Genomic DNA, 225,584 nt, shown 5'->3' with positions numbered 1-225,584 from the left:
GCCGCGTTGGGTGTTGCGCCAAGCGAGTCGGCGTGCCATATGAGCCACCCGCTCAAAACCCCCAGCGTCTTTAGGAGTGTAGCTCAACTGGTCAGAGCACCGGTCTCCAAAACCGGGGGTTGGGGGTTCGAGTCCCTCCACTCCTGCCACGCCCGGGCGGACGGCGTGGCGGGGCGGAATTTAGTTCGGGGTTTGAGTGCGACCGCAAGGTCGTTGAATTCTTTTGGTTTTCGGGGTGCGGGCCCGTTTCGGGAGCGCGCCCTTTTGGACGTTTTGGACATCTGATGGCGAAGACTTCCCCGCTCGAATTCCTCCAGCAGGTTGGAGCCGAGACCGCGAAAGTGGTGTGGCCGACCCGCAAGGAGACGGGCATCACGACGCTGATGGTGGTGATCTTCGCCTTCGTCGCGGCGGTGTTCTTCTTCTTCGTCGACATGATCATCCGCTACGGCGTCACCCTGCTGTTGGGAATTGGCCGATGAGCGCCGTCGAAGCCCGCGCGGGCGGCCGGCCGAAGCGCTGGTACATCGTCCACGCTTATTCGAACTTCGAGAAGAAGGTCGCGGAATCGATCCGCGAGAAGGCCGAGCAGACCGGCCTCGGCGATCTCTTCGAGGAAATTCTCGTGCCGACCGAAAGGTCGTCGAGGTGCGCCGCGGCCGCAAGGTCGATGCGGAGCGCAAGTTTTTTCCCGGCTACGTGCTGGTGAAGATGGACCCTGACGGACCAGGCCTATCACCTGATCCGCAACACCCCGAAGGTCACGGGGTTCCTGGGCGCGGACAACAAGCCGTCGCCGATCTCGGAGCGCGAGGCTCTGCGGATCATGCAGCAGGTGCAGGAAGGCATCGAGCGTCCGAAGCCTTCCGTTTCGTTCGAGGTGGGCGAGCAGGTGCGCGTCTCCGACGGGCCGTTCGCGTCCTTCTCGGGCGTGGTGCAGGACGTCGACGAGGCCCGCGCGCGCCTCAAGATCGACGTCTCGATCTTCGGTCGCGCGACGACCGTCGATCTCGAATACGGGCAGGTCGAAAAGGTCTGACCCGAAACCCGGCTGTGGGAGAGGGGGCGCCGGCGTTTTCGCCGCCGGCCGTCCGGCTTCGCACCACGGCTCAACGACGCGAGGGGCGTGATCCCCGTGGCGTCAGAGGAGAACTGAGGACATGGCGAAGAAAGTCGTAGGTTACATCAAGCTGCAGGTGCCCGCGGGCTCCGCGAACCCGTCGCCGCCGATCGGTCCGGCGCTCGGTCAGCGCGGCCTGAACATCATGGAGTTCTGCAAGGCGTTCAACGCCGCCACCGGTCAGATGGAGAAGGGGATGCCGATCCCCGTCGTCATCACCGCCTATGCGGACCGCTCCTTCACGTTCCTGATGAAGTCGCCGCCTGTGAGCTACTTCCTCAAGCAGGCCGCCGGCATCAAGTCGGGCTCCAAGACGACCGGCAAGGCGGCTCCCGTCGGCAAGGTCACCCAGGCCCAGCTCCGCGACATCGCGGAGAAGAAGATGGCCGACATGAACTGCCACACGGTCGAGGCCGCCGTGGCGATGCTTGCGGGCTCCGCCCGTTCGATGGGCTTGGCGGTGGAGGGCTGACCATGGCGAAGATCGGTAAGCGCTACTCCGCCGCTCGTGAAGGCGTCGACCGCGAGAAGCTCTATGCTCTCGACGAGGCCCTGGCTCTCGTGAAGGACCGCGCCAAGGCGAAGTTCGACGAGACCATCGAGGTCGCGATCAATCTCGGCGTCGACCCGCGCCACGCCGACCAGATGGTCCGCGGCGTCTGCAATCTGCCGAACGGTTCGGGCCGCACGGTTCGCGTCGGCGTGTTCGCCCGCGGCCCGAAGGCCGACGAGGCCAAGGCCGCCGGGGCCGACGTCGTCGGCGCCGAGGACCTGCTCGAGATCGTCCAGGGCGGCAAGATCGAGTTCGATCGCTGCATCGCGACCCCGGACCTGATGCCGCTCGTCGGCCGTCTCGGCAAAGTGCTCGGCCCGCGCGGCCTGATGCCGAACCCGAAGGTCGGCACCGTGACGATGGACGTCGCTGGCGCGGTCAAGGCCGCCAAGGGCGGCGCAGTGGAGTTCCGCGTCGAGAAGGCCGGCATCATCCATGGCGGCGTCGGCAAGGCGTCGTTCGACGCGCAGAAGCTCGCCGAGAACATCAAGGCGTTCACCGACGCCGTGGTGAAGGCCAAGCCGACCGGCGCGAAGGGCCAGTATGTCCAGCGCATCGCGGTCTCGTCGACCATGGGCCCGGGCGTGCACGTCGATCCGTCGACGGTGTTGGGCGCCTGATTTGAAGAATTTCGCGCCGGGTCTCTGATCCGGCGCGAATGAAGGGCAGGGCGGTTCGCCGCTCTGTCCGACCTGTCCGAGAAAGCAGGCGCGCCTCCACGGGGAGACCGCTTAAGCCCGGAGCACCGGGACCTGCCGAGACGGGACGACCGGATTTCATGGCCCGCGAGAGCGGCCCTTACGTCCGGTTCGAACCAACGCGGCCGAACCTTTCGAGGCGAGGCGCGCGGACAGGCTTGAAGCCGCCGTTGGCCACGAGGGCGTCCGCCCGACGAGCAACGGCCGTAGCAACCCGGCGGTTCCGTCCATGAGGACTGGACCGTCTACCGGAGAGAGCACGTGGACCGCGCGGAAAAGCGTGACATGGTCGCGACGCTGAACTCGGTGTTTTCGAACTCCGGGGCCATCGTCGTCGCTCACTACTCGGGCCTGACCGTCGCCCAGCTGCAGACGCTTCGTCGGCAGATGCGCGAGGCTGGCGCGAGCGTGAAGGTCGCGAAGAACCGGCTCGCCAAGATCGCTCTCGATGGCACGGACGTCGCCCATATCGGGTCCCTCCTGCAGGGCCCGACGATCCTCGCTTACAGCGATGATCCGGTGGTGGCGCCCAAGGTCGCAGTGGAGTTCGCCAAGGGGCACGACAAGTTCGTGATCCTGGGCGGCGCCATGGGCGCGACCTCCCTGAACCCGGACGGCGTGAAGGCTCTTGCCACGCTGCCGTCCCTGGACGAACTGCGCGCCAAGCTCGTCGGCCTTATCCAGGCCCCGGCGACCAAGCTCGCGCAGCTCTCGACCGCGCCGGCCGCCAAGCTTGCGCGCGTTTTCGGGGCATACGCCAAGCGAGACGAGGCGGCGTGAGCCGCTCTTCCAAAGTTCAAAACTGGTTCGAACCCTCTAAGGACGTGAAACAATGACTGATCTGACGAAGATCGTCGACGAGCTGTCGAATCTGACGGTTCTCGAAGCTGCGGAGCTCGCCAAGCTCCTCGAAGAGAAGTGGGGCGTCTCGGCCGCTGCGGCGGTTGCGGTCGCTGGTCCGGCCGGCGGCGGCGCCGCGGCCCCGGCCGCCGAAGAGCAGACGGAGTTCACCGTCGTGCTCGCGGCCGCCGGCGAGAAGAAGATCGAGGTCATCAAGGAGGTCCGCGCGATCACCGGCCTCGGCCTCAAGGAAGCCAAGGACCTGGTCGAAGGCGCGCCGAAGCCCGTCAAGGAAGGCGTCTCCAAGGACGAGGCCGAGAAGCTCAAGGCCCAGCTCGAGAAGGCTGGCGCCAAGGTCGAGCTCAAGTGAGTTCGGCGCGGATCGCGTTTCGCGGTCCGCGACGGAAATACCCCGCGGGGGTCGCCGGTTCGCCGGTCCCCGCGGGACTTTGATTGAAGCCGCGTGGGGCGACGTCGCAGACGTCGAGTCCTGCGCGGCTTTCAGCGCCTTCCGGTTCCCGGAGACCTTCGTGGTTCTGGAGACCCGGCGGGGCGTTTCTGAAAGCGGGTCCGTCGCGAGATGGAGTCCGCCGCGCCTGATCCAAGGGCCCTGGGCCGAATTTTCGGCCGGACGGTTTTTGGATCAGGCGTGCACGGCGCGAGATGAGGAAGACGATGGCTCAGCAGATCACCGGCCGCAAGCGTGTCCGCAAGTTCTTCGGCAAGATCCGTGAAGTGACGGAAATGCCGAACCTCATCGAGGTTCAGAAGGCGTCCTACGACCAGTTCCTTCTGTTCGACGAGGGCGCGGCGACGCGGCCGGACGAAGGCCTGCAGACGGTGTTCAAGTCGGTGTTCCCGATTTCCGACTTCTCCAACACCTCGATGCTCGAGTTCGTGAACTACGAGTTCGAGCAGCCGAAATACGACGTCGACGAGTGTCGCCAGCGCGGCATGACCTTCGCGGCCCCGCTCAAGGTGACGCTGCGCCTCATCGTGTTCGACGTCGACGAGGAGACCGGCGCCAAGTCCGTCAAGGACATCAAGGAGCAGGACGTCTACATGGGCGACATGCCGCTCATGACGTCGAACGGCACCTTCATCGTCAACGGCACCGAGCGCGTCATCGTCAGCCAGATGCACCGTTCGCCGGGCGTGTTCTTCGACCACGACAAGGGCAAGACCCACTCGTCGGGCAAGCTGCTGTTCGCCGCGCGCATCATCCCGTATCGCGGCTCCTGGCTCGACATCGAGTTCGACGCCAAGGACATCGTGCACGCCCGCATCGACCGTCGCCGCAAGATCCCGGTGACGTCGCTGCTGTTCGCGCTCGGCATGGACGGCGAGGAGATCCTCGACACCTTCTACAACAAGGTCCCGCACCAGCGTGACGGCGACGGCTGGCGCATGCCGTTCGACGGCAATCGCATGAAGGGCTTCAACGCCACCCAGGACCTGATCGACGCCGAAAGCGGCGAGGTCGTCCTCGAGGCCGGCAAGAAGCTGACCCCCGCCAGGCCCGCCTCATCGGCGAGAAGGGCGTGAAGTTCCTCAAGGTCTCCAACGAGGAGATGATCGGCCAGTACGTCGCCGAGGATCTCGTCAATCCCGAGACGGGCGAGATCTGGGCCGAGGCCGGCGAGGAGATCACGGCCAAGATGCTCGAGCTCCTTCAGGAGGTCGGGCTGGACGAGATCGACCTGCTCGACATCGACCACGTCAACACCGGCGGCTACATCCGCAACACGCTGAACGTCGACAAGAACGCGACCCGCGAGGAAGCGCTGTTCGACATCTATCGCGTGATGCGTCCGGGCGAGCCGCCGACCCTCGACACCGCCGAGGCGATGTTCCAGTCGCTGTTCTTCGACAGCGAGCGCTACGACCTCTCGGCCGTCGGCCGCGTGAAGATGAACATGCGCCTCGACCTCGACGCGCCCGACACCCATCGCACGCTCCGCAAGGACGACATCCTGGCGGTCGTGAAGACGCTCGTGGACCTGCGCGACGGCAAGGGCGAGATCGACGACATCGACCATCTCGGCAACCGCCGCGTCCGGTCGGTCGGCGAGCTCATGGAGAACCAGTACCGCGTCGGCCTGCTCCGCATGGAGCGCGCCATCAAGGAGCGCATGTCGTCGGTCGAGATCGACACCGTCATGCCGCAGGACCTGATCAACGCGAAGCCTGCGGCCGCGGCCGTGCGCGAGTTCTTCGGCTCCTCGCAGCTCTCGCAGTTCATGGACCAGACCAACCCGCTCTCCGAGATCACGCACAAGCGTCGTCTCTCGGCGCTTGGACCGGGCGGTCTCACTCGCGAGCGCGCGGGCTTCGAAGTCCGCGACGTGCATCCGACCCATTACGGCCGCATCTGCCCGATCGAGACGCCGGAAGGCCCGAACATCGGCCTGATCAACTCGCTCGCGACGTTCGCGCGCGTGAACAAGTACGGCTTCATCGAGAGCCCGTACCGCAAGGTGCGCGACGGCGCGGTGACCGACGAGGTGCACTACCTCTCGGCCGTCGAGGAATCGAAGCACCACGTCGCGCAGGCGAACGCCGTGATCACGGCCGAGGGCAAGTTCACCGAGGACCTGATCGTCTGCCGCCACATGGGCGAGGTCGTCTTCGCGCCGATCGAGCGCGTCGACTACATGGACGTGTCGCCGAAGCAGCTCGTCTCGGTCGCGGCCGCGCTCATCCCGTTCCTCGAGAACGACGACGCCAACCGCGCGCTCATGGGCTCGAACATGCAGCGCCAGGCGGTGCCGCTCGTTCGCGCCGACGCGCCCTTCGTGGGCACCGGCATGGAGGCGGTGGTCGCTCGTGACTCGGGCGCCGCGATCGCGGCCCGCCGCGCCGGCGTGATCGACCAAGTCGACGCGACCCGCATCGTCATCCGCGCGACGGAAGAGCCCGACGCCTCCAAGCCCGGCGTCGACATCTACCGTCTCATGAAGTTCCAGCGCTCCAACCAGTCGACCTGCATCACGCAGAAGCCGCTGGTCCGCGTCGGCGACATCGTGAAGAAGGGCGAGATCATCGCCGACGGCCCATCGACCGAGCTCGGCGAGCTCGCGCTCGGCCGCAACGTGCTTGTCGCCTTCATGCCGTGGAACGGCTACAACTTCGAGGACTCCATCCTCCTCAGCGAGAAGATCGTCTCCGACGACGTCTTCACCTCGATCCACATCGAGGAGTTCGAGGTGATGGCCCGCGACACCAAGCTCGGGCCGGAGGAGATCACGCGCGACATTCCGAACGTTTCGGAAGAGGCGCTGAAGAATCTCGACGAAGCCGGCATCGTCTACATCGGCGCTGAAGTGGCAGCGGGCGACATCCTCGTCGGCAAGATCACGCCGAAGGGCGAGAGCCCGATGACGCCGGAGGAGAAGCTCCTCCGCGCGATCTTCGGCGAGAAGGCGTCCGACGTGCGCGACACCTCGCTGCGCGTGCCGCCCGGCGTCACCGGCACCATCGTCGAAGTGCGCGTGTTCAACCGGCACGGCATCGACAAGGACGAGCGCGCCCAGGCGATCGAGCGCGAGGAGATCGAGCGGCTCGCCAAGGACCGCGACGACGAGCTCGCGATCCTCGACCGCAACACCTATGCGCGTCTCGGCGAGATGCTGGTCGGCAAGACCGCGGTCGGCGGCCCGAAGGCGATCAGGAAGGACGAGGCCATCACCCGCGAGATGCTGGGCGAGGCGCCGCGTTCGCAGTGGTGGCAGATCGCGGTGTCGGACGACAAGATGATGTCCGACCTCGAGGGCATGCGCGCCCAGTACGACGAGCAGAAGAAGCGTCTCGAGCAGCGGTTCCTCGACAAGGTCGAGAAGCTGCAGCGCGGCGACGAGCTTCCGCCCGGCGTGATGAAGATGGTCAAGGTCTTCATCGCCGTGAAGCGCAAGATCCAGCCGGGCGACAAGATGGCCGGCCGGCACGGCAACAAGGGCGTGGTTTCGCGCATCGTTCCGGTCGAGGACATGCCGTTCCTCGAGGACGGCACCCATGTCGACATCGTGCTGAACCCGCTCGGCGTGCCGAGCCGCATGAACGTCGGGCAGATCCTCGAGACCCATCTCGGTTGGGCCTGCGCGGGTCTGGGCGCTCAGATCGGTAAGGCGATCGACGCCTACCGCGCCGGCGCCGGCATCTCGGACCTCAAGTCCAGGCTCGACACCGTCTACGGCGACAACGCCGAGGTGAAGGGCATGAAGGACGACGAGCTCGTCGAGATGTCCGAAACGCTTCGGCGCGGCGTTCCGATCGCGACGCCGGTGTTCGACGGCGCCAAGGAGGCGGACATCGAGCGCATGCTCGAGCTCGCCGGCGTCAACACGTCCGGCCAGGTCACCCTGTCGGACGGGCGCACCGGCGATCCGTTCGACCGTCAGGTGACGGTGGGCTACATCTACATGCTGAAGCTCCACCACCTCGTGGACGACAAGATCCACGCGCGTTCGATCGGCCCGTACTCGCTCGTCACCCAGCAGCCGCTGGGCGGCAAGGCGCAGTTCGGCGGACAGCGCTTCGGCGAGATGGAAGTGTGGGCCCTTGAAGCCTACGGCGCGGCCTACACCTTGCAGGAGATGCTGACGGTGAAGTCCGACGACGTCGCGGGCCGCACCAAGGTCTACGAGTCGATCGTGCGCGGCGACGACGCCTTCGAGGCGGGCATTCCGGAGAGCTCAACGTGCTCGTGAAGGAAATGCGGTCGCTCGGCCTCAACGTCGACCTGCACACGTCCAAGAAGCAGAATCTCCCGCCGGCGGACGCGGCGGAGTGACGGCGGCTCTCTGAGAGAGTTGTCATCCGACGGACGGGCCGAGCGGCCCGCCCGTCGCCGATTTTGGATTTTTGGCGGATAGGCCCGGCGTTGGCGGCGACGCAAGGCGGGATCCGCGGAAGGAGACGGCGATGAACCAAGAAGTGATGAATCTCTTCAACACGCAGGTTCCGGCCCAGACGTTCGACCAGATCCGGATCTCGATCGCGAGCCCGGAAAAGATCCTCTCGTGGTCTTTCGGCGAGATCAAGAAGCCCGAGACGATCAACTACCGGACCTTCAAGCCGGAGCGCGACGGCCTGTTCTGCGCTCGCATCTTCGGTCCGATCAAGGACTACGAGTGCTTGTGCGGCAAGTACAAGCGCATGAAGTACAAGGGCGTCATCTGCGAGAAGTGCGGCGTCGAGGTCACCCTCAGCCGCGTGCGCCGCGAGCGCATGGGCCACATCGAGCTCGCCGCGCCCGTCGCCCATATCTGGTTCTTGAAGTCGCTGCCGTCCCGCATCGGCCTTCTGCTCGACATGACGCTGAAGGACCTCGAGGCGATCCTCTACTTCGAGAAGTACGTCGTCCTCGAGACCGGCCTGACGCCGCTCAAGGACCGCCAGCTTCTGACCGAGGAGGAGTATCTTCTCGCGCAGGACGAATACGGCGAGGACGCCTTCACGGCCCAGATCGGCGCCGAGGCGATCCAGTCGCTGCTGCGCGGCCTCGACCTCGAGAAGATGGCCGCCGACATCCGCGTCGAGATCGCGGAGGCGACCACCGAGCTCAAGCCCAAGAAGCTCGCCAAGCGCCTGAAGATCGTCGAGGCCTTCATCGACTCGGGCAACAAGCCCGACTGGATGATCATGACCGTCGTGCCGGTGATCCCGCCGGATCTGCGTCCGCTCGTGCCGCTCGACGGCGGCCGTTTCGCGACGTCCGACCTCAACGACCTCTACCGCCGCGTCATCAACCGCAACAACCGCCTCAAGCGGCTGATCGAGCTGCGCGCGCCGGACATCATCATCCGCAACGAGAAGCGCATGCTTCAGGAGGCGGTCGACGCGCTGTTCGACAACGGCCGCCGCGGCCGCGTCATCACGGGCGTCAACAAGCGCCCGCTGAAGTCGCTCTCCGACATGCTGAAGGGCAAGCAGGGGCGGTTCCGCCAGAACCTGCTGGGCAAGCGCGTCGACTATTCGGGCCGTTCGGTCATCGTGGTCGGCCCTGAGCTGAAGCTGCACCAGTGCGGCCTGCCGAAGAAGATGGCGCTCGAGCTGTTCAAGCCGTTCATCTACTCGCGGCTCGACGCCAAGGGCCTCTCGGCGACCGTCAAGCAGGCCAAGAAGCTCGTCGAGAAGGAAAAGCCGGAAGTCTGGGACATCCTGGACGAGGTCATCCGCGAGCATCCGGTGATGCTGAACCGCGCGCCGACGCTCCACCGCCTCGGCATCCAGGCGTTCGAGCCGGTGCTGATCGAGGGCAAGGCGATCCAGCTTCACCCGCTGGTCTGCGCCGCGTTCAACGCCGACTTCGACGGCGACCAGATGGCCGTGCACGTTCGCTGAGCCTCGAGGCGCAGCTGGAAGCGCGCGTGCTCATGATGTCGACCAACAACATCCTGCATCCCGCCAACGCGCCGATCATCGTGCCGTCGCAGGACATCGTGCTCGGTCTCTACTACCTCACCCTGATGCGCGACAACGAGCCGGGCGAAGGCTCGCTGTTCGCCGACATGGGCGAGATGGAGCACGCGCTGTTCTCGAAGTCCGTGACCTTGCACACCAAGATCAAGGGCCGTTTCGTCTCGATCGACGAGAACGGCGACAAGGTGTCCAAGATCTTTGAGACCACGCCCGGCCGCATGATGCTCGGCCAGCTGCTGCCCAAGACCCCGAAGCTGACCTTCGACGTCGTCAACAAGCTGATGACGAAGAAGGAAATCTCGAACATGATCGACACCGTCTACCGCAACTGCGGTCAGAAGGACACGGTCATCTTCTGCGATCGGATCATGTCGCTCGGCTTCCACAACGCGTTCAAGGCCGGCATCTCGTTCGGCAAGGACGACATGGTCGTGCCGGAGACCAAGACGAAGATCGTCGAGGACACCCGCACGCTCGCCAAGGAATACGAGCAGCAGTACCAGGACGGCCTGATCACCCAGGGCGAGAAGTACAACAAGGTCGTCGACGCCTGGGCGAAGTGCACGGACAAGATCGCCGAGGAGATGATGGCGCGGATTTCCGCGGTCCAGATCGACAAGGAGACCAACCGCGCCAAGCAGATCAACTCGATCTACATGATGAGCCATTCGGCGCCCGCGGCTCGCCGGCGCAGATGAAGCAGCTCGCCGGCATGCGCGGCCTGATGGCCAAGCCCTCCGGCGAGATCATCGAGAGCCCGATCATCTCGAACTTCAAGGAAGGCCTCTCGGTTCTCGAGTACTTCAACTCGACGCACGGCGCCCGTAAGGGTCTCGCCGACACGGCGCTCAAGACGGCGAACTCGGGCTACCTGACCCGTCGTCTCGTCGACGTGGCGCAGGACTGCATCATCACCGAGGACGATTGCGGCTCTGAGTCCGGCATCCGCGTCCGCCCGGTGGTCGACGCCGGCCAGATCGTGGCCACGCTCGGCATGCGCACGCTCGGCCGCACGACGGCCGAGGACGTTCAGCATCCGGCGACGGGTGACCTCGTTCTCCCGCGCAACACGCTGATCTCCGAGAAGGACGTCGAGGCCATGTCCGCCGCCGGCGTGCAGGAGGTTCGCATCCGCTCCGTGCTGACCTGCGAGACCAAGGTCGGCGTCTGCAAGGCCTGCTACGGCCGCGATCTTGCTCGCGGCACGCCGGTCAACATGGGTGAGGCGGTCGGCGTCATCGCGGCGCAGTCGATCGGCGAGCCGGGCACGCAGCTCACCATGCGCACGTTCCACATCGGCGGCACGGCGCAGCTTGCTGACTCGTCCTTCGTCGAAAGCTCCTTTGAGGGCACGGTCAAGAATCCGCAACCGCAACGCGGCCCGGACTCGGACGGCGATCTGATCGTCATGGGCCGCAACGTCGCGGTGGTGATCCTCGACGCCAACGGCGTCACGGAGCGCGCGTCCCATCGCCTGCTGTACGCGCCAAGCTGCGCGTCGACGACGGCGACAAGATCAAGCGCGGCCAGCGCATCGCCGAGTGGGATCCGTACACCCGTCCGATCCTCACCGAGGTCGACGGCAAGACGCAGTTCGAGGATCTCGTCGAAGGCGCCTCCGTCAGGGAGACGTCGGACGAGGCGACCGGCATCACCAAGCGCGTCGTTTATGGACTGGCGGACGTCGACCCCGTTCGGCGGACCTCAAGCCCTCGATCGTCGGCAGGGCCCGGACGGCAAGATCCTGAAGCCCGCCAAGGGCGGCGAGGCGCGCTACCAGCTCGCCCCGGACGCGATCCTGTCGGTCTCGCCCGGCTCCGAGGTGAAGGCCGGCGACGTGCTGGCCCGTATCCCGACCGAAAGCGCCAAGACGCGCGACATCACGGGCGGTCTGCCGCGTGTCGCCGAGCTCTTTGAAGCTCGGCGCCCGAAGGACGCGGCGATCATCGCCGAGGTCTCGGGCACGGTGCACTTCGGAAAGGACTACAAGACAAGCGCCGCATCAGCCTCATCCCGGCCGACGGCGGCGATCCGGTCGAGTACTTGATCCCGAAGGGCAAGCACATCCAGCTGCAGGACGGCGACGTCGTGGAGCTTGGCGACTACATCGTCGACGGCAACCCGGCCGCACGACATTCTGGCGATCAAGGGCGTGGAGGAGCTTGCGGCCTACCTCGTCACGAGATCCAGGAGGTCTACCGACTGCAGGGCGTGCAGATCAACGACAAGCACATCGAGGTGATCGTTCGTCAGATGCTGCAGAAGGTCGAGATCTCGGACGCCGGCGAGACCGAGCTCATCACCAACGAGCAGGTCGACCGCCTCGAGTTCGACGCGGTCAACGCCAAGGCGGTGGAAGAGGGCAAGAAGCCGGCGGTCGGTCATCCAGTCTTGCTCGGCATCACCAAGGCCTCGCTCCCGAGACGCGCTCCTTCATCTCGGCCGCCTCCTTCCAGGAGACGACGAGGGTGCTCACCGAGGCCGCCGTCAACGGCAAGGCCGACGACCTAGAGGGCCTCAAGGAGAACGTACATCGTGGGCCGCCTCATCCCGGCCGGCACCGGTTCGGTGATGAACAAGGTCCGCGAGATCGCGAGCCATCGCGACGAGTTGATCCTCGCGCAGCGCGCGCAGGAGCAGACCTCGGCCGCGCCCGCGCCGGACGCACAGCTGCTGCCGACGCCCGACGCGGCGGAGTGAGGCGGGGCGGTTCGCCCCGCCGTCTGAGAACGACGACAGGTCATGAGGGCCGCCGGGAAACCGGCGGCCCTCATTTACCTTTGAGGCCCTGCCGGATACCGTATGATCGCGGGATCTACGCGATCCGGGTGGGGCCGAACCGCGCATGAGCGACATCGTCGAAAGAATTTACGAGGCCGCAGCTTTGCCTGAGCTGTGGCCCGACCTGTTTCAGGACTTGTCCAACCGCTACGAGTTCGTCGGCGCGGCATGTTCTGCGTCAATGCGCAGTTTTCAGCGCGGGATCTCCTCGCCAGGAATCGCCGACGTGCTCGAGCGCTTCCTGACCGGAGGTTGGCAGGATCGCAATTGTCGCGCGCCGCGCACCGCCAAGCTCAATTACGAAGGCTTCGTCCGCGATCAGGACATCCTGACCGACGAGGAGATCGAGAACGAGCCGATGTACGCCGAGCTGCTGCGGCCTGCGGGCCTTGGCTACGCGCGGGCTCCGTGATCAAGTGTCCGAGCGACGATCTCGTGGCGTTCTCGTTCGAACGCGCCGGCAAGCTCGGGGCCCGCCTGTCGAGATCTTGGCGAGCTCGACAAGCTTCGTCCCGCACCTTGCCCGCGCATCGATCTTCTCGGCCGGATCGACCTCGAACGCTCGCGGGCGCAGGTCGAGGCGCTGTCGGCGCTTGGCCTTCCTGCGGCGGTCACGCGCGCGAACGGCTCGACGCTCGCCGCCAACGCCGCCTTCGAGGCGCTGGCGGCCCGATCAAGATCGGCGCGCGCGACGGCTTGCGCCTCTCTGATCCCGCCGCCGACGCCCTTCTGCGCGGGCCTTCGCCCGACGGCCTGGCAGGCGGCCGGTCGATCGCGCTGCCGCAGGCGGGGGAGGCGAGGCCGGCGTGCTCCATGTGCTGCCGATCCGCCGCAGGCGCGGGACGTCTTCGCGCAGGCCGCCTGGCTCGTCGTGGTCACCCCAGCTTGGGCGACGGCCGCCCCAAGCGCTTCGATTCTCTCGGGCCTCTTCGACCTCACCCCGGCGGAGGCGCGCGTGACCCGCCAGCTCATCGAGGGCGCGGCGGTCAACGAGATCGCCGAATCCTCTGGGCTCAGCGAATCCACCATCCGCAACCAGCCCGCTCGATCTTCGCCAAGACGGGAGCGAGTCGGCAAAGCGAGCTCGTGCTGATGTGCGGCGGGCTGGGGATGCCGCGGACCTAGGCGGAAGAGCTGAAGAGCCAGCGCTGCTGAGCAGGCGAGGGGCGCGGCGCCTGGTTCTTGTGGGTCGCAAGGGCCTTAAATCACAGCGCTCGGGTACCTCATCTGGGCGCGCATGGCCGATCTTCGCCGAATAGCTCCACGGCGGGTTGACGTTCCCCGACTCGCGGGTTAGAAGCCGCCCACTCTTCGGCAGGCGGTGATCCCACGCTGCTCGGAAGCGGTCCAACGCTCCGACCTTTCGGGTTCAAACGCTGTCGCGACCACACTGGGTCAGTTGCGGGTTCATGACCTGCGGCGCTTGTCGCCGTCGGTCCTCTGCAAGGAGCGGGCGCTTCCTTCGGTTCTCCGAAGGCGGGCGTCGTTTCGTTTTGCGTGTCGAGGGTCTCCTCTTCGCGCCGAACGCTGTTGAGATTTAAGAAGGCGGTTAGGCGAACAATGCCCACCATCAGCCAGTTGATCCGCAAGCCGCGGCAGGCGCCGACGGCGCGCAATACGGTTCCGGCGCTCCAGGCGTGCCCGCAGAAGCGTGGCGTCTGCACGCGCGTTTACACCACGACCCCGAAGAAGCCGAACTCGGCGCTTCGTAAGGTCGCCAAGGTGCGTCTCACCAACGGCTTCGAGGTCATCGGCTACATCCCGGGCGAGGGCCATAACCTCCAGGAGCATTCGGTGGTCATGATCCGCGGCGGCCGCGTGAAGGACCTTCCGGGCGTCCGCTATCACATCCTGCGCGGCGTGCTCGACACGCAGGGCGTCAAGAACCGCAAGCAGCGCCGGTCGAAGTACGGCGCGAAGCGGCCGAAGTGAGGTTCTGACAGATGTCCCGTCGTCATTCCGCCGAGCGTCGTGAAGTTCATCCCGATCCCAAATTCGGGGATCTCATCGTGTCGAAGTTCATGAACACCGTCATGAAGCACGGCAAGAAGTCGGCCGCCGAGGCGATCGTCTACGGCGCGTTCGACCAGGTCGAAGGCAAGCTCAAGCAGAGCCCGATCGCCGTGTTCCATCAGGCGCTCGAGAACATTTCGCCGGCTCTCGAGGTTCGTTCCCGCCGCGTCGGCGGCGCGACCTACCAGGTTCCCGTCGAAGTGCGCCCCGAGCGTCGCCAGGCGCTCGCTCTGCGCTGGCTGCTGGCCTCGGCCCGCGCCCGCAACGAGAAGACCATGGTGGATCGCCTGTCCGCCGAACTGATCGACGCATCGAACAACCGCGGCTCCGCCGTGAAGAAGCGCGAAGACACGCACCGCATGGCGGAAGCGAACCGCGCCTTCTCGCACTACCGCTGGTAATCGAGCAGAGACTGAAGGACCGATAAGATGGCCCGCTCCCACGCGATCGAAGACTATCGTAACTTCGGCATCATGGCCCACATTGATGCCGGCAAGACGACGACGACCGAGCGCGTCCTGTTCTACTCCGGCAAGTCCCACAAGATCGGCGAAGTCCACGACGGCGCCGCGACCATGGACTGGATGGAGCAGGAGCAGGAGCGCGGCATCACGATCACGTCCGCCGCGACGACGACCTTCTGGAAGGACAAGCGCCTCAACATCATCGACACGCCGGGCCATGTCGACTTCACGATCGAAGTCGAGCGTTCGCTGCGCGTGCTCGACGGCGCGGTGTGCGTTCTCGACGGCAACCAGGGCGTCGAGCCGCAGACCGAGACGGTGTGGCGCCAGGCCGACAAGTACGAAGTGCCGCGGATCGCGTTCGTCAACAAGATGGACAAGATTGGCGCTGACTTCTTCCGCTGCGTGAAAGAGCTCGACACCCGCGTCGCCGGCAATCCGGTCTGTATCCAGCTGCCGATCGGCTCCGAGAACAATTTCCTCGGCATCATCGACCTCGTCCGCATGAAGGCGGTCGTGTGGGATAACGAGAACCTCGGCGCGACCTTCCGTGACGAGAGATTTCGTCGATTTCGGCTGAGCTCGCCGACCAGGCCGCCGAATATCGCGGCAAGCTGGTCGAGGCTGCCGTCGAGCTCGACGACGCCGCGCTCGAGAAGTTCCTCGAAGGCGAGGAGCCCGACGAGGCGTCGCTGAAGGCGCTTATCCGCAAGGCCACCATCACCCGCGCGTTCACGCCGGTGCTGTGCGGCTCGGCGTTCAAGAACAAGGGCGTGCAGCCGCTGCTCGACGCGGTTGTCGACTACCTGCCGACCCCGCTCGATCGCGGCGCGGTCGACGGCGTGGACTTCAAGACCGAAGAGCCGATCGTCCGCAATCCGTCCGACGACGAGGGCCTGTCGGTCCTCGCGTTCAAGATCATGGACGATCCGTTCGTCGGCACGATTACCTTCTGTCGCGTCTACTCGGGCAAGCTCGAGGCGGGCTCGACCCTGCTGAACTCGACCCGCGACAAGAAAGAGCGCGTCGGCCGGATGCTGCTGATGCACGCGAACAATCGCGAGGACATCAAGGAGGCTTACGCCGGCGACATCGTCGCTCTGGCCGGCCTCAAGGACGTCCGCACCGGCGACACGCTGTGCGACCCGCTGAAGGCCGTCATTCTCGAGCAGATGGTGTTCCCGGAACCGGTCATCACCATCAAGATCGAGCCGAAGACCAAGGCCGACCAGGAGAAGCTGGGCATCGCCCTGTCGAAGCTCGCGGCTGAGGACCCGTCCTTCCGCGTGTCGACCGACCAGGAGTCCGGTGAGACCATCCTTAAGGGGATGGGCGAGCTTCATCTCGACATCAAGGTCGACATCCTCCGGCGCACCTACAAGGTCGACGCCGCGATCGGCGCGCCGCAGGTGGCCTATCGCGAGACGCTGACCAAGCCGGTCGATATCGACTACACCCACAAGAAGCAGACCGGCGGCACCGGTCAGTTCGCCCGGGTGAAGCTGCACATCGAGCCGAACGAGCCGGGCGCCGGCTTCCTGTTCGAGTCGAAGATCGTCGGCGGCGCGGTGCCGAAGGAGTACATCCCGGGCGTCGAAAAGGGCATCGCCTCCGTCATGGGCGCGGGCGTGATCGCCGGCTTCCCGGTGGTCGACGTCAAGGTCCAGCTCCTCGACGGCGCGTTCCACGAAGTCGACTCCTCGGTCCTCGCCTTCGAAATCGCGTCCCGCGCGGCGTTCCGCGAGGCCCTGCAGAAGGGCGGCGCTGCGTTGCTCGAGCCGATCATGAAGGTCGAGGTCGTGACGCCTGAGGACTACACCGGTTCGGTCATCGGCGACCTCAACTCCCGCCGCGGCCAGATCCAAGGGCAGGACATGCGCGGCAACGCGAACGTGGTGAACGCCATGGTCCCGCTCGCCAACATGTTCGGCTACATCAACACGCTGCGTTCGTTCAGCCAGGGCCGCGCGAACTACAGCATGGAATTCGATCACTACGAGCAGGTGCCGTCCAACGTCGCGCAGGAGGTTCAGGCGAAATACGCCTGATCCCACGCCGCGTTAGAGACGAACCTGAACCCTGAAGATTAGAGAAGAGAACGGAGCCGACGCCGATGGCCAAGGAAAAGTTTTCGCGGACGAAGCCGCACTGCAACATCGGAACGATTGGTCACGTTGACCATGGCAAGACGTCTTTGACGGCTGCGATCACGAAGGTGCTTGCGGAGACTGGCGGGGCGACGTTCACGGCGTATGACCAGATCGACAAGGCGCCGGAGGAGAAGGCGCGCGGCATCACGATCTCGACCGCGCATGTGGAGTACGAGACGAGCGGGCGCCACTACGCCCACGTCGACTGCCCCGGCCACGCCGACTATGTGAAGAACATGATCACGGGCGCGGCGCAGATGGACGGCGCGATCCTGGTGGTTTCGGCCGCCGACGGCCCGATGCCGCAGACCCGCGAGCACATCCTGCTCGCCCGTCAGGTCGGCGTTCCGGCGCTGGTGGTGTTCCTGAACAAGTGCGACATGGTCGACGACGAGGAGCTTCTCGAGCTCGTCGAGCTCGAGGTTCGCGAGCTTCTGTCGAAGTACGACTTCCCGGGCGACGACATTCCGATCGTGAAGGGTTCTGCGCTTGTGGCGCTCGAGAACGGCGACGCCAAGCTCGGCCATGACGCCATTCTTGAGCTGATGACCCAGGTCGACGCCTACATCCCGCAGCCGGAGCGTCCGATCGACCAGCCGTTCCTGATGCCGGTCGAAGACGTGTTCTCGATCTCGGGCCGCGGCACGGTGGTGACCGGCCGCGTCGAGCGCGGCATCGTGAAGGTCGGCGAGGAAGTCGAGATCGTCGGCATTCGCCCGACGGTGAAGACCACCGTCACGGGCGTCGAGATGTTCCGCAAGCTGCTCGACCAGGGGCAGGCCGGCGACAACATCGGCGCTCTTCTGCGCGGCACCAAGCGCGAGGACGTCGAGCGCGGCCAGGTTCTGTGCAAGCCGGGTTCGGTGAAGCCGCACACGAAATTCAAGGCTGAGGCGTACATCCTCACCAAGGAGGAGGGCGGCCGTCACACGCCGTTCTTCACGAACTACCGCCCGCAGTTCTACTTCCGCACGACGGACGTGACGGGCGTGGTGCACCTTCCCGAGGGCACCGAGATGGTGATGCCGGGCGACAACATCGCGATGACGGTCGAGCTGATCGTTCCGATCGCGATGGAGGAGAAGCTGCGCTTCGCCATCCGCGAAGGCGGCCGAACCGTCGGCGCCGGCGTCGTCGCCACCATCATCGAGTGATTGAACTTTCCTGACGCGGAAGGGGGCCGGCTTAACCGGCCTGCCTCCGACCCGTGGAGACGGTAGACCCATGAACGGCCAGAACATCCGGATCCGCCTCAAGGCGTTCGATCACCGCATCCTCGACACCTCCACCCGGGAGATCGTGTCGACGGCTAAGCGGACCGGCGCCCAGGTGCGCGGCCCCATCCCGCTGCCGACGCGGATCGAGAAGTTCACGGTGAACCGCTCGCCCCACGTCGACAAGAAGAGCCGCGAGCAGTTCGAGATTCGGACGCACAAGCGTCTTCTCGACATCGTCGACCCGACGCCGCAGACCGTGGACGCGCTGATGAAGCTCGACCTCGCCGCCGGCGTCGACGTCGAGATCAAGCTCTGATCCAGGCTCACTGAGTAGAAGGACGAGGCGGATGCGCTCCGGACTCATCGCACAGAAGCTGGGCATGACCCGCGTCTTCACCGACGCTGGCGAGCATGTGCCGGTCACCGTGCTTAAGGTCGACATGTGCCAGGTGGTCGCCCACCGCACGGTCGAGACGAATGGTTATGTGGCTCTTCAGCTCGGCGCGGGTTCGCGCAAGCCGAAGAACGTCACCAAGGCCGAGCGTGGCGGTTTCGCCAAGGCCGAGGTCGAGCCGAAGCGGAAGGTCGTGGAGTTCCGCGTCTCCGACGACGCCGTGATCCCCGTGGGCGCCGAGCTCACCGCGGACCACTTCGTCGCCGGCCAGCGCGTCGACGTCACCGGCACCTCGACCGGCAAGGGCTTCGCCGGCGCGATGAAGCGCTGGAACTTCGGCGGCCTTCGCGCCACTCACGGCGTCTCCGTTTCGCACCGTTCGCACGGTTCGACCGGCGGCCGTCAGGATCCGGGCAAGGTCTTCAAGAACAAGAAGATGGCCGGTCATCTCGGCGACGAGCGCGTCACCACGCAGAACCTGAAGGTGGTCTCCACCGATCCGGAGCGCGGTCTGATCCTCGTCGAGGGCGCGGTTCCGGGCGTCAAGGGCGGCTGGATCCTGGTGCGCGACGCCGTGAAGACCAAGCTTCCCGAGGGCATTCCGATGCCGGGCAAGTTCCGTGAGCGTGGGCAGCAGTCCGACGCCCCGGCTTCGACCCCGGTCGAGGAGGCCCCGGCCACTGAAACGACCGCCGGGGAGACCGCGTGATGGTTGAGATCGCGATCACCAAGGCCGACGGCAAGTCGGGCGACAAGGTCACGCTTTCGGACGAGATCTTCGGCCTTGAGCCGCGGACCGACATCCTGCACCGCGTCGTTCGCTGGCAGCTCGCCCGCCGTCAGGCCGGCACGCATGTCACCAAGGGCCGCTCGGACATCGCCCGCACGGGCAAGAAGATGTACAAGCAGAAGGGCACGGGCCGCGCCCGTCACGCCCAGGCGTCGGCTCCGCAGTTCCGTGGCGGCGGCCGCGCTTTCGGTCCGGTCGTGCGCTCTCATGAGCACGACCTGCCGAAGAAGGTCCGCGCGCTCGGCCTGAAGCACGCTCTCTCGGCCAAGGCCAAGGGCGAGCAGATCGTCGTGCTCGACGACTTCGCGCTGACCGAGGGTAAGACCAAGGCGTTCCTGGCGCAGATCGAGAAGCTTGGCTTCTCGAACGCGCTGGTCATCGACGGCGCCGACGTCGACGCCAACGTGAAGCTCGCCTCGCGCGCCGTCCACACCGTGGACGTGCTGCCGGTGCAGGGCATCAACGTCTACGACATCCTTCGCCGCGACACGCTCGTGCTGACCAAGGCCGCCATCGATGCGCTGGAGGCGCGCTTCAAATGACCGACCTTCGCCACTACGACGTCATCCGCGCGCCGATCATCACCGAGAAGGCCACCTACGCTTCCGAGCAGAACAAGGTGGTGTTCAAGGTCGCTGACACCGCCACCAAGCCGCAGATCAAGGCGGCGGTGGAGAAGCTCTTCGACGTGAAGGTCGTGAGCGTGAACACCCTCGTCCGCAAGGGCAAGGAAAAGCGTTTCCGCGGCCGCCTCGGCCGGCAGGGCGACACCAAGCGCGCGATCGTGACGCTGGCCGAAGGCCACGCCATCGACGTGACGACGGGCCTCTGAGGCTGAGGACCGGAGAACAGCTATGGCTTTGAAGACCTACAACCCGATCACTCCGAGCCTTCGCCAGCTCGTGATCGTCGACCGGTCGGCGCTCTACAAGGGCAAGCCGGTCAAGCAGCTGACGGAGGGACTCACGTCCTCCGGCGGCCGCAACAACCTCGGCCGCATCACGGTGCGGTTCCGCGGCGGCGGCCACAAGCGGACCTACCGCCTGATCGACTTCAAGCGTCGCAAGCTGGACGTGCCGGCGACCGTCGATCGGATCGAGTACGATCCCAACCGTTCGGCGTTCATCGCGCTGATCCGCTACGAGGACGGCGAGCTCGCCTACATCCTCGCGCCGCAGCGCCTCAATGTCGGCGACCAGGTCGTCGCGGGCGCCCAGGTCGACGTGAAGCCGGGCAACGCGATGCCGCTCGGCGTCGCGCCGGTCGGCACGATCGTGCACAACGTCGAGATCAAGATCGGTCGCGGCGGCCAGATCGCGCGGTCGGCGGGCTCCTACGCCCAGATCGTCGCTCGTGACCAGGGCTACGTGACGCTCCGCCTGTCTTCCGGCGAGCAGCGCCTCGTGCACGGCCAGTGCTTCGGCACCATCGGCGCGGTGTCGAACCCCGACCACGCCAACATCAATCTCGGCAAGGCCGGCCGTTCGCGCTGGCTCGGCCGCAAGCCGCACAACCGCGGCGTGACCATGAACCCGGTCGACCATCCGCATGGCGGCGGCGAAGGCCGCACCTCGGGCCGCCGCCACCCCCCGTGGGCAAGCCCACCAAGGGCAAGCGCACGCGTTCGAACAAGGCGACCGACAAGTTCATCGCCACGAGCCGGCACGCCCGGAAGAAGAAGTAAGGGAGCCCGAGAATGTCTCGTTCAATCTGGAAGGGTCCCTTCGTCGACGGGTACCTGCTTAAGAAGGCGGACGTGGCCCGCGGTTCGACCCGCAACGAGGTCATCAAGACCTGGAGCCGCCGTTCGACCATCCTGCCGCAGTTCGTCGGCCTCACCTTCGGGGTCTACAACGGCCAGAAGCATGTGCCCGTGTCGGTCAACGAAGAGATGATCGGCCACAAGCTCGGCGAATTCGCTCCGACGCGGACCTTCTACGGTCATGCGGCGGACAAGAAGGCGAAGAGGAAGTAATCCGATGGGCAAGCCAGCCGCCAAGCGCGCGCTTCCCGAGAACGAGGCCAAGGCCGTGCTGCGCATGGTCCGGATCTCGCCGCAGAAGCTCAACCTCGTCGCTCAGCTGATCCGCGGCAAGAAGGTCGAGACGGCGCTCGCCGACCTCACCTTCTCGCGCAAGCGCATCGCCGGCCAGGTGAAGAAGACGCTCGAGAGCGCCATCGCCAACGCCGAGAACAACCATGATCTCGACGTGGACGACCTGATCGTCTCCGAGGCGTTCGTCGGCAAGTCCATCGTGATGCGCCGGTTCTCGCCGCGAGCCCGTGGCCGCGTGGGCACGATCCAGAAGCCGTTCTCGCACCTGACGATCGTCGTTCGTCAGGTCGAGCAGGCGTCGGCCAAGGCTTGAGGAGAAGACGATGGGTCACAAGGTCAACCCGATCGGGCTTCGGCTCGGCATCAACCGCACGTGGGACTCGCGCTGGTTCGCCAGCAAGGGCGAGTACGGCAAGCTCCTGCAGGAAGACATCGCGATCCGCGACGCGCTCCTGAAGGATCTGAAGCAGGCGGCGGTCTCCAAGATCGTCATCGAGCGCCCGCACAAGAAGTGCCGCGTGTCGATCTACTCGGCGCGTCCGGGCATCGTGATCGGCAAGAAGGGCGCGGACATCGAGAAGCTTCGCAAGAAGGTCGGCTCGATGACCTCGTCGGAAGTGCACATCAACATCGTTGAGGTGCGCAAGCCCGAGATCGACTCGACGCTCGTCGCGGAGTCGATCGCCCAGCAGCTCGAGCGCCGCGTGGCGTTCCGCCGGGCGATGAAGCGCGCGGTCCAGTCGGCCATGCGTCTCGGCGCCGAGGGCATCCGCATCAACTGCGCCGGCCGTCTCGGCGGCGCGGAGATCGCCCGCACCGAGTGGTACCGCGAGGGCCGCGTTCCGCTGCACACGCTGCGCGCCGACGTCGACTACGGCGTCGCCACCGCGAAGACCGCGATGGGCACCTGCGGCGTGAAGGTGTGGATCTTCAAGGGCGAGGTCATGGAGCATGACCCCATGGCCCAGGACAAGCGTCTGAACGACGGCGACGGCGGCCGTCCCCAGCGTCGCGATCACGCGGCCTGAGGCGGTTCGACCGGGAGTTTGAACAATGCTGCAACCGAAGAAGACCAAGTTCCGCAAGCAGTTCAAGGGCCGCATCTCTGGCGCGGCCAAGGGCGGCTTTGAGCTGGACTTCGGCGCCTATGGCCTCAAGGCCATGGAGCCCGAGCGCATCACCGCGCGTCAGATCGAGGCGGCTCGCCGCGCTCTGACCCGTCACATGAAGCGCGCCGGCCGCGTGTGGATCCGCGTCTTCCCGGACGTGCCGGTCTCCAAGAAGCCGACCGAAGTGCGCATGGGTAAGGGCAAGGGCGCGAACGAGTACTGGGCCGCTAAGGTCAAGCCGGGCCGCATCATGTTCGAGATCGACGGCGTGCCGCTCGACATCGCCCGTGAGGCCCTGCAGCTCGCCGCGGCGAAGCTTCCGATCCGCACCCGTTTCGTCCAGCGCGTCGCCGAGTGAGGGCTGAGATCATGACCAAGGCTCAGGATTTCCGCGCGATGACCGCGGACCAGCTCGACGACGAGGTCGTCAAGCTGAAGAAGGAGCAGTTCAACCTTCGCTTCCAGAAGGCGACGGGACAGCTCGAGAACACCTCGCGGGTGAAGACGGTTCGCCGTGACATTGCCCGCGTTATGACGGTCGCGGCCGCCAAGCGCGCCGAAGCCAAGTAAGAGGAGGACACAATGCCGAAGAGAGTCCTGCTCGGGACCGTCATTTCCGACAAGAACGCCAAGACCGTCGTGGTCAAGGTGGAGCGCCGCTTCACGCACCCGCTGCTGAAGAAGACGGTGCGCCGGACGAAGCACTACCACGCCCATGACGAGAACCAGGCCTTCAAGGTCGGGGACCTCGTCTGGATCGAGGAGAGCCGTCCGATCTCCCGGCTGAAGCGCTGGGTCGTTCGACCCGACGCCTCAGTCGACGCCGACGCCTCGGCCCCTGCGCCGACCGAGTGATCATCTGAAACGGCCCGCCGGGCGAGGTCCGCAGAGTTCGTGGATACCGGTCCGGGCGAAATTGAAAGGCTAAGGCCATGATTCAGATGCAGAGCAACTTGGATGTCGCTGACAACAGCGGCGCCAAGCGCGTGATGTGCATCAAGGTTCTGGGCGGCGCCGGCCGCCGCTACGCCGCCGTGGGCGACATCATCGTGGTGTCGGTCAAGGAGGCGATCCCGCGCGGTCGCGTGAAGAAGGGCGACGTCATGAAGGCGGTCGTCGTTCGCACGGCCAAGGACATCCGCCGCGTCGACGGCTCGGTGATCCGCTTCGACCGCAACGCCGCCGTTCTGATCAACAATCAGAAGGAGCCGGTCGGCACGCGCATCTTCGGCCCGGTTCCGCGCGAGCTTCGCGCCAAGAACCACATGAAGATCATCTCGCTCGCGCCGGAGGTGTTGTGATGGCCGCAAAGATCAAGAAGGGCGACAAGGTCGTCGTTCTCGCCGGCAAGGACAAGGGCAAGACCGGCGAAGTGCTGAAGGTGCTCCCGAAGGAGACGCGCGCCGTCGTGCAGGGCGTCAACGTCGTGATGAAGCATCAGCGGCAGACCCAGAACCAGGAAGGCGGCATCATCCGCAAGGAGGCCTCCATCCATCTCTCGAACATCGCGCTCGCCGATCCGAAGGACGGCAAGCCGACGCGCGTCTCCTTCAAGATCGAGGGCGAAGGCGCGAACCAGACGAAGGTCCGCGTGGCTGCGCGGTCCGGGGAGCGCATCGATGGCTGAGGCCGCTTACACGCCGCGCCTGAAGCGGCATTACGACGACGTGGTCCGGGCCCAGCTCATCGAAGAGTTCGGCTATAAGAACCCCATGGCCGTTCCCTCGATCGAGAAGATCGTGCTGAACATGGGCGTGGGCGAGGCCGTCGCCGACTCGAAGAAGGCCACGACCGCCGCGTCGGAGCTCGCCAAGATCGCCGGGCAGAAGCCGGTCATCACCAAGGCGCGCACCTCGATCGCGACGTTCAAGCTGCGCGAAGGCCAGTCGGTCGGCTGCAAGGTCACCCTGCGCCGCGCCCGCATGTACGACTTCATTGACCGCCTGGTCACGATCGCGCTGCCGCGCGTTCGCGACTTCCGCGGCCTGAACCCGAAGAGCTTCGACGGCCGTGGCAACTACGCCATGGGCATCAAGGAGCACATCGTGTTCCCCGAGATCGAGTACGACAAGATCGACCAGGTCTGGGGCATGGACGTCATCGTCTGCACGACGGCGAAGTCTGACGACGAGGCGCGCGCCCTGCTGCGCGCCTTCAACTTCCCCTTCAGGCAGTGACGGGAGGATCGCATGGCTAAGAAAAGCGCGATCGAGAAGAACACCCGCCGTCGCAAGATGGTCGCCCGCGACGCCGCGAAGCGCGCGGAGCTCAAGGCGATCGCCAAGAACCCGAACCTCGACCTCGAGGACCGGTTCGCGGCGCGGCTCAAGCTCGCCGAACTGCCGCGGAACGGGTCGAAGACCCGCATCCGCAATCGCTGCGAAGTCACGGGACGCCCGCGGGCCTATTACCGCAAGCTCGGCATCTCGCGTATCGCGATCCGTGATCTAGGCTCCAAGGGCTTGGTCCCGGGCCTTCTGAAGTCCAGCTGGTGAGGAGGGACCGATGGTGAACGACCCCCTCGGCGATATGCTGACGCGCATCCGCAACGCGCATATGCGGAACAAGACCTCGTGCTCGACGCCGGGCTCCAAGCTCCGCGCGCATGTGCTCGACGTCCTTCAGTCGGAAGGCTACATCCGCGGTTACACGCAGACGGAGCTGACCAATGGCCGCACCGAGTTCGAGATCGAGCTCAAGTACTATGACGGCGCGCCGGTCATCCGCGAGCTTCAGCGCGTCTCGAAGCCCGGCCGCCGCGTCTACGCGTCGGTCGACAATCTTCCGCGCGTGGCGAACGGCCTCGGCATCTCGATCCTCTCCACGCCCAAGGGCGTGATGGCGGATCACGACGCCCGCGACAACAACGTGGGCGGGGAGATCCTTTGCCGCGTCTTCTGACGCTGGGCGAAGGGTCTTCCACGAAGGATTAGGAGAGCGATCATGTCGCGCATCGGCAAAAAGCCGATCGACGTGCCGTCGGGCGTCACCGCGGCGGTCGACGGTCAGAACGTCAAGGTTAAGGGACCGAAGGGCGAGCTCGCCTTCACGGTCCACGACGACGTCGTCGTCGAGTTCAAGGACGGCAAGGTTTCGGTCCAGCCGAAGGACGAGACCAAGCGCGCCCGCTCGATGTGGGGCATGTCGCGCACCATGGTGTCGAACCTCGTCGAGGGCGTCACCAAGGGTTTCGAGAAGAAGCTCGAGATCACCGGTGTCGGTTACCGCGCGTCGGTCCAGGGCAAGAACCTGGTTCTCGCGCTTGGTTACAGCCACGACGTGATCTACCCGATCCCGGACGGGATCCAGATCGTGACGGGCAAGCCGACCGAAGTGACCATCACCGGGATCAACCGTCAGCAGGTTGGTCAGGTCGCGGCCGAAATCCGCGACTTCCGCCGCCCCGAGCCTTACAAGGGCAAGGGTGTTAAGTACGCGGGCGAGTTCATCTTCCGCAAGGAAGGCAAGAAGAAGTAAGGGCCGGGACCGATGGCGAAGAAACTTGCGACTGAGGCGCGCCGCAAGGCGCGCGTGCGCCGCGCGCTTCGCGCGGCGGCCAACGGGCGTCCGCGCTGTCGATCCACCGTTCGTCGAAGCAGATCTACGCGCAGGTCATCGATGACGAGCGCGGCGTGACGCTGGCTTCGGCCTCGACGCTCGACAAGGATTTCCGCGCCGCGAAGAAGACCGGCGCGGACATGGCCGCGGCGAGCGAGATCGGCAAGCTTGTGGCCGAGCGCGCCAAGGCGGCCGGCGTCACCGAGGTCGTGTTCGATCGCGGCGCCTACATCTATCACGGCCGGGTCAAGGCCCTGGCCGAGGCCGCCCGTGAGGGCGGGCTCAACTTCTGAAGCCCGCTCGAAGGGAAGAGGACACTTAAATGGCTCGTGAGCCCAGAGAGAACCGCCGCGAACGTGAACGCGAGGACAGCGAGTTCGTCGACAAGCTGGTCCACATCAACCGCGTCGCCAAGGTGGTGAAGGGCGGCCGTCGCTTCGGCTTCGCCGCTCTCGTCGTCGTCGGCGACCAGAAGGGCCGCGTCGGCTTCGGCCACGGCAAGGCCCGCGAGGTGCCGGAGGCCATCCGCAAGGCGACGGAAGCCGCCAAGCGCGGCCTGATCCGCGTGCCGCTGCGCGAAGGCCGGACGCTCCATCACGACGTCGACGGCCGCCACGGCGCCGGCAAGGTCGTGCTGCGCGCCGCCCCGGCCGGCACCGGCATCATCGCCGGCGGTCCGATGCGCGCCGTCTTCGAAACGCTCGGCGTCCATGACGTCGTCGCGAAGTCGCTCGGCTCGTCGAACCCGTACAACATGGTCCGCGCGACGTTCGACGCCCTCAAGGCGGAAGACAGCCCGCGTTCGGTCGCCGCTCGCCGCGGCCTCAAGGTTTCGACCCTGCAGGCCCGCCGCAAGGACGTCGACGCCGACGCGGTCGCCGAAGGCTGACCGTCGGACATCGCTTGAAGGAGCCTGATCATGGCCGCAACTGAGAAGAAGAAGGTCGAAGGCGCGACCGTGACCGTCGTCCAGACGGGTTCGTCGACCCGCCGCCCGTTCGACCAGCAGCAGACCCTCGTCGGTCTCGGCCTCGGCCGGATCGGCAAGCGCCGCGAGCTGATCGACACCCCCGCGGTGCGCGGCATGATCGCCAAGGTCGCGCACCTCGTGCGCGTCGAAGCCTGAGCGTCGGAGAGAAGACGATGAAGCTCAACGAACTCAGAGACAACCCCGGCGCCACCAAGAAGCGGATGCGCGTCGGACGCGGCATCGGCTCCGGCAAGGGCAAGACCGGCGGCCGCGGCGTGAAGGGTCAGAAGTCGCGCACCGGCGTCGCCATCAAGGCGTTCGAGGGCGGCCAGATGCCGCTCTACAGGCGTCTGCCGAAGCGCGGCTTCACCAACATCTTCGCCAAGGATCTGAACGAGGTGAACCTCGCGCGGCTCCAGCAGGCGGTGGACGCCGGCAAGCTCGACGCCAAGAAGCCCGTTACCGAGGAGGCGCTGGTCGAGGCCGGCGTTCTCTCGAAGAAGCGTGACGGCGTGAAGGTTCTCGGCCGCGGCGAGCTCAAGACGAAGCTCGACCTCGAGGTCTACGCGGTCTCCAAGACTGTCGCGGACGTGATCGAGAAGCTTGGCGGCAAGGTGACGCTTCTCGCGCCGGCCGTCGAAAAGGCCGATGCGGAACCCGCGTAAATCGCCTATCTAACGGCGCGCGCCGTCCCTGCCGGGTCCGTCGGGCCCCGGCTGGGGCGGCGTTTCATTTTGTGGTCCAGACGGACGAGGGCGTAGATGGCTTCCGCCGCAGAGCAGCTTGCCGCCAACTTGAATTTCTCGGCCTTTTCAAAGGCCGACGAGCTGAAGAAGCGTATCTGGTTCACACTTGGCGCGCTGATCATTTACCGCCTCGGCACGTACATCCCGATGCCCGGCATCAACCCGGCGGCTCTCGCCGAGGTGTTCCGTCAGCAGTCGACGGGCATCATCGGCCTGTTCAACATGTTCTCGGGCGGCGCCGTCGGCCGCATGGCGATCTTCGCGCTCGCCATCATGCCCTACATCTCCGCCTCGATCATCGTGCAGCTGATGACGACCGTCTCGCCGCACCTCGAGGCTCTGAAGAAGGAGGGCGAGCAGGGCCGCAAGATCATCAACCAGTACACCCGCTACGGGACGGTGGCGCTGGCGACGGTCCAGGCCTACGGCATCGCGGTCGGCCTCGAGGGTCAGGCCAACGTGGTCGTGGATCCGGGCTGGTTCTTCAAGATCTCCACGGTCATCACCCTGACCGGCGGCACCATGTTCCTGATGTGGCTCGGCGAGCAGATCACCGCGCGCGGCATCGGCAACGGCATCTCGCTGATCATCTTCGCCGGCATCGTGGCCGAGCTCCCGGCGGCCATCGCCGGCGCGTTCGAGCTCAACCGCCAGGGCGCGCTGTCGAACGCGCTCATCATCGGCATCATCGTGATGGCGATCGGCGTCATCGCGCTCGTGGTCTATATGGAGCGCGCCCAGCGCCGGCTGCTGATTCAGTATCCGAAGCGACAGGTCAGCCAGAACCGCATGACGGGCGGCGAGAGCTCGCACCTGCCGCTGAAGCTCAACACCGCCGGCGTCATTCCGCCGATCTTCGCCTCCTCGCTGCTGCTGCTGCCGACGACCGTGGCGAACTTCTCGGCGCAGGGGACCGCCTCGGGCTGGCTCACGACCATCACGTCGTACCTCGCCCACGGCCGGCCGCTCTACATGGCGCTCTACGTCGCGCTGATCGTGTTCTTCTGCTTCTTCTACACCGCGATCGTCTTCAACCCGAAGGAGACGGCGGACAACCTGAAGAAGTACGGCGGCTTCATTCCCGGCATCCGTCCGGGCGAGCGCACCGCCGAGTACATCGACTACGTGCTGACCCGCATCACCGTCGTCGGCGCCGCCTACATCGCGCTCGTCTGCGTGATTCCCGAGATCCTCATCTCCTGGGCCGCAGTGCCATTCTACTTTGGCGGGACTTCGCTCCTGATCGTGGTGTCTGTTACGATGGACACGGTGGCGCAGGTGCAGGGGCATCTCTACGCGGCGCAGTACGAGGGCCTCATCAAGAAGGCCCGGCTCAGAGGAAAACGTAGATGAGGCTGATTCTTCTCGGACCGCCCGGCGCCGGTAAAGGCACCCAGGCTGAGCGCCTCGTCGAGAAGCACGGCATCGTCCAGCTCTCCACCGGCGACATGCTGCGCGCGGCCGTCGCCGCGGGTTCGCCTGTCGGCCTCGAAGCCAAGGACGTGATGGCGCGCGGCGAGCTCTGCTCGGACGGCCTCGTGGTCAAGATCGTCGCCGACCGCATCGACGAGCCGGACGCCAAGAAGGGCTTCATCCTCGACGGCTTCCCGCGCACCGTCGCCCAGGCCGAGGCGCTCGAGCGCATGCTCGAGGAGAAGGATCTCCGCCTCGACGCCGTGATCGAGCTCGTGGTCGACGACAACGCGCTGCTCGCCCGCGTCGAGGGCCGCGCGCGCGACGCCGCCGCGGCCGGCAAGCCCCTGCGCCCTGACGACGCTCCGGAGACGGTCAGGAAGCGCATCGCCGACTTCAACCGCGTCACCAGCCAGCTCCGGCCGTTCTACGAATCGAAGGGGCTTCACGCCACGGTCGACGGCATGGCGTCGATCGACGAGGTGACGGAGCAGATCGAGGCGATTCTCTCCGAGACCGTCAGCGGGCTGACGGACCCGCCGCGGGGCGCAGGGTCGGAGTTTCGGTCGTTGTCCCCCGGCTTGTCCCGGGGGAACTGCTGCACGTCCGAGAACTGCGCGCCGCTGACGGGCTGACGCTTCTGACGAGCGGGGGCGCGGCGACAGCGGGACAGCGACTGCTGGGCTCCGAATCTCCTAGCAAGGGGTTGACGCCTGGCGTGTAAGGCGCTAACCGCACGCATCCTGAAAGCAGTCTGGTCGCGCTGTGCTTTCCAAGCGCTGCGTCCGCGCTGCCTTTCGGCGCTTCGAATTCATGAGCGCGCATGGGCCGGCCTCCACCGGACGCACGCTTCTTCCGCCGGCCTCGCGCCGGCCCACATGGAGGGGACAAAGATGGCCCGTATCGCCGGCGTCAACATTCCGACGAACAAGCGCGTCGTGATCGCGCTTCAGTACATCCACGGCATCGGCGCCTCGAAGGCGACCGAGATCTGCGCCAAGGTCTCGATCCCGGCCGAGCGCCGCGTGAACGAGCTGACCGACGCCGAAGTCATCCAGATCCGCGAGACGATCGACCGCGACTACATCGTCGAGGGCGACCTGCGCCGCGACGTCGCGATGAACATCAAGCGCCTGATGGACCTCGGCTGCTATCGCGGTCTGCGCCATCGCCGCGGCCTGCCGGTGCGCGGCCAGCGCACCCACACCAATGCGCGCACCCGCAAGGGCAAGCCGAAGCCGATCGCCGGCAAGAAGAAGTGATTTCCGCCGCGGCCTGATCGGCTGCGGCGCGTCGTTCCGGATCGGCTCCGCCGTCCGGGACGACGCCGAACCGAAGATCCCGGGCGCGCGCCCGGGAGACGCATATTTCCCGAGCGCCTGGCATCACGGGCGCGCCTGAAGGACACGAGAGACCTATGGCCAAGGAAGCCCAGCGCATTCGCCGCCGCGAGCGCAAGAACATCGCCTCCGGCGTGGCGCATGTGAACGCCACCTTCAACAACACGATGATCACCATCACGGACGCCCAGGGCAACACCGTGTCGTGGTCGTCGGCCGGCGCGCAGGGCTTCAAGGGCTCGCGCAAGTCGACCCCGTACGCGGCCCAGGTCGCTGCCGAGGACGCGGCCAAGAAGGCCGCCGAGCACGGCATGCGCACCCTCGAGGTCGAGGTCCGCGGCCCGGGTTCGGGTCGTGAGTCCGCTCTCCGCGCCCTTCAGGCTTCGGGCTTCATGGTGACGTCGATCCGCGACGTGACCCCGATCCCGCACAATGGCTGCCGTCCGCGCAAGCGCCGTCGCGTCTGACGTCGTCCTTTTCGACGCCGCGCTCCGAGACGTCGGAGCGCGGGACTGTTCCAGCCGGCTGCGGTTTTCGCGAGGTCGGCTTCTCCGCGGAGGGCGACGGCGGCCCGCGGCGACTGACGAAGGATGCTGAGAAGTGATCCAGAAGAATTGGCAAGACCTTATTAAGCCGAACAAGCTCGAGGTCTCGGCGTCCGGCGACGGCGCGCGGATCGCGACCATGGTGGCGGCCCCGCTCGAGCGCGGCTTCGGCCTGACGCTCGGCAACGCGCTGCGGCGCATCCTGCTGTCCTCGCTCCAGGGCGCGGCCGTGACCTCGGTGCACATCGATGGCGTGCTGCACGAGTTCTCGTCCATCCCGGGCGTGCGCGAGGACGTGACCGACATCGTCCTCAATATCAAGGACATCGCCATCAAGATGCAGGGCGAAGGCCCGAAGCGGATGGTGCTGCGCAAGCAGGGCCCGGGCCAGGTGCTCGCGGGCGACATCCAGGTGGTGGGCGACGTCCAGATCCTGAACCCGAACCTCGTGCTCTGCACTCTCGACGAGGCGGCCGAGATTCGCATGGAGTTCACGGTCGACACCGGCAAGGGCTACGTCCAGGCCGACCGCAACCGTCCCGAGGACGCTCCGATCGGCCTCATCCCGGTCGACAGCCTCTACTCGCCGGTCAAGAAGGTCTCGTACCGCGTCGAGAGCACCCGCGAGGGCCAGAACCTCGACTTCGACAAGCTGACGCTCAACGTCGAGACCAACGGTTCGATCACGCCTGAGGACGCGGTGGCCTACGCCGCCCGCATCCTGCAGGACCAGCTCGAAGTGTTCGTCAACTTCGAGGAGCCGAAGAAGGAAGCCGCGCCGTCCTCCATCCCGGAGCTCGCCTTCAACCCGGCGCTGCTCAAGAAGGTGGACGAGCTCGAGCTTTCGGTGCGTTCGGCCAACTGCCTGAAGAACGACAACATCGTCTATATCGGCGACCTCATCCAGAAAACCGAAGCCGAGATGCTCCGCACTCCGAACTTCGGTCGCAAGTCGCTGAACGAGATCAAGGAAGTGCTGGCCCAGATGGGTCTGCACCTCGGGATGGAAGTCGGCGGCTGGCCGCCGGACAACATCGACGAACTCGCCAAGCGTTTCGAAGAACACTACTGAGGTCGCAAGACCGGCGGGCCGCTGAGTCCCGGTCTTAAGGAGAACGAAAATGTCGATGCACGGCCGGCGGGGACGCCGCTTCAACCGGCTCCAGAGCCACCGCAAGGCGATGTTCCAGAACCTCGCCCAGTCGCTGATCGAGCACGAGCAGATCATCACCACGCTGCCGAAGGCCAAGGACCTGCGTCCGGTCGTCGAGAAGCTGGTGACGCTCGCGCGCCGCGGCGATCTTCACTCGCGCCGCCTCGCGATCTCCGAGCTTCGTCACGTTCCGACCGTGCAGAAGCTCTTCGACGTGCTCGCGCCGCGCTACGAGGAGCGCCCGGGCGGGTATCTCCGCATCATCAAGGCGGGCTTCCGCCAGGGCGACAACGCTCCGATCGCGGTGATCGAGTTCGTCGACCGCGACGTCGACGCCAAGGGCAAGGTCGACCGCGAGCGCGCCGAGGCTGCCGAAGCCGCCTGAGGCTTGGCGTTTCGGCTTTTAAACTGACGGAGAGCGGCCGGCGACGGCCGCTTTTCGCGTTTTTGGATCCGGGGAACCGAGCTCCTTGTCCCGGACTTGATCCGGGACCCAGAACCGAGACGGCTACAAGATCAATTGCTGAAAGACGAGCTTTTAGCGGAACCGACGTCGGCTCTGGGTCCCGGATCAAGTCCGGGACAAGGGCGGCGTCACCTCCGCGACCACACCACGAGCGCGAGGCCAACGAGCGATGTCGCGCCGCCGTACCAGGCCCATTGCGTCTGGGCGATCATGAAGCTCTCCTGCGGCCAGGTCACGATCCCGAGCCCCTGCAGGAACCAGAGCCCGCCCGAGGCGACGAGCAGCAAGCCGACGATCAGCAGAATGGTTTTCACGGTCTTTTCTCCGTTCCGCCCGTCGCTGCAAGCGGCTCGCTTCGCCATATAGAGCGCGCAGTCTTCGGCTTGATCGAGGCGTACGGCCTTTGGCTGTCGCCGCCACGGTCGCCCGGCCGTCCGAAAGGAGCCCGCCCAAAAATGCGTTTCGTCCAGACTCTGGCCGCCGCCGTCGCGGTTTTCTTGGCGGGGGCTCCCGCGCATGCGCAGGACCAGCGGCGCCTCCCCGACAGTCGGCAGGAAGTGAAGCTGTCGTTCGCGCCCGTGGTGGCGCAGGCGACGCCTGCTGTCGTGAACATCTATGCGAGCCGCGTCGAGCAGCGCCGGCGCAACCCGCTGCTGGACGACCCGTTCTTCCGCCAGTTCTTCGGCGACCGCGGCCCTCTGGGACAGGACCGGACCCAGCGTTCGCTCGGCTCCGGGGCGATCGTGTCGGACGATGGGCTCGTGGTCACCAACAACCACGTCATCGAGGGCATGACGGAGCTCCGCGTCGCGCTCTCCGACAAGCGCGAATTCGAGGCGAAGCTGATTCTGAAGGACAAGCGCACCGACCTCGCGGTGCTGCGCATCGGCGACGGCAAGCAGAAGTTCCCGTGGCTGCCCTTCGCCGACTCCGACGAGCTTCAGATCGGCGACCTGGTGCTTGCAATCGGCAATCCGTTCGGCGTCGGCCAGACGGTGACGTCCGGCTCGTTTCCGCGCTCGCCCGCACGCAGGTCGGCGTCGGCGACCATCTCGTCCTTCGTGCAGACCGACGCCGCCATCAATCCTGGCAATTCGGGCGGCGCGCTCGTTGACCTCGACGGCAGGCTCGCCGGCATCAACACCGCGATCTTCTCGCAATCGGGCGGCTCGGTCGGCATCGGCTTCGCGATTCCCGCCAACATGGTGCAGGCGGTCGTGGCCTCGGCGCGCGCCGGCTCGAAGTCCGTGACCCGCCCTGGTTCGGCGCGGACCTGCAGAACGTCACCAAGGACATCGCCGACGGGCTCGGGCTGAACCACCCCGGAGGCGCGCTGATCGCGAACGTCGCCAAGGGCTCGCCCGCCGCCAAGGCGGGAGCGGAGTCAGGCGACCTGATCACCGCGGTGGACGGCCGCCCCGTGGACGACGTCGAGAATTTTTCGTTCCGTTTCGCGACGCGCCCCGTCGGCGGCCACGCCACGGTGACGATCCAGCGGCAAGGCAAGGCGCGCGACCTGAAGGTGGAGCTTGCGGCCGCGCCCGAAAATCCGCCGCGCGAGCAGCGCACGATCGGCGGCGAGACGCCGTTCACAGGCGCGACGGTCGTGAACCTTTCGCCGGCGCTCGCCGAGGAGATGTCGCTCGGATCGGGGCTCACCGGCGTCGCGGTGGCGGAGGTCGCGAGCGGCTCGATCGCCGAGCGCCTCGGCTTCCAGAAGGGCGACGTCGTCCGGCAGGTGAAACAACGCCAAGATCGCCAGCACCCGCGATCTCGAGCGCGTCGCGGCCTCGGGGCAGAGCGGCTACTGGAAGGTCACGATCGAGCGCGACGGGCAGCTGGTGACGAGCGTGTTCTGACGAGGCTTTGCGCTCGTCATCCCCGGCGAAGCCGGGTATCCACGACTTCGGCTCGCGCGGCGATCTACGATCAAGTCGTGGATGCCCGAGGCAAGCTCGGGCATGACGGCCGGGGCGGTCGCCCCGCGTGAGAGACGGCAATGAGCAACCTCTTCGAAGCCGCAGGCATGGACCGCGACGCGCCACGGCCGCTCGCCGACCGCCTGCGGCCAAGATCGCTTGAGGAAGTCATCGGTCAGGAGCATCTTCTCGGCCGCGACGGCGCGCTGGGACGGCTCGTCGAGGCGGGGTCTCTCGGGAGCCTCGTGTTCTGGGGGCCGCCCGGCACCGGCAAGACGACGGTCGGCCGGCTGCTGGCCGACGCCACCAACCTCGCCTTCGAGCCGATCTCCGCGATCTTCACCGGCGTCGCGGATCTCAAGAAGGTGTTCGACGCCGCCCGCGCGCGGCGGATGACGGGGAGGGGCACGCTGCTCTTCGTCGACGAGATCCACCGCTTCAACAAGGCGCAGCAGGACTCGTTCCTGCCCGTCATGGAGGACGGCACCGTCACGCTTGTCGGCGCGACGACTGAAAATCCATCCTTCGCGCTCAACGCCGCGCTGCTGTCGCGCGCCCGCGTGCTGGTGTTCCGTTCGCTCGACGCGGCGTCGCTCGAAAAGCTGCTGGCGCGTGCGGAAGAGATCGAGGGCAGGGCGCTTCCGCTCGACGCCGAAGCGCGGTCGGCTCTGATCCGCATGGCCGACGGCGACGGCCGCGCGGCGTTGACGCTGTCGGAAGAGATCTGGCGGGCGGCGCGCAAGGGCGAAACATTCGACGCGGAGCGCGTGCAGGACGTCGTCCAGCGTCGCGCGCCGATCTACGACAAGTCCGCGGACGGCCACTACAACCTCATCTCCGCGCTCCACAAGTCGGTCCGCGGCTCCGACCCCGACGCCGCGCTCTATTGGCTCGCCCGCATGCTCGACGCGGGCGAGGACCCGCTCTACCTCGCGCGACGCCTCATCCGGATGGCTTCGGAAGACATCGGCCTCGCCGACCCGCAGGCGCTCGTGGTCGCGATCGCGGCGCGCGACGCCTATGAGCAGCTCGGCACGCCCGAAGGGGAGCTCGCGCTCGCCGAATGCGTCATCCATCTCGCCACCGCGCCGAAGTCGAACGCGGTTTATGTCGCCTACAAGCGCGCGCGAGCCGCCGCCAAGGAGCACGGCTCGCTGCTGCCGCCGAAGCACATCCTCAACGCGCCGACGAAACTCATGAAATCGGAAGGCTATGGCGACGGCTACGCCTATGATCACGACGCGCCGGACGGGTTTTCGGGGCAGGACTACTTCCCCGAGGCCATGGGGAGGCGGGCCTTCTACGACCCGCCGGACCGCGGCTTCGAGCGGGAGCTGAGAAAGCGCATCGACTACTGGGCGCGGCTGCGGGCCGAGCGCGGGTGAGGGCTGCGGCGCGTGCCCCGGGTGGGGTGTAGCCTTCCGTGACGCGAGATCGAGGAACGCTCGATGACCGAACTTCTGATGAAGGCCTTCGAAGAGCTTTCAAAGCTACCGGACGATAGGCAAAACGAATTGGCGCAGATGCTGATCGACGCAGCGGAGAGCGAGCTCTCCGGCGAACTGCGATTATCGGATGAGCAGCTGGCCGAGGTCGATTCTGCGCTTTCGGAAGACGGCCCTTATGTCCCCGCCGCGGAGATGGAGGCGTTCTTCGCGCAATATCGGCGGTGATCGTCCGGTACGCTGAACGATCTCGCACGCACTTGCGTGGCATAGCTGAGCATATCCGACGCGATAACCCCGCAGCTGCCGCTCGTGTGCTCGATCGGGTCGACGAGGCGGTCAAAAGGCTTGCCGATTTCCCATTCATCAGCCGTCGGGGCGTGCGCAGAGGAAGCGTACGAACTTATTCTCTCGAACCTACCCTACATCGTCGTCTATGGGGTCGGTCGCGAGCACATTGATATCCTCGGCGTCTTTCACGCCGCCCGTCACCCTTCCGTCCGAACCCGCCCATGATCCCAATCCTTCTCGTCGCCCTGGGGGGCGCTCTCGGCTCCGTCGCGCGCTACGGCGTCAACGTCTGGACGATGCGCGCCTTTGGCCCGGGATTTCCCTGGGGCACGCTCACCGTCAACGTCGTGGGCGGTCTGGTGATGGGTCTCATCGCGGCGCTGCTTGCGCTGAAAGGCGGGACCAACGAGCTCCGCGTCTTCCTGATGACCGGGATCATGGGCGGCTTCACCACCTTCTCGGCCTTCTCGCTCGACGCCGTCGCGCTCTGGGAGCGAGGGGAGGCGACGACCGCCACGGTCTATGTGGCGGCCTCCGTCGTCCTCTCGATCGGCGCGCTTGTCGCGGGTCTCGCGCTCGGGCGCGCTCTGGGCTAAGAGAAGCGCTTCTCCAGCCTCGAGTTCGAACTGATGTCCGCCCGCCCGCCCCGCGGCAGAAAGCCCGCATCCGGCCAAAACCGCGCTACGCCCGCCGGCGCACGGCGGCCGACCCGCGCCGCCACCAAGGCCAAGGCCAACGAGGCGTTTCGTGCGCCAGCCAAATCGGCCGCCAAACCTGCCGACAAGCCCGCGCTGCGGCAGCGCCCTGCGCCCGAACCTGCGCCCGCGCCGAAGGTCTTGCCGGCGCTCCCCGGAAAATCCGCCGGCGTCCAGTCGATCCCGGTGCGTCCGGCCGAAGAAGGCCTGAGGCTCGACCGCTGGTTCAAGGAGCGCTTTCCTGCGCTCGCTTTCGGGCATCTGCAGAAGCTCTGCCGCACGGGCCAAATTCGCGTCGACGGCGCGCGGGCCAAGACCGCGACGCGGCTGTCCGCAGGCATGACGGTGCGCGTTCCGCCGCTGAAAGACGAGAGCGACGGGGAGGGGGACGACGAACGCCCCGCCGCGCCTGCGGTGCGCCGTCCGGTGAAGGACGACCGCGATGCGAAAGACCTGCGTGACATGACCATCCACGAGGACCGCGACGTCCTCGTGCTCAACAAGCCCATGGGGCTCGCCGTGCAGGGCGGTTCCGGCATCACCCGCCATGTCGACGGGATGCTGACCGCGCTCACCGACAGCCAGGGACAGAAGCCGCGCCTCGTCCATCGCATCGACAAGGACACGGCCGGCGTGCTGGTGGTGGCCAAGACCCGGCTCGCGGCGTCCGAGCTCGCGCGCGCCTTCCGATCGCGCTATGCGCGGAAGGTGTACTGGGCGCTCGTTCCCGGCGTCCCGCGCGTGAAGCAGGGGCGGATATCGACCTATCTCGCCAAGGGCGAGGGCGACGGCCCGCTGGGCGAGCGCATGGTGGTGGCCGAGCATGGCGACGACGGCGCGGCGCACGCGCTGACCTATTACGCCGTGGTGGAGCACGCCGGGCAGAAGCTCTCATGGTTGTCGCTGAAGCCGGTCACCGGACGCACACACCAGCTTCGGGCGCATTGCGCCCATATCGGCCACCCGATCGTGGGCGACCCGAAGTATTTCGACATCGAGAACTGGCAGCTGCCGGCGGCGTGCAGAACCGGCTTCATCTGCTCGCCCGCCGCCTCGTTCTGCCGTTGCCGTCCGGCGACGTTCTCGACGTCTCCGCGCCGCTGCCGCCGCATATGGAGCAGAGCTGGAACCTTCTGGGCTTCGACACGAGCAAATACGACCCGATCGTCGAAGCGCCCGAAGAGTGACGAAATGAACGGCATGCTTCGAGACGCGGCCTGACGGCCGCTCCTCGGCATGAGGAGAGGCTCAGTTCTTCTCCACCCGGACGGTCCTGACGCTGAGGAGCGCCGACGGCGCGTCTCGAAGCGCCAAGTCCGCTTCAAACCCCATCAGAACCGCTCCGGCGCTTCGAAGACGTCCGCCAGAACGCCACCGCTTCGCACCAGCCGCGCGTGCGCCGGCGTGTCGTAGGCCACCACTAGTCGAATCGGATCGCCGGGCGAGAGAGGCATGAGCGTCGCGCCTTCGGCGTGGTCGTCGCCCTCGCCGAAAGGCAGGTCGAGGATGCGCTCGACGTCCGCGCGTGGGGCGACGGTCGAGTCCTGCGCGTTGAGGCCCCCGCGCCAGCGATAGAGCCGCACTGGACCGTCGAGATCCATCGTCGGGCCGGCCAGCACCACGAGATCCTCGCCGTCGATCAGCAGCGAGCGGACGCCGAGGCCGTCGAGATCGAGAAAATGGCGACGGATGAGATCGCCGTCGTCCTGACGCCGGAGCTTGAGACGGCCCGTCTTTTTCTTCGCCCTGAACCGAAGCTCTAGAATGGTGGCCCAGCCGCGCAGCACGGGGCCGCGCAGACCGAGGAACACCCGGTCGCCTGAAACCGCCATGCCTTCGACGTCGAGCCCGTTGTCCTTGGACGGGATCGACATGAACGGGCCGAGGTGAGGATCGCGGGCGAGCCGTCGGGAGAGGACACTGCCGTCCTTGTCCATCCGAAGCGCCCCCGCGCGACGCGTTCGGCCGCTCCCGTCGACCGCGGGCCCGGACGCAGCGAGCTTCGGCGCGCCGGGATGGTCGCCGGCCACGAGCGGGATGCGGCAGAGCAGGAAACGGTTGGCCTCCCGCACCACGCGGGTCAGCGTTTCGAGCGCTTTCTCGGGATCGTCGCCGGCCTTCGGCTTCTTGCGCTTCAGGCTGTGCGATCCGACGACCCACAGAAATCCGTCCGCGATCGCCAGACCCTCCACGTCCGCCTCCTCGTCACGGCCGTTGGGAAAGTCGAAAAAGTCGTGCAGATCGAAGCGCTTGTGTCCGCCATAGCCCACCACGCGGCCCGCCGCGTCGCGTCGCGCCGTGAGCCGCTCCAGCGCCGCGCCCTCGTCGGCGCCGATGAACAGGCTTTCGCCCTCGGCGATCGCGGCGATCGCCGAGACGTCTTCGCGGATGGCTTTCTCCGCGTCCGGGTCTGGCTCGTGAAAAACGAGCGGCAGCTGCGTCACCAGCTTCGCCTTGCGGCGCTCGGCGTGAGCGGCGGCGAGCCGCTGGTACTCGCTCTTCACGAGGCCGAGCGACCGGGCGGCGTCCGTGACCGAGAGCCCGCCCTCGACCTCGCGCATCGCCGCAGCGATCTCGCGAGGAGAGCGCGCGTCGCCCTCTGCGTCTTCGTGCTTCGCCTTCGTCATCGGAATCTCCACCCCGCCTGTCGCCGTCGTGACGTCTGGATGACATAGGGGCGGGCGCCTGCGCGGCGACGGGGCGCTTGTGCGAAGCGAGGCGGGCGCGCTACCTGCTGCGGCATGAGCGCTCCCCGACTGCTCGTCTTCTTCGACGTCGACGGCACCTTGATCGACAGCCAGCACGCCATCGTCTCGGCGATGCGCGAAGCCTATCTCGGCCACGATCTCGAACCTCCGGATCGCGAAGCCATTCTCAGCGTCGTCGGCCTTTCCGTCGCGGAGGCGGTGGCGGAGCTGTCGCGCGAGGCGCCGGGTCATCCGCGCAAGGCGATCGGCGAAGCGTTCAAGACGATCTTTCGAAACAGCCTGACCCATGGCGCGGATCATTCGCCGCTCTATCCCGGAGCCGCGGAGGTCATCGACAGGCTTGGCGCGCGCGACGACGTCCTGCTTGCGCTTGCGACCGGAAATTCTCGCCGGGGCGTGGAGCGGTTTCTCGACCGCTTCAGTTACGAGGGCCGGTTCGTCTCGACGCAATCGGCGGACGACGCGCCGTCGAAACCCCATCCCGCCATGATCTTCCAGGCCTGCCTGGAAGCGGGGCTGAAACCCGAGGAGGCGGTGATGGTCGGCGACACGAGCTTCGACATGGCGATGGCGCGGGCGGCCGGCGCGCGGGCCATCGGCGTCTCCTGGGGCTATCACCCGGCCGACCGGCTGCTCGCTGCGGGCGCCGAGCTCGTGCTCGGCTCGTTCGAAGAGCTCGACGCGGCCCTCGGCCTCTCCGACACGGCGGACGCCATATGACCGATTCTCAGCGTCCTGGCGCGCAGCGTCCCGAGGGATTGGCCCAACGGCCAGTCTTGCCGAAGCGCTTCTACAAACACGCAGAAGCCGTTGCGGTGAAAGGCGGCTTTGTCATCGCGCTCGACGGGCGTCCCGCCCGAACGCCCGCCCGGGCGCCGCTCGCGCTTCCGACCCTGGCGCTCGGCGCGGCGGTTGCGGCCGAGTGGGAGCGGCAGAGCGAGACCATCGATCCGAGCACGATGCCGCTGACGCGGATCGCGAATGTCGCGATCGACGGGGTGGCGCGCGAGCGCGAGGCGGTGGCGGCGGAGATCGTGAAATACGCCGGCAGCGACCTCGTCTGCTATCGCGCGGAGCGTCCCGAGCGGCTCGTCGCCAAGCAGAGCGCGCACTGGGATCCGGTGCTCGCCTTCGCGCGCGACGGGCTCGGCGCCCGGTTTGTGTTGGCCGAGGGAGTGATGTTCGTCGGCCAGCCCGGCGCGGCGCTCGAGGCGGTGGACCGCGCGCTGCCCCGCCACGACGTATTCGCGCTTACGGCCTTGAGCGTGCTTACGACTTTGACCGGATCCGCGCTGATCGCGCTGGCGCTCCAGCGCGGCGCGCTCGACCTCGCCGCCGCCTGGGCCGCCGCCAATGTCGACGAGGACTGGAACGAGGAGCTCTGGGGCTACGATTCGGAGGCCGCGGCCCGAAAGGCCAACCGCGAGACCGAGATGCGGGCCGCAGTCGAGACGATGGCGCTGGCGCGAGCCTGAGGGTGTCGCGCCGCCTCAGTCGGCGAGGCCGATGTTGCGAAACACCTCCTGAAGCTGCGGACTGATCGGCAGGGCGATCTGCTCGCCGGTCGGCGTCGGCCGTTCGAACCAGCGGTGATAGGCCTCGATCAGGTCCCGGTCCTCGGCCATTTTCGCGAAGGCCCGCGCGACCGCCCGCGCCATCTGCGGGTCGTCCTTGCGGAACATCAGCCCATAAGGCTCGTAGGTGAGGAAGTCGCCGACCACGATGAGGTCGGCGTCGGCCTTGTGGCGGGCGATCAGACCATAGAGCAGCACGTCGTCGGTCGCGAAGGCGTCGGCCTGGCCGCTGGCTACCATGGCGTAGCTCTGTTCGTGGTCGGGCGCGGTGACGATCCTGAGGTCGATCTTCTGCCTCTCGGCGATCGCCCGCAGCGCCTTCTCGTTCGTCGTGCCCGCCGTCGCCACGACGGTCTTGCCCGCAAGGTCGCGATAGGACCGGAGCCCGGAGGCGCTCTTCACCATGAGCTTGGTGCCGGCCACATAGGTGATCGGCGAGAAGGCGACCTCTTTCTCGCGGTCCTTGTTGGCGGTGGTGGAGCCGCATTCGAGGTCGATCCTGCCGGCGACCGTCTCGGGGATGCGCGTCTCGGACGTGACCTTCTCATAGGCGACGTCGAGCGCCTGACCGTCGAGCTCCCGCTTCATCTCCTCGACGACGCCGAGGCAGAGGTCGATCGCGTAGCCGATCGGCTTCGGGCCGTTGTTCGCCACATAGGAGAACGGGAACGAGGCCTCGCGATAGCCGATCGTCACCGTCCCGCTGTCGTGTGCCTTCTTGAGCGTGCCGCCGAGCGCGGTCGGTTCGCCGCCGGTGGTGACGGCCTCCTCGGCCCAGGCCGCCGGCGCGAGCGCGAAGAGCGCGAGGAGCGCGGCGGAGATCGTCGCGCGGGGCAGGGCGGCCATGGCGGCGCGTCCCTCAGGCGGCCGCGGGCGCATGCGCGCCGACAGGCTCTCCGGCGGCGCTTTCCTGCTCGTCCTCGTGCAGTTCGCCCTCCCACTTCGCCACCACGGCCGCGGCGATCGAGTTGCCGATGACGTTGGTGGCCGAACGGCCCATGTCGAGGAACTGGTCGATGCCCATGATGAGCAGCAGGCCGGCCTCCGGGATGTTGAAGGTCGAGAGCGTGGCGGCGATCACCACGAGCGAGGCGCGCGGCACGCCCGCCATGCCCTTCGAGGTCACCATCAGCAGGAGCAGCATGGTGATCTGCTCGCCGGCCGACAGGTTGACGCCGTAGGCCTGCGCGATGAAGAGCGTCGCGAAGGTGCAATAGGCCATCGTGCCGTCGAGATTGAACGAATAGCCCATCGGAAGCACGAAGCTCGCGATGCGCCGCGCCACGCCGAACTTGGCGAGCTGGTCGAGGATCTTCGGGTAGGCGGCCTCGGAGCTCGCGGTCGAGAACGCCAGCAGGAACGGCTCGCGCACCCGCGCGATCAGGTTCTTCACCCGCGCGCCCAGCACCAGGAAGCCGGCGAGCGCCAGCAGCGCCCAGAGGATCGCCAGCGTCGCGTAGAACTCGAGGATGAATGCGCCGTAGGTCCAGAGGACGGAGAGCCCCTGCGTGGTGATGGTGGCGGCGATGGCGGCGAACACCGCGACGGGCGCGGCCTTCATGACGTAGCCGGTGATCACCAGCATCATGTGGGCGACCTGGTCGGCGAACTCGGCGAGCATCTTGCCCTTCTCGCCCAGCGACGCGATCGCGATGCCGGCGAAAATGGAAAAGACCACGATCTGCAGGATTTCGTTGGTGGCCATGGCCTCGACGATCGAGGCCGGCACCAGATGCGGCACGAACTCCTTCAGCGTCAGCGACGACACCTTGAGGTTCGTGGCGGTGCCGGCGTCGGGCAGCGGCAGGTTCAGGTTCGCGCCCGGCTGCAGCAGGTTGACCATGATCAGGCCGAGCACCAGCGACACCAGCGAGGCGGAGATGAACCAGCCCATGGTCTTGGCGCCGATCCGCCCGACGGAGGCCGTGTCGCCCATATGGGCGATGCCGACGACTAGCGTCGAAAACACGAGCGGGGCGATCAGCATCTTGATCAGCCGGAGAAACACGGTGGTGATGAGCGAGATGTATCCCGCCACCGCTCCCGCGACCTTGGCGTCCGGAAACGCCACGTGGCAGGCCTGGCCCACCACGATGCCGAGAACCATCGCGATCAGGATGTAGAGGGTGAACTTGTTGCGCATCGCCGTCCCCTCGGTAACGAAAACGTTAACGAAAGATGACGACTCCGTGAACAAGCTGTCAATCGCTGACTTCGCCCGAAGATTGTGCGTGCTCGCCCCGTGGGCGCCGCGTCGCGGTCATCGGCCCTTTGTCGACATTGCGGCGCCGCATGACGCGCGTTACGCCTCTGCCCTCTTGATCGACCCGGAAAGCCGAGGGCGCGCCACGTGAAGGACATTCTGCAGGAGCTCGAGGAGCGTCGCGCGACGGCGCGCCTCGGCGGCGGCGAAAAGCGCATCGCGGCGCAGCACGCGCGCGGCAAGCTCACGGCCCGCGAGCGCCTCGAGATCTTCCTCGATCCGGAGTCGTTCGAGGAATACGACATGTTCGTCCAGCACCGGAGCCATGACTTCGGGATGGAGAAGCAGACCATTCCGGGCGACGGCGTCGTCACCGGCTGGGGCACGGTGAACGGCCGCAAGGTCTTCGTCTTCGCCAAGGACTTCACGGTGTTCGGCGGCTCGCTCAGCGAAACCCACGCCCAGAAGATCATCAAGATCCAGGACATGGCGATCCGCAACCGCGCGCCGGTCATCGGCCTGTTCGACGCCGGCGGGGCGCGCATCCAGGAAGGCGTCGCGGCGCTCGGGGGCTATGGCGAGGTGTTCCAGCGGAACGTCTTGGCGTCCGGCGTGATCCCGCAGATCTCGGTCATCATGGGCCCGTGCGCGGGCGGCGACGTCTATTCGCCGGCCATGACCGACTTCATCTTCATGGTGCGCGACCGCTCCTACCTCTTCGTCACCGGCCCCGACGTCGTGAAGACGGTGACCAACGAGACGGTGACGTCCGAGGAGCTCGGCGGCGCGAAGGTGCACACCACGAAGTCTTCGGTGGCCGACGGCGCCTATGACAACGACGTCGACGCGCTCGTGGACATGCGCCGCCTGATGGATTTCCTGCCCGGCAACAACATCGAGGGCGTGCCGGAGTGGCCGACCTTCGACAGCGCCGACCGCGACGACCTCTCGCTCGACACGCTGATCCCCGACAACCCGAACAAGCCCTACGACATCAAGGAGCTGATCCTGAAGACGGTCGACGAGGGCGACTTCTTCGAGATCCAGGAAAGCTTCGCGAAGAACATCGTGGTCGGCTTCGGCCGCATGGAGGGCCGCACGGTCGGGATCGTGGCCAACCAGCCGATGGTGCTGGCGGGCGTGCTGGACAGCGACGCCTCCCGCAAGGCCGCGCGCTTCGTGCGCTTCTGCGACTGCTTCGAAATCCCGATCGTCACCTTCGTGGACGTGCCCGGATTCCTGCCCGGCACCGCCCAGGAATATGGCGGCTTGATCAAGCATGGGGCGAAGCTGCTGTTCGCCTACGCCGAGGCGACGGTGCCGAAGGTGACGATCATCACCCGCAAGGCGTTCGGCGGCGCCTATGACGTCATGGCGTCCAAGCACCTGCGCGGCGACGTCAACTACGCCTGGCCGACCGCGCAGATCGCGGTGATGGGCGCCAAGGGCGCGGTCGAGATCATCTTCCGCGGCGCGGACGCGGACGGCATCGCGGCCAAGACCAAGGAGTATGAGGACCGCTTCATGTCGCCCTTCGTGGCGGCGGAGCGCGGCTACATCGACGAGGTCATCCACCCGCGCTCGACCCGCAAGCGCGTCGCCCGCGCGCTCGCCATGCTGCGCGGCAAGCGGCTCGAGAATCCCTGGAAGAAGCACGACAACATCCCGCTCTGAGACGCGCGCGGATGAGCCGGTTGTCGATCGCCGCGCTGGTCCTGTCCTTCGCGGCGCTTCTGCTCGGCGTCGCGGGGCCGGCGCTCGACCCTGCGGTGCTGAGGGAGCAGATCTCCTTCGCGGACGCCGCCGCGCAGCGGGCCGAACCCGTTCAGCCGGAAGGCGAGCGGTCGCTTCACGAGGAAGCCGGGCGCTGGCTCGCGCGCAAGATCCGCGAGCGCAACGACCGCGCGGCGCAGGAGGAGCGGACGGCCGCGCCGGCGCCGGTCGAGGAGCCGGGCCTCTTCGGGAGCTCGGCCCGCTTCGTCGTGCCGATCGTGGTCCTGATCGCGCTTTCGGGCGCGGCGCTCGCCGTCGTCGACTGGCTGAGGACGCGGGCGGTGAGGGGCAATCTCACGGCCGCGGTCGTGGCCGGCGCAGCCATCGCGCTGCCGTTCGTCTGGACCGCGCTCGCCACCGCGATGGCGTTCGCCGGCGTCCTGATCGCGCTCGTCATCGTCGGGGCGATCGTCGGCTGAGACAGACCCGACGCCGTGTCGCCCAAGTCGCGACGCACAACGAAATCAATCGTGCGCGCTTGCCTTCTTCCCCTCGGCGACGAAATGCTGCACGACGATCAAGAGACGGCGAGCGCCGACTGGCGCGCGACTTGCTGATGGAGAGCCGAACAGCGCGTCGCGCTTTGCGGCGTCGCGTAGGGTTGGACTGGGTCACATGCGCGTTCTTATCGTCGCGATCGGGACATATGGCGACGTGCTGCCCTTCATCGGGCTCGCGGCCGAGCTCGACCGGCGCGGCCATGAGGTCACGCTCTCCTGCGCCGAGACTTTCGCGCCCGCCGCCCGCCGCGCCGGCGTCGACGTCGAACCGCTGACCACCGCCGCCGAATATTCGGCGCTGTTCGAGCATCCGCAGTTCTGGCGGCCGTTCCTGGGCGCCCGGCGACTGTTCAAGAACCTGCATTCCTTCCTAAAGCCCACCCACGACTTCGTCGTCCGACATCATCGTGAAGGCGACACGCTGGTCATCGCCTCGGCGCTCGCGATCGGCGCCAAGGTGGCGCATGAGACGCTCGGCGTGCCGGTGGTCTCGGTGCATCTGACGCCCATCATGTTCGTCTCGCGCGACGCGCCGCCGCGCACGCCGTTCCTGCCGATGCCGCGCTGGATGCCGGCCGCGATGAAGCTGAAGCTGCAGACCGGGCTCTACACCGCCTTCATCGCGCCGCTGATCAAGCCGGGCCTCAACGCCTTCCGCGCGTCGCTGGGCTTGCGGCCGAAGCGCAAGATCCGCAGCTGGTGGCATTCCTCGCAGCGCATGCTGCTCCTGTTTCCGCACTGGTTCGCGCCGCGGCAGGCTGACTGGCCGGCCCAGTCGGTGCAGCTCGACTTTCCGCGCGCCGACATGTTCGGCGCCGCGACCGCGCGGCTCGATCCGGCGCTCGACGCGTTCCTGTCGGCCGGGGAGCCGCCGGTCGCCATCACCTTCGGCTCCGCCCGGCTGCGCACCGCCTCGCTCTATCGGGCCGCGGTCGAGGCCTGCGCGAAGACCGGGCGCCGATGCCTCGTGCTGTCGCACCAGACGATCGATCCGCCCAAGGGCCTCGAGGGCCGGGCCTTCTTCTCGACCTACGCCCCGCTCGGCCAGGTGTTGCCGCGCTGCTCGGCGCTGATCCACCACGGCGGCGTCGGCACGGTGTCGCAGGCCTTCGCGGCGGGCGCGCCGCAGATCGTCGTGCCGATGGCGTTCGACCAGTTCGATCATGCGAGCCGCATCCGCCGGCTCGGCTGCGGAACCTCGGTGCCGCGCGCGCTCTTCACCGCGCGTCGCGCCGCGCAGGCGCTCGACGCGCTGCTCGCCTCCGATGCGGTCGCCTCGGCCTGCCGGTCGGTGGCGGAGCGCACCAGCCGCTCCGACGTGATCGCCGAGGCCTGCGATCGCATCGAGGCGGAGTTCGGCCGCGCCCGGTCGGTCGTCTATCCTCCCTGCGAGGCCGCCGAGTGAGTTGAGCGCAGTCGGAGCCCTGTCCTTCGGGCGCCGGCCGTGACATAGATCGCCGCCCATGAGCACGGGTGAGCGTATGGCAGCCGAAGCCGCCGCGGATGATGTGACGAAGCCGGCGGATGAGTTCGGGACAGGCGGCCCCGCCGGCGGGCAGGAAGTCCGCCGACGCCACCTCGTTTATGTCCCCGGCTACGACCCGCGCGATCCCGATCTCTATCGTCGTCTCTCCGTGTTCGAGCTCCGGCGCTTCGCCAAGCTCTGGGGCGTCGTCGTCGACGTCGACCGGGACGACGTCACACGCACGCCGACGCCGAGCCTCAGCTGGCGGGCGCGGCTGACCGCCGGCGACGCCAGGGTCGAAACGACCTACGAGACGTTGCGGTGGGACGATCTCGTCCGCCGCGACTTCGCCGCGCCGCTGCTCGCCACGCTCGTTCGAAGCCTCAGGACCGGCGTCGAGGTGATCGTGACGGGCCTCCTCTGGCGGATCTGGCGCGCCGCGCCGTGGTGCGCGGTGGCCTGGTTCTATCCGATGCTCACCGTCATCGCGCTGTTCGCCCTCTCGGTGTGGGGCGGGGTCGCGATCGCGGATCTCGTCGCCGGCCACGGAGCGCCGGTGTTGGGCGTGCTCGTCGGAGTCGCGCTCGGCCTTGCGCTTCTGCTCGGCGTCGTCGCCGCGCTCCGCCGGTCCGGCTCGTTCCTCGTCCATCTGATCGACGACGGCCGGTCCCAGCGCCGATACGCGACGCGCGCCGACAGGGAGCTCGACGCCCGCGTCGACGCCTTCGCGGCCCGGATCCGCGAGATCGTCGAGGCGCGCGCGGCCGACGAAGTTCTCGTCGTCGGCCATTCGAGCGGAAGCTTCGTCGCGATCGACGCCATCGCGCGCGCCTATGAGGCGAGCCCCGACTTCGCCCGCGGATCGAACTTCGCGCTGCTCACCGTCGGGGCGAGCGAGCTTCTGGTCGCGTTCCACCCGCGCGCCGGCTGGTTCCGCGAGCGCATCCGGCGGCTGGCGATCGAGCCGTCGCTGTTCTGGGCCGAGGTCGTCGGCCCCTGGGACACGCTCAATTTTCCGCACCGCGACCCGGTCACCGAGCTCGGCCTCGACGTGCCGGCCGACCGGCCGAACCCGACGTTCCGCCGCGCTTTTCTGACCAAGATGCTCGGTCAGCACTCCATCAAGTCCCTGCAGAAGGGATGGCGGGTGTTCCGGGCGCACTTCCAGTTCGTCATGGCGAACGAGGTCCGCGGGCCCTACGACTACTTCTCGCTGGTCCTTGGACCGTGGACCGCGCGCAGCCAGTTCGCCCGAACCGCGGACGGAAGGCTGATGTCGCCGAAGGTCGAGCCCGCCCCGCCGCCGCTGCCGCGGCCGGACTGGATGCCGCCGCTGCCCAAGGACCACAAGGACTAGGGCTTTCGGCGCCGCGCCGCGGCGAAGCTTCTTCGGCGGCGCCGTTCGCCCTTTGAACAGGTGGACGGCGGGCGACCCGCTCCCCTAAGTACGAACGGCGTCGGCGCGCGATCCGCGGGACTTGTCCGGCGCGGCTCCGGAGTTCTCAAGCCTCGATGTTCAAGAAGATCCTGATCGCCACCGCGGCGAGATCGCCTGCCGCGTCATCAAGACCGCGCGCAAGATGGGCATCAGACCGTCGCGGTCTATTCCGACGCGGACAAGGACGCGTTGCATGTCGAGATGGCCGACGAGGCGGTGCGCATCGGCCCGCCGCCGGCCGCGCAGTCCTATCTGCTGATCGACGAAATCCTGCGCGCCTGCAAGGAGACCGGCGCCGAAGCCGTTCATCCCGGCTACGGCTTTTTGTCCGAGCGCGCGGCCTCGCCGAGGCGCTCAAGGCCAACGGCGTCGTGTTCATCGGCCCGATCCCGGGGCGATCGAGGCCATGGGCGACAAGATCGAGTCGAAGAAGGCGGCGGCCAAGGCCAACGTCTCGACCCGTGCCCGGCAATCTCGGCGTGATCGAGAGCGTCCGAGGACGCCGTGAAGGTCGCCGACGAGATCGGCTATCCGGTGATGATCAAGGCCTCGGCCGGCGGCGGCGCAAGGGCATGCGCATCGCGCACTCGGCCGATGACGTGGCGGAAGGCTTCCGCGCCTCGCGCTCGGAGGCCAAGAACTCCTTCGGCGACGACCGCGTCTTCATCGAGAAGTTCATCGTCAATCCGCGCCACGTCGAGATCCAGGTGCTCGGCGACAAGCACGGCACGTCATCTATCTCGGCGAGCGCGAAATGCTCGATCCAGCGCCGCAACCAAAGGTCGTCGAGGAGGCCCCGTCGCCGCTGCTCGACGAGGCGACCCGCAAGGCCATGGGCGAGCAGTCGGTCGCTCTGGCCAAGGCCGTCGGCTACGATTCCGGCCCACCGTCGAGTTCGTCGCGGGGCAGGACAAGTCGTTCTATTTCCTCGAGATGAACACGCGTCTTCATGTGGAGCATCCGGTGACGGAGCTCGTCACCGGCATCGACCTCGTGGAGCAGATGATCCGCGTCGCCTATGGCGAAGCTCGCGATCAGCAGGAAGATGTGAAGCTCACCGGCTGGGCGGTGGAGAGCCGCGTCTACGCCGAAGATCCCTATCGCAACTTCCTGCCCTCGATCGGGCGCCTGTCGGCCTACCGCCGCCGGCCGAATCGAGCGCCGACGGAATCACGGTGCGCAACGACACCGGCGTGACCGAAGGCGGCGAGATCTCGCTCTATTACGACCCGATGATCGCCAAGCTCGTGACCCACGGGCCGGATCGCCTGTCGGCCATCGAGGCGCAGGGCAGGGCGCTCGACGCCTTCGGCATCGACGGCATCCAGCACAACATCCCGTTCCTCACGGCGCTGATGGAGCATCCGCGCTGGCGTTCGGGCGAACTGTCGACCGGCTTCATCGCCGAGGAGTTCCCGGACGGTTTCGCGCCTCGCAAGCCCGCAGGCGAAGTCGCAGCGGCCCTGGTCGCGATCGCGGCGCAGATCGACTGGATGGTGATGGAGCGTCGCCGCCTCATCTCCAATCAGCTCCGCAAGGGCGCGGCCACCAAGGAGCGGCTGCGCACCGTGCTGCTCGACGGCGAGCCGACCCGCGTCGAGACCTCGGCGATCGGCGAGGCCGTGATCGTGCGGACGCTTGGGCAGGACGGCTCGGAGATCCGTCTCCAGCGCGTCGAGACCGACTGGAAGCCCGGCGAGCCGGTGTGGCGCGGGACGATCGACGGTCAGGAGATTGCGGCGCAGGTCCGCAAGGCCAAGAACTACGGCTACGACATCCAGCATCGCGGTGTCGCGGTTTACGCCCGCGTCCACGGCGCGCGCATCGCCGAGCTCTATGCGCTGATGCCCGAGAAGGTCATCGCCGACACCTCCAAGCAGCTGCTCTGCCCGATGCCCGGCCTCGTGGTCTCGATCGCGGTCGAGGAGGGTCAGGAGGTCAAGACCGGCGAGACGCTCGCGGTGGTCGAGGCGATGAAGATGGAGAACGTGCTGCGCGCCGAGCGCGACGGCAAGGTCGCCAAGATCAACGCTAAGGCCGGGCGACAGCCTCGCGGTCGACGCGGTGATCCTCGAGTTCGAGTGATCTTCGCGAGACAGCGCCGACGAAACGTCTGAGACGAACGGAAAAAGGGTGGGCCGATGTGGCGCGCGGATCTCGCGCGCCGTAGGGTTGCATATCTCTCGCCGCCGCCCCTCGGACGACGTCATGGCGTCACGACCCGGAACTCATCGCCCGACGCATCCGCGAGGCTGCGGGCGCGCCTGAGATCTGGGCTCAGGCGCTCGGAGACGTCAGCGCAGAGCGTCAACGGCGCCGGCGCGCTGCTGTTCTGCGTCGACGACCGGCTGGTCCGGCCGCCCGCCTCCGCCGAACAGGCGCACGTCCTGGACGAGTATCTGACGAAGGGCTGGAACGCGCTCGACGTCCGCTACCGCGGCATCCCCAAGATGGAGCGCCGGGCTTCATCACCGACGAAGACTGCATGGACCGCGACGAAATCGCCTCCTCGCAGTTCTACCAGGACTTTCTCGCCGGGCACGGCATCGGAGCCTTCGCGGGCGTCGGGTTCCGGGCGGGCGGGGATCTCTGGTGCCTCTCAGTCAGCGCCGGCTGCGCGACGGCCCGTTCGAGCCGCGCGAGCTGGACGCGCTCCTGAGGCTCTGGGGGCCGCTGAGCGACGCCGCGACGCTCTCGCGCCAGTTCGATTTCGCCAGGCTGAAGGGGATGACGGACGCGCTGGAGCTGACCCGCGACGCGGCGATCGTCTGCGACCGGGGAGGCGGATCGCCTCGATCAACGCCCGGGCAGAGGCGCTGGTCGGCCGCATGATCGATCCGCGCAGCCGGACGCTGTCGCGCGCAGCGCGGCCGATCGCGACGCCTTGCGCCTGCCTCGCCTCGAGCCAGCGGCGGCGCGGGCCGGAGCCGGCGGCCTGCGTCGTCAGGGATCCGAAGGGCGGCGAGATCCTCGTCCGGGCGATCGAGGTCGATGGCATGAGCGTGTTCGCGCCCGCCGACGGCCGCGCGGTGCTTCTTCTGCTCAAGCGCCGCGTCCTCGATCCCGTCGCGGCGCTCGCCGCCCGGTCCAGCCTCACGGCCGCCGAGTCCGCGATCGTCGCGAGCCTCAGGGCAGGCGGCTCGGTGGCCGAGATCGCGCAGGCGCGCGGCGTGAGGCCGGACACGATCCGCACGCAGCTGAAGTCGATCTATCTGAAGACCGGCGCGTCCGGGCAGCGAGGCTGCTGTCGCGCGTCGCCGCGCTCGGCGACGAGCGGCCGGCGGACTGACGACCGCGGCCTCTCCCCAGGCTTCGACGACCGGACCGGCGCGTGTTCCCCATTCGGGTAAGGGGCGGCGACGGGGCGCGGCGTAGCCTCTTGCGAGGCTCGCCCATCGTCGGCGCGGGCCGCCTGTCGGCCATCGCCTGGAGCTCGAGGATGCGGCGTTTCCTGTCAGTTTTGTTCGCGGCCGCGGTGTTTGCGGGCGCCCAGTCGTCAAGCGTTTCGGCCCAGCAGGCGAAGGTCACGGCCGACGGGTTCTTCAGGATTGGTCCCGTCATCGACTATGCGTTCAATCCCATCCAGAGCGCGGCGCTGAGCGACGGCGTGACGGTCGCGACCGCGAGTTACGCTCCGAGCCTGGACTACAACAAGATCCGGGTTTCTTCACGAAGGACGGGAAAACGCTGGCGTCGCATGACGTCAGCGTCTCGAGCCTCGAGCAGATCTTCTCGTTCAAGATCGTCGCGCTTGAAGAACGATCTCGGAATTGTCTATGAGTCGCACAGTTTCAGCGCTGAAGATTCAGTCGGCGGATTTTATTTCGTTCGCGTCTCTCAGACCGGCGGCGTCAGCGTGCAGAAACGCGTCGCGAGCGTCGAGAAGACCGACGACGGCGACAACTCGCTCCAGATCCATGCGAGCCGGCTAAAGAATGGCGAACTCGCGCTGGCCTATGAGCGTCGCGAAACGGTCAAGATAGGCCGGCTGATGGGCCGGAACTACAATATCTTCACGATGATCATCGATGGCGCTGGAGGCGTCGTTTCGCCTTCGAGACTCGTCACGCCGATCGAAGACAAGAAAGTATTAAAGTTCTCAGACGGCGCTAGATACTCCGACACATACATGTTCGGAGGAATGTACTATTCGCCGGAATCCGCGATCGTGACGCTTTCCGATGGCAACTACGCCATCGTTTACACCGACGAGCTTCGCAAGAGCGGCGCGTTTCGCGTGTTCTCTCAGGCCGGGCGCCAGTGACCAATCCGGTCTATGTCGGCGAAACCTATCGGTTTCCGGCGGACGCTCGCGCTGAAGAACGGCAGCTTCATGCTCCTCTACAACAACAATCATTTCCTCTCCGGAGTGAAAATCAGCGGGTCGTATAAAGACACAGGCGAGGGGCTCGCGATCTCGCCGGACTACTATACGGGCGACAAGGACCCCGCCTGCGTGCTCCGGCGTCCGAACGGCGACCTCGTGTCCATCTACAATCAGCCCGACGACCTCAAGCAGAGGGATATTCGCTACAAGCTGCTGTCGCCCGAAGGCGCCACGCGGTCTGACGGTTTCGCCTCGAAGAAGGCGTTCGACAAGCAGCGCACGCCGTCTTGCGCGGCTCTCAAGGACGGTCGGGTTTTCTTCACCTATTACCTCCTCGACGCGAATCCGAAGCGCAACATGCTGATGGGCGCCTATCTCACGATCGAAGCGGCCAGGACGGCGGCGGCGGAGTAGGGCGGCCCGCCGACGTCTTCCTGTGCTGAGCGGGAGCTCGGCGCGACGCGTCGGCTTCCGCCATGTTCGAGGCTCGGCCATTGGCCGGTCATCGTCGAGGCGTTCCGCGCGGAGGCGTTCGACCTCTCGCCCGCTCCAGCCCTTGTCGCGCTCCCGTCCCGCCTCACTTCTCGCGGACGGAAAAAACGGCGATGAGGGGCGCGATGGCGGCTCAGGCGGCGAAATTCGAGATCACCGGCCGCGTCCAGGCGTCTTCTACCGCAAATGGGCGCAGGCGACCGCGAACGGACTCGGGCTGAGGGGCGTCGTCCGCAACATGTCGGACGGCTCCGTCGAAGCGGTTCTCGAAGGCCCCGAGGAGCGCATCGCGGCGTTTGCGGAAGCCGCGCTCGCGGGGCCGCCCGACGCCGAGGTGAAGACGGTCAGGCGGTCGGCCGCGCGCGGCGGCGATCTTCCCGCCGGCGCCGGCGTCGTGATCGGCGAGGACGGCTGAGCGCCGTCCGTCGGCCCGGCGGTCATTCCCGGGCGGCCGGCCCGAAGATCTCCTCGAACGTCTCCCGCATCGCCATGTCGACCTCGGCCATCGAGACCACCCGGCCGAGATCGGCAAGGCTCGTGACGCCATGGTCGCGCACGCCGCAGGGGACGATGCCGGCGTAATGCGACAGATCGGGCTCGACGTTGAGGCTGACGCCGTGGAGCGTCACCCAGCGCTTCACCCGCACGCCGATGGCCGCGATCTGTCCTCCGCGTCGCGGCCGCGCTCCGGCCGGCGCACCCAGACGCCGACGCGGTCCTCGCGCCGCTCGCCCGTCACGCCGAATCGGTCGAGAGTCGCGATCAGCCAGGCCTCGAGCGCGGCCACATAGGCGCGCAGGTCCGGCGCGCGGCGGCGCAGGTCGAGCATGGCGTAGGCGATGCGCTGCCCGGGGCCGTGATAGGTGTATTGCCCGCCGCGGCCCGTCTGGAACACCGGCAGCCGCTCCGGCTCGACGAGGTCGGCGGCCTTGGCGCTCGTGCCGGCGGTGTAGAGCGGCGGATGCTCCAGCAGCCAGACAAGCTCGCCCGCCTTTCCGTCGGCGATCGCGGCGGCGCGCGCCTCCATCTTGGCGAGCGCCTCCGCGTAAGTCACGAGACGGTCGCTGACGCGCCATTCGACCGGGGCTGAGCCGGGGGCTGGCGGAAACGTCGCGGGCAAAGCGGATCGGTCGGTTTTCAGCACGTGGTGAACCATGGATTAACCACGCGCGTGGTCATCTCGTCGTCAAGCGGCGCCTGCGTTCATGCGCGCCCCGGGAGACGTTTCGTGCCGCAGATCGACAAGGTCAACCTCGAGCTCTCGGTGGTGCTCGGATCGACCAGCATGCCGATCCACCAGCTCTTGAGAATGGGCCGCGGCGCGGTGATCGAGCTCGGCGCGAGCGAGGGCGACGCCGTGACGGTGCTCGCCAACGACCATCCGATCGCGCGCGGTTCGGTGTTCGTGAACGGCGACCGCATCGGCGTCGAGATCACCTCGATGATCGAACGCGACGCCAAGGGACGCACCGAGCGGACGCCGGCCGACCAGGCCGCCTGAGCGCTATCCCGCTCCATCCGGCGAACTTGCGCTTGTGGTCCCGGAACCGACCTGTTATCAGCACCGCCGTCGCGGTCGTGGCGGAACTGGTAGACGCGCAGCGTTGAGGTCGCTGTGGGGCAACCCGTGGAAGTTCGAGTCTTCTCGACCGCACCAAGCAAGCTGATCGCATCCGTAACCTCATGCGATCCCAAAACCCCCGGAGCCGAAACGCTCCGGGGGTTTTGCTTTTTCAGGGCCCTGGCGGGCGGCGGAGACTCCCGGCGTCAGCCGGCGGCGGCGAGCGGCGCGTCTTCGGCCAGCTCCGCCATGTCGAAGGACCGAATCCGCTCGAACTCAGCCTCCGCGATCGCCTCGTCGTCCCGGTCGGAGAGCGAGGAGACATCCCGGGCGAAGCGCCCATTCGGCCATGCGAAGATAGAGCACCGTGCCCTTGCGCGCGCCCTCGGCGAGATCCGCAAGGTGCCGCTCCTCCAGATTCGCCGAGCTGAGCGCTTCGAGGATCTGGTCGCCATGCGGCAGGGTCTCGTGCTGGTGCAGCACGAGGAACTTGGTGTTGTCGCGCGTCAGGAAGGCGCCGGTCAGGGCCTTGCGGACCCAAGGGCGCGCCGCACCGTTCGAGATGTTTTCGAGAATCGTCGCCGCGCCGAGGCGCACGAACGGCCGGTCGACAACCACGCGCTCGAAATAGGCGTGCCAGAGCTCCACGTCGAACGGCGCCGGCATCGGCTTCAGCCCGAGCTGATGCAGGTCGTTGGCGGCGACGAGGTAGTGCAGCTCCTCCTCGTTTGCGAAGTTCACGAGGAAGGCGCGGAGCCTGCGCCGCCGCGCGAGGTCGGCGTGCGCCGCCGCGCTCATGAAGTAGCGCTGCACGCCGCGCGTCAGGTGGTACTGGAACGAGAGGTAGCGGATGTATTGGTCGACCGTCGTCGCGCCGCCGTTCTTCAGGTAGCTCTCGAGCAGTTCGGCGAACAGCGCCTGGGCGTCCGCGATGCAGGTTTCGATTCGGGTCATCACGCTGCGCCCTGGATGTGGATGTCGCCGGTCCGCGCCGCTTTCGGGCGGACGGGAAGGTCATGCGTGTCGAGCAGCATGGTCTGGAGCCGGCCGGCGCTCTCGTCCTGGCTCCAGCGGCCGGTGCTCGTGAAGCCCTGGCGCTCGAAGAAGCGCACCAGCGCTTCCGAGGTTTGCATCAGGCAATAGCGCCATCCGGCCTCGACGGTTCGGACGCGGACGAAGGACACCAGGTCGACCGCATGCCGGCCGGAATGTCTGGGATCGCGGACGAGCCTGGTGCAGATGAGCGTCCGTCGGGCGCTGACGTTCAGGTCTTCGGCGATGGACTGAAAGTGCCGGGCTTTCGGATGGTTCGAGCCCACCAGCGGGCCGACGCGCATCGCCGCCGTCAGGCCGTCGCGGTCGACGGCGTAGAGGTTTACCGAGGAGAAGTCGGCGAGCTCCAGCAACGTCCCGGCGTCCCGCACGGCGGAGGCGTAGGGCTTGCCTTGTCCGGCGACGTATTGGCGGTGGCGGAGCGCGCCGATCGCTCTCAGGCGCGCATAGGTGTCGGCGATCCGCACATGCGGGAAGGCGGAATGCGCGACGAGCGCCTCCCGCAGCGGGCGCGGCTCGATCGGTTCCGACCGAGCGATTGAAGCCGGTCCGCCAAGCGACAGCGAGAACGCCGCTGCGGCGTACGATCCGGCCTCCCGCTCCGCATCTGCCGCCGCCGTGTTCGCGAGCTCCATTCAGCATCCTCCGGCGCAACTTGTGGTGTTTATCAAGGATGCGTGAGGCCGATCTTTGCGGGCGTCCCCCAAATGGGGGAGGTGGCCGTCGCGGAGGATGCTAAAAACTACGTACGTACTCCCCCGTTCTGCCAATCGGACGGAGATCCGGCGATGATGCGGCGGAGTTTCAGGGCGACGTTGCAGGCGGATAAGGGACGGCTCTCACGCGATGCTCGATCTCGTCGAGAGAATTTACGAAGCGGCCGCCATCCCGGAACTGTGGCCCGACGCCCTCGACGCCGTGACGACTCGGATCGGCGCCGCCGGCTGCACCATCATCACGATCGACCGCGCGGCGCCCGTCTGGGTGTCGTCGCCCGGCCTTCGAGCCGACGTGCGCGACTACTTCGAAAGCGGCTGGGCGCAGAAGAACGACCGGATGGAGAGGCTGTTGCGGGACGGCTATTCGGGCTTCGTGCGCGACGTCGACCTCTACACCCGTGACGAAGTGCAGAACCTGCCGATGGTGCAAGAGTTCCTGCGGCCGCGCGGCTACGGCTGGAGCGCCGCGCTCGCGACGCCCGTGCCGAGCGGCGAAATCCTGCTGTTCTCGATCGAGCAGATGTGGCGCGACGGGCCGATCTCCGACGACTCCATGCGGGTGCTCGAGGCGTTGCGCCCGCACATTTCGCGCTCGTCCTTGCTCACCGCGAAGCTGCGTTTCGAGCGCGCGCGCAGCGCCGTCGAGGCGTTCGCGGTCGCCGACATGCCGGCGGCGCTTGCGCGCGCCGACGGGCACGTGCTCGCCGCCAACGATCTGTTCGCGGCGCTTGGTCCGCAACTCGCCATCGGCGCCCGCAACCGGCTGCGGGTGGCGTTCGAGGGGGCGGCGGGCCTGATCGATGCCGCGCTCGCCCGCGCGCCGGGGCCTGGCGGACGCAAGCCGCCCTTGTCCGTCGCGATTCCGGCCGAAAGCGAGTCGCCGCCGCTGGTGGTCCACATCCTGCCGACCGAGGGCGCGGCCCGAGACCTCTTCGGCGCCCGGACCGCGCTGCTGCTCGTGACCCGCGTCGAGGCCGGATCTGCGCCGGACGCCGGGCTCCTGCGCGCCTTGTTCGACCTGACGCCGACCGAGGCGCGGGTTGCACAGGAATTGCTTGGCGGCGGTTCAGGCGACGAGGTCGCGCGCCGGCTCGGCATGGGTGGGGAAACGTTGCGCACGCACGTGAAATCCGTGCTGCGCAAGACCGGTTTCGGGCGGCGCGTCGAACTCGTGCGGTTTTTGGCCGGTCTGCCGTCTTTCGGATCTTGAGGGTTTTTGTGATGCGCGTGGGGGTTTGGGCGGCGGGGGTCGCCGCGGCGGTGTGGTGCGGCCCGTCGGCCGCTGTGGAAGGGCCCGCGGCCGCAGGGCCCATCGGCGGCACCGACATGCGCTCGGCGCTGCCGCTGCCGCCGGGGTTTTATGGCGGGACCGTCCAGGCCTATGCCGAAACCCGGGGCTTCGTGGACGGGAAGGGGAACCGCGTCTTCGGCCTCGAGGACGCCAAGCTGACGAAGGCGATCGGCGGGCCGTTCCTGATGTACGTGCCCGACGCGACCGTCTATGGCGGCTTGCTGACCTTCGGCGGGCTGCTGCCCTTCGTGCGCCAATGCGGCAAGCTGTTCGCGGGCCAGGATCGCGCCTGCGAAAACGGCATGGGCGATCCTTACGTCGAGGCCCATTGGAGCCGCTTCTTCGGGACATGGCGGCCGTCGAAGCACCCGGACGCCTATCCGATCCCCGAGGGCCTGTCGGTGCTCTTCGGTCTCGGAGCGGTGATTCCTGTCGGGGAGTACGACCACCGCGATCCGCGGGCGCAGGCGATCAGCGCCGGCACCGGGATCTGGGACGTGTCGCCGACCGTCGCGCTCACCTACACGACGCCGGCTTGGCTCGGGGAAGGCACCGAGTTCAGCGCCAAGCTCTTCTGGAACAATTATTTCGAGAACCGGAAGACCGACTACCGGACCGGCGACCTTGTCAATCTCGACTTCGCGGTGACGGAGCGGTTCGGTCCGCTGCAGGCGGGGCTTGCGGGCATCTACGCGTTCCAGCCCCAGGACGACCGCATCTCGGGCCGCCGCATTCCGCCGGACGGGCGCCGCGGCGAGCTTCTGCAGCTCGGCGGCGTCGCGGCCTACGACCTGCCGTCGCTCGGGACGTCGCTGAAGGTCAAGGCGACGACGACCGCGCACGCCGAGAACACGGTGCGCTACTGGTCCGTGGTGACCTCCTGGATCACCAAGTTCTGACGCGCTGAACGAGGCTGCGGCCGAGGCGCTCGTCGCCTCGGCGCGCGCCCGCGCCCCGCCTGGAGCGCGGCGAGGCGCCGGTCCGCGGCCGGTTGCCGAAGGCGCCCAAACCCCCTACACCCGGCGCGCGCCTCTCGCGTTTTCTCCAGATTTTCCAAAAGGCCCGCGATGAACGCTGACGCCGAAACGCGCGCCGTGTCCGACGCGGACGACGAGATCCGGGACGAGGACGGCCGCCTGATCCAGGCCTTCGTCGATCAGGTCGCCGCCGCGATCGGCGCGAATGACGCCGAGCGCGTGCGCGAGATCGCGGGCGACCTGCACGAATCCGACGTCGGCGACCTGATCGAGACGCTCGAGCCCGACGACCGCCCAAAGCTCGTCGAGCTGCTGGGCAAGGACTTCGACTTCACGGCGCTGACCGAGATCGACGAGACGGTCCGCGTCCAGCTGCTCGAGGAGTTGGCGCCGGAGACGGTCGCCGAGGGCGTGCGCGAGCTCGACTCCGACGACGCGGTCTACATTCTCGAGGACCTCGACGAGGAGGATCGCGCCAAGATCCTCGAGCAGATCCCCGCGCCCGAGCGCGTGGCGCTGACCCGCAGCCTCGATTATCCGGAAGACAGCGCCGGCCGGCGCATGCAGACCGAGTTCGTGGCCGCGCCCGAGTTCTGGACCGTCGGCCACACCATCGACTACGTCGCCGACGCCGAGAACCTGCCCGACACCTTCTACGAGATCTTCGTCGTCGACCCGACGTTCAAGCTCGTGGGCTCGGTTCCGCTCGACCGCCTGCTGCGCGCCAAACGCTCCAAGCTGCTTTCCGAGATCCTCGATGACGATCCGCGCACCATCAGCGCGACCGAGGACCAGGAAGACGCCGCCCGCACCTTCGAACGCTACAACCTCGTCTCGGCCGCCGTCGTCGACGACGCCGACCGGCTGGTGGGCGTGCTGACCGTCGACGACATCGTCGACGTCATCGAGGAGGAGGCCGACGAGGACCTTCGCGCGCTCGGCGGCGTCACCGGCGACGAGGAGATCTCCGACCCGGTGTTCTACACAGCGCGAAGCCGCATCCCCTGGCTGCTGATCAATCTCGTGACCGCGATCCTGTCGGCGAGCGTCATCGGGCTGTTCGAAGGGACCATCGAGCAGATGGTCGCGCTCGCCGTGCTGATGCCGATCGTCGCCTCGATGGGCGGCAACGCCGGGACGCAATCGATGACGGTCGCGGTGCGCGCGCTCGCGACCCGCGACATCGGCGGCCACAACGCCCGCCGCCTCGTGCGCCGCGAGACGCTTGTCGGGCTCGCCAACGGCGTGGTGCTGGCGATCCTGATCGCGCTCGCGGCGGGCTTCTGGTTCCAGAACCCGCGCAGCTCGGCGTGATCATCGGTTGCGCCATGGTGACCAACCTCGTCTTCGCCGGGCTGTTCGGCATCCTCATTCCGCTCACCCTCGACAAGCTGAAGGCCGATCCGGCCGTCGCCTCGGGCGTGTTCCTGACGACCGTCACCGACACGGTGGGCTTCTTCTCCTTCCTCGGTCTCGCCACCTGGTGGTTCGGCCTCGGCAAGTGATCGGGGCGCGGCGCGCGCCGGCATGGTGAGCGGCGCGTTAACGGTTTGGCAGCCATTGCGCCTTTAACCTTCCCTCAATCATGAAGGGAAGGAGCGAAATCCGTGCTCGATCCGATGATCGCCCGTCTCGGCGGCTGCCTGGTGTTCGCCGGCCTGTTCGGCGCTCTGATCGCAGTCGTGGCGCAGCCTCAGGCGCCCAAGCGCGACGTTTCGGCCGCCGCCGAGATCCATCACCGCGTGGCGTCGTCTTTGTTCGCGCGTCCGTGACGAGATTTGCTATCATGGCGCGGCTAGACTGACGCCTGAACGATTTTTCGGACCTTCGGGGGACAGCATGCGGAACCAGCGCGCGATCCGCGCCGCCATGGCGGCGGGAGCCTTCGCGGCGGCCTTCGGCCTCGGCGCCTGTTCGACCGTCGCGGGCGACGCCCAGACGGCGCGCAATGAGGCCGCGGCCTCGGGGGTCGAGCGCACGGCGCTCACCACCGAGACGCCGCTCGGCGTCGGCGCGGTTTCGCTGTCCACCGGCGTCGTGACGACCCCGGACGACCATCCGATCAAGGGGATCGACGTCTCCAAGTTCCAGGGGACGGTGAACTGGAGCGCGGTGCGCGGCTCGAACGTCTCCTTCGCCTTCATCAAGGCGACCGAGGGCGGCGACCGGGTCGACGACCGCTTCGCCGAGAACTGGGCCAACGCCCGCGCGGCCGGCGTGCCCCACGGGGCCTATCACTTCTATTATTTCTGCCGCACCGGCGCCGAGCAGGCCGCCTGGTTCATCCGCAACGTGCCGGCGGACCCGAACGCGCTTCCGCCCGTGCTCGACATGGAGTGGAACCATCTCTCGCCGAGCTGCAAGCGCCGGCCGGACCGCGTCGAGGTGCTGCGCGAGATGGGCGTGTTCCTGCGCATCGTCGAGAAGCACTACGGAAAGCGGCCGATCATCTATTCGAGCGTCGACTTCCACCGCGACCGGCTCGTGGGCGCGTTCCCCGGCCATCATCTGTGGCTGCGCAGCGTCGCCGGCCATCCGAGCCTGAAGTACCATGTCTCGACCAGCTTCTCGCTCTGGCAGCACACCGCGACCGGCCGCAATCCGGGCGTCGTCGGCAATGTCGACCAGAACGTCTACATGGGCACGGCCGAAAGCTGGCGCCGCCTCGCCGCGACCGGCTACTGATGCGGCGCGAAGCGTCTCGAACGTCACCGGTCACGTTCTTCCTCGCCGGTGCGGCAGCACGACGCCGCTTGCGGTTTCGCCAAACATCTTGCCGAAGCAGGCGCGGCGTGATCGGTTCCCCCGGACGACCGTTCCGGTCCGAAGGAGAGTGACGTCCGTGTCCGAACTCATCGAAAGCAGGCTCGACGAAATGGCGTCGAAGATCGCCATCCTCGAGGAGGAGATCGTCGGCCTCAAGAAGCGCGTGAAGATCGCCCGCCGTCAGGCCCGCAAGGCGACCGGCGCCGGCGCCGGCGGCAAGAAGAAAAAGAAGGCTGACGCCGAGTAAGGCGCCGCGAGGGCGGGCGCCTGCGGCGCGCCCGCCGGTCCCAAGCCATTCGCTAGTCCGGCCGGACCGTCGGCGACGCTTCGCGGCCGATGGTCCGGACCTTCGAAAGCGCTCGCCGGATCGCGGAGGCGATCGCGCTCGTCTGCGCGATCGAGGGCCGCTCCACGAAGACCCAGGACGCCCAACCGGCCGCGAGAGCGATCGGGAAGGAGAGGGCGAACACCGCCCAGGCCGACACGCCCGGCAGCGCGTAGACCACGGTCTGTTCGATCAGATAGCCCCAGACATAGAAGCCGTAGGACCAGACCCCGAGGCGCGCGAACGTCGCGGCGAGCGGCGGCGCGCAGAAGCCGATCCAGATGATGGCGTAGGCGAGCAGCGCCATTCCCGCGATCGCGGCGAGATTGGTGAAGCCGAGCGGGACGGCGACGAGCGTCACGATCAGCATCATGCGGCTCGAGACCGGAATGCGGTCGGCGAACACGCCCATGGCGATGCCGATGCCGAAGGTCGAGCAGAAGCGCACGAGATGATGCGGCCCGCCGAGCGCGAGGTGCTCCTCGCCGTTCCAGAACCACACGACGTTGACCGCGAGCGTCGCGACGAGGCCGAACAGCACCAGGCGCCTGAAGCGCAGCAGGCCGAGCGCGCCGATGACAGCGAGCACCACCGCGAAGACGAGCTCGTAATGGATCGTCCACAGCGGGATGAAGAGGATGCCGGGCTCGGGGTTCCGGTCAAAGACGCCCGGAAGCGCGGCGTTGACGTCGGCGAGCGTCGTGATCTTCATCACGAAGCCCGCGAGCGCCGGCGTGAAATAGGCGCCGGCGTCCTTCGACGTCACGAGCGGGCCGATCACCAGCGCGGCGAAGAGCGCCGAAACCAGGATCGCGGGGACGTAGCGGGTCAGGCGCGCCACGGTGAAGCGCAGCGCGTCGGGGCGGTCGATCAGGCTGCGGGTGAGCAGCAGGCCCGATAGGATGAAGAAGGCGTGGACGCCTTGGAAATCGAGCGTGAAGGCGAAGACGTGGAGGAAGTCCTCTGTCTTCAGGCCGGGGACCGCAGTGTACCAGGCGTGCGCGTGAAGCACCGCGGTCGCCGCGAAAATCCGCACGGCCGCAAGGTCGTTGCACGGCCGGAGAGGCATTCGGCGAGCGTGGGCGTCACGTCTTCTGGTCCTCGCAGGCGGCCGGATTGGGGGCGGCCGACGTCAGCCTAGGCGCAAGCGCGTGAATAAAACGTCGCGCCCGCCCGCCGTATCTCGCCGGCCGCCGGCGCATTAGACTCGCTCTACGCTCGGAGGCCCGATGTTCTTCGTCCTGTCCAAGGTTTTCGGCTTCGTGACCGCGCCGTCGAACGCGCTCGCGCTCGTCGGGCTTCTGGGCGTCGTCCTTGCGGCCTTCGGCGCGCGGGGCGCGGGTCTCGCTCTGATGGCGACGTCGATCCTGGGCCTTGTGGTCTTCGGCCTGTCGCCCGCCGCGAACCTTCTCCTGCTTCCGCTGGAGGAGCGGTTTCCGCGGACGCGGATCGACGCGGCGCCGGACGGGATCATCGTGCTCGGCGGCTCCTTCGACACGGTGGTGGCCGGGGCGCGGCGCGAGATCGCGCTCACCGAGGCCGCCGAGCGCCTGACCGAGATCGCCACGCTCGCGCGGCGGTGGCCGGAGGCGCGGATCGTGTTTTCGGGCGGCTCGGGCCAGATCATCTACGACGGCGCGACCGAGGCCGATCTCGCCGCGCGCGTGTTCGAAAGCTTCGGCGTCCCGGCCGAGCGCATGATCTTCGAGGGGCGCTCGCGCAACACCGTCGAGAACGCCCGCTTCACGCGCGAGCTGGTGACGCCTGCGCCGAACGAGCGCTGGCTCCTCGTCACCTCCGCCTATCACATGCCGCGGGCGGTGGGCTGCTTCCGCAAGGTCGGCTTCGACGTCGAGGCCTGGCCGGTCGACTTCCGCACGCGCGGCCCGGAGGACGCCGCGCGGCCGTTCTCCTCGGTCTCGGCCGGTCTTCGCCGGACCGACGTCGCGGTGCGCGAATGGGTCGGCCTTGTGACCTACTGGCTGCTCGGTTATGTGGTCGAGCCGTTGCCGCGGCCCGCAAAGGGCGACAGATGACACATCGCGCCGACGTTTCCTCCCGGGCGCTCTTTGGTTTCAGCGGCGCCGTCCAAGGCTCTTCATGACGACAGGTTCCGACCAGTCGGGCGCTCCGGCGCCCGAACCTTCCGCCGCCGCGCGAAGCCCGGGCCCTCGCGGCGCGACCGGCACGCACGGCGTCACGGCGTCGAAAGCCGCCGAAGAAAAGGAAGGCCATCAGGGATTCTGGACCCTGACGGTCGGCAGCGTCGGCGTCGTCTATGGCGACATCGGCACGAGCCCGCTCTATGCGATGCGCGAGTCGCTGCTCCATCTCGGCCACGCGCCGAGCGTGGAGGAGGTGATCGGCATCACCTCGCTGCTGATCTGGGCGCTGATCCTCATCGTGACCTTCAAATACGTGCTGATCCTGCTGAAGGCCGACAACCACGGCGAGGGCGGCACGCTCTCGCTCATGGCGCTCGCCCAGGAGGCGCTGGGCCGCCGCAGCCTGCCGCTGGTCGCGCTCGGCGTGGTGGGGGCGGCGCTCTTCTACGGCGACTCGATCATCACGCCGGCGGTGTCGGTGCTCTCGGCGACCGAAGGCCTCAAGGTCGCGAGCCCCGCCTTCGAGCATTACGTGCTGCCCCTGACGATCGCGATCATCGTCGGCCTCTACGCGATGCAGTCCTTCGGCACGGCCAAGGTCGCAACCTTCTTCGGTCCGGTCACGGTCATCTGGTTCCTGACGCTCGGCGCGCTCGGTCTGGTTCACATCTTCGACGCTCCGGTCGCGCTGTCGGCGCTCAATCCCTGGCATGCGCTCTGGTTCCTGATCGAGCACAAGTTCCTCGGCTTCGTGGTGCTCGGCGCGACCTTCCTCGCCGTCACCGGCGCCGAGGCGCTCTACGCCGACATGGGCCATTTCGGCCGCGGCCCGATCCGCACCGCGGGCTCGGCCTCGTGCTGCCGGCGCTCGTGCTCACTATCTCGGCCAGGCGGGCCTTGCGATCTCGAACCCTGCGGCGATCAAGGACCTGTTCTTCCTGATGGCTCCCGAATGGGGCCGGCTGGCGCTCGTGCTGTTCGCCTGCCTCGCCACCGGCATCGCCAGCCAGGCGGTGATTTCGGGGCCTATTCGCTGACACGGCAGGCGATGCAGCTCGGCCTGCTGCCCCATCTCGAGGTGCAGCACACCTCCGAGACCCAGCACGGCCAGATCTACATGCCCAGGTCAACTGGCTGATGCTCGCCGGCGTGCTGCTGCTGGTCATGACGTTCAAGACCTCGAGCAACCTCGCGGCCGCCTACGGCATCGCGGTCATGGGCACCATGATCGTCTCGACGCTCATGGCGACGCTCGTCATCGCCAAGCACTGGAAGTTCGGCTGGCCGCTCGCGATCGCGATGATGTCGCCGGTGCTGGTGGTGGACTTCACCTTCCTCGGCGCCAACCTGCTGAAGCTGCCGGACGGCGGCTACATCCCGCTGCTGTTCGGCGCCTGCATCGTCGTGCTGATGTGGACCTGGATCCGCGGCGTGAACTTCGTCGAGAGCCGCATCCAGCGCGAGGCGATCCCGCTCAAGGAGTTCGCCAAGTCGATGTCGACGAGCTCGGCGACCCGCGTGAAGGGCACGGCGATGTATCTCACCTCCTCGCCCGAGATCACGCCGCCGGCGCTGCTGCACAATCTCAAGCACAACAGGTGCTGCACGAGCGCAAACGGTCATCCTGAGCGTCCACACCACCAAACCAGCCGACGATCGACGACCGCGAGCGCATCCAGCTCAACCGCGTCTCGGAGGATTTCGCGACGCTCGAGGTGCGCTACGGCTTCATGGAGGATCCGAACCTTCCCCGCGCGCTCGCGCAGGCGAAGGAGCGGGGCTGCCCTCGACATGATGAAGACGTCGTTCTTCGTCGGGCGGCTCCTACCGGGCGTCGGCGAGCGTCGGCATGCCGCTCTGGCAGGACCACCTGTTCATCGGCCTCGTGCGCCAGTCCTTCGACGTGACCGAGTATTTCCGCATCCCCGCGGGCCGCGTGGTCGAGCTCGGGCAACCGATGGTGGTGTGAGGACAATGCCGGACAGTCCGCACGCCGGGCCCCTCATCACCGAGGCCTACCGCCAGGCCAACGCCGAGCTGCATGAGCGGACGCCGAACTACGGCGCCTACAGCGCGCGCTGGGCCGACGAGGTCCAGCGGCTGGTGGAGGAGTTCTCCGCGGCCGACGTGCTCGACTACGGCTGCGGCAAGGGCAAGCTCGCGGCGTCGCTGCCCGAAATCGCCTTCGTCGAATACGATCCCGCGGTGCCCGGCAAGGACGCGCCGCCGCCGGCCTGCGACCTCGTCGTCTGCACCGACGTTCTCGAGCACATCGAGCCGGAGCTTCTCGACAACGTCCTGGCGGACATCGCGCGGCTCGCCCGCAAGGCCGCGTCTCAACATCTCGACGCGCGCCGCCGGAAAGACGCTGCCGGACGGACGCAACGCCCATCTCATCGTCGAGCCGCCGGACTGGTGGCGGGCGCGGCTCGGGCGCATTTCGAGATCAAGGCGTGGCGCGTCGAGCCGGAGCGGTCCTGGGTGAACTGCGTCGTCGTGGCGGCGCGCTGAAGGGCGCCTGGCTCACGCCTCGGGCTCAGGCTTAGGCTCGTCCGTGCGGCAGGCCGATCCGGTAGATGCCCTTGAAGTCCTCCGGGTCGACCGGCTTGCCCTTGCGGTAGATCGAGACGCTTCCGCGCCGCGCGAGCCGCACGGCCGCGGCTTTCACGCCGGGAAGCCGGGCCTGCCAGTCGTCTTCGCCGCGCTGCCCTGCGGCCGCCTTTGCGGCCTCGGTCGGGCAGATGGTCTTGCCTTCGCCCCGCTCCTTGGCGAGCCGCAGCACGAGGTCCTCGATGGTCTCGCTCATGCGGCGGCTTCCGCGGGGGCGGGGGTCTGCCGAGCCATGCGGCGAGGTCGGCGCGGGCGCGGTCGGTCAGCATCCGCTTCTGGCCTGCGCCTTCATCGCGCCGCGCACGCGCGCGCCGTCGGGCGCGCGGATCGGCCCGTCGACCGGCGGAAACAGGCCGAAATTGACGTTCATCGGCTGGTAGCTCTTCGGGCCTTCGCCCTCGACGGTCAGATGGCCGCCCGTGATGTGGTTCAGCACCGCGCCGAGCGCCGTGGTGGCGGGCGGCGGGGCCATGCGCGCGCCGAGCCGCTCGGCGGCCGCGAACCGCCCCGCCAGCAGCCCGACGGCCGCGCTCTCCACATAGCCCTCGCAGCCGGTGATCTGGCCGGCGAAACGCAGCCGCGGCTGCGCCTTCAGCCGAAGCGCGCCGTCGAGCAGCTTGGGGCCGTTCAGATAGGTGTTGCGATGGAGGCCTCCGAGGCGGGCGAACTCGGCCGTCGCCAGTCCCGGGATGGTGCGGAACAGGCGGACCTGCTCGGCGTGGCGAAGCTTGGTCTGGAAGCCCACCATGTTGAACAGCGTGCCGAGCGCGTTGTCCTGCCGGAGCTGGACGACCGCATAGGGCTTCACGTCCGGCTGGTGCGCGTTGGTGAGGCCCATGGGCTTCATCGGCCCGTAGCGCAGCGTCTCGGGCCCGCGCTCGGCCATCACCTCGACGGGCAGGCAGCCGTCGAAATAGGGGGTGTTGGCCTCCCACTGCTTGAACGAGACCTTATCGCCCGCCACGAGGCCCGCCACGAAGGCCTCGTACTGCTCGCGCGTCATCGGGCAGTTGACGTAATCCGCGCCCGTGCCGCCCGGCCCGACCTTGTCGTAGCGCGACTGCCTCCAGGCAATTCCAAAATCGATCGAGTCGGCATGGACGATCGGCGCGATCGCGTCGAAGAAAGCGAGCTCGCCTTCGCCCGTAAGCTCCTGCACGGCGGTCGCGAGAGCCGGCGAGGTGAGGGGGCCGGTGGCGACGATCACGCTGTCCCAATCCGCGGGCGGCAGCCCCGCGACCTCGCCGCGCTCGATCGCGACGAGCGGGTGGGCTTCGAGCGCCGCGGTGACCGCCTGCGAAAAGGCCTCGCGGTCGACCGCGAGCGCGCCGCCGGCCGGCACCTGATTCCGGTCGGCCGAACCCATGATCAGCGAGCCCAGGCTCCGCATCTCCTGATGCAGCAGGCCGACCGCGTTCTGCTCAGCGTCGTCGGAGCGGAAGGAGTTCGAGCACACGAGCTCGGCGAGGCCGTCGCTCTGGTGCGCGTCGGTGCCGCGGTCGGGGCGCATCTCGTGGAGGACGACGGGAACGCCGGCTTCGGCGATCTGCCATGCGGCTTCCGAGCCGGCGAGGCCGCCGCCGACGATATGGATGGGATCAGGGCGCGCTGTCATGGGCGCATAGGTAACGGCGCGCGCCGTCGCCGCAACAAAAAAGCCCCGGCGTGGCCGGGGCTTTTCGTTTGGTCCGAGGCGTGCGCCTCTCAGAAGTACCGCGAGCGCGACGCGAAGGCGGCGCGGTCAGGGTTCCAGGCGCGGACGCGCCGGACGAGGTAGATCACCAGTTTGACGACGGGCAGCATGACGGAAGGTCCAATGACTTCAGGAGGATCAGGGCGCGGCCGTCCCGAGGCCGCGCAACTGAAGTCAGGCTACGCCTAAAGTTGTAGATCGACCATCGGGTCGGCCGCCATGCTGCATTGCACACATCGCATGCCGGGGCGCCAAGCCGCTGCCGCCAGAAACAAAAAAGCCCGGCGGGCCGGGGCTTTTCAGATCAGCCGGAGGCCGCGCGTCACGCGGCGGCCTGGATCGCCGCGCGGCGGGCGACGGCGTCGATTTCGAGCCAGGTCACGCCGATGTCGGCGCGCGAGCGAACGTCGAGGTCAGCGAGAGCGTTGTAGGTTTCGCGGTAAACCTTCCACGCGCGGTAGCGCTTGAGGAGGAAAGCCCAGAACAACATTTTCTTGCGTCCAGTTCAGCCGGCGGCTTTTTGGCCGGCGCCCCATGCGCCGGAGGTTTCGGAGCCGCCGTGTTTCGATAGAGGCAATATAGGCGCGCCGACCGGATTCCGGTCGGGCTGTTTCGGGAGTGCTGCTTTGCGCGGCAGGCATGGCGGAGGTAACCGCCACTTCATATTTAGACCGCCGTCTGCGTTCTCTGAAAAAAGAACGGAAATGGCCGCCCGGCGGCCTGATTTATCTGCCTATCAAATAGGCGTGCCGCGCTTTCAGGCTGCGCAGACCTATTCCGCGGCGTCTTTCATCGGGGCCTTGAGCGGGCGGCGCTCCAGCACTTCCTGAAGGAAATGGCCGGTGTGGCTGCCCTTCGCGGCGGCCACCTGCTCGGGCGTTCCGGCGGCGACGATCCGGCCGCCGCCGTCGCCGCCCTCGGGGCCGAGATCCACGATCCAGTCCGCGGTCTTGATCACCTCGAGGTTGTGCTCGATCACCGCGACCGTGTTGCCCTGGTCGACGAGCTCGTGCAGCACCTCGAGCAGTTTCGCCACGTCATGGAAGTGCAGGCCCGTGGTGGGCTCGTCGAGAATGTGTAGAGCGTGCGTCCGGTGGCGCGCTTCGACAGCTCCTTCGACAGCTTCACGCGCTGCGCCTCGCCGCCCGACAGCGTGGTGGCCTGCTGGCCGACCTTGACGTATCCGAGCCCGACGCGCGCCAGCGTCTCCATCTTCTCGCGGATCGACGGCACCGCCTTGAAGAACGTCACCGCCTCCTCGACCGTCATGTCGAGCACGTCGGCGATCGACTTGCCGCGATAGAGCACCTCGAGCGTCTCGCGGTCGTAGCGCTTGCCCTTGCAGACGTCGCAGGTGACGTAGACGTCGGGCAGGAAGTGCATCTCGATCTTGATGACGCCGTCGCCCTGGCAGGCCTCGCAGCGGCCGCCCTTCACGTTGAACGAGAAGCGCCCCGGCATGTAGCCGCGCGCCTTGGCCTCGGGCAGGCCGGCGAACCACTCCCGAATCGGCGTGAAGGCGCCGATATAGGTCGCCGGGTTCGAGCGGGGCGTCCGTCCGATCGGCGACTGGTCGATGTCGATGACCTTGTCGAGATGCTCGAAGCCCTCGATGCGCTCGTGGACGCCGGGGTTTTCGTTGGCGCCGTTGAGCTTTCGGGCCGCGGCCTTGAACAGCGTGTCGATCAGCAGCGTGGACTTGCCGCCGCCCGAGACGCCGGTGACGCAGGTGAACACGCCGAGCGGGATCTCGGCGGTCACGTCCTTGAGGTTGTTGGACTTCGCGCCGATGACCTTGAGGGTCTTCTTGGCGTTCGGCTTCCGACGGGTGGCGCGCGGCTGCACCATCATCTCGCCGGTGAGATACTTGCCCGTCAGGCTGTCAGGGTTCGCCATGACCTCCGCGGGCGTGCCGTGCGCCACGATCTCGCCGCCATGGACGCCGGCCGCGGGGCCGACGTCGACCACATAGTCGGCGAGTCGGATCGCGTCCTCGTCATGCTCGACGACGATGACGTGTTGCCGAGGTCGCGCAGGCGCTCGAGCGTCGTCAGCAGGCGGGCGTTGTCGCGCTGGTGCAGGCCGATCGACGGCTCGTCGAGCACATAGAGCACGCCCGTGAGGCCCGATCCGATCTGGGACGCGAGCCGGATGCGCTGGCTCTCGCCGCCCGAAAGCGAGCCGGAGCCGCGCGAGAGCGTGAGATAGTCGAGCCCGACGTCGACGAGGAACTTCAGGCGATCGCGGATCTCCTTGAGGATCCGGAACGCGATTTCGTTCTGCTTGGCCGTGAGGCGGTTGGGCAGGTCCTCGAACCAGCCATGCGCGGCCTTCACCGAGAGCGCCGAGGCGCGGCCGATGTGGCTGTCCGCCACCCGCACCGCCAACGCCTCGGGCTTCAGGCGAAAGCCCTCGCAGGCCAGGCACGCGACGTCCGACATGTAGCGGCCGATCTCCTCGCGCGCCCACTCGCTGTCGGTCTCCTTCCAGCGGCGCTCGAGGTTCACCACCACGCCCTCGAAGGTCTTGACCGTCTCGTAGGAGCGCAGGCCGTCGTCATAGACGAAGCGGACCTTGTCGTCGCCCGAGCCATAGAGAATGACGTTCTTCGCCTTCTCCGGAAGGTCCGCCCAGGGCTTCGTCAGCGAGAAGCCGTAGTGCTTGGCGAGCGCTTCGAGGGTCTGGAGATAATAGGGCGAGGTCGAGCGCGCCCAGGGCGCGATGGCGCCCTTGCGCAGCGTCAGCCCGCCGTCGGGAACCACGAGATTGGCGTCGACGCTCATCTCGGTGCCGAGGCCGTCGCAGGCCGGGCAGGCGCCGAAGGGATTGTTGAACGAGAACAGGCGCGGCTCGATCTCGGGAATCGTGAAGCCGGACACCGGGCAGGCGAATTTCTGGCTGAACGTCATCCGCCGCGGCTGGCCGTGCTCGTCCACGCCATCGGCGAACTCCGCGATCGCGATGCCGTCGGCGAGACCGAGCGCCTGCTCGAGGCTGTCGGCGAGGCGGCTGTTGATGTCGCCGCGGATGACCACGCGGTCCACCACCACGTCGATGTCGTGCTTCAGCTTCTTGTCGAGCGCGGGCGCGTCGGCGATCTCGTAGAAGGTCCCGTCGACCTTCAGGCGCTGAAAGCCTTTCTTCTGGAACTCGGCGATCTCCTTGCGGTACTCGCCCTTGCGGCCGCGCACCACGGGCGCGAGCAGATAGAGCCGCGAGCCCTCGGGCAGCGCCTTGAGGCGATCGACCATCTGGCTGACGGTCTGGCTTTCGATCGGCAGGCCGGTTGCCGGCGAATACGGGATGCCGACGCGCGCCCAGAGCAGGCGCATGTAGTCGTGGATCTCGGTGACGGTGCCGACCGTCGAGCGCGGGTTCTTGGACGTCGTCTTCTGCTCGATCGAGATGGCGGGCGACAGGCCGTCGATCTGGTCGACGTCCGGCTTCTGCATCATCTCGAGGAACTGGCGGGCGTAGGCCGAGAGGCTCTCGACATAGCGGCGCTGGCCTTCGGCGTAGATCGTGTCGAAGGCGAGCGAGGATTTTCCCGAGCCCGACAGGCCGGTGAACACGACGAGCCGGTCACGCGGGATGTCGAGGTCGACGTTCTTGAGATTGTGCTCGCGCGCGCCGCGGATCGAGATCATGCGCTGGTCGCGCGGGGCCGCAGGCGCGCGCCCGGCGGCCTTGTCGAAGGCGGCTTCGAGCGCGGCGGCCGACGACTTGCCGGCGCTTGCGCGCTTGGGCGGCGTCTTCGTCTCGCTTGGCGCAGCCTTGCTCTTGTTGGGAGGCGAGGGCGCGTCGGTCTTCGGCGCCGTTTTCTTTGCGCTCGAAGGCGAAGGCGCGCCGCTCTTCGGCGCGCGTGGCCCTGGGGTCCGCGATGCGGTCTTGCTCATGGTTCAGTCTTTCCCACCGGCGGTCGGGTGGCCGTTCGGCGTCAGGTCGTGCGGCGCCGCGCTCCGGTCAAGGCGCGCCCGTCGAAACGCCGAGGTCAAGCCGCGTATCGCCGCACGCGTGTCGAGTCGGAACGTAACAGGAACGATCGGCTGGGTCGAGCTGTTCAGAAGAACTGATGGCATCTGGCATACAAATGCGGCTGCCTTAATACAAAGTCGAATGCGACCAAGCTACGCCTTCCGCCGCACTGTGCGGTCGAGTCATTTCCGCCTATCGTGCGGCTTCAAGTTCAAGGCGCTTAAGCCGCATTCGTCGGCGAGGGACGCCGGCGCGGGTTGAGAGGCCCGCGTTCAGCCGGCGGCGACCGGCGGGACAACCATCAGGGAGATCGTCCATGTCCATGAGCGACGTTCAGGCGCAGGCCGCCGAAAGCCGCTTCTTCCAGGCCGGGGTCGCCGAGAGCGATCCGGAGCTCTACGACGCCATCAAGTCCGAGCTCGGCCGCCAGCGCGACGAGATCGAGCTGATCGCTTCGGAGAACATCGTCTCGCGCGCCGTGCTCGAGGCGCAGGGCTCGGTGCTGACCAACAAGTACGCGGAAGGCTATCCGGGCCGCCGCTACTATGGCGGCTGCCAGTTCGTCGACGTCGCCGAACAGCTCGCGATCGACCGCGCCAAGAAGCTCTTCAACTGCGAGTTCGCCAACGTGCAGCCCCATTCAGGCGCGCAGGCCAACACCGCGGTGTTCCTCGCGCTCATGCAGCCGGGCGACACCTTCCTCGGCCTCGACCTTGCGGCCGGCGGCCACCTCACCCACGGCGCCAAGGCGGCGCTCTCGGGCAAGTGGTTCAACGCGGTCAACTACAACGTCCGCAAGGAAGACCAGCGGATCGACATGGAGGAGGTCGAGCGCCTCGCCAAGGAGCACAAGCCGAAGGTGATCATCACCGGCGGCTCGGCCTATCCGCGCCAGATCGACTTCGCGGCGTTCCGCAAGATCGCCGACGAGGTGGGCGCGTTCTTCATGGTCGACATGGCGCATTTCGCGGGCCTCGTCGCCGGCGGCGCGCATCCGAACCCGCTCGACCACGCGCATGTCGCCACCACGACGACGCACAAGACGCTGCGCGGCCCGCGCGGCGGCATGATCCTCACCAATGACGAGGCGCTCGCCAAGAAGTTCAACTCGGCGGTGTTCCCCGGCATCCAGGGCGGCCCGCTGATGCACGTCATCGCGGCGAAGGCGGTCGCCTTCGGCGAGGCGCTGCGCCCGGACTACAAGGTCTACATCAAGAACGTGATCGCCAACGCCAAGGCGCTCGCCGAGAACCTCAAGGGCCACGGCTTCGACATCGTCTCGGGCGGCACCGACACGCATTTGATGCTTGTCGACCTGCGCCCGAAGAAGCTGACCGGCAAGGTCTCGGAGATCGCGCTCGGCCGCGCCCACATCACCTGCAACAAGAACGGCATCCCGTTCGACCCCGAGAAGCCGATGGTGACCTCGGGCATCCGCCTCGGGACGCCGGCCGGCACCACCCGCGGCTTCGGCGTGAGCGAGTTCCAGCAGGTCGGCGACATGATCGCCCAGGTGCTGGACGTGCTCTCGCAGAAGGGCGCGGACGAGGATTCGGAAGTCGAGGCGAAGGTCCGCAAGGAAGTCTCCGAGCTCGTCTCGCGCTTCCCGCTCTACGCGGACTGATCTCTCCCAAGGCTTCGGCCTATCGACGGCGGCGGCCCGTCTTCTCCGGAAGGCGGGCCGCTTCCTGTTCGGGCGGCGAGCGTCGGGCTCGTCATGCCCGGCGAAGCCGGGTATCCACGACTTGGGTCGTCGCAGGTCGTCCCGAAAAAGTCGTGGATGCCCGAGACAAGCTCGGGCAGGACGGCGGCGAACGTCGCCTTGGAGCTCCCCCTCGCATGAAGTGTCCGCACTGCGGCGCGCCTGACAGCCAGGTCAAGGACTCCCGGCCCGCCGAGGATGGGGCCGTGATCCGCCGCCGCCGCGTCTGCGGGGCCTGCGGCCAGCGCTTCACGACCTTCGAGCGCATCCAGCTGCGCGAGCTGAACGTGGTGAAACGCTCCGGCCGCCGCGTTCCGTTCGACCGCGACAAGCTGCACCGTTCGATCGCGGTCGCGCTGCGCAAGCGCCCCGTGGAGCCCGAGCGGATCGAGACGCTGGGTCTCGGACATCGTCCGGCAGCTCGAGAGCACAGGCGAGCCCGACGTGCCGGCCGAGACCCTCGGGCTGCTGGTGATGGAGGGGCTGAAAAGCCTCGACGACGTCGCCTATGTGCGCTTCGCTTCGGTCTACCGCAATTTCCGGGAAGCCAAGGACTTTGAGCAGCTTCTCGGCGAAATCTCATCCAGTGGATCAGGCGGCCGTTGACGTTCTGCGAAAGCTTCTCGTTAGAAGGGTGGCTTGGGACAGCGGCCACGATTGCTGGGCTGTTTCGTACCAGCTGTTTCTCCTGTATCTGGCAAACCGTCAGCTTTGGCCTCGGGCCAGCAAAACAGTGATCTCTGACAGGCGATCAACCCGTCAGTGAGAGTAAGTGTCTAGTTCGATCAATGGTTTAACGGCTCAAGACGCGAGCTTCATGAAGCTGGCGCTCGGCCTCGCGCGCCGCGGCCTTGGCCGCACCGCCCCCAACCCCGCCGTGGGCGCGGTGCTCGTCGCGCCAGACGGAACGATCATCGGCCGCGGCTGGACCCAGCCCGGCGGCCGTCCGCACGCCGAGACGGTCGCGTTGGCGCAGGCGGGCGACGCGGCCCGGGGCTCAACGCTCTACGTCACGCTCGAGCCCTGCAGCGCCATTTCGGCAAGACGCCCCCCTGCGCCGACGCGGTGATCGCCGCCGGCGTCACGCGGGTGATCGCGGCGACCGGCGATCCGGATGAGCGCGTGGCCGGAAGGGGCTTCGCGCGGCTGCGCGACGCCGGGATCTCCGTCGAGACCGGCGTGATGGAGGCGGAGGCGCGGCGGCTGAACGCCGGCCATGTCGCGCGCGTCACGCTCGGACGCCCGCTCGTGACGCTCAAACTCGCGCAGTCCGAGGACGGCAAGGTGGCGCTGCCCGGCGGAAAACCGGTCGCGATCACCGGCGAAGCCTCCCGCGCCCGCGTCCACCTGATGCGGGCGGAGAGCGACGCCATCCTCGTCGGGATCGGCACGGTTCTGGCGGACGATCCGGAGCTGACCTGCCGGCTGCCGGGCATGGAAGATCGTTCGCCGATCCGGATCGTGCTGGACGCAGGGCTGCGGACGCCGCTCGGCGCGAAACTCGTCCGGGGCGCGCGTGAGGTCTCGACATGGGTCTTCGCCGCCGTGGACGCGCCTGCGGACCAAGAGCGCGCGCTCCGCGACGCCGGCGTCGAGGTGTTGCGCGTCGAGCGCGGGGAGGGCGGCCTGCGGCTCGATCAGGCGCTTCAGCTTCTCGGGGCGCGCGGGATCACGCGGCTGATGGTCGAGGGCGGGCCGATGGCGGCCAAGGCGCTGCTTGCAGCCGGCCTCGTCGACGAGGCCGTGATGCTGATCGCGCCCAGGATGCTGGGGGCGGACGCCGTGGATGGCCTCCCGCTGGCGGCGCTCGTTCGCGCGGGTCTGCCCGAAGTCTCGCAGGAGCGGGTTGGCGACGACGTCTGGAGAACGTATCTGCGGGGCTGACAGGAACTGCGTGCTTCGAGACGCGCCTTCGGCGCTCCTCAGCATGAGGACCGTTGCGGGCGTGAGGAGCTATCCGGCGAAAGACATATCGCCTTCTCCGCCACCCTTCACGCACCTCATGCTGAGGAGCCGGCCGGCGGCTGGCGTCTCGAAGCACGCACTTCGCTTCCGCAAGGCTCAGCCATGTTCACCGGCATCGTCAGCGACATCGGAAAAATTCTCGAGCGGCGGGAGGAGGGCGAACTCGTCCGCTTCCGCGTCGCGAGCCGCTACGACCCGGCCGGGATCGCGCTCGGGGCCTCGATCGCTCATGACGGCGTCTGCCTCACGGTGACGGCCGTGGAGTCGCATGGGGACGGCGCGGCCTTCTCGGTCGACGCCGGCCCGGAGACGCTCAAGCTCACCACCGCCGGAACATGGCGCGAGGGAACGCGGCTCAACCTCGAGCGCGCCCTAAAGATGGGCGACGAGCTCGGCGGTCATCTCGTGCTCGGCCATGTGGACGGGCTGGGCGAGATCGTCGCGCGAGACGAGGGGCCGGATACGGTGCGCTTCGAGCTCGACGCGCCGCCGGCGCTCGCCAAGTTTATCGCCGCCAAGGGTTCCGTCGCGCTCGACGGAACCTCGCTCACCGTCAACACGGTCGAGGGCCTGCGCTTCTCCGTCCACCTCATTCCGCACACGCTGAAGGAGACCGCCTGGGGCGACCGGAGGGTCGGCGACCGCGTCAATCTCGAAGTCGACATGATGGCCCGCTACGCCGCGCGCCTTGCCGAGGCGGGCGCGCTCGGCTAGCAAGCGCCTCGTCCAATTTCGAAGGTCTCTAAATCCTATGGCCGAACCGCAACGGCGCAAAGGCGCCGTCGAGCCCATGCGCGCCCACATCCTCGTCGTCGAGGCGCGCTTCTATGACGAGATCGCCGACGAGCTGCTCAAGGGCGCCGTCGGCCATCTCGAAGCCGCCGGGACGACGTTCGACGTCGTGACCGTGCCGGGCGCTCTCGAGCTGCCGACCGGGATCGCGATCCTGCTCGAGACTGCGGCCGCGCGGGGAACGCCGTATGACGCGGCCGTCGCGCTCGGCTGCGTCATCCGCGGCGAGACCACACATTACGAGATCGTCTCCGAGCAGAGCGCCCGCGGCCTGATGGATCTGTCCGTCGCGCTGCGGCTGCCGCTCGGCAACGGCGTTCTCACCGTCGAGAACGAGGCCCAGGCGCTCGCCCGGGCCCGCGTCGCCGAGATGGACAAGGGCGGCGGGGCCGCCGAGGCCGCGCTGTCGCTGCTGCGGCTCAAGCGCCGCGTGGAGGCCTGAGATGGCGAAGGGCGAAACCCGTTCGGCGGCCCGGCTCGCGGCCGTCCAGGCGCTCTACCAGATGGACGTCGCAGGAGCCGGCCTTCCCGACACGCTCGCGCAGTTCGAGTCGCACTGGCTCGGAAAGGTGGTGGACGGCGACGAGTACAAGCCGGCCGACGCCGCGTTCTTCCGCGATCTCGTCGGCGGCGTGTTGAAGGAACAGCGCGCGCTCGATCCGCTGGTCGACCGCACGCTCGAGGGCGGCTGGCCGCTGAAGCGCGTCGAAGCGGTGATGCGAGCGATCTTCCGCGCCGGCGCCTATGAGCTCGGCAAGCGCCGCGACGTGCCCGCCAAGGTCGTGATCGTCGAATATGTCGACATCGCCCACGCCTTCTTCGAGCGGGAAGAGGCCGGCATGGTCAACGCCGTGCTCGATGCGATCGCACGCGACGTGCGGAAGGACGATTTCGCCAAAGGCGTGTAGTTTCGCTCTTTTTGCGTGCATTCGCTTGGATAACGCTTCCTTAGCGTGTCGCTGGCATCCTTGGCGCCACGCCCGATAGAGTCGGGCGGGCACGAAGGCTCCATCGCGGGCCGCTAGGATTCCCCATGTTCAAACTCAGCTCCTCCGACGCCCGAGCGAAACTCGCGGCGATCGAGCGCTCGCAAGCCGTGATCGAATTCTCGCCGGACGGCGTCATCCTCGGGGCGAATCCGAACTTTCTGGCCGTCGTCGGCTATCAACTCGACGAGGTGGTGGGTCGCCGCCACGCGCTCTTCGTCGATCCCGCCGAGCAGGCGAGCCCGGCCTATCGCGAGTTCTGGGAGAACCTGCGCGCCGGGTCGCTCCACGCCGGCGAGTTCCGGCGCGTGGCCAAGGGCGGGCGCGAGATCTGGCTGCAGGCGTCCTACAACCCGATCGTCGACCGCAGGGCGTGGTGACGAAGGTCATGAAGGTCGCGGCCGACGTCACGGCGCAGAAGCGCCACACCGTCGATTGCGAGAACCAGATCGCGGCCTTCCACCGGTCGCAGGCCGTGGTCGAGTTCGACGTCGACGGCGTCATCCGCTCGGCGAACGAAAACTTCCTGCGCGCCATGGGCTACCGGCTCGAGGAGATCGTCGGACGGCACCACAGCATGTTCGTCGACGAGGCTTATCGCGCGAGCGGCGACTACGCCCAGTTCTGGGACAAGCTCCGTCGCGGCGAGTATGAGGCCGGCGAGTTCCGCCGCTTCGCGCGCGGCGGGCGCGAGATCTTCATCCAGGCGTCCTACAATCCCGTGCTCGGCGCCGACGGCAAGCCGCTCAAGATCGTCAAGCTCGTGAGCGACGACGTCACGGCCCCAGGCGAAGGCCCGCGACCGGCGGGAGCAGGGCCAGGTCACGATCAGCGGCCAGCTCGACTCGATCCTGAGCGCCGTGACCCACGACCGAGCAGGCCCGGCAGCGCAGCCCAGGAGGTCGGCGGCGTGACCGACAGCGTGCAGTCTGTCGCGGCGGCTTCCGAAGAGCTCGCGGTGTCGGTGTCGGAGATCAGCTCCAAGGTCGAACGCCTCCGTGATCTCCACAGAAGCCGTCAGCCAGGCGCGCGAGACCAACGCGATCGTCGCGGGCCTCTCGACCGCGGCGGACCGCATCGGCGAGGTCGTCCTCCTCATCCGCGGCATCGCCGAGCAGACGAACCTCCTGGCGCTGAACGCCACCATCGAGGCCGCGCGGGCGGGCGACGCCGGCCGAGGCTTCGCGATCGTCGCCTCCGAGGTGAAGAACCTCGCCGAGCAGACCGCCAAGGCCACCGAGCAGATCAGCTCCCAGATTTCGGAAAGCCAGAGCATGGCGGCGCAGGCGGTCTCGGCCATCGAAACATCGCCGAGACGATCAAGCGCATCAACGAGATCTCGATCGCGATCGCGTCTGCGGTCGAGCAGCAGTCCGGCGTCACCCGGGAGATCTCGGTGAGCATGCAGTTCGCGTCGCAGGGCGTGTTCGCGATCAGCGGCCGCATGAAGGAGATCGCGGCCGCGACCCAGCAGGTCGACTCCGCCACCCGCGAAGTCCGTGAGGCGTCGCGCGCGCTGCTGTAGGCTGCGCCGGGCTCAGGCGGTCTCAGTGCGGCCGGCCGCCTCCGCGAGCAGCTCCAGCGCGACGAGCACCGACAAGCGGCGGATCTCGGCCCGCCCGAGGTCGCCGAACCGGCGCTCGCGCGTGATCGTCGGCTGGCCGCGCCGGACGGCGGCGAAATGCACGAGGCCGACGGGTTTGGCCGGGGTGCCGCCGCCCGGGCCCGCGACGCCGGTGATCGCGACAGCCACGCCGGCCTTGGCGGCGGCGAGCGCGCCTTCCGCCATAGCGCGCGCCACGTCCTCGCTCACCGCGCCGCAGCGCTCGATCAGATCCGCGGGCACGCCGAGCAACTCGGTCTTCGCCGCGTTGGAGTAGGTCACGAAGCCGCGGTCCATCGCGTCCGAGGAGCCCGGCACCTCGGTGAGCGCGCCCGACACCAGCCCGCCGGTGCAGGACTCGGCGGTCGCGATCGTGAGCCCGGCGCCGCGCGCCAGCCGAAGCGCCTCCTCGGCGAGGTCGTAGGCGGATCTCGTCATCGCAGAAGATCCCGGAACGGCAGGCGGATGGTGGCGGAGGCCAGCGCCGCCAGTCCCTCGCGGCGGCCGGCGAAGCCGAGCCTTTCGGTCGTCGTCGCCTTCACGCCGACCCTGCCGACGGCCACGCCCGCGATCTCGGCGAGCCTGACGCGCATGGCCTCGCGATGCGGGCCGACCTTCGGCGCTTCGCCGATGATGGTGACGTCGAGATGCGCGACCACGCCGCCCGCCGCCCGCACGCGCGCGACCGCGTCTTCGAGGAAGAGGGCGGAGTCTTGCCCCTTCCAGCGCTGGTCGGAGGGCGGGAAATGCGCGCCGATGTCGCCGTCGCCGAGCGCGCCGAGGATCGCGTCGGTGACGGCGTGGAGCGCGACGTCGGCGTCGGAATGGCCCGACAGGCCGAAGTCGTGCGGCACCTTCACGCCGCAGAGCGTGACATGGTCGCCGTCGGCGAAGGCGTGGACGTCGAAGCCCGAGCCGGTTCGCACGTCGCCGAGCGCGAGATGGTCGAGCCCGGCGCGCCGCAGCGCCTCCTCGTCGAACTGGTCCCGGTGTGGTGAGCTTCACGTTGCGGGCCTCGCCCTCGAACAGCGCGACGCGCCCACCCGCCCAGGAAATCAGCGCCCCGTCGTCGGTGAAGTCGTCGCGGTTCTCGCGCGCCGCCCTCTCATGCGCGGAGACGAGATCGGCGTAGCGGAACGATTGCGGGGTCTGAAGCGCCGCGAGCTTCGAACGATCGAGCGTCGCGCCGCGGGCGCCGTCGGCCTCGACGGCGCAGATCGTGTCGGTGACCGGGCGGCCGGGGACCGCCGCGCCATGCTCGGCCGCAGCCGCGATCGCGCGGGTGATTAGGTCAGGCCCTGCGAAGGGGCGGGCGGCGTCGTGGACCAGGACGATATCGGGCGCCTCGCCGCCAAGCGCGGCGAGCCCCGCCCGCACCGAGGCCTGCCTGCTCGCTCCGCCAATGGCGGGTTCGGCGAGCTTCGGATGGCCGGCGAAAGCCGCCATGGCGTGGCCATAGGCGTCGCGTTGATCCGCGCCGATGACGATCTTCAGTCGCGAGACGCCCGGATGATCGATGAAAGCCGAGGCGGCGGTCGCGAGAATCGGGCGTCCGCCAAGCGCGAAGAACTGTTTGGGCGCCCGAAACCGGCGCGCGTTCCAGAGCCCGCCGCGCAGATGAGGGCGGCCGTCCGCAGCGGCGCGTCGTGACGGGGCGTGCTCATGCGACGCAGGGCGGGAGAGGGGACATGGGCGGCTTCTCGGGTTCCGTCGGCAGGCCTGCGGTTTTATCGGAGCCGGTCCGCGCTGTCCCGGCGAGATTGAATCTTGTGCAGCGGTCCGGATTGGCTAAGATGTGTGCACAAGGTCAGACGACTAAATTATGAGCAGCCCCTCTGGTCCCATTCCCGTTCGTCCGTCCCTGCGCGTCGGGGATGTCGAATTGCGCAATCCGGTCGCGCTCGCGCCGATGTCCGGCGTGACCGACGTTGTGTTCCGCCGCATTGCGGCGCGGCTCGGCGCGGGCGTCGTCGTGTCCGAGATGGTCGCGTCTGGCGAACTCGCGCGCGCCGATTCGGAAGCGCGGCTGCGCGCCGAGGGCGGCGGGCTCGACCTTCATGTGGTGCAGCTCGCGGGCCGAAATCCCGCGTGGATGGCCGAAGCCGCGAAGGTCGCGGTCGGCTCGGGCGCCGCGATCGTCGACATCAACATGGGCTGCCCGGCCAAGAAGGTGGTGGGCGGCCATGGCGGCTCGGCGCTCCTGAAGGAGCTCGACCTCGCGGTCCGGCTGATCGACGCCACGGTCGCGGCGGTGGAGGTTCCGGTGACGGTCAAGATGCGGCTCGGCTGGGACGAGACCTCGATCGTCGCGCCGGAGCTCGCGGTCCGGGCCGAGGCCGCGGGCGCGAAGATGCTCACGGTGCACGGCCGCACCCGCGCCCAGTTCTATGAGGGGCGCGCCGACTGGAGCGCGATCGCCGCGGTGACATCCGCGGTCCAGATCCCCGTGATCGCGAACGGCGACCTCACGACCTTCGAGGACGCGCCGGCCATGCTGACGGCCTCCGGCGCGGCCGGCGTCATGATCGGCCGCGGCGCGCAGGGGCGGCCGTGGTTCCCGGGCCAGGTCGCGGAGTTTCTCGCGACCGGACTCGCGCCCGATGCGCCGTCGGTCGACGACCAGCGCGCGCTCGCGCTCGAACATTACGACGGCCTTCTCGGCCTCTACGGCCGCGACGTCGGCGTGCGGCACGCGCGAAAGCATCTCGGCTGGACGCTCGACGCCGTCGCGGCGAGCGTCGGAACGCCGATCCCGCCCGCCGCGAAAGCCGCGGCCATGACCGCGCCCACCCCCGGCCGCCCTTGCGGCCTTCGACCGCGCGCTCGACGAACTTCAGTGGAGGGCCGCCGCGTGAGCGCCGCCGCGACGGAACACAAGCCCCGCACCGGCGCGGGCGCCCCCGAGGCCGTGCTGAACGCGCTGCCGCACCCTGTTCTGTGCGTTGGGGCCGATGGTCGGATCGTGGACGTGAACGTGTCGGCCGAAGCCTTTTTCGAGGTCTCAGCCAACGTCCTGCGGCGTCACGACATCCGTGAATTCGTTCCCTTCGGATCGCCGCTCGTGGCGCTGATCGAGCAGGCGCGCGAGCGCAACGCGCCGGTCAACGAATATCGCGTCGACCTCGGCACGCCGAGGAACGGCGGCGAGCGCATCGTCGACATTCATGTCGCGCCCTTGTCCGAAAAGCCCGGCGTCCATGTGGTGGTGCTGCAGGAGCGCACCATCGCGGACAAGATGGACCGCCAGCTCACCCACCGCGGCGCCGCCCGATCGGTGACGGCGCTCGCCGCGATGCTGGCGCACGAGATCAAGAACCCGCTTTCCGGCATCCGCGGCGCCGCGCAGCTTCTAGAGCAGTCGGCGAGCGACGAGGACCGCGCGCTCACCCGCCTCATCTGCGACGAGGCCGACCGCATCGTGAAGTTGGTCGACCGGATGGAGGTGTTCTCCGACGAGCGCCCGATCGAGCGCGAGGCGGTCAACATCCATTCGGTGCTCGAGCACGTGAAGCGGCTCGCCATGACGGGTTTCGGCCGCAACGTCCGGATCGTCGAGGAGTACGACCCCTCGCTGCCGCCGGTGCTCGCCAACCGCGACCAGCTCATCCAGGTGTTCCTGAACCTCGTGAAGAACGCCGCCGAGTCGATCGGCGACGCCGAGGACGGGGAGATCCATCTCTCGACCGCCTTCAAGCCGGGCGTGCGCCTCTCCGTGCCGGGCTCCTCGGCCAAGGTCAGCCTGCCGCTGCAGTTCATCGTGCGCGACAACGGCCCCGGCGTGCCGGAAGACCTCGTGCCCCACCTGTTCGATCCGTTCGTGACCACCAAGCCCACGGGCTCGGGCCTTGGTCTCGCGCTCGTCGCGAAGATCATCGGCAATCACGGCGGCATCGTCGAATGCGAATCCCAGCCGCGGCGGACGCTCTTCCGCGTGCTCATGCCGATGTACGTGGCCGGCGACGGCCGCGCCCAAAGGAGCTGACGTCGATGCCGCAAGGCTCCATCCTGGTCGCGGACGACGACGCCGCGATCCGCACCGTGCTCAACCAGGCGCTCTCCCGCGCGGGCTACGAGGTCCGCTCGACCGGCAACGCCGCGACGCTGTGGCGCTGGGTCTCCCAGGGCGACGGCGACCTCGTGATCACCGACGTGGTGATGCCGGACGAGAACGCCTTCGACATGCTGCCCCGGATCAAGAAGGCGCGGCCGGAGCTGCCGGTCGTCGTCATGAGCGCGCAGAACACCTTCATGACGGCGATCCGCGCCTCGGAGAAAGGCGCCTACGAATATCTGCCGAAGCCCTTCGACCTGAAGGAGCTGATCGCGATCGTGGGGCGCGCGCTCACCGAGCCCAAGGGCAAGGCGCGCCGCAACGACGAGGTGGAGACCGACGAGATCCCGCTCGTCGGACGCTCGCCTGCGATGCAGGACATCTACCGCGTGCTCGCCCGTCTCATGCAGACGGACCTCACGGTGATGATCTCGGGCGAGAGCGGCACCGGCAAGGAGCTGGTCGCGCGCGCGCTCCACGACTACGGCAAGCGCCGGTCCGGGCCCTTCGTCGCGATCAACATGGCGGCGATCCCGCGCGACCTCATTGAGGCCGAGCTGTTCGGCCACGAGAAGGGCGCGTTCACGGGCGCGCAGGCGCGGTCGTCGGGCCGGTTCGAGCAGGCCGAGGGCGGCACGCTGTTCCTCGACGAGATCGGCGACATGCCGATGGAGGCGCAGACGCGGCTTCTGCGCGTGCTCCAGCAGGGCGAATACACCACCGTCGGCGGCCGCACCGCCATCAAGACGGACGTGCGCATCGTCGCGGCGACCAACAAGGATCTGCGTCTCGCGATCCAGCAGGGCCTGTTCCGCGAAGACCTGTTCTTCCGCCTGAACGTCGTGCCGATCCGCTTGCCCCCGCTGCGCGAGCGCTCCGAGGACGTGCCCGATCTCGTGCGCCACTTCTTCACGCTCGCCGAGCGCGAGGGCCTGCCGCCCAAGCAGATCGACGTCGCGGCGCTCGACCGTCTGAAGCGCTACCGCTGGCCGGGCAACATCCGCGAGCTCGAGAACCTCATCCGGCGCCTGGCCGCGCTCTATCCGCAGGAGATGATCGGAGCCTCGATCATCGACGCGGAGCTGTCGCAGCCCGAGACCACCAGCCTCGGCGAGGACGCCGCTGTCTCGGAGACGCTCGGCGGTTCGATGGAGCGGCACCTCACCGCTTATTTCTCGGAGTTCGGCGACGGCCTCCCGCCGCCCGGCCTCTACCACCGCATCCTGCGGGAGGTGGAGTATCCGCTGATCTCGGCGGCGCTCGCGGCGACGCGCGGCAACCAGATCAAGGCCGCGGAGCTGCTCGGCGTGAACCGCAACACGCTGCGCAAGAAGATCCGCGACCTCGACGTCCAGGTGCTGCGCCTGACGCGGTGAGGGCGCGGCGCGCCTTCGCCGAACAGCGCGGTCAGGATCGCCGCGCCGGCGTCGTCACCGCGACGCCGTGCCTCGACAGCCATTCTCCGATATCGGCGGCGGAGGCGGCGTCGGTTACGACCGTCTTCACCTCCGAAGCGTCGCATACGGCGACCGGAGCCCGACGGCCGAACTTCGAGCTGTCGCCGGCGACGATCGTCTGCTCGCAGCTTTCGATCATCGACCGGGCGATCCGCGCCTCGTCGAGGTCGAAGTCGGTGAAGCCGGCGCGGGCGTCGACGCCGCCGATCGACAGGATCGCGACGTCGGCGCGGAACCTGCGGATGAAGCTTTCGGCGTCGGCTCCGACCGCGGCGCCGAGCTCGGCGCGCATCTCTCCGCCCGCGAGATAGACGCGGGCCTCGCCGCGCTCGAGCAGATGGCGGCCGATCTCCAGCGAATTGGTGATGACGGTGAGCCCCCGCCGGAGCTCGAGCGCCTGCGCCACATAGGCCGTGGTCGAGCCGGCGTCGATCATCACGGTCTGGCCGTCCTCGACCAGCCCGGCGACCACGGCCGCGAGCGCCTTCTTGGCGGCGGCGTTCACCCGCATGCGGCTTCGGAACGGCGGTTCGACCGCGGCGCCGGCGAGTTCGACCGCGCCATGGCTTCGCGTCAGCAGCCCATGCTCGACCAGCGCCTTGATGTTGCGCCGGATGGTTTCGTCCGAGACGCCGAGCCGGTCCGCGAGATCCACGACGCGCGTGACGTCCTCGTCGCGGACGAGGTCGAAGATCGCGCGCTGTCTCGGGCTTTGTCTCATTCGCAGGCTCGGCGGGATTATTCCGTGGGCATTTTGTGGGAAGGCTGGGGTCAACTCAACGTCATTCCCACATCAAACGTGGACATCAGCAAAACTGGCGCCCAAACTGCATTGGAGCCGTGCGGCGGGAGCGACCTGCGAACCTCTGAGGAGAGACGGGCATGCTGCATCAGTTGACGCGCGCAATGACGGCGGGGCTCGTCGCGCTCGCCATGGCCGGGACGACAGGCGCCGCCACGGCCGCGCCGGAGTCCAAGGACCCGATCAAGGTCACCCTGCACGACTGGACCGGCCAGCTGATCACCGCCCGCATCATGGGCGAGACGCTGAAGAAGGCCGGTTACAACGTCGACTACGTCCAGGCCGACTATCTCGCGCAGTTCGCCGGCATGCGGACCGGCGACCTTCACGTCGCCATGGAGGTCTGGGCCACCACCGCCAAGGAGGCGATGGACGAGGCGATCGCGGCCGGCGGCGTCGAGAATGTCGGCGAGACCGGCATGCAGGCGATCGAGGACTGGTGGTTCCCGGAATACATGAAGGAGAAGTGCCCGGGCCTGCCGGACTGGAAGGCGCTGAAGGAATGCGCCGAGGTGTTTTCCACCCCGGAGACCGCGCCGAAGGGCCGGTATCTCGGCGGCCCAGTGACCTGGGGCGGCTATGACGAAGAGCGCGTCGCGGCGCTCGACCTGCCGTTCGAGGTGGTGCACGCGGGCACGGACGCGGCGATGTTCGCCGAGCTGCAGTCGGCCTACGATCGTAAGGCCCCGATCCTGCTCTGGATCTATGCGCCGCACTGGGCGCCGATCAAGTTCAAGGGCGAGTGGATCAAGTTCCCGCCCTACGAGAAGGCTTGCTACGAGGATCCGGCCTGGGGCGTGAACAAGGACGCCAAGTACGACTGCGCCAAGCCCCGCGGGCCGATCTACAAGGCCGTCTGGCAGGGCATGAAGGACAAGTGGCCGGGGGCCTACAAGGCCGTGAAGGCCTACACGTTCGACAACAAGGAGATCGGCGAGCTCGCCGCCAAGGTCGATCTTGAGGGCCAGAAGGTCGAGGCGGTGGTCGACGACTGGATGGCCAAGAACGAGGACCGCTGGAAGAAGTGGATCCAGTGACCGATCGGCGTTGATGCTTTTCTCGCGCCGCCCGTTCCGCTGTCATGCCCGCGCCTTTGCGCGGGCATCCACGACTTCGTCGCAGCGCTCTGCGATCTTAGAAATTCGTGGACGCCCGGCCGCCGCCGGGCATGACGGCGGTAGGTTTCGATCTCGCGGCATGTGAGCCGATCCGATGCCTGACTCCATCCTCGCCGCGCGCGGCGTCGCAAAACTCTTCGGCGCGCGGCCCGAGCGCTTCGTGACCGACGGCAGGCTTTCCGCCGACGCCGCGGCTCTCTCGGCGGCCGGGATCGTCCCGGCCGTCATCGACGTCGACCTCGACATCGCCCGCGGCGAGACCTTCGTGATCATGGGCCTGTCGGGCTCCGGCAAGTCGACGCTGGTGCGGTGCCTGTCGGGCCTCACGCCCACGACCGCGGGCGAGATCCTGTTCGAGGGGCGGGATCTCGCGAAGATGCCCGAGCACGAGCTCATCCGCATCCGCCGCCACCAGATGGGCATGGTGTTCCAGAACTTCGCGCTGCTGCCGCACCTCACCGTGCTCGGCAACGTGGCGTTCCCGCTCGACGTGCAGGGGCGGCCGCGCGCCGAACGCGAGGCGCGTGCGCTCGAGATGATCAAGCTGGTGGGTCTCGGGGGCCGCGAGGACCGGTTCCCGCGCGAGCTTTCGGGCGGCCAGCAGCAGCGCGTCGGCATCGCGCGCTCGCTCGCGGTCGGGCCGGACCTCTGGTTCCTGGACGAGCCGTTTTCCGCGCTCGACCCGCTGATCCGCCGCGAGATGCAGGACGAGGTGCTGCGGCTTCAGGGTCTTCTGAAGAAGACCATCGTGTTCATCACCCACGACTTCGACGAGGCGGTCCGGATCGCCGACCGCATCGCGATCATGAAGGACGGCCGCGTGGCGCAGATCGGCTCGGCCGAGGAGCTCGTGCTGAACCCCGCCACCGACTACGTCCGCGCCTTCACCCGCGACGCCCCGCGCGCCAAGATCCTGACCGCCCGCTCGGTGATGGCCCCGGTCGCGGGCGCGAGCGACTTCGCCGGCCGGATCGACGCCGGAAGCCGCATCGCGAGCTTCGCCCATGACGTCGAGAGCTCCGAAAAGCCGTTCGCCGTGGTCGAGCGCGGCGAGGTCATCGGGGTGGTGGACCGGCTCGCGATGATCGACGTGCTGGTCGGCCGAGAGCGGAAGGTCGCGGCGTGAGGGCGAGGGCAGGGCAGGGCGCGCTCTTCCCCCCTCCCCCTTGCGGGGAGGGGTCGGGGGTGGGGGTGGTTCCGAATAGAAAGAAACCCTCGACGCCGCTCGACGCCGAACGATCGCGCCCTGTCCTGAGCCACCCCCACCCTTACCCTCCCCGCAAGGGGGAGGGGGGACGGCGACGTTGCGGGCGTTCCGCAAGAGCTCTGTCTAAAACCTCGGCGCTGACGTCCCTCACCCTTACCCTCTCCCGCAAACGGGAGAGGGTATCTGGAGGCGTCGCGCCATGACCGACGCGGCCCTGTCCGCCCCGGCCGTCCGACGCTCCTTTCCGCTTGGCCGGCTGCTCTGGCCGGCGCTCCTCGTCGTCACCATCGTGCTGGTCAACCTGCCGAACGGCGCGCTGCCGGCGTGGATGACCAAATATCCGGCCGCCTGGCAGATCCCGACGGCGGCGTGGATCTCGACCTTCATGCGCTGGCTGATGGAGGTGGCGAGCTTCGGGCTGTTCACCGTGCGCGACCTGTTCCGCGCGGTCGCCTGGGTTTTGGACCTGCCGCTCGCCGCCGCCAAGGCCGTCTTGGCCGAGGGGATCGGCTGGGGCCGGGGCGCCGACGCGGTGACGATCGCGCCCGCGATCCCGTGGTTCTCGGCGCTGATCGCGGGCGTCGCCGCCGCCTACAAGGTCGGCGGCGCGCGGCTCGCGGCGCTGATCGGCGCCGGGCTGCTTTACCTCGCGGTGTTCGGCCAGTGGGCCGGGGCCATGGTGACGCTGTCCTCGGTGCTGGTGTCGAGCGCGCTCGGCGCCGTCGGCGGGCTTCTGATCGGTCTCGCCTGCGTGCGCTGGAGATGGGCGGAGAGGGCGGTCTCGCCGATGCTCGACCTCGCCCAGACCATGCCGGTCTTCGCCTATCTGCTGCCGATGCTGATCCTGTTCGGCTTCGGGCCGGTGTCGGCGATGATCGCCACGATCGTCTACGCCATGCCGCCGATGGTGCGCGTCACGATCATTGCGATCCGGGCCGTGCCGGACGAGATCCGCGAGCTCGGCGCGATGACCGGCTGCACGCGCCGGCAGCTCACCTGGAAGATGCTGGTTCCCTCCGCGCTGCCGGCCCTCATGGTCGGGGTCAACCAGGTCATCATGCTCTCGCTCAACGTCGTGATCATCGCCTCGATGATCGGCGCGGGCGGGCTCGGCTTCGACGTGCTGTCGGCGCTGCGCGCGCTCAAGATCGGCGAAGGCCTCGAGGCCGGGCTCGCCATCACGGTGCTCGCCATCCTGCTCGACCGCTTCGCCCAGGCGCTCGCAGTCAAGACCGGCCGTCCGCCGGAGCGCGACGAGCAGACGGCGCGCCGCAAGCGCTCAGCCCTGCAGGCCGCCTTCATGCTCGCGGGCGCGCTCTGGATCCTGGCCGCGATCGTCCCCGACATCGCGCGCTATCCGGACGCTCTCAAGCTGTCCACCGCGCCGTACTGGAGCGATCTCGTCCGCTGGATCAACGTCACGTTCAACGCGACGCTCGACGCCATCCGGACCTTCGCGTTCCTCAACCTGCTGGCGCCGGCGAAACGCTTCGCGCTCGCGCTGCCCTGGGCCTGGGTCGTCGCGCTGGTCGTCATCGCGGGGCTTCGGCTCGGCGGCTGGCGGCTCGGCCTGGGGCTCGGCGCGCTCGCGCTCGCGATCGCCACGACCGGCCTCTGGCAGGTGGCGATGCTGACCGTCTATCTCTGCGGCGTCGCCGTGGTGGTCGCGTGCCTCATCGGCGTGCCGGTCGGCGTCGCGGCGGCGACGAGGCCGAGGCTGTGGCGCGCGGTCGAGACCGTGATCGACCTGCTGCAGACGCTGCCGTCCTTCGTCTATCTCATCCCGATCGTCATGCTGTTCCGCGTCGGCGACTTCACGGCGCTGATCGCGATCGTGCTCTACGCGGTGGCTCCTGCGATCCGCTACGCGGCCCATGGCGTCGCGCGCGTGCCGCCGACGCTGATCGAGGCCGCGACCATGACCGGATGCACGCGCCGCCAGATCCTGACGCGCGTGCGCGTGCCGCTCGCGCTCCCCGAGATCCTGCTCGGGATCAACCAGACCATCATGCTGGCGCTCTCGATGCTCGTGATCACCGCGCTCGTCGGCACCCGCGACCTCGGCCAGGAGACTTACTCCGCGCTTGCGAAAGCCGACGTCGGCAAGGGGCTGGTGGCGGGACTGTGCGTCGCCTTCATCGCGATCATCGCGGACCGTCTGGTCTCGGCCGCCGCCGCCAAGATGAAGCGCCGCCGGGGGCTAGGCGCATGACCGACGCCGCTCTCGAACGCGTGCGGTCGCTCGCCTTCTGGACGGGGAAGGTGGACCCGCGGCCGCTCACGGGCGGCATCACCAACCGCAACTACCTCGTCACGGACGACGGGCGGAAGTTCGTGGTGCGGCTCGGCGACGACATCCCGCTGCACAATTGCCTGCGGTTTCAACGAGCGCGCCGCGGCGCTCGCCGCGGAAGCCGCCGGCGTCTCGCCCGCCGTCCGGCATATCGAGCACGGGCTGATGGTCATCGACCACGTCGAGGGCCGCACCTTTTCGGAGGCCGACGTCCGCGCCGAACTGCCGCGCGTGGCGGAGCTGATCCGGACGTCCCATCGCGAGGTGACGGCGCGCCTGCGCGGGCCGGCGCTCGCCTTCTGGACCTTCCACATCCTGCGCAGCTACCTCGCGGAGCTCGCCGAGGCCGGCCACCGCCTCTCGGCCGACTTGCCCCGCCTCGCGGCCGTCGCCGAACGCATCGAGGCGACTGTCGGTCCGACCGAGATCGTGTTCGGCCACAACGACCTGCTGCCCGGCAACTTCATCGACGACGGCCAGAAGATCTGGCTGATCGACTGGGACTACGGCGGCTTCAACAGCCCGCTGTTCGACCTCGCCAACCTCGCGTCGAACAACGGGTTTTCGGACGCCGAGCGCGAACGGCTGCTCGCGATCTATTACGGCCGCGCGCCCGACGACGCGCTCCGTCTGAAACTCGCCGCCATGGAGGTGGCCTCGCTCTTGCGCGAGAGCCTCTGGAGCATGGTCTCCGAGATCCACTCGACGCTCGATTTCGACTACCGCGCCTACACGGCGGAAAACCTCGCGCGTTTCGAGCGCGCGCTCGCCCGCTTCGAAGACATGGGTTCCGCATGACCGAACTGCCCTCATCCGCCAAGGTCGTCGTCGTGGGCGGCGGCATCGTCGGCTGCTCGACCGCCTATCACCTCGGCAAGCTTGGCGTTGAGACGCTGCTGATCGAGCGCGACCGGCTGACCTCAGGCTCGACATGGCACGCCGCCGGGCTCGTCGGGCAGCTGCGGACAAGCGCCAACATCACCCAGCTGCTCGGCGAATCCGTCCGGATCTACAAGGAGCTGGAGGCCGAGACGGGTCTTGCGACCGGCTGGAAGATGAACGGCGGCCTGCGCCTCGCCTGCAACAAGGACCGCTGGACCGAGGTGAAAGCGGCAGGCCACTACCGCGCGCTCGTTCGGGCTCGAGATGCAGCTCCTCACGCCAAAGGAAGCGCAGGACCTCTGGCCGTTGATGAGCGTCGACGACGTCGTCGGCGCGGCGTTCCTGCCGACCGACGGGCAGGCGAACCCCTCCGACATCACCCAGGCGCTCGCCAAGGGCGCGCGGATGGCGGGCGTCACGATCCGCGAGCAGGTCTCGGTCGAGGGCGTCGAGATCGAGAGCGGGCGCGTGGTCGCGGTCGTCACCAATCACGGTCGGGTGGCTTGCGAGAAGCTGGTGATCTGCGCCGGCCTCTGGTCGCGCGAGCTTGGCCGGATGGCGGGCGTCAACATCCCGCTGACCGCCGTGAAGCACCAGTACATCGTGACGGAGCAGATCGAGGGCGTCACCCGCGGGTTGCCGACGCTGCGCGATCCCGACCGGCTCACTTATTACAAGGAAGAGGTCGGCGGCCTCGTGATGGGCGGCTACGAGCCGAATCCGCTGCCCTGGGAGACGCCCGGCGGGCCGCCCAAGGACTTTTCGTTCTCGCTGCTCGACGAGGACTGGGACCACTTCTCGCCCATCATGGAGCTCGCGCTCGGACGCGTGCCGGCGCTCGAGACCGCGGGCGTCAAGCAGCTGATCAACGGCCCGGAGAGCTTTACGCCCGACGGCAACTTCATCCTCGGGGCGGCGCCCGAGACCAAGGGCGTCTATGTCGGCTGCGGCTTCAACGCCTTCGGCATCGCGTCCGGCGGCGGCGCCGGCATGGCGCTCGCCGAATGGGTCGCCAAGGGCGAAGCGCCCTACGACCTCTGGCCCGTCGACATCCGTCGCTTCGGCTTGAACCATCGCGACGAGACCTGGGTGAAGACCCGCACGCTCGAGGCCTACGCCAAGCACTACACGATGGCCTGGCCCTCCGAAGAGCACGACAGCGGCCGCCCATTGCGCCGCTCGCCGCTCTACGACCGGCTGAAGGCGGCGGGCGCCGTGTTCGGCGAGAAGCTCGGCTGGGAACGGCCGAACTGGTTCGCGGGCGAGGGCGAGGACGCCCACGACCGATACTCCTACGGCCGCCCGAACTGGTGGGGGCGGTCAAGCGCGAGCACGAGGCGTGCCGCGAGCGCGCGCGGCCCTCTTCGACCAGTCGTCCTTCGCGAAATTCCTGATGGTCGGGCGCGACGCCGAGAAGGCGCTCAGCTGGATCGCGGCCGCCGACGTCGCCAAGCCCGTCGGCGCGCTCACCTACACCCAGATGCTGAACGCCCGTGGCGGCGTCGAATGCGACCTCACGGTCGGACGCCTCGCCGAGGACCGGTTCTACATCGTCACCGGCACGGGCTTCGCGACCCGCGACTTCGACTGGATATCAAAGAACATCCCGGAGGATTGCGACGCCCATCTCGTCGACGTCACCGCCTCGCGCGCCGTGCTCAGCCTGTTCGGCCCGCGCGCCCGCGACGTGCTGTCGGCCATCTCGCCCGACGACCTGTCGAACGCCGCTTTTCCGTTCGGGACGGTGCGCGAAATCTCGGTCGCGGGCGCGCCGACGCTCGCGCTGCGCGTCACCTATGTGGGCGAGCTCGGCTGGGAGCTTCACGTCCCGACCGAGTTCGCGGCGACCGTCTACGAGGCGCTGACGGAGGCCGGCCGGCCCCATGGGCTCGCGCTCGCCGGCTACCGGGCGATCGAGACGCTGCGGCTCGAAAAGGGCTACCGCGCCTGGGGCGCCGAGATCGGCCCCGACCACACGCCGCGGATGGCGGGGCTCGGCTGGGCGGTGAAGCTGAAGTCCGAAACTCCGTTCCTCGGCCGCGCCGCGCTGGTCGAGCAGGCCGGCGAGCCGCTGCCGCGCCTGCTCGCCGGCTTCACAGTCGACGACCCGGACGTGATCCTTCTGGGCCGCGAGACCATCCTGCGCGACGGCAAGCGCGTCGGCTGGCTGGCGAGCGGCGGCTTCGGGCACACGATCGGACGGCCGATCGGCTATGGCTACGTCCGCGACCCGGGCGGCGTCGACGCGCAGTTCGTGATGAGCGGAGACTATCAGCTCGACGTCGCCGGCGCGCTCGTCCCGGCGAGCGTCTCCCTGAAGCCGTTCGTCGATCCGCAGGCGACCCGTCCGAAGCTTTGATCCTGACTGATCGGCGGGATGAGGCCTATTCCATAAGATCGACGTTTCATTGGAAAAAAGGTAATTGAATCAATGAGCCTTAGCCAATTGCGTCCGCGCGGTTTCGCCTAAAAGAACGTTGAAGCGGCCCAGTTTAGCCCAATTGACCGTCGCTAAGCTTACGACGGCCAATTGGGCTAAACTCTATGCTGCAGGCATGTGGCTGAAGTGGGCAAAAGCTATCGGTAGCCGCTGGGTGAAAATTTTGCCTCGATCGCCCACTGGCAAATACAATTCGACGCAACCTCCATCTCTGCTAGCCTTCTTCGTCGAACGGTAGTGAGGGCGAGAGGTGGTTGCACCCATCGTCGACAGGCGCGCGATCCTGATGGGGACGCTGACGCTGTTGCCATGCGTGGCCGCAGGCTCGCCGAGCGCCGCGGCGCCGATACGCGTCGGCCTCACCCCGGTTTTCCTGTCGTCCGATCTCGAGCTCACTGGACGTCTGGCGGCCTACCTCGAAAAGGCCACCACCCGTCCGGTCGAGCTCGTCACGCGGCGCACCTACCAAGAGGTGACCGCGATGCTGGTGGCGGGCCAGCTCGACGCAGCCTGGATCTGCGGCTTCCCGTTCGTCGCCCACCGATCCGAGCTCCAGCTCGTCGCGACGCCCGTCTGGAGGGGGCAACCCCTATACCGCGCCTACGTGATCGTCGACCGGGACCGGAAGGCCGGCGGCATCGCCGCGCTGCGTGGGGACATCCACGCCTACTCCGACCCGGACTCGAACTCCGGCTTCCTCTGCACGCGCGCGGCCCTCGCCGAACTCGGCGAGCGGTCGGAGACCTTCTTCTCACGCTCGTTCTTCACCTACGGGCATCGCAACGTGATCGAGGCGGTGTCCTCGGGCCTCGCCGCCTCCGGGTCGGTCGACGGCTATGTCTACGACGTCGTCTCGGAGCTGGAGCCGAAGTTCGTCGCCCGCACCAGGGTCCTGCGCACGTCGGAATGGCTCGGCTTCCCGCCTATCGCCGCGCCGGCGTCACCGCCGGACGCAGGCCGCCTCAACGCCCTGAAGGCAGCCTTACTCGGCATGGACGGCGACGCCGACGGCCGAGCAGTGCTTGCACTGCTGAAGCTCGATCGCTTCGCGAGCGAGCCACTGGGTCTCTATGACGCGATCGCCGCCAAGGCGGCGATGGTCGCGGCTGCGGGATAGCGACATGAGGGTCGACCCGAGACGCTGGCCGATCACGTTCAAGGTACCGGTCGCGGTCGCCATCCTCATGCTAGTAGCGGGGGCAGTGCTGTCGGAGCGGGTGCTCGACCGCCTTGGCGACATCCAGCAACGCCATCTTCGTGAACTCGCCCAAGGCTATCTCGACGGCCTGTCCTCGGCGGTCGGGCCGTCCGTACTAAGGGACGACGTCTGGGAGGTCTACGACGCGATCGCGCGCGCCCGGGACCAGTACAAAGGCCTCCGGCCCTCCGAGGCAGTCGTCACCGATCCGCGTGGCGCGGTGATCGCCGCCTCCGACCCGCGGTCCCACGCGGTCGGGTCCGCCTTCGTGCCAAGCGAGTCTCGTCCATTCGCATATGAGAGCGGATCGGCCACCGCCCGGGCCCACCGCGAGCTGTCCTATCCCGGCCGCACCATCGGGCACCTCTACGCGACATTCGACACGAGCCACCTCGCCGCCGAGAGACGCGATGTGATAGCGACCCTGCTGGTCACTAACGGCATCCTGGTGGCATTCTTCGCCGCCGCCGGCTGGCTGGTGGTCGCGCGGATGATGCGACCCGTCCGCGTTCTCACCGAGCACCTCGGGGCGTCGTCGGACGGCGTCGCCGTCCCGATCGCGGACTGGGAAGTCGAGCGAAGCCGGGTGAGTTCCGGCGGATGTTCCGGGCCTACAACGGCCTGTCCACCTCGATCACGGAGCGCGACGAGCTGCGCAAGCGCCTCGCCGAGGAGGAGAGGCTCGGCAGCCTCGGACGGCTGGCTACCTCGATCGCGCACGAGATCAACAACCCGCTCGGCGGCCTGTTCAACGCGCTCTCGACGCTCCGATCGCACGGTCACGTTCCCGCGGCCCGCGACGGCGCGATCGGCCTGCTCGAACGCGGGCTTGCAGGGATACGCGACGTCGTCCGAACAACACTTGCGGTCCACCGTCCCCGGGAGGGGGCGCGGAACCTAAGGCCAGACGACGTCGACGACCTGCTCGTGCTCGTGGCGGCGGAGGCGCGACGGGAGTCCGTTCGGGTTACGGTCACCGCCAGACTGGCCGCTGAGGTCCCGATCCCGAGCGGTCCCGTCCGGCAAGCATTGCTCAACATCTTGCTGAACGCGATCGCGGCCGCGCCGCACGTGTCCGTCGTGGAGCTCGCCGTTGTCGGCACGCGGGAGTCGGTCACGTTCGAGGTGCGGGACCGCGGCGAGGGTCTGCCCGTCGAGGCCGCCGCGATGCTGACAGAACCGGACCGGCTCCCCACCGCGGGCGCTGGGCTCGGGCTTTGGACAACCCGGGGTCTGGTGGCCGAGATCGGGGGCGTGCTCGAGACCGAGACGTTGCCCGGAGGCGGGACGCTCGTCCGCATGGTCGTGCCACTTGCCCGAGACGAGGTGCTCGCCGATGTCGCTTGAACGCCGATCCATCGGGATCGTCGAGGACGATCCAATCATGGGCGAGAGCCTCGTCCAGCGGCTGACGCTCGAGGGCGCTAAGGTGACTTGGTGGAAGGACGGCGCCTCGGCGGTGGCGGGCATGGGCCAGGAGCGCCGCCACGCCGTCATCTGCGACATCCGGTTGCCGGACCTGAACGGCGAGGACGTGTTCAAGGCAACTTCAGGATCCTCGGCGCCGCCGTTCCTGTTCATCACGGGCCACGCGGACATCGACCAAGCGGTGAGGCTGATGAGGTCGGGCGCGGGCGATTACGTCACCAAGCCGTTCGAGATGGAGGACTTCCTCGACCGCCTGTCCGGCATCGTGAGCGAGGCGCCCACGGCCGAAGGCTCATCGGGGTGTCGACCGCCATGCGAGAGGTCGAGGCCCTGCTCCGCCGTGTGGCGAAGGTGGGAAGCACGGTGCTGATCGGCGGCGAGACCGGGACGGGCAAGGACGTGGCCGCCCGGTTCCTGCACTCGGCCGCTTCGCTCAAACCTGCCTCGTTCATGGCGGTCAACTGCGCGGCGATCCCGGCGGACCTCCTAGAGAGCGAGCTGTTCGGCCACGAACGGGGCGCCTTCAGCGGCGCCACGCGCAGGCACATGGGGTACGCGGAACGCGCATCAGGAGGCACGCTGTTCCTCGACGAGATCGCCGACCTAAGGCTCGACCTCCAAGCCAAGCTGCTTCGGCTGATCGAAGACCGCTTCTTCTCGCGCGTCGGCGGCGAGAAGCCGTTGAAGTTCGACGGAAGGCTTGTCGCTGCGACGAACGCCGACCTCGGCGCGCGGGTGAAGGAGGGGCGCTTCCGCGAGGATCTCTTCTACCGCATCAACGTCGTGTCGGTACGAATGCCATCGCTTCGAGATCGAGCCGACGACATCCCTTGGCTGCTGGACCGGGCGTTCACGGAGTTCTCCGCTTCGCTTCCCGAAGCGCCCAGGGGGCTCAGCGCGCTGGCCGAGGAAGCGGCGCTGGCGCACGACTGGCCGGGCAACGTTCGCGAGCTCCGCAACCGCGTGGAGCGCGCTGCCGCTCTCGCACTCGGGCCGTGGATCATGCCCGCAGACCTGTTCCCGGAGAAGGGTGAGACTTCCGAGGCCGGTCGGGATATCCCCTCCCTCGAGCAGGCTCGCCAGGACACTGAGCGACGTCACATCCTGCGAGCCCTCGCGGCATCGAACGGAGAGACCGGAGCGGCCGCTCGCCTTCTCGACGTCGGCCGGACGACCCTTTGGGAGAAGATGAAGAAGCTCGGGATACCGACTCCCTGAGAAGTTAGGCGTTGAGCTCTTCTCCGCAGGTGTGGCAGTGCCCCACCCAGTCGTCCCCGTTGTCCGCGATCACGTCACCCGGGCAGCTTGTGCACTTTCGCCGCTCGACCTTCGACGTCTGCCCGCACATGACGCAGGTGAGCACCGTGCCCGACTCATCGAGGTAGGCGGTCCCGCATCCTGGCTTCTCAAGCCCGGCATACCGGGTGTCGCCTTCGTAGACGCAGTCGTGGCAGAGATAGCGTCGACGCGATTTTTCCTGTCCGAACAGAGCCTTGAACTCGCCTTTCTTCAGCAAGCTGACGACGGCCGGCCACTCGTGGAGCACGACCATGTGGGTCGAAGTGTACTTCCCGTCGTGCAGCCATGCCGCCCTCGGGTCGGCGAAATCCAGTCGGTCGGCGAGCCACTGCCTGCCGGGCCACACGGCGACGTAGAGCGACACCGCAAGGCGCATGAGTTCGTCAGGCGTCATCGTCACGCCCGCCTCACCCAGATGCGTGATCTTGTTCCGTCGCGACCGGAGCTGCGTGTAAGCGGTTATGAATTCGTCCGAGACGGGCTGGTCCGTCAGCGTGTTGACCGCCCCCGGCAGGTCGACGGCGTCGAGCGTCCTCAACTCCGAGAAGTCGATCGACTTGGGCGAGGCGGAGAGGTTCATGGCGCTGTCGAGCAACAGCAGGTAGGGGCTGACCGCGCAGACCCTCGCCTTCAGCGCCAGCTCCACGGACTGCTGCAGCAATGAAGAGATCGACTGAAGGTCGGTCTGGGCTGCGACTAGGTAGTCCTCCCATTCGGTCGGCCAGTCCTTGACGGCCGTCCCGACGTCGAACGTCTGTTCGAACATGAGCGCGAAGTCCGTCCAGACGTCGAGGAGGTCGCTCCACGCGCGGAAGTAGATCCGCAGTGCGACGTTGTTCAGGCTCTCCCGGGTGGGAAGGTTCGTGATCATGGCTGCGTCAGCGGGCTCGGGGGGCGTGCAGCCTACCGACGAATCCTTCTGTCGGAAACCCGGATCGGGCAGCCCAAAGACGTTCGGGTTGCCGGACGGCAGCTTTCAGATTTTCAGCTCCATACCGTTCGATTTCGAACAGTTCTAAGCGTTGGCCCGCGGCCTGCAATTCCTCGTCGCCCGCTCGATGGAACGGGCTCAGAGACGGGGAGAAGCTCATGGCGAGCTGCGAACGACTGATTGACGTTGGGAGGCGCCGTTTCCTTGCAGGCGCGGACTCGCGGCCGCGGGGGGAGCCGCCGCGACCGTCATGCCGGCCGGGCCGGCCCGGGCGGCGCCGACCGCCGCGCTGGTGAAGTACCCGTCCAACCGGCTGGGCAACGTCAGCGAGCTCAAGGTCAACGAGGCTCTCGACGTCGCCTATCCCGACCAGGACGCGCCCGGCGTGCTGCTCAAACTTGGCAAGCCCGTCGAGGGCGGCGTCGGTCCCGACAGCGACATCGTCGGCTTCGCCGCCCTCTGCCCGCACAAGGGCTTCTACATGAACTACCGCCCGGACGACCGGACGCTGAACTGCCCCGGGCACTTCTCGCGCTTCGACTGCGAGAAGGGCGGACAGCAGGTCTGGGGCCACGCGACCCAGAACCTTCCCCAGTACGCGCTGCGGGTCGACGAGAAGGGCGACATCTACGCCGAGGGCGTGGACGAGCTTCTCTACGGCCGCCTGTCGAACACGCTCTGAGGAGGATCCGATGGTCTACAAGCGCCAGATCGGGCGGCTGCCCATCGTCCCGCGGACGCCAAACAGCACAACGTCACCCTGCCACTACTGCATCGTCGGCTGCGGCTACAAGGCCTACACCTGGGACGCCCGCTACGAGGGCTGGACCGACCCGAAGGCGAACGCCTTCGGCGTCGACCTCGGCAAGCAGCAGGTCCAGGACACGGAAGCCTGGTACGCCCCCTCGATGTACAACGTCGTCCGCCAGGACGGCCGCGACGTCCACATCGTCATCAAGCCCGACAAGGGCTGCGTGGTGAACTCGGGCCTCGGCTCCGTGCGCGGCGCACGCATGGCGGAGATGAGCCACTCGAAGACGCGCGGGACCCAGCTTCAGCGCCTGACCGACCCGCTCGTCTGGCGCTACGGCCAGATCCAGCCGACAAGCTGGGACGACGCGCTCGACCTCGTCGCCCGCGTGACCGCGGCGGTGATCGCCGAGCAGGGCGAGGACGGCCTCTTCGTCTCGGCCTTCGATCACGGCGGGGCCGGCGGCGGCTACGAGAACACGTGGGGCACGGGAAAGCTCTACTTCGAGGCCATGAAGGTGCGGAACATCCGCATCCACAACAGGCCCGCCTACAACTCCGAAGTCCACGGCTCCCGCGACATGGGCGTCGGCGAGCTAAACAACTGCTACGAGGACGCCGAACTCGCCGACACGATCGTCTGCGTCGGCAACAACCCGCTCGAAGCCCAGACCAACTACTTCCTAAACCACTGGATGCCGAACCTGAACGGCATGTCGGCGGCCAAGAAGAAGGCGACGTTCGGGGACGAGCCGAACGAGCGCGGCCGCATCGTGTTCGTCGACCCACGCCGGACGGTATCGGTCAACGCCTGCGAGACCGCGGGCAAGGACAAACGTCCTCCACCTCGCGATCGAGTCCGGAACTGACCTCATCCTGTTCAACGCCTGGCTGACCTACGCGGCTGAGAAGGGCTGGATCGACAGGCCGTTCATCGAGGCCTCCACCAAGGACTTCTACAAGGCGCTCGCGGCCAACAAGGTCTCGGTCGTGGAAGCCGCGAAGGCGACGGGCCTTTCCGAGGCGGACATCGTCAAGGCGATCACCTGGATCGCGGAGCCAAAGGCCGGAAGCCACAGGCGACGGACCATGTTCGCCTACGAGAAGGGCCTGATCTGGGGCAACGACAACTACCGAACCAACCAGGCGCTGGTGAACCTCGCGCTCGCCACCGGGAACGTCGGCCGACCGGGCGGCGGCTGCGTCCGCATGGGCGGCCACCAGGAGGGCTACTCGCGCCCCTCCGACGCCCATGTCGGCCGTCCGGGTCCCTACGTCGACAAGCTGCTGATCGAGGGCAAGGGCGGCGTCCACCACGTGTGGGGCTGCGACCACTACAAGACCACGCTGAACGCCATGGAGTTCAAGCGGGTCTACAAGCAGCGGACCGACCTCGTGAAGGACGCAATGAATTCGGTCCCCTACGGCGACCGAGATGCAATGGTCGAGGCGATAATGGGCGCGATCCGCAAGGGCGGTCTCTTCTCGGTCGACGTCGACATCGTGACGACCAAGATCGGCGCCGCCGCGCACGTGATCCTGCCCGCTGCGACCTCCGGCGAGATGAACCTCACCTCCATGAACGGCGAGCGGCGCATGCGGCTCACCGAGCGCTACATGGACCCGCCCGGACAGGCGATGCCGGACTGCCTGATCGCCGCGCGGCTCGCCAACAACCTCGAGCGCGTGTTTCGGGCGGCGGGAAAGAACGACGTCGCCGACAAGTTCAAGGGCTTCGACTGGAAGACCGAGGAGGACGCCTTCATGGACGGCTACCACGCCCACGAGGGCGGCGGAGAACACGTCAACTACGAGCGCCTGCGCGCGATGGGCAACAACGGCTTCCAGGAACCCGCGACCGGGTTCCAGGACGGCAAGATCGTCGGCACCAAGCGCCTCTTCGCCGACGGCAAGTTCAAGTCGAAGGACGGCAAGGCGACGTTCGCCGAGACCCCTTGGCGCGGGCTGCAGGCCGCGGGCAAGCAGGCCGAGAAGGACAAGTTCCCGTTCCTGATCAACAACGGGCGCGCGAACCTCGTCTGGCAGAGCGCCTACCTCGACCAGGCGGACGAGTTCGTGCAGGACCGCTGGCCGTACCCGTTCGTCGAGATGAACCCTGACGACATGGCGGAGCTGAAGCTCGGCGAGGGCGACCTCGTCGAGATCCACAACGACAACGGCGCGACGCAGGCCATGGCCTACCCGACGCCGTCGGCCAGGCGTGGCCAAGTCTTCATGCTGTTCGGCTACCCGACGGGCGTGCAGGGCAACGTGGTGTCGGCGGGCGTGAACGAGTTCGTCATCCCGAACTACAAGCAGACCTGGGGCGCGATCCGGAAGATTTCCGACGCGCCCGAGAGCGTCAGGAACGCGAGCTACAAGTCCAAGGAGTACCGGGCCTGAGGCGTCGGGCGCCGGGACGGCGAACGTCCCGGCGCCCGATCGTCGCTCACGCGGCGCTCCTCGCGAGCAGCACGTAGCCGACGAGGACGACTGCGGCGCCGAAACTCGCGATCCGGTAGGCGTTGCGGGAGGGCCCGCCGACGCACGCCACGGCGTATGCGACGAGGGTCGCGGCCGCCAGCATCGCGACGGGCACTGCAGCCAACAGGTCGTGGCCGGCGGCGTTGTGTTCGGCGCCCCAGCGGCCGAGGTCCATCGCCGTCGCGGCCAGCGCGAACGCCGCCATTACGCCCCACAGGGCCTGTCCGGGGATTCTCGACATCTCGCTCCTGCGGCTCGGTGGCCGATCCGGCGACCATCGCCATTGACCCCGCTTCCTCGCTCATATAGCGATACATCGAGTTTTCTCGATATCTAGTCAAACGTCGAAGGCTGCGTATGAACGCCATGACCAAGCCGGGGGCCGGCCCCGCCGACTCCGGACCGATGACCGAGGAGGACGTCTCCGCGGTCGAGGCCCTGTCGGCGCTCGGTCAGGTCACCAGGCTGCGCATCTTCCGCATGCTGGTCTCGCGCGCCCCGGAGGGCTTGCCCGCGGGCGTGATCGCCGACGCCGTCGGTTGCCTGCAGAACACGCTCTCGACGCACCTCGCGATCCTGTCCCGTGCGGGCCTGGTCCAAGGCGTCAGGGATGGCCGCTCGATCCTCTACAGCGCTGACCTCGAGGGGATGCGCGGCCTTGTCGGCTACCTGCTGACCGACTGCTGCAACGGTCGCCCCGAGGTCTGCGCGCCGATCTTCGAAACCCTCCAGGGGAGCTGCGGATGCGGCCCCCGTCCATCCGACCGGGAGAAGAACGATGGATGCGACTGAAGCCCAGCGCCCCTACAACGTCCTGTTCCTATGCACGGGCAACTCCGCGCGCTCGATCATCGCCGAGTGCGTGATGAACCGTGAGGGCCAGGGACGCTTCAAGGCGTTCTCGGCCGGGAGCCACCCGCGCGGCGAGGTAAACCCCTTCGCGCTCGACCTGCTGAAGCGGACGAACTTCGACGTCTCGGGCCTCCGCTCGAAGTCCTGGCACGAGTTCGCCGAACCCGGCGCGCCCGAGCTCGATTTCGTGTTCACGGTCTGCGACGACGCCGCCGGGGAGGAATGCCCCTACTGGACGGGACAGCCCATGTCGGCGCACTGGGGCATGCCGGATCCGGCTGCCTTCGAAGGCTCGGACACCGAAAAGGCGCTCGCCTTCGCGGACACGATGCGCGGCCTGACGAACCGGATCTCGATCTTCGTCAGCCTGCCGCTCAAGACCATCGACAAGCTCTCGCTGCAGCGCCGCCTCGACGAGATCGGCAAGACCCACCCGTCCGCGGCCTGATCCACCGAGAAGAACGAGCCGATGTCCCTGTTCGAACGCTACCTGACCGTCTGGGTCTTCCTCTGCATCGTCGTCGGCGTCGCCCTCGGCTACGTCGCGCCCGGCCTGTTCCAGGCGATCGGCGCGCTCGAGGTCGCCAGCGTGAACCTGCCTGTCGCCGTGCTGATCTGGCTGATGATCATCCCGATGCTGGTCAAGGTCGACTTCGCGGCGCTCCGCGAGGTCAGCTCGCACTGGCGGGGCATCTCGGTGACGCTGTTCATCAACTGGGCGGTCAAGCCGTTCTCGATGGCGCTGCTCGGTTGGCTGTTCATCGGCTGGCTGTTCCGGCACTACCTGCCCGCCGACCAGATCGACAGCTACATCGCCGGGCTGATCCTGCTGGCTGCCGCCCCGTGCACCGCGATGGTCTTCGTCTGGTCGAACCTGACGAAAGGCGACCCGCTCTTCACGCTGAGCCAGGTCGCCGTCAACGACGCGATCATGATCGTGGCCTTCGCGCCGATCGTCGCGCTGCTGCTCGGCCTGTCGTCGATCACCGTGCCGTGGAACACGCTGATCCTCTCGGTCGGCCTCTACATCGTCGTGCCCGTCATCGCGGCCCAGGTCCTGCGTTCCCGGATCCTCGCTTCCGGCGGCGAAGCGGCGCTCGGCAAGCTGCTGTCGGCGCTCCAGCCGCTGTCCCTCGTCGCCCTTCTCGCGACGCTGGTCCTGCTGTTCGCCTTCCAGGGAGAGCAGATCATCGCGCAGCCGGCCGTAATCGCGCTGCTCGCCGTGCCGATCCTGATCCAGGTCTACTTCAACTCCGGCCTCGCCTACCTGCTTAACCGGGCTTCCGGCGAGGCGCACTGCGTCGCCGGGCCATCCGCGCTGATCGGGGCGTCGAACTTCTTCGAGCTCGCGGTCGCCGCGGCCATCAGCCTGTTTGGGTTCAAGTCCGGGGCGGCGCTGGCGACCGTCGTCGGCGTGCTGATCGAGGTGCCCGTGATGCTCTCGGTCGTCTGGATCGTGAACCGCTCGAAGCCCTGGTACGAGGCCCGCGGCGTCCGCGCGGTCGCCTCGCAGCAGAAGACCTGAGGAGGTCGTCATGACCGAGTCCGTCACCATCTGGCACAACCCCGACTGCGGCACGTCCCGCAACACGCTCGCGATGATCCGCGCCGCGGGGATCGAGCCTACCGTCGTCGAGTACTTGAAGGCGCCGCGAACGCGCGAAGAGCTGGCTAAGGCCATCGCAGCCGCGGGGCTGAGCCCACGCGAGGCCGCGCGGGAGAAGGGCACGCCCTTTGCGGAGCTCGGCCTGGGCGAGGCGTCCGTCACCGACGACGCGATCCTCGACGCGATGCTGGCCCATCCGATCCTGATCAACCGCCCATTCGTGTTCACCTCGCGCGGCGTGCGGCTCTGCCGTCCGTCCGAGGTCGTGATCCAGATCCTGCCCGCGCCTCTGGCCGAGGACTTCACCAAGGAGGACGGTGAGGTTGTCCGGGCGGGCTGAGTCCGATTTGAACTTTGAGCAGCCACAAGCCTCGGACGCCGCTCAATACTACGACCTGACGATCAGGCAGGTGCCACCCGCCGATCGCGATGCAGCCTTGGCACCAGCCGGATGTAGACCAGCTCGCTCACCAGCTCGACGATCGTCTGCGTGACGATCACGGCGGGCAGCAGCGGCGCGCCGCCCGGCACCGCGAAGGCGAGTGGCAGGACCACGAGGGAGTTCCGCGTCGCCGCGCTGAACGACACCGCGCGCCCTGCAGCGGCCTCGAGGCCGAAGAGGCGAGCAGCCCCGAGACCGAGCAGCGGGGCGAGCACGGCGAAGGCGACGTAGACCGGGGCCGCGGCCATGGCGGCGGGAAGCGCTTCGCCGATCCTGGGAGCGACGGCCGCCAGCACGAGGACCAGCACCAGCGCGGTCGCGGGCACGGGCAGCAGTCCAAGCGCTTTCGACGCCGAGGCTCCGGCGCGGGACCGGCCCGCCCAGAACTGCACCGCCGCGGCGAGCAGCAAGGGGAGCGCGATCAGCCAGACGAAGGCGTGAACGAACGGGCCGGGCTGTACGAGGCCGGACGCCGCGTCGCCCAGCATCACACCGAGCTGGACGGGCAAAAGGAGCATCTGAGCGATCAGCAGGATCGGGGTCGAGGCGAGCAGCAGGCGCGCGTCGCTGCGGCCGAGATGCGCGAACGTCACCACGTAATCGATGCAGGGCGTCAGCAGCACCATGAGCACGCCGAGCCGCAGCATCGGGTCTTCGGGTAGGAACTGGACAAGGCCGAACGACAGGAGCGGCACCGCGACGAAGTTCACGGCGAGGAGCGCGGCGAGGAAGCGCCCGTTCTTCAGCGCGGCGCCCAGCTCGACGAGCGGCACCTGCAAGAAGGTGACGAACAGCATCAGGGCGAGTGCGGGGTTGATCGCGGCCTCGAGCGCCTCGGCGCCGCCGATCGCCATCCCGGCGAGGCCGCCCACGACGATAGCCGCGAAGTAGATAGCGACCTGTCGCGCCTCGAGCGTCTCCCGAACCTGCTCCATCCCAAAGCTCCCCATGTCAATGTCCGCAGCCGCAGTCGGGCCGTGCAAGGTCTTCGAGGATCACGCAGTCGGATCCCGGCCCTCCGGCGCATGACTCGTCGCAGCGCGTGACGAAGTCGGCGATGCTCCGCTCGAGCGCCCGCAGCTCCTTCAGCTTCTTCCGCACCTCGGCGAGCTGGGCCGCGGCGAGGTCGCGCGCCTCGACGCAGGGGCGCTCCGGGCTCTCCAGCAGGCCGACGAGGTCGCGCACGCGCTCGATCGGGAAGCCGAACTCGCGGCACCGCCGGATGAAGGTCAGGCGGCTCACGTCGCCGTCCCCGTAGGACCGCTGGCCGCCGTCGCGCCGGGCCGGCTTCGGGAGCAGACCGATCTCCTCGTAATAGCGGACCGTCGGGGCGTTGGTGCCCGTCAGGCTCGCCAGCTCGCCGATCTTGAGCTCCATCCCGAGCCCTCCGTTTTCCCTCTTGAACCTCAAGTTACTTGAAGTGGCACATCAGGGCGAGCCGACGCCGCGGGACGGTCCTGCGGCATGACGGCCCAGAGGTTTTCGCCCGTGTCCGCTGCTGCCACCGCCGTCGCCTGCTCTCTCGCTCCCGCGCCATCAAGGAGCGCATCGACCTCATCGGGGACCTGAACCGCGAGACCTTGAGGACTTGGCGCCGGACCGGGCCGCGGCTCGAGCTGGGCTATGCCTCCGACGCGGAGGCCCGCACCCGCCTGCTGGTCGAGAGCGAGCGCCAGTGCTGCGGCTTCCTCCGGTTCGACGTCCGCCGCGAGGGCGAGGTGGTGGTCCTCGCGATCACGGCGCCCGACGACGAAATGGCCGACGCGGTGCTGTCGCCGTTTGAAAGCGGAATCCCGGAAACGGTGGTGAAGGAGGGATTCGTGACCGCAAGGACAGAAATGGCCGTCGTGACGGCCGCGGCGACCAGCGCGACGGCCGCCGTCGCCTGTGGTGCGTGCGGCGTGCTTCCGCTGGCGCTCCCGGCCGTGGCGCTCGGGACGTTCGGGGGCGTCCTGTCGTGGTTCGCGGGCGCACGGATCTGGATGGTCGCCATCGCCGCCGTCGCCGTGCTCGGCGCCTGGATCTGGGTCTGGCTTGAAAGCCGACGGACGGCGCGCCGACCCGCTCGATCGACCATGGCGATCATGATCGCGGCTTCGATTATGCTGGCGCTCGCGGTCTTGTGGCCCATGATCGAGGGGCTGATCGTAAACGCAGTCAAAGTGCAAGCATGAGGCGACCTCCGGCAGGCCACGCAGAGGTGGGTTGACGTGCGTCCATATGTCGATATTTATCGACATATGGACAAGTTAGAAGTCATCGACGCCTTCGGGGCGCTTGCCCAGCCGACGCGCCTCGACGCGTTCCGCCTGCTCGTGATGCACGAGTCCGACGGGCTTCCCGTCGGCGAGATCGCGCGCGGCCTCGACGTCCCCCACAACACCCTCTCGACCCATCTGGCGATCCTGGCGAGGGCCGGCCTCGTGAAGTCGGAGCGCCGAAGCCGCCTTGTCGTCTACCGCGCGGACCTGGACGCGGTGCAAGGCCTCGCCTCCTTCCTGCTGAAGGACTGCTGCGCCGGGCATCCGGAGGTCGCCGCGGCCTTCGCCGCCACGGCCTCGTCCTACGGCGCAGCGCCGAAGAAAGGCGACCGCTCGTGACCGACCTCCCGAACCTCGACGAGGCCTCGTTCCGGGCGACGGACCTCTCCCGGCTTCATGGACCGCGGTCGACCCATCCGCCGCGCGTGCTGCTGCTCTACGGTTCGCTCCGGCCCGTCTCCTACAGCCGCCTGCTGACGCTCGAGGCCGAACGCCTGCTGAAGCGGCTCGGCTGCGAGACGCGCGTCTACGACCCTGCAGGCTTGCCGCTGCCCGACGACGGCCCGGCCGACCACCCAAAGGTCGCCGAGCTGCGCGAGCTCTCGCTCTGGTCCGAGGCGCAGGTCTGGACCAGTCCCGAGCGCCACGGCGCCATGACGGGCGTGATGAAGTCGCTGATCGACTGGATCCCGCTCTCCGTCGGCTCTGTCCGCCCGACGCAGGGGCGCACGCTCGCGGTGATGCAGGTCTCTGGCGGCTCGCAGTCGTTCAACGCCGTGAACCAGATGCGCGTGCTCGGCCGCTGGATGCGGATGGTCACCATCCCGAACCAGTCGTCGGTGGCCAAGGCCTTCCAGGAGTTCGGCGAGGACGGGCGGATGAAGCCGTCCGCCTACTACGACCGCGTGGTCGACGTGATGGAGGAGCTGGTGAAATTCACGCTGCTCACCCGCGACGTGTCCGACCACCTGACCGACCGCTACAGCGAGCGGAAGGAGACCGCCGCGGCGCTCGAGGCGCGGGTCGACTTGAAACGGGCCGTCTGAGGCGTGGAGACGACGGCGCCGTCGCCGCCCGGCGTCAGGATCGCAGTCCCGCTGCTCGGCATTGCCCAGATCGTATCGTGGGGCTCGAGCTTCTACCTGCTCGCAGTCCTCGCGACGCCGATCTCGGCCGACACCGGATGGCCGTTCGCCTGGGTGGTCGGCGGCGGTTCGGTCGGGCTGCTCTGCTCCGGGATCGCCGCGCCCTTCGTCGGCCGCATGATCGACGGCTTCGGCGGGCGGCAGACCATGGCGGCCGGCTCACTGCTGATGGGAGCGGGTCTCGCCGCGGTCGGGTCGTCGACCGGGCTCGCGACCTACCTGCTAGGCTGGGCCGTGCTCGGCTTTGGCATGGGCGCCGGGCTCTACGACGCGGCGTTCTCGACGCTCGGCCGGATCTTCGGGGCGTCGGCGCGGCGCGCCATCACCAACCTCACCCTGTTCGGGGGCTTCGCAAGCACGGTCTGCTGGCCGCTGTCGGCGCTCGCGGTCGAGCATGTCGGCTGGCGCGGCGCCTGCTTCGCCTACGCCGTCGTCCAGGTGCTCGTCATGGCGCCGACGCTGTTCCTCCTGCTGCCGCGCGAGGCCCGAAAGGTCCCGACCGCCCCTGACCGTTCTGGCGCCGGCGCGATGACCTCGCGTGAGCGCCGGACCTTCTGGCTGCTGGCCGGGATCCTGATGGCGAACGGGGCGGTCCAGACGACGGTGTCGGTGCACCTGCTGACGATCCTGCAGGCCCAGGGCATGGCGCTCGCAGCCGCGGTCGCGGTCGGCGCGCTGATCGGTCCGTCGCAGGTCGGAGCGCGCGTGGTCGAGATGCTGGTCGGCGAGCGGCTTCACCCGACCTCGACCCTCGCTTGGGCCGGGGCGCTGGTCGCGGTGGGCGTGGTGTTGCTCGCGCTCGGCGCCGGGCCCGCCGCGGCCGCTGTCGTGCTCTACGCCGCCGGGAACGGTGTCTGGTCGATCGCGCGCGGTACGGTCCCGCTCTCGCTTTTCGGGCCGGAGCGCTACGCGGTCGTCATGGGACGGCTCGCGGCTCCGAACCTCGTCGTTCAGGCGCTCGCCCCTTTCGTGGCCGGCCTGGCGATCTCACGTGCCGGGAGCGTTGCAATGTTAAGTACGCTGGCTGTTCTGGCGACATTGAACCTAGGCGCGACAGCTGTGCTACTGGGCGCTCGAAGAGAGCTCTCTAGAGACTGAATGCTGCAGCAAATTCCAGGCATCAGAGAGGAGATACGATGTTGTTTCTCAAGATTGGCCTATGCTAAATAGTTAACGCTGGCGTCTCTACTACATCTAAGAAATCGGACAAGCGGACAAGCAAAGCACTTAAGCCTGTCTGTCCGCGCCTTAATGCTACTACCGGGAGGACGCCCTGACGAATCGCCAAGATTAGGCTTCCGAGTGATGATCCGTGTTCGCAAGCAAGCGAGACCACCGAGTCAACGTTCGACTGTGGCTGCGGAGATATACGAGCTTCAGATTTCAGATCTTTTAGAAGCTGCTCGACTTCTGCCCTCACATATGGGCGTTTCTGAACCTGAGGCCCGCCCTCCCTAGGCGTGAGAAGATCTGTTTCTAGCACTTCATCGAGCTGAGCCAAGTTAACCCCGAGAAGGTCAGCTAGCTCCTGTATAGAAATAAACGGTCTAATACGATGCATTGAGCGTATGCCGTCGACATCGAGACCAACCGTCCACGAAGCAGCCTGATGAGAAGCCCGATCAACAGCGTCCCGATCACTCTGCGGCTGAGCGCTTGCCGGATCGATATGAGCAAGGTCGCTTATCCGTCGCGTGATGTGTGACGCTCCATAGTGTTGACCGGTAGACAGGTTGAATATCTTCGACGAATGCTCTTGCACGATGACGGCAAGTGGACTGCAAAACCTCTCGCCTCCCTTTCGAGTGAGCCATCCCCAAAACGGTCCATAGGCTGTAGAGATGTCCGGATGCGGGTGGTCAGGCTGCTTGGACAGCCGGTAGGCTTCTTCAAGAGCGTCCGCTACTTGCCCAGCGGCTACGCATTGAAACCCTCTCACCCAGACCGCCCGACGAGACAGGCCGAGACTGCCAAAACTTGTTCCATGACGGCCTAGTGGGAGAGCGGCGATCCGTTCAATCGTCTCTAGAGCGCTTGTTATCGGCAAATCCATCAGCACTTCGGGCTCGGATTGGCTCTTCGTGAGCTCGAAGCGTCCCAGGATCCATCGGTCGAGTTCAACTTCGTTGGGGTTTGCCGCCTTCGGCACGGTTTTACGCACGTCGCCGTCGACGCAATGCGAGCATTTTGTCAGCGATCCGTCCCCCCACCCCAGAGCGTGACCGCAACTGCAAGCAACTGTCAGAACGGTCTGGTGCTTGGGGCATGTCGCGACCATCGAGAGGTCCCACCAAAAGCGATGGTAACAAGCCTCGTCCAGACAGGCCGTGCAAAGGCGTCTTCCGCTGATGAGGATATCCGATGGGTATCGCAGCACTTCACCGCGAATCTCGACTGTTCGCCCAGGCAACTTCTTGAGATGAAGAGACGATAGGTCGTCCGCGTCACATCCGGCCATACCAGCCAGGGCGTCTAGCTGCTGACCCGTCCTCACGCGCCGCAACTCAAGCCCAGTCAGCGCCTGCATCATCGACATGCGCTGGATGCCATTTCGATGACTAAGCCTTAGTAAGACGCCGTGGGCCGGCTCGTCGGGCCTGACGTCGGGTGTCCGGAGTGGGGGGAGCCACTTATCGAGAGGGCTCATCTCAAGATGCCTGAGAAAGCTTCGCCCCTTCGAGAAGCTTTGCCTAGACGAGCCGCAACCGCCGCAACCTCTGCGTTCTTTGCGTCCTTCAGTCGATTTGGCAGATCCGTAAGATCTTCCGCCGAAAGCAAGAATGGGTTCAATGCGTCGGGCACGCCGCGCATCTCTCTAAGAAAATCTATCAGACAATGTTTGTCTAGGCAGTGACGGTTGCTTCTTATCGCATGACGAGCGGCCAATCGGACGATCGTTGCGATCCGACCTTCATAACCCCCACAATGGATGGCCAGCGGGACGAAAACTTCTGGCTCGGAGAGATGGGAGGCCACTTCAAACGGAAGTTCTTTGTTCAAAGTGGCACAGAGGATTGCCAAATCCGAGGCAGGATTGGCGTCAATCGCGAGCGGCTCGATCGTCCTTTCGACTCCTCCGATCCATTTGACCTGCGGGTTAGCCGTCTTTACGTCTAAAGTGTGCGGTAAGCCAACGCATAATATCTGTACACCCGATACTTTAGCGATCAGTTTGAACACATCGGCAGCCGCATAAACTTCATGATTTTTTCCGCTTTCGCAGACGTGCTGGGCATCATCAAAGATCAGCAACTTGGTCCGCTGGCCAACCAATTGCGCACAAAGCAAAGACTGCTGTTCTCCGAAGGTGATTTTTCCCTTTATGGCAACTCCAAGTGCGGCCAGTACGTCTGCGAGCAAACCCTTAAAGGTCGGCGCTTTCGGTACTTCGATTGCAAACACTGGTCTTTCGATACCGTCGCGCGTCATTTTGTCGACCGACATCAGAGCCGCAGCGTGACGATCAGAACGAAAGCGCTGAGAGATGAACTCACCCTGTACTTTGTCCGCAAGATCGCGCATAGCCGTTTCAACAGCAGTGGTCTTTCCTGCACGGGTCTCACCAAGCAGAAATGAAATCTCACCTTCCGGCGAGCAGCCGTGGCTTTCGATACATTCCTGAATAAAGGAGACAGAATCGAGAAGCGTGGGCGTGTCCGCGATAAAGTTTCCGATGTTCGATAGGCGCGCCGATAAAGACATCGATGACCACGCGGACGCGTCTGCTTTGATTGGGGTGCTCGAAATGGTCATACGCGCCTCCTGCCAGTAAAAGTTCTCTCCTCTCGGGGTTGCTCTGTCGCCGCTGCTTCCACGAGAGGAGGGATGGTCGCCGGTGGCCGCCACGAGCCGACCGGCTCACCGTCTGATCTTTTGGTCGGGTACGGATCCACCGGCATCAGGACCTTCTCCCTGTAGGGTCCGGCCGGGTCCGGAGCGGGAGAAAGAACAGGACCGTCAAAATCGTGACTTCCCATCCGGCTCTCGCTTTCCGTGGGATCGGTTCGATTTCTATGGATGTGTTCCGACGGACGCGTGCCCTGTGTCACGAGCGCTACGATTTGTTTTGGTGGCACTCCGCTACGGCGGTGAGCGCCATTGATAGCGTCGCGGACCTTTTGCTCGCCTCGAGCTAGTTTTAGCTCGTAGTCTTCATCGACTATCTTCTGTTCAGCGCTCGCCTTTCGTACGAAGTTGTACTGCGCCAGTGTCAGTTTAGATGCTGAGTCTTCGGATACGCAGTGCCCGACCACCCAATCAAGCGTATCGGGATCAAGAATATATGCTTGAGTAAGATCAAGCGGGTCGATTCTCACTTCGACTCGGCTATTTTTCGGAAGTCGTGCGCGAAGCGCCTGGAACTCAATAGAGTTAAACCGCAGTCGGTTGTAGGAAACCCCGCTCTGAAGCAGTCTGCGCTGGACGACCAACCCCACTAGCGGTGAGAGCAGCTCCATTGGAGGCGGCGGCTTCGGGCCAACTTTTCGCATCCCTTCCTGCCATGCCTTGATAGGGCATTGGCCCGTCGAGGAATGCTCTTGAGCGTTATGAACGTCGACGACCCAACGCAAGACGACTGTCTTGAATTCATCAAACCCTATAATTGCAAATGTTTTTGGATCAGCATTCTTTCTCTTCTGGGGGTTAGAAAATGTCGTTCCCGGTATTCTGTGCGTAATTTGTTGGTTCTTGCTGTGAAACCAGCTTTCAATCTTACCCTTCAAATCTCCTCTTGCTTTTGAAAGCTGAACAAGCTTCATGTTCAACGCAGCCTCTGCGGCCGCCATTGAGATGCTTAAAAACTCCGCCCCTTGATCTACAAAAAGCTGGTCTGGCGCACCCCAGCATGGCCAGTCGAATTCAAACGAAACCCCCGTCGCCTCGTAGACATCGTTAAGGAGTGCATCCTTGGGCATGACAGCCTGACGGAGCGCCTCCATAACGGAGACCCAAGAAGGCGGCACGAAGCTAATCGTGAACCCAAGGATCATTCGCGAATATCTATCAATGAGTGCCGTAATGTACGGCCGTCCAAGCACTATGTCGTTGTGCCGGACCATCAAATCAATGACCGTATGATCGATCTCAACTTCTGCGAGAGGATACTTGCCGTCGGGGCCTGCTCCTATCATCCGCAGCTGACGCCGAGCCTCCTTTTCATCCCATTGTCTGGCCACGAGCTCATAATGGCCCATTTGGCGATACGGTCTTCGACAACGCCGCGGCCGAGGATATGTTTGCTTTTACCTGGAAGCTTACGTCCTTCTTTATCTACCTTTAGGCGAACAAGCTGTCTGGCGCGCTTGAGCGTCTGGCTAATACTTCCTCTGGTGCAATTGGCGTGCACCTCAAGTATTGCTTTGTCGATCTCGGCGTAGACCCAGTCGTCATACCGGGCTTCTTTGTTGCCGCGTTTTGAAGTGCTGGGAATGAGTGCTCGAATATCAAACGCGCATCCGACCCAGCGATTGTACCACTCGCGCGCTAGCCGAAATGACGGCTGGGCTATCGTCTTTCCGATTTCGGTCTCTGCGACACGAGCAAGGGCTGGCCCGACGTGAGCGGACTTATCTCGATGGGCCCAAGGCAGTTCGTGGATTGCCCGACAGTAGGCGAAGCGAGCGGTCGCCTCCATTCGTGCGACGTCACCGAACACGCTCAGATCGCGTGTGAGGTTGATCCTCACGCTGTCGGGTATCGTCTGGTAGGAGATGTCCGACGTGAGTTTTAGCTGTCGGATAAGCTCGATCTGGCGATCGAACGTGATTTCGACCGGCTCAGCCTCAGAATCGTCAGCTGGCAGAAAGGATCGTCCGGTTCGCGTGAAACCCTGGACGGTATGCCGGCGTCCGTAAATCAACACGGTCGAGCCGGGAGCCATTCTGGGGGGAGCGAGACGGACCGTCATTGCGGTTCGCGCTCTGCCTGGGAATTCGTGAAGGTGCTCGCCGAGGAGAAAACCGTCGATCGGTCAAGCCGAATATAACCCTGACGATCAAGCCTTATCGCGCATTCAATGGCGCGGAGAGGATTGTCGATCGCGCTGCCAAGATCGGCGACAGTCGCCTGCGCCATCAACGAAGGCAGCGCCATCACGGCCTTCATCAGCAGGCCCTCATCGACGAAAGGCCCGAGGTGGCGATGCGTGAGATAGGCGTTGGAGAGACGCGGCTCGACTCGGATTTCCTGTTCAGTGAGCAATCTGAAAGCAAAGCCTTGGGAGCGGGCCGCTACCGCGCATGCGTCGACCCATGCGCGCCGGTAGGCGGCAAGGGATGGGTCTGAAGGGCGAAGCCATGAGAGGTTTTTCACCTCGACGAGTTCAGCGGTAAAACCGACTCGACGGATGAGATAATCGGGCGTCCATTTCAGCTCGTGGCCTTCGACATAAATCGCGAGCGGCGCTGGCTGGGACTGGACATCGATCAGGTCGTCTTCGGTCGCGTCTGTGACGATGACGAAGTCGCACTCGAGAAGACTATCACCCGCCACAAGCTTGTAGCGGAGCCGCGTCATAGGAACGTCTCCGCAGTAGGTTTCACGACCGCGATAGCGTACCTTCTTCGTCTCAGATCCCCGGAGACGCGGGCTTTTCTTCTCCTGGATTTCCGTCCGCGATCGACGCGGCTGTCGCGCCGCGCGTTTCTCGGGCATGAGCGGTGTGCAGATGTTCGGAACGAGGTCGTCCGTTTCGTCGACTGACGACGTCTCGATCCGCCGAACATGATAGGTCGTAACGCTACCGGAGGCGTGTGCTGACAATCCGTTTGCGACAACGGAGACGTCGATCACAGGGGCGGACTTACCTTTAGGCACGCAGCTTTCCTTTCACCCGCGATTTTTTCAATCGGGGCGTTGAAGCTTGCGAAGCAGCGTGCGAATCTGGCGATAGCGGTGCACAGGGGCTTGTGACGCTTCGCACGTCACGACGCTTCGCACGCCGTTTCTGCAACTGAGACTGATTTCCTGAGGCTGGCCGGTAAGCGTGACCTCGGGACCGAAAACAGAAGGCGCGCAGCTACATGCTGCGCGCCTTTTTTATGCTTGATACGTTAGCCATGATTTTCTCCGACGCTGCTCCGCGCTGCCCGGTCGGACCTCGCATTTTTAGGAAAACCGATTTTCTGGAAAGTATCTTCTCCCGCTGAGATTTTTTTTTGAGTCTCCGCCCCGCTGATTGCGGGCGGCTCTGTTTTATCAGAGTCTAGCGAGGTCGTTGTCTATAGTAATGTTCGAGATTAAGCCGATATTATTCACGGTCCAGCGCAATCCGGAGGGTGTGGGGACTCGGTAGCGACTCTGCTGAATGAAAAAGCTGGATCAGTACACATCTCGTGCACTATGGTGTAGTTTGCTTCCCACTTCGTATCGATGGCCCGGTCAAGTTGGCAAAATCCAGATCCAAGCCCCAGTTACTGCCAGGCTCCGCGAGAAAAGCCTACGCAACCTCAGTCGAGGATCGAGGGGTGCGGGTCCTGCAGAACGTAAAAGCGACTTAAAGTTCTCGCCCAACCGGGTCCTTCAGCGACAATGGCCGACGTTCTGATCGGACCCGGACCGACGAGCGGGTGGCGCCGAACGCAGCCAATCAGGGCATGGTTCGCCACGACCGCCCTGCGCCAATCGGACAGAACCGGAGCCATCGCCAGCTGGTCGATCGTAGGGCGATCCGAATTTGCGGAAATCAGCCTGAGATCGAGCGACAATCGGTCGAGACGTTCCGCCTCCATTAGCCAGTTCATGGTGTCGCCTCGAGTTTGCCGGACATGAAGGCCGCGATATCGTCGGCATGCATGAACCTCCGATGCAGGAGTTCGTCCGCGAGGGCCGCTAGCGCCACTTTATGGCGAGCAAGCAGGCTCAAAGCGGCGGCATAGGCGTCCTGAAGGTCTTTTTCGACCTTGGTTCGAAGGTCCTGATCTGCTCGGACCAGCCTTAAAACCTCGTCAGCAGGACCGACGAAGGCCAGCGTTTCACCAAGGCCAAAGCTTCCGTGCCGAGCCGCCGACAAGGCTGTAGCCTGTCCTAGATCGGAGTGCGGCGCGCCGCCGGCGCCTCCGTTGGCTTTGCCGCTCAGAAGCACATCAGCCGCTCGGCCCGCCAGGAGCGCTACAAGCACATCATCGATCGTAAATTTGTCCAGCACCCGAGGCGGCGGCATGAGATGCGTGACGCCGCGCTCGACATCGACACTGAGGAGACGGTCCCCCAGCAAGAGATTGGCGAGTGCGTGACCGGCTTCGTGACGGGCCGCCGTGACGAGCACGTCACCTGAAAGGGCATCGCTCGGCTTCATCGCTTGAAGCAGGTCATCGACCGTCAGACGGCGATCCAGATCACGGGCTGCCTGCTTCGCTTCGCGGACGACGCGCTGGAGGTCGGCGCCGCTCATTCCGGCCGCTCTGGCCGCGCAGGGTCGAAGTGCGTCCGTAGATAAGGCGCTCTTTACATAAAACTCGAGTATTAATAGTCTGTCAGCCTCATTTGGCAGTCCAATGCTTACGATTGTCTCCAGACGTCCTGAACGTTTGAGAGCCTTGTCGACGCGATTAAGGTTATTGCAGGCTCCGACAACGATTAGTCCAGGAGATTTAACGGCGCCATCAATTGCTGTGAGCACTGCATTTACGAAATTGAGCCACCATGAAGCACTGTCTCCATTTTCAAAATCTCGATCGACGATGGAGTCGACTTCATCGATAAAGAGAAACCCGGGCTGGTACGATGTCGCCTTATCAATTGCGCTTCTTGCGGCCTTTAAACAGTGCCGAGATGCGTGTCTCCCGACCCCATCCAATCGGAAACCGAAGTAATTACCGAAGGAATTTTCAAGCTTTTCGCGAATGATCGTGCGAATATTGATTTTCCGACGCCCGGAGGCCCGACGAGCAATGCGCCTCGGGGAAGATCCGCCAGAGTGACGTCGGGATCACCTGAACGTAAGCGCTCAAGGGTTCGCAGCGCCGCAAGTGCCCAAACTTTAGCGGCTCCGTAACCCGCCAGCTGCTCAAGGTGAGGGACCGCTTCATCGTCCTGATTTTGGCCAGCCGACAGCGACTGGAGCCTGACGAGCGTCCGCTCGATCGGAGCGCGAGGTCGGATCGCAATACAGAGCGCATCGAGATCGAGGGTGTTGAGGATCGGTACGCTTTCCGGAACGACCACAGCGCCGGTCGCCTCCGAAAGGGCCTCCGCGATAGCGCGACGATCGGGACGAGTGATCTCCAACCGCAGGTCAGGATTATCCTGGAGCGCAGGCAGAGGAGCGCTGCCAGGACTGAACACTCCAATCGCAGACGTGCCCGACAGAAGCTTGACGATCAGCGTGTCGTGGTCGGGATCGTCTTTCGGCGAGCCCGCTTTTCGCGGCGGCGATCTTTTAAAAATGAAGGGCTTCGTTGATCCTCGTCGGTTCTCGAACAGCCCGGCGATCGGCCCATCACTGCGTTCGCCCAGACTTCCGTCGGCGTGTTGAACAGGATTATGATCTGATCGTCGAGGCATGAAGCGACCACCGCGGGGGTCAGCGCTTTTTTCACGGCGTTCTGGACCAAGATCTGCCGAAATGAGCCCGCAGTTTCCCGTTCGCCAACATCGCTGTCGGCGTCGTCAAAGATCGTCATCTAGAGAAAATTCCTTTCGCGGGTCTCGACTGCTGTCGGCCAATGGCGAGGTCAGGAGACGGAGACAGAAACGCAGATATCCGGGCTCATGGGGGTTCTAAGGTCCATCCGTAGAAGACCTTCCCCGACCATTTTGAGGACAGCCCCGACGGGGTCGTCGTGGCTTGCGATTTCAAGCGCGCAGTCTTCGAGCGAAACGCCCGGCGTTTCCCGGACGCGAGCGATAATGGCCATTCGATCTGTCGCCGTGATCCGAAGGCTTCTGCTCGTTCCGATCAGAGCACAGTTGTCGAGAAAGGCCGGCCGCCTAACCCAGCCGGCCGGCGTCAGGAGGACATGCCTCCGCGCTCGGCGGGCGTCGTGTTTTGTCGAAAGCAGGGCAGGACGCTTCTGCTCCCATGCGCGCGTTGTGGCCGCGATCAGGGTGAAGCTTCTTGTGTTCGAGCGAAGCTTCACCACGAAAGCTTCGGACGGCTGCAGCCCATGAAAGCCAGCAAGCTCCTGGACGTATTCATCGGCGCCGTCGACTTCGACTGGCAAGGCCGAAACGGCAGTGAACACCTGACGAACCAATCGCAGTAGGTCGCTGGCGTCGCGCTGCTCGCACGCGAACATGTCGCAGTCGGTCAGCTTTGGAGATACGCCTTCCATAAATCTTCGTCCCCCGGTATGGCTTGACGAGAGGAAGCGCAGCCGAGCTCAATCCCTCAAAACGACGGATCGTTTGAGGAATTCGGTTTCTTCCCGACCGCGCAGCACGGCGCCCTGCGCCACGATCACTGTGCGAGGCAGAATGGGTTCAAATCTGAGTGGATCGCCCGTAGGGAGAGAGACGACACGCATACGCCGGGCAGACAGATTGGTGCATGTTCGGTACCAGTCCTGCAATCCTAACATTCTGCATTATGCGGAAAGTATTGGGCGTGGTTAAGGCTTGCCAAATTCGTGCCGGCAGAGCGATGCTGTCTTGGTCGCAACAACAGCTTGCCGACAAAGCTGACTTGAGTAGGGATACGATCAAAGCGTTGGAAACGCCGGGTGTTCGCACTTACACGGCTACGGTGGAAGCAGTCGTAAGAGTTCTTGAAAACGAAGGCCTGCGTTTTCTTCAGGATGATCATTCCCTTGGCGTAGCGTTGGACGCCAACAATAGCCACGCCGGTTAAACGTTTTGATTGAGATGCTTAAGACATCTTGAAGCGCAGCAGGCGGAGCGCGTTCGCTGTCACCAGCACGGTCGCTCCGGTGTCGGCGAGGATCGCCATCCAGAGCGGCGTGAAGCCAAAGAGGGTCGCGACCAGGAACGCGCCCTTCAGGCCGAGCGCGAGCGTGACGTTGCTCCAGATGTTCGACAGGGTCGCCCGGGACAGGACCACGAGCTCGGCCACCCCGCCGACGCGGTCCTTGAGCAGCGCCGCGTCCGCGGTCTCGAGCGCGACGTCCGTCCCACCGCCCATCGCGACGCCGACCGAGGCCGCGGCAAGGGCGGGAGCGTCGTTCACGCCGTCGCCGACCATCGCGATCGGACCATCCTGGCGATGGTCGGCGATCGCCTCGAGCTTGGCCGCGGGCAGCAGCTCCGCGCGATGCTCGACGCCGAGCTCGGCCGCGATCGCGGCGGCGGCCCTCGCGTTGTCGCCCGTCAGCATTACGGTGCGCAGGCCGAGTTTGCGCAGCCGCTCCAGCCCCGCGGCCGCGTCCGGACGGAGCGTGTCCCTGAGCGCGACGAGGCCGAGCAGCCGAGCGCCCTCGCTGACCGCCACGACGGTGTTTCCGGCGCCCTCGAGCTCTGCCACCCGCCCAGTGGCTTCCGGCGACAGCAGGCCCTTCTCGACGGCCTGACGCGGCGATCCAACGGTGACGAAGCCAGACATCAGGCGCGCGGTCACGCCCTTGCCGGGCGTAGCCGTACCGCCGAAGGCGTTCGGGACAGTCAACATCCTCGACTGGGCCTCCTCGACGATGGCGAGACCGAGCGGATGGCTGGAGCCGCGCTCGACGGCGGCAGCCTTCGAGAGCGTCTCGTCGACGGTCCCGTCAAGCGCAACGACATCGACGACGCGCGGCCGTCCCTCCGTCAGCGTGCCCGTCTTGTCGAACGCGACCGTCTTCACGCGGCCGAGCGTTTCCAGCGCCGCGCCGCCCTTGATGAGGAGGCCACGTCGCGCTCCGCCCGCGAGCGCCGATGCGACGGCCGCCGGGGTCGAGATCACGAGCGCGCAGGGGCAGGCGATCAGCAGAACGGCGAGCCCGCGATAGATCCATGTCTGCCAGTCGCCGCCCACTAACAGTGGGGGCGCGACGATCACCAGCAGCGCGAACGCCATGGCGGCGGGCGTGTACCAGCGGCTGAAGCGCTCGATGAAGCGCGCGGTCGGCGCCTTGGTCGCCTGCGCCTCCTCGACCATGTGGACGATGGGCGATGGTGTTGTCCGCGGCCGCCTTCGTGATCGACACGCGGAGCTCGCCGTTGGCGTTGACGCTGCCCGCATGGACGCTCGAGCCGACCTCCTTGAAGACGGCCCGGGACTCGCCAGTGATCGGGGCCTCGTTCAGTTCGGACGCGCCCTCGACCACGGTCCCGTCGGACGGGACGCGGTCGCCTGGACGCACCAGCACGACGTCGCCGACCGCGAGTTCGGACGCCGGGACGGTCTCCACCTCGTCGCCACGGATCCGGTGGGCCGAGCGCGGCATCAGGTCGACGAGCGCCTTCACCCCCGCCCGGGCGCGGCTCGCCGCCACGCCTTCGAGCAGTTCGCCGACCGCGAACAGGAACACCACGACCGCGGCCTCCGGCGCCTCGCCGATCGCGATCGCGCCGATGGCGGCGACGGCCATCAGGGTCTCAATACTGAAGGGCGTCCCGTTGAGCGCGCCGGCGACGGCGCGCCGGGCCACGGGAACGAGCGCGACGACAGCCGCGACCACGTAGGGCCACGCCGCCCACTGCGGTTCAAGCCAAGAAACGCCCCAGGCCCCGGCGAGCAGCGCGCCCGAGGCGGGAACGAGCCTGCCCTTCGCGGTCGACCACCACGGGCCTTCGGTCGCCGGATGATCGTGACCCGCGGGGCCGGCCGCGGCCGGATCGATCGCCTTGAAGCCGAGACTGTCGACCTTGGCCCGGATCGCCTCGCGGCTGGTGCGGTCTTCGTCCACCGTGATCGACATTGAGGACGCGGCGACGCTCACCTCGACCTCGGCGACGCCCGGCAGTCGCCGCATGGCGGTCTCGATCTTCGCGGCGCAGGACCCGCAGTCCATGCCCTCGATGCGGAGCTTCAGGGCGCTCGCGGCGGCCATTTCGTCACCTCGACAATTCCGACGTGACGCACAATATGGACCCTGTAGCAACTACAGGGTCAAGCGATGTCTGACACGTTCGCGATCGGCGAGCTCGGGCGGGCGACCGACACCAAGGTCGAGACCGTCCGCTACTACGAGCGCATCGGCCTGCTGTCCCAGCCGCGGCGCACCTCGGGCAACTACCGCGCCTATGACCGCGGCCACCTCAATCGCCTGAGCTTCATCCGCCGCTCCCGCGACCTCGGTTTCTCGCTCGACCAGGTCCGTGCGCTGCTCGACCTTGCGGACCAGCGCGACCGCCCCTGCGAGGCCGTGGACGAGATCGCGCGGGGCCACCTCGCCGAGGTCGAGCGCAAGATCGCCGACCTCGAAGCGTTGCGCGATGAACTTCGCGGGATGGTGCGGCAATGCGGCCACGGGTCGGTCCGCGACTGCCGGATCATCGAGGCGCTTTCGCCCGGCGACGCACGGGCCACGGCGCCCGGTTAAGGACTCGTTGACGGCTTGCCGCCACCATCGGATCGCGGAGTCGTGGCGGCCACGGGACTTGACACCGCCCCCCGTTTCCCCGGATGCGTTGCAGCATGGACGTTCTGTCGAAGGCGAGATCAATGCGTGCCTGGCGCTTCTGCGTCCGGGTTGCGTTCGCCCTTTGCCTGGTCGTCTTCGGCGTCGGTGACGCCGTCGAGCGCAGCTTCGCGGGCCACGTGGGCCTCGACTCGGCGCTCACCTACGCGGTCTCGGCCGACACCATGGCCAGCGTCACGACCGATCATTCCGGCATCCATGTCGACGGCCAGTCCGGCGACGTGGACCTGAGCGGCCAGTTCGTCGGTCACGGCTGCCATGGCTGCGCCGCCATTCCTGAGCGGATAGCGCAGGTCGTTGCCGCGCCGAGCGCGCTCGGCTTGTCCCCGGCATGGGCCTCCGTGCCCTCGACCGCCGGGCGGGAACCCCTCGTCGACCTTCCTCCGCCTCGAGCCTGACCTGACGGAATCCGTGTCGATGCGCGCCTAGAACCGCGCTCGGTTCCGCTCGTCAGTTCATCAGGTCAGGTCATGTTTTTCAGAACCCGCGCGCTTGCGCTGGGGGTGGCGATCGCGCTGCTTCCCGCGCCGGCGACGCACGCCGCGCCGTCGTCGCGGTCCCTCACGCTGTCACAGGCGCTGTCGCGCGCCGTCGCCTCCTCCCCTGGTCTCGCCGCGGCGGATCGGGAGATTGGGGCGGCGGACGGCCGGAGCCTCCAATCCGGCGTCTTCCCCAACCCCGAGCTCTCCGCAGAGCTCGACAACGCCTTCGGCTCTAGATCCAAGCGCAACCTCGAGGCCGCCGAGACCACGCTCCAGATCAGCCAGCTCTTCGAGCTCGGCGGCAAGCGGGAGGCCCGGATGGCGATCGCCGCCGCCGACATCGACCCGCGCGCTGGGACCGCGCCGCGACCCGGCTCCAGGTTCTCGCGAGACGGCCGAGGCGTTCGCAAGGACGCTCGGCGCCCAGCGTCGCGTGGCGGAGCTCGAGGAACAGGTCGACGACCTCGACCGCCTGACGCCGCTGCTCCAGCGACGGGTCGAGGCGGGCGCGTCCTCAAGCGCCGAGATCTCGCGCGGCCGTCTCGCCACCGAGACGACCCGCGTCGAGCTCGCCAAGGCGAAGGCCTCGTTCCAGGCGGCGCGGCGCGAGCTGTCGGTGCTGATTGGAGAGAAGGCGCCGTCGTTCACGTCGGTCGGGCGGCGACCTCTCGCGCATCGGCGCGCCGCCCTCGTTCGGCAGCCTGATGGCGCGCGCTGCAGACCCCGCAGCTCACGCGCTCACGGCGGTGAGGGCCCAGCGCCGGGCGCTGCTCGCGGCCGCGCAGGCGAAGGCCGTGCCTGACATCACGGCGGGCGTGGGTGGCGGCACTACCGCGAGGACCGCTCGAACGCCGTCATGGCCTCGCTCAGCGTGCCGCTTCCGGTGTTCGACCGGAACCACGGTGGCGTCATCGAGGCAAACGAGACACTCGCCAAGACCGAAGCCGAGAAGGCCGCGGCCCAGCGGGCCTGACGGTGCTCGTCGGCAACGCCTACGAGACGCTTCGGGGCTCCTACGACGAGGCCCGGCTCACCCGCGCCAACGTTCTGCCCGTCGCCCGCGAAGCCTGGGACAGCATCCGCTCCGGCTACGGCGAGGGCCGCTACTCGCTGCTCGAGCTGCTCGACGCGCGCGCCGCGCTGTCGGAAGCCTCGCTCAAGGAGATCGACGCTCTCGTCTCCTTCCACTCATCGCTCGCCAGTCTCGAAGGCCTGACGGGATCCGCCCTCGTTCTGTCCCGGAGAGACAAATGACCTTCCTCAAGACCGCCTCCATGGGCGGCGCGCTCCTACTCGCCTCCGCTCCCGTTTCGCTGGCGGCGCCCGCATCGACGTCCCGCGTCGTCCCGCTGCCCGGCTACGACGGCGCGTGGGTCTATGACGGCCGCACGCCGCCGACCTGCAACGCCCGCGACGTCCGCGTCCGCCATTTCGCGGGTGATGGCCACTCCAGCGACGCCGCCGAACACGCGCACCTCGGCCACGGCCACAAGTGGTCGAAGCGCAACTTCAAGGGCTACCCGACGAAGCCGCCCTGCTACGTGCGCCGCGCCTCCGCCCAACCGGAAACCCCTGCCGACCTGGCGACCGCCGCGACCCGCAACGCCCTGTCCGGAGACCTGTCATGAGCCGATCGTTCGCACGCGACGCCGCCGTCCTCGTGGTCGGAGGTCTCATCGGGGCCGGCGGCCTCTACGCCGCTCAGCAGGGACCGTCCGCGGTCGCAACCCAGGCGCTCTCGCTCTACTCCGGTCTGATGGGAGGGGACGGCCATGCCCACGCCGAAGCCCCGAAGGCGCTTGCCGCCGCGGACGGTCACAAGGAAGGCGACGGCCATGCCCACGGCAAGGACGGCACCCATTCGAAGGACGACGGCCACGGTCACTCCAAGGACGACGACCACTCCAAGGACGATGGCCACGGCCATGGTTCCGGCAAGGACGATGGGCATGGCCATGGCAAGAACGACGGTCACGGCCACGACAAACCGAAGCCGAAGGCCGACGCAGGCGCCCCGATCCAGGTCGCGGCCGCGGACGACCACAAGGAGGGCGACGGCCACGGTCACGGCAAGGAGGACGCGCACTCCAAGGATCACGGGCACGGCCACGGGAAGGACGATGCCCATTCCAAGGACGACGGCCATGGACACGGGTCGGGCAAGGACGACGGTCACGAGCACGGCGCGGACGACGGCCATGGCCACGACAAGCCGAAGCCGAAGGCCGACGCCGGGGGCGAACCGCCCCTGAAGGTCGCGGCAGTCGACGCCAAGGACGACGGGCACGGCCACGGCGCCGAGAAGGAGGACGACGGCCACGGTCATGGGGCTCAGCTCCCCGAGGGCGTCGTCGAGCTGGGTGAGGCCAAGGTGAAGGCCGCGGGCATCGCGCTCGGCAAGGCGGGCGCCTCGACGCTCCGCGAGGAACTCCAGCTCAACGGCATCGTGCAGGCGAACCAGGAAGCGGTCGTGCAGGTCACGCCGCGCTTCCCCGGCGTGGTCCGCACGCTGTCGAAGCGCCTCGGCGACCAGGTGAAGAAGGCGAGCTGCTCGCGGTCGTCGAGAGCAACCAGAGCCTGACGACTTACGAACTGAAGGCCCCGATGGCGGGCGTGATCACCGAGCGGCAGGCCTCGCTCGGCGAATACGTCTCCGAGCAGAAGCCCGCCTTCGTCATCACCGACCTCTCAACGCTCTGGGTCGACTTCTCGGTCTACCGCCGCGACCTCGCGAAGGTCGCGGTCGGCGAGACCGTGCGGATCGACCCCGAGGACGGCGGAGAGCCGATCGAGGCGAAGATCTCCTACCTGTCGCCGATCGGGGCCGCCGACACCCAGAGCGCGGTCGCGCGCGCTGTTATCGCGAATGACGGCCGCTTCCGGCCAGGCCTGTTCGCGACGGGCGCAATCGCGACCGCCGAGCAGTCCGTGCCGCTCGCCGTGTCGATCGACGCCGTGCAGTCGCTCGAGGGCCGCGACGTGGTGTTCGTCCGCGAGGGCGACCGCTTCGCCGCCCGCGACGTGACGCTCGGCCGCCGGGACGGACGCTCCGTCGAGGTCGTCACGGGTCTCAAGAGAGGCGAAGCCTACGCGTCGAAAACAGCTTCGTCGTGAAGGCAGAGCTCGCAAAGGGAAGCGCGAGCCATGAGCACTGACCCGCACCAGGCCGACGCGAGCGAGTTCAAGCCGAACGGCCTGATCGAGCGCATCCTCGCCTTCTCGATCGCGCAGCGCTGGCTCGTGGTCTTTGCCTGTCTTGGCGTGGCGGCCTTCGGGGCCTGGAACTTCCTGCGCCTGCCGATCGACGCGGTGCCGGACATCACCAACGTCCAGGTCCAGATCAACACCACCGCGCCGGGCTTCTCGCCGCTCGAGGTCGAGCAGCGCATCACCTTCCCGCTCGAGACGAGCATGGGCGGGCTGCCGGACCTCGACTACACCCGCTCGCTCTCGCGCTACGGGCTCTCCCAGGTCACTGTCGTGTTCAAGGACGGGACCGACATCTACTTCGCCCGCCAGCTCGTGAACGAGCGGCTGCAGCAGGCCAAGGACCAGTTGCCCGTCGGCGTCGAGACCGCGATGGGGCCGATTTCGACGGGCCTCGGCGAGATCTACAACTACGTGGTCGACGCCAAGGAAGGCGCGAAGAAGCCCGACGGCTCCGCCTACAGCCCAGCCGACCTCCGCACGATCCAGGACTGGATCATCACGCCCCAGCTCCGCACCGTGCCGGGCGTGGTCGAGGTCAACACGATCGGCGGCTACGAGCGCCAGCTCCACGTGCTGCCGAACCCCGCGCGGCTGATGGCCTATGGCCTAACCTTCCGCGACGTGATGACGGCGCTCGCGACCAACAACGCGAACGTCGGCGCCGGCTACATCGAGCGCAACGGCGAGCAATACCTCGTCCGGACGCCCGGCCAGGCGCTCACCGCGGAGGACGTCGGGAGCATCGTTATCAACTCGCACGCGGGTACGCCCATCAGGGTGTCGGACCTCGCGGAGGTGAAGGACGGACGCGAACTCCGCAACGGCGCAGCCACGCTGAACGGCCACGAGGTCGTTCTCGGCACGACCATGCTGCTGATCGGCGAGAACAGCCGGACGGTAGCGGAGCGCGTCGCCAACAAGCTCGGCGAAATCCAGAAGTCGCTGCCCGAAGGCGTCGAGGCGCGCGCCGTCTACGACCGATCCACTCTCGTCGAGGCGACGATCGCCACCGTTGAGAAGAACCTCGTCGAGGGCGCGCTGTTCGTGATCGCGGTGCTGTTCCTGCTGCTCGGCAACATCCGCGCCGCGATCGTCACCGCGCTGGTGATCCCGCTCGCAATGCTCTTCACGATCACGGGCATGGTCGAGAACAAGGTCTCGGCGAACCTCATGAGCCTCGGGGCGATCGACTTCGGCATCATCATCGACGGCGCCGTGATCATCGTCGAGAACTGCCTGCGGCTGCTCGCCCACGAGCAGGAACGCCGCGGCCGTCTGCTCAACATGCAGGAGCGGTTCCAGACGATCCTCGCCGGAGCGAGCGAGGTCATCCGGCCGAGCCTTTTCGGCACCATGATCATCGCGGTCGTCTACCTGCCCGTGCTGACCCTCACCGGGGTCGAGGGCAAGATGTTCACGCCGATGGCGGTCACCGTCCTGATGGCCCTTCTCGGCGCGTCGATCTTCTCCATGACCTTCGTGCCGGCCGCGATCGCGATCTTCGTGTCCGGCAAGGTCAAGGAGAAGGAGAACTGGTTCATGCGGGGCGCCCGCGTGACCTACCAGCCGTTGCTCGGCCTGATGATCAAGCTCCGCTGGGTCGTGGCCCCTGCGGCGGTCGCCCTGGTCGTCGTGACCGGGATCGCGGCGTCGCGGATGGGCGGCGAGTTCATCCCGAGCCTCGACGAGGGCGACGCCGCCGTCCAGGCGCTCCGCGTGCCCGGCACGAGCCTCACCCAGTCGCTGGAGATGCAGTCGGCTCTCGAGAAGCGCCTGCTGCAGTTGCCGGAGGTCAAGGAGGTGTTCGCCCGCACGGGCGTCGCCGAGGTCGCCACCGACGCGATGCCGCCCTCGATCTCGGACGGCTACCTGATGCTCAAGCCCCGGTCGGAGTGGCCGAACCCGAAGAAGACCAAGGCCGAGCTGATGGAGGATGTGGAGAAGGCCGCGGAGGAGATTCCCGGCTCGAACTACGAGCTCTCGCAGCCGATCCAGCTCCGCTTCAACGAGCTGATCTCCGGCGTGCGGTCGGACGTCGGCGTAAAAATCTTCGGCGACGACTCGACACGCTGCTCAAGGTCGCGGGCGAGGTTCAGACGGTGCTCCAGAAGGTGCCCGGAGCCGCGGACGTGAAGACCGAGCAGGTCACGGGCCTGCCGATCCTGACCGTGAAGTTGAACCGCTCCGCGCTGTCCCGCTACGGGGTCAGCGTCGGCGACGTGCAGGAGATCGTCGAGATCGCGGTTGGCGGCAAGGAAGCCGGGCAGATCTTCGAGGGCGACCGCCGCTTCGACATCGTGGTGCGGCTGCCCGAACGGCTGCGCACCGACATCGAGGCGCTGAAGAACCTGCCCGTGCCGCTTCCGACCCCGGACGGCAACGAGGCGCAGGCAAGCCCGGCGGTGCTTGGAGGCGTTCCCGCCTCTCGCACCCGCTACGTCCCGCTCTCCACGCTTGCGTCCCTGGAGGTGGCCCCCGGGCCGAACCAGATCAGCCGCGAGAACGGCAAGCGCCGCATCGTGGTCTCGGCGAACGTCCGCGATCGCGACCTCGGCTCCTTCGTCGGCGACGCCCAGCGGGTCATCGGGGAGCAGGTCAAGCTCCCGAGCGGCTACTGGATCGGCTGGGGCGGGCAGTTCGAGCAGCTCGTCTCGGCGACCCAGCGCCTGACGATCGTCACCCCGATCGCGCTCGGGCTGATCTTCGTCCTGCTGTTCATGAGCCTCGGCTCGTTCAAGGAGGCGGCGCTCGTGTTCTCCGGCGTGCCGCTCGCGCTCACGGGCGGGGTCGCGGCGCTCCTGATCCGCGACATCCCGCTCTCGATCTCGGCGGGCATCGGGTTCATCGCGCTGTCGGGCGTCGCGGTCCTCAACGGGCTCGTCATCATCGCGTTCATCCAGAAGCTGCGTGAACAGGGCAAGGAGCTGGTCGAGGCGGTCAAGGAAGGCGCGCTGACCCGACTCCGCCCGGTGCTGATGACCGCGATGGTGGCCTCGCTCGGCTTCGTGCCGATGGCGATCGCGACCGGGCCGGGCGCGGAGGTGCAGCGTCCGCTCGCGACCGTGGTGATCGGCGGGATCGTGTCGTCCACCATCCTGACGCTGCTCGTCCTCCCGGCTCTCTACGTCCTCTTCACGAGGCGACGGAAGTCGGACCTGGTTCCGGAACCCGGACCGGACGCAGCCGGCGGCCGCGTCGTGAGGGCCGCGGCCCTCGGCGCGGCTGCGCTCGCTCTCGCTCTGGGGACGTCGTCCCCGGCGCGGGCGCTCAACGAGGACGTGATGCGCAACGTCCTGTCCTCCGTGTTCCTCGCCCAGAACTTCACGGCCGTCTGCGTGAAGGTCGATCCCGACTTCGCCCGGGAGACGGGAGGGAAGGACGGAGACGCCTCCAAGGTCATCGCCCACATGAAGGACGAGATCCTCGCGACGATGACGCGAGAGGAGGCCGCGCAGATCGTCGTCAGCGCCGCGGGAGCCGCCCGCGCGGTCGGCCTCGGCATGATCCGCTCGCTTTCGGGCGGAACGGTCGAGGAGCAGACCGACCGTGTCAGGGCGCTCTGCGAGGGCACGGCCAAGCCGCTGGTGAAGGGCGTCGTCGAGAACCATGACGAGCGGCACGAGTTTTTCGAGCAGATGCTCAAGGACGCCCGCCAGGGCCGCGGCTGAGGACGGGACGACGATGACGGCACATGACGACCACGCCGGAAACGACCATGGCAATGGCGGCGGGGACCACTCCGGCCATGCCCACGGGCCGGGCGGGCACGCGCATGCGCCCGCCAGTTTCGGCAAGGCGTTCGCGGTCGGCATCGGGCTGAACACCGTCTTCGTCGTCATCGAGGCAAGCTACGGCTACGCCAGCAACTCGCTCGCCCTCGTGGCGGACGCAGGCCACAATCTGTCCGACGTGCTCGGCCTCTTGGTCGCCTGGATCGCCGCGACGCTCGCCAGCCGTCCGCCGTCTCCGCGCTTCTCCTACGGCCTGCGCTCGTCCTCGATCATGGCGGCGCTGTTCAACGCGATCTTCCTGCTGATTGCGGTCGGGATGATCACCTGGGAGGCGATCCAGCGCTTCTTCGACCCCCAGCCCGTCGCCGGCGTGACCGTCATGGTGGTCGCCGCCATCGGGGTTCTGATCAACGGCTTCACCGCGTTCCTGTTCATGTCGGGCCGCAAGGGCGACATCAACATCAAGGGCGCATACCTCCACATGGTCGCCGACGCCGGGGTCTCGGTCGCCGTGATCGTCGCCGGGCTTCTGGTGATCGTGACCGGATGGGAATGGCTTGACCCCGTCGTCAGCCTGATGATCGCAGCGGTGATCACGATGGGCACCTGGGGGCTGCTGCGCGACAGCGTGACCATGTCGCTTGATGCGACCCCGCCGGGCATCGACCCCGCGGCCGTCGTCGCATTCCTTCAGCAGCGCCCCGGGGTCGTCGAGGTCCACGACCTCCACGTCTGGCCGATGAGCACGACCGAGACGGCGCTCACCGCGCACCTCGTCATGCCCTCGGGCCATCCGGGCGACGCAGCCATGCGCTCGATCGCCGAGGAGCTCGAAAAGCGCTTCGGCATCGCCCACCCAACGATCCAGATCGAGCTCGCGACGGGCTCCTGTCCTCTGGCCCCCGCCCATGCGGTCTGAGGCTGGGACACGCGCCGCGGCTTTCCTACGCGCGCTTTCGCGCAAGGCGGCGGCGCTTGCGACGCTTCTTGCCGTGCTGCTGCTCGCCGTGTCCCACGTCGAGATCGATCACGGCTCCCGCTTCGCGCCACTATCCGGCCAGCAGGCCGTGCTTGTGACCTCCGCTCCCTGCTCGTCCGCCGCGCTTGGGCATGCTGGCTCGGGCGCCGCCGAATGCTCAGCACCGTGCGTCGCGCCGCTTCCGGCCGCCCTCGGTTCCTGGGAGGCTCTCGCCCAGCGGTCCGCTGCCGTCCGATCCTCATGCCCCGGCCTCCACGGCGTCCATGTCGGTCTCGCCACCCCACCGCCCCGGATCGCCTGATCGCGCCGTCCGGCGGAAGCGGCGACGCCGTTCCGCCGACCTTGCTTTCAGCGACGCGTCCCTGACGCGACGGCCGACGCCGTCAGCGGGACGCAGAACCGACTCCGGGAAACGAAGACATGATCACCCACTCATCCTGCGCGCACCCCGCGCACCACGCGGACGACGCCGACCTGCTCGCGACCATCGAGGCTCACGAGATCGCCCTGTTTGCCCGCCGCGTCCGGCTTCCCCGCGGGGCGAAGCTCGACCTGCCGGGTCGGCACGGCTCTACGTTGGTGCTCGCCTCGGGAAGGCTCTCGGCCGAGACGATCACGTCCGACGGGCACGAGGCCTTCGCGGCCGACGTCGAGCCGGGTGACGTGATCGGCGAGGCTTTCGCGTTCGAGCGCTGCGACACGCCGTTCGAGGTGGTTGCCGACGAAGCGTCCGAGGCCTGGTGCTTCGAGGCGCGCGACTTCGCGGCCGCGTTCGAGCGCCACCCAGCCTTCGCAAAGGCGGTGGTGCGCGCGATGTGCCGTCGGCAGTGCCGGACGCTTCAAAGGATGTCGGAGGTCATGACCCTGCCGATGTCGGGCAGGCTGGAGGCCGAGCTGCTGAGGCTCGCGGCCTGCGACCCGTCCGGCCGCGCGATCGGGCGGCTGCCGACGCATCGGCAGATCGCCTCGCGCATCGCGACGCCAGCGGAGGCGGTGACCAAGGAGCTGAGCCGCCTCGAACGACAGGGCGCGATCCGCAAGGAGCGATATGGCCTGAGACTCGTCGGGCCAAGCTGGAACACCTGAACTTGGGGCGGGCCAGCCCGGGGGGGGCTGGCCCTGCGGCGCCGTCAGGGTTGGAGACCAAATGACGGCGCCGGTTCGGATCAGCGCGCGATCCCGCGCTGGGGTCATGGCGGTTGCTCGCCTCACGGTCAACGCTGCCGGTCCTCTCGCTGGACAGGAGGCTGAAGTCCGGCACGCTGTCGTAGAAGTCGGCGCTGTCGCGCAGGTGCTGGTTCGTCGAGTTGGCGGGCCCGGTCCCGGCCGTCGCGGCCGCGACCGAGGACATTAGAACGAGGGCGGCGGCGATCATGGTCTTCATCGTGGGTCACTCCCTTGTGGAAGCTCGTCTTGAGCTTGGGGCCACGATGCCGGGAGGCCCGGATTCGCCGGGTGGAAAGTCCCACATTAGCGGACAACTGGACGTGAGCCGCGCGTGTGCGAAGGTGGCCGGGAAAGAAGGAGGGCGACGCCCATGACTATGGATCGCAGGACGTTCACGCTGCTGGCGGCCGGCGCCGCGCTGCTTTTCCCGGGCGGGGTCCGCGCCGCTCCGGCGATGACCGTCCACAAGGATCCGACCTGCGGCTGCTGCGAGGCCTGGGTCGATCACGTCCGCGCGGCCGGCTACGAGGCGCGGGTCGTCGAGGTCGCGGCCATCACGCCGTAAAGGCGAAGCTCGGCGTGCCGCCGGGTCTGAGGTCCTGCCACACGGCCGAGATCGACGGCTACGTGCTCGAGGGCCACGTGCCCGCGGCTGCGATCGCGAGGCTGCTCGCCGAGCGCCCGAAGGTGCGGGGCCTCGCTGTGCCCGGGATGCCGATCGGATCGCCTGGCATGGAGGTCGAAGGCCGCGACTCCGAGACCTACGACGTGATGGCATTCGGCGACGAGCAGGAAAAATTCATGACGTTCAGAGGTGGCGATCCTGCGTGAACGTCAGAGCGACGCCGCGACCATCAAGCGCTTCACAAGACGCCGCCACCATCAAGCGCTTCACAAGACGCCGCCACGGGTGCATGCTTATAACGTGAGCCTGATCGCAGTGCTGAAACGTCTGACCTTTTTGCTGCTCGTCTTCGGCGTTGCTCTAGAGCCGCTGGGCGCGCAAGCGGGCTTTCGCGTCGGCACGACGTCTCAAGATGTGGCCACGGCGGAGACGATGGCGGAGGGCATGCCGTGTTGCCCAGACGAAGCCCCTCTTCGTCCAGCCTGTCCAAAGGTCTGCCCGCTGATGGCGGTCTGCATGACCGCAAGCATTCCAGCGACGCCCGAGTCCTCGACGCTCGGCGGCCGCTCGATTTTGGCGCTGGCGCAGCTCGTTCCGCTCGATGACCAGTCGCGTTCCGGACCTGTCGCGGACCCCCGCTAGACCGCCCCGTACCTGACGCGAACTGCGGCGCGTAAGCGCTGCGCTGCGCGGAACTGACCCGCGCGGTTCATTGCCGTGGGCGCTCCTGCCCGCGGTGAACGCCCGCGACCTGCGGGCGCATGGCGCGTATGGAAATTGAACAATGAATATCCGGTATCGGTGGCGTGCACCCGCCGCGACGCTTGCTGCTTTGCTGGCGATCAGCCCCATCGCCGCTCGGGCGGATTCCGACACTTACGAATTCCAGTTTGATCGACTCCAGTACGAAGGCTGGTGAGGGCGTGATCCTCGCGGCGCGTCTCATCAACAAGCGAAGCGGCAAGCCGGTGTCGGACGCCGTGATTTTCGCCTGGCGGATCGACATGGCGCCGGACGGGATGCCCACGATGACAGGCTCGCTCGAACCCCATACTTCGGACGAGCCCGGCGTCTACCGGTTCAAGGCGAATCTGACGATGGAGGGGGCTTGGCGGCTTTCCCTGGCGGCTAAGGTTCAGGGAGAAAGCCAGACGATCGTTGGCCGCCCCTTGCTCCAGGTGCAGCCATGAGGCGCGCCGTCGTCGTCTGCCTGCTTGTAGCCGGCGTGGCCGGGCTGGCTACGCTGGGTTCAACCGCGGCTGGATTCCTGTTTCAGAAAAATCTTTCAGAGGGCGGCGGCGCAGCCGGCTTCAGACGGCCGGATCCTCTACTACCGCCATCCGGATGGCGGCGCGGTGTACTCCGCGGGTCCGCGCGAAGCTGACGACGGACGACCTTTTGCGCCGGTGCGCGAGGGCGAGGACGTCGGTTTCGATGCCAAGAACGGCGAGCCGACAGAGCCCGGAAGACGCGCTGTCGCCGTTGATCCGAAGCCGCAGAAGCCGGGCCGGATCCTCTTCTATCGCAACCCGATGGGGCTTCCGGATACGTCGCCCACGCCCAAGAAGGACTCGATGGGGATGGACTACATCCCCGTCTACGAGGGCGACGGTGAAGGATCGACGGTCAGCGTCGATCCAGGCAAGCGGCAGCGAAGCGGCGTCAGGACAGAAACGGTCTCAAGGCGTTCGCTGTCGGTTCCGGTTCGCGCCGCCGGCGTCATCCAGCTCGACGAGCGTCGCATTTCGGTCGTCGCGGTGCGCGCCCAGTCCTTCGTGAACAAGGTCGAACCGGTCACGACCGGCGACCGCGTTAAGCGTGGCCAAGTCCTGATGCGCCTGTACTCGCCGGAAGTGGCCGCGGCCGCTGCCCAATACCTATCGATCGTTGGTCAGCCGACCGCGGCCGGGAAAGCAGTCGTCGATGGCGCGCGGCGGCGACTGGAGAACCTCGACGTGCCAGACGCCGTCATCGACGAGGTCGAGCGGAGCCGGCGCGCGCCGCTCGATTTCGCGTGGACGTCGCCTCGCGACGGCGTGGTGCTCTCCGGAAAGCCGTTGACGGCATGCAGGCCATGCCGGGCGAAGAGATGTTCCGCATCGCCGATCTCTCATTGGTTTGGGCGGTCCTCGACATCCCTGAAGCCCAGCTGCCGCTGGTCGAAGCCGGACAGACGGTCACGGTGCGGCCCCGCGGCGCGACGACGGCGTACAAGGGGCGTATCACGCTCATCTATCCCGAGATCAACGTCGCGACGCGGACCGCGCGACTGAGGGTCGAACTCGCCAATCCGGACGGCGCCCTCAAGCCGGAGATGTATGTCGACGCCGACATCGAGACCGGCGCCGCGGCGGCGGTCTTGGCGGCGCCGCTGAGCGCGGTGATCGACAGCGGCGACCGGCGGGTGGCGCTCATCGAAAAGGGCGAGGGCAAGTTCGAACCGCGCGACGTTACGATCGGTCGGTCCGGCGAAGGGTATGTCGAAGTGCGATCGGGACTCGCAGAGGCGACAAGGTGGTGGTCGCGGCGAATTTTCTGATCGACGCCGAGAGCAATCTCAAGGCCGCGTTGAGCGGCCTTTCGGCGGGAGCGTCGCAATGATCGCCCGCCTCATTAGCTGGTCAGCGCGCAACGTGACGCTGGTCCTCATCGCCACCGCCTTCGCCGTGGCCGCCGGCCTCTATGCGTTGAAGACACTACCGCTCGACGCGATCCCGGATCTCTCGGACGTCCAGGTGATCGTCTACACCGAATATTCCGGGCAAGGCCCGCAGGTCGTCGAGGATCAGGTCACCTATCCGCTGACGACCGCGATGCTCACGGTTCCCAAGTCGAAGGTGGTCCGGGGTTTTTCGTTCTTCGGGGTTTCGTTCGTCTATGTGATCTTCGAGGACGGCACCGACCCGTACTGGGCCCGCTCGCGCGTGCTCGAATTCCTGAGCGCCGCCGCGTCGCGCTTGCCCTCTTCAGTGACGCCGACGCTCGGTCCTGACGCGACCGGCGTCGGCTGGGTGTACCAGTACGCGGTTCTGGCGAAGAACCTCACGCTCGCCGAAACCCGCTCCCTGCAGGACTGGCGGGTTCGCTTCGGCGTGTCCGGCGCCGGTGGCGTCGCAGAAGTCGCGAGCGTCGGGGGCTTCGAGAAGCAGTACAACGTCGTCGTCGATCCGCAGCGGCTGCGGACGCTTGGCGTTCCGCTATCTAAGGTTCGGGACGTCGTTCGCGGCGCGAACATGGACACAGGCGCCGCACCGTCGAGCTTAGCGAGTTCGAGTTCATGGTTCGCGGCCGCGGTTACGTGAAGTCGCTCGCTGATCTCGAGAAAGCCGTGGTGAAGGCCGACGGCGGGGTGCCTGTCCTTCTCAAGGACGTAGCGCGCGTCGAACTCGGCCCGGACGAACGCCGCGGCGTCGCGGAGCTCAACGGCGAGGGCGAAGTTGCTAGCGGGATCGTGCTGCAGCGGTTCGGCGCCAATGCGCTCGAAGTAATCGCGAACGCCAAATCGCGCATTTCGGAACTGATGCCGAGCCTGCCGTCAGGGTCCGAGATCGTGCCCGTCTACGATCGCTCGACGTTGATCGAGGCCGCGATCGAGACGCTCAAGGGCACGCTGGTGGAGGAGAGCATCGTCGTCGCGCTGGTGACGATCGTCTTCCTGCTTCACGTCCGAAGCGCGCTGGTCGCGATCCTCATGCTCCCCGTCGGCATTCTGATCGCCTTCGTCGCGATGCGGGCGCTCGGCATCGGCGCGAACATCATGAGCCTTGGCGGCATCGCGATCGCGGTCGGCGCCATGATCGACGCGGCGATCGTCATGATCGAGAACGCGCACAAGCATCTCGAGCGTGCCCCCGAGGGCAAGCCTCGGATCGAATCCGTGATTGAAGCGGCGTCGGAGGTCGGGCCATCGCTGTTCTTCAGCCTGGCCATCATCACGGTATCCTTCCTGCCGATCTTCACGCTCGAGAGCCAGGAAGGGCGGCTCTTTGGACCTCTCGCCTTCACAAAGACATTTGCGATGGCCGCCGCAGCACTTCTGTCGGTGACGCTTGTGCCTGCCCTGATGGTTCTCTTCGTCCGGGGCCGGATCATTCCCGAGGCGAAGAATCCGGTGAACAGGATCCTGATCGCGATCTACCGACCGATCATCCGTGGAGTCCTGAAGGCCAAACCCTCACGCTCGCGCTCGCGCTCGCGGCGCTCGCGATCTCCGTATGGCCGGCGACGAGGCTTGGCAGCGAATTTATGCCTCCGCTCGACGAAGGCACGCTGATGTACATGCCGACGACCCTACCGGGTCTGTCGATCACCAAGGCGGCCGAATTGCTCCAGATGCAGGACCGGATCATCAAATCGTTTCCGGAGGTCAAGACGGTCTTCGGCAAGGCCGGGCGCGCCGCGACGGCGACGGATCCCGCTCCGACCGAGATGTTCGAGACCATCATCAACCTCAAACCAAAGGCTGAATGGCGGCCCGGCGTCACGACGGAGAGCCTGAAGGCCGAAATGGATCGGGCGCTGCAGTTCCCGGGCGTGTCGAACGCCTGGACCATGCCGATCCGCGCCCGCATCGATATGTTGGCTACCGGCATTCGGACACCGGTCGGCGTCAAGATCTTCGGTTCCGACCTCGGCGAGATGGAGAAGATCGCAAAGCGCGTCGAGGCGGTCCTGAAAGGCGTGCCCGGGACCTCAAGCGCCTACGCGGAACGCGTGATCGGGGGCTACTACCTCGACATCACGCCCGATCGCGCGGCGCTCGCTCGCTATGGTCTGATGGTGAGCGACGCGCAGGACGCCGTCTCCTCCGCTTTGGGCGGCGAGGCTGTGACCACCACGGTCGAGGGCCGTGAGCGCTACTCGGTCAATGTTCGCTATCCCCGCGACCTGCGCGATGATCCGGACGCGATCGGCCGCAACCTTCTCATCGCGCTGCCGAACGGCGGAACCGTGCCGCTCGGCGAGGTCGCCAGCATCGAGCGAACGCGGGGACCGACATCGATCCGGACCGAGAACGGCCAACTCGCGGTCTATGTGTTCGTCGACATCACGGGCCGGGACCTCGGGGGCTATGTCGCCGAGGCCCGGCGCACTGTCGCGGATCAGGTCGCGCTGCCGACCGGCTACCAGATCGCCTGGAGCGGTCAGTTCGAATATCTCGAAAGGGCCGAGGCCCGTCTGATGATCGTCGTCCCCGTGACGTTGATGATCATCTTCCTGCTGCTCTACCTGAATTTCCGCAGATTGGCCGAGACGCTGATCGTCATGCTGTCCTTGCCGTTCGCGCTCGTCGGCGGCCTCTGGCTGATGTGGTGGCTCGGCTTCAACCTGTCTGTCGCGGTCGCGGTCGGCTTCATCGCGCTCGCCGGCGTCGCCGCCGAGACCGGCGTGATCATGCTGATCTATCTCGATCACGCGCTCGAAGAGCTGAAGGCGCGCCGCGCCTCACAGGGGCGGGTCTTCACGCGCGCCGACCTGCACGAAGCCATCATGGTCGGCGCGGTTGAGCGCGTGCGGCCGAAGATGATGACCGTCGTCGCGATCATGGCTGGCCTGCTCCCCATCCTCTGGAGCACAGGGGCGGGATCCGAGGTCATGCAGAGGATCGCCGTTCCGATGATCGGCGGAATGGCGTCGTCGACCATCCTGACCCTTCTGGTCATCCCGGCCGTGTATGCGCTGGTGAAAGGCGTCGGCCTGGCGCGGTTCGATCCTGCGCGCGACGAAATCGGCGTCGGGGCGGCTCCAGCGAGCGGAGGGTAGAGATCGTGCTGTTCATGGCGTCGAAGTCGGTCGAATTCCTCCTGTCGCCGTCGAATGTGATCGGTCTGCTCGCCGTGCTGGGGCAGAGGACGCAAAAGCCAAAGCCGACCTGCGGCTAAACCGCAGCAGCAAGACGACTGCGGTTGAATGAATATCATGATATGATATTATCTTTCGTGGGATAGGAGAGAGCATGCCGATTGAAGCTTCGACGGTGGATGATCTCTTCGCCAAGATCGGTTCGGCGCTTCAAACGCCCGCAACGCTCTGCGTGATTGGGAGCACGCCCGGCATTGCCACGGGGCAGAAGGAGCGTCAGACCCCAGATATCGACGTATGGTTTGCTGGCTCTAGCTTTGACGTCGCAGAGCTATCTACAGTCTGTCGAAACATCGGTGTTCTCTACGATCCGAAAGGCGAAATCGATCCAGATACGATATATATACAAATAATCAGGCCTGGTGTCGTTCAGCTTCCCAAGGATTTCGAAACAGAAACCATCGGAAGATATGGTCAGCTTACGGTCATTATGCCAACCCCAGATTTGTTGGCTGCCGCAAAACTTGTTCGATCAAGCCCTGCTGATGTTCAGGACGTTGTCTGGTGGGTTAAACAGAGAGGAATAGATCTCTCTGACATCGAGTTGGCCATTAAAAGCTTCCTCGAGCATCTGACCGGGAGGCTGCTTCCGAGAATCTCGTTTTCGTTGAGCTAACGACTGGTCGAGGCCATAAATGAGCAGATCTCCAAGAGAGCTGTATGTTGCTGCGCTTGACGCGCTGCTACGCGGGAATACGGCTTCAGTCGCCCAGAGTCGTGATTGGGAACTGCTCCGTGAAATATCTCGGCTGGCGACGTCGGATGCTCCAGTCGAACTGGCCGCGACAGATCCCGCGCTATTTCAAAGCTGGCGATCTGCAGTGACGCGTTTTCATCTGGCTGGATGGAGCGCCATGACGCCTGACCGGGTCGATCAGGTTGTTCGCCGAGTGCACGAAAAACAGCATGCCCCCGCTCTCTAAGTCGGAGCTCATCCTAAAGGCCCTCACAAATCGAAATATCGAACTCATTCGTATTATCAATCGAGAGGAGCCTGAAAGCGTCGCGGAACTAGCTAGACTAGCGAACCGGTCTCAATCAAACGTCTCAAGATCTCTGTCTTCATTAGTAGATCTTAATATAATAAGATTGGAAGGAAGGCGACCAAAGCGCCCTGTATTAAATGTGCCATCCGTAAGCATCAGATTTTTTGAAATAATTTGAACTAGACAATATTGGGCGATATTTCAATCATCGCCGATGTGGAGACCAGAGCAGATTGTCATTCTCATCCGGAGCCGATCGGACGCACCCTTCATCGCGCTGCTTACGCAGCGCCTTCGATCCTCGACGCTTTACTTCAGATAGCAGCTTCCGATCGCGAGCGTCGTCGCGGCTAGCGAGATGACTCTCTGGGCAAGCACTCGAGACGTCATAGGCCGAGCCGCGTCAGCGATCTCCCGCGATAGAGCACGCGTGAGTTCGCCGGTCCCGAAAATGCCTCGGCAGGGCGTCTTTGGAAACTGATCACAGGATGCGTTTGATGCATAAAACCGAAAAATGTGAGCTATATCAATTTCGCGAAATTAGTATAATCGGCTTGTCCAGTGGACTCAAAATCGTTATATTAATCTCGCGAAAATAGTATAGCGAAAGCCATGAAATCAATCGGCCACATCTATCAGACCCTGTATTCCGAGCTCGCCCAGCGCAGCCTCGACGCCCGGTTCGCAAGCGATTTCCCGGCCGACGGACGGTTCGTGCCCGTAACGGTCAAGGACCGCAAATACTGGTACTTCGATCGTCCCGCCGGCGACGGCACCAGTAAGCAGGACCGGAGCTACGTCGGACCGGCCGACGACGAGGAGATCACCAAGCGCGTCGAGGCGTTTAAGGACTTGAAGGCCGACGTCAGGGAGCGGCGGAAAATCGTCTCGACCCTGATCCGGGAAGCCTATCTGCCGCGCCCCGACAAGACCGCGGGGGACATCGTGCAGGCGCTTTCCGAGGCCGGTCTGTTCCGTCTGCGGGGCGTGCTCGTCGGAACCGTCGCTTATCAGGCCTATTCCGCCATGCTGGGCGTCCGGCTCGAGATACGGCGATGCTCACCGGCGACGCTGATTTCGCCCAGTTTCATTCCATCTCGGCGGCCGTCGGCGATCAGCTTCCGCCGGTCCTTGACGTCCTGCGTTCCGTCGACGGGACCTTCCGAGAAGTTCCACACATGAATGACGGGCGACTGTCGACGCAGTTTGTCTCGCGTTCGGGCTACAAAGTTGAATTCCTGACCCCGAACCGAGGGTCCGACGACAACGCGGGCGGACCTGCGCCGATGCCGGCCCTTGGGGCGCGGCGGCCCAGCCGCTGCGCTTCTTGGACTTTCTGATCTATCAGCCCGAGCGCGCGGTGCTGCTGCATGGCGCGGGCGTGCCGATCCTCGTTCCCGCCCCGGAACGCTTTGCGATTCACAAGCTCATCGTCGGATCTCGCCGCCGGACGGACGGCGACGGAATGGCGAAGAGCGCAAAGGATCGCCTCCAGGCTCTGACGCTCATGAACGCCATGATCGAGCTGCGCCACAAAGAGGACCTCGCGGACGCGTATATGGAGGCCTGGAACCGCGGGCCGGCGTGGCGGGACGCCATCGGCTCGAGCCTGCGAAGCTATGACGACGACGACCGCTTCGGCCTGCGGCGGAGCCTTTCCGAAGGCGTTCAGGCGCTTGGAGCCAAACCCGCCGACTACGGACTTTACGATGACGACGACCGCCGCGAAGCGGCCGCCGACGCAGGCGAGGCGCACTGAACGAGGCCGCAGAGGCGTGGGATCTCGGGCTCCCCGGCACGCGCGTCGCTTTCAGATCTTTGTCGCCCTCAGCCTCAACGCGTTGCCGATCACGCTCACCGACGACAGCGCCATCGCGGCGGCCGCCACGATCGGCGACAGCAGCAGCCCGAAGACCGGATAGAGCGCGCCGGCGGCGATCGGCACGCCTGCGGCGTTGTAGACGAAGGCAAGCGCCAGATTCTGCCGGATGTTGGACATCGTCGCCTTCGACAGCGCGCGCGCCTTGACGATCCCCATCAGATCGCCGCGCACGAGCGTCACGCCGGCGCTCTCGATCGCCACGTCGGTTCCGGTGCCCATCGCGATGCCGACATCGGCGGCCGCGAGCGCCGGTGCGTCGTTGACGCCGTCGCCGGCCATGGCGACCACACGTCCTTCGCGCTTCAGCCGCTCGACGACCGCGTGCTTTTCTTCCGGCAGCACGTCGGCCACGACCTCGTCGATGGCGAGGGATCGCGCCACGGCCTCGGCCGTCGTCCGGTTGTCGCCGGTCAGCATCACGATCCGCATGCCTTCGGCCTTGAGCGCCTTCACGGCGTAAAGGGTGCTCGGCTTGATCGGGTCGGCGATCGCGAAGACGCCCGCGGCGCGGCCATCGACGGCGGCGAAGATCGCGGTCGCGCCCGAACGGCGAAGCGCGTCGGCCTTGTCCGCAAGCGCGCCGAGCTCGACGCCGGCGTCTTCGAGATAGCGAGCCTTTCCGAGCAGGATTTTGCGGCCGCCGACCGTTCCGCTTACGCCCTTGCCGCTCGGCGCATCGAAATCCTCGACGACGGGGATGGTCAGCTGCCGGTCCTCGGCGGCCGTCACCACGGCGCGGCCCAGCGGATGCTCGGAGGCGTGCTCGACTGCGGCCGCCAGGCTGAGAAGATCGTTCTCCGACACCCCGTCGGCGACTGCGATGTCCGTCACGGAGGGGCGGCCCTCGGTGAGCGTGCCGGTCTTGTCGACGACCAGGGCGTCGACCTTCTCGAGACGCTCGAGCGCCTCGGCGTTCTTGATCAGGACGCCAAGCGACGCGCCCTTGCCGACGCCGACCATGATCGACATCGGCGTCGCGAGGCCGAGCGCGCACGGGCATGCGATGATGAGCACGGCGACCGCCGCAACGAGGCCATAGGCGAAGCGCGGCTCCGGGCCGAACGCGGCCCAGGCAATGAAGGCGAGCGCCGCGACCGCGATCACGGCCGGGACGAACCAGCCCGAGACCTGGTCGGCCAGCTTTTGGATCGGAGCGCGCGAGCGCTGCGCTTCGGACACCATCTGCACGATGCGGGCGAGCATCGTGTCGCGGCCGACCTTCTGCGCGCGGATAGTAAGGGCGCCGGACTGGTTGATGGTCCCGCCGATGACGGCGTCGCCGACCGCCTTCGCCACCGGCATGGGCTCGCCGGTGACCATCGACTGGTCGACGTTCGACCGGCCGTCGGCCACTTCGGCGTCCACGGGAATTCGTTCGCCGGGACGGACGCGGAGCATGTCGCCGACGGCGATGTCTTCGACCGCGACGTCCTCTTCCGTACCGTCCGCCCGCGCGCGGCGCGCGGTCTTGGGCGCCAGGTTGATAAGCGCGCGGATCGCGCCCGACGTCTGGTCGCGCGCGCGCAGCTCCAGCACCTGGCCGAGCAGAACCAGCACGGTGATCACCGCGGCGGCCTCGAAATAGACGGCGACCGCGCCGTCCGGTCCTCGGAAAGCCGGAGGAAACAGGGCGGGCGCGAGCGTCGCCACCACGCTGTAGACGTAGGCGACCCCAACGCCCATCGCGATCAGAGTGAACATGTTGAGGTTGCGCGAGCGAACTGAAGCCCAGCCGCGCTGGAAGAAGGGCCAGCCGGCCCAAAGCACGACCGGCGTCGCCAGCGCGAACTGAATCCATATCGACGTCGCAGGCGGCACGACATGGTGGATCGCGGGGAGGAGATGCCCGCTCATCTCCAGCACGAAGATCGGCACAGCGAGCGCAAGCCCGACCCAGAAGCGGCGCGTCATGTCCGCCAATTCGTGATTGGGCTGGGCTTCCGCGCTGACCAGCTCCGGCTCGAGCGCCATGCCGCAGATCGGGCAAGAGCCGGGGCCGACCTGTCGGATCTCGGGATGCATCGGGCAGGTGTAGGTCGCGCCCTCGGGCGCCTCGGCGTGCTCAGCCTTGCTCTCCCCGGAATATTTCGCGGGGTCGGCTTCGAACTTCGACTTGCACCCGGCCGAGCAGAAGTAATGCGAACTCCCGCCGGCGTCGGACCGGTGCTTGGCGGTCGCGATCTCGACCGTCATCCCGCAGACCGGATCGATGGCTGCCGGCGCCCGACGCATGGCTCTCGCTTGAATGAGCATGGGCGCCATCTCGACGCTCGCCCTCGGCGCTGCGGTGATGCCCGTCATGCCCCCCGCAGCACGATCCTGAAGAGTGATGGACAGGGTCCGCCATCGTCGCCTCTCAAATACCAAGGTGGGGTATATACGAAGTTGATCTTTATACCCTGCAGGGGTACGGTGGCAAGCTATCGGATTCGGACCCCGTCAGTGCACGCTGTTCCATCTTCACGTCGGATCGAAAGGCGTCGCTTGACAGGCGTCTTCGCCTACCTGATGCGGCTGCTGTTTGTGGCGCTGATGACGATTGGCTTCATGGGGCTCCACTCCACCGCCGAAGCCGGGATCGTTCATCACGGCGAGAACGGCGAGTTCGTGTGTGCTTCCCCAAATGACGCGGGATGCCAGGACGAGGCGAAGTCTGGGGCGAATGATCTCTGCGGCCCTTCGGTTTGCGCAGCGGTTCCGGCGCCGGAGCCCCGAGCGTTCCCACATCTCTCGCTGTCTGATGCACTGACCTTTCGATTCTTCGAGACAATCGCTCTCGGCGCCATGATGGATCGCGCGACGCCGCCGCCCCGACGGCTCTGACCGCCACGTTTCGCGCAGCCGTAAGGCCTTGGGGGTCGAACGGCGAGGTCATCCTTTATGGGGCGGCGACAGCCATCAAACGCGCTTGCGTTTCGCGCGCCGCCAATGGTTTCAGTCATGATCCAATCGTCACGCATCGCGGCGGCGGCGCCGCATCGCGTCAGCTTTATCCCGGACATACTCGAGAGCCACGCGGCCGAGCTTGGCGCGCGCAGGCGCATTCTTCCGAAAGGCCAGACCGTCGATCTGCCGGACGGCGAATGCTGCGTCCTGATCGTGGTCGCGGGAATGCTGTCGGTCGTCACGCCAACGATCGACGGCAAGGAGGCGTTTCTGTCGGACGTTCGCCCCGGCGAAATGGTCGGCGAAGCCTTCGCCTTGGGTAACGACAGCGTTCCGCTCGCGGTCACCGCCGTCGAGCAGACTGAAGTTTGGGCATTGCGAAAGCCGGCATATCTGCGCGCGCTTTCCGACGTGCCTGAGTTCACGGTCGCGGCGATGGACGCGATGTGCCGGCGACAGTGCCGCACCAACCTGCGAATGGCCGAAAGCGTGACCATGCATGTGGCCGATCGGCTAGCGGCCGAACTGCTGCGGATGGCGCAATCGAGCGATGACGGCGAGCATATCGAACAGCTTCCAACCCATCGGGAACTTGCGGTGAGGATTGCCAGCCATCGCGAGGCCGTGACGAAGGAACTGAGCCGGCTGGAGCGCGTCGGCGCCATACGGCGCGAGGGTCCGCGGTTGGCTTTGGTGGGGCCGTCCTGGTCGAGGGATGGCCTGTGAATGCGAGGGCCGCGGCCGTGGGGGCTGCCGCGGCCCTCTTTCTCACAGGATGAAGATCAGTTCTTCACCCAGTGAGAAGCTCCGCCGGGGCTCCTGCTCGGGTCAGGCAGGGCATTCGTCTCGAGGAAGCGTTGACGTGCTCCCAGCTCTTCGTCGGAAGCTTGTTCGGCGGGATGGTGCGCATCACCCAGCGACCATCAGCGTCAGGCGTAGAAAGCCCGGACTGCATCGGGGCGGTCAAAGGATGCGCAGAGGCGGTCGCGGCCACCGCGCTGGCAAGAATGAGGCCGAAACCTAATGACCTGAACATGTTCCTCTCCTTAAGCCGGCGGCGTTTGCGCCGGTGTTTGGAGAACATCTGACAGATCACGCCGAAGACATGTGGCGATCGCCACATCGCGTTTTCTTTTTGGCCGCTACTTTCGCACTGGGCTGGCGGTCAACGCGGCTCGCGTGACATTCAACAGGTTCAGATCGAAGGAGTTAACGTGTCTTATCTTGATCGCGCCATCGTCGCTGGAATCTTCGCAATCGGTCTGGCTGCTTCGTCAGCGGCGTTCGCGGAAGACAAAAACGCGACCCAAAACAATGGTCCGGCTCGTGAATCGGCCAGCAGTTCGTCTCATGTCGAGGTTCCAGCTCCGAAAGCTGGCGCGGTCGGTCAGGGGACAAAGGACGGCCGCCCAGCCGAGAAGGCGGACGACGGCAAGAAGGTCACCCCGACGCAGACCAGCGGACACGATCACTAACCGATCTTTGAGCCGGGACGTTTGCGACAGGCCATCGTCCCGGCCCTTTAAAGAGCATTGCATTGATACCCGGACTGGGTATTATGGAAACGATGATGGCGGCTGCTAAATCCTCCTGCGCCAAGCGCCTGAACCGGATCGAAGGTCAGGTTCGTGGAATCGCGCGCATGGTCGAGGAGGACCGCTACTGCATTGACGTCGTGACCCAGATCGCGGCGGTCCGCGCCGCGCTCAAAATCGAAGAGGTTATCCTCCAGGATCATGTGGGTTGCTGCGTCGAGCACGCCATCGAAAGCGGCGACAAGGACGAGCAGCGGAAAAAGGTAGCTGAGCTGGTCGACGTGCTCGGAAGGGTGCGGGGATGAGCCTGAAGGCGTTTTCCCGTGTGCTGGCCGGCTTTGCCCTGGCGCTGACGTTCTTCATCGCTTGGACAGCGCCCAGCCAAGCTCACGGCGGCCACGACGCTGCTATGACGTCGCAGTCGCACCAAGCGTCGGCGGAGGCTGCATCGACCACGACGCACGACCTCGCCGAAGTCGGCGATCGCGCCACAACTTCAGCCAGTGCTTCAGAGCCGGATTGCGCGGGACACGTTTCCGCGCCGGATGGGTCCACCAAGACCTGCTGCAGCAACACCTGTCATGCCGTCATGTCGACCGAGCTCGGGCTTCCCGTGGCGTTGTCGATGGCTGTTGCGGTTTTGACCTCAGGGACCGAACCGTCTGCGCTGCAGGGTCCCTCGATCTTTATCAAGCGCCCTCCCAGACGTCCGTCCGCGTTGGTCGGCTGACGTCTTGAGAACGTTTGCGCCCGGATGATCGTCCGAACCTCGTGAACCTTCCCCCAGTCGTCTGATCGACCGCGCTCGCCGGCGCAACCAGCGCCATCGCGTCCGTTCGTCAGATCTCGGGGTACTTCATGAAGCCGCTCGTCTCGGCCGTTGCAGCGTCGTTCGCTGCGCTTTTGAGCGCCTGCTCGGCGCTGCCGCCATCACCCGTCGTAGGCCCAGATGCGGCCGACCCATCGGCTCCCGCGCCGCGCAATCGATATGTCTCGGTCACTGCCGGCATGGCCAATTATCGCCCGGTAGAACCCAAGCCGTGGCTCGAGCAGAACAAGGCCGTCACCTCCAAGCCGATGGAGGGCATGTGATGAGCTTGCTCCGCTCCCGTTTTGCGCGCGTGTCCGTAGTGACCGCTTTGTCCGCGACGCTGGGCGCCTGCGCTTCGATCTCCGCCGATCGCGGCATGACGCCGGTCGTCTCGCGCGTTTCTCTCGATCTCGGCAAGGACACGGCGAAGATTGTGACGCCGGCCGACGCGGCCGCGGTCCAATCCCGCGTCACGAGGTTGCTCGCCAAGCCTTTGACCGCTGACGCCGCCGTCCAGATCGCGCTCCTGAACAATCGCGGTCTACAGGCGGAGTACAATGCGCTTGGCGTTTCCGAGGCAGAGTATGTGGAGGCGAGCCTCCCCCCGTCGCCTACGGTTTCGGTCGAGCGCGTCACCTATCGGGGCGAACTCGATATCGAGCGCCGGCTGATTGCCGATCTTTTGCAGCTCATCACGCTGCCAAGGCGCGCGAAGATCGCTGAGACCGAGTTCCGCGCGGCGCAATACAAGACGATCCAGGCGACGTTCCGGACGGCGGTGAAGGCGCGACGCGCGTTCTATCAAGCGGTAGCTGCGCGCGAGACGGCGGCGTTTCTGGAAACGGCGCGGGCGTCGGCGTCGGCGTCGGCCGAGCTAACCAAGAAGCTCGGTGAGACCGGCGCCACGACCAAGCTCAATCAGGCCCGTTCGGGAGCCCTCTACGCCGAGGTTGCGACCGAACTCGCGGAAGCGCGCCTTGACGCGATCAAGGAGCGCGAGGCGCTGACCAGGGAACTCGGTTTGTGGGGCCGGGACCTCGACTACAAGCTTCCATCCCGGCTTCCCGGTTTTCCCCCTGAAGACGCAGGGTGACGTTGAGGCCACCGCTCTTCGTCGTCGCGTTGATCTCATCGGCGATCGGTTTGAGCTCGACGCGCTGGCGCAGAGCTACGGGCTGACTGAGCAGACCCGCGCGATCTCCATGCTCGAGGTCACCGGCCTCGCCAATCATTCGAAATCGGCGGAGGGCGACAAAGCCAATCCGAAGGGATTCGAGGTCGCGGTTCAGATCCCGATCTTCGATTTCGGGAAAGCGCGCTCCGCGAAGGCCGAAGAGACCTACATGGGCGCGGTCAACAGACTGCTTGAGAAGGCGGTCAACGCCCGCTCGGAGCTCGCGAGGCCTATGCGACCTATCGCGGCCGCTACGACATCGCGAGGGCGTTCCAGACCCGTGTCCTGCCGCTTCGGAAGATCATCACCGACGAGTCGCAGCTCCAGTACAACGGCATGCTGGTCGACGCCTTCGAGCTTCTGACCAACGCCCGCGAGAACGTCGCCTCGAACGTCGCGGCCATTCGCGCCAAGCGCGATTTCTTCATCGCCGACGTCGACTTCCAGGCCGCCCTTATCGGAGGGGGCGGCGCCGAGGAGGCGTCGCCTGAGCCGAAGCTCGCCTCGGCCGCCTCCTCATCCGCCGCATCGCCTCAGTGACCGGGAGAGACATCATGACCGTCTCGCGCAGATCCTTTCTGTCCGCATCCGCAGCGGGCGCACGTCGCTGGTCGCGGCGGCCGCAGTCTCGGGCCGCGTTCAGGCCGCTTCGATCCCCGAAGCGGCGACCATGAAGGACGCGGCCATGCAGCCGCCGCTCGTCCCGTCGACGGGCCCCGACTACAACCCGGTCGTCACGCTGAACGGCTGGACCGCGCCCTGGCGCATGAACGGCGAGTGGAAGGAGTTCCACCTCGTCGCCGAGCCCGTGATCCGCGAGCTCGCCCCGGCATGGTGGCGCATCTGTGGGGCTACAACGGCCAGTCGCCGGGTCCGACCATCGAGGCGGTGGAGGGCGACAAGGTCCGGATCTTCGTCACCAACCGCCTGCCGGAGCACACGACCGTCCACTGGCACGGGCAGCTCCTACCCTCCGGCATGGACGGCGTCGGCGGACTGACCCAGCCGCACATCAAGCCCGGACAGACCTTCGTCTACGAGTTCCAGCTCCGGAAGAGCGGGACCTTCATGTACCACCCGCACGCCGACGAGATGGTCCAGATGGCCATGGGCATGATGGGCTTCTTCGTCGTGCATCCTAAGGACCCGGCGTTCCGGCGTGTCGATCGCGACTTCGTCTTCCTGATGTCGGCCTACGACATCGACCCGGGGACCTACGTGCCCCGCGTCGCGGAGATGACCGACTTCAACCTCTGGACCTGGAACACCCGCGTGTTCCCGGGCATCGACCCAATCGTTGCCGGCAAGGGCGACAAGGTCAGGATCCGCTTCGGCAACCTTACCATGACCAACCACCCGATTCACATGCACGGCTACGACTTCAAGGTGTCGTGCACGGACGGCGGCTGGGTGCCGGAGGCGGCGGCGTGGCCCGAGGTCACCATCGACTGCGCCGTCGGGCAGATGCGGGCCTTCGACTTTGTCGCCGACGTGCCCGGCGACTGGGCGATCCACTGCCACAAGTCGCACCACACCATGAACGCCATGGGCCATGAGGTCGCGAACTTCATCGGCGTGAACAAGAAGGACATCGCCAAGAAGATCAAGGCGGTTGTGCCTGGCTACATGCCTATGGGCAGCGCCGGAATGGCCGACATGGGCGAGATGGAGATGCCGCTCCCCGACAACACGCTGCCGATGATGACGGGCTTCGGCCAGTTCGGGCCGATCGAGATGGGCGGGATGTTCACGGTGGTGAAGGTCCGGGAGGGCGTCGAGCGCGGCGACTACAAGGATCCGGGTTGGTTCAAGCATCCCGAAGGTCAGGTCGCCTTCGAGTGGAAGGGACCGCAGCAGGCCGCGACCAGCCAGCCTCCGGCGAAAGCGATGCCCGGCGACATGGAAATGAACGTCGTGAAGCCGAAGGCCGGCTCCGGCGGACACGCAAACCACTGATCTCAGGAAAGATTGGAACACTCGAAATGAAACAGATGTTCAAGTTCGCCGTCATTCTGGGCGCGGCGTTGCTTCCGACGCTTGCCCTTGCCGACGCCGGCCACGATCACGGCGGATCGCGGGCTTATGGCGAGCCTGGAGATCCCAAAAAGCCCAATCGAACCATCGAGATCGTCATGAAGGAAACTGACGACGGCAAGATGATATTCGAGCCGAACTCGGTGTCCGCCAGCAAAGGAGAACAGATCCGGTTCGTTCTGAAAAACGAGGGCCAACTCGACCACGAGTTCATGCTGGCGACGCGGGCTGAAAACGATAAGCACGCGATCGCGATGCAGAAGGCTCCCGACATGGAGCATGACGATCCGAACGGACGGCGGATCGCGCCGGGCAAGACCGATGAAATCATCTGGAAATTCTCGAAGTCGGGCGAGTTCAACTTCGCCTGCCTGATCCCGGGCCATCGCGAGTCCGGGATGGACGGCTCTGTCGCCGTCAAATGACGAAAAACCTCAAGGAGAAGAACATGAAAGTCATCAAGACCGCCGTGAGCGCCGCCGCCTTCGCGCTGCTGGCCACGACCGCTGCTTGGGCTGTGGAAGGGACCGTCAAGAAGATCGACGAGAGCGCCGGCAAGGTCACGCTGGAGCACGGTCCGATCAAGTCTCTCGGCATGGATGAGGGGATGACGATGGTCTTTAAGGCCGGAGATCCTGCGATGCTGAAGTCGGTCAAGGTCGGCGACAAGGTCAACTTCGAGGCCGATCGCGTCAATGGCCAGATCACGGTCACCAAGATCCAGAAGAACTAATCTTTCCAGAAGCGGGCGCGGTGAGCGCGCCCGCTTCGAATACGATTTCGGAGACGCGAGATGTTGAGGATACTGCTGGCGACGGCGTTCGCCGTGAGCGCAGGGGCCGCGATGGCGCAGGACGCCAAAGCACCGCCGGAGGGAACGGAGAGCCTGCCCAAGGCTTGCCAGTCGGCCTCGCCCGGACAGGGCATGACGGGCAAGGCGATGGAGATGGGCGACATGGCGTCCCACTCGATGTCCAGCATGGGCGAACCCCAGATGGCTTCGATGAAGGCCATGCAGGAGATGAACCGGACTATGAGGGCGACGCATGGGATCAAGGATCCCGACCTCGCCTTCGTCTGCGGCATGATCGCTCATCACCGCGGCGCGGTGGCGATGAGCAAGATCGAGCTGCAGAGCGGCAAGGACGATCAGGCCAAGGCCTGGGCCAGGAAGATCATCGAGGACCAGGAAAAGGAGATCGCGGAGTTCGAGGCCTGGGCGGGCAAGCGCGCCCAGTAGAGCCGCCGTCAACCGGAATCGAGGGAGGAAGCCATGGCCTGTCCCGCCGCCCGATCGCTGTCTTGGCCTCGCCGTCACAGCATTCTTGTCGGAGCCCTTCTCGGCGCTCTGGCGTCGGTAGGGCCGGCCGACGCGACGGGAGCGGGCCCGACGAAAAGCGCCGTCGACACTGACGTTCTCGCCAATGTCCTGTCGACGGCCTTTCTCGCCGACAACCTTAGCCGTGTCTGCGCCGAGCAGAACCGATGGTTTCTGGAGGACACCAAGGGCGCGGAAGGCGACGGTCGCGCATTCGCCGAGCACATCAAGGCGGAGATCCTGTCCCGGGTATCGGAGAGCGACGCTGGCGTCGTCGTGATCCGGGCGGCGAACGCCGCGAGGGCCATCTCTCTCGGATTGATCCACGTGATGAGCGGCGACTCCGCGGCCTCGGAGACCGAGCGCCTGGTTGCATGGTGCGAGACCACCGCCAAGCCGCTCGTTAAAGGGATTCTGGCGCAGCACGACATCCGGCATGACCTCTATGACCGGATGCTTTCCCAGGCAAAACAATAACCAGCTCCCGACGCCCTCGTCGTTCGGCGAGGGCGCGATCGAGGTCTTCGCATGTTCGTTCAACCTGTCGATTATTTTCTCGCCGTCTGGTTCGCGCTAGCCTTGGCGTCGACGCTCTACGTCGCGGTCGACCAGTATAGGAACAATCCCGAGCCGGTCGTGATGAAGTGGGGGTTTATCCTCGTCACGCTCTACATGGGTCCGATCGGCCTTCTGCTTTATGTGCTTGCCGACAAAGAGCCGCGGCCGGGAAAACATGAGGAGTTCGTCAAACCGCTCTGGAAACAGGGCGCGGGCTCGACGATCCATTGCGTCGCCGGCGACGCGACGGGCATCATTCTGGCGGCGGTGATCACGGCCTCGCTTGGGTTGCCGATGTGGCTCGACCTGATCGTCGAGTATCTCGCCGGCTTCGCCTTCGGGCTCTTCATTTTCCAGTCCCTGTTCATGAAATCGATGATGGGCGGAACCTACTGGGAGAACGTTCGCAAGAGCTTTCTACCCGAATTCATCAGCATGAACTTCATGATGGCCGGCATGGCGCCGGTCATGAGCCTGCTGATGATGGGGCGCGACATGCGCGCCATGGAGCCGACCGAGCTGCTGTTCTGGGGCGTGATGTCGCTCGGCGTGATCGTGGGGTTTGCGACGGCCTATCCCGCCAATGTGTGGCTGGTCGCCAGAGGCCTGAAGCACGGCCTGATGACGGAGCGGCCGGAGGCGAAGTCACAGGCCGGCCACGCGGGTCACGACGGCCGTAAGGGCGGCGACGACGACCGCCACACTGACGCCGGGCATAGCGGCATGGGAGCGGGCGCGACGGTTCCGCAGCTTGCGGCAATCGGCGGCGTTTCGGTTCTGGCCCTCGGGCTCGGCATGGTCTCGCCGGCGAATTGGGTGAATATGTCCCTGTCCGCGAAGGACGTGCGCGGCGCGATCATGCCGCCCGGCATGATCATGGACCGCGACACGCCGGCCGACGCCATGCTGGACATGGCGGCCGCCGATCCTCGGCTGATCTCAGCGACCTTCGGGCCAAACGTCCGGGGCGATCAGGATGCGCCCTTCCGCATGGAAGGCGACGTCAAGGTGTTCGATCTCGAGCCGACCGTGATCCGCTGGTCGATCCTGCCCGGGGTGACGGTCGACGCTTACGCCTACAACGGTCAGATCCCCGGTCCCCGCCTCCATATCCGCCAGGGCGACACGGTCCGGATCAACGTCAGGAACAGGTTGCCGGAAGATACCACCATCCACTGGCATGGCCTGATCCTGCCGAACCAGATGGACGGACCTGCGGAGATCACCCAGAAGCCGATCGAGCCTGGCGGGTCATACAGCTATGAATTTACTGCCGAGCAGCACGGCACCTACTTCTACCATCCGCACGCCAAGCCCGACCGGACCCAGGCGCTCGGCCTATATGGCGCTCTGATCATCGATCCGGCCAATCCGGCGGACGAGGTCACGGCCGACCATGACTACGTCATCCAGTTGCAGGAATGGCTCAAACGGGAGGGCCTGACCTATCCGGCGATGCCGATGGAAGGCGGCATGCCGAACTACTTTACGATCAACGGCCGGGCCTATCCCGCGACCGACACGATCCGGATGAAGGTCGGCGAGACGCTCAAGGTGCGGTTCGTCGGAACCAACAATGGGTTCGTTCACCCGATGCACATCCACGGCGGCCCGTTTCAGGTCGTCGCGCGGGACGGGGAGACAATTCCGGAGGCGGGGCGGTTCCTTGCCGATACAGTCAATGTGGGCCCCGGGCAACGCTATGATGTCGTCTGGACGGCGCGCCGGCCTGGCAAGTGGCTGATCCACTGCCATATCCCGCATCACACCTCGAACAACAATGTCGAAGAGAAGGGCGGCGGCGGGTTGATGACCGTCATCGACGTTGCGGGCTGAGGTGAGCCGCAAACGCGCCTCTTGGATCGATCCGAGACCGGTGGGCGGCGGCCGTCGACGTTGTCAGCGTGCTGCCGGCCACCGGTTCGCTGTCGCGGGCTTGTGTCAGAACGGCGTCGCTGACAGACCGCCGATGTGGCGACCGCCACATCGAGGATGCACGCGATGCGTCACCTTCACTCCAGCTCAAGTTCGAGCGCAGCAGATGGAGTGAAAGAAATGAAGACGCTTCTGGTGGCGAGCCTGGTCGTAATCGGCTCGATGGGGGCAGCGCTCGCAGACGACGCTACGATCCCGAACTCCACCAATCAGCACGGTCGCGACCGCGCTGACTTTTACGCCAGTGTTCCCGACTTCGCGACGTTGACGGGCAAGCCGAAGGCCGACGACCAGGCGTTCGAGCAGGTGTCGACCAACACGCACGATCATCGCAGCGTCGTGATCCGCTGACCCGGACGAACTGAGTGAGGCGCTTCGGCCTGGTTCGCCGGCCGGGCCGAAGCTGATCTGGAGACAAGTCAGTGCGCGATAATGAACGCATGTCGCTCAGAATCGTAGCGGTAGCCGCCACCTTGGCCCTATTCGGCTTTCTTTCGATCGCGCGTTCGCAAGCGCATTCGTCAGCCTCAAGAGAGGAAGTAGCTCCAAAGCCTGCATTTAAGCGAATCGGACTGACGCCGCCGTCGTGCGATGACTCCAAACGGGTGGTGCTGAAGACCCTTACCAACGATGCGGCCGTCCGCCACGAGCAATCCGCCCACTGGATCCGTCACAACTTCAAAGGATATCAGATGAAGCCGAAGTGCGCTTTGGTTCAGATTCGGTGAACGCAGGCCTATTTGAAGCAAAACATCTGCAGATGCGAACACGGTGTTCCTAACGCTGACCGCAGTTGTCTTCCAAAGTCACGCACGGACAATTGCAGGCCGATGAATCGCTCCCAGGGGCATTTCGATTCCCCATGGATAAGGCGGGGTCATATCTCGTTTCGAACTGCCACACTACGAGCGCGGCAGGTTGCGGCGATCGTAAGCACGCCCTAGGCGGACAACCAGACTGTTCGGCGCCGCCAGAACGAGATGGATCCTCCGAACCCCGCAGCCTTCGAGCGCAATAGCGGCATCGAGAAACTGCTCGGCGAGCGCGGCCTGCTTCTCAGCCGACCAATGTGCGTTCACATCTCCGTCTTCCAGCGTTAACCGGACAACCGGGAGTTTTGGGAACGCCGATTCAAGATTGCGGTCAAGGACCGGATAGGAGACCGCTACCGCCATCACGGCTTCGGGCGAATCTTTAGGCGAATCCAAACCCTCGACTTCGAACCGCTTTCCGTCGTCGGGGGCGTCCAGAGCCCTCCAACGCTCAGCCGTCCGGTCCCAGTCCATAACGAAGAGTTTTCCTTCATCGTCGATCAGAACACCGGTGAGAAATGTGTATGGCACCGGCGCAAGCCCCCCATACACGACAGTGAAGTCGCCGCGGTCGGCGCCCGCGGCCGCCTGACGGATTTGGTTTGGCAGTGAAATCGCTTCCTCAAGACCTCGTTCGGGATGAGTGATCTCGCCGTCATATATCTGTCTGAAGTCCAAGATCCGCGGTTCGCGCCGACCGAGGATCAGATCGGGAACTGCGTCCGCCAATGCGCGGCCGATTTCGAACCGAAGTCCGCGGGCCTCAAGTACGAGGACGCGCTTTTTGGACAGGAGATCGCGCTCGTGGCGATACCTTGCCCACTCTTGCCAAGGACCCCACGCCAGCAGCCCAAACCCGAATAGAAGCAGAGCCCAGGTCAGAAACGTCGGAGTTCCGCCACCTGTATCGAAGCTGAAGCGCAAAGGACCTTCCAGGGTCGGGAGCTCAAGTCCGATCGCCCAGCCGCTGCAGACGAAGCCTACGATCGCGAGCCCGCACCACATGCCGTAATGCGCGAGCAACCGAGGCCGCACGAGCCAGCCGACATAGGTTCGCAACGCGTCAGCGACGGCGCGCACGAGATAGTCGAACGTCATGCCGACCGCCTCTCTTCTTGATAGCTCGCGGGGGAACTAACAGGGGATCGCGCCAGGGGATAAACAGCTGCGGCGTCGCATGCGGCGACGAACAGCTCCTCCATCGGATGGCGCTGCCCTACGACGACGAGGACAAAGCCGTTCAGGGCATGTCTTGAACGAACCACCGCCTCGGCAATTGATTGCAGGTCTATGCCCGAGGGACTTGGATCGCGCTCCGGATGGGTGTGCCAAGTGCCGATAAAATGAAGTCCGACGCGATGAAATTCGTCGATTTCGTTCTGCTCTGCAGCGCGATCCGGTCGATAGGACCATCGCGTTCTTTGGTCGGTCGGGCGCGGCCCGGTAGCGCGCTCGACCGTGACGAGCTTGTCGGCAAACCGAGCGAAAAGAGAACCTCCGGCTTCGCGCTGCCAAAACCGGAGTTGCCGGTACGTCGCGAAATGGTCGACGACCTCCTGAACGAACATCAAGCGCTGGTCAGAACTTCCGACGACGTATTCGATCATGCCGGTAGGATCTCCGCGCCGAGAGGCGCCGCCCACAGTCGCTTCGTCAGAAACCCTCCTTCCGATCGGCCATCGACAAGGCTTGTCCACTCGTCCGACCATACACCGCCAGCGCCGTCGAGCAGTCGTTCGGCGCATGCCCATATCCTGTGCGTCGAGGCGATGACGCCGCCGAGCAGACAGTCAAGAGCGAGGTCGGCGACCATGCTCGTGATGAAGCCCAGTTCGACGGGTCCGTAAGGTTGAAAGACGGCGCCGCAGGCAGGTTCATGGGCGATAGTCGGCCCGTTTGGCCACGCGGTCACTTCAAGCTTCGGCTTCCCTGTCGAATCGAAGCCATCCCTGAGCCGCTTGCCCTCATGCAGGATCGCGACGGCATGACCCGCGCAGGCGTGGCTTCAGTCCAGCCATAGACAACCGGCCCCGGACAGACCGCGCCTTGATGCCATTCATCCAGCATGGCTTCCGCAGCCCAGTTGCCGAGCGCGGAGATGACTAGGTCAGCTTCGAGGAGTCGCTCTGGGCGCTCCAAGAGAAGACGCTGAAGGTCCATGACTTCGGCCTCCACGAGGATGTGGGGCAGGTCGCGCCGTATTCGCAGAGCGAGTTCGCGCGCCTTCGGCTTGCCGAGAGACGCCGCGCCGAGAGGATGCCTGCTGAGGTTTGCCGCCTTGAGTCCGTCGTGATCGACGAGGATCAGCTTGCCGACGCCAGCTTGGGCAAGCGTCGTGGCGACGGGGGCGCCGACCGAGCCGCAGCCCAAGAGCACGACGCTTGAGCCGCGCAACGTCGCGAAGCGCGGATCGCGGGCGCGCCCGTGGATCCAGGAAGGATCGGCGCGCTCCACGATGAAGGCCTCGCCTGCCGACCCGCCAAAGTATCGGCGAGCCGCCACGTGGGGTGGGATTCGGCTGGGCCTGAAACCGCGGCCGGCGGCGACTTTAGATCGGGCGACACCGGGCTGGGGGATAAGGAGGCCCGCATATGCGTCGCCCGCGTCGGCGCGCATGCCAAGAACCACCGGCAAGGCGCCCGGCAAGGTCGCCGCCGCGTCGTCGAGGATACTTCTTGCCTCGCGCTGGTCGGAGAGATCGAGCAAATCCGTGCCCGTCTTGGGAAACTGTGACGGCGTTAGGGGCCGACCGATCCAGAGAAGGGCTCCAGCAGCGGTCTTGAGATCTCGCTTTCGCAGATCTCCATAGCAAGCCCGCAGCCAACGATGAATGGCGTCGTCGTCGTCAGCGAGGAGCAGCAAATCTTTTCCCCACCACGCGCGGATTGCGCGGGAACCGCCGTCTGGCTCGAAAAGCCCGAGCACGGCCCGGCCTGCCACTTCCGCGGAGCCAGGCCAATAGGAGAGAAACTCCGCGCGAAACTCGGCATCGCAGCTCTCGGTCACACACCGGCGCACAAGCCCGAACGCCATCTCGAACAGAGCAGCTACGCCACCGATCGGGTCTTCGGACGAGAATGCCGCTTGTTCACTCGTTAGACAGAGGAAGCCATCTCGTTCCACATGTGGCCACACTCCAAACGCCGGGCGGTCAACGAGCAACAGCTTTGCTGGCCGAAATGGAAAGGCAGCGTCGACCACAATGTCGACACGCCTTTCACCGTCCGCGAAGTCAGCAGACACACGCCAGCCGGCGATCGGAGAGCCACGGAAATGGACGAGATCGCCGGCTTCGAGCCGTTGGACGCTTGACGTTCGTTCCACAAGCCACGTCTCGACCGCTGCGATGGCTGACGTCCGTCGATGGTCAAGAGCGTCGGGCACGTCAGGCGTTCCGACCGCCCCCTTCGAGCCTGACAGGCGTTTCTTGAGCCTCAGCCACGTTGCGCACGATGCCTTCGGTAAGGAGGGCGGGCGCCGCGAGGCCAAAGCTCCGGTCACGGGCACGTTCGGCAACCGGACGTCCGACCCCGGAAGCTACGACTTCGGTGATCTGCTGCCGGAGCGACAGGCGGGCGGCCTGCGTAAATTGCTCACGAGCGTGCAAGAGCCACTCGAAGAAGGCCTCGGCCCGTTCCGGATGCGCTTCCCATTTGTCCGCGAAGTTCTCGAGAGGATCGGTTGGATTGGGAATCACATACCTCCCGTCCACGAATTGGATGAAGTGATCCATGCGCGCCAAGATCGCGACCAAGGCCGTGCCGACCGTGAGCTCGCCATTATAGGCATGAGCGGCAAGCGTGGTGAGAATGATGGAAATGGGACGCTCGTCGCCACGACCGACGAACATCATGTCTCGATGGCGCTTGAGGATCATGATCGCCGACTGCAAGGGCGTCTTGATTTTGTAGGTCGGCATGGATTCGACGTCTGCGTAGACGCCGCCAGCCCTGCGGCGTCGCTCGACAGCCACCACGACACGCTCGCGAAACCACTTGCCGTAGCCCTTCGGATTGGAGCGGGGCCAGCCATTCGTGATCTGCTCGTAGTTCGGCGTCTCGTTGTCCGTGATGGCGATCGCCGTGTCAGCCCATCGCTGGTCGAGGCCCCGCGCTTCCAGAAGGACCCTCTGATCTTGGCCGTTCGAGAGGGCGGGGACGGCGTCCAAGTGGAACTGGGCGCCATCGGCATAGTCGAGGGTCCAGCAGCGACGTCTTTCCCGAACCGGCCTCTCCATGCCGTGCGCGCGTGCATAAGCCGTGATCTCGGCGCCAACCGCGCGCTTCAGCGTGGCCTGGCTGACCTGAGATTTCAGAAGACGCCGCAGTTCGACTACGGAATCGACGTCGTATTCTTCGCGCTCGGTGAGCGGCTTGATCGCCGTGCCGTGCCGAAGGAACCCTGGACGTAAACCTGCGGGTCAAATTTCTTGATGGCCGACGCATCGCGATGCAACCACTCACCGAGTGAGATGTAGCGGGACGTCGCCTGCTCATAGCGGCTCTTGGGAATTTCGAGTTCGGCGACCAAGGCCTCGAGATACTTTTCGGCCTCGGGCGTGATCACCGTCGTCAGCATGTTCATCGCACTTCACCTTTCGCGTCTCAGCGATGGCGGCTCGGCGACACACGTGCGCTTCCGCCTATGACCATAAGGCCGGAGGCCGCGCCTCTGCGGTCTCCGGCAAAATCCGCGTGGAAGCGGAGGATAGTCAGCCTTTCGGCGGGAACGGATCGTTTCCGTGGCTGTCTCGCTCTCTGATCCGGCCGTCACGGCCATGGATCAGAAGCTCGCTGCCCTGATTCCGCGCGATCTCTCGCCCATGCTCGATGGCTTCGCGCTGGGTGTCGTGGACAGACGTCGCGCGCGAGTTTCCTTCGCCACGAACAGCCCATCCCTCATCGTGCGGGACGATGTGCTGGTTCTTACCCGACATGGATTCACCTCCTATCTCGCGGCGTTCGTCGACAGGCCGGTCCGCGACGCCGGCGATCGCCAAGGATTGGCTTTCGTAGGAGTAGGCTCTTCAGGGATTGGCCTCGGACAATTCGGCTAAAAATTTTCGATCCGCGTCCGAGACAGGTCGAATCTCAGCCTATGATTGTGTCTGGGCAGCAGGACGATCGCGTGAGCAAGCCGACATTGACGCCGGACCAGGTACGCGACGCTCTCAATGAGCTGACGACAGCCCCCTTTATCGGATAGCGGGCTACGGAAAGTTCTGCGGAATGCCCGATCGGCGGCAAGCGCTAGATGTGGTCAGCGACGCGATCCGGCAGTCGCTTGTCGGCGAACGGCGGTGCCCCGTCGGCGTACCTATCAAGACGTTCCTGCGGAATGCGATGAGAAGCCTCATATGGGCTGGCCGCAAAAAGGAAAAACTCGATGAGTGCAGCCTCGACGCGATGGTCGAGGACGAGGGGTTCGATCCCGCGTCGACCGGCCGCGACGCGGAGGAACTGCTTATTGCGAAAGAGGAGGTACAGAGCATGTCCAAAGAGCTCGAGCGTCTCTTCGCCGATGACGAAGATGCGCAGTTGGTCCTGATGGGGGAGTTCGATCAGATGTCAGCTGAAGCAATCCGATCGCTGGGCAACTGGGATCTCAAGGAATTCGCGACGATCCGGAAGCGGATCCGCAGGACGACAGGCAGGGCGTTTCCGTACGGTCAGCGGCCATGAGCGCCGCCTCAAAGGACGGAAAAGCGATGTTGAGTTTCGTCGATAGGCGACTGGATGAGATCGACGCTCTTACCGACGAGGAATTGCTCGCGGAAGCTCAGGAGACCGGTGAGGATCCCGAACGGGTCGCACAGGAGCTGCGCGCTTTAATAGAGAGCCTCATTCAAGAGCAGGCGAAGGAACGCTTGAAGTCGGCGCGGGCATCACTGGACCGCAGGCGTGTCGGGATGCCGATCGCATCAGCGACCTTCCTGAGCTTCGAAAGGAAGCAAGCGATCCTTAAAGGCTTCGCAGAAAATGATGGTCGGCTGGGCGAACGACTGACTATGGCGGCTCGAAAGGGCGACGGAGCTTCCGAAAGGGAGGTCGACTCAATCCTGCAGGATCTTCGCGATCTCGGCGCAATCGACGAGGATGGCAATCCGCGGTGAGCTTCCCGACGCCGGCGGAGCGACTACTGATCGAACTTGGCATCGAAGCGCCGCGAGAGATCGATCTCGAAGCGATCGCCTGGGATGCGGGCGCTGAAGTCCGCTTCGCTTCGCTCGACAGCTGCGAAGCGCGAATCATCGGATACGGTAACCGCGCCATCATCACGGTCGAAGAAAGCTCGATCCCGACGCGGAAGCGCTTCTCGATCGGACACGAGCTTGGACACTGGAAATATCACCGCGGCCGGTCCTTCGTATGCCGAAAGGATGACATTGGCGCCAGGCGCATGCGCGACGCCAATGACCCGGAACGCATCGCCGACGCTTATTCGGCCGACCTGCTGATGCCGACGTTCCTCCTTGCGCCATTGGCGCGCAAAACGCGGCGTTTCACATTTGAAGCGGTCGACGAACTGCGGGAGCAATTCCAAGTAAGCCGCGAGGCGATGACCAGCCGACTGATCGACATCGAACCCGAACCCGCCGTCGTCATCCGTCATTCCCAACAAGGACGGGTTCGATTTCGGCGTACTCGAAGCGTGCCGGAGCGATGGTTCCCGCGGGATGACGTCGATGCAGAATCAAACGCCATGGAGGTGCTCTTCGGCGGCGAAGAGAGATCGCGGCGTCAGCTCATTGGGGCCGATGCATGGTTTTTCGAGCGCGCCGGCATTGGAGACCTTGAGGTCTACGAGCAGTCGCAAAAGCTCAGCAACGGCGACATCCTGACGATCGTGACGTTCAAATCGGCGAGCATGCTCCGAGATTGATAGACCGGAAAGAGCCCGGCTGAGCTCTTCGACCGCGCTGTCGCGACGGGCTTATGGGCTAAGTGCGTCGCACAATTGCACTAAACGACGCTGTTATGGGCGAAGGCTCACGGGATCGGCCGCTAAGGCGAAGGCTCGCCGCAAAGCTGTCGCATTCCGACAACAGTGTGGTACAGCTGCATCAGCGGCAGGCCGCGACTCGGGGTGGGGAACCGTCGCGCGCTCGGGTCATGAGCCTGCGGTCGTGAACTCCCCAGCGCGTTTCGGGTCAGCCTTTGTCTGTCGAAAGTCCGCTCCAGACCCCTGAAGCCTCGACGACGCGCGAACGGCGCGGGCCCGGCGTCGTTGGTCCGCTCGCCGTGTTCGCGGCGCTGCTGTCGGCGCTCGTCACCTTCATGATCCTGACCGGCCGGGCCGACATCGAGCCCACCGAGGAGACGAGGCCGCATCGCCGTGCTGGTGAACGCCGGTTTCGTCGCTGCTCGTCGTCATCATCGCCTGGGAGATCCGCGGCTTCGTGATGTCGCGCTGGCGCGCGCAGGCGGGCTCGCAGCTTCACGGCCGGCTGGTCGCGATGTTCTCGGTGGTGGCGGTCGCGCCGGCGGCGCTGCTCGCGGTGTTCGCGCTGGTCACGATCGACAAGGGCTTCGACAGCTTCTTCTCGACCCGCGTGCGCGAAATCGTCGACAACTCGCTCGTCGTCGCGCGCGCCTATCTCAACGAAGCACGCCCGCTCGATCCGCGGCGAGATCCTCGCCATGGCCATGACGTGAACCGCGCGCGCCCGCTGTCGACAGGGACCGGACCCGTTCGCCGAGTTCTTCACCGCGCAGGCGACGATCCGCGGCCTGCCCGAGGCGCAACTCATCAACCCTACCGACATGTCGGTGGTGGAGCGCGCGAAGATCCAGATCGGCCGCGACTTCCCGAAGCCCCGGCGCCCGACATCCAGAGCGCCGAGACCGCCGAGCCGATCCTGCTCGCGCCGGCAAGCAGAACGCCATCGGCGCGATCCTGAAGCTGTCGGGCTATGACGACCTCGTGCTGTTCGTCGCGCGCCCCGTCGATCCTCGCGCCAACAGCTACATGCGGCTCGTGGAGCAGGGGTCGGAGGAATACAACGCCCTGACGCTGCGGCGGCCGCGCATTCAGGCGACCTTCGCGCTGCTCTACGTGCTGCTGTCGCTGTCGCTGCTGCTCGCCGCCATCTGGCTCGGCCTCGCCTTCGCCAACCGCCTCGTCGCGCCGATCCGGCGCCTCATCACCGCCGCCGACCAGGTCAGCCAGGGCGACCTCTATGTCCAGGTGCCGATCTCGCGGAAGCAGGAAGGCGATCTCGGGGCGCTCGGCGAGACCTTCAACAAGATGACGGCGGAGCTCCGCACCCAGCGCAACAAGCTGGTGGAGGCCGCAGAGCAGATGGACAGCCGCCGCCGCTTCACCGAGGCGATGCTGGCGGGCGTCTCGGCCGGCGTCATCGGCATCGACTTCTCGGGCTGCGTCACGCTGATGAACCGCTCGGCCGAACGCCTCATCGGCGAGCCGGAGGAGACGCTGCTCGGCCGTCCGCTGCGCGAGGCCGCCCCCGAATTCGCGCCGCTGATCGACGCCGCGCTCGGGCGGTCGCAGCGGCTGGTGCAGGGGCAGATCACGATCCTGAGGGGAGGTCGCGAGCGCAACCTCAACGTCCGCTTCACGACCGAGACCTCGGCCGCCGACGAGCACGGCTACGTCGTGACGCTCGACGACATCACCGAGCTCGTCTCGGCGCAGCGCACCTCCGCCTGGGCCGACGTCGCGCGCCGCATCGCGCACGAGATCAAGAATCCGCTCACCCCGATCCAGCTCTCGGCGGAGCGCATCCGGCGCAAATACGGCAAGGTCATCGTCGAGGAGCGGGACATCTTCGACCAGTGCACCGACACGATCATCCGCCAGGTCGACGACATCAAACGGATGGTGGACGAGTTCTCGTCCTTCGCCCGCATGCCCAAGCCTACGATCGAGGAGGAGAACCTCGCCGAGATCGTGAAGCAGGGCGTGTTCATGATGCGCGTCGGCTATCCGGACATCGTCATCGAGGCGACGGGCGTCGACAAGCCGGTGGCGGCGCGCTTCGACCGCCGCCTCATCAGCCAGGCGGTCACCAACATCGTCAAGAACGCGACCGAGTCGGTCGCCGCCGTCCCCGAGAACACGCCAGGCGTCGGCCGCATCGACGTCTCCGTGCGCCGCGAGGGCGACATTGCGGTGATCGAGGTGGTGGACAACGGCACGGGACTTCCGACCGAGAACCGACAACGGCTTCTCGAGCCCTATATGACGACCCGCGAGAAGGGCACGGGGCTCGGCCTCGCCATCGTTGGGAAGATCATGGAGGAGCACGGCGGCGGCGTCGAACTGCTCGATTCCCCGGCCGTCGCGGACGGCGGCCGCGGCGCGATGGTTCGGCTCTGGTTCCTGGCCCGCAGTCCGACCGAGACCGCCGTGGTTCCCGCCGACGCCCAGCCCGCCGCCTGATTTCGACGTCTTTCATTTCGGAGCTATTTGGACTTCACATGGCCACCGACATTCTCATCGTCGACGACGAAGCCGACATCCGGGAGCTCGTCGCCGGTATCCTGCAGGACGAGGGCCACGGCGCCCGCACGGCCCGCAATTCCGACGAGGCGCTGGCCGAGATCGCCAAGCGGCGCCCGCACCTCGTGTTCCTCGACATCTGGATGCAGGGCTCGAAGCTCGACGGCCTCGAGCTGCTCGACGTCGTCCACCGCGACCATCCCGAGATCCCGATCGTGATGATTTCGGGCCACGGCAACATCGAGACGGCCGTCTCGGCCATCAAGAACGGCGCCTACGACTTCATCGAAAAGCCCTTCAAGGCCGACCGCCTGGTGCTGATCGCGCAGCGGGCGCTGGAGAGCTACCAGCTGAAGCGCGAGATCAAAGATCTGAAGCGCGGCTCGGGCGTCACCACGAGCTTCGTGGGCAAGTCGACGGTCATGAATCAGCTGCGCGGCGCGCTCGACCGCGTCGCGCCGACCAACAGCCGCATCCTGATCGCGGGACCCTCGGGCTCGGGCAAGGAGCTCGCGGCGCGCGTCATCCACTTGAAGTCGTCGAGGGCCAAGGGCCCGTTCGTCCTCATCAACGCCGCCGCCATCACGCCGGAGCGGATGGAGGAAGAGCTGTTCGGCGTCGAGGGCGTGGAGAACGGCGGCTCGCGCAAGGTGGGGGCGCTCGAGGAGGCGCATGGCGGCACGCTCTTCATCGACGAAGTCGCCGACATGCCGCGCGAGACGCAGAACCGCATCCTGCGGGTTCTCGTCGAGCAGACCTTCACCCGCGTCGGCGGGACCACGAGGGTCCAGGTCGACGTCCGCATCATCTCGTCCTCGGCGCGCAATCTCGAGGAGGAGATCGCGCAGGGACGCTTCCGCGAGGACCTGTTCCACCGCCTCGCGGTGGTTCCGGTGCGCGTGCCGGCGCTCTCCGAGCGGCGCGAGGACATTCCGGAGCTGATCGACCACTTCCTCGACCAGATCTCCGGCGCGACCGGCCTCGCCAAGCGCACCATCGGCGAGGACGCGATGGCGGTGCTCCAGTCGCACGACTGGCCCGGAAACGTCCGGCAGCTTCGCAACAACGTCGAGCGCCTGATGATCCTGGCCGGCGGCGACCCGGACGCGGTGGTGACGGCGAGCATGCTGCCTTCGGAAATCGGCACCATGGTTCCGCCGACGCCGACGGGCGCGGGCGGCGAGCAACTGATGGGCCTGGCGCTCCGCGACGCCCGCGAGATCTTCGAGCGCCAGTATCTGCTCGCGCAGATCAGCCGCTTCGGCGGCAACATCTCACGCACCGCCGAGTTCATCGGCATGGAGCGCTCGGCGCTGCACCGGAAGCTGAAGGCGCTCGGCATCGGGTGAGGCATGCGTGATCCCGGACGTCGCATTGCGTCGATCCGGGATCGTCATCGCGAAGAAGCGCCTTTAACTCAGGACGATCCCGGCTCTGCGCTCCGCGTCGGCCGGGATGATGGCTGACTCAACGGAAATCCCATGTCCCGCATCGCCTATGTCAATGGCCGTTACGTCCCTCACGCCGAGGCTTCGGTCCACATCGAGGATCGGGGCTATCAGTTCGCCGACGGCGTCTACGAGGTCTGCGAGGTCATGGGCGGGCGGCTCATCGACGAGCCGCGGCACCTCGCGCGCCTCTGGCGCTCGCTGGACGAACTCAGGATCCGCCATCCGATGAGCGAGGCGGCGCTGAAGGTGGTGTTGCGCGAGACCGTGCGCCGCAACCGGGTGCGGGAGGGCATCGTCTATCTCCAGGTGACCCGCGGCGTCGCCCGGCGCGACCATTATTTTCCCGCCGCGACCGTCGCGCCGGCGGTCGTCGTCACGTCGCGCTCGTTCGACCGGGCGAAGAACGACGTCGGCGCGGAGGCGGGCGTGAAAGTGATCACGGTCCCGGAGAACCGCTGGCCGCGCGTCGACATCAAGTCTGTCGGCCTGCTTCCGAACGTGCTGGTCAAGCAGCAGGCCAAGGAGGCCGGCGCGAAGGAGGCCTGGTATGTGGACGCCGACGGCCATGTCACCGAAGGCGGCTCGACCAACGCCTGGATCGTGAGCGCCGACGGCGTGTTGATCACCCGCCCGGCCGAAAGCGGCATCCTGCGCGGCATCACCCGATCGACGGTCGCCGACATGGCGCGCGATCTTCAGATCCGCGTCGAGGAGCGGCCCTTCACGGTCGCCGAGGCCAAGGCTGCCAAGGAAGCTTTCATGACCGCCGCGACCGCGATCGTGACGCCGATCGTCGCGATCGACGGCGCGCCGGTGGGCGACGGCCGGCCGGGCAAGGTCGCGCTCGAATTGAGACGCCGCTATCACGAATTCGCCCATCGCGGTGAAGCGTAACGAAAAACGCCGCCTTGGACGGTTCGTCCTACCACCAAAGTCTTGCGGAACGCCGCCCTGACGGCCTTAATAAGGGGGACGCCGCTTCGTGAAGTCGGCGTCGGCGCTGCGGGCGGGCGGCGGACGGGGGCCAAAAATCCTTCGGACGATCTCCATGACGCCTGCGACGGCCGACGCCAGCGGACGGCGAGCGACTGCGCAAACGAAAGAACAAGAAGATGGCCGCTGAGCGCGCACAGAACCTTCAAGACACCTTTCTCAACAATGTCCGCAAGAACAAGGTCCCGCTGACGATCTTCCTGGTGAACGGCGTCAAGCTGCAGGGCGTGGTCACCTGGTTCGACAATTTCTGCGTGTTGCTGCGCCGCGACGGGCACTCGCAACTCGTGTACAAGCACGCCATATCGACGGTGATGCCGGGACACCCGATCCAGCTCTTCGAGCCCGAAGAGGCGGAAGGGGACATCGTCCCGTCGCGCGGCGGGCGGTGACGACGCGGCCGACCGTCGTCTTGTGACGCGTCGCATGGGTTGAACGTTTGGAAGATACCGGTTCTTCGGCGGCGGAAGCTCGCCGCCCGACGGCGCGCACCCGCGCGATGGTGATCACGCCGTTGCTCGGCAGGGCGCCGTCCACGAGCGCGCGCACGCCCGAGGCGCGCCTCGAGGAGGCGGTCGGCCTCGCCGACGCCATCGAGCTCGACGTGGTCGCGAGCCGGCTGGTGACGCTCTCCGAAATCCGGCCCGCCACCTATCTGGGCAAGGGCAAGGTCGCGGAGTTCGCCGACATCGCGAAGGCCGAGGGCGTGGAGCTCGTGGTGATGGACACCGCGCTCTCGCCGGTCCAGCAGCGCAATCTCGAGAAGGAGCTCGGGGCCAAGGTGCTGGATCGCACCGGCCTCATCCTCGAGATCTTCGGCCGCCGCGCCCGCACCAAGGAAGGCGTGCTGCAGGTCGAGCACGCGCATCTCACCTGGCAGAAGAGCCGGCTCGTCCGATCCTGGACCCATCTCGAGCGCCAGCGCGGCGGCTTCGGCTTCCTCGGCGGCCCGGGCGAAACCCAGATCGAGGCCGATCGCCGCGTCATCGGCGAGCGCATCCTCAAGATCGAGCGCGAGCTCGAGCAGGTGAAACGCACCCGCGGCCTCCACCGCGCGGGGCGCAAGCGCGTGCCGTACCCGGTGGTCGCGCTCGTCGGCTACACCAACGCCGGCAAGTCGACGCTGTTCAACCGCCTGACGCGCGCCGACGTCACCGCCGCCGACATGCTGTTTGCGACGCTCGACCCGACGCTGCGCCAGATCCGCCTGCCGCATGGCGCGCCCGCGATCCTGTCGGACACTGTGGGCTTCATCTCCGAACTGCCCACGCAGCTCATCGCCGCCTTCCGGGCGACGCTCGAGGAGGTGCTGGAGGCCGACGTCATCCTCCACGTCCGCGACGTCTCCCACGACGACACGGAAGCGCAGGGCGAGGACGTCGTGTCGGTGCTGAAGGATCTCGGCGTCGATCCCGAGACGGACCCGCGGCTGATCGAGGTCTGGAACAAGATCGACGCGCTCGGAGAGGACGCCAAGGCCCATCTCGCCGCCACCGCCGCCCGGCGCGAGGAACTGAACCGGCCTGCGCTCGTCTCGGCGCTGACGGGCGAAGGCGAGGGCGCGCTGCTCGCCGCGATCGAGGAGCGGATCTCCACCGGCCGCGAGACCTATGTGGTGAGCGTCGCAGCCGCCGACGGCGCGAGCGAGAACTGGCTGCGGCGCCAGGGCGACGTGATGGCGCGCGACGTCGACGAGGACGGGGCTGTGCGCTTCGTGCTCCGCCTCGAGGCCGGACGGGTCGAGGGACTGCTCCGCCGCTTCCCCGCGGCCGCGCCCTATGGCGAGAACGCCGCCGAGCGTCGCAGCGCCTGAGCCCAGGCGGACACGAGCCGCCTCCGCTCCCGACTTTGTATCAAAACGTATCGCGGGACCGGTTTCGCGACATCTCGCGACAGTCGCGTCGCGAGGCTGACAAAGACGTGCGACAGCCTCCGCATAGAACTGTTCTACCTTGAAGTCGGGGGAAGCTCCCCCGTCCGCCATAGCCTGGCGTCGTCGCCGCCGCGTCGTTGGACGCGCGGCCGACGCCGGGATCCAAGCTGAGACCCCAGGGAGATGTCCATGGTTCGGCTCAACGTGAATGGTCAGGTCCGCGAGATTGAAGCGGATCCCGGCACCCCGCTCCTCTGGGCGCTCCGCGAGCAGCTCGGGCTCACCGGCACCAAATATGGCTGCGGCGTCGCGCAATGCGGGGCCTGCACGGTGCACATCGACGGCGCGGCGGTGCGCGCCTGCGTCATGCCGCTCGCTTCGGTGAAGGAAGAGCAGAAGATCGTCACCATCGAGGGGCTGGCCAACGGCAAGCCGCATCCTGTGCAGAAGGCCTGGGTCGATCTCGACGTCCCGCAATGCGGCTTCTGCCAGTCGGGCATGATCATGGCGGCGGCGGCGCTCCTGAAGGAGAACCCGAACCCGACCGACGAAGACATCCGCTCCGAGATCACCAACATCTGCCGCTGCGGCACCTACAACCGCGTTCTCGCCGGCATCAAGAAGGCCGCCGTCGAAGGCGGCGCGGGTTGAGGGAGGCGGTCATGAACAAGCTCTTTTCGCAAGCTCCCTCGCCCTCGCGCCGAGGCTTCCTCGCGGGCGTCGCGGCCGTCGCCGGCGGCGCGTCCTTCGGCTTCCACATTCCCTTCGCGGACGCCGCCGAACCGGCTTTCCCGGACGAGGTCAACGCCTGGGTGGTGGTGAAGCCCGACGACACGGTGGTGATCCGCATCGCCCGTTCCGAGATGGGGCAGGGCACGCTCACAGGCCTCGCCCAGATGGTCGCCGAAGAGCTCGAATGCGACTGGTCCAAGGTCACGACCGAGTATCCGACGCCCGGCGAGAACCTGAAGCGCAAGCGCGTCTGGGGCGCGATGGCGACCGGCGGCAGCCGCGGCATCCGCGAGAGCCATCAATATGTCCGCGAAGGCGGCGCGGCCGCGCGCGAGATGCTGATCGCAGCCGCGGCCAAGGGCTGGGGCGTGAAGCCATCCGAGTGCAAGGCCGAGAACAGCGTCATCACGCACGCGGCTTCCGGCCGCTCCACCACCTACGGCAAAGTCGCGGCGGAAGCGGCCAAGATGGAGCCGCCGAAGGAGATCCGCCTCAAGGATCCGAAGGACTGGGGCGTTATCGGCAAGTCGCTGCTGCGGCTCGACACCAAGCCGAAGACCGACGGCAGCCAAGTCTACGGCATGGACCTCAGCTTCCCCAACATGCTGAACGCCGCCATCAAGGACTGTCCGGTGCATGGCGGGACGCTGAAGAGCGTGAACAGCGCCGACGCCGAGAAAGAGCCGGGCGTGCGCGGCGTCGTGCGCGTCGGCGACAGCGGCGTCGCGGTGGTGGCGGACACCTTCTGGCAGGCGAAACTCGCCGCCGACCTGCTCGAGATCGAGTGGGACCCGGGCAAGAACGGCGAGGTTTCGAGCGCGAGCCTCGCGGAGTGGTTGAAGGAGGGGCTAGACGCCAAGGAGGCCTTCGTCGGCAACAAGAACGGCGACGCGGCCAAGGCGCTCGGCTCCGCCGCCAGGGTCGTCGAGGCGACCTACAGCTATCCGCTCCAGAACCACGCCTGCATGGAGCCGATGAACGCGACGGCGATCTGGACGGAAGACCGCTGCGAGGTCTGGACCCCGACCCAGAACGGCGAGGGCGCGCTCGCCGCCACCATCGCGGCCTCGGGGCACGACGCCTCCAAGTGCGACGTCCACAAGGTGCATCTCGGCGGCGGCTTCGGCCGGCGCGGCGCGACCCATGACTGGGTCACGCAAGTCGTCGAGATCGCCAAGAAGTTCCCGGGCCGGCACGTCAAGCTGATCTGGACGCGCGAGGAGGACATGATCCACGGGCGCTTCCACCCGATCACCCAGTGTCGGATGCGCGCCGCGCTGAACGACAAGGGCGAGCTGACGGGGATGCACATGCGCATTTCCGGCCAGTCGATCGTGGCCGCGATCGTCCCGGGCCGGCTCGCCGAAGACGGCAAGGATCCGTTCGTGTTCCAGGGGCTGATGGCGAGCGGCAAGGAGTTCGAGATCGGCTACACGATCCCGAACCTCCTGATCGACCACGCGATGCGGAACCCGCATCTCACGCCCGGCTTCTGGCGTGGGGTGAACACCAATCCGAACGCCATCTATCTCGAATGCTTCATGGACGAGCTCGCCCACGCCACGGGGCAGGACCCGCTCGCCTTCCGTCTGAAGCTCATGGAAAACCACCCGAAGCATCGCGCGGTGCTGCAGGCGGTCGCCGACAAGATCGGCTGGGACAAGCCCGCGCCGAAGGGCATCTATCGCGGCCTCGCGCAGGTGATGGGTTTTGGCGCCTACGTCGCTGGCGCGGCGGAGGTCTCGGTCACCGACGGCGAGCTGAAGGTCCACCGCATCGTGGCGGCGACCGACCCCGGCTACGCGGTCAACCCGCAGCAGATCGAGGCGCAGGTCGAGGGCTCGTTCGTCTATGGCCTCTCGGCGGCTCTTTATGGCGAGATGACCGTCGAGAAGGGCCGCGTCGTCGAGGAGAACTTCAACACCTACAGGGTGATGAAGCTCGCCGAGATGCCGAAGGTCGAATCGATCCTGATGCCGTCCGGCGGCTTCTGGGGCGGCGTCGGCGAGCCGACGATCGCGGTCGCCGCGCCCGCCGTGTTGAACGCGGTCTTCGCCGCGACAGGTAAGCGCGTGCGGAACATCCCGCTGAAGAACACGGACCTGAAACAGGCGTGACGCGCATCTATCCGGGAAGGCCCTGGGCCGTGGCCGCGTTCGTCGCGGTCGCCTTCGGCCTTCCCGCCTTCGCCGCCGAGCCGACGCCGCCCGGAGCCACGAGCTGCTCGGGCTGCCATGCGGCGGGCTCCGCCTTCGGGCCGCTGGCGGGCGTTCCCGCCGAGCGCACCGAGGCGGCGCTTGCGGCGTTCCGTTCGGGCGAGCGCCCCTCGACGCTGATGGGCCGGATCGCCAAGGGCTTCGACGAGAACCAGTCGCGCGCGATCGCGCAGTGGTGGGCGGGCCAGGAGGCGGGCAAGTGACGGCGCCGATCACACGGCGAGCCGCGGGTATCGGCCTTGGCGCGGCGGCGCTCGCGCTGTCTGCTCCGATCGTGGCGCGAGCCGCGAAGCCGAGGGTCGTTGTGGTCGGCGGCGGGTTTGGCGGCGCGGAGGCCGCCCGCGCGCTCGCCGCTGGCGGCGCGGACGTCACGCTCGTCGAGCCGAACGAGACCTACGCCTCCTGCCCGTTCTCCAACGAGGTGATCGTCGGCCTGCGGCCAATGGAGCGGCAGCTCTTCGGCTATGACGGCGTGAAGGCCGCCGGCGTCACCGTCGCCCGGACCTCCGCGACGGCGATCGACGCGCAGGAGAAGACGGTCGCGCTCGCCTCCGGCGGACCGCTGCCGTTCGACCGGCTTGTGCTGTCGCCGGCATCGAGATCCGCTACGGCGCGCTCGCCGGCTATGACGAGGCCGCTTCAACGGTCCTGCCGCACGCCTGGAAGGCCGGGGACCAGACGCTCCTTCTGGCCAAGCAGCTCGAGGCCATGGAGGACGGCGGCCTCGTGGTGATGTCGGCGCCCGCTAACCCCTTCCGCTGTCCGCCCGGTCCCTATGAGCGCGCGAGCCTGATCGCGCATTATCTCAAGACGCGGAAACCGAAGTCGAAGCTCATCCTGCTCGACGCCAAGGACAAGTTTTCGAAGCAGCCGTTGTTCGAAGCGGCATGGAAGGAGCTTTACGCCGGCGTGCTGGAGTTCGTGCCGCTCTCGGCCGGCGGGCAGGTGACCGAGGTCGACGCGAAGCAGAAAACCTTCAAGACCGACTTCGAGACCTATCGGGCGGCGGTCGGCAACGTCATCCCGCCGCAGCGCGCCGCGAGGATCGCGGTCGACGCCGGCTGCGCCGACAAGTCCGGCTGGTGCCCGATCGATCCGGTCACCTTCGAGTCGAAGCTCATTCCGGGGGTCCACGTCATCGGCGACGCCGCGATCGCCGGCGCGATGCCGAAATCGGCCTTCTCGGCGAACGCCCAGGCCAAGGTCTGCGCCGAGGCCGTTCTAGCGTTGATCGCGGGACAAGAGCCCGTCGAGCCGCGCCTCATCAACACTTGCTACAGCCTCGTGGCTCCGGGCTACGGCATCTCGATCGCGGGCGTGTTCAAGCCGTCGAACGGACTTCTGGCCGACGTCGAGGGCGCGGGCGGGATCAGCCCGCTGAACGCGCCGAATGCGGCGCGCGAACAGGAGGCGAAATACGCCGAGGCCTGGTACGACGTCATCACCAAGGCGACGTTCGGATGAGATGGCGCGCGCAATCCTGTTCCTCGCCACGCTTGTCCTCGCCAGCAGCGCGCATGCCGACGGCGGGCGCTACGAGGTTTTGGGCGACGAGATCCCCAAACCTCTCACCGATCAGCCCGGAGATCCGGCGCGCGGCCGCGCCATCGTGGTCGACCGCCGCAAGGGGCTCTGCCTGCTCTGCCACTCCGGGCCTTTTCCGGAGGAGCGCTTTCAGGGTGATCTCGCGCCTTCGCTCGAGGGCGCGGGCGACCGCAACACGCCCGGCGCGCTGCGCCTTCGGCTGGTGGACAGCCGCCGCGTGAATACGGATACGATCATGCCGCCTTACTTTGAAACGACGGGCCTCCATCGGGTCGCGCCGGAATTCAGGGACAAGACAATCCTGAACGCGCAGGAGATCGAGGACGTGATCGCGTTTCTCGCCACGCTGAAGACGACGGGCGGAAGCCGATGACCGCCGTTTCCCGCAGGTCTGCGCTCGGGATCGGCGCAGGCGCGCTCGCGCTCGTCACGGTGAAGCCGGCCGCCGCCCAGTTCGTCCGCAAGGACGGCGCCGCCACCCTTGAGGCGATCCGCGCCTTCACCGGCGGCAAGGAGGCGGCGCCCGGCAAGATCGTCATGGACATTCCCCCCTTGGTCGAGAACGGCAATTCGGCGCCGCTGAAGCTCGACGTGCCGGGCCTGGGCGACGGCGTGTTCGTGCGCCGCATCGGCGTGTTCAACGAGAAGAATCCGCTGCCCGAGACCGTCACGCTGCATCTCGGCCCGCGGACGGCCCCGCGCGTGCAGACTCGCATCCGCCTCGCCGACAGCCAGACCATCACGGCGATCGCCGAGCTTTCGGACGGCACGTTCCATTCCGCGACCGCCGACGTGATCGTCACGCTGGCGGCCTGCGTGGAGGGCTGAAGGCATGGCGCGCGCGCTCGTCAACGCTCCGAAGACCGCCAAGGCCGGCGAGATGATGGAGATCAAGACCCTCATCAGCCACGTGATGGAGACCGGATTCCGGCCGGGCATGGACGGCAGGATCAAGCCGCGCGACATCATCACGGAGTTCGCCTGCGAATATGACGGCGAGGTCGTGTTCCGCGCCGCGCTCCATCCGGCGACTTCGGCCAATCCCTATCTCGCCTTCGAGACCCGCGCGACGCGCAGCGGTCCGATGAAGCTGACCTGGCGCGGCGACAATGGCTTCGAGCAGACCGAAACGGTCGACATCACGGTGGAGTAGCGCCGCGGCAGCATCGCTTCTCGCGCTGACGACGCTCGGGGCGCTGGCGGAGCCGAAACGCTCGGGCTTCGACGACATGTCCGCCTCGACGCAGGCGATGCAGCGTGACGACGTCCAGAACCCCGGAATGCTCGCGGCCGGACAGGGCGAGGCGCTGTGGAACGCGCAGCCGCCCGGCGGCGGACAGTCCTGTGCAAGCTGCCACGGAGATGCGACGGCGAGTATGAAGGGCGTCGCGGCGCGCTATCCTGCGTTCGACGAGGCGACCCGGCGGCCCATCGATCTTCAGGACCGCATCCGCGCCTGCAACGCCCGCAGGCCCGGCGCGCCGGACATGCCGCATGAGAGCGAGGAGCTCGTGGCGCTTTCGGCCTATGTCGGGCTGCAGTCGCGCGGAACGCCCACGGCGCCGGATCCGGATCCGCGGCTCGCGCCGTTCAGGGCGCGCGGGCAGGCCTTGTTCGAGCGGCCGATCGGCCAGCTGAACCTTTCCTGCGCGGCCTGCCATGACGCGCGGGCGGGCGGGCGGCTCGCCGGCGCACTCATCCCGCAGGGGCACCCGAACGGCTATCCGCTCTATCGGCTCGAATGGCAGGGGATGGGCTCGCTCCAGCGGCGGCTGCGCAACTGCATGACGGGCGTGCGCGCCGAGGCGCCGCCGTTTGGCGCGCCGGACTTCGTGGAGCTCGAACTTTATCTTCAGTCGCGCGCCGCGCCGCTCGCCGTCGAAACGCCGGCGGTCCGGCCGTAGGCCGGGCTTTCGCGTCGTCAAAAGAGGAGGGACGGCCGCCGGCGCGGGAACGCAGGGGGGGGGGAGTGTCGGCGGCCGTCCGCGGCGCCTTGGGGGAAAGGCGCCCGCCGGGCGCGGCGGGGTTCGGAGGGGGGAGCCGCGCCCGGGCGTTCGAGGCCGCGCCTTTCAGGGCGCGGACAGAAAGGTCGTGAGGGCTCAGCCCTCGTTGTCGTTGCCGGTCCAGCCGCGGAACACGGCGCCGGTGCCGGTCGGCGAGGGCGGAGTGGCGAGGCCGCGGATCTCGCGCTCGAGCATCACCGGCGTCATGTTCTGCTGCAGGCGCGGGTCGCGCTCGCCCTGGGCGGTCGGCGCCTGCATCCCGCCGGCGCGCTCGCTGGCGGTGCTGGCGGCGTGGGCGGCGGAGGCGGAGATGACGAGAGCGGCGGCGGCGGTCAGAATCGTCTTCATCGAACTGGTCTCCATCTTTCGGTCTGCGGCGGAGGCCGCGAAGTCGAGACGCGGAAGCGCCCCGTCGATGAAGAGAGGTTTAAGCGCCGCCTGTCGCAGAGATCTGTCGGCGAACAGGTCGAACGGTCGCGATTTGTATCGGCCGCAGTCGTCGCGACATTCTGATACACTTTTTCCCGGCGTCGCTTCGGCGATCACGCTATGGTGCTCTTGGCACACATCTTGAGCATCGCAATGGAACCGCAGCCCCACATCGCCGTGGTCGACGACCACAGGGACATCCGAGATCTCGTTTCGAAGTATCTCGCCCAGCACGGCTACCGCGTGAGCCAGGCCGAGAGCGCGCCCGCGTTCCGCCGGCTCGCCGAGAAGACGGCGGTCGATCTCGTGGTGCTCGACGTCATGATGCCGGGCGAGGACGGGCTGTCGCTGTGCCGGGAGCTGCGGGCCGCGACCGACATCCCGGTCATCATGCTGACCGCGATGGCCGAGGACACCGACCGCATCGTCGGACTCGAGATCGGCGCCGACGACTATCTGACGAAGCCGTTTAACCCGCGAGAGCTTCTCGCGCGCATCAAGGCGGTGCTGCGCCGCGTCCAGTCGCTTCCGCCCCAGCGCGGCGCCCCCAAGGCCAAGGAGATCCGCTTCGACCGCTGGCTGCTCAATGTCGGCCGGCGCGAACTGGTCGACGACGGCGGCGTGGCGGTGCCGCTCTCGACCGCGGAGTTTCGGCTGCTGTCGGCCTTTCTCGATCACGCCGGCTTGGTGCTCAGCCGTGACCAGCTGCTCGACCTCACGGTCGGACGCGCCGCCGATCCCTTCGACCGCTCGATCGACAATCAGGTGAGCCGTCTGCGCAAGAAAATCGAGGCCGATCCCAAGACGCCGACGCTCATCAAGACGCATTGGGGCGGCGGCTACAGCTTCTCGGCGGAGATGACGACGTGATCCGCCAGTTCTGGTCGAGAAGCCTGACCGTCCAGTTCATCGTGCTGATGCTGCTTGCGCTCGCCGCCTCTCAGGGCGTCGGCGCGGTGGTCGCGTGGTACGAGCGCTCCGACCTCCTGCAGAAGCAGATCAAGTCGGAGTTCGTCAGCCGGGCGGCCTCGGTGGCGCAGCTCCTCGAGGCGACGCCCAAGGAGCTGCAGGACGACATTCTGGCTGCGACCGCGACCAACTATTCGCGCTTCTGGGTCTCGCCCGCTCCGCCGACCGAGGTCGCGGACTGGCGCGGCGAGGCGTTCCGGCAGCTCACCTTGCCGCTGCCGAGCTACATCAATCTCGGCAGCCCCGAGAAGCTCAGGACGGCGCCGCCCAACGAGGCGCTGCTCGCCGCCGCCAAGGCCTCCACCAGCGCGCAATGGAGCGAGCTGTCGTCGAGCGCCTGGCCGCTCGACCGGACGGCGAAGTTCGTGCGGCTCGACGACGCCTTCGGCATGGGGCTCGCGGTGCGGCTCACCAACGGCTCGTGGCTCAACACCGCCTTCGCCAAGCCCGCCGCCAACGCGTTCTGGACGCAGCAGGCCGCGGCCTCGATCGGTTTCGCAGCGCTCCTCCTCTGCGCCATCGCCGTGGTGCTGGTGCGCGGCATCACCCGCCCGATGCGGCGCATGGCGGACGCGGCGGAAGCGCTCGGCCGCGGCGAGCGCGTCGAACTCGCCGAGACCGGCCCGGACGACATCCGCCAGACGGCGGAAGCCTTCAACCGCATGCAGGACCGCCTGCAGCGCTTCGTCGAGGACCGCACCCGCATGCTCGCGGCGATCGGCCATGACCTGAGGACGCCCATCACCTCGCTTCGGCTGCGCGCCGAATTCGTCTCCGACGAGGAGACGCGCGAAAAAATGCTGGCGACGCTCGATGAACTGCGCGGGATGACCGAGGCGAGCCTCGCCTTCGCGCGCGAGGAGGCGGTCGAGGAGGAGACCCGCGCGGTCGACCTGACGGCGCTCGTCGAAAGCCTCTGCGACGACCTGCGGGAGCTCGGGCAGGAAGTCGTTTTCCTGGAGGGCGCGCGCATTCGCACCCGCTGCCGGCCGGACTCGTTGCGCCGGGCGGTCCGCAACCTCGTCGAGAACGCCTCGCGCTACGCCGGCGGAGCGCGCGTCAGCGTGTTCGAGACCGCGCAGGCGATCGCAATCGACGTCGAGGATGACGGGCCCGGCGTGCCCAAAGACGCGCTGGAGCAGGTGTTCGCGCCGTTCTACCGGCTGGAGGTCTCGCGCAACCGCGAGACCGGGGGCGTCGGGCTCGGCCTCGCCATCGCCCGCTCTATCGCGCGCCGGCATGGCGGCGACGTCGTGCTGGAGAACCTCGACAAGGGCCTGCGCGCGCGCATCACGCTTCCGCAGGCGAGGGTGGCGGGCGAAAGCGAACAGACGTCCGCGCCCCGCCAGCGCCGGGCCGCGCTCCCGGCCCCCGTGACCTCGCCCGCGGCGCCTGCGCGCTGAGGGGCGAGGCCCGGACGGCCGCAGCGGCTCAGTAGCGCTTGTAGCTCAGGAACTTGCCCGACATCTGGAGTTTCACCCGGTCGCCCTTCTGATCGGGCTGGCGCTCCATCGTCATGTCGAAGTCGATCGCCGACATGATGCCGTCGCCGAACTCCTCGTTGATGAGCTCCTTCCAGGTCGTGCCGTAGACCATGACGAGCTCGTAGAACCGGTAGATCACCGGGTCGGTCGGCGGGATCTCGGTGAGCGAGCCGCGATAGGGGATCTCGGTCAGCAGGATCTCGGCCTCCTTCGGCAGGTCGAGCAGCGCGGCGGCCTTGGCGGCCTCGCTCGGCTCGAGCCGCATCTGGCCGAGCAGCGCGGCGGTGATCACGATCGGCGAGGTCGAGACCGAGACCTTCTCGTGGATCTCCTTCCAGGTCAGGCCCTTCATTCTCTTCTGCGACAGGACGAGTTCGGTGACTTCGGCGCGGATCATGGCGCGGCTCTCCTTGGGTGAGGCAGGTTGAGGTCGGGGTAGTGAAAAGTCAGGCCGACGCGGCGCGGGCCGGGGCGATCTCGGGCGGCGCGGCGGCGGCCGTCTCGCCCGGCCGCACCAGCGGCGGGCGGCGCGGGTCGTAGCTCTTCCCGGCGATCTCCGACGCGAAAGTCTTCGAGCGCGTCACGAGGAAGTCGAGCAGGTGGTTGCGCAGCGCGTAGTAGCTGTCGTGCTTGTGGATGTCGGTGCGCCGCCGGTCTTTCGGCAGCGTGTTCTCGACGATCTCGGCAATCTTGGCGCCCGGACCGTTGGTCATCAGCACGATCTTGTCGGCGAGCAGCATGGCCTCGTCGACGTCGTGGGTGATCATGAACACGGTCTGCTCGGTCTCGGTGCAGATGCGGCGCACCTCGTCCTGAAGGGACCCGCGCGTCAGCGCGTCGAGCGCCGAGAACGGCTCGTCCATCAGCAGCATCTTGGGCTCGATCGCGAGCGCCCGGGCGATGCCGACCCGCTGCTTCATGCCGCCCGACAGCTCCGCCGGCTTCTTGTGCTCGGAGCCGGTGAGATGGACGACGTCGATGTATTTCTGGCAGTGCGCCCGGACCTTGTCCTTCGGCCAGTCGGGATGACGCGACGTCACCGCGAAGGCGATGTTGCCCATCACCGACATCCAGGGCAGCAGCGAATGCCCCTGGAAGATCACCGCGCGGTCGAGGCTCGGACCCGAGATCTCGCGGCCGTCCACGATCACGACCCCGGCCGAGGGCTGGTCGAGGCCTGCGAGCACGTTGAGGATCGTGGTCTTGCCGCAGCCCGAATGGCCGATGAGGCAGACGAACTCGCCCTTGGCGATCGGCAGCCAGACGTTCTCGAAGACCGTGGTCTCGGTCCCGCCGGGCGCCGGATAGCGGCGCGCCAGCGCCTCGATGGAGATGAGGGGCTTGGTCATGGGCGAACGCCTGAAGGTTCGTCATGCCCCGGCTTGTCCGGGGCATCCACCGCGCCGACGCGCGGCGCTTCGTGGGTTGGCGTGGATCCCCCGGACAAGCCGGGGGATGACGAGGCGGTGTGGTTTCAGACGACGCCATCACCGTCACTCCCGGTAGGCCACGAGGCGGGCGGCGCGGGCGAGGGCGACGTCGAGGATCATGCCCACGAGGCCGATCAGCAGGATCGCGGTCAGGATGTTGCCGATGGAGAGGTTGTTCCACTCGTTCCAGACGAAGTAGCCGATGCCGGTGCCGCCCACGAGCATCTCGGCCGCCACGATCACGAGCCAGGCGATGCCGATCGAGATGCGCATGCCGGTCATGATGGTGGGGGCCGCCGCCGGCAGGATCACCATGAAGGCCTTGCGCAGCGGTCCGACCTCGAGCGTCGCGGCGACGTTGAGCCACTCTTTCCTGACGCTCGCGACCCCGAAGGCCGTGTTGATCAGCATCGGCCACAGCGAGCAGATGAAGATCACGAAGATGGCCGAGATCCCTGAGTCCTTGATCGTGTAGAGCGCGAGCGGCATCCAGGCCAAAGGCGAGATGGGTTTGAGGATCTGGATGAAGGGATCGAGCGCCCGGTAGGTGAGCGGCGACATGCCGATCAGGAAGCCGAGCGGGATCGCGACCAGCGCCGCGAGGCCGTAGCCGACCAGCACGCGCCCGAGCGAATAGGCGAGCTGGATCCCGACGCCTTGGTCGTTCGCGCCGCGGACGTAGAACGGGTCCTTGATGTGTTTCCAGAGCGTCGCGCCGACATCGGCAGGGGTTGGGAACGCGCTCTTCTGTCCCTCCGCGGCCGCGCCCGAGACGAGGGCTGCGTATTCCGGATCGACGTTTCCGGCCGCGCCTGCGGTCGGAAGGGTCGCGACGTGCCAGATCCCGATCAGCGCCGCGAGGATCGCGATCGAGAGCAGGCCGGCGCGAAGAGACAGCGAGGCGCGCATCGCTCAGGTCCGCTTGATCGCGAAGGACTCGACGTACTCCGCCGGCTTGGCCGGATCGAACGGCTTGCCCATCACCGAGAACGTCTTGGTGGTGGCGGTCGGCGCGGTGAGCCCGGCCTCGGCCATGAGCTTGGTCGCGTCGGTCGCGAGGAACACGTCCTTGGCCACCTTCTGGTAGTCGACGTCGCCCTTGATCTGCCCCCAACGCTTCATCTGGGTGAGGATCCAGACCGCGAAGCTCTCATAGGGGAAGGGGTCAAACGCGATGCGGTTCGGGTCCTTCATCACCTTGCCGAGCCCGTCCGCGAAGGTGCCGGTCAGCACCTGTTCGACGACCGTCTGCGGCTGGTTGAGGTAGTTGGTGGGTGCGATCGCCTCGGCGATCTGCTTGCGGTTCTCGGGCTTCTGCGCGAACGCCGTCGCCTCGATGATCGCCTTCAGCAGCGCCTGATAGGTGCCCGGCATCTCGGTCACGAACTGCTTGGAGGCCGAGAACGCGCAGCAGGGGTGGCCGTCCCAGATCTCCTTTGAGAGCAGATGGATGAAGCCGACGCCGTCATAGACGGCGCGCTGGTTCACAGGGTCGGGCGCGAGAAAACCGTCGATGTTGTCGGCGCGCAGGTTCGCGACCATCTCGGGCGGCGGCACGGCGCGGATCTGCACGTCGCGGTCCGGGTCGATCCCGGCCTCGGCGAGGTAGTAGCGCAGCAGGTAGTTGTGCATCGAATAGTCGAAGGGCACGGCGAACTTCATGCCCTTCCAGTCCTTCGGGTCGCGCTTGTCCTTGTGCTTGACCGCGAGGGTGATGGCCTGGCCGTTGATGTTCTCGACCGCCGGCATCGTCCACGGGATCGGGTTCGAGCCCACCCCCATCGAGATCGCGAGCGGCATCGGCGAGAGCATGTGGGCGGCGTCGTATTCCTTGTTGATCGCCTTGTCGCGGATCACCGCCCAGCCGGCGGTCTTCACCACTTCGACGTTCAGCCCCTGCTTTTCATAGAAGCCCATCGGCTTGGCCATGATGATCGGGGTCGCGCAGGTGATGGGGATGAAGCCGACCTTGAGGTCCTTCTTCTCGACCGGCAGCCCTTGGGCGAAGACCTCGGTCGCGGTCGCAAGCGGGAACAGCGCGTTGACGGCGGCGATCGCCGTCCCGGCGCCGACGGCGGCCAGGAAGGCGCGGCGGGTGGCGTCCTGCGGGAACAGCGCCCGCATCACCGCGCTCTCGACGACGCGCTTCGAGCGGTCGTCGGCGCTTGCGGGGTCGGCCGCGTGCTCGGCCTGACTGGCGTGGCGGCCGCAGGAGCAACCGGGGGTCAGGCGGTGGCGGGCGTCGAAGGGGTCTTTGAAAGCGGTCATCGGCGCGAGGCTCCGGTGGCGAGGCGTCACTTCCATTGCGAAGCGCGTGCCAAACTCCGGACGCCGCGCAATCCTCTCGCGTTCTTGACGCAAACGCGCTGGCGGTCGGTTACGAAAAATCGTAATTTACGAAATATCGTCTCTTGCTTACGAGATTTCGTTGTTGGCGCAGCTTTCGTTCGATCTCGGCCGGAACCCCGTCGCGGCCTTCGAGGCGCTCGCCGAGGCGGCGCTCGTGGTCGATCCGTTCGCCGACCGGGTGCTCGCCGCCAACGACGCCGCGCGCCGCCTACTGGCGGGCGGCGAGGGCGCAGACGTGGTCGGCCGCTCCTTCGCAGAGCTGCATCCGGGCCAGCGTCCGGCGCTCGTGGTGTTCACGGACGCGGTGCTGACGCTCGGCCGGCACTGGACGCGCTCGCTCTCGCCCGCGCCCTTCGAAGGAGGGGCGGCGCGCTACGAATATTCCGGCGTGCGGCTCGAGGGCCCGCGCGGGCCGATCGTCGTCACGATCGCCGATCTCGACGAGCGCCGGCGCCGCGACGCGGACGCCGAGGCCGAGCTCTACATGCGCGACGGCATCGCCGAATGGCGCAAGGTCGAGCGCTTCTTCCAGGAGGTGGAGCGCGAGAACCAGCTCATCCTGAAGGCGGCGGGCGAGGGGGTCTACGGCGTCAACGCCGAGGGGACCACCACCTTCCTCAACCCCGCGGCCGAACGCATGCTGGGCTGGAACGCCGAGGAGCTCGTGGGCAAGAACATGCACGCGACGGTGCATCACCATCACCCCGACGGCAGCCACTACCACAACCACGACTGCCCGATTTACGGCGCGTTCCGCGACGGCGCGGTGCACACCGTCACCGACGAGGTGTTCTGGAAGAAGGACGGCTCGCCGCTCTGGGTCGAATACACCTCGACCCCGATCAAGGACCGCGGCGTTGTGGTGGGCGCCGTCGTGGTGTTCCGCGACATCGGCCAGCGCCGCGAGGCCGACGAGAAGCTGAAAGCCGCTCTCGCCGAAGTCGACGCGCTGCGCGAAAAACTCGAGCTCGAAAACGCCTATCTGCAGGAGGAGATCCGGCTGGAGGGCCGCCATCGCGGCATCGTCGGCGCGAGCGCTGCGATCCAGACCACGCTTCGGCAAGTGGAGCTCGTCGCTCCGACCGACGCGAGCGTCCTCGTCACGGGCGAGAGCGGGACCGGCAAGGAGCTGATCGCCCGCGCGATCCACGAGGCGAGCGAGCGGCGCGAACGCCCGATGATCCGAGTCAACTGCGCTGCGATTCCGCGCGAGCTGTTCGAGAGCGAGTTCTTCGGCCACGCCCGCGGCGCCTTCACGGGCGCGCTGAGGGACCGCGTCGGGCGCTTCGAGCTCGCCGACGGCGGGACGCTGTTCCTCGACGAAGTCGGCGAGATCCCGCTCGAGCAGCAGGGCAAGCTGCTGCGCGTGCTCCAGGAAGGCCAGATCGAGCGCGTCGGCGAGGAGAAGACGCGGCGGGTCGACGTCCGCGTCATCGCCGCCACCAACCGCGACCTCGAGGCGGAGGTGAAGCGCGGCGCGTTTCGGCGTGATCTGTTCTTCCGCCTCAACGTGTTTCCGATCCACGCCGCGCCGCTGCGCGAGCGGCCGGAGGACATCCCGCTGCTCGCGCTCCACATGCTGGGCCGGCCCGGGCGCGCGCCGGCCGGCCGGGCTCCGAGCCTCACCGAGCGCGACGTCCGCCGCCTCGTCGCCTATGACTGGCCGGGCAACGTTCGCGAGCTCGAGAACGTCATCGAGCGCGCGCTCATCACCGCGCGCGACGGGCGGCTGGCGATCGATCTTCCGGGCGGCGAGGCGGCGGCGGTCCGCGCCGAGCCGCGGCCGGCCGGCAAGGCCCCTGCGATCGTTTCGGAGGACGACCGCCGCGCCCGCGACCGCGCCGCGCTCGTCTTTGCGCTGGAGGCGGCCGGCGGCCGGGTGTCCGGTTCCGGCGGCGCGGCGGAGCTGCTTGGCGTGAGGCCGACGACGCTCGCCTCGCGCCTCAAGGCCGCGGGCCTCGACGCGCGATCGTTCCGGCGGGGGCCAAGACCTAGCCGTCCCGCTCACTCGACCGCGACCCAATCCTTCAGGATGCGCCGTTCCTCGTCGGTGATCTCCGTGACGTTGCCGGGCGGCATGGAATGGGTCAGCACCGCCGTGACCCGGATCGCGCCGGCATGGGCCCGGATGTCCTGAAGCGTCTCGAGCTTCACCCCCTTCGGCGCGACGCCGACGCCGGGCCAGAGCGGCCTTTCGGCGTGGCACATGCTGCAGCGGGTCTGCACCACGAGCTGGGCGTTTTCGAACAGCTCGCTCTGGGCGCCTTGCGGTTCGACGACCGCGCGCCGGGCGGGCGCGGGGCCGGCCGCCGACAGAGCCGCGATCGCCGCCCCGCAGGCGGCCGTGATCCCCCAGGTCCACCAGGGCGAGGGCTTTCCGCGATGCATCGTGTTGAAGAAATGCCGGATCGACACGCCCATGACGATGACGAGCGCGAGGATGATCCACGAATACCGCGTCGCGAATGCGAGCGGATAGTGGTTGCCGATCATCACGAACACGACCGGCAGCGTCAGGTAGTTGTTGTGCAGCGAGCGCTGCTTGCCCTTCGCCCCGAGCGTCGGGTCGGGCGTCTCGCCGGCTTTCAGCGACGCCACCACCTTCCGCTGGTTGGGAATGATCACCATGAAGACGTTGGCCGCCATGATGGTGCCCATCATCGCGCCGATCTGCATGAAGGCGCCGCGGCCGGAGAACACGAAGGAGTAGATGAAGGCGAAAGCCACGATCATCGCGAAGGCCGAGAGCGCGAGCTTCAGGTCGCTCCTGGCGAGGTCGCTCTCGCAGAACTCGTTGTAGAGGAACCAGCCGAGAAAGATGCCGCCGAGGCTGTAGGCGACCGCCGAGATCGGATGGATGTCCATCACGGCGGGGTCGATCATGTAGAGCCGCGCGCCGAGATAGTAGACGATGACCAGAAGCGCGAAGCCCGACAGCCAGGTGGCGTAGGCCTCCCATTTGAACCAGGTGACGTGCTCGGGCAGCTGCGGCGGGGCGACCAGATACTTGACCATGTGGTAGAAGCCGCCGCCGTGGACCTGCCACTCGTCGCCATAGGCTTTCTCGGGCAGGCTGGGCCTCTGTTTCAGGCTGAGGTCGAGGTGGACGAAGTAGAACGACGAGCCGATCCACGCGATGCCGGCCATCACGTGCGTCCACCGCACGAAGAAGCTCACCCACTCCCAGATGATCGCGTCCAAGGCTCAGGCTCCCGAGAGTGGGCTTTGGCGTGGGAGAAACGACAGGCGCGACGCCTCCGGCCCCCTCCCCCTTGCGGGGAGGGTGAGGGTGGGGGTGGCGCCGGATAAGGCGCCGCGAGCGGTCATAGAGCGTTGGCGCCGTCGCGCTCCGTCCTGAACCACCCCCACCCCCGACCCCTCCCCGCAAGGGGGAGGGGAGAAGAGCGTCTCGCGATCAGCGATCCGCATTGGACTGATCCCGGTCGTGGAGCTTTTTGCCCGCCACGTATGTCGCGCGGATCGCGCGGTCGTCGGCCAGGATCATCTGGACGAACAGCGCCTCGAACAGGCTGTCGACCTCGCGCATCCGGCGGCGGATCAGCGGCGTCGAGTTCAGGTCGATGACCATCACGTCGGCCTCGTGGCCGGCCGCGAGATTGCCGACCTTGCCCTCCATGCGGACGCCGCCGCGCTGCCCATGGTGGCGAGCCAGAACGCCTTGACCGGTGCAGCGAGTAGCCGCGCAGCTGCGCGATCTCGTAGGCGGCCTTCATCGTGTCGAACATCGACATGGACGAGCCGCCGCCGATGTCGGTCGCAAGCCCCACCCGGACGGGCGAGTCGCAGTCGCGCAGGCCCTTCATGTCGAACAGCCCCGAGCCGATGAAGGCGTTCGAGGTCGGGCAGTGGGAGATGGCCGAGCCGGTCTCGCGCAGCCGCGCGATCTCGCGTTCGGTCAGGTGGATGCAGTGGCCGAAATTCGCGCCCTCGCCGATGAGCCCATAGGCCTCGTAGGCCCCGAGATAGTCCGGCGCGTCCGGATAGAGCTCTGCGACCCAGGCGATCTCGGCGAGGTTTTCAGACATGTGGGTCTGCATCAGCGTGGTAGGATGCTCGCGCAGAGCGCGCCCATGGCCTCCATCTGCTCGAACGTCGAGGTGACGGCGAAGCGGGGCGTCACTGCGTAGACGATGCGTCCACGGCCGTGCCATTTCTCGATCAGCGCCTTGGATTGGTCGTAGCCCGACCGGGCCGTGTCCCGCAGCGCCTCGGGGCAGTTGCGGTCCATCATGTTCTTGCCCGACACGATGCGCATGCCGCGTTCGAGCGCGCCCTCGAACAGCGCCTCGACCGACGCCGGATAGGTGGCCGAGAAAACGCTCGCCGTGGTGACGCCGTTGGCGAGGCAGCCGTCGAGATAGGTCTCGGCCCCGGCGCGGGCGTATTGCGGGTCGGAATATTTGATCTCGGTCGGGAAGGTGTATTTCTCGAGCCATTCGAGCAGCTGCTCGCCATAGGAGCCGATGATCTCGAGCTGCGGATAATGCGCGTGGCTGTCGACGAAGCCCGCCATGATCAGCGCGTCGGGGCCGTAAGAGTCGACCTCGACGCCCGGATGGCGGGCGAGCACGTTGGAAGCCTGTCCGACCTCCAGGATTCTGCCGTCCGCGATCACGACCGCGCCGTCGTCGCAGGTCTCGACGGCCGCATCCGGACCGACCCGGAACGGATCGTCCCGGAAGGCGAGCGTGCGTCCGCGCAGGGCGAAGGTGTGGGGTGTCGTCATCGTATGACGTTCGGCTCCGCCATTTCCGTCATCCCCCGGCTTGTCGGGGGGATCCAGGCCCATTGCCGGGCGCGGCGCTGCGGAGGTCTGGATGCCCCGGATGAACCGGGGCATGACGAGCCGCAGCGGTTCAGTTCACTTCGGCAGAGATCCCTCGACGCCCTGGACGAAGAAGTTCATCGACAAGAGGTCCTTGTCGGCCGCCTTCTCGCCCTCCTTCAGCCAAGGGCTGCCGTCCTGCTTGTTGATCGGGCCGGTGAAGGGGTGGAGCTCGCCCGAGATGATTTTCTCCTTGGTCGCGTCCGCGAGCGTCTTCACGTCGTCGGGGACCGCCGGGCCGTAGGGCGCGAGCTCGACCATCTTCTGCTTCAGGCCGTCCCAGGTGTCCTTGGTGGCCCAGCTTCCGTCCATCACCGCCTTCACGCGGTCGACGTAGTAGTAGTTCCAGTCGTCGAGGATCGAGGTGAGCTGCGCCTTCGGGCCGAAGATCGCCATGTCGGAGGCCTGACCGAAGGCGTAGATGCCGCGCTCCTCGGCGAGTTTCATGGCGGCGGGCGAATCCGTGTGCTGCATCAGCACGTCCGCTCCCTGGTCGACGAGCGCCTTGGCGGCGTCCGACTCCTTTCCGGGATCGAACCAGCTCGAGACCCAGATGGTCTTGATCTTGATGTCCGGGTTGACGGTCTTGGCGCCGAGATAGGCCGAGTTGATGCCCATCACGACTTCCGGGATCGGGAACGAGGCGATGTAGCCGATCGTCCCGGTCTTCGACATCTTGGCCGCGATGATGCCGGCGATGTAGCGGCCCTCGTAGAAGCGGGCGTTGTAGATCGAGACGTTCTTGGCCGTCTTGAAGCCGGTGGCGTGCTCGAACTTCACCTTGGGGAAGCGGTTCGCGACCTTAATGGTCGGGTTCATGAAGCCGAACGAGGTGGTGAAGATGAGGTCGTTTCCGCCCTGCGCCAGCTGCGTGATGACGCGCTCGGCGTCGGGCCCTTCGGAGACGTTCTCGACATAGGTGACCTTCACCTTGTCGCCGAACTCCTTCTCGACCGCCTTGCGGCCGACGTCGTGCTGGTAGGACCAGCCGTGGTCGCCGATCGGGCCGACATAGACGAAGGCGACCTTGAGCGGCTCGGCGGCCATGGCGGCCGTGGCCGCGACCGCCGCGGCGGCGACGAGGCCGGCCGAGGCCAGCAGGCGGAACGCGCGTTTCATTGCCAGGACTCCTTCGAAAGGCGCCGGGCCAACGGGACGACCGTCAGCTCGTCGCGTAAAACACCTTGCCAAGGCAGGACGGGGCGTTGAGCTTCATCTTCACGCGGTCGCGCGAGATCACGACCAGCACGAGGATGGTCGCGAGGTAGGGCATCATCGACAGGATCTGGGCGTCGACCTGAAGGCCGAGCGCCTGGCTGTGAAGCTGCATGATGGTGATGCCGCCGAACAGGTACGCGCCGCCGAGCACGCGGAGCGGCCGCCACGAGGCGAACACCACGAGCGCAAGCGCGATCCAGCCGCGCCCGGCCGACATCTTCTCGACCCAGAGCGGGGTCTGGACGAGCGAGAGATACGCCCCGCCGAGCCCCGCGCAGGCGCCGCCGAACATGACCGCCAGATAGCGGATGCGGATCACCGGATAGCCGATGCCGTGCGCGGCCTCGTGGTTCTCGCCGACCGCGCGCAGGATGAGGCCGGGCCGGGTCCTGGCGAGGAACCAGGCGACGCCCGCCACCAGCGCGAGCGAGAGATAGACGAGCGCGTCCTGCCCGAAAATCAGCGGGCCGAGGAAAGGGATGTCGGTGAGCAGCGGAATGTCGACGCGCGGGAATTGCGGCAGCGAGATGCCCGAATAGGACTGGCCGATCAGCGCCGAGAGGCCGAGGCCGAAGAGGGTCAGCGCAAGTCCGCAGGCGACCTGGTTGGACATCAGCGTCAGCGTCAGCACGCCGAACAGCCCGCCCATCGCAGCGCCGGCGAGCGCGCCGATCAGGATGCCGGCCACGTAGGAGCCGGTTCCCACCGTCCCCGCGAAGGCCGCGATTGCGCCCATGATCATCATGCCCTCGACGCCGAGATTGAGGACGCCGGACTTCTCCGTCACGAGCTCGCCGATCGCCGCGAAGACCAGAGGAGTCGCGGCCACCGTGACGCCGAGCAGGATGTTGAGCAGGAGATCCATCGGGTCCGTCTCTCCTTACTCGGCGGGTTTGGGGGTCAGCGGCGCAGGCGCGGGCTTCGCGGGCGCGGCCAGCCGCTCGCCGGCGCGCACCACCCGGAAATTCACCAGCACGTCGGTGGCGAGCAGGAAGAACAGCAGCAGGCCCTGGAACACGCTGGTGGTGGCCGACGGCAGGCTCATCTCGATCTGGGCGGTCTCGCCGCCGATATAGGTGAGCGCCATCAAGAGCCCCGCGAACACGATGCCGACCGGGTGGAGGCGTCCGAGGAAGGCCACGATGATCGCCGTGAAGCCGTAGCCGACGGGCAGCGACGGCACGAGCTGGCCGACCGGCCCCGCCGCCTCGAACAGACCCGCGACGCCTGCGAGCGCGCCGGAGATCATGAAGCAGGTCCAGACGATGGTCTTCTCGGAATAGCCGGCGAAGCGGGCGGCCCGGGGCGCCTGGCCCAGCACCTTCACCTGAAAGCCGAGGATCATCCGCTCGAGATAGACGTAAGCGGCGGCGGCGGCCGCGAGCGCGACCAGGAAGCCGATGTGGGCGCGGGTGTCCGTGATCAGGTTGGGGACATGGGCGTCCTCCTGGAACAGGCGGCTTTCCGGGAAGTTGAAGCCCTCCGGATCGCGCAGCGGCCCATGAACGAGAAGGCTCAGCAGCAGCGTGGCGACATAGACCAGCATCAGCGAGACGAGGATTTCGCTGGCGTTGAACTTCGTGCGCAGGAAGGCCGGGATCGCGGCCCACGCCATGCCGCCGAGCGCGCCGGCGATCGCCATCATGGGCAGGAGCAGCGGGCCCCCGTCCGGGTAGGCCGCAAGCGCGACGCTGCCGCCCGTGATCGCCCCAATGGTGAACTGTCCCTCCGCGCCGATGTTCCAGACGCCGGCGCGGAAGCCGATCGAGAGGCCGACGGCGATCAGGATCAGCGGCGTCGCCTTCACCAGCATTTCGGCGAGGCTGTTGAAGTCGGTGAGAGGCTTCAGGAAGATCAGGTACATCGCATGCAGCGGCGCCTTGCCGAGCAGCGTGAACAGGACGAAGCCGGCGAGGATCGTCAGCGCGACGGCCAGGAACGGCGTCGCATAGAGCATCGCGCGGTTCGGCTCCTTCCGCGGGACGAGCTTAAACATGGGCGGGCTCCGCCGCGGCGGCGTCCGCGGCTCGTGTCGCCTCGACCTCCTTGGCCCGGCCGCCCATCGCGACGCCGAGCTTCTCGACGGTGAGCTCCTCGGTCGGTTGGCTCGGAAACAAGTAGCCGCCCGCGATCACCGAGATCCGCGTCGAGATCGTGAACAGCTCGTCGAGGTCCTGGCTGATGATGACGACGGCGGCGCCGGCGCCCGCGAGATCGAGCAGGATCTTGTGGATCGCGGCCGCCGCGCCCGCGTCGACGCCCCATGTCGGCTGGGAGGCGACCAGCACCTTCGGGGCCTGCATGATCTCGCGGCCCATGATGAACTTCTGCAGGTTGCCGCCCGAGAGCGAGCGCGCCGCGGACTTCACGCTCGCGGTCTTGACCTTGAGGTCGGCGACCACCTGGCTCGCGAAGCGGTTGGCGTTGCCGGGGCTGATCAGCCCGCCGCGCGCGAGATCGTTGGTCTTGCCGGCCGAGAGCAGCGTGTTCTCCCAGAGCGCCATGCCGGGCACCGCCGCATGGCCGAGCCGCTCCTCGGGCGCGAAGCACATGCCGGCCGCGCGCCGCTCGCGGGGGCCCGCAAGGCCGATGTCGGCGCCGTCGAGCTGGATCTGGCGGGCGAAACGGCATGGCCGTTCGCCGATGAGCGCCTCCATCAGTTCGGTCTGGCCGTTGCCAGCGACGCCCGCGACGCCGAGGATCTCGCCGGCGCGCACGACCATCGAGACGTTCTCGAGGTCGACGCCGAACTGCTCCTCGCTGTCGAGCGACAGGTCCTGAACCTTGAGGCGGATCTCGCCGGGTTCGGGCAGCTCGCGCACCGGCTTGTTGAGCGTCGCGCCGATCATCATCTCGGCGAGCGACTTCGCGGTCTCCTGTCGCGGGTCGCAGGAGCCGACCAGCTTGCCGCCGCGCAGCACGGTGGCCTTCGAGCAGAGCGCGCGGATCTCGTCGAGCTTGTGGGAGATGTACAGGATCGAGCAGCCTTCGGCCGCCAGCCGCCGCAGCGTCTGAAACAGGACCGAGACCTCCTGAGGCGTCAGCACCGAGGTCGGCTCGTCCATGATGAGCAGCTTCGGCTCCGACAGCAGGCAGCGCACGATCTCGATTCGCTGGCGCTCGCCGACCGAAAGCGTGCCGACGAGCTGGGATGGGGCAACTTTCAGGCCATAGGCCGTCGAGACCTCGACGATGCGCTTGCGGAGGTCGCCGTTCTTCGCCTCGGCGGCGGACAGGCCCAGCGAGATGTTCTCGTAGACGGTGAGCGCCTCGAACAGGCAGAAGTGCTGGAACACCATGCCGACGCCCTTGGCCCGGGCCTCCGACGGCTTTGACGGCGAGAACGGCTCGCCCATCAGCGTCATCTCGCCGGAATCGGGCTTCTGGATGCCGTAGATCATCTTCACGAGCGTCGACTTGCCCGCGCCGTTCTCGCCGAGCAGCGCGTGGATCTCGCCCCGGCCGACCGTGAACGAGACGTTCTCGTTGGCGATGACGCCGGGGAACGTCTTGGTGACGTTCTCGAGCTTCAGGATCGGTGACTCAGACATCGGGCCGCCTCTCGCGTGAGCTTCGGGAGGCAAGAACTTTGCCGGGCGCCGATCCTGTCCCCATCAGCTGCCCCGATAGGTCGAATAGCCGTGCGTCTGCAGCAGCAGCGGCACGTGGAAGTGTTCGTCCGGCGAGGCGACGCCGAAGCGCAGGGTGACGACGTCGAGGAACGCCGGATCGGGCAGCGTGCGGCCGGCGCGCTTCAGATAGGGCCCGACATGGAAGCGGAGTTCGTAGACGCCGGCCGAGAACGCCTCGCCCTCGATCACGGCCGCGTCGGTGCGGCCGTCATGGTTGGTCGTCACCTCGCCGAGCTTCTCGGCGGCTTCGCCCGTGATCCGGTAGAGCTCGACCGCGATGCCGGCGCCGGGGCGGCCGAGTTCGGTGTCGAGAACATGCGTGGTCAAGCGTCCCAAACGCGTCCGCCCTGTCGCTGTGGCCTCGTCGGCCGATCGAAACGACCTCGGGCGGCGCCGGCGAAACTCAACCTCGCGCCGCGACGGCGCGGTATGGGCGCACCCGGACGGAAGGTTGGCGGGAGCCGGAGCCTCGTCGATCCTTCCGCCGGGCGCGTGTCCAGAAGCTGCCACCAAAGGTCGAAACTGCGCAATCTGCACGCAGGAACAAAATTGTGGCGCCGCCTTGCTTTTGGCGCCGTTCAAATCGGCGCCGACGCTGCTGGCCCCGCAGTCCGGAGGCGGTCTAGAAATCGGTGATGGACGTCTCGCCCAAGCGGCCCTCGGGCCTTTCCCCCGAAAACTTCGTCGCTCTCTACGGCGGGGTCTACGAACACTCGCCGTGGGTCGCCGAAGCCGTGGCCGCCAAGGGTCTGACGGAGGCCGACGACGAACCCGAGGCGCTGTCGGCGCGGATGTCCGCGATCGTCGAGGCGGCGGGGCGGGAGCGGCAATTCGCGCTGCTCCGCCTGCATCCCGAGCTCGTCGGCAGGCTCAAGGTCGGCGAGACGCTCACCGCCGAATCGACGCGCGAGCAGGCCTCCGCGCGGCTCGACGAGTGCTCTCCCCAGGAGTTTCGAACGCTTCCAGACGCTGAACGAAGCCTACAATGCGCGGTTCGGCTTTCCCTTCATCGTCGCGGTCACCGGAATGACGCGCGCCGACATCCTCGCCGCATTCGAATCGCGTGTGGAGAACACGCCCGAGGACGAATTCCGGACCGCGCTCGACAACGTCCACCGCATCGCCCGCATCCGGCTCGACGCGCTGGCGCGGCAGGCGTGACGTCGCTCGACGACGGAACGGCGTGCTTCGAGACGCCGTGAAGAGCAGGCGTCTCAGCATGAGATGCCCTCTGGGTACGCCGGAGCTCAGACCCCCCTCATGCTGAGGAGCGGCCGTCAGGCCGCGTCTCGAAGCACGCAGTTCCTTCCCGCAGGCCGCCTGTGTCGCCGAGCCGGCGCTGGCACGCCGCTTGCCACTTTGCGCTTTAGCAGGCGCGCCATGATGATGGCCGTCCCGTCCGGAGCGTCGCGTTGGACATCAACACCATCGAGGAGATCGTCGCCCGGCCCGACCGCGGATCGCAGTCCGGCTGGCGCCCGGGCGACGCGTGGCTCGGCGGCGGCACGTGGATCTATTCGGAGCCGCAGCCGGACCTTCGCCGCCTGATCGACCTCGACGGCTTCGGATGGCAGGCGATGACGATCTCAACTGACGCGCTCGTCGTCTCCGCCACCGCCAAGATCCGCGAGCTCCACGATTTCGAGCCGCCGTCGGACTGGCGTTCGGGCGGACTCATCGTGCAGTGCTGCGAGGCGCTGCTCGGCTCCTTCAAGATCTGGAACATGGCGACCGTCGGCGGGAACATGTGCCTCGCGCTTCCCGCCGGGCCGATGACGTCGCTCGCGGTGGGCCTCGATGCGACCTGCGTGATCTGGACCGCGGACGGCGGCGAGCGGCGCATGGAGGCCGCGGACTTTGTCACCGGCGACCGCAAGACCGCGCTCAAGTCCGGCGAGCTTCTCCGCGCGATCGCGTTCCCGATCGAGAACTTTCGGGCGCGCTCCGCCTTCCGCCAGACCTCGCTGACGCCGCGGGGGCGCTCGGCCGCGCTGCTGATCGGTCTGTTGCATGACGACGGCCGCTTCGCGCTCACCATCACGGCGTCAACCAAGCGCCCGGTGCGGCTGGACTTTGCTCACATTCCAGAGGCCGGCGAGCTGGTCGAGGCGATCGCGGAGGCGGTCCCGAACGCGCTGCTCCATGACGACGTCCACGGCCGGCCGGACTGGCGGCGGATATTGACCTTCATGCTCGCGGAAGAGATCCGCGCAGACCTTCTCGCGTGAGCGTGACGGTCAACGGATCGCCGTTCGACGCCGAGCCGCGGCCGGGCCAGTGCCTGCGCACGTTCCTGCGCGAACTCGGCTGGTTCGGCGTCAAGAAAGGCTGCGACGCCGGCGACTGCGGGGCCTGCACGGTCCATGTCGACGGGCGGCCCGTGCACAGCTGCATCTTTCCCGCATTCCGCGCCGAGGGGCGCGAGGTCACGACGGTCGAGGGCCTCGCCGGGCCGGACGGGACGCTCTCGCCGGTCCAGCAAAAGTTCCTGGAAGCGCAAGGGTTTCAGTGCGGCTTTTGCACCGCCGGCATGATCTCGACCGTCTCCTGCCTCACCCCGCGCCAGCTCGACGATCTCCCGGGCGCGCTGAAGGGAAACCTCTGCCGCTGCACCGGCTACAGGGCGATCGAGGACGCGGTGCGGGGCGTGGTCCACGCCGAAGGCGCGGCGGATGGCGAGGCGGCGGGCCGCGCGGTGGCGGCGCCTGCGAGCCGGCGGATCGTTACGGGGGCGGAGCGCTACACGTTCGACCTCGCCATGGAGGGCGCGCTTCACATGAAGCTCCTCCGATCGCCCTTGCCGCATGCGCGCGTCGCGTCGATCGACGCTTCGGAAACGCTTGCGATTCCAGGGGTTCGGCTCGTTCTCACCCACATGGACGCGCCGAAGACGCTGACCTCCACCGGTCTTCACGAGCTTGATTCCGACGACCCGCCCGACACCCGCCTGCTCGACGACGTCGTGCGCCATATCGGCCAGCGCGTGGCCGCCGTCGTGGCCGACACCGAGGCCGTGGCGGAGGCCGGCGTCGGGGCGTTGAAGGTCGACTACGCGCCGCTGCCGGCCGTGTTCGAGCCCGCCGCCGCCATGGCCCCGGATGCGCCGCTGCTGCACGAGCGCGAACCGAAGAGCAACGTCCTCGCCGAGGTGCGCGGCCGCATCGGCGAGGCTGACGAAGGTTTCGCGCAGGCCGACGCGGTCTATGAGGGCACGTTCGACTCCCATCGCGTCCAGCACGCCCATCTCGAGACCCACGGCTCGCTCGCCTGGATCGACGATGAGGGGCGGCTTGTCGTCCGCACCTCGAGCCAAGTGCCGTTCCTCGTCCGCCGGCGGCTCGCTTTCGTGCTGGATCTGCCGGTCGAGAAGGTCCGCGTGATCTGCGCCCGCGTCGGCGGCGGGTTCGGCGGCAAGCAGGAGATGCTGACCGAGGACATCGTCTCGCTCGCGACGCTGAAGCTTGGGCGGCCCGTGAAGCTGGAGTTCACGCGTGAGGAGCAGTTCATCGGCGCGACCACCCGCCATCCGATGCGCGTGCGCGCCAAGCTCGGCGACGGCCGACGGGTGGCTGAGCGCGATCGAGATGGAGGTGACGTCGAACACCGGCGCCTATGGCAATCACGGGCCCGGCGTCTTCTTCCACGGCTGCAACGAAAGCGTGGCGCTCTATCGCTGCGCGGCCAAGCGCATCGACGGGCGGGTCGTCTATACAAACGTCGTGCCGGCGGGCGCCTTCCGCGGCTACGGGCTGAGCCAGACCAATTTCGCGATCGAGTCGGCCATGGACGAGCTCGCGCGAAAGATCGGGATCAGCCCGTACGAGATCCGCCGCCGCAACGTCATCCGGCCGGGCGACGCGATGGTCGCGTTCGACGACCACCCGCACGACGTCGAATACGGTTCCTACGGGCTCGATCAGTGCCTCGATCTCGTCGAGGCCGCGATGGCGACCGATCGAGGCGAGGCCGTGGGGCTCGGCGTGGACTGGCTTGTCGGCGAGGGCATGGCGGCCGGCATGCTCGACACCATCCCGCCGCGCGGACACCACTCGCACGCGCAGGCGCGGCTGACGGGCGAGGGGGGATACGAACTCTCGATCGGCACCGCCGAGTTCGGCAACGGTTCGACGACCGTCCACGCGCAGCTGATGGCGTCGGCGCTCGGCGTCGCGCCGGAAGCAGTGACGATCCTGCAGTCCGACACCGACATCGCAGGCTACGACACCGGCGCGTTCGGCTCGACCGGCACCGTCGTGGCGGGCAAGGCCGTGCACAAGGCGGCCATGGACCTGAAGGCGAAGATCATCGGCTCGGCGGCCGCGAGGCTGGGCGTCGATCAGGCGACATGCGACCTCGGGCCCGACGGCGTGACGGCCGGCAACGCCAAGCTGACGTTGAAGGAGATCGCGGACGAGGGCGGGCTTTCAGGAGAGGGCGTCGCCGACGGCAGTCCGCGCTCGGTGGCCTTCAACGTTCAGGCGTTCCGCGTCGCCGTCCATCGCCGGACCGGCGCGATCAGGATCCTGCGCAGCGTCCATGCGGCGGACGCCGGCTTCGTGATCAATCCGATGCAGTGCCGGGGGCAGGTGGAGGGGGGCGTAGCGCAGGCGATCGGCGCGGCGCTCTATGAGCATGTGGACGTGTCGGAAGACGGCGAGGTGACCACCGTCACGTTCCGCAACTATCACATCCCGGCCTTCGCGGACGTGCCGCGCACCGAGGTGCTGTTCGCCGAAACCCATGACGCGCTTGGGCCGTTGGGCGCGAAATCGATGAGCGAGAGCCCGTTCAATCCGGTGGCGGCGGCGCTCTGCAACGCGGTCCGCGACGCGACCGGCGTGAGGTTTACGTCGCTCCGCTGACCGCCGACCGGATTTTCGGCCGGCTGCCAGGGAGCGTCTAAGCGTCAGCCGTTGGCGCCGCGCGCCGTCGACCGGTCCATCTTCGCGGACTGATGTTCGAGGCACTTTTGCACGAAGCTCGAGCGGGCGTAGCCGGTGACGTCGTGTCGGTCGGCGATCTCGTTGCAGGCCTCAACGTGCTTGATCTGGGCCTCGGCCGACGGCGCCGCGAAGGAAGGCGTGGAGAACGGAATGATGGCGAGCGCCAGCATCGCTGCGGTGGTGCGCATGGCGGAACTCCTCTGTTTGGTTGCGTCGCCTAACAAATGCCGCCGCGCCGGAAGAGTTCCGGGCTTTGCCGGGTCTCGATGACCAAATATTGGGCGATCGACATCTCGTTTGATCGAGACCTCGACTGCAGCGTCGGCCGCGACGTCGCGTCGATGCGGCGCGGGGGCTTTCGGGATCGGTTGGCGGCCGCGGCGCGTCTTAGGCGGTTGCTGGCCTTCGACCGCGTGAAGGCCGCGGCGAGGCGCTCGAACGAGTCCTCGACGAGGCTGACATGGCGCAGCATCGCGGCGTGGGCGGCGGCGGCGTCGGCCGCGACGATCGCCTCGACCACGGCGCCATGTTCGGCGTGGGACCCGGCAGGCGGCCCGGCGTGTGAAACTGGGCGCGCCGATAGGGCAGGAGGCGTTGACGCAGGCCCGCCGCCATCTCGGCGAGCGGTCCGTTGTGCGCGCCGGCGTAGATCATGGTGTGGAACGTCAGGTTCGCGGCCGCGAAGCCTTCCGGGTCGTTCTCGGTCACGAAGGCCGACATGGACTCGTGATGGGCCTCCAGCCGACGCCTTTCGACGGGGCTCATGCCGATGGCGGAAAGCCGCGAGCAGGTCGCCTCGAGTTCGGCCATGGCGCCGAAAAGTTCGGCGAGACGATCGGCGGTGAGGCTCGCCACTACCGCCCCGCGGCGCGGCCGAACCTCGACGAGGCCCGAGGTTGCAAGCTGCCGCAGGGCCTCGCGGACAGGCGTGCGCGACACGCCGAAGCGGTCGGCGAGCGAGTGCTCGTCCAGCCGGTCGCCGGGCTCGAACTCGCCGCTCATGATCGCGTCCGACAGGTCCCGCACGAGGCGGTCGGTGCGGGTGTGAGCGAGATCTGAGAGCTGAGCTTCGGACATCTCGCCTTCGCAAGGGCGGTGAAACGGCCGCTTCGGAATGCAGGATTTGAGTTCTGCATGCAAGGCGCCCGGTTGGCACGGCGTTCGCCTGTCGGAAGGCGCCACAACAAACGATGCGCCCGTCGCGGCGCGGAAGCGGAGGCGATCGCCATGAACGGACTGGGCGGGCTCAACAAGTCGGAAAAACGGCGTCGTGATCGGGCTGGTGCAGCTTCAGCTGCCGACCGTCGTGACGCCGGAGGATCTGGCGAGGCAGACGCAGGTCATCGTCGAGATGGTGGCCAAGGCCCGCCGGAACCTCGGCACGATGGACCTCGTGGTGTTCCCCGAATACGCGCTCCACGGCCTCTCGATGGACATCAACCCGGCGATCATGTGCCGGGTCGACGGACCCGAGGTCACGGCGTTCAAACAGGCCTGCGTCGACAACAGGATCTGGGGCTGCTTCTCCATCATGGAGCTGAACCCCGGGGGCATGCCGTACAACACCGGCCTCATCATCGACGATGAAGGCGAGATCCGGCTGAACTACCGCAAGCTCCACCCCTGGGTTCCGGTCGAGCCGTGGGAGCCGGGCGATCTCGGCGTGCCCGTCATCGAGGGGCCGCGCGGCGCGAAGATCGCGCTCATCATCTGCCATGACGGCATGTTCCCCGAGATGGCGCGCGAATGCGCCTACAAGGGCGCCGAGATCATGATCCGCACGGCCGGCTACACCGCGCCGATCCGCCAGAGCTGGCGCTTCACCAACCAGGCGAACTCCTTCCAGAACCTGATGGTGACCGCGAATGTCTGCATGTGCGGCAGCGACGGCTCGTTCGACTCGATGGGCGAGGGCATGATCGTGAACTTCGACGGCACCGTCATCGCGCATGGCGAGACCGGCCGGCCGAACGAGATCATCACCGCGGAGGTGCGCCCCGACCTCGTGCGCGAGGCGCGCGTCAACTGGGGCGTCGAGAACAACATCTACCAGCTCGGCCACCGCGCCTATACGGCGGTGAAGGGCGGCGCGCAGGACTGCCCCTACACCTTCATGCACGACATGGTGGCGGGAAAGTACCGGCTGCCCTGGGAGGACGAGGTCAAGGTGACGGACGGAACCTCCTGCGGCTTCCCGGCGCCGACTCGGCTCTATGGCGAGCGGTTCAAGGACGCGGCCGAGTGAGCGCGCGGGGAGATCTTGCGATGAAGCTGTCTCCGCGGGCCCTGATCGTCGCGGCCGCGTTCGCCGCCTCGACCGGCGCGCTCGCCGATCCGGTCAACAAGTACACGATCACGGGCCGCGCCTCGGCGGCCGCCGAGGCGCAAGGCGTTCCGCTCGACCAGACGCCGAAGCCGCCCGCCCCGGATGGGGAGGCGGCCGCGGGCGAGCCCGGCGCCGATCCGGCGGCCGCGTCGCAGGCCGGGCCGCCCAAGCCGCGCATCGAGCGCTACGGACTGTTCGGCCTCAGCTGGCGTTCGCAGTAGCCGGCGCCTGCGGGCGTCGGGCGCCCGATCGGTTCGCAGACGTTTTGACGAAGACCCGCGAAGCGCCCTCCCGCGCCGCGGGCCTCGCGCTGGCCAGCTCCTCGGATCTGAGCGGATCCCGAGCGCGCCGCGCCCTGCGGCGCCTGTCTATCGCGCGGCGCTAAAACTTTGGGCGCCCGTGACGCTCATTAATGCATGCAAAGATATGACATTGCATGCAATCTTCTCGTCACGGGCTTTCGCGGCGTTGTCTTCCTCCAGATCCCACGCGCCGCCGCATCCGGCCCCGACATTGCATGACCCTGTGAGTGCGCCGTCCCGGATGGGCCGGGACGGCGAGATGCGTCGCGCATGGCGACGCGGACGGCAGATCCGCGTCCGGCCCGAGGGGATGACACGATGACCGACCTGACGATCTCCCGCCGCTCCCTGCTGAAGACCACGGCGGCCGGCGCCGCGCTCGGCCTTGCGGGCGTCCCGGCCTTCTCGACGAGGGCTCGCGCGGCCGCCACGACCGTCGGCTTCATCTATGTCGGGCCCAAGGACGACTTCGGCTACAACCAGGCCCACGCCGAAGGCGCCAAGGCGCTCAAGGCCATGGAGGGGATCGAGCTCGTCGAGGAGGAGAACGTTCCCGAGACCGTCGACGTCCAGAAGACCATGGAGTCGATGATCAATCTCGACGGCGCGTCACTGCTGTTCCCGACGTCCTTCGGCTATTACGACCCGCACGTGCTGGCCATGGCCAAGAAGTTCCCGGACGCCCAGTTCCGCCATTGCGGCGGCCTCTGGGACAAGTCGAAGCATCCGATGAACGCCGGCTCCTATTTCGGCTACATCGCCATGGGCCAGTATCTCAACGGCGTCGTCGCCGGCCACATGTCGAAGTCGAAGAAGATCGGCTTCGTCGCGGCCAAGCCCATTCCGCAGGTGCTGAACAACGTCAACGCCTTCCTGCTTGGCGCGCGCGCCGTCGATCCGACCATCACCTGCCAGGTGATCTTCACCGGCGAGTGGTCGCTCGCGGTGAAGGAGGCCGAGGCCGTCAACGCGCTGGTCGACCAGGGCGCCGACGTCATCACCTGCCACGTCGACGGGCCGAAGGTCGTGGTGCAGACCGCCGCCAACCGCGGGGCGTTCGTGTGCGGCTACCACGCCAGCCAAGCGCCGCTCGCGCCGGAGAAGTACCTCACCGGCGCCGAGTGGAACTGGGCCACGGTCTATTCGATGTACGCCAAGCACGCGCTGGCCGGCGAACCGCTGCCGAACTTCACCCGCGGCGGCCTCTCGGACGGCTTCGTCAAGATGAGCCCGCTCGGACCCGCGGTCACGGAGCCCGCCAGAAAGCAGTTCGAGGCGACGCTCGCCGAGATCAAGAAGGGCGGCTACGCGGTCATCAAGGGCCCGCTCAAGGACAACAAGGGCAAGGAGATCGCGGGCGCGGGCAAGGCCTTCCCCGAGACGGCGATCGAGCTCGAGAGCACGAGCTTCCTCGTCGAGGGCGTGCTGGGTTCGACGTCCTGACGCGGCCTTTGGGCGGGGAGACGCTTCCATGGCCGATGTGACCGCGACCGACGTCGCAGCGCCCCTGGCGCCGCCGAAACTCTCCGGCGCGATCGCCTTCGCGGCGCGCCGCGCCGAAGGGCTGGTCATCCCGCTCGCCGCGCTCATAGCCGGCATGGCGGCCTTCAGCCTGTTCCTGCTCGCGCTCGGCAAGTCGCCCACGCAGTTCTTCGAGCTGATGTGGCGTGGCGGCTTTGGCTCGTGGTTCTCGCTGCAGAACGCGCTGCTCCGGGCGACCCCGCTGCTGTTCGCCGCGCTCTGCGTCGCGCTTCCGGCGCGGCTCGGCCTCACCGTCATCGGCGGGGAGGGCGCGATCGTGCTCGGCGGCGTCGCGGCGGCGGCCTTCGGGCACTGGCTGTCCGGGCTTCCGGCTCCGATGGTGATCCTCGCCATGGGCCTCGCCGCCATGGCGGCCGGGGGCCTGTGGATCGGCGCGGTCGGGGCGCTCCGGCACTACCGGGCGGTCAACGAGACGATCTCGAGCCTGCTGATGGCCTATATCGCCATCGCGCTGATGAACCAGCTGGTCGAGGGGCCGTTGCGCGACCCGGCCTCGCTCAACAAGCCCTCGACCCATCCGCTCGCCGAGGCCTACCGCATCGGCCCGATCCCCGGCATGGACGTGCATTGGGGGCTCGTGGTCGGAATTCTGGCCTGCGTCGCCTGCTGGGTGCTGATCGACAAGACCCGCTGGGGCTTCGCCGCGCGAGTCGCGGGCGGCAACGTGCGCGCGGCGCAGATCCAGGGTCTGAGCGTCGGCCCGCTCATCGTCGGCTTCTGCGCGCTCGCCGGCGCCTTCGCGGGCCTGGCCGGCATGTTCGAGGTCGCGGCGGTGCAGGGCACGGCCAACGCCTCGCTCGCGATCGGCTACGGCTACACCGGCATTCTGGTCGCGTTCCTCGCCCGCCAGAACCCGCTCGGGTGCATCCCGGTCGCCTTCCTGCTCGGCGGCATCGCGGCCGCCGGCGGCCTGATCCAGCGCCGCATGGGCCTGCCGGACGCCACCATCCTCGTGCTGCAGGGCATGCTCTTCATCACCGTGCTGATGAGCGAGACGCTCTACGGCCGCTTCAAGATCTTCAACCCCGACCGCTGGAAGAGGGCCGCCTGATGGAAGACATCGGCCTGTGGGGCGTGCCCCTCGCCATCCTCGGCGGCGCGATCCGCGTCTCGACGCCCTTCATCTTCGTCAGCCTCGGAGAGGCGGTGACGGAGCGCTCGGGCCGCATCAATCTCGGGCTCGAGGGCACGCTCGTCTTCGGCGCGATGGCGGCCTACGCGGTCGCGGTCGAGACCGGCTCGCCCTGGTTCGGCGTGCTGGCCGCGATGGCGGCGGGCGCTGGTTTCGGCCTCGTCCATGGCTGGATCTGCTCGTTTCCGCGGGTCAACGACATCGCGGTCGGCATCGCGCTGATGCTGTTCGGCATCGGCCTCGCGTTCTTCTTCGGCAAGCCCTACATCCAGCCCTCGGCCCCGCCGCTGCCCGCGATCGGTTTCGGCGACTGGTCCGACATCCCGCAGGTGCGCGCCGCGCTCAACGTCAACGTGCTGTTCCTGTTCGGGGCGGCGCTCGCGCTCGCGCTCTGGTGGGGCTTCAAGAACACCAAGATCGGGCTGATCGTGCGGGTGGTGGGCGACTCGGCGGACTCCGCCCGCGCCATGGGGCTCTCGCCGACGACGGTGCGCCTCTTCGCCACCGCCTTCGGCGGGGCGCTCGCGGCGATCGGCGGGGCGTATCTCTCACTCTACTATCCGGGCAGCTGGAACGAGCGCATCTCCTCGGGCCAGGGCTTGATGGCGGTCGCGCTCGTCATCTTCGCGCGCTGGAACCCGATCGGCTGCTTCGCCGCCGCCATGCTGTTCGGCGGCGCGGGCGCGCTCGGGCCGGCGCTTCAGTCGGTCGGCGTCACGCAAGGCTACTACCTGTTCTACGCAGCCCCCTACATCCTCACCCTTCTCATCATGATCGCCACCTCCTCGCCTGGCCGCCAGCTCGCCGGCGCGCCAGGAGAGCTGTCGATCACGAAGTGAGATCCGAAGCCGGAGCAGGTTCCATGAACATGCACGCCCGCGTCGACCAGCGTTTCGTCGAGGCCGAGCCCTACAAGTGGCCCTACAACGGCGACCTGAGGCCGGAGAACACCGCGCTCATCGTCATCGACATGCAGACCGACTTCTGCGCGCCCGGCGGCTATGTGGACGGCATGGGCTACGACCTCAGCCTCACCCGCGCGCCGATCGAACCGATCAAGCGCCTGCTCGCCGCGATGCGGGCCGGCGGCTACCACATCTTCCACACCCGCGAGGGCCATCGCCCGGACCTCGCGGACCTTCCCGAGAACAAGCGCTGGCGCTCGCGCCAATTCGGCGCGGGCATCGGCGACGCGGGGCCCTGCGGCCGCATCCTCGTGCGCGGCGAGCCCGGCTGGGACATCATCCCCGAGCTCTACCCGGTCGAGGGCGAACCGATCATCGACAAGCCCGGCAAGGGCTCGTTCTGCGCGACCGACCTCGAGCTGATCCTCAAACAGCGCCGCATCGACAACATCGTGCTGGCGGGCGTCACCACCGACGTCTGCGTCCACACCACCATGCGCGAGGCCAACGATCGCGGCTTCGAATGCGTGATGCTGGAGGACTGCTGCGCCGCGACCGACAGGGGCAATCACGAGGCCGCGCTCAAGATGATCAAGATGCAGGGCGGCGTGTTCGGGACGGTCGCGACTTCGGACGCCTTCATCCGGGCGATCGCCTGATGGCGTCGATGCGCGCCGTGGTGAAACGGGTGGCGGCGGCCAGCCCGGACGACGTCTCGGGCGTCGAGGCGCTGTTCGACGCCGGGCTCGATCTGGCTTCGGTCGTCGCGGTGCTCGGCAAGACGGAAGGCAACGGCTGCGTCAACGACTTCACCCGCGGCTTCGCCACGCGCTGCTTCGAGGACCTGTTCGCCCGCCGCGGAGCGGGAGACGTCGCGATCGTGATGTCGGGCGGTACGGAAGGCGCGCTGTCGCCCCACTGGACGGTGTTCGCGCGTGAGGCGAGCGACGAAGAGCCCACCCGCGCGCTCGCGGTCGGGATCGCCCGGACAGCGGATCTTGCGCCCGAAGACCTCGGGCGGCGGGGCCAAGTCGAGATGGTGGCAGAGGGCGTCGCCAAGGCGATGGCGGACGCCCGGGTCGAAACCGCGGACGACGTCCATTTCGTGCAGGTGAAATGCCCGCTGCTGACCGCCGCGCGCGTCGAGGAGGCCTCCCGACGGGGCGTCACGACCGCGACCGGCGACACGCTGAAGTCCATGGGCCTGTCGCGCGGAGCCTCGGCGCTCGGCGTCGGGTCGCGCTCGGCGAGGTCGCGGCGGACGAGATCGGGGACGCGGACGTCTGCCGGAACTACGGGTTGTTTTCCGGCCGCGCCTCGGCGTCGGCCGGCGTCGAGCTCGGGGGCCACGAGATCGTGGTGCTCGGCATGGGGGAGGGCTGGTCCGGCCCGCTCGCGATCGACCATGCGGTGATGGGCGACGCGATCGACGTGGCCTCGGTTCGCGAGGCGCGCGAGCGGATGGGCGAGGGGATCTTGGTCGCCGCGCTCGCCAAGGCCGAGGCCGATCCGACGGGCCGGATGCGCGGGCGCCGGCACGTCATGCTCGACGACTCGGACATCTCCTCCACCCGCCACGCCCGCGCCTTCGTTGGCGGCGCGCTGGCGGGATATTTCGGCGAGACGGAAATCTACGTCTCCGGCGGCGCCGAGCATCAGGGGCCGCCCGGCGGCGGCCCGGTCGCGATCATTCTGGACAGGAGCCAGCCATGAGCACAGCCGTTTCGGTCGAAGCCGTTAGCATGACGATGCGCTTCGGCGCCTTCACGGCGCTGGACGACGTCTCGGTCAAGGTCCCGGCGGGCTCGTTCCACGCGCTGCTCGGCGAGAACGGCGCGGGCAAGTCGACCCTCGTCAAATGCATGATGGGCTTCTACACGCCGACTTCGGGCCAGATGCTCGTCGACGGCAAGGAAGCCGTGATCGCGAGCCCGAAGGACGCCGACCGGCTCGGGCTCGGCATGGTCTATCAGCACTTCACGCTGGTGCCTTCGCTGACCGGCGCGGAGAACCTCGTGATCTCGCGCGAGAACGCCCCGAAGATCATCGACTGGCGCAAGGAGCGCCGCGACCTCGCCGACTTCATGACCACGATGCCGTTCCGCATCCCGCTCGACGTTCCGGTCGCCTCGCTTGCGGCCGGCGAGAAGCAGAAGCTCGAGATCGTCAAGCAGCTCTATCTCGGCCGCCGCTTCATCGTGCTCGACGAGCCGACCTCGGTGCTGACGCCCAACGAGGCAGAGGAGATGCTCGGCCTCGTGCGCGGCATGACGAAGGCCGGCGACCTCACCGTGCTGATGATCAGCCACAAGTTCCACGAGGTGACGTCGTTCTGCGACGACGTCACGGTTCTGCGGAAGGGCAAACGCACCGGCTCGGGCTCGCTCGGCGAGCTCGACCGCAAGAAGATGGCCGCCATGATGATCGGCGACCAGCCGATCGCGGCGCTCGACAGCCGCTCCGCGACGCCCGCCGACGCCAAGCCCGTGCTCACCGTCACCGCGCTGAAGGCCAAGGACCGCACCGGCCTGAAGTCGATCGCGGTCGACGGGCTGACGGTGCGGTCCGGCGAGATCGTGGGGATCGCCGGGATTTCGGGCAACGGCCAGAAAGAGTTTCTCGAGGTGCTGGCCGGCCAGCGGGCGCGCGAGGCCGGCGAGGTGGCGGTGAAGGCCGCGCCCTACGCCTCGACCCGCGAGCAGTCGCGCAAGCTCAACGTCCGCTTCATCCCGGAAGAGCCGCTGCGCAACGCCTGCGCGCCCAGGATGACGGTGGCGGAGAACATCTCGTTCCGCACCTTTGACCTCAACAAGGACGGCAAGCCGGTCGCCTGGATCAGCGCCCGCGCGATCCGGACCTACGCCACGAAGCTCATCGAGCAGTTCAAGGTGAAGACCGCGTCGCTGTCCTCGCCGATCCAGTCTCTGTCGGGCGGCAACGTGCAGCGCGCGGTGCTGGCGCGCGAACTGACCGGGGAGGTCGATCTGCTGATCGTCTCCAACCCCTGCTTCGGGCTCGATTTCGCGGCGGTGGCCGAGATTCGCGCCCGCATCATGAAAGCCCGCAATGGCGGCGCGGCGGTGCTGCTGATGTCGGAGGATCTCGACGAGCTGATGGAGCTCTCCGACCGCATCCTCGTGATGTCCGACGGGGCGCTGGTCTACGAGACGCCGATCGCGAGCGCCGACGTCCATGTCATCGGCGAGCACATGGCGGGGCATCACTGATGGCGCGCCCGCTCGAAGGGCTTGGCCTCGACCTCGCCTCGCTCGCCGCAGCCTACGCCGGCGGGACGACGCCGGCCGACGTCGTAGACGAGGTCTTCGCCCGCATCGAGGCCTGCGGGGATCCCGGGATCTTCATCTCGCTCGCCGACCGCGCCGCCCTCCGCGCGGCCGCAGAGGCGCTCGGCGCGACGCCGGACGGGCGGGCGCTCTGGGGCGTTCCCGTCGCGGTGAAGGACAACATCGACGTCGCAGGCCTCGAGACCACCGCCGCATGCCCCGCCTTCGCCTATCGCGCGGCGGAAGACGCGGTCGCGGTCTCCCGGCTGAAGGCGGCTGGCGCGCTCATCGTCGGCAAGACCAATCTCGACCAGTTCGCCACCGGGCTCGTCGGCCTTCGGACGCCCTATCCTGTCCCGCTCAACGCCGTCGATCCGTCGCTCGTGCCCGGCGGATCGAGCTCGGGCTCCGCGGTGGCGGTGGCCAAGGGACTCGTCGCCTTCGCGCTCGGCACCGACACCGCCGGCTCCGGCCGCGTGCCGGCAGGGCTCAACAACATCGTGGGGCTGAAACCGACCGTCGGCGCGATCCCGACCAAGGGCGTCGTGCCCGCCTGCAAGTCGCTCGACTGCGTCTCGGTCTTCGCGCTGTCGGTCGACGACGCCTATGCGGCCTTCTCCGCGATGGCGGGCTTCGAACCCTCCGACCCGTTCTCGCGCGACGTCCGGACCGCGCCGGTCGGCTTGGCCCCGCCGAAGTTTCGCGTCGGCGTCCCGACGCCCCAGACCCGCAGCTTCGGGGGCGACCCCGCGGCAGAGGCCGCCTACGAGGCGACGCTCGCCGACGTCGCGGCGCTCGGCGGCGAGATCGTCGAACTCGACTTCGAGCCGTTCTTCGCGGTCGCGGGGCTGCTCTACAGCGGACCCTTCGTCGCCGAGCGGCAGGAGGCGATCCGCGGCTTCATCGAGACCAACGCCGACGACATCCATCCGGTGACGCGCCAGATCATCGAGGGCGCGCGCCGCTTCGACGCCGGCCACGCCTTCGGCGGCATGTATGAACTCGCGGCGATGAGGCGCGCGCTCTCGGGCCCGCTCGGCTCCGTCGACTGCCTGCTCGTGCCGACCTATCCGCGGCCCCGCACCGTGGCCGAGGTCTCGGCCCATCCGGTCGGGCTCAACAGCGAGTTCGGCGCCTACACCAACTTCGTGAACCTGATGGATCTCTGCGCTCTCGCGGTTCCCGGCCGCCCGCGGCCCGACGGGCTGCCGGCCGGCGTCACGCTGATCGGCGCGGCAGGCGCCGACGCGCGTCTCGCCGCGATCGGAGAGCGGCTCCACGCCATGGGCGAAACGCCGCTCGGCGCGCTCGGCCTGCCGGCTCCGGCCGCGCCCGATCGCGCGCCGGCTCCCGCGCCCGACGAGACCGCGATCGTGGTGGTGGGCGCGCATCTTTCCGGCATGGCGCTCAACGGCGAGCTCACTCGGCTCGGCGGGCGCTTCCTGCGGGCGATCGACGCCGCGCCCTGCTACCGGCTCTATGCGTTGCCCGGAAAGGTCGCGAGGCCAGGCCTCGTGCGCGTCGCGGAAGGCGCGGGCGCTGCGATCGCGACCGAGATCTGGGCGCTGCCGTCGGCCAATGTCGGACCGTTCATCGCGGGCGTTCCGGCGCCGCTCGGCTTCGGGACGCTGCGCCTCGCCGACGGATCGACGGCGCTCGGCTTCCTCGCGGAGGCGATCGCCACGGACGGGGCGGAGGACATCACCTCGTTCGGCGGCTGGCGCGCCTACCAGCGCAAGCGGGCGGCGGCGTGATGGCCGACGACGCCGCCGCGCTCGAAGCGCATCTCGACGCCGCCGCCGCGCTGCTCGGCCTTCGGGTCGCGCCCCAATGGCGCGCCTCCGTGCTCGCCCATCTTGGCGTGACCGTGACCGCGGCGCGGCTCGTCGACGCCTTTCCGCTCGAGGACGAGATGGAGCCCGCGCCGATCTTCGCGCCGATCGCTCCGGGAGGCGCCGCGTGAGCCTGGCCGCCGCCAGACCCGAGCCCGGCCCCGCGGAGCAAGCGGCCGCCGCCGCGCTCGCCCGGATCGACGCGCTCGACGGGCGCGTCGGCGCCTTCACCGACGTGACGGCCGAGCGTGCGCTCTCCGCCGCGCGCGCGCTCGACGCCGGCGCCAATTCGGGCGCGCTTGCGGGCGTCGCCTTCGCGGTCAAGAATCTCTTTGACGTCGAAGGGCTCCCGACCCGCGCGGGCTCAAGGATCAACCGCGACCGTGCGCGTGCGACCCGCGACGCCGCTCTTCTGACGCGCATGGAGGCGGCGGGGGCGATCCTCACCGGCGCTCTCAACATGGGCGAATACGCCTATGACTTTACAGGTGAAAACATTCACGACGGGCCCTCGCGAAATCCCCATGACCTCACGCGCATGTCGGGCGGTTCGTCGGGCGGGTCGGGCGCGGCGGTGGCGGCCGGATTGGTCGATGTCGCGCTCGCCTCCGACACCAACGGTTCGATCCGGGTGCCCTCGGCGCTCTGCGGCTGCTTCGGCCTGAAGCCGACGTACGGACGGCTCACCCGCGCCGGAACCTTCCCCTTCGTGCAGAGCCTCGACCATCTCGGTCCAATCGCGCGCTCGACCGATCTTCTGGCGCGCGCCTACGACGCCATGCAGGGGCCGGACGCCGAGGATCCCGCCACCACGACGCGCGCGCCGGAACCCGCGGCTCCGTCGCTCGACGCCGGCTTCGCGGATCTCCGGATCGCCACGCTCGGCGGCCATTTCGCGCGCGGCGGCGAGGCGGAGTGCTTCGAGGCGGTGGCGCGCGCCGCGGCCTGTCTCGGGGCCGAAGCGGTGGTCGAGTTTCCCGAGGCCGCCCGCGCCCGCGCCGCGGCCTATCTCATCACCGCGACCGAAGGCGCGGCGCTTCACCTCGAGCGCCTGCGCGCGCGCCCGGACGAGTTCGACCCCGCGGTGCGCGACCGGCTGATCGCCGGCGCGACGATCCCGTCGGCCTATGTGGCCAAGGCCCAGCGCTTCCGGCGCTGGTTCGCGCAAGAAGCGGCGCGCGTGTTTGAGACGGTCGACATCCTGCTCGCGCCGTCGACCCCCTGCCGGGCCCCGGCGCTCGGTCAGAAGACCTTCACGCTCGACGGCGTGACCTTGCCCGTGCGGCCGAATCTCGGCGTCTACACCCAGCCGATCTCCTTCATCGGCCTGCCGGTCGCCTGCGCGCCGATCTTTCTTGACGAGGGCCTGCCGCTCGGCGTGCAGATCATCGCGGCGCCCTGGCGGGAGGCCGACGCGTTGCGCGTCGCCCGCGCGCTCGAGGCGGCCGGCGTGGCCGAATTCCGAAAGGCGAAGCTGTGAGCATCGAGTCCGAGATCGACATTCCCGAGGTGAAGGCCGAGGTCGAAAAGGCCTTCGCGACCTATGAGGCGGCGCTGACCGGCAACGACGTCGCGACGCTCGAGGCGCTGTTCCGCGACGATCCCCGCACGCTCCGCTACGGCGCGACCGAGAACCTCTACGGCATGGACGAGATCCGCGCCTTCCGCCGCGGCCGGTCCTCGAAGGGGCTCGACCGCACGCTCGAGCGCACGCAGATCACCACCTACGGCCGCGACTTCGCGGTCGCCAACACGCTGTTCCGGCGCGAGAACGCGCCCGGCAAGATCGGCCGCCAGAGCCAGACCTGGGCGCGGTTTCCCGACGGCTGGCGGGTGGTCTCCGCCCATGTCAGCGTCATCGACGAGGAGTAAGGGCGATGGTGACGATCGACGCGGAGCCGCAGCCGATCGCGGTGGACCTTGGAAGAACCGCGCTCGTCATCATCGACATGCAGCGCGATTTCCTCGAGCCCGGCGGCTTCGGTGAGACGCTGGGCAACGACATCTCGCTGCTTGAGGCCGCGATCGCGCCCTGCCAGGCGGTGCTGGCCGCGGCGCGCGCCGCCGGAATGCTGGTGATCCACACCCGCGAGGGGCACCGTCCCGACCTCTCGGACGCGCCCAAGGCCAAGGTGGAGCGCGGCGAGCCGAGCCTCAGGATCGGCGCGCAAGGCCCGATGGGCCGCATCCTGATCCGCGGCGAGGCCGGCCACGACATCATCGCGGCGCTCAGACCCGCGCCCGGCGAGCCGGTGATCGACAAGCCCGGCAAGGGCGCCTTCTACCAGACCGATCTCGAACTGATGCTGAGGAACCGCGGCGTCGACACGCTGCTGGTCTGCGGCGTGACGACGGAGGTCTGCGTCAACACCACGATCCGCGAAGCCAACGACCGCGGCTATCGCTGCGTCGCGCTTTCGGACTGCTGCGCGTCCTATTTCCCCGAGTTCCACGAGATGGGGCTCCGGATGATCAAGGCGCAGGGCGGCATCTTCGGCTGGGTGTCGAGCTCCGGGGCCGCGATCGCCGCGATGGCGTGAGGCGCTCTCCCTCGTAAGCCGTTGTTCCGTTGGAGCCCCCGCCGTCGTGCCCGCGCCTTCGCGCGGGCATTCACGACTTGGTCAAAAGCGCGCGGCGACAGCCGAAATCGTGGATACCCGGCTTTGCCGGGCATGACGGCGGTGCGTCCGGTGGGCCGGCGGCTCTCTTCTCCCCCAGGCCGAGGCATAAAAAATGGCCGGCGAACCTGTCGCCGGCCATGTTCAAGTTTGGGAGGAAACCCGGAGAGAGGGAGGAAAGATCAGAAGCGCAGCACCGCAAGCGCCTGGAAGCGGCTCTCGTCGACCTTCGAGCCGAGCTTGTTGACCCAGAGCTGGTATTCGGTGCCGAGGAAGAACACGTCCTTCTTGCCGGTGATCGCGTAGCCGGCGTCCCAACGCAGCTGCGGCTGGGCGAGGAACCAGTCCTTCTGCTTGATCTTGAAGCCGTCGATGTTGGTTTCGACGTTCCACGTATATTCCCAGTGGCCCTCGAAGCTGAAGAACTGGCCGGCGATCTCGAACGGCGCGGCGAAGGAGTTGTCGAACTGCCAGCCGTCCTTCTGGCGCCCGTTCGGCCCCTTGTGGTCGCTGTCGTCGAGCACGGCGGTGAACTGGGTGCGGAAGAACGCGAAGCCCGGAACCTTCCAGTCGACATAGATGCCGGGGAGGTAGCTGCGATAGTTGGCGTCGGCGTCGGCGTTGATGCCCGCCACCACGCCGACGTCCTTGATGATGCCGTCGCCGTAGTTCACGCCGAGCAGCTTCGAGGACGAGAAGTAGGCGTAGAATTCGCCGTAGGCGTCCTTGTCGTTGAAGCCGTCGCGCTTGTTGTCGTCGAGGAAGTCGATGAAGAAGAACACGTCGCCGAACACCCAGCTGGAGGCGTGCTGCAGCGTGACGATGGGGGTGTAGTTCGGGTCGCCGCCCGGCGCGAAGGGGTTCTTCAGCCGGCCGAGCTGGAACTGGATTTCGGTGGTCGAGAAGGTGAAGGGCGCGGGCGTCGCGGGAGCGGGTTCGGCCATGTCGGCCGCGACCGCCGAGGTCGCGCCGCCGGCCAGGACCGCAGCGGCGACGGCGCCGAGCGTCCAGGACTTCAGGTCGGCGAAGGATTTGCTCGAATTCCAAAGACGCGTCATGTCACAAGGCTCCCCGTCGAGCGTAGTTCGCCGCACCCGCGCAAGATTTTGCGCGCGGCTTTCGTCTCGAATTACATCGACCCCCGATGCTTCGACGAGAGTCACATGACCGAACCGGACGGTCAATATGACGAGGACGTGAAAGCTGTAGTCGTTCGCAAGTGTATCCGAGGGTACACAGTGGCGTGAAAAGAGGCGCGAGAAGACGTGACTTGATCGATCTTTGATCAATACCGGCCGGCGGACGCGCAGTTGGTGCAAGCCGGCGCCTTAATGCGAGTCATGGATCAGCGCGCGGGCGAGCGCTGCATGGCGTTCGAGCGCCATCTCACGGTCGACCGTAACGCAGCGGCCGCGCTCGACCACCACGCGGCCGTTGACCACCGTCAGGTCGGCGCGCGCCGGACCGCAGAAGACGAGCGCCGCGACCGGGTCCCATTGCGCGCCCGCGAAGGCGACGTCGGAAAGGTCGAAGGCCGAGACGTCGGCGGCCTTGCCCGGCGCGAGCGCGCCGATGTCGTCGCGCCCGAGCGCCTTCGCGCCGCCGAGCGTCGCGAGTTCGAGCGCCTGCCGGGCGGTGAGCGCCGCGCCGCCCTTGGCGACGCGCTGGAGCAGCAGCGCCTGCCGCGCTTCGGCGAGCATGTGGCCGCTGTCGTTCGAGGCCGAGCCGTCGACGCCGAGCCCGACGCTGACGCCCGCCGCCATCATCTCGCGCACCGGCGCGACGCCGCTGCCGAGCCGCATGTTGGAGCAGGGGCAGTGCGCGACGCCCGTGCCGGAGCGGGCGAAGAGGCCGATCTCCTCGGCGTCGAGCTGGACGCAGTGGGCGTGCCAGACGTCAGGCCCGCACCAGCCGAGCGCCTCGGCATAGGCCCCCGGGCGCACGCCGAACCTTTCCAGCGAATAGGCCACGTCCTCGACGTTCTCGGCGAGATGGGTGTGCATGCCGACGCCGTAGCTTCGGGCGAGCTCCGCGGAGTCCCGCATCAGTTCGCGACTCACCGAAAACGGCGAGCAGGGCGCGACGCCGACCCGGACCATCGCGAACCGTGAGGGGTCGTGGAACGTCTCGATCACGCGGCGGCAGTCGCGGAGGATGGCGGCCTCGTCCTCCACCAGCGCGTCGGGCGGCAGGCCGCCCTTCGACTCCCCGATGCTCATCGAGCCACGGGTCGCGTGGAAGCGCAGGCCGATCCCGGTCGCGGCCTCGATGGAATCGTCGAGCCGCGCGCCGTTCGGAAACATGTAGAGGTGGTCGGAGCTCGTGGTGCAGCCGGTCTCGGCGAGCTCCATCAGGCCAATGGTGGTCGAGGCGCGGATGTGCTCCGGGCCCATTCGGCCCCAGATCGGGTAGAGCGTCTTCAGCCAGCCGAACAGCAGCGCGTCCTGCGCGGCCGGGACCACGCGGGTGAGGTTCTGGTAGAGGTGGTGGTGGGTGTTGACGAGGCCGGGCGTCACGACGCGGCCCGCCATGTCGATCACGCGGTCGGCGGTCTGCGGAAGCTCGGCGGTCGTCCCGACCTGTTCGATCACCCCGTCGCGGGCGAACAGCGCCCCGTCGGCGATTTCGCGCCGCCCGTCGTCCATGGTGACGAGCACGTCGGCGCGGCGGATCAGAAGGGTCGGCAAGCCAGGAACCTCACACGTGCTCGGCCGTCGCAGCCGCCGGGCCGCGTGGGCCCGGGCGTCCTCGGCGCTCCCGAACCCGTTGAAGAACAGGTTGAGCAGCACCGAGACGACGGCGGCGAGCAGAATGCCGGACTCCAGCAGCGGATGGAGCGCATCCGGCAGGTTCCGGAAGAAATTCGGCGCCACCATCGGGATCATGCCGAAGCCGACCGAGATCGCCACCACGAAGGTGTTGAAGCGGTTGGTCTCGAAATCGGCGTTCTTCAGGATGCGCACGCCCGTCGCCGCCACCATGCCGAACATCACGACGCCCGCCCCGCCGAGCACGGGCTGGGGGATGGCCTCGACCAGCGCGGCGACCTTCGGCAGGAGGCCGAGCACGATCATGATCGCCCCGCCCGTGACCGTCACCCAGCGCGACTTGACCCCCGTGACGCCCACGAGCCCGACGTTCTGGGAGAAGGACGTGTAGGGGAAGGTGTTGAACACCCCGCCGAGGATCGTCCCGACGCCGTCGGCGCGCAGGCCCCGCGTCAGGTCTTTCTGGTCGAGCGGCCTGTTCGTGATCTGGCCGAGCGCGAGGAACATGCCGAGCGACTCGATCATCACGACCAGCATCACGAGGCACATGGTCAGGATCGGCACGAGGTGAAACTGCGGCAGGCCGAAATGGAAGGGCGTTATGAAGGCGCCCCATGAGGCGGTCGCGACCTTCTCGACATGCATGAGGCCGAGCGCGGCCGACAGCGCCGCGCCCGCCACGATGCCGAGCAGCACCGCGATGTTGGCGATGAAACCCGCGCCCCAGCGGATGAGGCCAAGGATCACGAGCAGCGTGAAGAGCGCGACGCAGAGCCCGAGCGTCTGGGCGTAGGCGGGGTTGGGGAAAGCGCCCGGAAACGCCTCGCCGGGCACCGCCTTGGTGATGGTCGGCAGGCCGCCGCCCGCCCAGTTGATCGCCACCCGCATCAACGAGACGCCGATCACGAGAATGATCGTGCCGGTGACGACCGGCGGGAACAGCGGCAGCAGCCGGCTGACGAAGGGCGCGACGAGCACGCCGAAGACGCCGGCGGCGATCACCGAGCCGTAGATGCCCAGGATGCCGATCTCGGGAACCGTCGCCATCGACAGCATCGGGCCGACGGAGGCGAAGGTGACGCCCATCATCACCGGCAGGCGGACGCCCACGCCCCTGAAGCCGAGCGATTGGCAAAGCGTCGCGAGCCCGCAGACGAAGAGGTCCGCGCTGATGAGGAAGGCGACGTCCTCGGGCGGCAGCTTCAGCGCGCGCCCGATGATGAGCGGCACCGCGACCGCGCCGGCGTACATCACCAGCACGTGCTGCAACCCGAGCGTGATCAGCCGCGGGGCCGGAAAGGTCTCGTCGACCGGATGGACTGCTGACGACATGCCGGACCCCTCGTGACCTCACTGTCCCGTGAGGATTCAAGCCGCGTGCCAGTCGTCGGCGCGGGCTTGGTCCGGGACCAGGGGAACGCCCACGGGACCGGACTGCGTGCTTCGAGACGCCGCGCTTGCGCGCGGCTCCTCAGCATGAGGGAGGTTTGCGGGTTGCGGGACGAGCCTTCCGATGGCTGGAGCCCTCGACAGCCCTCATGCCGAGTGGCCCGCCTTCTGGCGGGCGTCTCGAAGCACGCAGTCCGCAAGTCCACGGCGCCTCGCCGCTCAGACCTCGTCGGCTCCCACGGCCGCGAGCGCCGCGCGGGCGATCGCGATGTCGTCCTCGTCCGAGGCCGACCCGATCCCGATCCCGCCGACGCACGCCCCGTCGATGAAGACCGGCAGGCCGCCCGCCATGTCGGTGATGCGCCCGCCCGATGCGAAGGCGAGGCCGGTGGCGATGTCGGCCGGGATCCGCGTGCTCGGCCGCCGGTGCGAGGCCGACGTCTGGGCCTTGGCGCGGGCCGTCTCGATCGACAGGAACTTCGCCCCGTCCATGCGCACGAAGGCGAGGTCGACGCCGCTCTCGTCCACCACCACGACGTTGACGGGGGCGCCGAGGCGCGTCGCCTCCGCGACCGCCGCTGCGATCATCGCGAGCGCGCCGGCATGGGTGATCTTTCGCGCGGGACGAAAGGGGTCTCCGCTCACGCCAGAGAGCCTTGCACGCCCTCGACCAGGAAGGCGGTGGCGTCGAGCTCCGGCGCGTAGTTTCCGAGGGTCTGGCCAGCGGCCACGATCGTCGCGCCCTTGTTGTCCTTGATCGGGCCGACATAGATCGGCTTTCCGGCCGCAAGCTCGGCGATCGCGGCTTCGGCGGCCTTCCGCGCCTCCTCGGTCGCGCCGGCACCGTAGGGCGTGAGGCGCACCATGTCCTTGTCGAAGCCGCCCACGGCGACGTTCGGCAGCGGCTTGCCGCTCGCCAGAAGCTCGGCGAAGCCCTTGTAGATCGTCTCGTATTTGAGCTCCGCGCCGGTGACGAAGCCCTTGGGCGCGAGCGAGGCCTGGGAGGCGTTGTGGCCGCAGGACTTCACGCCGCGCGCCTCGGCGGTCTGCACGATGATCTTGGGGCTGTCGACATGGCAGGCGATCAGATCGCAGCCCTGGTCGATCAGCGAGTTGGCCATCTCGGCCTCGCGCACCGGCAGCGACCACTCGCCGGTGACCGCGAGCCTCACGGTGGCGTTCGAATTGGCCTTGCGGGCGCCGAGCGTGAACTGGTTGACCGAGCGCAGCACGATGCTGATGGGTTTTGCCGCGATGAAGCCGAGCTTGCCGGACTTCGACGACAGGCCCGCGGCGACGCCCGAAGCGTAGTGCGCCTGGTCGAGCGAGGCGAAGTAGCCGCCGAGGTTCTTCGGGTGCTTGTCGGCGCTCCAGAGCGTCGTCGGGTGCCGGAACTGCACGTCCGGATACTTCTTCGCCAGCTCGATCATGAACGGATTGAAGTAGCCGAACGAGGTGCCGAAGATGAGCTTCGCGCCGTCGAGCTCGATCATCGACTCCATCGTCTTCACGACGTCGATCGACTCCGGAACGCGCTCCTCCTCGAGCACCTTGACGCCAGGCGTCGCCTTCAGCGCGGCGATGGCGCTCGCGTGCGACTGGTTCCAGCCGAAGTCGTCGCGCGGGCCGACATAAACGACGCCCACGACGAGATTCTCGGCCGCGCGGACGGGTGCCGGGCGCAGGCCTGCGGCGGCGGCCAGCGTCGCGCCGCCGCTGGCGATCAGGAGAGAGCGGCGGTCGAGGCCGCGTGAGGTCAGGCGAGGCTCATGCGCATCGGTCATCGCGCGCTCCTGGCGTCTGCGGCCGCCGTCATGGCGGCGTCGCGGTCGGCGGAAGGGGGAGGGACCGGCGTCGCCGATGCGGCGCGCTGCCTTCATTCACCCCCACGCCAACCCATGACCGAAATCATGTATACGTGATGGCGCAACGCAAGAATACATTATGGGCGCCGGGGCTTCCAAACGGCGCAAAGATGCGGCGCCGGGCGGTCCGCGGATGCGAGGGCGCTCAGCCGGCGTAGCGTGCGAGCACGTCCGAAAGCGTCGCGGGCGCCGTGGGCGTTTCGGGAAGCGCCCGCGCCGTCACGGCGGCGAGATGGGCCGCCATCAAGGCTGCGGCGCGGTCCGCGTCTCGGGCCGCCAGCGCCGCGATCACGCCGCGATGCTCGGCGGTCGCGCAGTCGGACTGATGCGGCCGGCCGTGAACGGCGAGGATGAGCGAACTTCGCGAGACCACTTCCGAGACGTAGCGCGCGAGCAGCGGATTGCCGGTGAGCCCCGCCAGGACGATGTGGAACTCGCCGGCGAGCCGGCCGGCGGCGGCCGCGTCGCCCCGGCGGGCGGCCTCGTCCTCCTCGTCGACATGGGCGAGGAGGCGCGCCGCCATCTCGGGCGACCAGCGCTCGACGACGAGCCGCACCGTCTCGCGCTCGAGGCAGCGGCGGACCTCGAAGATCGCTCGGGCCTCCTCGACGCTCGGTGAGGCCACGGTCGCCACCCGCTTGCGCTGCGCGTCGACGAGCCCCTCGGACTGGAGCCGCGACAGCGCAGCGCGCGCCAGCGTCCGGCTGACGCCGAAATGCGCGCCGATCTCGTCCTCGCGCAGCTTCGCGCCGGGGGCGAGCGCCTGCTCGATGATGGCCCGGCGCAGCGCCTCGTAGGCTGCGTCCGCTCGCGTCGGCGTCTCCATGGTCTCCCGGACAGTGATCGGCGGGTCGCCCGCCAGACGCATCGTGTATACGCGATGCGTGCGTCATGCGCACGACGCCCAGCGGACTTGTGAGGGCGGCGGCCTCGACGGATGCGCCGGCCGTCGCCATGTTCCGTCCATGGCCCAGGCTGACGACGCCGCCCAACTGACCGACAAGGACTTCACCCGCATCGGGCGGGCGCTGGCGGAGCCGCGCCGCGTCCAGATCCTGCGCCAGCTCGGCGCCGCGTCGGAGCCGATGGCCTGCGCCGCTTTGCACGAGACGCAGGACATCAGCGCCGCGACCATGTCGCATCACATGAAGGAGCTGGAGACCGCGGGGCTGATTTCGATCGCCCGCGAGGGCCGCTGCGCCATCCTCACGCTCAATCGCGACCGCCTCTCGGCCTATCTCGCGCGCCTCGCCGCGATCTGACGGCGGCTGCGCCGTCGCAGGCCGCGTTTCGATCCGGCGATCACGGCGGACGCTCTTGCGGCATATGTTTCGATAATTACCTAACTATCGAAACATTTCGCCGAAAGGGAACTCCAATGAGCGAACTGACTGGAAAGACCGCCGTCGTCACCGGCGCCTCCAAGGGCATCGGCGCGGCCATCGCGCGCAGCCTCGGCAAGGCCGGTGCGTCCGTGGTGGTGAACTACGCGTCCGACAAGGCAGGCGCCGACAAGGCGGTGGCCGACATTGCGGCGGCCGGCGGCAAGGCCGTCGCCGTCCAGGGCGACGTTTCGAAGGAGGCCGACGTCCTGCGCCTGTTCGAGGAGACCGAAAAGGCTTTCGGCCGGCCCGACGTCCTGGTCAACAACGCCGGGATCTATCAGTTCGCGCCGCTCGAAGAGGTGACGGCCGAGCACTTCCACAAACACTTCGACATCAATGTTCTGGGCGCGCTGCTTGCGACGCGCGAGGCCGCCAAGCGGTTCGGGTCGGACGGCGGCGTGGTGATCAACGTCTCCTCGCTCGCGAGCCAGGTGGCGGTGCCCAACGCGTCGGTCTACAGCGCCACCAAGGGCGCGATGGACGTGCTGAGCCGCGTCCTCGCGGCCGAGCTTGGACCGCGCAACATCCGCGTGAACTCGCTGAACCCGGGCGCGGTCGAGACCGAGGGCACGCATACGGCCGGGGTCATCGGCTCGGATCTCGAAAAGCAGATGGTGGCCCAGACCCCGCTCGGCCGGATCGGCCAGCCGGACGACATCGCCGACGTCGCGGTGTTCCTCGCCTCCGACGCCTCGCGCTGGGTCACCGGTCAGACCATCAACGCCTCGGGCGGCGCGCGCTGACGGGGCGGGCGGGTCGGGGAGGACGCGAGCCGGCCGCCCGCGCCTGCTTCAATACGGCCGCCGTCGACGCGCCTCACGCTTCCTCATGTCGAGGAGCAGGCCGCAAGGCCTGCGTCTCGAAGCACGCATCGACCGCTGTGCGTCCTTCGAGACGGCCCTTCGGGCCTCCTCAGGATGAGGAGCGTGGAGGATGGCGAAGAGGGAGAGAGCCGAAGGTCCCCGGCCGACTCTTCTCCAGCGCCAACGCCTCCGAAAACCTCCGTCCTTCCTCATGCTGAGGAGCAGGCCGCAAGGCCTGCGTCTCGAAGCACGCAGCGACCGCTGTGCGTCCTTCGAGACGGCCCTTCGGGCCTCCTCAGGATGAGGAGCGTGGAGGATGGCGAAGAGGGAGAGAGCCGAAGGTCCCCGGCCGACTCTTCTCCAACGCCAATGCCTCCGAGAACCTCCGCCCTTCCTCATGCTGAGGAGCAGGCCGCAAGGCCTGCGTCTCGAAGCACGCACAGCGGTCGATGCGTCCTTCGAGACGGCCCTTCGGGCCTCCTCAGGATGAGGAGCGTGGAGGATGGCGAAGAGGGACGGAGCCGAAGGTCCGCGGCCGCCTCTTCTCCAACGCCAATGCCGCCTCCGAGAACCTCCGTCCTTCCTCGTGCTGAGGAGCAGGCCGCAAGGCCTGCGTCTCGAAGCACGCATCGACCGCTGTGCGTCCTTCGAGACGGCCCTTCGGGCCTCCTCAGGATGAGGGGCGTGGACGGCGGCGAAGCGGGCGTCGCCGCTTCGCCGCCGCCTCGCCTTCCAGTTCTGGCCCCGGCCTCAGACCCGTCCTGCAAACAGATCCTTCTTGACGATGGCGTGGACGCCCCAGTTGCCGTCCACCACCTGCGTCACGCCGAAATCGACCGCGATCGACATCAGCGACACCGCCTCGTCCTCGGTGAGCTTCTGGGTCGTCATCAGGAAGTGGCGCATCTTGCGGAAGGCGTCGCGCATCGCGAGGTCGACCGACGACTTGCCGTAGATCGCCGACTGCGCGTCGCTTCCGAGCTCCTTCAGATAATTGGCGAAGGAGAAGCCGTGGACGAGCCACTCGTCCTTGGTCTCGAGCATCGGATAGTTCAGCTCCTCGAGCGGCGTGCCGGCGAGGTCCGCCTTCTTGTGCAGGATGAGCTGGAACACGCCGGTCAGCGAGCACTCGATCGCGGTGCCGCAGAGCTCGCTGTCGCCCTGGCTCGCATGCGGGTCGCCGACCGAGAGCAGCCCGCCTTCGACCGCGACGGGGTAGTACATCGTCGCGCCTTTGCCGATGCGCCAGTTGTCGATGTTGCCGCCCACCCAGTTCGGCGGGATCGTGTCGACGAAGTCGACCTCGGCGGGCGCGAGCCCCAGCGTGCCGAAATGCGGGCGGATCGGGATCCTGACACCTTTCAGCACGTCGAAGTTCCGCGCGGTCTTCGAATGGTCGACCGGCACGCCCGGATAGTCGATCGTGGCGTGCTCCACCCCGAACGGGTCGGTCTGCGGCACCCATTTGAAATTGTAGACCGCCTGCGCCCAGCTCTTCGCGCCGGAGGCGTCGACCTCGTAGATCGTCACCACCTCGCGTTTCTGGCCGCCCAGCATGTCGTTGTAGTGGTAGCCCCACCAGGCGGCCGCGTTGGAGCCGAACGACTTGCCCTTGAAGGCCGGGTTGGCGCAGGCGCGGGGCGCGCAGTCGAGGATGCGCACCTCCAGCACGTCGCCGGGCTCGGCGCCGCGGACATAGACCGGACCGGTCATGACGTGGACGCCTTGGCCTTCGCCCGACCCTTTCTTATAGACCTTGGGGTCGGTCGGGCCGGCGCCGCGGCGATCGACGCCCTTCTTGTCCTTGGTCCAGAGGAAGACGCTTTCCGCGCCTTCGTCGCCCTGCACCATGCGCTCGGCGTCGTCGTTGGCGTGGTGGGTCAGCGTCTCGATGGTGACGATGTCGCCAGAGTCGCATTCGACGCGGGGTTTGAGCGTCTTCGAAAAATAGCCCCAGTGCACCGTGTCGGCGTTCGCGGGCAGGTAATGGTGCTTGCGCGTCGCCGGGGCCTTGGCGGCGGTCGCCTGCGCGAGCGCCGGCGTCACCAGCGACATGCCGCCGGCCGCAAGGCCTGCGAGACCGCCCGCAGCGACGAAGCTCGATTTCAGGAAGCTGCGCCTTTCAGAGGCGAGGTCGCGCTTCAACGCCTCGTAATGAAGCCCGAATTCCGGGCAGGACGGGTCGTCGCCTTGGCACATCGCCAGCTCTCGCTACTGTGAAAAATCGGGTCGGCGGACGCCGCGCGGCCTCCGCCCTAAAGACGCCAGCAAGCCCGGCGCCATCTGGCGTCCCAGATCGAGGAGACACCCATGCCGAAAGAGATTTTCGTGTCCTACGGGATCGACGTCGACGCCGTCGCAGGCTGGCTCGGCTCCTATGGCGGCGAGGACAGCCCCTGCGACATCTCCCGCGGCGTGTTCGCGGGCCGCGTCGGCTCGCCGCGCCTTCTGCGCCTCTTCGACAAGTGGGGGATCAAGACCACCTGGTTCATCCCCGGCCACTCGATCGAGACCTTCCCCGACGAGATGAAGGCGGTGGCGGCCGCCGGCCACGAGATCGGCATGCACGGCTACAGCCACGAAAACCCGATCGCCATGACGCCCGAGCAGGAGGAGGCGATCTTCGACAAATGCGTCGAGGTGATCGCCAAGCTCTCGGGGCAGGGGCCCCGCGGCTATGTCGCGCCGTGGTGGGAGTTCGGAGCCAAGACCAACGAGCTGCTCAAGAAAAAGGGCGTCCGCTACGACCACTCGCTGATGCACAACGACCACCACCCCTATTACGTGACGGTCGGGGACGAGTGGACCAAGATCGACTATTCGCAGCATCCTTCGACATGGATGAAGCCCTTCGTGTCCGGCGAGGAGACCGATCTCATCGAGATCCCGGCCTCCTGGCATCTGGACGACCTGCCGCCGATGATGTTCATCAAGGCAGCGCCCAACAGCCACGGTTTCGTGGATCCGCACGTCATCGAGCGGATGTGGCGCGACCAGTTCGACTGGGTCTACGAGAACTACGACTATGCGGTCTTCCCGCTCACCATCCATCCCGACGTTTCGGGCCGCCCGCACGTGCTTCAGATGCACCAGCGCCTCTACGACCACATGCGCGCCCATGACGGCGTGAAGTTCGTCGCCATGGAGGAGATCGCGGAGGATTTCGCGAAGCGCTATCCGCGGTCGGGGACGGCGCGGCCGATGTCCTGAGCGCCGGGGAGAGGAACTGTGTGCGTCGAGACGCCCGCTGACGCGGGCTCCTCACTATGAGGGGGGTCGAGGGCGCCTAAGCCCGAAGCCCAACTCATGCTGAGGAGGCCCGAAGGGCCGTCTCGAAGCACGCAGTCGGCTGATGCAGTTATAATCCACGGAGCACCACCATGTGCGGCCTCTGCGGCTCCTTCGCGCACGGCCACTGGAGCGACGGCGTCGCCTCGAACGCGCAGACGCCGACGGCCGAGCGGGCCCGCCGCGCCGCCGTCGCGAACGCGGCGCTCGCGCCCTTTGGGTTGACGCTGAAGTCCTGGGGCGGGCGCTACGTGCTCTCGTCGCGCACCGGCAAGGCCGCGGTGGTCGAGGGTTTCGGCGATCTCTGGCCGGCGGCCGAAAAGCTCGGGGGCCGCTCCTGCGATCCGCTCGACGCGACGGTGCTCGCCCGGCTGGAACTGGGCGCCTGATGAGCGCCCGCCTTCCCGTCGACGTCATCACCGGCTTTCTCGGCGCCGGCAAGACGACGCTGCTGCGCCGCCTGCTCGCGCGGCCGGAGCTCGCGGGGGCGGCGGTGCTCGTCAACGAGTTCGGAGAAATCGGGCTCGACCATCTGCTGCTCGAGCGGATCGACGGCGACGTCGTGCTGCTGAAGAGCGGCTGCGTCTGCTGCACGGTGCGGGGCGACCTGAAGGCCGCGCTCGAAGCCCTGCTCGGACGCCGGGCGCGTGGCGAGATCGCGTTCGACCGCGTCGCGATCGAGACCACGGGCCTCGCCGATCCCACTCCGGTCTTCGCCACGATCGCAGCGGACGCGGCGCTCAAACACCGTTTGAGGATGGGCGCGGTGGTCTGCGTCGTCGACGCTCTGAACGGCGCCGCGACGCTCGACGCCCACGACGTCTCGCTGCGTCAGGCCGCCGCCGCCGACCGCATCGTGGTCTCGAAGACCGACCTCGCGCCGCCCGAGGCTTGCTCCGCGCTCGCGGCGCGCCTGCGCGCCCTCAATCCCGTCGCCGAACTCCTTCTGCTCGACGCCGAGACGCCGCCGCCTGCGCTGTGGCTCACGGGGGCGGGCGAGGGACCGCCAAGCCGGTGGCGCGCCGACACGCCCGCGGCCGAGCCCGGGCACGACGCGCGCGCGTTCCTGCTTGAGGCGGAGGCGCCGCTAGACTGGGCGCGCTTCGGACTGTGGCTGTCGATGCTTCTCAACGCCCACGGCGACGACATCCTGCGGCTCAAGGGCGTGGTCGCGATCGAGGGCGTCGCCGGGCCGGTCGCGATCCAGGGCGTGCAGCGCGTCGTGCATGCGCCCGAGCACCTCGAGGCCTGGCCGGACGGCGATGCGCGGACACGCCTCGTGGTCATTGCGCGGACCATCGATCCCGAGCGCGTTCGGCGGTCGTTCCGGGCCTTCGTCGGGCGCGCCGGGACGAACGCGGCGGCGGCCTCCGCCTGAAGCGCCCGATCCGTCGCCGTCACGCCCGGCGGCGGCCGGACATCCATGACTTGTCGGGATCGTCGAGCGCGACGTCGAAGTCGTGGATACCCGCGCGAAGGCGCAAGCATGACGGCGAGGACACGGCTCACGCACTGCGAGATCCCCGCGCCGTTTCCGATCAATCGCCCAAAAATTAGGCGAACGCGCCATCACGGACGCGCGACCCCGTGCCCGTCTCCCGCAATCCGTGCGGTTGGCATGACCGTTGCTGCTTTCTTGAGCGACGCGAAGCCCGCGGGGGACAAAAGGGGCAAGATGCAGCAGGCCGCCACGATCGACATCGCTTCGCTGACCAAGAAATACGGCGACGACGCCGTCGCGGTCGACGCCATCAGCCTCAAGATCAAGGCCGGGACCTATTGCTGCCTGCTCGGCCCCTCGGGCTGCGGCAAAACCTCGACGCTCAGGATGATCGCCGGCCACGAGACCGCGACGTCCGGCGACATCAGGCTCGGCGACGTGGTGGTCACCGACCTGCCGCCCGCCAAGCGCCAGACCTCGATGATGTTCCAGTCCTACGCGCTGTTTCCGCATCTCGACCTTGTCGACAACGTCGCCTTCTCGCTGAAGATGAAGAGCGTGCCGAAGGCCGAGCGCCGCGCCAAGGCGCTCGACATGCTGAAGCTCATGCACATCGACCAATACGCCTCGCGCCGGCCCGCCCAGCTTTCGGGCGGCCAGCAGCAGCGCGTCGCGCTCGCCCGCGCGCTCATCACGAGCCCGCAGGCGCTGCTGCTCGACGAGCCGCTTTCGGCGCTCGATCCGTTCCTGAAGGTGAAGATGCGCCAGGAGCTGAAGCGCCTTCAGCGCGAGCTCGGCGTCACCTTCGTGCACGTCACCCACAGTCAGGAGGAGGCGATGGCGCTCGCCGACCTCGTGGTGGTGATGTCGAACGGCCGCATCGAGCAGGCCGCCGAACCGCGCGAGATCTTCCACCGGCCGGCGACCGCTTTCGTGGCGCGCTTCATGGGCGACCACAACGTGCTCGCCGGAAAGGTGAAGGAGCTCGACGCCGAGGGCGCGCTCATCGAGGCCCCGAACGGCGCCTCGTTCCGCATTCCCGGCGCGGATCACCTCGTCGTCGGCGAGACCGCGGAAGCCGCGGTTCGCCGCGACCGGATCGCGATCGGCGAAAGCCCGACCAAGGGGCTCGGCTTCACCGGCCATGTCCGCAACGTCGAGTATCGCGGCGGCTCGATGAAGGTGACGCTCGACGCGCCCGGCGTCGAGGACTTTACGGTCTACGCCGAGGAAAGCGCCTTCGACAGCGCCCCGCACGAGGTCGGACAGGCGGTTCCGCTGTCCTGGAGCCTCGCCGACGTCCACGTGCTCAAGCCCACCGCACACTGAGAAGACACCCAAGGAGACGACCAATGACCGACTCGACGGAAACGCCGCGCGGCCTTGACCGCCGGAGCCTTCTCAAGACCGGCGCGGCCGCGGCCGGCGTCGCCGCAGGTTCGGGCGCGATCACCGGCTTTCCGACCATCTGGGCGCAGAACATCAAGGACGTGACGCTGCGCCAGTTCGGCACCGGCGTGTCGAACCTCAACGCCATCGCCGAGAAGGTGAAGCAGGATCTCGGCTTCACGCTGCAGATGACGGCGCTGGATTCCGACAGCGTCACGCAGCGCACGGTGACGCAGCCCAACAGCTACGACATCGCCGACATCGAATACTGGATCTGCAAAAAGGTGTTCCCGACCGGCGCGCTGCAGCCGATGGACGTCAAGAAGATCAAATACTACGACAAGATCACGCCGATCTTCACCACCGGCAAGCTGACGCCCGAGAGCACGATCGCTCAAGGGACGGCGCCCCACACGGTGACCTTCGTCGAGGCCCCCGGCGCGAAGACCTTCGCCAAGGCCCCGACCGAGTGGATGACGCTGATCCCGACGATCTACAACGCCGACACGCTCGGCATCCGGCCAGACCTCGTCGGCCGCCCGATCGCCAACTGGAAGGACATCCTCGACCCCAAGTTCAAGGGCAAGGCGTCGATCCTCAACATCCCCTCGATCGGCATCATGGACGCCGCGATGATCTGCGAGAGCGCAGGCCTCATCAAATACGGCGACAAGGGCAACATGACCGAGGAGGAGATCGACAAGACCATCGCGGTCCTGATCGAGGCGAAGAAGGGCGGCCAGTTCCGCGCCTTCTGGAAGACCTTCGACGAGAGCGTGAACCTGATGTCCTCGGGCGAGGTCATCATCCAGTCGATGTGGTCGCCGGCGGTGACCGCGGTGAAGTCGAAGGGCATCCCCTGCGTCTACCAGCCGCTCGCCGAAGGCTATCGCGCATGGGGCGGGGGCCTCGGCATCGGCAAGAACGTCAAGGGCATCGTGCTCGACGCGGCCTATGAATACATCAACTGGTATCTGTCGGGCTGGTGCGGCGCCTACCTCAACCGCCAGGGCTACTATTCGGCCTGCCCCTCGACCGCCAAGGAGCACATGTCGGCGGAGGAGTGGGGCTTCTGGATGGAAGGCAAGCCCGCCGCCGCCGAGATCACCTCGCCGGACGGCAAGCCGATCGAGAAGGCCGGCGCGGTGCGCGACGGCGGCTCCTTCGAGAACCGCATGGGCAAGGTCGCTTGCTGGAACGCGGTCATGGACAAGGACCGCTACATGGTCCGCAAGTGGAACGAGTTCATCGCCGCGTGAGGATGCGCTTCGGCCCTAGTCCGCGACGCCTCCGCCCCCCTCTCCCGCGCGCGGGAGAGGGTAAGGGTGAGGGTCTGTCGCAGATCAGGGAGGTCGCTGGACGCCCCCTCATCCTTACCTTCTCCCGCAAGCGGGAGAAGGAGTCCCTACCGTCGAGCGAAAACGCATGACCGTCGCCGCTGACGCCTCCCCCACTTCAGTCGAGACCGAGGCTCCCCCGCGCAAAAGGCGCCTCGCGCTTCCGCTCGCGCCCTATCTCCAGGCCGCGCCGCTCGCGCTGATCCTCGGCGCGTTCCTGCTGCTGCCGATCGCCGCGATCGTGATCGTCAGCTTCTGGGACTATGACAGCGTCCAGATCTACCCGGCCTTCGTGACGCTCAACTACGAGGAGAGTCTCGGCTCCTGGGTCACCTGGTCGACCTTCCTCAACACGCTGAAATTCGTCGCCATCGTCTGGGCCATCACGCTCGTGGTGGGCTTCTGGGTGGCGTATTTCCTCGCCTTCCACGTCCGCACCTCGAAGATGCAGACGGTGCTGTTTCTCGTCTGCACGGTGCCGTTCCTCACCTCCAACATCATCCG

General features: G+C 67.1%; 204 protein-coding genes, 2 tRNA genes and 41 pseudogenes (1 of these 247 only partly in view). 185 read left to right on the top strand and 62 right to left on the bottom strand.

Features of this window, described 5'->3' with window-relative positions; translation table 11 throughout:
* Nucleotides 1-72: 72 nt before the first annotated feature.
* The 43 genes and pseudogenes from K6K41_RS01490 (at nt 73) to rplQ (ending at nt 32,715) form a co-directional block, all read left to right on the top strand.
* A tRNA-Trp gene (locus K6K41_RS01490) sits at nt 73-149 on the top strand.
* 132 nt (nt 150-281) lie between these two features.
* Entirely contained in the window at nt 282-482 is a 201-nt protein-coding gene (secE, locus tag K6K41_RS01485) for a preprotein translocase subunit SecE (protein WP_261405882.1), read from the top strand.
* Nucleotides 479-766 (top strand): annotated as a pseudogene (locus K6K41_RS01480) (transcription termination/antitermination NusG family protein); the annotation flags it as partial. The gene secE and the pseudogene K6K41_RS01480, both read left to right, overlap by 4 nt.
* 60 nt (nt 767-826) lie before the next feature.
* Nucleotides 827-1,039, top strand: coding sequence for a transcription termination/antitermination protein NusG (nusG, locus tag K6K41_RS01475; protein ID WP_261405881.1), 213 nt, complete (start codon nt 827-829; stop codon nt 1,037-1,039).
* Between the two features lie 121 nt (nt 1,040-1,160).
* Complete coding sequence (gene rplK, locus K6K41_RS01470; RefSeq protein ID WP_261403639.1) at nt 1,161-1,592, top strand: 50S ribosomal protein L11; 432 nt, start codon at nt 1,161-1,163, stop codon at nt 1,590-1,592.
* A 2-nt stretch (nt 1,593-1,594) separates the two neighbouring features.
* A complete protein-coding gene (rplA, locus tag K6K41_RS01465; protein ID WP_261403638.1) occupies nt 1,595-2,293 on the top strand; it encodes a 50S ribosomal protein L1 in 699 nt (232 codons plus the stop codon).
* Nucleotides 2,294-2,632: 339 nt separating this feature from the next.
* Entirely contained in the window at nt 2,633-3,151 is a 519-nt protein-coding gene (gene rplJ / locus K6K41_RS01460) for a 50S ribosomal protein L10 (RefSeq protein ID WP_261403637.1), read from the top strand.
* 52 nt (nt 3,152-3,203) lie between these two features.
* Complete coding sequence (gene rplL, locus K6K41_RS01455; RefSeq protein ID WP_261403636.1) at nt 3,204-3,581, top strand: 50S ribosomal protein L7/L12; 378 nt, start codon at nt 3,204-3,206, stop codon at nt 3,579-3,581.
* A gap of 305 nt (nt 3,582-3,886) precedes the next feature.
* Nucleotides 3,887-8,000, top strand: a pseudogene (rpoB, locus tag K6K41_RS01450) (DNA-directed RNA polymerase subunit beta).
* A 131-nt stretch (nt 8,001-8,131) separates the two neighbouring features.
* Nucleotides 8,132-12,331 (top strand): annotated as a pseudogene (gene rpoC / locus K6K41_RS01445) (DNA-directed RNA polymerase subunit beta').
* A 145-nt stretch (nt 12,332-12,476) separates the two neighbouring features.
* Entirely contained in the window at nt 12,477-12,824 is a 348-nt protein-coding gene (locus K6K41_RS01440) for a hypothetical protein (protein WP_261403635.1), read from the top strand.
* Between the two features lie 459 nt (nt 12,825-13,283).
* Nucleotides 13,284-13,505, top strand: coding sequence for a helix-turn-helix domain-containing protein (locus K6K41_RS01435; protein WP_261403634.1), 222 nt, complete (start codon nt 13,284-13,286; stop codon nt 13,503-13,505).
* 467 nt (nt 13,506-13,972) lie between these two features.
* Complete coding sequence (rpsL, locus tag K6K41_RS01430) at nt 13,973-14,344, top strand: 30S ribosomal protein S12 (RefSeq protein WP_020178159.1); 372 nt, start codon at nt 13,973-13,975, stop codon at nt 14,342-14,344.
* A gap of 11 nt (nt 14,345-14,355) precedes the next feature.
* Entirely contained in the window at nt 14,356-14,826 is a 471-nt protein-coding gene (gene rpsG / locus K6K41_RS01425; RefSeq protein WP_261403633.1) for a 30S ribosomal protein S7, read from the top strand.
* Nucleotides 14,827-14,853: 27 nt separating this feature from the next.
* Nucleotides 14,854-16,937, top strand: a pseudogene (gene fusA / locus K6K41_RS01420) (elongation factor G).
* Between the two features lie 65 nt (nt 16,938-17,002).
* Complete coding sequence (tuf, locus tag K6K41_RS01415; protein ID WP_261403632.1) at nt 17,003-18,193, top strand: elongation factor Tu; 1,191 nt, start codon at nt 17,003-17,005, stop codon at nt 18,191-18,193.
* Between the two features lie 70 nt (nt 18,194-18,263).
* A complete protein-coding gene (gene rpsJ, locus K6K41_RS01410) occupies nt 18,264-18,572 on the top strand; it encodes a 30S ribosomal protein S10 (protein WP_020178162.1) in 309 nt (102 codons plus the stop codon).
* A 31-nt stretch (nt 18,573-18,603) separates the two neighbouring features.
* Nucleotides 18,604-19,359, top strand: a complete 756-nt coding sequence (gene rplC, locus K6K41_RS01405; protein WP_261403631.1) for a 50S ribosomal protein L3 — start codon at nt 18,604-18,606, stop codon at nt 19,357-19,359.
* Nucleotides 19,359-19,982, top strand: coding sequence for a 50S ribosomal protein L4 (gene rplD, locus K6K41_RS01400; protein ID WP_261403630.1), 624 nt, complete (start codon nt 19,359-19,361; stop codon nt 19,980-19,982). The genes rplC and rplD overlap by 1 nt, the downstream gene beginning before the upstream one ends.
* Nucleotides 19,979-20,272 (top strand): 50S ribosomal protein L23, encoded by a 294-nt coding sequence (locus K6K41_RS01395; protein WP_261403629.1) that lies wholly within the window; start codon nt 19,979-19,981, stop codon nt 20,270-20,272. Before rplD ends, K6K41_RS01395 begins: the two co-directional genes overlap by 4 nt.
* Nucleotides 20,273-20,294: 22 nt before the next feature.
* Nucleotides 20,295-21,124 (top strand): annotated as a pseudogene (gene rplB / locus K6K41_RS01390) (50S ribosomal protein L2).
* Nucleotides 21,125-21,136: 12 nt separating this feature from the next.
* On the top strand, nt 21,137-21,415 hold the full coding sequence (rpsS, locus tag K6K41_RS01385) for a 30S ribosomal protein S19 (protein WP_261403628.1): 279 nt from the start codon (nt 21,137-21,139) through the stop codon (nt 21,413-21,415).
* A gap of 4 nt (nt 21,416-21,419) precedes the next feature.
* Nucleotides 21,420-21,809, top strand: a complete 390-nt coding sequence (gene rplV / locus K6K41_RS01380; RefSeq protein ID WP_261403627.1) for a 50S ribosomal protein L22 — start codon at nt 21,420-21,422, stop codon at nt 21,807-21,809.
* Nucleotides 21,810-21,819: 10 nt separating this feature from the next.
* Nucleotides 21,820-22,524, top strand: a complete 705-nt coding sequence (gene rpsC, locus K6K41_RS01375; protein WP_261403626.1) for a 30S ribosomal protein S3 — start codon at nt 21,820-21,822, stop codon at nt 22,522-22,524.
* 25 nt (nt 22,525-22,549) lie between these two features.
* Entirely contained in the window at nt 22,550-22,963 is a 414-nt protein-coding gene (rplP, locus tag K6K41_RS01370; protein WP_261403625.1) for a 50S ribosomal protein L16, read from the top strand.
* Nucleotides 22,964-22,974: 11 nt separating this feature from the next.
* A complete protein-coding gene (rpmC, locus tag K6K41_RS01365; protein ID WP_261403624.1) occupies nt 22,975-23,175 on the top strand; it encodes a 50S ribosomal protein L29 in 201 nt (66 codons plus the stop codon).
* 12 nt (nt 23,176-23,187) lie between these two features.
* Nucleotides 23,188-23,460 carry a 30S ribosomal protein S17 gene (rpsQ, locus tag K6K41_RS01360; RefSeq protein ID WP_261403623.1) on the top strand — a complete coding sequence of 91 codons (273 nt, stop codon included), beginning with the start codon at nt 23,188-23,190 and terminating at the stop codon, nt 23,458-23,460.
* A 77-nt stretch (nt 23,461-23,537) separates the two neighbouring features.
* Nucleotides 23,538-23,906 (top strand): 50S ribosomal protein L14, encoded by a 369-nt coding sequence (gene rplN, locus K6K41_RS01355; protein WP_261403622.1) that lies wholly within the window; start codon nt 23,538-23,540, stop codon nt 23,904-23,906.
* Nucleotides 23,906-24,232 carry a 50S ribosomal protein L24 gene (gene rplX, locus K6K41_RS01350; RefSeq protein WP_261403621.1) on the top strand — a complete coding sequence of 109 codons (327 nt, stop codon included), beginning with the start codon at nt 23,906-23,908 and terminating at the stop codon, nt 24,230-24,232. The genes rplN and rplX overlap by 1 nt, the downstream gene beginning before the upstream one ends.
* Entirely contained in the window at nt 24,225-24,782 is a 558-nt protein-coding gene (gene rplE, locus K6K41_RS01345; RefSeq protein WP_261403620.1) for a 50S ribosomal protein L5, read from the top strand. The genes rplX and rplE overlap by 8 nt, the downstream gene beginning before the upstream one ends.
* 12 nt (nt 24,783-24,794) lie before the next feature.
* Nucleotides 24,795-25,100, top strand: coding sequence for a 30S ribosomal protein S14 (gene rpsN, locus K6K41_RS01340; RefSeq protein ID WP_261403619.1), 306 nt, complete (start codon nt 24,795-24,797; stop codon nt 25,098-25,100).
* A gap of 10 nt (nt 25,101-25,110) precedes the next feature.
* Nucleotides 25,111-25,506: a 30S ribosomal protein S8 gene (rpsH, locus tag K6K41_RS01335; RefSeq protein WP_261403618.1), complete on the top strand. Its 396-nt coding sequence runs from the start codon at nt 25,111-25,113 to the stop codon at nt 25,504-25,506.
* Nucleotides 25,507-25,548: 42 nt separating this feature from the next.
* Nucleotides 25,549-26,082: a 50S ribosomal protein L6 gene (gene rplF / locus K6K41_RS01330; protein WP_261403617.1), complete on the top strand. Its 534-nt coding sequence runs from the start codon at nt 25,549-25,551 to the stop codon at nt 26,080-26,082.
* A 12-nt stretch (nt 26,083-26,094) separates the two neighbouring features.
* A pseudogene (gene rplR, locus K6K41_RS01325) lies at nt 26,095-26,456 on the top strand (50S ribosomal protein L18).
* A gap of 29 nt (nt 26,457-26,485) precedes the next feature.
* Nucleotides 26,486-27,052: a 30S ribosomal protein S5 gene (gene rpsE / locus K6K41_RS01320; RefSeq protein WP_261403616.1), complete on the top strand. Its 567-nt coding sequence runs from the start codon at nt 26,486-26,488 to the stop codon at nt 27,050-27,052.
* A gap of 30 nt (nt 27,053-27,082) precedes the next feature.
* Complete coding sequence (gene rpmD, locus K6K41_RS01315; RefSeq protein WP_261403615.1) at nt 27,083-27,289, top strand: 50S ribosomal protein L30; 207 nt, start codon at nt 27,083-27,085, stop codon at nt 27,287-27,289.
* Nucleotides 27,290-27,306: 17 nt separating this feature from the next.
* The gene (gene rplO / locus K6K41_RS01310) at nt 27,307-27,798 is read left to right on the top strand and encodes a 50S ribosomal protein L15 (protein ID WP_261403614.1); all 492 of its coding nucleotides are present in this window, start codon (nt 27,307-27,309) and stop codon (nt 27,796-27,798) included.
* 96 nt (nt 27,799-27,894) lie between these two features.
* Nucleotides 27,895-29,232, top strand: coding sequence for a preprotein translocase subunit SecY (secY, locus tag K6K41_RS01305; protein WP_261403613.1), 1,338 nt, complete (start codon nt 27,895-27,897; stop codon nt 29,230-29,232).
* On the top strand, nt 29,229-29,927 hold the full coding sequence (locus tag K6K41_RS01300) for an adenylate kinase (protein WP_428978558.1): 699 nt from the start codon (nt 29,229-29,231) through the stop codon (nt 29,925-29,927). The genes secY and K6K41_RS01300 overlap by 4 nt, the downstream gene beginning before the upstream one ends.
* Before the next feature lie 258 nt (nt 29,928-30,185).
* Complete coding sequence (gene rpsM, locus K6K41_RS01295; RefSeq protein WP_261403612.1) at nt 30,186-30,554, top strand: 30S ribosomal protein S13; 369 nt, start codon at nt 30,186-30,188, stop codon at nt 30,552-30,554.
* A 155-nt stretch (nt 30,555-30,709) separates the two neighbouring features.
* Nucleotides 30,710-31,099: a 30S ribosomal protein S11 gene (gene rpsK, locus K6K41_RS01290; RefSeq protein ID WP_261403611.1), complete on the top strand. Its 390-nt coding sequence runs from the start codon at nt 30,710-30,712 to the stop codon at nt 31,097-31,099.
* A gap of 133 nt (nt 31,100-31,232) precedes the next feature.
* Nucleotides 31,233-32,249, top strand: coding sequence for a DNA-directed RNA polymerase subunit alpha (locus tag K6K41_RS01285; protein ID WP_261403610.1), 1,017 nt, complete (start codon nt 31,233-31,235; stop codon nt 32,247-32,249).
* A 55-nt stretch (nt 32,250-32,304) separates the two neighbouring features.
* Nucleotides 32,305-32,715, top strand: coding sequence for a 50S ribosomal protein L17 (gene rplQ, locus K6K41_RS01280; protein ID WP_261405880.1), 411 nt, complete (start codon nt 32,305-32,307; stop codon nt 32,713-32,715).
* A 209-nt stretch (nt 32,716-32,924) separates the two neighbouring features.
* Here the strand turns inward: rplQ and K6K41_RS01275 are convergent, their stop codons facing one another.
* A complete protein-coding gene (locus K6K41_RS01275) occupies nt 32,925-33,110 on the bottom strand; it encodes a hypothetical protein (RefSeq protein ID WP_261403609.1) in 186 nt (61 codons plus the stop codon).
* Nucleotides 33,111-33,251: 141 nt separating this feature from the next.
* On the opposite strand from K6K41_RS01275, the gene K6K41_RS01270 reads away from it, so the two are divergent.
* The 7 genes and pseudogenes from K6K41_RS01270 (at nt 33,252) to K6K41_RS01245 (ending at nt 38,333) form a co-directional block, all read left to right on the top strand.
* The gene (locus K6K41_RS01270) at nt 33,252-34,112 is read left to right on the top strand and encodes a trypsin-like peptidase domain-containing protein (protein WP_261403608.1); all 861 of its coding nucleotides are present in this window, start codon (nt 33,252-33,254) and stop codon (nt 34,110-34,112) included.
* Nucleotides 34,070-34,786, top strand: coding sequence for a PDZ domain-containing protein (locus K6K41_RS01265; RefSeq protein WP_315855261.1), 717 nt, complete (start codon nt 34,070-34,072; stop codon nt 34,784-34,786). Before K6K41_RS01270 ends, K6K41_RS01265 begins: the two co-directional genes overlap by 43 nt.
* 9 nt (nt 34,787-34,795) lie before the next feature.
* Nucleotides 34,796-36,100, top strand: a complete 1,305-nt coding sequence (locus tag K6K41_RS01260) for a replication-associated recombination protein A (protein WP_261403607.1) — start codon at nt 34,796-34,798, stop codon at nt 36,098-36,100.
* 63 nt (nt 36,101-36,163) lie between these two features.
* Nucleotides 36,164-36,388, top strand: coding sequence for a hypothetical protein (locus K6K41_RS01255; RefSeq protein ID WP_261403606.1), 225 nt, complete (start codon nt 36,164-36,166; stop codon nt 36,386-36,388).
* Complete coding sequence (locus K6K41_RS30085) at nt 36,385-36,621, top strand: type II toxin-antitoxin system RelE/ParE family toxin (RefSeq protein WP_378148796.1); 237 nt, start codon at nt 36,385-36,387, stop codon at nt 36,619-36,621. Before K6K41_RS01255 ends, K6K41_RS30085 begins: the two co-directional genes overlap by 4 nt.
* A gap of 51 nt (nt 36,622-36,672) precedes the next feature.
* On the top strand, nt 36,673-37,047 hold the full coding sequence (gene crcB, locus K6K41_RS01250; RefSeq protein ID WP_261403605.1) for a fluoride efflux transporter CrcB: 375 nt from the start codon (nt 36,673-36,675) through the stop codon (nt 37,045-37,047).
* Nucleotides 36,974-38,333, top strand: a pseudogene (locus K6K41_RS01245) (RluA family pseudouridine synthase). Before crcB ends, K6K41_RS01245 begins: the two are co-directional and overlap by 74 nt.
* 144 nt (nt 38,334-38,477) lie before the next feature.
* Here K6K41_RS01245 and K6K41_RS01240 read toward each other — a convergent pair.
* Nucleotides 38,478-39,773 (bottom strand): DUF3616 domain-containing protein, encoded by a 1,296-nt coding sequence (locus K6K41_RS01240; protein WP_261403604.1) that lies wholly within the window; start codon nt 39,771-39,773, stop codon nt 38,478-38,480.
* 114 nt (nt 39,774-39,887) lie between these two features.
* On the opposite strand from K6K41_RS01240, the gene K6K41_RS01235 reads away from it, so the two are divergent.
* Nucleotides 39,888-40,574, top strand: coding sequence for an HAD-IA family hydrolase (locus tag K6K41_RS01235; protein WP_261403603.1), 687 nt, complete (start codon nt 39,888-39,890; stop codon nt 40,572-40,574).
* 95 nt (nt 40,575-40,669) lie between these two features.
* Entirely contained in the window at nt 40,670-41,329 is a 660-nt protein-coding gene (locus K6K41_RS01230; protein ID WP_261403602.1) for an ATP12 family chaperone protein, read from the top strand.
* Between the two features lie 15 nt (nt 41,330-41,344).
* On the opposite strand, the gene K6K41_RS01225 is transcribed toward K6K41_RS01230, so the two are convergent.
* Together K6K41_RS01225 and K6K41_RS01220 are read right to left on the bottom strand one after the other, a co-directional pair.
* Nucleotides 41,345-42,274: an amino acid ABC transporter substrate-binding protein gene (locus K6K41_RS01225; RefSeq protein WP_261403601.1), complete on the bottom strand. Its 930-nt coding sequence runs from the start codon at nt 42,272-42,274 to the stop codon at nt 41,345-41,347.
* Between the two features lie 13 nt (nt 42,275-42,287).
* Nucleotides 42,288-43,571, bottom strand: coding sequence for a dicarboxylate/amino acid:cation symporter (locus K6K41_RS01220; protein WP_261403600.1), 1,284 nt, complete (start codon nt 43,569-43,571; stop codon nt 42,288-42,290).
* A gap of 207 nt (nt 43,572-43,778) precedes the next feature.
* On the opposite strand from K6K41_RS01220, the gene K6K41_RS01215 reads away from it, so the two are divergent.
* The 10 genes and pseudogenes from K6K41_RS01215 to K6K41_RS01170 all read left to right on the top strand — a co-directional run bounded on the left by K6K41_RS01215 (nt 43,779) and on the right by K6K41_RS01170 (nt 54,041).
* Entirely contained in the window at nt 43,779-45,305 is a 1,527-nt protein-coding gene (locus K6K41_RS01215) for an acyl-CoA carboxylase subunit beta (protein ID WP_261403599.1), read from the top strand.
* An 11-nt stretch (nt 45,306-45,316) separates the two neighbouring features.
* Entirely contained in the window at nt 45,317-45,823 is a 507-nt protein-coding gene (locus K6K41_RS01210; protein ID WP_261403598.1) for a hypothetical protein, read from the top strand.
* 196 nt (nt 45,824-46,019) lie between these two features.
* Nucleotides 46,020-47,309: a glycosyltransferase gene (locus K6K41_RS01205; RefSeq protein ID WP_261403597.1), complete on the top strand. Its 1,290-nt coding sequence runs from the start codon at nt 46,020-46,022 to the stop codon at nt 47,307-47,309.
* 103 nt (nt 47,310-47,412) lie between these two features.
* Nucleotides 47,413-48,726, top strand: a complete 1,314-nt coding sequence (locus K6K41_RS01200; protein WP_261403596.1) for a hypothetical protein — start codon at nt 47,413-47,415, stop codon at nt 48,724-48,726.
* Nucleotides 48,727-48,881: 155 nt separating this feature from the next.
* Nucleotides 48,882-50,892: pseudogene (locus K6K41_RS01195) on the top strand (DUF2118 domain-containing protein).
* Nucleotides 50,893-51,292: 400 nt separating this feature from the next.
* Nucleotides 51,293-51,466, top strand: coding sequence for a hypothetical protein (locus K6K41_RS01190; protein WP_261403595.1), 174 nt, complete (start codon nt 51,293-51,295; stop codon nt 51,464-51,466).
* A 169-nt stretch (nt 51,467-51,635) separates the two neighbouring features.
* Entirely contained in the window at nt 51,636-52,157 is a 522-nt protein-coding gene (locus K6K41_RS01185; protein WP_261403594.1) for a helix-turn-helix transcriptional regulator, read from the top strand.
* Between the two features lie 110 nt (nt 52,158-52,267).
* Nucleotides 52,268-53,071 carry a hypothetical protein gene (locus K6K41_RS01180; RefSeq protein WP_261403593.1) on the top strand — a complete coding sequence of 268 codons (804 nt, stop codon included), beginning with the start codon at nt 52,268-52,270 and terminating at the stop codon, nt 53,069-53,071.
* A 12-nt stretch (nt 53,072-53,083) separates the two neighbouring features.
* Nucleotides 53,084-53,548 (top strand): hypothetical protein, encoded by a 465-nt coding sequence (locus tag K6K41_RS01175; RefSeq protein WP_261403592.1) that lies wholly within the window; start codon nt 53,084-53,086, stop codon nt 53,546-53,548.
* 22 nt (nt 53,549-53,570) lie between these two features.
* Entirely contained in the window at nt 53,571-54,041 is a 471-nt protein-coding gene (locus tag K6K41_RS01170; protein ID WP_261403591.1) for an acylphosphatase, read from the top strand.
* 22 nt (nt 54,042-54,063) lie between these two features.
* Here K6K41_RS01170 and lipB read toward each other — a convergent pair.
* Nucleotides 54,064-54,782: pseudogene (gene lipB, locus K6K41_RS01165) on the bottom strand (lipoyl(octanoyl) transferase LipB).
* A 72-nt stretch (nt 54,783-54,854) separates the two neighbouring features.
* On the opposite strand from lipB, the gene K6K41_RS01160 reads away from it, so the two are divergent.
* On the top strand, nt 54,855-55,127 hold the full coding sequence (locus tag K6K41_RS01160) for a FliM/FliN family flagellar motor switch protein (RefSeq protein WP_261403590.1): 273 nt from the start codon (nt 54,855-54,857) through the stop codon (nt 55,125-55,127).
* A gap of 71 nt (nt 55,128-55,198) precedes the next feature.
* A tRNA-Leu gene (locus tag K6K41_RS01155) sits at nt 55,199-55,283 on the top strand.
* A 180-nt stretch (nt 55,284-55,463) separates the two neighbouring features.
* Here the strand turns inward: K6K41_RS01155 and K6K41_RS01150 are convergent.
* Both K6K41_RS01150 and K6K41_RS01145 read right to left on the bottom strand, forming a co-directional pair.
* Nucleotides 55,464-56,141 (bottom strand): iron-containing redox enzyme family protein, encoded by a 678-nt coding sequence (locus K6K41_RS01150; RefSeq protein WP_261403589.1) that lies wholly within the window; start codon nt 56,139-56,141, stop codon nt 55,464-55,466.
* A complete protein-coding gene (locus tag K6K41_RS01145) occupies nt 56,141-56,875 on the bottom strand; it encodes a hypothetical protein (RefSeq protein WP_261403588.1) in 735 nt (244 codons plus the stop codon). The genes K6K41_RS01150 and K6K41_RS01145 overlap by 1 nt, the downstream gene beginning before the upstream one ends.
* 211 nt (nt 56,876-57,086) lie before the next feature.
* Here K6K41_RS01145 and K6K41_RS01140 point away from each other — a divergent pair, with 211 nt between their 5' ends.
* From K6K41_RS01140 to K6K41_RS01115, 6 genes and pseudogenes are all read left to right on the top strand, one after another.
* Nucleotides 57,087-58,169, top strand: a complete 1,083-nt coding sequence (locus K6K41_RS01140; protein WP_261403587.1) for a helix-turn-helix transcriptional regulator — start codon at nt 57,087-57,089, stop codon at nt 58,167-58,169.
* 11 nt (nt 58,170-58,180) lie between these two features.
* Nucleotides 58,181-59,149, top strand: coding sequence for a SphA family protein (locus K6K41_RS01135; protein WP_261403586.1), 969 nt, complete (start codon nt 58,181-58,183; stop codon nt 59,147-59,149).
* 168 nt (nt 59,150-59,317) lie between these two features.
* Nucleotides 59,318-60,732, top strand: a pseudogene (gene mgtE, locus K6K41_RS01130) (magnesium transporter).
* A gap of 102 nt (nt 60,733-60,834) precedes the next feature.
* Nucleotides 60,835-60,999, top strand: a complete 165-nt coding sequence (locus K6K41_RS01125) for a hypothetical protein (protein WP_261403585.1) — start codon at nt 60,835-60,837, stop codon at nt 60,997-60,999.
* A 67-nt stretch (nt 61,000-61,066) separates the two neighbouring features.
* The gene (locus K6K41_RS01120) at nt 61,067-61,912 is read left to right on the top strand and encodes a glycoside hydrolase family 25 protein (RefSeq protein WP_261403584.1); all 846 of its coding nucleotides are present in this window, start codon (nt 61,067-61,069) and stop codon (nt 61,910-61,912) included.
* 157 nt (nt 61,913-62,069) lie between these two features.
* Nucleotides 62,070-62,240, top strand: a complete 171-nt coding sequence (locus tag K6K41_RS01115) for a hypothetical protein (protein ID WP_261403583.1) — start codon at nt 62,070-62,072, stop codon at nt 62,238-62,240.
* A 52-nt stretch (nt 62,241-62,292) separates the two neighbouring features.
* Here K6K41_RS01115 and K6K41_RS01110 read toward each other — a convergent pair whose 3' ends face one another.
* Nucleotides 62,293-63,387 carry an acyltransferase family protein gene (locus tag K6K41_RS01110; protein ID WP_261403582.1) on the bottom strand — a complete coding sequence of 365 codons (1,095 nt, stop codon included), beginning with the start codon at nt 63,385-63,387 and terminating at the stop codon, nt 62,293-62,295.
* A gap of 160 nt (nt 63,388-63,547) precedes the next feature.
* Between K6K41_RS01110 and K6K41_RS01105 the strand changes: the two genes are divergently transcribed.
* The 3 genes and pseudogenes from K6K41_RS01105 to K6K41_RS01095 all read left to right on the top strand — a co-directional run bounded on the left by K6K41_RS01105 (nt 63,548) and on the right by K6K41_RS01095 (nt 66,934).
* Nucleotides 63,548-64,354: a YdcF family protein gene (locus K6K41_RS01105; RefSeq protein ID WP_261403581.1), complete on the top strand. Its 807-nt coding sequence runs from the start codon at nt 63,548-63,550 to the stop codon at nt 64,352-64,354.
* 64 nt (nt 64,355-64,418) lie between these two features.
* A pseudogene (locus tag K6K41_RS01100) lies at nt 64,419-66,392 on the top strand (potassium transporter Kup).
* 5 nt (nt 66,393-66,397) lie between these two features.
* A complete protein-coding gene (locus K6K41_RS01095; protein WP_261403580.1) occupies nt 66,398-66,934 on the top strand; it encodes a class I SAM-dependent methyltransferase in 537 nt (178 codons plus the stop codon).
* Nucleotides 66,935-66,965: 31 nt separating this feature from the next.
* On the opposite strand, the gene K6K41_RS01090 is transcribed toward K6K41_RS01095, so the two are convergent.
* The 4 genes and pseudogenes from K6K41_RS01090 to uvrA form a co-directional block, all read right to left on the bottom strand.
* Nucleotides 66,966-67,229, bottom strand: a complete 264-nt coding sequence (locus K6K41_RS01090; RefSeq protein WP_261405878.1) for a DUF3253 domain-containing protein — start codon at nt 67,227-67,229, stop codon at nt 66,966-66,968.
* Nucleotides 67,230-67,242: 13 nt separating this feature from the next.
* Nucleotides 67,243-68,648, bottom strand: a pseudogene (gene trmFO / locus K6K41_RS01085) (methylenetetrahydrofolate--tRNA-(uracil(54)-C(5))-methyltransferase (FADH(2)-oxidizing) TrmFO); the annotation flags it as partial.
* Nucleotides 68,649-69,048: 400 nt separating this feature from the next.
* Nucleotides 69,049-69,216 carry a DUF1127 domain-containing protein gene (locus K6K41_RS01080; RefSeq protein WP_261403579.1) on the bottom strand — a complete coding sequence of 56 codons (168 nt, stop codon included), beginning with the start codon at nt 69,214-69,216 and terminating at the stop codon, nt 69,049-69,051.
* Between the two features lie 282 nt (nt 69,217-69,498).
* Nucleotides 69,499-72,373 (bottom strand): annotated as a pseudogene (gene uvrA, locus K6K41_RS01075) (excinuclease ABC subunit UvrA).
* Between the two features lie 644 nt (nt 72,374-73,017).
* Between uvrA and glyA the strand changes: the two are divergent.
* The 9 genes and pseudogenes from glyA to K6K41_RS01030 all read left to right on the top strand — a co-directional run bounded on the left by glyA (nt 73,018) and on the right by K6K41_RS01030 (nt 79,546).
* A complete protein-coding gene (glyA, locus tag K6K41_RS01070) occupies nt 73,018-74,325 on the top strand; it encodes a serine hydroxymethyltransferase (protein WP_315855122.1) in 1,308 nt (435 codons plus the stop codon).
* Nucleotides 74,326-74,540: 215 nt separating this feature from the next.
* Nucleotides 74,541-75,009 (top strand): annotated as a pseudogene (gene nrdR / locus K6K41_RS01065) (transcriptional regulator NrdR).
* A 211-nt stretch (nt 75,010-75,220) separates the two neighbouring features.
* Nucleotides 75,221-76,287 (top strand): annotated as a pseudogene (gene ribD / locus K6K41_RS01060) (bifunctional diaminohydroxyphosphoribosylaminopyrimidine deaminase/5-amino-6-(5-phosphoribosylamino)uracil reductase RibD).
* A gap of 183 nt (nt 76,288-76,470) precedes the next feature.
* On the top strand, nt 76,471-77,082 hold the full coding sequence (locus K6K41_RS01055) for a riboflavin synthase (protein ID WP_261403578.1): 612 nt from the start codon (nt 76,471-76,473) through the stop codon (nt 77,080-77,082).
* 37 nt (nt 77,083-77,119) lie between these two features.
* Nucleotides 77,120-77,602: a 6,7-dimethyl-8-ribityllumazine synthase gene (ribH, locus tag K6K41_RS01050; RefSeq protein WP_261403577.1), complete on the top strand. Its 483-nt coding sequence runs from the start codon at nt 77,120-77,122 to the stop codon at nt 77,600-77,602.
* A 1-nt stretch (nt 77,603) separates the two neighbouring features.
* Nucleotides 77,604-78,068, top strand: a complete 465-nt coding sequence (gene nusB, locus K6K41_RS01045; protein WP_261403576.1) for a transcription antitermination factor NusB — start codon at nt 77,604-77,606, stop codon at nt 78,066-78,068.
* Nucleotides 78,069-78,193: 125 nt separating this feature from the next.
* Nucleotides 78,194-78,526, top strand: coding sequence for a PAS domain-containing protein (locus tag K6K41_RS01040; RefSeq protein ID WP_261403575.1), 333 nt, complete (start codon nt 78,194-78,196; stop codon nt 78,524-78,526).
* An 8-nt stretch (nt 78,527-78,534) separates the two neighbouring features.
* Nucleotides 78,535-78,867: pseudogene (locus K6K41_RS01035) on the top strand (PAS domain S-box protein); the annotation flags it as partial.
* A 277-nt stretch (nt 78,868-79,144) separates the two neighbouring features.
* A complete protein-coding gene (locus K6K41_RS01030; RefSeq protein WP_315855260.1) occupies nt 79,145-79,546 on the top strand; it encodes a methyl-accepting chemotaxis protein in 402 nt (133 codons plus the stop codon).
* A gap of 137 nt (nt 79,547-79,683) precedes the next feature.
* On the opposite strand, the gene K6K41_RS01025 is transcribed toward K6K41_RS01030, so the two are convergent.
* Both K6K41_RS01025 and K6K41_RS01020 read right to left on the bottom strand, forming a co-directional pair.
* A complete protein-coding gene (locus K6K41_RS01025) occupies nt 79,684-80,187 on the bottom strand; it encodes a CinA family protein (RefSeq protein WP_261403574.1) in 504 nt (167 codons plus the stop codon).
* Nucleotides 80,184-81,413, bottom strand: a pseudogene (locus K6K41_RS01020) (bifunctional 2-C-methyl-D-erythritol 4-phosphate cytidylyltransferase/2-C-methyl-D-erythritol 2,4-cyclodiphosphate synthase). Before K6K41_RS01020 ends, K6K41_RS01025 begins: the two are co-directional and overlap by 4 nt.
* A gap of 158 nt (nt 81,414-81,571) precedes the next feature.
* Between K6K41_RS01020 and dusB the strand changes: the two are divergent.
* The 3 genes and pseudogenes from dusB to ntrC all read left to right on the top strand — a co-directional run.
* Nucleotides 81,572-82,420: pseudogene (dusB, locus tag K6K41_RS01015) on the top strand (tRNA dihydrouridine synthase DusB); the annotation flags it as partial.
* A 165-nt stretch (nt 82,421-82,585) separates the two neighbouring features.
* Complete coding sequence (locus tag K6K41_RS01010; RefSeq protein WP_261405876.1) at nt 82,586-83,731, top strand: two-component system sensor histidine kinase NtrB; 1,146 nt, start codon at nt 82,586-82,588, stop codon at nt 83,729-83,731.
* Between the two features lie 5 nt (nt 83,732-83,736).
* Nucleotides 83,737-85,176 carry a nitrogen regulation protein NR(I) gene (gene ntrC, locus K6K41_RS01005; protein WP_261403573.1) on the top strand — a complete coding sequence of 480 codons (1,440 nt, stop codon included), beginning with the start codon at nt 83,737-83,739 and terminating at the stop codon, nt 85,174-85,176.
* A gap of 31 nt (nt 85,177-85,207) precedes the next feature.
* Here the strand turns inward: ntrC and K6K41_RS01000 are convergent, their stop codons facing one another.
* Nucleotides 85,208-85,978, bottom strand: a complete 771-nt coding sequence (locus tag K6K41_RS01000) for a DeoR/GlpR family DNA-binding transcription regulator (RefSeq protein WP_261403572.1) — start codon at nt 85,976-85,978, stop codon at nt 85,208-85,210.
* A 161-nt stretch (nt 85,979-86,139) separates the two neighbouring features.
* Between K6K41_RS01000 and K6K41_RS00995 the strand changes: the two genes are divergently transcribed.
* The 9 genes and pseudogenes from K6K41_RS00995 to K6K41_RS00960 all read left to right on the top strand — a co-directional run bounded on the left by K6K41_RS00995 (nt 86,140) and on the right by K6K41_RS00960 (nt 97,843).
* Nucleotides 86,140-87,096, top strand: a complete 957-nt coding sequence (locus K6K41_RS00995; protein ID WP_261403571.1) for an ABC transporter substrate-binding protein — start codon at nt 86,140-86,142, stop codon at nt 87,094-87,096.
* Between the two features lie 175 nt (nt 87,097-87,271).
* Nucleotides 87,272-88,303, top strand: a complete 1,032-nt coding sequence (locus K6K41_RS00990; RefSeq protein ID WP_261403570.1) for a quaternary amine ABC transporter ATP-binding protein — start codon at nt 87,272-87,274, stop codon at nt 88,301-88,303.
* A 280-nt stretch (nt 88,304-88,583) separates the two neighbouring features.
* Entirely contained in the window at nt 88,584-90,596 is a 2,013-nt protein-coding gene (locus K6K41_RS00985) for an ABC transporter permease (RefSeq protein WP_261403569.1), read from the top strand.
* Nucleotides 90,593-91,475 (top strand): annotated as a pseudogene (locus tag K6K41_RS00980) (phosphotransferase). Before K6K41_RS00985 ends, K6K41_RS00980 begins: the two are co-directional and overlap by 4 nt.
* Nucleotides 91,472-93,918: pseudogene (locus tag K6K41_RS00975) on the top strand (GcvT family protein). Before K6K41_RS00980 ends, K6K41_RS00975 begins: the two co-directional pseudogenes overlap by 4 nt.
* A 331-nt stretch (nt 93,919-94,249) precedes the next feature.
* Complete coding sequence (locus K6K41_RS00970; protein ID WP_315855121.1) at nt 94,250-95,116, top strand: substrate-binding domain-containing protein; 867 nt, start codon at nt 94,250-94,252, stop codon at nt 95,114-95,116.
* Nucleotides 95,117-95,797: 681 nt separating this feature from the next.
* Nucleotides 95,798-96,544: a sensor histidine kinase gene (locus tag K6K41_RS00965; protein WP_261403568.1), complete on the top strand. Its 747-nt coding sequence runs from the start codon at nt 95,798-95,800 to the stop codon at nt 96,542-96,544.
* Nucleotides 96,534-96,995, top strand: a complete 462-nt coding sequence (locus K6K41_RS29210; protein WP_315855120.1) for a response regulator — start codon at nt 96,534-96,536, stop codon at nt 96,993-96,995. The genes K6K41_RS00965 and K6K41_RS29210 overlap by 11 nt, the downstream gene beginning before the upstream one ends.
* Nucleotides 96,938-97,843 carry a sigma-54 interaction domain-containing protein gene (locus K6K41_RS00960; RefSeq protein WP_315855259.1) on the top strand — a complete coding sequence of 302 codons (906 nt, stop codon included), beginning with the start codon at nt 96,938-96,940 and terminating at the stop codon, nt 97,841-97,843. Before K6K41_RS29210 ends, K6K41_RS00960 begins: the two co-directional genes overlap by 58 nt.
* Before the next feature lie 4 nt (nt 97,844-97,847).
* Here K6K41_RS00960 and K6K41_RS00955 read toward each other — a convergent pair whose 3' ends face one another.
* Nucleotides 97,848-98,795: a hypothetical protein gene (locus tag K6K41_RS00955; protein WP_261403567.1), complete on the bottom strand. Its 948-nt coding sequence runs from the start codon at nt 98,793-98,795 to the stop codon at nt 97,848-97,850.
* A 218-nt stretch (nt 98,796-99,013) separates the two neighbouring features.
* Between K6K41_RS00955 and K6K41_RS00950 the strand changes: the two are divergent.
* A pseudogene (locus K6K41_RS00950) lies at nt 99,014-99,537 on the top strand (arsenate reductase (azurin) small subunit).
* Nucleotides 99,538-99,547: 10 nt separating this feature from the next.
* Nucleotides 99,548-102,008, top strand: a pseudogene (locus K6K41_RS00945) (arsenate reductase (azurin) large subunit).
* A gap of 46 nt (nt 102,009-102,054) precedes the next feature.
* On the opposite strand, the gene K6K41_RS00940 reads toward K6K41_RS00945, so the two are convergent.
* Nucleotides 102,055-102,330: a hypothetical protein gene (locus tag K6K41_RS00940; protein ID WP_261403566.1), complete on the bottom strand. Its 276-nt coding sequence runs from the start codon at nt 102,328-102,330 to the stop codon at nt 102,055-102,057.
* A 116-nt stretch (nt 102,331-102,446) separates the two neighbouring features.
* Here K6K41_RS00940 and K6K41_RS00935 point away from each other — a divergent pair, with 116 nt between their 5' ends.
* The 4 genes from K6K41_RS00935 to arsC are packed head-to-tail and all read left to right on the top strand — an operon-like array spanning nt 102,447 to nt 104,887.
* On the top strand, nt 102,447-102,881 hold the full coding sequence (locus K6K41_RS00935) for an ArsR/SmtB family transcription factor (protein ID WP_378148726.1): 435 nt from the start codon (nt 102,447-102,449) through the stop codon (nt 102,879-102,881).
* Nucleotides 102,868-103,389 carry an arsenate reductase ArsC gene (locus K6K41_RS00930; protein ID WP_261403565.1) on the top strand — a complete coding sequence of 174 codons (522 nt, stop codon included), beginning with the start codon at nt 102,868-102,870 and terminating at the stop codon, nt 103,387-103,389. The genes K6K41_RS00935 and K6K41_RS00930 overlap by 14 nt, the downstream gene beginning before the upstream one ends.
* A gap of 21 nt (nt 103,390-103,410) precedes the next feature.
* Nucleotides 103,411-104,466, top strand: coding sequence for an ACR3 family arsenite efflux transporter (gene arsB / locus K6K41_RS00925; RefSeq protein WP_261403564.1), 1,056 nt, complete (start codon nt 103,411-103,413; stop codon nt 104,464-104,466).
* A gap of 10 nt (nt 104,467-104,476) precedes the next feature.
* Nucleotides 104,477-104,887 (top strand): arsenate reductase (glutaredoxin), encoded by a 411-nt coding sequence (gene arsC / locus K6K41_RS00920; RefSeq protein WP_261403563.1) that lies wholly within the window; start codon nt 104,477-104,479, stop codon nt 104,885-104,887.
* A 62-nt stretch (nt 104,888-104,949) separates the two neighbouring features.
* Here arsC and K6K41_RS00915 read toward each other — a convergent pair whose 3' ends face one another.
* The gene (locus K6K41_RS00915) at nt 104,950-105,924 is read right to left on the bottom strand and encodes an arsenic resistance protein (protein ID WP_261403562.1); all 975 of its coding nucleotides are present in this window, start codon (nt 105,922-105,924) and stop codon (nt 104,950-104,952) included.
* Nucleotides 105,925-105,940: 16 nt separating this feature from the next.
* Nucleotides 105,941-106,366 carry a MerR family transcriptional regulator gene (locus K6K41_RS00910; RefSeq protein ID WP_261403561.1) on the bottom strand — a complete coding sequence of 142 codons (426 nt, stop codon included), beginning with the start codon at nt 106,364-106,366 and terminating at the stop codon, nt 105,941-105,943.
* A 344-nt stretch (nt 106,367-106,710) separates the two neighbouring features.
* Here K6K41_RS00910 and K6K41_RS00905 point away from each other — a divergent pair, with 344 nt between their 5' ends.
* The 4 genes from K6K41_RS00905 (at nt 106,711) to K6K41_RS00890 (ending at nt 109,493) form a co-directional block, all read left to right on the top strand.
* Entirely contained in the window at nt 106,711-107,163 is a 453-nt protein-coding gene (locus K6K41_RS00905; RefSeq protein ID WP_261403560.1) for a hypothetical protein, read from the top strand.
* Between the two features lie 66 nt (nt 107,164-107,229).
* Nucleotides 107,230-107,589, top strand: coding sequence for an ArsR/SmtB family transcription factor (locus tag K6K41_RS00900; RefSeq protein WP_261403559.1), 360 nt, complete (start codon nt 107,230-107,232; stop codon nt 107,587-107,589).
* Nucleotides 107,586-108,296, top strand: a complete 711-nt coding sequence (gene arsH / locus K6K41_RS00895; RefSeq protein WP_261403558.1) for an arsenical resistance protein ArsH — start codon at nt 107,586-107,588, stop codon at nt 108,294-108,296. The genes K6K41_RS00900 and arsH overlap by 4 nt, the downstream gene beginning before the upstream one ends.
* A gap of 3 nt (nt 108,297-108,299) precedes the next feature.
* Nucleotides 108,300-109,493, top strand: a complete 1,194-nt coding sequence (locus tag K6K41_RS00890; protein ID WP_261403557.1) for an MFS transporter — start codon at nt 108,300-108,302, stop codon at nt 109,491-109,493.
* A gap of 64 nt (nt 109,494-109,557) precedes the next feature.
* On the opposite strand, the gene K6K41_RS30080 is transcribed toward K6K41_RS00890, so the two are convergent.
* The 11 genes and pseudogenes from K6K41_RS30080 to K6K41_RS00850 form a co-directional block, all read right to left on the bottom strand.
* On the bottom strand, nt 109,558-111,042 hold the full coding sequence (locus tag K6K41_RS30080; RefSeq protein ID WP_378148720.1) for a TniQ family protein: 1,485 nt from the start codon (nt 111,040-111,042) through the stop codon (nt 109,558-109,560).
* Nucleotides 111,039-112,148, bottom strand: coding sequence for a TniB family NTP-binding protein (locus K6K41_RS00885; protein WP_261403556.1), 1,110 nt, complete (start codon nt 112,146-112,148; stop codon nt 111,039-111,041). Before K6K41_RS00885 ends, K6K41_RS30080 begins: the two co-directional genes overlap by 4 nt.
* Entirely contained in the window at nt 112,145-113,590 is a 1,446-nt protein-coding gene (locus K6K41_RS00880) for a transposase family protein (protein WP_261403555.1), read from the bottom strand. Before K6K41_RS00880 ends, K6K41_RS00885 begins: the two co-directional genes overlap by 4 nt.
* Nucleotides 113,524-114,303 carry a hypothetical protein gene (locus K6K41_RS00875; RefSeq protein WP_261403554.1) on the bottom strand — a complete coding sequence of 260 codons (780 nt, stop codon included), beginning with the start codon at nt 114,301-114,303 and terminating at the stop codon, nt 113,524-113,526. Before K6K41_RS00875 ends, K6K41_RS00880 begins: the two co-directional genes overlap by 67 nt.
* On the bottom strand, nt 114,300-115,187 hold the full coding sequence (locus K6K41_RS00870; protein ID WP_261403553.1) for a hypothetical protein: 888 nt from the start codon (nt 115,185-115,187) through the stop codon (nt 114,300-114,302). Before K6K41_RS00870 ends, K6K41_RS00875 begins: the two co-directional genes overlap by 4 nt.
* A gap of 656 nt (nt 115,188-115,843) precedes the next feature.
* Nucleotides 115,844-116,125 (bottom strand): DUF6634 family protein, encoded by a 282-nt coding sequence (locus K6K41_RS30075; RefSeq protein ID WP_378148830.1) that lies wholly within the window; start codon nt 116,123-116,125, stop codon nt 115,844-115,846.
* Between the two features lie 8 nt (nt 116,126-116,133).
* Nucleotides 116,134-116,787, bottom strand: a complete 654-nt coding sequence (locus tag K6K41_RS00865) for an FtsH/Yme1/Tma family ATP-dependent metallopeptidase (RefSeq protein ID WP_261403552.1) — start codon at nt 116,785-116,787, stop codon at nt 116,134-116,136.
* Nucleotides 116,788-116,946: 159 nt separating this feature from the next.
* Nucleotides 116,947-117,192: pseudogene (locus K6K41_RS30070) on the bottom strand (AAA family ATPase); the annotation flags it as partial.
* The gene (locus K6K41_RS00860; protein WP_261403551.1) at nt 117,153-117,623 is read right to left on the bottom strand and encodes an ATP-binding protein; all 471 of its coding nucleotides are present in this window, start codon (nt 117,621-117,623) and stop codon (nt 117,153-117,155) included. The gene K6K41_RS00860 and the pseudogene K6K41_RS30070, both read right to left, overlap by 40 nt.
* A 92-nt stretch (nt 117,624-117,715) precedes the next feature.
* Nucleotides 117,716-118,018: a hypothetical protein gene (locus tag K6K41_RS00855; protein WP_261403550.1), complete on the bottom strand. Its 303-nt coding sequence runs from the start codon at nt 118,016-118,018 to the stop codon at nt 117,716-117,718.
* A 51-nt stretch (nt 118,019-118,069) separates the two neighbouring features.
* The gene (locus K6K41_RS00850) at nt 118,070-118,633 is read right to left on the bottom strand and encodes a hypothetical protein (RefSeq protein WP_261403549.1); all 564 of its coding nucleotides are present in this window, start codon (nt 118,631-118,633) and stop codon (nt 118,070-118,072) included.
* Nucleotides 118,634-118,884: 251 nt separating this feature from the next.
* Between K6K41_RS00850 and K6K41_RS00845 the strand changes: the two genes are divergently transcribed.
* Entirely contained in the window at nt 118,885-119,184 is a 300-nt protein-coding gene (locus K6K41_RS00845; RefSeq protein ID WP_261403548.1) for a helix-turn-helix domain-containing protein, read from the top strand.
* Nucleotides 119,185-119,202: 18 nt separating this feature from the next.
* Here the strand turns inward: K6K41_RS00845 and K6K41_RS00840 are convergent.
* A pseudogene (locus tag K6K41_RS00840) lies at nt 119,203-121,321 on the bottom strand (heavy metal translocating P-type ATPase).
* Nucleotides 121,322-121,387: 66 nt separating this feature from the next.
* On the opposite strand from K6K41_RS00840, the gene K6K41_RS00835 reads away from it, so the two are divergent.
* The 20 genes and pseudogenes from K6K41_RS00835 to K6K41_RS30060 all read left to right on the top strand — a co-directional run bounded on the left by K6K41_RS00835 (nt 121,388) and on the right by K6K41_RS30060 (nt 140,713).
* The gene (locus K6K41_RS00835) at nt 121,388-121,813 is read left to right on the top strand and encodes a MerR family transcriptional regulator (RefSeq protein ID WP_261403547.1); all 426 of its coding nucleotides are present in this window, start codon (nt 121,388-121,390) and stop codon (nt 121,811-121,813) included.
* A 122-nt stretch (nt 121,814-121,935) separates the two neighbouring features.
* A complete protein-coding gene (locus K6K41_RS00830; protein ID WP_261403546.1) occupies nt 121,936-122,310 on the top strand; it encodes a hypothetical protein in 375 nt (124 codons plus the stop codon).
* 517 nt (nt 122,311-122,827) lie between these two features.
* The gene (locus K6K41_RS00820; RefSeq protein WP_261403545.1) at nt 122,828-123,196 is read left to right on the top strand and encodes a hypothetical protein; all 369 of its coding nucleotides are present in this window, start codon (nt 122,828-122,830) and stop codon (nt 123,194-123,196) included.
* Nucleotides 123,197-123,369: 173 nt separating this feature from the next.
* The gene (locus K6K41_RS00815; protein ID WP_261403544.1) at nt 123,370-123,648 is read left to right on the top strand and encodes a TolC family protein; all 279 of its coding nucleotides are present in this window, start codon (nt 123,370-123,372) and stop codon (nt 123,646-123,648) included.
* Complete coding sequence (locus K6K41_RS00810) at nt 123,645-124,022, top strand: hypothetical protein (RefSeq protein ID WP_261403543.1); 378 nt, start codon at nt 123,645-123,647, stop codon at nt 124,020-124,022. Before K6K41_RS00815 ends, K6K41_RS00810 begins: the two co-directional genes overlap by 4 nt.
* A complete protein-coding gene (locus K6K41_RS29205; RefSeq protein ID WP_315855119.1) occupies nt 124,019-124,975 on the top strand; it encodes a hypothetical protein in 957 nt (318 codons plus the stop codon). The genes K6K41_RS00810 and K6K41_RS29205 overlap by 4 nt, the downstream gene beginning before the upstream one ends.
* A gap of 23 nt (nt 124,976-124,998) precedes the next feature.
* Complete coding sequence (locus K6K41_RS29200; RefSeq protein WP_315855118.1) at nt 124,999-125,508, top strand: efflux RND transporter periplasmic adaptor subunit; 510 nt, start codon at nt 124,999-125,001, stop codon at nt 125,506-125,508.
* A gap of 30 nt (nt 125,509-125,538) precedes the next feature.
* A pseudogene (locus K6K41_RS00800) lies at nt 125,539-129,272 on the top strand (efflux RND transporter permease subunit).
* A gap of 13 nt (nt 129,273-129,285) precedes the next feature.
* Nucleotides 129,286-130,254 (top strand): cation diffusion facilitator family transporter, encoded by a 969-nt coding sequence (locus K6K41_RS00795; RefSeq protein ID WP_261403542.1) that lies wholly within the window; start codon nt 129,286-129,288, stop codon nt 130,252-130,254.
* On the top strand, nt 130,244-130,615 hold the full coding sequence (locus tag K6K41_RS00790; RefSeq protein ID WP_261403541.1) for a hypothetical protein: 372 nt from the start codon (nt 130,244-130,246) through the stop codon (nt 130,613-130,615). The genes K6K41_RS00795 and K6K41_RS00790 overlap by 11 nt, the downstream gene beginning before the upstream one ends.
* Nucleotides 130,616-130,734: 119 nt before the next feature.
* Entirely contained in the window at nt 130,735-131,400 is a 666-nt protein-coding gene (locus K6K41_RS00785; RefSeq protein ID WP_261403540.1) for a Crp/Fnr family transcriptional regulator, read from the top strand.
* A 457-nt stretch (nt 131,401-131,857) separates the two neighbouring features.
* Nucleotides 131,858-132,312: pseudogene (locus K6K41_RS00780) on the top strand (DUF411 domain-containing protein).
* Entirely contained in the window at nt 132,296-132,748 is a 453-nt protein-coding gene (locus K6K41_RS00775; RefSeq protein ID WP_261403539.1) for a hypothetical protein, read from the top strand. Before K6K41_RS00780 ends, K6K41_RS00775 begins: the two are co-directional and overlap by 17 nt.
* Before the next feature lie 281 nt (nt 132,749-133,029).
* Entirely contained in the window at nt 133,030-133,296 is a 267-nt protein-coding gene (locus K6K41_RS00770) for a FixH family protein (RefSeq protein WP_315855117.1), read from the top strand.
* 342 nt (nt 133,297-133,638) lie between these two features.
* A pseudogene (locus K6K41_RS00765) lies at nt 133,639-134,091 on the top strand (efflux RND transporter periplasmic adaptor subunit); the annotation flags it as partial.
* A 29-nt stretch (nt 134,092-134,120) separates the two neighbouring features.
* Nucleotides 134,121-134,645, top strand: a complete 525-nt coding sequence (locus K6K41_RS00760) for an efflux RND transporter periplasmic adaptor subunit (protein ID WP_261403538.1) — start codon at nt 134,121-134,123, stop codon at nt 134,643-134,645.
* 58 nt (nt 134,646-134,703) lie between these two features.
* A pseudogene (locus K6K41_RS00755) lies at nt 134,704-137,869 on the top strand (efflux RND transporter permease subunit).
* A 214-nt stretch (nt 137,870-138,083) separates the two neighbouring features.
* A complete protein-coding gene (locus K6K41_RS00750; protein ID WP_261403537.1) occupies nt 138,084-138,584 on the top strand; it encodes a DUF6036 family nucleotidyltransferase in 501 nt (166 codons plus the stop codon).
* Between the two features lie 290 nt (nt 138,585-138,874).
* Complete coding sequence (locus K6K41_RS30065; RefSeq protein ID WP_378148680.1) at nt 138,875-139,132, top strand: HVO_A0114 family putative DNA-binding protein; 258 nt, start codon at nt 138,875-138,877, stop codon at nt 139,130-139,132.
* Nucleotides 139,133-139,566: 434 nt separating this feature from the next.
* Nucleotides 139,567-140,713, top strand: a pseudogene (locus K6K41_RS30060) (nucleotidyltransferase family protein).
* 51 nt (nt 140,714-140,764) lie between these two features.
* Here K6K41_RS30060 and K6K41_RS00730 read toward each other — a convergent pair.
* Nucleotides 140,765-143,183 (bottom strand): annotated as a pseudogene (locus K6K41_RS00730) (heavy metal translocating P-type ATPase).
* 137 nt (nt 143,184-143,320) lie between these two features.
* Between K6K41_RS00730 and K6K41_RS00725 the strand changes: the two are divergent.
* From K6K41_RS00725 to K6K41_RS00650, 16 genes and pseudogenes are all read left to right on the top strand, one after another.
* Entirely contained in the window at nt 143,321-143,659 is a 339-nt protein-coding gene (locus K6K41_RS00725; RefSeq protein ID WP_261403535.1) for a hypothetical protein, read from the top strand.
* 105 nt (nt 143,660-143,764) lie between these two features.
* Nucleotides 143,765-144,448, top strand: coding sequence for a Crp/Fnr family transcriptional regulator (locus tag K6K41_RS00720; RefSeq protein ID WP_261403534.1), 684 nt, complete (start codon nt 143,765-143,767; stop codon nt 144,446-144,448).
* A 488-nt stretch (nt 144,449-144,936) separates the two neighbouring features.
* The gene (locus tag K6K41_RS00715; RefSeq protein WP_261403533.1) at nt 144,937-145,197 is read left to right on the top strand and encodes a hypothetical protein; all 261 of its coding nucleotides are present in this window, start codon (nt 144,937-144,939) and stop codon (nt 145,195-145,197) included.
* 92 nt (nt 145,198-145,289) lie between these two features.
* Nucleotides 145,290-145,562 (top strand): metal-sensitive transcriptional regulator, encoded by a 273-nt coding sequence (locus K6K41_RS00710; RefSeq protein ID WP_428978618.1) that lies wholly within the window; start codon nt 145,290-145,292, stop codon nt 145,560-145,562.
* On the top strand, nt 145,559-145,987 hold the full coding sequence (locus K6K41_RS00705) for a hypothetical protein (RefSeq protein WP_261403531.1): 429 nt from the start codon (nt 145,559-145,561) through the stop codon (nt 145,985-145,987). Before K6K41_RS00710 ends, K6K41_RS00705 begins: the two co-directional genes overlap by 4 nt.
* A gap of 128 nt (nt 145,988-146,115) precedes the next feature.
* The gene (locus tag K6K41_RS00700) at nt 146,116-146,349 is read left to right on the top strand and encodes a hypothetical protein (protein ID WP_261403530.1); all 234 of its coding nucleotides are present in this window, start codon (nt 146,116-146,118) and stop codon (nt 146,347-146,349) included.
* 95 nt (nt 146,350-146,444) lie between these two features.
* Nucleotides 146,445-147,161, top strand: a complete 717-nt coding sequence (locus tag K6K41_RS00695; protein ID WP_261403529.1) for a TolC family protein — start codon at nt 146,445-146,447, stop codon at nt 147,159-147,161.
* Between the two features lie 417 nt (nt 147,162-147,578).
* Nucleotides 147,579-147,782 carry a hypothetical protein gene (locus K6K41_RS00690; RefSeq protein WP_261403528.1) on the top strand — a complete coding sequence of 68 codons (204 nt, stop codon included), beginning with the start codon at nt 147,579-147,581 and terminating at the stop codon, nt 147,780-147,782.
* A 14-nt stretch (nt 147,783-147,796) separates the two neighbouring features.
* Nucleotides 147,797-149,198, top strand: a pseudogene (locus K6K41_RS00685) (multicopper oxidase family protein).
* Between the two features lie 26 nt (nt 149,199-149,224).
* Entirely contained in the window at nt 149,225-149,701 is a 477-nt protein-coding gene (locus tag K6K41_RS00680) for a cupredoxin domain-containing protein (protein ID WP_261403527.1), read from the top strand.
* A gap of 23 nt (nt 149,702-149,724) precedes the next feature.
* Nucleotides 149,725-150,009, top strand: a complete 285-nt coding sequence (locus K6K41_RS00675; protein WP_261403526.1) for a copper-binding protein — start codon at nt 149,725-149,727, stop codon at nt 150,007-150,009.
* 60 nt (nt 150,010-150,069) lie between these two features.
* The gene (locus tag K6K41_RS00670) at nt 150,070-150,516 is read left to right on the top strand and encodes a DUF305 domain-containing protein (RefSeq protein WP_261403525.1); all 447 of its coding nucleotides are present in this window, start codon (nt 150,070-150,072) and stop codon (nt 150,514-150,516) included.
* A gap of 33 nt (nt 150,517-150,549) precedes the next feature.
* Nucleotides 150,550-151,071 (top strand): hypothetical protein, encoded by a 522-nt coding sequence (locus K6K41_RS00665; RefSeq protein WP_261403524.1) that lies wholly within the window; start codon nt 150,550-150,552, stop codon nt 151,069-151,071.
* A gap of 51 nt (nt 151,072-151,122) precedes the next feature.
* Complete coding sequence (locus K6K41_RS00660) at nt 151,123-152,988, top strand: multicopper oxidase domain-containing protein (protein ID WP_261403523.1); 1,866 nt, start codon at nt 151,123-151,125, stop codon at nt 152,986-152,988.
* 219 nt (nt 152,989-153,207) lie between these two features.
* A complete protein-coding gene (locus K6K41_RS00655) occupies nt 153,208-153,438 on the top strand; it encodes a hypothetical protein (RefSeq protein ID WP_261403522.1) in 231 nt (76 codons plus the stop codon).
* Nucleotides 153,439-153,509: 71 nt separating this feature from the next.
* Nucleotides 153,510-153,815, top strand: a complete 306-nt coding sequence (locus K6K41_RS00650; RefSeq protein ID WP_261403521.1) for a hypothetical protein — start codon at nt 153,510-153,512, stop codon at nt 153,813-153,815.
* 174 nt (nt 153,816-153,989) lie between these two features.
* Here K6K41_RS00650 and K6K41_RS00645 read toward each other — a convergent pair whose 3' ends face one another.
* The 7 genes and pseudogenes from K6K41_RS00645 to K6K41_RS00620 form a co-directional block, all read right to left on the bottom strand.
* Nucleotides 153,990-154,997 (bottom strand): SAVED domain-containing protein, encoded by a 1,008-nt coding sequence (locus tag K6K41_RS00645; RefSeq protein WP_261403520.1) that lies wholly within the window; start codon nt 154,995-154,997, stop codon nt 153,990-153,992.
* Nucleotides 154,994-155,506: a Mov34/MPN/PAD-1 family protein gene (locus tag K6K41_RS00640; protein WP_261403519.1), complete on the bottom strand. Its 513-nt coding sequence runs from the start codon at nt 155,504-155,506 to the stop codon at nt 154,994-154,996. Before K6K41_RS00640 ends, K6K41_RS00645 begins: the two co-directional genes overlap by 4 nt.
* A 301-nt stretch (nt 155,507-155,807) precedes the next feature.
* Nucleotides 155,808-157,283, bottom strand: a complete 1,476-nt coding sequence (locus tag K6K41_RS00635) for a ThiF family adenylyltransferase (RefSeq protein WP_261403518.1) — start codon at nt 157,281-157,283, stop codon at nt 155,808-155,810.
* Nucleotide 157,284: 1 nt separating this feature from the next.
* Nucleotides 157,285-158,067, bottom strand: coding sequence for a hypothetical protein (locus tag K6K41_RS00630; RefSeq protein ID WP_261403517.1), 783 nt, complete (start codon nt 158,065-158,067; stop codon nt 157,285-157,287).
* Nucleotides 158,068-158,121: 54 nt separating this feature from the next.
* Nucleotides 158,122-158,277, bottom strand: a pseudogene (locus K6K41_RS29915) (nucleotidyltransferase domain-containing protein); the annotation flags it as partial.
* Complete coding sequence (locus K6K41_RS00625) at nt 158,232-158,483, bottom strand: nucleotidyltransferase family protein (RefSeq protein ID WP_261403516.1); 252 nt, start codon at nt 158,481-158,483, stop codon at nt 158,232-158,234. The gene K6K41_RS00625 and the pseudogene K6K41_RS29915, both read right to left, overlap by 46 nt.
* Nucleotides 158,484-158,610: 127 nt before the next feature.
* The gene (locus K6K41_RS00620) at nt 158,611-158,835 is read right to left on the bottom strand and encodes a DUF2188 domain-containing protein (RefSeq protein WP_261405871.1); all 225 of its coding nucleotides are present in this window, start codon (nt 158,833-158,835) and stop codon (nt 158,611-158,613) included.
* A gap of 292 nt (nt 158,836-159,127) precedes the next feature.
* Between K6K41_RS00620 and K6K41_RS00615 the strand changes: the two genes are divergently transcribed.
* The 16 genes and pseudogenes from K6K41_RS00615 (at nt 159,128) to soxA (ending at nt 174,075) form a co-directional block, all read left to right on the top strand.
* Nucleotides 159,128-159,580 (top strand): hypothetical protein, encoded by a 453-nt coding sequence (locus tag K6K41_RS00615; RefSeq protein WP_261403515.1) that lies wholly within the window; start codon nt 159,128-159,130, stop codon nt 159,578-159,580.
* On the top strand, nt 159,577-160,011 hold the full coding sequence (locus tag K6K41_RS00610) for a hypothetical protein (protein WP_261403514.1): 435 nt from the start codon (nt 159,577-159,579) through the stop codon (nt 160,009-160,011). Before K6K41_RS00615 ends, K6K41_RS00610 begins: the two co-directional genes overlap by 4 nt.
* The gene (locus tag K6K41_RS00605; RefSeq protein ID WP_261403513.1) at nt 160,008-160,781 is read left to right on the top strand and encodes an ImmA/IrrE family metallo-endopeptidase; all 774 of its coding nucleotides are present in this window, start codon (nt 160,008-160,010) and stop codon (nt 160,779-160,781) included. The genes K6K41_RS00610 and K6K41_RS00605 overlap by 4 nt, the downstream gene beginning before the upstream one ends.
* Before the next feature lie 275 nt (nt 160,782-161,056).
* Nucleotides 161,057-163,301: pseudogene (locus K6K41_RS00590) on the top strand (sensor histidine kinase NtrY-like).
* Nucleotides 163,302-163,339: 38 nt separating this feature from the next.
* On the top strand, nt 163,340-164,710 hold the full coding sequence (gene ntrX / locus K6K41_RS00585) for a nitrogen assimilation response regulator NtrX (protein WP_261403511.1): 1,371 nt from the start codon (nt 163,340-163,342) through the stop codon (nt 164,708-164,710).
* A 132-nt stretch (nt 164,711-164,842) separates the two neighbouring features.
* Entirely contained in the window at nt 164,843-165,706 is an 864-nt protein-coding gene (locus K6K41_RS00580) for a D-amino-acid transaminase (protein WP_261403510.1), read from the top strand.
* Nucleotides 165,707-165,924: 218 nt separating this feature from the next.
* Entirely contained in the window at nt 165,925-166,197 is a 273-nt protein-coding gene (hfq, locus tag K6K41_RS00575) for an RNA chaperone Hfq (RefSeq protein ID WP_261403509.1), read from the top strand.
* A 107-nt stretch (nt 166,198-166,304) separates the two neighbouring features.
* Nucleotides 166,305-167,618, top strand: coding sequence for a GTPase HflX (gene hflX / locus K6K41_RS00570; RefSeq protein ID WP_261403508.1), 1,314 nt, complete (start codon nt 166,305-166,307; stop codon nt 167,616-167,618).
* Nucleotides 167,619-167,867: 249 nt separating this feature from the next.
* A complete protein-coding gene (locus K6K41_RS00565; protein WP_261403507.1) occupies nt 167,868-168,329 on the top strand; it encodes a (2Fe-2S)-binding protein in 462 nt (153 codons plus the stop codon).
* An 11-nt stretch (nt 168,330-168,340) separates the two neighbouring features.
* Complete coding sequence (locus K6K41_RS00560; protein WP_261403506.1) at nt 168,341-170,527, top strand: xanthine dehydrogenase family protein molybdopterin-binding subunit; 2,187 nt, start codon at nt 168,341-168,343, stop codon at nt 170,525-170,527.
* A gap of 29 nt (nt 170,528-170,556) precedes the next feature.
* Nucleotides 170,557-170,829 (top strand): c-type cytochrome, encoded by a 273-nt coding sequence (locus K6K41_RS00555; protein WP_261403505.1) that lies wholly within the window; start codon nt 170,557-170,559, stop codon nt 170,827-170,829.
* A pseudogene (locus tag K6K41_RS00550) lies at nt 170,826-172,090 on the top strand (FCSD flavin-binding domain-containing protein). The gene K6K41_RS00555 and the pseudogene K6K41_RS00550 overlap by 4 nt, the downstream one beginning before the upstream one ends.
* A gap of 1 nt (nt 172,091) precedes the next feature.
* Complete coding sequence (gene soxX / locus K6K41_RS00545; RefSeq protein WP_261403504.1) at nt 172,092-172,544, top strand: sulfur oxidation c-type cytochrome SoxX; 453 nt, start codon at nt 172,092-172,094, stop codon at nt 172,542-172,544.
* Nucleotides 172,541-172,999 carry a thiosulfate oxidation carrier protein SoxY gene (locus K6K41_RS00540; protein ID WP_261403503.1) on the top strand — a complete coding sequence of 153 codons (459 nt, stop codon included), beginning with the start codon at nt 172,541-172,543 and terminating at the stop codon, nt 172,997-172,999. The genes soxX and K6K41_RS00540 overlap by 4 nt, the downstream gene beginning before the upstream one ends.
* Nucleotides 173,000-173,003: 4 nt before the next feature.
* Entirely contained in the window at nt 173,004-173,324 is a 321-nt protein-coding gene (soxZ, locus tag K6K41_RS00535; protein ID WP_261403502.1) for a thiosulfate oxidation carrier complex protein SoxZ, read from the top strand.
* Nucleotides 173,281-174,075: a sulfur oxidation c-type cytochrome SoxA gene (soxA, locus tag K6K41_RS00530; RefSeq protein WP_261403501.1), complete on the top strand. Its 795-nt coding sequence runs from the start codon at nt 173,281-173,283 to the stop codon at nt 174,073-174,075. Before soxZ ends, soxA begins: the two co-directional genes overlap by 44 nt.
* Before the next feature lie 195 nt (nt 174,076-174,270).
* On the opposite strand, the gene K6K41_RS00525 is transcribed toward soxA, so the two are convergent.
* On the bottom strand, nt 174,271-174,720 hold the full coding sequence (locus tag K6K41_RS00525) for a hypothetical protein (RefSeq protein ID WP_261403500.1): 450 nt from the start codon (nt 174,718-174,720) through the stop codon (nt 174,271-174,273).
* 36 nt (nt 174,721-174,756) lie between these two features.
* On the opposite strand from K6K41_RS00525, the gene K6K41_RS00520 reads away from it, so the two are divergent.
* Together K6K41_RS00520 and K6K41_RS00515 are read left to right on the top strand one after the other, a co-directional pair.
* On the top strand, nt 174,757-175,473 hold the full coding sequence (locus K6K41_RS00520) for a response regulator (protein WP_261403499.1): 717 nt from the start codon (nt 174,757-174,759) through the stop codon (nt 175,471-175,473).
* The gene (locus K6K41_RS00515; RefSeq protein WP_261405869.1) at nt 175,473-176,975 is read left to right on the top strand and encodes an ATP-binding protein; all 1,503 of its coding nucleotides are present in this window, start codon (nt 175,473-175,475) and stop codon (nt 176,973-176,975) included. Before K6K41_RS00520 ends, K6K41_RS00515 begins: the two co-directional genes overlap by 1 nt.
* A 28-nt stretch (nt 176,976-177,003) precedes the next feature.
* Here the strand turns inward: K6K41_RS00515 and cynS are convergent, their stop codons facing one another.
* The 4 genes from cynS to K6K41_RS00495 form a co-directional block, all read right to left on the bottom strand.
* Nucleotides 177,004-177,453 (bottom strand): cyanase, encoded by a 450-nt coding sequence (cynS, locus tag K6K41_RS00510; protein ID WP_261403498.1) that lies wholly within the window; start codon nt 177,451-177,453, stop codon nt 177,004-177,006.
* 49 nt (nt 177,454-177,502) lie between these two features.
* Nucleotides 177,503-178,405 (bottom strand): ABC transporter ATP-binding protein, encoded by a 903-nt coding sequence (locus K6K41_RS00505; RefSeq protein WP_261403497.1) that lies wholly within the window; start codon nt 178,403-178,405, stop codon nt 177,503-177,505.
* A gap of 144 nt (nt 178,406-178,549) precedes the next feature.
* A complete protein-coding gene (gene ntrB, locus K6K41_RS00500) occupies nt 178,550-179,395 on the bottom strand; it encodes a nitrate ABC transporter permease (RefSeq protein ID WP_261403496.1) in 846 nt (281 codons plus the stop codon).
* A 3-nt stretch (nt 179,396-179,398) separates the two neighbouring features.
* Entirely contained in the window at nt 179,399-180,754 is a 1,356-nt protein-coding gene (locus K6K41_RS00495; RefSeq protein ID WP_261403495.1) for a CmpA/NrtA family ABC transporter substrate-binding protein, read from the bottom strand.
* Nucleotides 180,755-180,917: 163 nt separating this feature from the next.
* Between K6K41_RS00495 and K6K41_RS00490 the strand changes: the two genes are divergently transcribed.
* Complete coding sequence (locus K6K41_RS00490) at nt 180,918-182,972, top strand: sigma 54-interacting transcriptional regulator (protein WP_261403494.1); 2,055 nt, start codon at nt 180,918-180,920, stop codon at nt 182,970-182,972.
* 236 nt (nt 182,973-183,208) lie between these two features.
* Here K6K41_RS00490 and K6K41_RS00485 read toward each other — a convergent pair.
* The 9 genes and pseudogenes from K6K41_RS00485 to uraH all read right to left on the bottom strand — a co-directional run.
* Nucleotides 183,209-183,982: pseudogene (locus tag K6K41_RS00485) on the bottom strand (urate hydroxylase PuuD); the annotation flags it as partial.
* A 268-nt stretch (nt 183,983-184,250) separates the two neighbouring features.
* A complete protein-coding gene (locus K6K41_RS00480; protein WP_261405902.1) occupies nt 184,251-184,472 on the bottom strand; it encodes a hypothetical protein in 222 nt (73 codons plus the stop codon).
* 121 nt (nt 184,473-184,593) lie between these two features.
* Nucleotides 184,594-184,881, bottom strand: a pseudogene (locus tag K6K41_RS00475) (amidohydrolase family protein); the annotation flags it as partial.
* Between the two features lie 11 nt (nt 184,882-184,892).
* The gene (locus K6K41_RS00470; RefSeq protein WP_261403493.1) at nt 184,893-185,582 is read right to left on the bottom strand and encodes an amidohydrolase family protein; all 690 of its coding nucleotides are present in this window, start codon (nt 185,580-185,582) and stop codon (nt 184,893-184,895) included.
* A gap of 135 nt (nt 185,583-185,717) precedes the next feature.
* Nucleotides 185,718-186,728: a BMP family ABC transporter substrate-binding protein gene (locus K6K41_RS00465; protein WP_261405868.1), complete on the bottom strand. Its 1,011-nt coding sequence runs from the start codon at nt 186,726-186,728 to the stop codon at nt 185,718-185,720.
* Between the two features lie 115 nt (nt 186,729-186,843).
* Nucleotides 186,844-187,764, bottom strand: a complete 921-nt coding sequence (locus K6K41_RS00460; RefSeq protein ID WP_261403492.1) for an ABC transporter permease — start codon at nt 187,762-187,764, stop codon at nt 186,844-186,846.
* Between the two features lie 15 nt (nt 187,765-187,779).
* Nucleotides 187,780-188,895 (bottom strand): ABC transporter permease, encoded by a 1,116-nt coding sequence (locus K6K41_RS00455; protein WP_261403491.1) that lies wholly within the window; start codon nt 188,893-188,895, stop codon nt 187,780-187,782.
* Nucleotides 188,888-190,450 carry an ABC transporter ATP-binding protein gene (locus K6K41_RS00450; RefSeq protein WP_261403490.1) on the bottom strand — a complete coding sequence of 521 codons (1,563 nt, stop codon included), beginning with the start codon at nt 190,448-190,450 and terminating at the stop codon, nt 188,888-188,890. Before K6K41_RS00450 ends, K6K41_RS00455 begins: the two co-directional genes overlap by 8 nt.
* 63 nt (nt 190,451-190,513) lie before the next feature.
* Nucleotides 190,514-190,867: a hydroxyisourate hydrolase gene (gene uraH / locus K6K41_RS00445; RefSeq protein ID WP_261403489.1), complete on the bottom strand. Its 354-nt coding sequence runs from the start codon at nt 190,865-190,867 to the stop codon at nt 190,514-190,516.
* Nucleotides 190,868-191,166: 299 nt separating this feature from the next.
* Between uraH and K6K41_RS00440 the strand changes: the two are divergent.
* From K6K41_RS00440 to K6K41_RS00425, 4 genes and pseudogenes are all read left to right on the top strand, one after another.
* Nucleotides 191,167-191,442, top strand: a pseudogene (locus K6K41_RS00440) (2-oxo-4-hydroxy-4-carboxy-5-ureidoimidazoline decarboxylase); the annotation flags it as partial.
* A gap of 115 nt (nt 191,443-191,557) precedes the next feature.
* Nucleotides 191,558-191,692 carry a 2-oxo-4-hydroxy-4-carboxy-5-ureidoimidazoline decarboxylase gene (locus K6K41_RS30055; protein WP_428978557.1) on the top strand — a complete coding sequence of 45 codons (135 nt, stop codon included), beginning with the start codon at nt 191,558-191,560 and terminating at the stop codon, nt 191,690-191,692.
* 251 nt (nt 191,693-191,943) lie between these two features.
* On the top strand, nt 191,944-192,759 hold the full coding sequence (locus tag K6K41_RS00430; protein ID WP_261403488.1) for an FAD binding domain-containing protein: 816 nt from the start codon (nt 191,944-191,946) through the stop codon (nt 192,757-192,759).
* A pseudogene (locus tag K6K41_RS00425) lies at nt 192,756-195,434 on the top strand (molybdopterin-dependent oxidoreductase). Before K6K41_RS00430 ends, K6K41_RS00425 begins: the two are co-directional and overlap by 4 nt.
* A 3-nt stretch (nt 195,435-195,437) precedes the next feature.
* On the opposite strand, the gene K6K41_RS00420 reads toward K6K41_RS00425, so the two are convergent.
* Both K6K41_RS00420 and K6K41_RS00415 read right to left on the bottom strand, forming a co-directional pair.
* Complete coding sequence (locus K6K41_RS00420; protein ID WP_261403487.1) at nt 195,438-195,662, bottom strand: hypothetical protein; 225 nt, start codon at nt 195,660-195,662, stop codon at nt 195,438-195,440.
* Nucleotides 195,663-195,861: 199 nt separating this feature from the next.
* Nucleotides 195,862-196,551, bottom strand: coding sequence for a GntR family transcriptional regulator (locus K6K41_RS00415; RefSeq protein WP_261403486.1), 690 nt, complete (start codon nt 196,549-196,551; stop codon nt 195,862-195,864).
* 150 nt (nt 196,552-196,701) lie between these two features.
* On the opposite strand from K6K41_RS00415, the pseudogene K6K41_RS00410 reads away from it, so the two are divergent.
* The 13 genes and pseudogenes from K6K41_RS00410 to K6K41_RS00350 all read left to right on the top strand — a co-directional run bounded on the left by K6K41_RS00410 (nt 196,702) and on the right by K6K41_RS00350 (nt 209,337).
* Nucleotides 196,702-197,719 (top strand): annotated as a pseudogene (locus K6K41_RS00410) (formamidase).
* 20 nt (nt 197,720-197,739) lie between these two features.
* On the top strand, nt 197,740-198,021 hold the full coding sequence (locus K6K41_RS00405; RefSeq protein ID WP_261403485.1) for a hypothetical protein: 282 nt from the start codon (nt 197,740-197,742) through the stop codon (nt 198,019-198,021).
* 399 nt (nt 198,022-198,420) lie between these two features.
* Nucleotides 198,421-199,545: a BMP family ABC transporter substrate-binding protein gene (locus K6K41_RS00400; protein WP_261403484.1), complete on the top strand. Its 1,125-nt coding sequence runs from the start codon at nt 198,421-198,423 to the stop codon at nt 199,543-199,545.
* 28 nt (nt 199,546-199,573) lie between these two features.
* Nucleotides 199,574-200,695: an ABC transporter permease gene (locus K6K41_RS00395; RefSeq protein WP_261403483.1), complete on the top strand. Its 1,122-nt coding sequence runs from the start codon at nt 199,574-199,576 to the stop codon at nt 200,693-200,695.
* The gene (locus tag K6K41_RS00390) at nt 200,695-201,615 is read left to right on the top strand and encodes an ABC transporter permease (protein ID WP_261403482.1); all 921 of its coding nucleotides are present in this window, start codon (nt 200,695-200,697) and stop codon (nt 201,613-201,615) included. Before K6K41_RS00395 ends, K6K41_RS00390 begins: the two co-directional genes overlap by 1 nt.
* 23 nt (nt 201,616-201,638) lie before the next feature.
* Nucleotides 201,639-202,340 (top strand): biuret amidohydrolase, encoded by a 702-nt coding sequence (gene biuH, locus K6K41_RS00385; protein WP_378148621.1) that lies wholly within the window; start codon nt 201,639-201,641, stop codon nt 202,338-202,340.
* A pseudogene (gene atzD / locus K6K41_RS00380) lies at nt 202,340-203,394 on the top strand (cyanuric acid amidohydrolase). Before biuH ends, atzD begins: the two are co-directional and overlap by 1 nt.
* Nucleotides 203,391-204,908 (top strand): ABC transporter ATP-binding protein, encoded by a 1,518-nt coding sequence (locus K6K41_RS00375; RefSeq protein WP_261403481.1) that lies wholly within the window; start codon nt 203,391-203,393, stop codon nt 204,906-204,908. The pseudogene atzD and the gene K6K41_RS00375 overlap by 4 nt, the downstream one beginning before the upstream one ends.
* Nucleotides 204,908-206,719, top strand: a complete 1,812-nt coding sequence (gene atzF / locus K6K41_RS00370) for an allophanate hydrolase (protein WP_261403480.1) — start codon at nt 204,908-204,910, stop codon at nt 206,717-206,719. The genes K6K41_RS00375 and atzF overlap by 1 nt, the downstream gene beginning before the upstream one ends.
* Entirely contained in the window at nt 206,719-206,928 is a 210-nt protein-coding gene (locus K6K41_RS00365; protein ID WP_261403479.1) for a DUF4089 domain-containing protein, read from the top strand. The genes atzF and K6K41_RS00365 overlap by 1 nt, the downstream gene beginning before the upstream one ends.
* Nucleotides 206,925-208,277 (top strand): AtzE family amidohydrolase, encoded by a 1,353-nt coding sequence (locus K6K41_RS00360; RefSeq protein ID WP_261403478.1) that lies wholly within the window; start codon nt 206,925-206,927, stop codon nt 208,275-208,277. The genes K6K41_RS00365 and K6K41_RS00360 overlap by 4 nt, the downstream gene beginning before the upstream one ends.
* On the top strand, nt 208,274-208,669 hold the full coding sequence (gene hpxZ / locus K6K41_RS00355) for an oxalurate catabolism protein HpxZ (protein ID WP_261403477.1): 396 nt from the start codon (nt 208,274-208,276) through the stop codon (nt 208,667-208,669). Before K6K41_RS00360 ends, hpxZ begins: the two co-directional genes overlap by 4 nt.
* A 5-nt stretch (nt 208,670-208,674) precedes the next feature.
* Complete coding sequence (locus tag K6K41_RS00350) at nt 208,675-209,337, top strand: cysteine hydrolase family protein (protein WP_261403476.1); 663 nt, start codon at nt 208,675-208,677, stop codon at nt 209,335-209,337.
* 260 nt (nt 209,338-209,597) lie between these two features.
* Here the strand turns inward: K6K41_RS00350 and K6K41_RS00345 are convergent, their stop codons facing one another.
* The 6 genes and pseudogenes from K6K41_RS00345 to K6K41_RS00320 form a co-directional block, all read right to left on the bottom strand.
* Nucleotides 209,598-210,473 (bottom strand): hypothetical protein, encoded by an 876-nt coding sequence (locus K6K41_RS00345; protein WP_261403475.1) that lies wholly within the window; start codon nt 210,471-210,473, stop codon nt 209,598-209,600.
* Nucleotides 210,474-210,743: 270 nt separating this feature from the next.
* Nucleotides 210,744-212,102 carry an 8-oxoguanine deaminase gene (locus K6K41_RS00340; RefSeq protein ID WP_261403474.1) on the bottom strand — a complete coding sequence of 453 codons (1,359 nt, stop codon included), beginning with the start codon at nt 212,100-212,102 and terminating at the stop codon, nt 210,744-210,746.
* Nucleotides 212,103-212,112: 10 nt separating this feature from the next.
* A pseudogene (locus K6K41_RS00335) lies at nt 212,113-213,515 on the bottom strand (nucleobase:cation symporter-2 family protein).
* A 276-nt stretch (nt 213,516-213,791) separates the two neighbouring features.
* Nucleotides 213,792-214,217 (bottom strand): GlcG/HbpS family heme-binding protein, encoded by a 426-nt coding sequence (locus K6K41_RS00330; RefSeq protein ID WP_261403473.1) that lies wholly within the window; start codon nt 214,215-214,217, stop codon nt 213,792-213,794.
* A complete protein-coding gene (locus tag K6K41_RS00325; protein ID WP_261403472.1) occupies nt 214,214-215,356 on the bottom strand; it encodes a BMP family ABC transporter substrate-binding protein in 1,143 nt (380 codons plus the stop codon). The genes K6K41_RS00330 and K6K41_RS00325 overlap by 4 nt, the downstream gene beginning before the upstream one ends.
* A gap of 226 nt (nt 215,357-215,582) precedes the next feature.
* Entirely contained in the window at nt 215,583-216,305 is a 723-nt protein-coding gene (locus K6K41_RS00320; protein ID WP_261403471.1) for a GntR family transcriptional regulator, read from the bottom strand.
* Nucleotides 216,306-216,402: 97 nt separating this feature from the next.
* On the opposite strand from K6K41_RS00320, the gene K6K41_RS00315 reads away from it, so the two are divergent.
* Together K6K41_RS00315 and K6K41_RS00310 are read left to right on the top strand one after the other, a co-directional pair.
* Nucleotides 216,403-216,699 carry an ArsR/SmtB family transcription factor gene (locus K6K41_RS00315; protein ID WP_261403470.1) on the top strand — a complete coding sequence of 99 codons (297 nt, stop codon included), beginning with the start codon at nt 216,403-216,405 and terminating at the stop codon, nt 216,697-216,699.
* A gap of 116 nt (nt 216,700-216,815) precedes the next feature.
* Complete coding sequence (locus K6K41_RS00310) at nt 216,816-217,565, top strand: SDR family NAD(P)-dependent oxidoreductase (protein WP_261403469.1); 750 nt, start codon at nt 216,816-216,818, stop codon at nt 217,563-217,565.
* Between the two features lie 810 nt (nt 217,566-218,375).
* On the opposite strand, the gene K6K41_RS00305 is transcribed toward K6K41_RS00310, so the two are convergent.
* Nucleotides 218,376-219,824: an acetamidase/formamidase family protein gene (locus tag K6K41_RS00305; protein ID WP_261403468.1), complete on the bottom strand. Its 1,449-nt coding sequence runs from the start codon at nt 219,822-219,824 to the stop codon at nt 218,376-218,378.
* Nucleotides 219,825-219,935: 111 nt separating this feature from the next.
* On the opposite strand from K6K41_RS00305, the gene K6K41_RS00300 reads away from it, so the two are divergent.
* The 6 genes from K6K41_RS00300 to K6K41_RS00275 form a co-directional block, all read left to right on the top strand.
* Nucleotides 219,936-220,835 carry a polysaccharide deacetylase family protein gene (locus tag K6K41_RS00300; RefSeq protein ID WP_261403467.1) on the top strand — a complete coding sequence of 300 codons (900 nt, stop codon included), beginning with the start codon at nt 219,936-219,938 and terminating at the stop codon, nt 220,833-220,835.
* 170 nt (nt 220,836-221,005) lie between these two features.
* On the top strand, nt 221,006-221,302 hold the full coding sequence (locus K6K41_RS00295) for a hypothetical protein (RefSeq protein WP_261403466.1): 297 nt from the start codon (nt 221,006-221,008) through the stop codon (nt 221,300-221,302).
* Nucleotides 221,302-222,291, top strand: coding sequence for a CobW family GTP-binding protein (locus K6K41_RS00290; RefSeq protein ID WP_261403465.1), 990 nt, complete (start codon nt 221,302-221,304; stop codon nt 222,289-222,291). Before K6K41_RS00295 ends, K6K41_RS00290 begins: the two co-directional genes overlap by 1 nt.
* A 297-nt stretch (nt 222,292-222,588) precedes the next feature.
* Nucleotides 222,589-223,683 carry an ABC transporter ATP-binding protein gene (locus tag K6K41_RS00285; protein WP_261403464.1) on the top strand — a complete coding sequence of 365 codons (1,095 nt, stop codon included), beginning with the start codon at nt 222,589-222,591 and terminating at the stop codon, nt 223,681-223,683.
* 23 nt (nt 223,684-223,706) lie between these two features.
* Nucleotides 223,707-225,002: an ABC transporter substrate-binding protein gene (locus tag K6K41_RS00280; RefSeq protein ID WP_261403463.1), complete on the top strand. Its 1,296-nt coding sequence runs from the start codon at nt 223,707-223,709 to the stop codon at nt 225,000-225,002.
* Nucleotides 225,003-225,168: 166 nt separating this feature from the next.
* On the top strand, nt 225,169-225,584 hold the start of the coding sequence (locus K6K41_RS00275) for an ABC transporter permease (protein ID WP_261403462.1). Its footprint extends 499 nt past the window's final position; only the first 416 of its 915 coding nucleotides appear in the window; it begins with the start codon at nt 225,169-225,171; the stop codon falls past the right edge of the window.

The organism is Chenggangzhangella methanolivorans, assembly GCF_019797865.1.
In the GTDB taxonomy this organism is placed as follows: Bacteria; Pseudomonadota; Alphaproteobacteria; order Rhizobiales; family Methylopilaceae; genus Methylopila; species Methylopila methanolivorans.
The sequence above is the reverse complement of the archived record's forward strand: the minus strand, read 5'-3'. Positions and strand labels throughout refer to the sequence as shown.

What these genes read in the sequence shown, in the direction of transcription:
- K6K41_RS00810 (WP_261403543.1), top strand. Translation starts at nt 123,645, where the DNA reads ATGACCTTCCTCAAGACCGCCTCCATGGGCGGCGCGCTCCTACTCGCC.
- K6K41_RS01105 (WP_261403581.1), top strand. Translation starts at nt 63,548, where the DNA reads ATGTTCTTCGTCCTGTCCAAGGTTTTCGGCTTCGTGACCGCGCCGTCG.
- rplK (WP_261403639.1), top strand. Translation starts at nt 1,161, where the DNA reads ATGGCGAAGAAAGTCGTAGGTTACATCAAGCTGCAGGTGCCCGCGGGC.
- K6K41_RS00470 (WP_261403493.1), bottom strand. Translation starts at nt 185,582, where the DNA reads ATGACGACACCCCACACCTTCGCCCTGCGCGGACGCACGCTCGCCTTC.
- rpsL (WP_020178159.1), top strand. Translation starts at nt 13,973, where the DNA reads ATGCCCACCATCAGCCAGTTGATCCGCAAGCCGCGGCAGGCGCCGACG.
- K6K41_RS30080 (WP_378148720.1), bottom strand. Translation starts at nt 111,042, where the DNA reads ATGAGCCCTCTCGATAAGTGGCTCCCCCCACTCCGGACACCCGACGTC.
- K6K41_RS29205 (WP_315855119.1), top strand. Translation starts at nt 124,019, where the DNA reads ATGAGCCGATCGTTCGCACGCGACGCCGCCGTCCTCGTGGTCGGAGGT.
- rpsE (WP_261403616.1), top strand. Translation starts at nt 26,486, where the DNA reads ATGGCTCGTGAGCCCAGAGAGAACCGCCGCGAACGTGAACGCGAGGAC.
- K6K41_RS00930 (WP_261403565.1), top strand. Translation starts at nt 102,868, where the DNA reads ATGGATGCGACTGAAGCCCAGCGCCCCTACAACGTCCTGTTCCTATGC.
- ribH (WP_261403577.1), top strand. Translation starts at nt 77,120, where the DNA reads ATGGCCGAACCGCAACGGCGCAAAGGCGCCGTCGAGCCCATGCGCGCC.
- K6K41_RS01055 (WP_261403578.1), top strand. Translation starts at nt 76,471, where the DNA reads ATGTTCACCGGCATCGTCAGCGACATCGGAAAAATTCTCGAGCGGCGG.
- K6K41_RS00960 (WP_315855259.1), top strand. Translation starts at nt 96,938, where the DNA reads ATGCGAGAGGTCGAGGCCCTGCTCCGCCGTGTGGCGAAGGTGGGAAGC.
- rplL (WP_261403636.1), top strand. Translation starts at nt 3,204, where the DNA reads ATGACTGATCTGACGAAGATCGTCGACGAGCTGTCGAATCTGACGGTT.
- K6K41_RS01135 (WP_261403586.1), top strand. Translation starts at nt 58,181, where the DNA reads ATGCGCGTGGGGGTTTGGGCGGCGGGGGTCGCCGCGGCGGTGTGGTGC.
- secY (WP_261403613.1), top strand. Translation starts at nt 27,895, where the DNA reads ATGGCTTCCGCCGCAGAGCAGCTTGCCGCCAACTTGAATTTCTCGGCC.
- K6K41_RS00520 (WP_261403499.1), top strand. Translation starts at nt 174,757, where the DNA reads ATGGAACCGCAGCCCCACATCGCCGTGGTCGACGACCACAGGGACATC.
- K6K41_RS00955 (WP_261403567.1), bottom strand. Translation starts at nt 98,795, where the DNA reads ATGATCACGAACCTTCCCACCCGGGAGAGCCTGAACAACGTCGCACTG.
- K6K41_RS29200 (WP_315855118.1), top strand. Translation starts at nt 124,999, where the DNA reads ATGGCGGGCGTGATCACCGAGCGGCAGGCCTCGCTCGGCGAATACGTC.
- K6K41_RS00885 (WP_261403556.1), bottom strand. Translation starts at nt 112,148, where the DNA reads ATGACCATTTCGAGCACCCCAATCAAAGCAGACGCGTCCGCGTGGTCA.
- K6K41_RS00365 (WP_261403479.1), top strand. Translation starts at nt 206,719, where the DNA reads ATGGCCGACGACGCCGCCGCGCTCGAAGCGCATCTCGACGCCGCCGCC.
- rplQ (WP_261405880.1), top strand. Translation starts at nt 32,305, where the DNA reads ATGCACGGCCGGCGGGGACGCCGCTTCAACCGGCTCCAGAGCCACCGC.
- arsB (WP_261403564.1), top strand. Translation starts at nt 103,411, where the DNA reads ATGTCCCTGTTCGAACGCTACCTGACCGTCTGGGTCTTCCTCTGCATC.
- K6K41_RS00680 (WP_261403527.1), top strand. Translation starts at nt 149,225, where the DNA reads ATGAAACAGATGTTCAAGTTCGCCGTCATTCTGGGCGCGGCGTTGCTT.
- K6K41_RS00835 (WP_261403547.1), top strand. Translation starts at nt 121,388, where the DNA reads ATGTCTGACACGTTCGCGATCGGCGAGCTCGGGCGGGCGACCGACACC.
- K6K41_RS00395 (WP_261403483.1), top strand. Translation starts at nt 199,574, where the DNA reads ATGGCCGATGTGACCGCGACCGACGTCGCAGCGCCCCTGGCGCCGCCG.
- K6K41_RS00675 (WP_261403526.1), top strand. Translation starts at nt 149,725, where the DNA reads ATGAAAGTCATCAAGACCGCCGTGAGCGCCGCCGCCTTCGCGCTGCTG.
- K6K41_RS00785 (WP_261403540.1), top strand. Translation starts at nt 130,735, where the DNA reads ATGATCACCCACTCATCCTGCGCGCACCCCGCGCACCACGCGGACGAC.
- K6K41_RS00625 (WP_261403516.1), bottom strand. Translation starts at nt 158,483, where the DNA reads ATGAACATGCTGACGACGGTGATCACGCCCGAGGCCGAAAAGTATCTC.
- K6K41_RS00290 (WP_261403465.1), top strand. Translation starts at nt 221,302, where the DNA reads ATGAGCGCCCGCCTTCCCGTCGACGTCATCACCGGCTTTCTCGGCGCC.
- K6K41_RS00455 (WP_261403491.1), bottom strand. Translation starts at nt 188,895, where the DNA reads ATGTTTAAGCTCGTCCCGCGGAAGGAGCCGAACCGCGCGATGCTCTAT.
- K6K41_RS00880 (WP_261403555.1), bottom strand. Translation starts at nt 113,590, where the DNA reads ATGGGCCATTATGAGCTCGTGGCCAGACAATGGGATGAAAAGGAGGCT.
- K6K41_RS00935 (WP_378148726.1), top strand. Translation starts at nt 102,447, where the DNA reads ATGAACGCCATGACCAAGCCGGGGGCCGGCCCCGCCGACTCCGGACCG.
- K6K41_RS00350 (WP_261403476.1), top strand. Translation starts at nt 208,675, where the DNA reads ATGGTGACGATCGACGCGGAGCCGCAGCCGATCGCGGTGGACCTTGGA.
- K6K41_RS01190 (WP_261403595.1), top strand. Translation starts at nt 51,293, where the DNA reads ATGGACCGCGACGAAATCGCCTCCTCGCAGTTCTACCAGGACTTTCTC.
- cynS (WP_261403498.1), bottom strand. Translation starts at nt 177,453, where the DNA reads ATGATCCGCGCCGAAGTCACCGAACTCGTCCTGTCGCAGAAGAGAATG.
- K6K41_RS01080 (WP_261403579.1), bottom strand. Translation starts at nt 69,216, where the DNA reads ATGTTGTTCTGGGCTTTCCTCCTCAAGCGCTACCGCGCGTGGAAGGTT.
- K6K41_RS00540 (WP_261403503.1), top strand. Translation starts at nt 172,541, where the DNA reads ATGACCGCCGTTTCCCGCAGGTCTGCGCTCGGGATCGGCGCAGGCGCG.
- K6K41_RS00665 (WP_261403524.1), top strand. Translation starts at nt 150,550, where the DNA reads ATGGCCTGTCCCGCCGCCCGATCGCTGTCTTGGCCTCGCCGTCACAGC.
- K6K41_RS00830 (WP_261403546.1), top strand. Translation starts at nt 121,936, where the DNA reads ATGCGTGCCTGGCGCTTCTGCGTCCGGGTTGCGTTCGCCCTTTGCCTG.
- K6K41_RS00865 (WP_261403552.1), bottom strand. Translation starts at nt 116,787, where the DNA reads ATGAGCGGCGCCGACCTCCAGCGCGTCGTCCGCGAAGCGAAGCAGGCA.
- K6K41_RS00900 (WP_261403559.1), top strand. Translation starts at nt 107,230, where the DNA reads ATGGACAAGTTAGAAGTCATCGACGCCTTCGGGGCGCTTGCCCAGCCG.
- K6K41_RS30075 (WP_378148830.1), bottom strand. Translation starts at nt 116,125, where the DNA reads ATGGAGGCGGAACGTCTCGACCGATTGTCGCTCGATCTCAGGCTGATT.
- K6K41_RS01300 (WP_428978558.1), top strand. Translation starts at nt 29,229, where the DNA reads ATGAGGCTGATTCTTCTCGGACCGCCCGGCGCCGGTAAAGGCACCCAG.
- K6K41_RS00855 (WP_261403550.1), bottom strand. Translation starts at nt 118,018, where the DNA reads ATGACGATCTTTGACGACGCCGACAGCGATGTTGGCGAACGGGAAACT.
- K6K41_RS00565 (WP_261403507.1), top strand. Translation starts at nt 167,868, where the DNA reads ATGGTTCGGCTCAACGTGAATGGTCAGGTCCGCGAGATTGAAGCGGAT.
- ntrB (WP_261403496.1), bottom strand. Translation starts at nt 179,395, where the DNA reads ATGCGCGCCTCGCTGTCTCTTCGCGCCGGCCTGCTCTCGATCGCGATC.
- K6K41_RS00660 (WP_261403523.1), top strand. Translation starts at nt 151,123, where the DNA reads ATGTTCGTTCAACCTGTCGATTATTTTCTCGCCGTCTGGTTCGCGCTA.
- K6K41_RS01205 (WP_261403597.1), top strand. Translation starts at nt 46,020, where the DNA reads ATGCGCGTTCTTATCGTCGCGATCGGGACATATGGCGACGTGCTGCCC.
- K6K41_RS00670 (WP_261403525.1), top strand. Translation starts at nt 150,070, where the DNA reads ATGTTGAGGATACTGCTGGCGACGGCGTTCGCCGTGAGCGCAGGGGCC.
- K6K41_RS01175 (WP_261403592.1), top strand. Translation starts at nt 53,084, where the DNA reads ATGTCGGCGAAACCTATCGGTTTCCGGCGGACGCTCGCGCTGAAGAAC.
- rpsS (WP_261403628.1), top strand. Translation starts at nt 21,137, where the DNA reads ATGTCTCGTTCAATCTGGAAGGGTCCCTTCGTCGACGGGTACCTGCTT.
- K6K41_RS00450 (WP_261403490.1), bottom strand. Translation starts at nt 190,450, where the DNA reads ATGTCTGAGTCACCGATCCTGAAGCTCGAGAACGTCACCAAGACGTTC.
- K6K41_RS00790 (WP_261403541.1), top strand. Translation starts at nt 130,244, where the DNA reads ATGCGGTCTGAGGCTGGGACACGCGCCGCGGCTTTCCTACGCGCGCTT.
- ntrX (WP_261403511.1), top strand. Translation starts at nt 163,340, where the DNA reads ATGGCCACCGACATTCTCATCGTCGACGACGAAGCCGACATCCGGGAG.
- nusB (WP_261403576.1), top strand. Translation starts at nt 77,604, where the DNA reads ATGGCGAAGGGCGAAACCCGTTCGGCGGCCCGGCTCGCGGCCGTCCAG.
- K6K41_RS01025 (WP_261403574.1), bottom strand. Translation starts at nt 80,187, where the DNA reads ATGACGAGATCCGCCTACGACCTCGCCGAGGAGGCGCTTCGGCTGGCG.
- K6K41_RS00560 (WP_261403506.1), top strand. Translation starts at nt 168,341, where the DNA reads ATGAACAAGCTCTTTTCGCAAGCTCCCTCGCCCTCGCGCCGAGGCTTC.
- K6K41_RS00645 (WP_261403520.1), bottom strand. Translation starts at nt 154,997, where the DNA reads ATGACGTTCGACTATCTCGTGCGCGCCGTCGCTGACGCGTTGCGAACC.
- K6K41_RS00940 (WP_261403566.1), bottom strand. Translation starts at nt 102,330, where the DNA reads ATGTCGAGAATCCCCGGACAGGCCCTGTGGGGCGTAATGGCGGCGTTC.
- K6K41_RS01150 (WP_261403589.1), bottom strand. Translation starts at nt 56,141, where the DNA reads ATGACCCGAATCGAAACCTGCATCGCGGACGCCCAGGCGCTGTTCGCC.
- K6K41_RS00505 (WP_261403497.1), bottom strand. Translation starts at nt 178,405, where the DNA reads ATGACCAAGCCCCTCATCTCCATCGAGGCGCTGGCGCGCCGCTATCCG.
- K6K41_RS01095 (WP_261403580.1), top strand. Translation starts at nt 66,398, where the DNA reads ATGCCGGACAGTCCGCACGCCGGGCCCCTCATCACCGAGGCCTACCGC.
- rplD (WP_261403630.1), top strand. Translation starts at nt 19,359, where the DNA reads ATGGTTGAGATCGCGATCACCAAGGCCGACGGCAAGTCGGGCGACAAG.
- rpsH (WP_261403618.1), top strand. Translation starts at nt 25,111, where the DNA reads ATGGTGAACGACCCCCTCGGCGATATGCTGACGCGCATCCGCAACGCG.
- K6K41_RS00400 (WP_261403484.1), top strand. Translation starts at nt 198,421, where the DNA reads ATGACCGACCTGACGATCTCCCGCCGCTCCCTGCTGAAGACCACGGCG.
- K6K41_RS00325 (WP_261403472.1), bottom strand. Translation starts at nt 215,356, where the DNA reads ATGACCGATGCGCATGAGCCTCGCCTGACCTCACGCGGCCTCGACCGC.
- K6K41_RS00655 (WP_261403522.1), top strand. Translation starts at nt 153,208, where the DNA reads ATGAAGACGCTTCTGGTGGCGAGCCTGGTCGTAATCGGCTCGATGGGG.
- K6K41_RS00480 (WP_261405902.1), bottom strand. Translation starts at nt 184,472, where the DNA reads ATGGAGGGCAAGGTCGGCAATCTCGCGGCCGGCCACGAGGCCGACGTG.
- nusG (WP_261405881.1), top strand. Translation starts at nt 827, where the DNA reads ATGCAGCAGGTGCAGGAAGGCATCGAGCGTCCGAAGCCTTCCGTTTCG.
- K6K41_RS00415 (WP_261403486.1), bottom strand. Translation starts at nt 196,551, where the DNA reads ATGTCCGAAGCTCAGCTCTCAGATCTCGCTCACACCCGCACCGACCGC.
- glyA (WP_315855122.1), top strand. Translation starts at nt 73,018, where the DNA reads ATGTCCATGAGCGACGTTCAGGCGCAGGCCGCCGAAAGCCGCTTCTTC.
- K6K41_RS01395 (WP_261403629.1), top strand. Translation starts at nt 19,979, where the DNA reads ATGACCGACCTTCGCCACTACGACGTCATCCGCGCGCCGATCATCACC.
- rplV (WP_261403627.1), top strand. Translation starts at nt 21,420, where the DNA reads ATGGGCAAGCCAGCCGCCAAGCGCGCGCTTCCCGAGAACGAGGCCAAG.
- K6K41_RS00305 (WP_261403468.1), bottom strand. Translation starts at nt 219,824, where the DNA reads ATGTGCCAAGGCGACGACCCGTCCTGCCCGGAATTCGGGCTTCATTAC.
- soxX (WP_261403504.1), top strand. Translation starts at nt 172,092, where the DNA reads ATGGCGCGCGCAATCCTGTTCCTCGCCACGCTTGTCCTCGCCAGCAGC.
- K6K41_RS00795 (WP_261403542.1), top strand. Translation starts at nt 129,286, where the DNA reads ATGACGGCACATGACGACCACGCCGGAAACGACCATGGCAATGGCGGC.
- rpmD (WP_261403615.1), top strand. Translation starts at nt 27,083, where the DNA reads ATGGCCGCAACTGAGAAGAAGAAGGTCGAAGGCGCGACCGTGACCGTC.
- K6K41_RS00990 (WP_261403570.1), top strand. Translation starts at nt 87,272, where the DNA reads ATGCCTGACTCCATCCTCGCCGCGCGCGGCGTCGCAAAACTCTTCGGC.
- hflX (WP_261403508.1), top strand. Translation starts at nt 166,305, where the DNA reads ATGGTGATCACGCCGTTGCTCGGCAGGGCGCCGTCCACGAGCGCGCGC.
- crcB (WP_261403605.1), top strand. Translation starts at nt 36,673, where the DNA reads ATGATCCCAATCCTTCTCGTCGCCCTGGGGGGCGCTCTCGGCTCCGTC.
- K6K41_RS00700 (WP_261403530.1), top strand. Translation starts at nt 146,116, where the DNA reads ATGAAGCCGCTCGTCTCGGCCGTTGCAGCGTCGTTCGCTGCGCTTTTG.
- rplP (WP_261403625.1), top strand. Translation starts at nt 22,550, where the DNA reads ATGCTGCAACCGAAGAAGACCAAGTTCCGCAAGCAGTTCAAGGGCCGC.
- rpsN (WP_261403619.1), top strand. Translation starts at nt 24,795, where the DNA reads ATGGCTAAGAAAAGCGCGATCGAGAAGAACACCCGCCGTCGCAAGATG.
- rplX (WP_261403621.1), top strand. Translation starts at nt 23,906, where the DNA reads ATGGCCGCAAAGATCAAGAAGGGCGACAAGGTCGTCGTTCTCGCCGGC.
- K6K41_RS29210 (WP_315855120.1), top strand. Translation starts at nt 96,534, where the DNA reads ATGTCGCTTGAACGCCGATCCATCGGGATCGTCGAGGACGATCCAATC.
- rpsM (WP_261403612.1), top strand. Translation starts at nt 30,186, where the DNA reads ATGGCCCGTATCGCCGGCGTCAACATTCCGACGAACAAGCGCGTCGTG.
- rplC (WP_261403631.1), top strand. Translation starts at nt 18,604, where the DNA reads ATGCGCTCCGGACTCATCGCACAGAAGCTGGGCATGACCCGCGTCTTC.
- K6K41_RS00405 (WP_261403485.1), top strand. Translation starts at nt 197,740, where the DNA reads ATGAAGCTGTCTCCGCGGGCCCTGATCGTCGCGGCCGCGTTCGCCGCC.
- K6K41_RS00615 (WP_261403515.1), top strand. Translation starts at nt 159,128, where the DNA reads ATGCCCGATCGGCGGCAAGCGCTAGATGTGGTCAGCGACGCGATCCGG.
- K6K41_RS00495 (WP_261403495.1), bottom strand. Translation starts at nt 180,754, where the DNA reads ATGACCGCTTTCAAAGACCCCTTCGACGCCCGCCACCGCCTGACCCCC.
- K6K41_RS00910 (WP_261403561.1), bottom strand. Translation starts at nt 106,366, where the DNA reads ATGGAGCTCAAGATCGGCGAGCTGGCGAGCCTGACGGGCACCAACGCC.
- soxA (WP_261403501.1), top strand. Translation starts at nt 173,281, where the DNA reads ATGGCTTCGAGCAGACCGAAACGGTCGACATCACGGTGGAGTAGCGCC.
- K6K41_RS00610 (WP_261403514.1), top strand. Translation starts at nt 159,577, where the DNA reads ATGAGCGCCGCCTCAAAGGACGGAAAAGCGATGTTGAGTTTCGTCGAT.
- K6K41_RS01140 (WP_261403587.1), top strand. Translation starts at nt 57,087, where the DNA reads ATGCTCGATCTCGTCGAGAGAATTTACGAAGCGGCCGCCATCCCGGAA.
- K6K41_RS00465 (WP_261405868.1), bottom strand. Translation starts at nt 186,728, where the DNA reads ATGGCCGCCGAGCCGCTCAAGGTCGCCTTCGTCTATGTCGGCCCGATC.
- K6K41_RS30055 (WP_428978557.1), top strand. Translation starts at nt 191,558, where the DNA reads ATGACGCGCGCCGACATCCTCGCCGCATTCGAATCGCGTGTGGAGAAC.
- rpsG (WP_261403633.1), top strand. Translation starts at nt 14,356, where the DNA reads ATGTCCCGTCGTCATTCCGCCGAGCGTCGTGAAGTTCATCCCGATCCC.
- K6K41_RS00460 (WP_261403492.1), bottom strand. Translation starts at nt 187,764, where the DNA reads ATGGATCTCCTGCTCAACATCCTGCTCGGCGTCACGGTGGCCGCGACT.
- K6K41_RS01090 (WP_261405878.1), bottom strand. Translation starts at nt 67,229, where the DNA reads ATGAGCGAGACCATCGAGGACCTCGTGCTGCGGCTCGCCAAGGAGCGG.
- K6K41_RS00280 (WP_261403463.1), top strand. Translation starts at nt 223,707, where the DNA reads ATGACCGACTCGACGGAAACGCCGCGCGGCCTTGACCGCCGGAGCCTT.
- K6K41_RS01185 (WP_261403594.1), top strand. Translation starts at nt 51,636, where the DNA reads ATGATCGATCCGCGCAGCCGGACGCTGTCGCGCGCAGCGCGGCCGATC.
- K6K41_RS01040 (WP_261403575.1), top strand. Translation starts at nt 78,194, where the DNA reads ATGTTCAAACTCAGCTCCTCCGACGCCCGAGCGAAACTCGCGGCGATC.
- rplE (WP_261403620.1), top strand. Translation starts at nt 24,225, where the DNA reads ATGGCTGAGGCCGCTTACACGCCGCGCCTGAAGCGGCATTACGACGAC.
- K6K41_RS01440 (WP_261403635.1), top strand. Translation starts at nt 12,477, where the DNA reads ATGAGCGACATCGTCGAAAGAATTTACGAGGCCGCAGCTTTGCCTGAG.
- K6K41_RS00310 (WP_261403469.1), top strand. Translation starts at nt 216,816, where the DNA reads ATGAGCGAACTGACTGGAAAGACCGCCGTCGTCACCGGCGCCTCCAAG.
- arsC (WP_261403563.1), top strand. Translation starts at nt 104,477, where the DNA reads ATGACCGAGTCCGTCACCATCTGGCACAACCCCGACTGCGGCACGTCC.
- biuH (WP_378148621.1), top strand. Translation starts at nt 201,639, where the DNA reads ATGAACATGCACGCCCGCGTCGACCAGCGTTTCGTCGAGGCCGAGCCC.
- K6K41_RS00345 (WP_261403475.1), bottom strand. Translation starts at nt 210,473, where the DNA reads ATGACGCGTCTTTGGAATTCGAGCAAATCCTTCGCCGACCTGAAGTCC.
- K6K41_RS00295 (WP_261403466.1), top strand. Translation starts at nt 221,006, where the DNA reads ATGTGCGGCCTCTGCGGCTCCTTCGCGCACGGCCACTGGAGCGACGGC.
- K6K41_RS00390 (WP_261403482.1), top strand. Translation starts at nt 200,695, where the DNA reads ATGGAAGACATCGGCCTGTGGGGCGTGCCCCTCGCCATCCTCGGCGGC.
- K6K41_RS01120 (WP_261403584.1), top strand. Translation starts at nt 61,067, where the DNA reads ATGCGGAACCAGCGCGCGATCCGCGCCGCCATGGCGGCGGGAGCCTTC.
- K6K41_RS00875 (WP_261403554.1), bottom strand. Translation starts at nt 114,303, where the DNA reads ATGACGGTCCGTCTCGCTCCCCCCAGAATGGCTCCCGGCTCGACCGTG.
- rpmC (WP_261403624.1), top strand. Translation starts at nt 22,975, where the DNA reads ATGACCAAGGCTCAGGATTTCCGCGCGATGACCGCGGACCAGCTCGAC.
- K6K41_RS01255 (WP_261403606.1), top strand. Translation starts at nt 36,164, where the DNA reads ATGACCGAACTTCTGATGAAGGCCTTCGAAGAGCTTTCAAAGCTACCG.
- rpsK (WP_261403611.1), top strand. Translation starts at nt 30,710, where the DNA reads ATGGCCAAGGAAGCCCAGCGCATTCGCCGCCGCGAGCGCAAGAACATC.
- rpsC (WP_261403626.1), top strand. Translation starts at nt 21,820, where the DNA reads ATGGGTCACAAGGTCAACCCGATCGGGCTTCGGCTCGGCATCAACCGC.
- rpsQ (WP_261403623.1), top strand. Translation starts at nt 23,188, where the DNA reads ATGCCGAAGAGAGTCCTGCTCGGGACCGTCATTTCCGACAAGAACGCC.
- K6K41_RS00850 (WP_261403549.1), bottom strand. Translation starts at nt 118,633, where the DNA reads ATGTTCGCGTGCGAGCAGCGCGACGCCAGCGACCTACTGCGATTGGTT.
- K6K41_RS01220 (WP_261403600.1), bottom strand. Translation starts at nt 43,571, where the DNA reads ATGCGCAACAAGTTCACCCTCTACATCCTGATCGCGATGGTTCTCGGC.
- K6K41_RS00965 (WP_261403568.1), top strand. Translation starts at nt 95,798, where the DNA reads ATGTTCCGGGCCTACAACGGCCTGTCCACCTCGATCACGGAGCGCGAC.
- K6K41_RS00320 (WP_261403471.1), bottom strand. Translation starts at nt 216,305, where the DNA reads ATGCGTCTGGCGGGCGACCCGCCGATCACTGTCCGGGAGACCATGGAG.
- rpsJ (WP_020178162.1), top strand. Translation starts at nt 18,264, where the DNA reads ATGAACGGCCAGAACATCCGGATCCGCCTCAAGGCGTTCGATCACCGC.
- K6K41_RS01240 (WP_261403604.1), bottom strand. Translation starts at nt 39,773, where the DNA reads ATGACGAAGGCGAAGCACGAAGACGCAGAGGGCGACGCGCGCTCTCCT.
- K6K41_RS00690 (WP_261403528.1), top strand. Translation starts at nt 147,579, where the DNA reads ATGCTGGTCGACGCCTTCGAGCTTCTGACCAACGCCCGCGAGAACGTC.
- K6K41_RS01225 (WP_261403601.1), bottom strand. Translation starts at nt 42,274, where the DNA reads ATGGCCGCCCTGCCCCGCGCGACGATCTCCGCCGCGCTCCTCGCGCTC.
- ntrC (WP_261403573.1), top strand. Translation starts at nt 83,737, where the DNA reads ATGCCGCAAGGCTCCATCCTGGTCGCGGACGACGACGCCGCGATCCGC.
- K6K41_RS01260 (WP_261403607.1), top strand. Translation starts at nt 34,796, where the DNA reads ATGAGCAACCTCTTCGAAGCCGCAGGCATGGACCGCGACGCGCCACGG.
- K6K41_RS01210 (WP_261403598.1), top strand. Translation starts at nt 45,317, where the DNA reads ATGAGCCGGTTGTCGATCGCCGCGCTGGTCCTGTCCTTCGCGGCGCTT.
- K6K41_RS01000 (WP_261403572.1), bottom strand. Translation starts at nt 85,978, where the DNA reads ATGAGACAAAGCCCGAGACAGCGCGCGATCTTCGACCTCGTCCGCGAC.
- soxZ (WP_261403502.1), top strand. Translation starts at nt 173,004, where the DNA reads ATGGCGCGCGCGCTCGTCAACGCTCCGAAGACCGCCAAGGCCGGCGAG.
- K6K41_RS00315 (WP_261403470.1), top strand. Translation starts at nt 216,403, where the DNA reads ATGGCCCAGGCTGACGACGCCGCCCAACTGACCGACAAGGACTTCACC.
- rplN (WP_261403622.1), top strand. Translation starts at nt 23,538, where the DNA reads ATGATTCAGATGCAGAGCAACTTGGATGTCGCTGACAACAGCGGCGCC.
- K6K41_RS00995 (WP_261403571.1), top strand. Translation starts at nt 86,140, where the DNA reads ATGCTGCATCAGTTGACGCGCGCAATGACGGCGGGGCTCGTCGCGCTC.
- K6K41_RS00620 (WP_261405871.1), bottom strand. Translation starts at nt 158,835, where the DNA reads ATGTCGGGTAAGAACCAGCACATCGTCCCGCACGATGAGGGATGGGCT.
- K6K41_RS01270 (WP_261403608.1), top strand. Translation starts at nt 33,252, where the DNA reads ATGCGTTTCGTCCAGACTCTGGCCGCCGCCGTCGCGGTTTTCTTGGCG.
- K6K41_RS00720 (WP_261403534.1), top strand. Translation starts at nt 143,765, where the DNA reads ATGGTTTCAGTCATGATCCAATCGTCACGCATCGCGGCGGCGGCGCCG.
- K6K41_RS00300 (WP_261403467.1), top strand. Translation starts at nt 219,936, where the DNA reads ATGCCGAAAGAGATTTTCGTGTCCTACGGGATCGACGTCGACGCCGTC.
- K6K41_RS00375 (WP_261403481.1), top strand. Translation starts at nt 203,391, where the DNA reads ATGAGCACAGCCGTTTCGGTCGAAGCCGTTAGCATGACGATGCGCTTC.
- K6K41_RS00420 (WP_261403487.1), bottom strand. Translation starts at nt 195,662, where the DNA reads ATGCGCACCACCGCAGCGATGCTGGCGCTCGCCATCATTCCGTTCTCC.
- K6K41_RS00845 (WP_261403548.1), top strand. Translation starts at nt 118,885, where the DNA reads ATGTTCGGTACCAGTCCTGCAATCCTAACATTCTGCATTATGCGGAAA.
- atzF (WP_261403480.1), top strand. Translation starts at nt 204,908, where the DNA reads ATGGCGCGCCCGCTCGAAGGGCTTGGCCTCGACCTCGCCTCGCTCGCC.
- K6K41_RS00705 (WP_261403531.1), top strand. Translation starts at nt 145,559, where the DNA reads ATGAGCCTGAAGGCGTTTTCCCGTGTGCTGGCCGGCTTTGCCCTGGCG.
- rplA (WP_261403638.1), top strand. Translation starts at nt 1,595, where the DNA reads ATGGCGAAGATCGGTAAGCGCTACTCCGCCGCTCGTGAAGGCGTCGAC.
- K6K41_RS00710 (WP_428978618.1), top strand. Translation starts at nt 145,290, where the DNA reads ATGATGGCGGCTGCTAAATCCTCCTGCGCCAAGCGCCTGAACCGGATC.
- K6K41_RS00580 (WP_261403510.1), top strand. Translation starts at nt 164,843, where the DNA reads ATGTCCCGCATCGCCTATGTCAATGGCCGTTACGTCCCTCACGCCGAG.
- K6K41_RS01110 (WP_261403582.1), bottom strand. Translation starts at nt 63,387, where the DNA reads ATGCCTCTCCGGCCGTGCAACGACCTTGCGGCCGTGCGGATTTTCGCG.
- K6K41_RS01145 (WP_261403588.1), bottom strand. Translation starts at nt 56,875, where the DNA reads ATGGAGCTCGCGAACACGGCGGCGGCAGATGCGGAGCGGGAGGCCGGA.
- hfq (WP_261403509.1), top strand. Translation starts at nt 165,925, where the DNA reads ATGGCCGCTGAGCGCGCACAGAACCTTCAAGACACCTTTCTCAACAAT.
- rplO (WP_261403614.1), top strand. Translation starts at nt 27,307, where the DNA reads ATGAAGCTCAACGAACTCAGAGACAACCCCGGCGCCACCAAGAAGCGG.
- K6K41_RS00985 (WP_261403569.1), top strand. Translation starts at nt 88,584, where the DNA reads ATGACCGACGCGGCCCTGTCCGCCCCGGCCGTCCGACGCTCCTTTCCG.
- K6K41_RS00695 (WP_261403529.1), top strand. Translation starts at nt 146,445, where the DNA reads ATGACGCCGGTCGTCTCGCGCGTTTCTCTCGATCTCGGCAAGGACACG.
- K6K41_RS01235 (WP_261403603.1), top strand. Translation starts at nt 39,888, where the DNA reads ATGAGCGCTCCCCGACTGCTCGTCTTCTTCGACGTCGACGGCACCTTG.
- K6K41_RS00640 (WP_261403519.1), bottom strand. Translation starts at nt 155,506, where the DNA reads ATGATCGAATACGTCGTCGGAAGTTCTGACCAGCGCTTGATGTTCGTT.
- rplF (WP_261403617.1), top strand. Translation starts at nt 25,549, where the DNA reads ATGTCGCGCATCGGCAAAAAGCCGATCGACGTGCCGTCGGGCGTCACC.
- K6K41_RS00915 (WP_261403562.1), bottom strand. Translation starts at nt 105,924, where the DNA reads ATGGAGCAGGTTCGGGAGACGCTCGAGGCGCGACAGGTCGCTATCTAC.
- K6K41_RS00285 (WP_261403464.1), top strand. Translation starts at nt 222,589, where the DNA reads ATGCAGCAGGCCGCCACGATCGACATCGCTTCGCTGACCAAGAAATAC.
- K6K41_RS30065 (WP_378148680.1), top strand. Translation starts at nt 138,875, where the DNA reads ATGCCCCCGCTCTCTAAGTCGGAGCTCATCCTAAAGGCCCTCACAAAT.
- tuf (WP_261403632.1), top strand. Translation starts at nt 17,003, where the DNA reads ATGGCCAAGGAAAAGTTTTCGCGGACGAAGCCGCACTGCAACATCGGA.